188 protein-coding genes and 6 pseudogenes (2 of these 194 only partly in view) are annotated in these 227645 nt (G+C 64.0%); 117 read left to right on the forward strand and 77 right to left on the reverse strand.

The window, feature by feature from the left end:
- Positions 1 to 109 carry the beginning of an OPT family oligopeptide transporter gene (locus tag AC5O5R_RS10860; RefSeq protein ID WP_172219157.1) on the reverse strand. 1649 nt of this gene lie to the left of the window's left edge, so only the first 109 of its 1758 coding nucleotides appear in the window; its start codon is at positions 107 to 109; the stop codon falls past the left edge of the window.
- Positions 110 to 284: 175 nt separating this feature from the next.
- Between AC5O5R_RS10860 and AC5O5R_RS10865 the strand changes: the two genes are divergently transcribed.
- The 3 genes from AC5O5R_RS10865 (at position 285) to AC5O5R_RS10875 (ending at position 2397) form a co-directional block, all read left to right on the forward strand.
- On the forward strand, positions 285 to 536 hold the full coding sequence (locus AC5O5R_RS10865; protein WP_172219159.1) for a helix-turn-helix transcriptional regulator: 252 nt from the start codon (positions 285 to 287) through the stop codon (positions 534 to 536).
- Positions 536 to 1732 carry a type II toxin-antitoxin system HipA family toxin gene (locus tag AC5O5R_RS10870; protein WP_494515341.1) on the forward strand — a complete coding sequence of 399 codons (1197 nt, stop codon included), beginning with the start codon at positions 536 to 538 and terminating at the stop codon, positions 1730 to 1732. Before AC5O5R_RS10865 ends, AC5O5R_RS10870 begins: the two co-directional genes overlap by 1 nt.
- Positions 1733 to 2034: 302 nt before the next feature.
- Complete coding sequence (locus AC5O5R_RS10875) at positions 2035 to 2397, forward strand: hypothetical protein (RefSeq protein ID WP_172233649.1); 363 nt, start codon at positions 2035 to 2037, stop codon at positions 2395 to 2397.
- 82 nt (positions 2398 to 2479) lie between these two features.
- Here AC5O5R_RS10875 and AC5O5R_RS10880 read toward each other — a convergent pair whose 3' ends face one another.
- The 4 genes and pseudogenes from AC5O5R_RS10880 to AC5O5R_RS10895 all read right to left on the reverse strand — a co-directional run bounded on the left by AC5O5R_RS10880 (position 2480) and on the right by AC5O5R_RS10895 (position 5743).
- A complete protein-coding gene (locus tag AC5O5R_RS10880) occupies positions 2480 to 3244 on the reverse strand; it encodes a hypothetical protein (RefSeq protein ID WP_494515342.1) in 765 nt (254 codons plus the stop codon).
- A gap of 22 nt (positions 3245 to 3266) precedes the next feature.
- Positions 3267 to 3395: pseudogene (locus AC5O5R_RS10885) on the reverse strand (PLP-dependent transferase); the annotation flags it as partial.
- A 331-nt stretch (positions 3396 to 3726) separates the two neighbouring features.
- Positions 3727 to 4497, reverse strand: a complete 771-nt coding sequence (locus AC5O5R_RS10890; RefSeq protein ID WP_172231623.1) for an SDR family NAD(P)-dependent oxidoreductase — start codon at positions 4495 to 4497, stop codon at positions 3727 to 3729.
- A gap of 277 nt (positions 4498 to 4774) precedes the next feature.
- A complete protein-coding gene (locus AC5O5R_RS10895; RefSeq protein ID WP_172231620.1) occupies positions 4775 to 5743 on the reverse strand; it encodes a GlxA family transcriptional regulator in 969 nt (322 codons plus the stop codon).
- A gap of 129 nt (positions 5744 to 5872) precedes the next feature.
- On the opposite strand from AC5O5R_RS10895, the gene AC5O5R_RS10900 reads away from it, so the two are divergent.
- Positions 5873 to 6514: an HD domain-containing protein gene (locus AC5O5R_RS10900; RefSeq protein WP_172287485.1), complete on the forward strand. Its 642-nt coding sequence runs from the start codon at positions 5873 to 5875 to the stop codon at positions 6512 to 6514.
- A 230-nt stretch (positions 6515 to 6744) separates the two neighbouring features.
- Here AC5O5R_RS10900 and AC5O5R_RS10905 read toward each other — a convergent pair whose 3' ends face one another.
- Positions 6745 to 7215: a MarR family winged helix-turn-helix transcriptional regulator gene (locus AC5O5R_RS10905; protein WP_172231091.1), complete on the reverse strand. Its 471-nt coding sequence runs from the start codon at positions 7213 to 7215 to the stop codon at positions 6745 to 6747.
- Between the two features lie 199 nt (positions 7216 to 7414).
- Here AC5O5R_RS10905 and AC5O5R_RS10910 point away from each other — a divergent pair, with 199 nt between their 5' ends.
- The 5 genes from AC5O5R_RS10910 to AC5O5R_RS10930 all read left to right on the forward strand — a co-directional run bounded on the left by AC5O5R_RS10910 (position 7415) and on the right by AC5O5R_RS10930 (position 14689).
- Entirely contained in the window at positions 7415 to 8245 is an 831-nt protein-coding gene (locus AC5O5R_RS10910; protein WP_172231088.1) for a p-hydroxycinnamoyl CoA hydratase/lyase, read from the forward strand.
- Between the two features lie 72 nt (positions 8246 to 8317).
- A complete protein-coding gene (locus AC5O5R_RS10915) occupies positions 8318 to 9766 on the forward strand; it encodes an aldehyde dehydrogenase (protein WP_494515343.1) in 1449 nt (482 codons plus the stop codon).
- Between the two features lie 74 nt (positions 9767 to 9840).
- A complete protein-coding gene (locus tag AC5O5R_RS10920) occupies positions 9841 to 11724 on the forward strand; it encodes a feruloyl-CoA synthase (RefSeq protein WP_494515344.1) in 1884 nt (627 codons plus the stop codon).
- Positions 11721 to 12962 (forward strand): thiolase family protein, encoded by a 1242-nt coding sequence (locus AC5O5R_RS10925; RefSeq protein WP_494515345.1) that lies wholly within the window; start codon positions 11721 to 11723, stop codon positions 12960 to 12962. Before AC5O5R_RS10920 ends, AC5O5R_RS10925 begins: the two co-directional genes overlap by 4 nt.
- 14 nt (positions 12963 to 12976) lie before the next feature.
- The gene (locus tag AC5O5R_RS10930) at positions 12977 to 14689 is read left to right on the forward strand and encodes an acyl-CoA dehydrogenase (protein WP_494512538.1); all 1713 of its coding nucleotides are present in this window, start codon (positions 12977 to 12979) and stop codon (positions 14687 to 14689) included.
- Here AC5O5R_RS10930 and AC5O5R_RS10935 read toward each other — a convergent pair.
- On the reverse strand, positions 14673 to 15695 hold the full coding sequence (locus tag AC5O5R_RS10935) for a formylglycine-generating enzyme family protein (protein ID WP_172287285.1): 1023 nt from the start codon (positions 15693 to 15695) through the stop codon (positions 14673 to 14675). The genes AC5O5R_RS10930 and AC5O5R_RS10935 overlap by 17 nt on opposite strands.
- A complete protein-coding gene (locus AC5O5R_RS10940; RefSeq protein ID WP_494515346.1) occupies positions 15692 to 17374 on the reverse strand; it encodes an arylsulfatase in 1683 nt (560 codons plus the stop codon). Before AC5O5R_RS10940 ends, AC5O5R_RS10935 begins: the two co-directional genes overlap by 4 nt.
- A gap of 249 nt (positions 17375 to 17623) precedes the next feature.
- Between AC5O5R_RS10940 and AC5O5R_RS10945 the strand changes: the two genes are divergently transcribed.
- Positions 17624 to 19015 (forward strand): alginate export family protein, encoded by a 1392-nt coding sequence (locus AC5O5R_RS10945; RefSeq protein WP_172287283.1) that lies wholly within the window; start codon positions 17624 to 17626, stop codon positions 19013 to 19015.
- A 34-nt stretch (positions 19016 to 19049) separates the two neighbouring features.
- On the forward strand, positions 19050 to 20282 hold the full coding sequence (gene mhpT / locus AC5O5R_RS10950) for a 3-(3-hydroxy-phenyl)propionate transporter MhpT (protein WP_172222074.1): 1233 nt from the start codon (positions 19050 to 19052) through the stop codon (positions 20280 to 20282).
- A gap of 108 nt (positions 20283 to 20390) precedes the next feature.
- Here mhpT and AC5O5R_RS10955 read toward each other — a convergent pair whose 3' ends face one another.
- Positions 20391 to 21398 carry a 5'-nucleotidase gene (locus AC5O5R_RS10955; protein ID WP_172222071.1) on the reverse strand — a complete coding sequence of 336 codons (1008 nt, stop codon included), beginning with the start codon at positions 21396 to 21398 and terminating at the stop codon, positions 20391 to 20393.
- Positions 21399 to 21535: 137 nt separating this feature from the next.
- Entirely contained in the window at positions 21536 to 22456 is a 921-nt protein-coding gene (locus AC5O5R_RS10960) for a LysR family transcriptional regulator (protein ID WP_172287286.1), read from the reverse strand.
- 95 nt (positions 22457 to 22551) lie between these two features.
- Between AC5O5R_RS10960 and AC5O5R_RS10965 the strand changes: the two genes are divergently transcribed.
- Positions 22552 to 23733, forward strand: a complete 1182-nt coding sequence (locus AC5O5R_RS10965) for an MFS transporter (RefSeq protein WP_172222065.1) — start codon at positions 22552 to 22554, stop codon at positions 23731 to 23733.
- A 72-nt stretch (positions 23734 to 23805) separates the two neighbouring features.
- Here AC5O5R_RS10965 and AC5O5R_RS10970 read toward each other — a convergent pair whose 3' ends face one another.
- Positions 23806 to 24429 carry a glutathione S-transferase family protein gene (locus AC5O5R_RS10970; protein ID WP_172222062.1) on the reverse strand — a complete coding sequence of 208 codons (624 nt, stop codon included), beginning with the start codon at positions 24427 to 24429 and terminating at the stop codon, positions 23806 to 23808.
- A 251-nt stretch (positions 24430 to 24680) separates the two neighbouring features.
- On the opposite strand from AC5O5R_RS10970, the gene AC5O5R_RS10975 reads away from it, so the two are divergent.
- Positions 24681 to 25418, forward strand: coding sequence for a hypothetical protein (locus AC5O5R_RS10975; protein ID WP_494515347.1), 738 nt, complete (start codon positions 24681 to 24683; stop codon positions 25416 to 25418).
- A 109-nt stretch (positions 25419 to 25527) separates the two neighbouring features.
- On the opposite strand, the gene AC5O5R_RS10980 is transcribed toward AC5O5R_RS10975, so the two are convergent.
- From AC5O5R_RS10980 to AC5O5R_RS10995, 4 genes are all read right to left on the reverse strand, one after another.
- A complete protein-coding gene (locus tag AC5O5R_RS10980) occupies positions 25528 to 26070 on the reverse strand; it encodes a WYL domain-containing transcriptional regulator (RefSeq protein WP_172222057.1) in 543 nt (180 codons plus the stop codon).
- Positions 26071 to 26169: 99 nt separating this feature from the next.
- A complete protein-coding gene (locus tag AC5O5R_RS10985; protein WP_494515348.1) occupies positions 26170 to 26613 on the reverse strand; it encodes a PaaI family thioesterase in 444 nt (147 codons plus the stop codon).
- Positions 26614 to 26625: 12 nt separating this feature from the next.
- Complete coding sequence (locus AC5O5R_RS10990; protein ID WP_494512543.1) at positions 26626 to 27063, reverse strand: hypothetical protein; 438 nt, start codon at positions 27061 to 27063, stop codon at positions 26626 to 26628.
- A gap of 106 nt (positions 27064 to 27169) precedes the next feature.
- Positions 27170 to 28099, reverse strand: a complete 930-nt coding sequence (locus AC5O5R_RS10995) for a LysR family transcriptional regulator (RefSeq protein WP_172222048.1) — start codon at positions 28097 to 28099, stop codon at positions 27170 to 27172.
- Between the two features lie 155 nt (positions 28100 to 28254).
- On the opposite strand from AC5O5R_RS10995, the gene AC5O5R_RS11000 reads away from it, so the two are divergent.
- The 4 genes from AC5O5R_RS11000 to AC5O5R_RS11015 all read left to right on the forward strand — a co-directional run bounded on the left by AC5O5R_RS11000 (position 28255) and on the right by AC5O5R_RS11015 (position 33206).
- Positions 28255 to 29559, forward strand: coding sequence for an MFS transporter (locus AC5O5R_RS11000; protein WP_172222045.1), 1305 nt, complete (start codon positions 28255 to 28257; stop codon positions 29557 to 29559).
- A gap of 30 nt (positions 29560 to 29589) precedes the next feature.
- Positions 29590 to 30831 carry a Zn-dependent hydrolase gene (locus tag AC5O5R_RS11005; protein ID WP_494515349.1) on the forward strand — a complete coding sequence of 414 codons (1242 nt, stop codon included), beginning with the start codon at positions 29590 to 29592 and terminating at the stop codon, positions 30829 to 30831.
- Positions 30831 to 31853, forward strand: coding sequence for a histone deacetylase family protein (locus AC5O5R_RS11010; RefSeq protein ID WP_172286114.1), 1023 nt, complete (start codon positions 30831 to 30833; stop codon positions 31851 to 31853). Before AC5O5R_RS11005 ends, AC5O5R_RS11010 begins: the two co-directional genes overlap by 1 nt.
- A 102-nt stretch (positions 31854 to 31955) precedes the next feature.
- Positions 31956 to 33206 carry an IS256 family transposase gene (locus tag AC5O5R_RS11015; protein ID WP_494515350.1) on the forward strand — a complete coding sequence of 417 codons (1251 nt, stop codon included), beginning with the start codon at positions 31956 to 31958 and terminating at the stop codon, positions 33204 to 33206.
- A 181-nt stretch (positions 33207 to 33387) separates the two neighbouring features.
- Here AC5O5R_RS11015 and AC5O5R_RS11020 read toward each other — a convergent pair whose 3' ends face one another.
- Positions 33388 to 34812, reverse strand: coding sequence for an aminotransferase-like domain-containing protein (locus tag AC5O5R_RS11020; RefSeq protein WP_172222036.1), 1425 nt, complete (start codon positions 34810 to 34812; stop codon positions 33388 to 33390).
- 325 nt (positions 34813 to 35137) lie between these two features.
- On the opposite strand from AC5O5R_RS11020, the gene AC5O5R_RS11025 reads away from it, so the two are divergent.
- On the forward strand, positions 35138 to 36547 hold the full coding sequence (locus AC5O5R_RS11025) for an amino acid permease (protein WP_172222033.1): 1410 nt from the start codon (positions 35138 to 35140) through the stop codon (positions 36545 to 36547).
- A gap of 3 nt (positions 36548 to 36550) precedes the next feature.
- On the opposite strand, the gene AC5O5R_RS11030 is transcribed toward AC5O5R_RS11025, so the two are convergent.
- The 3 genes from AC5O5R_RS11030 to aroQ form a co-directional block, all read right to left on the reverse strand.
- Positions 36551 to 36730 carry a hypothetical protein gene (locus tag AC5O5R_RS11030; protein WP_172222103.1) on the reverse strand — a complete coding sequence of 60 codons (180 nt, stop codon included), beginning with the start codon at positions 36728 to 36730 and terminating at the stop codon, positions 36551 to 36553.
- 89 nt (positions 36731 to 36819) lie between these two features.
- Positions 36820 to 37668, reverse strand: a complete 849-nt coding sequence (locus tag AC5O5R_RS11035) for a shikimate dehydrogenase (RefSeq protein WP_494515351.1) — start codon at positions 37666 to 37668, stop codon at positions 36820 to 36822.
- Positions 37665 to 38114, reverse strand: a complete 450-nt coding sequence (aroQ, locus tag AC5O5R_RS11040) for a type II 3-dehydroquinate dehydratase (RefSeq protein ID WP_172286111.1) — start codon at positions 38112 to 38114, stop codon at positions 37665 to 37667. The genes AC5O5R_RS11035 and aroQ overlap by 4 nt, the downstream gene beginning before the upstream one ends.
- Positions 38115 to 38409: 295 nt before the next feature.
- Between aroQ and AC5O5R_RS11045 the strand changes: the two genes are divergently transcribed.
- The 3 genes from AC5O5R_RS11045 to AC5O5R_RS11055 are packed head-to-tail and all read left to right on the forward strand — an operon-like array spanning position 38410 to position 44021.
- Positions 38410 to 39663, forward strand: coding sequence for a TolC family protein (locus AC5O5R_RS11045; protein ID WP_494515352.1), 1254 nt, complete (start codon positions 38410 to 38412; stop codon positions 39661 to 39663).
- Positions 39656 to 40855: an efflux RND transporter periplasmic adaptor subunit gene (locus AC5O5R_RS11050; protein WP_494515353.1), complete on the forward strand. Its 1200-nt coding sequence runs from the start codon at positions 39656 to 39658 to the stop codon at positions 40853 to 40855. The genes AC5O5R_RS11045 and AC5O5R_RS11050 overlap by 8 nt, the downstream gene beginning before the upstream one ends.
- A 16-nt stretch (positions 40856 to 40871) precedes the next feature.
- Positions 40872 to 44021, forward strand: coding sequence for an efflux RND transporter permease subunit (locus AC5O5R_RS11055; protein ID WP_172286108.1), 3150 nt, complete (start codon positions 40872 to 40874; stop codon positions 44019 to 44021).
- A 119-nt stretch (positions 44022 to 44140) separates the two neighbouring features.
- Here the strand turns inward: AC5O5R_RS11055 and AC5O5R_RS11060 are convergent, their stop codons facing one another.
- The 5 genes from AC5O5R_RS11060 to AC5O5R_RS11080 all read right to left on the reverse strand — a co-directional run bounded on the left by AC5O5R_RS11060 (position 44141) and on the right by AC5O5R_RS11080 (position 49635).
- Complete coding sequence (locus AC5O5R_RS11060; RefSeq protein WP_172286107.1) at positions 44141 to 45478, reverse strand: MFS transporter; 1338 nt, start codon at positions 45476 to 45478, stop codon at positions 44141 to 44143.
- 180 nt (positions 45479 to 45658) lie between these two features.
- Positions 45659 to 45925 (reverse strand): hypothetical protein, encoded by a 267-nt coding sequence (locus AC5O5R_RS11065; protein WP_494515354.1) that lies wholly within the window; start codon positions 45923 to 45925, stop codon positions 45659 to 45661.
- Positions 45926 to 46018: 93 nt separating this feature from the next.
- Entirely contained in the window at positions 46019 to 48169 is a 2151-nt protein-coding gene (locus AC5O5R_RS11070) for a TonB-dependent receptor (protein WP_494515355.1), read from the reverse strand.
- Between the two features lie 68 nt (positions 48170 to 48237).
- Positions 48238 to 48648: a DUF2946 family protein gene (locus tag AC5O5R_RS11075; RefSeq protein WP_172286105.1), complete on the reverse strand. Its 411-nt coding sequence runs from the start codon at positions 48646 to 48648 to the stop codon at positions 48238 to 48240.
- An 81-nt stretch (positions 48649 to 48729) separates the two neighbouring features.
- Positions 48730 to 49635, reverse strand: coding sequence for an AraC family transcriptional regulator (locus tag AC5O5R_RS11080; protein WP_172286104.1), 906 nt, complete (start codon positions 49633 to 49635; stop codon positions 48730 to 48732).
- Between the two features lie 180 nt (positions 49636 to 49815).
- Here AC5O5R_RS11080 and calA point away from each other — a divergent pair, with 180 nt between their 5' ends.
- Entirely contained in the window at positions 49816 to 50868 is a 1053-nt protein-coding gene (calA, locus tag AC5O5R_RS11085; protein WP_494515356.1) for a vanillin reductase, read from the forward strand.
- 217 nt (positions 50869 to 51085) lie between these two features.
- Here calA and AC5O5R_RS11090 read toward each other — a convergent pair whose 3' ends face one another.
- From AC5O5R_RS11090 to tssB, 17 genes are all read right to left on the reverse strand, one after another.
- Positions 51086 to 52411, reverse strand: a complete 1326-nt coding sequence (locus AC5O5R_RS11090; RefSeq protein ID WP_172286103.1) for an MFS transporter — start codon at positions 52409 to 52411, stop codon at positions 51086 to 51088.
- 282 nt (positions 52412 to 52693) lie between these two features.
- Positions 52694 to 53083 (reverse strand): histone-like nucleoid-structuring protein, MvaT/MvaU family, encoded by a 390-nt coding sequence (locus tag AC5O5R_RS11095; RefSeq protein ID WP_172226236.1) that lies wholly within the window; start codon positions 53081 to 53083, stop codon positions 52694 to 52696.
- Between the two features lie 292 nt (positions 53084 to 53375).
- Complete coding sequence (locus AC5O5R_RS11100; RefSeq protein WP_172286102.1) at positions 53376 to 53633, reverse strand: PAAR domain-containing protein; 258 nt, start codon at positions 53631 to 53633, stop codon at positions 53376 to 53378.
- Entirely contained in the window at positions 53630 to 54526 is an 897-nt protein-coding gene (locus AC5O5R_RS11105) for a DUF6708 domain-containing protein (protein ID WP_172286101.1), read from the reverse strand. Before AC5O5R_RS11105 ends, AC5O5R_RS11100 begins: the two co-directional genes overlap by 4 nt.
- Positions 54527 to 54528: 2 nt before the next feature.
- Positions 54529 to 57519, reverse strand: coding sequence for a T6SS effector BTH_I2691 family protein (locus tag AC5O5R_RS11110; RefSeq protein WP_494515357.1), 2991 nt, complete (start codon positions 57517 to 57519; stop codon positions 54529 to 54531).
- Positions 57512 to 58435, reverse strand: a complete 924-nt coding sequence (locus tag AC5O5R_RS11115) for a DUF4123 domain-containing protein (RefSeq protein ID WP_494515358.1) — start codon at positions 58433 to 58435, stop codon at positions 57512 to 57514. Before AC5O5R_RS11115 ends, AC5O5R_RS11110 begins: the two co-directional genes overlap by 8 nt.
- Complete coding sequence (locus AC5O5R_RS11120; protein WP_494515359.1) at positions 58432 to 60600, reverse strand: type VI secretion system Vgr family protein; 2169 nt, start codon at positions 60598 to 60600, stop codon at positions 58432 to 58434. The genes AC5O5R_RS11115 and AC5O5R_RS11120 overlap by 4 nt, the downstream gene beginning before the upstream one ends.
- Before the next feature lie 75 nt (positions 60601 to 60675).
- Complete coding sequence (locus AC5O5R_RS11125) at positions 60676 to 61191, reverse strand: Hcp family type VI secretion system effector (RefSeq protein WP_172285754.1); 516 nt, start codon at positions 61189 to 61191, stop codon at positions 60676 to 60678.
- A gap of 132 nt (positions 61192 to 61323) precedes the next feature.
- Positions 61324 to 62193 carry a type IVB secretion system protein IcmH/DotU gene (gene icmH / locus AC5O5R_RS11130; protein WP_494512552.1) on the reverse strand — a complete coding sequence of 290 codons (870 nt, stop codon included), beginning with the start codon at positions 62191 to 62193 and terminating at the stop codon, positions 61324 to 61326.
- A 1-nt stretch (position 62194) separates the two neighbouring features.
- Entirely contained in the window at positions 62195 to 63532 is a 1338-nt protein-coding gene (tssK, locus tag AC5O5R_RS11135) for a type VI secretion system baseplate subunit TssK (protein WP_494515360.1), read from the reverse strand.
- A 52-nt stretch (positions 63533 to 63584) separates the two neighbouring features.
- Complete coding sequence (gene tssJ, locus AC5O5R_RS11140) at positions 63585 to 64382, reverse strand: type VI secretion system lipoprotein TssJ (RefSeq protein ID WP_494515361.1); 798 nt, start codon at positions 64380 to 64382, stop codon at positions 63585 to 63587.
- Positions 64379 to 64942 (reverse strand): FHA domain-containing protein, encoded by a 564-nt coding sequence (locus tag AC5O5R_RS11145; protein ID WP_494515362.1) that lies wholly within the window; start codon positions 64940 to 64942, stop codon positions 64379 to 64381. The genes tssJ and AC5O5R_RS11145 overlap by 4 nt, the downstream gene beginning before the upstream one ends.
- Entirely contained in the window at positions 64939 to 65955 is a 1017-nt protein-coding gene (tssG, locus tag AC5O5R_RS11150) for a type VI secretion system baseplate subunit TssG (protein WP_494515363.1), read from the reverse strand. The genes AC5O5R_RS11145 and tssG overlap by 4 nt, the downstream gene beginning before the upstream one ends.
- A complete protein-coding gene (gene tssF, locus AC5O5R_RS11155; RefSeq protein WP_494515364.1) occupies positions 65919 to 67685 on the reverse strand; it encodes a type VI secretion system baseplate subunit TssF in 1767 nt (588 codons plus the stop codon). The genes tssG and tssF overlap by 37 nt, the downstream gene beginning before the upstream one ends.
- A gap of 3 nt (positions 67686 to 67688) precedes the next feature.
- Positions 67689 to 68099, reverse strand: a complete 411-nt coding sequence (gene tssE, locus AC5O5R_RS11160; protein ID WP_494515365.1) for a type VI secretion system baseplate subunit TssE — start codon at positions 68097 to 68099, stop codon at positions 67689 to 67691.
- Positions 68096 to 69586 carry a type VI secretion system contractile sheath large subunit gene (gene tssC, locus AC5O5R_RS11165; protein ID WP_172285422.1) on the reverse strand — a complete coding sequence of 497 codons (1491 nt, stop codon included), beginning with the start codon at positions 69584 to 69586 and terminating at the stop codon, positions 68096 to 68098. Before tssC ends, tssE begins: the two co-directional genes overlap by 4 nt.
- A gap of 17 nt (positions 69587 to 69603) precedes the next feature.
- Complete coding sequence (tssB, locus tag AC5O5R_RS11170; protein WP_172285423.1) at positions 69604 to 70107, reverse strand: type VI secretion system contractile sheath small subunit; 504 nt, start codon at positions 70105 to 70107, stop codon at positions 69604 to 69606.
- Between the two features lie 320 nt (positions 70108 to 70427).
- Between tssB and vasI the strand changes: the two genes are divergently transcribed.
- Genes vasI through tssM form a run of 3 tightly spaced genes read left to right on the forward strand, consistent with a single transcriptional unit; the run spans position 70428 to position 76119 of the window.
- Positions 70428 to 71075, forward strand: a complete 648-nt coding sequence (gene vasI, locus AC5O5R_RS11175; protein ID WP_172285424.1) for a type VI secretion system-associated protein VasI — start codon at positions 70428 to 70430, stop codon at positions 71073 to 71075.
- Positions 71063 to 72529: a type VI secretion system protein TssA gene (tssA, locus tag AC5O5R_RS11180; RefSeq protein WP_172285425.1), complete on the forward strand. Its 1467-nt coding sequence runs from the start codon at positions 71063 to 71065 to the stop codon at positions 72527 to 72529. The genes vasI and tssA overlap by 13 nt, the downstream gene beginning before the upstream one ends.
- Positions 72526 to 76119 (forward strand): type VI secretion system membrane subunit TssM, encoded by a 3594-nt coding sequence (tssM, locus tag AC5O5R_RS11185; RefSeq protein ID WP_494515366.1) that lies wholly within the window; start codon positions 72526 to 72528, stop codon positions 76117 to 76119. The genes tssA and tssM overlap by 4 nt, the downstream gene beginning before the upstream one ends.
- A 34-nt stretch (positions 76120 to 76153) precedes the next feature.
- On the opposite strand, the gene AC5O5R_RS11190 is transcribed toward tssM, so the two are convergent.
- Genes AC5O5R_RS11190 through AC5O5R_RS11205 form a run of 4 tightly spaced genes read right to left on the reverse strand, consistent with a single transcriptional unit; the run spans position 76154 to position 80710 of the window.
- Positions 76154 to 77827: an FAD-dependent oxidoreductase gene (locus AC5O5R_RS11190; protein WP_494515367.1), complete on the reverse strand. Its 1674-nt coding sequence runs from the start codon at positions 77825 to 77827 to the stop codon at positions 76154 to 76156.
- Between the two features lie 39 nt (positions 77828 to 77866).
- A complete protein-coding gene (locus AC5O5R_RS11195; protein ID WP_172285428.1) occupies positions 77867 to 78187 on the reverse strand; it encodes an NIPSNAP family protein in 321 nt (106 codons plus the stop codon).
- The gene (locus AC5O5R_RS11200; protein ID WP_494515368.1) at positions 78172 to 79896 is read right to left on the reverse strand and encodes an FAD-dependent oxidoreductase; all 1725 of its coding nucleotides are present in this window, start codon (positions 79894 to 79896) and stop codon (positions 78172 to 78174) included. Before AC5O5R_RS11200 ends, AC5O5R_RS11195 begins: the two co-directional genes overlap by 16 nt.
- Before the next feature lie 4 nt (positions 79897 to 79900).
- On the reverse strand, positions 79901 to 80710 hold the full coding sequence (locus tag AC5O5R_RS11205; protein WP_172228190.1) for a shikimate dehydrogenase family protein: 810 nt from the start codon (positions 80708 to 80710) through the stop codon (positions 79901 to 79903).
- A gap of 154 nt (positions 80711 to 80864) precedes the next feature.
- Between AC5O5R_RS11205 and AC5O5R_RS11210 the strand changes: the two genes are divergently transcribed.
- Positions 80865 to 81635, forward strand: coding sequence for an IclR family transcriptional regulator domain-containing protein (locus tag AC5O5R_RS11210; protein ID WP_494512561.1), 771 nt, complete (start codon positions 80865 to 80867; stop codon positions 81633 to 81635).
- A 19-nt stretch (positions 81636 to 81654) separates the two neighbouring features.
- On the opposite strand, the gene AC5O5R_RS11215 is transcribed toward AC5O5R_RS11210, so the two are convergent.
- A complete protein-coding gene (locus tag AC5O5R_RS11215) occupies positions 81655 to 83508 on the reverse strand; it encodes an ABC transporter ATP-binding protein (RefSeq protein ID WP_172285431.1) in 1854 nt (617 codons plus the stop codon).
- 400 nt (positions 83509 to 83908) lie between these two features.
- Here AC5O5R_RS11215 and AC5O5R_RS11220 point away from each other — a divergent pair, with 400 nt between their 5' ends.
- The 11 genes from AC5O5R_RS11220 (at position 83909) to AC5O5R_RS11270 (ending at position 100142) form a co-directional block, all read left to right on the forward strand.
- The gene (locus AC5O5R_RS11220; RefSeq protein ID WP_494515369.1) at positions 83909 to 85396 is read left to right on the forward strand and encodes a BcsE family c-di-GMP-binding protein; all 1488 of its coding nucleotides are present in this window, start codon (positions 83909 to 83911) and stop codon (positions 85394 to 85396) included.
- Positions 85393 to 85578, forward strand: coding sequence for a cellulose biosynthesis protein BcsF (gene bcsF, locus AC5O5R_RS11225; protein ID WP_172228249.1), 186 nt, complete (start codon positions 85393 to 85395; stop codon positions 85576 to 85578). The genes AC5O5R_RS11220 and bcsF overlap by 4 nt, the downstream gene beginning before the upstream one ends.
- Complete coding sequence (bcsG, locus tag AC5O5R_RS11230; protein WP_494515370.1) at positions 85571 to 87190, forward strand: cellulose biosynthesis protein BcsG; 1620 nt, start codon at positions 85571 to 85573, stop codon at positions 87188 to 87190. The genes bcsF and bcsG overlap by 8 nt, the downstream gene beginning before the upstream one ends.
- Positions 87187 to 87405, forward strand: coding sequence for a cellulose biosynthesis protein BcsR (bcsR, locus tag AC5O5R_RS11235; protein WP_172228245.1), 219 nt, complete (start codon positions 87187 to 87189; stop codon positions 87403 to 87405). The genes bcsG and bcsR overlap by 4 nt, the downstream gene beginning before the upstream one ends.
- Positions 87402 to 88106: a cellulose biosynthesis protein BcsQ gene (gene bcsQ / locus AC5O5R_RS11240; protein ID WP_494515371.1), complete on the forward strand. Its 705-nt coding sequence runs from the start codon at positions 87402 to 87404 to the stop codon at positions 88104 to 88106. Before bcsR ends, bcsQ begins: the two co-directional genes overlap by 4 nt.
- Positions 88103 to 90712, forward strand: coding sequence for a UDP-forming cellulose synthase catalytic subunit (gene bcsA / locus AC5O5R_RS11245; RefSeq protein ID WP_494515372.1), 2610 nt, complete (start codon positions 88103 to 88105; stop codon positions 90710 to 90712). The genes bcsQ and bcsA overlap by 4 nt, the downstream gene beginning before the upstream one ends.
- The gene (gene bcsB / locus AC5O5R_RS11250; protein ID WP_494515373.1) at positions 90709 to 92991 is read left to right on the forward strand and encodes a cellulose biosynthesis cyclic di-GMP-binding regulatory protein BcsB; all 2283 of its coding nucleotides are present in this window, start codon (positions 90709 to 90711) and stop codon (positions 92989 to 92991) included. The genes bcsA and bcsB overlap by 4 nt, the downstream gene beginning before the upstream one ends.
- Entirely contained in the window at positions 92991 to 94106 is a 1116-nt protein-coding gene (gene bcsZ, locus AC5O5R_RS11255) for a cellulose synthase complex periplasmic endoglucanase BcsZ (protein WP_494515374.1), read from the forward strand. Before bcsB ends, bcsZ begins: the two co-directional genes overlap by 1 nt.
- Positions 94094 to 97612: a cellulose synthase complex outer membrane protein BcsC gene (bcsC, locus tag AC5O5R_RS11260; protein WP_494515375.1), complete on the forward strand. Its 3519-nt coding sequence runs from the start codon at positions 94094 to 94096 to the stop codon at positions 97610 to 97612. The genes bcsZ and bcsC overlap by 13 nt, the downstream gene beginning before the upstream one ends.
- A 296-nt stretch (positions 97613 to 97908) precedes the next feature.
- Positions 97909 to 98775 carry a 4-hydroxy-tetrahydrodipicolinate synthase gene (dapA, locus tag AC5O5R_RS11265; RefSeq protein ID WP_494515376.1) on the forward strand — a complete coding sequence of 289 codons (867 nt, stop codon included), beginning with the start codon at positions 97909 to 97911 and terminating at the stop codon, positions 98773 to 98775.
- Between the two features lie 233 nt (positions 98776 to 99008).
- Complete coding sequence (locus AC5O5R_RS11270) at positions 99009 to 100142, forward strand: pyridoxal-phosphate-dependent aminotransferase family protein (protein ID WP_172225651.1); 1134 nt, start codon at positions 99009 to 99011, stop codon at positions 100140 to 100142.
- Positions 100143 to 100254: 112 nt separating this feature from the next.
- On the opposite strand, the pseudogene AC5O5R_RS11275 reads toward AC5O5R_RS11270, so the two are convergent.
- Positions 100255 to 100380: pseudogene (locus AC5O5R_RS11275) on the reverse strand (IS630 family transposase); the annotation flags it as partial.
- Positions 100381 to 100841: 461 nt separating this feature from the next.
- Positions 100842 to 101678 (reverse strand): RHS repeat-associated core domain-containing protein, encoded by an 837-nt coding sequence (locus tag AC5O5R_RS11280; RefSeq protein ID WP_172225654.1) that lies wholly within the window; start codon positions 101676 to 101678, stop codon positions 100842 to 100844.
- Positions 101679 to 102018: 340 nt separating this feature from the next.
- On the opposite strand from AC5O5R_RS11280, the pseudogene AC5O5R_RS11285 reads away from it, so the two are divergent.
- Positions 102019 to 102514: pseudogene (locus AC5O5R_RS11285) on the forward strand (helix-turn-helix domain-containing protein); the annotation flags it as partial.
- On the opposite strand, the gene AC5O5R_RS11290 reads toward AC5O5R_RS11285, so the two are convergent.
- The 3 genes from AC5O5R_RS11290 to AC5O5R_RS11300 form a co-directional block, all read right to left on the reverse strand.
- Positions 102484 to 102660: a hypothetical protein gene (locus AC5O5R_RS11290; RefSeq protein ID WP_256676239.1), complete on the reverse strand. Its 177-nt coding sequence runs from the start codon at positions 102658 to 102660 to the stop codon at positions 102484 to 102486. The pseudogene AC5O5R_RS11285 and the gene AC5O5R_RS11290 overlap by 31 nt on opposite strands.
- 197 nt (positions 102661 to 102857) lie before the next feature.
- Positions 102858 to 103334 (reverse strand): nuclear transport factor 2 family protein, encoded by a 477-nt coding sequence (locus tag AC5O5R_RS11295; RefSeq protein ID WP_172225656.1) that lies wholly within the window; start codon positions 103332 to 103334, stop codon positions 102858 to 102860.
- A gap of 54 nt (positions 103335 to 103388) precedes the next feature.
- Positions 103389 to 103970 (reverse strand): TetR family transcriptional regulator, encoded by a 582-nt coding sequence (locus AC5O5R_RS11300; RefSeq protein ID WP_172225680.1) that lies wholly within the window; start codon positions 103968 to 103970, stop codon positions 103389 to 103391.
- A gap of 296 nt (positions 103971 to 104266) precedes the next feature.
- On the opposite strand from AC5O5R_RS11300, the gene AC5O5R_RS11305 reads away from it, so the two are divergent.
- From AC5O5R_RS11305 to AC5O5R_RS11325, 5 genes are all read left to right on the forward strand, one after another.
- Complete coding sequence (locus AC5O5R_RS11305) at positions 104267 to 104761, forward strand: DUF1543 domain-containing protein (protein WP_172225659.1); 495 nt, start codon at positions 104267 to 104269, stop codon at positions 104759 to 104761.
- 158 nt (positions 104762 to 104919) lie between these two features.
- Positions 104920 to 105279: an avidin-fold protein gene (locus AC5O5R_RS11310; RefSeq protein ID WP_172225662.1), complete on the forward strand. Its 360-nt coding sequence runs from the start codon at positions 104920 to 104922 to the stop codon at positions 105277 to 105279.
- Positions 105280 to 105559: 280 nt separating this feature from the next.
- The gene (locus AC5O5R_RS11315) at positions 105560 to 105901 is read left to right on the forward strand and encodes a hypothetical protein (RefSeq protein WP_172225665.1); all 342 of its coding nucleotides are present in this window, start codon (positions 105560 to 105562) and stop codon (positions 105899 to 105901) included.
- A gap of 42 nt (positions 105902 to 105943) precedes the next feature.
- Positions 105944 to 107059, forward strand: coding sequence for a hypothetical protein (locus AC5O5R_RS11320; RefSeq protein WP_172225668.1), 1116 nt, complete (start codon positions 105944 to 105946; stop codon positions 107057 to 107059).
- Positions 107060 to 107266: 207 nt separating this feature from the next.
- Entirely contained in the window at positions 107267 to 107575 is a 309-nt protein-coding gene (locus AC5O5R_RS11325; RefSeq protein ID WP_172225671.1) for a chorismate mutase, read from the forward strand.
- 487 nt (positions 107576 to 108062) lie between these two features.
- Here the strand turns inward: AC5O5R_RS11325 and AC5O5R_RS11330 are convergent, their stop codons facing one another.
- Positions 108063 to 109829, reverse strand: coding sequence for a M24 family metallopeptidase (locus AC5O5R_RS11330; RefSeq protein ID WP_494515377.1), 1767 nt, complete (start codon positions 109827 to 109829; stop codon positions 108063 to 108065).
- On the opposite strand from AC5O5R_RS11330, the gene pdxR reads away from it, so the two are divergent.
- The 3 genes from pdxR to AC5O5R_RS11345 all read left to right on the forward strand — a co-directional run bounded on the left by pdxR (position 109830) and on the right by AC5O5R_RS11345 (position 113271).
- The gene (gene pdxR, locus AC5O5R_RS11335) at positions 109830 to 111314 is read left to right on the forward strand and encodes a MocR-like pyridoxine biosynthesis transcription factor PdxR (RefSeq protein ID WP_494515378.1); all 1485 of its coding nucleotides are present in this window, start codon (positions 109830 to 109832) and stop codon (positions 111312 to 111314) included.
- Positions 111315 to 111571: 257 nt separating this feature from the next.
- Entirely contained in the window at positions 111572 to 112477 is a 906-nt protein-coding gene (locus AC5O5R_RS11340) for a LysR substrate-binding domain-containing protein (protein WP_172227720.1), read from the forward strand.
- Positions 112478 to 112566: 89 nt separating this feature from the next.
- On the forward strand, positions 112567 to 113271 hold the full coding sequence (locus AC5O5R_RS11345; protein ID WP_494515379.1) for an SDR family oxidoreductase: 705 nt from the start codon (positions 112567 to 112569) through the stop codon (positions 113269 to 113271).
- A gap of 72 nt (positions 113272 to 113343) precedes the next feature.
- Here the strand turns inward: AC5O5R_RS11345 and AC5O5R_RS11350 are convergent, their stop codons facing one another.
- Positions 113344 to 114570, reverse strand: a complete 1227-nt coding sequence (locus AC5O5R_RS11350; RefSeq protein ID WP_172227724.1) for an MFS transporter — start codon at positions 114568 to 114570, stop codon at positions 113344 to 113346.
- Between the two features lie 335 nt (positions 114571 to 114905).
- Entirely contained in the window at positions 114906 to 115781 is an 876-nt protein-coding gene (locus tag AC5O5R_RS11355) for a universal stress protein (protein ID WP_172227726.1), read from the reverse strand.
- A 284-nt stretch (positions 115782 to 116065) separates the two neighbouring features.
- Between AC5O5R_RS11355 and AC5O5R_RS11360 the strand changes: the two genes are divergently transcribed.
- Positions 116066 to 116299 (forward strand): hypothetical protein, encoded by a 234-nt coding sequence (locus AC5O5R_RS11360; protein WP_172227728.1) that lies wholly within the window; start codon positions 116066 to 116068, stop codon positions 116297 to 116299.
- On the opposite strand, the pseudogene AC5O5R_RS11365 reads toward AC5O5R_RS11360, so the two are convergent.
- Both AC5O5R_RS11365 and AC5O5R_RS11370 read right to left on the reverse strand, forming a co-directional pair.
- Positions 116300 to 116452, reverse strand: a pseudogene (locus tag AC5O5R_RS11365) (UV damage endonuclease UvsE); the annotation flags it as partial.
- A gap of 58 nt (positions 116453 to 116510) precedes the next feature.
- Complete coding sequence (locus tag AC5O5R_RS11370) at positions 116511 to 116891, reverse strand: termination factor Rho (RefSeq protein WP_172227744.1); 381 nt, start codon at positions 116889 to 116891, stop codon at positions 116511 to 116513.
- A gap of 183 nt (positions 116892 to 117074) precedes the next feature.
- On the opposite strand from AC5O5R_RS11370, the gene AC5O5R_RS11375 reads away from it, so the two are divergent.
- Positions 117075 to 117464 (forward strand): NUDIX domain-containing protein, encoded by a 390-nt coding sequence (locus AC5O5R_RS11375; RefSeq protein WP_172227730.1) that lies wholly within the window; start codon positions 117075 to 117077, stop codon positions 117462 to 117464.
- Between the two features lie 118 nt (positions 117465 to 117582).
- Here AC5O5R_RS11375 and AC5O5R_RS11380 read toward each other — a convergent pair.
- Positions 117583 to 117687 (reverse strand): annotated as a pseudogene (locus tag AC5O5R_RS11380) (polyphosphate kinase 2); the annotation flags it as partial.
- Between the two features lie 238 nt (positions 117688 to 117925).
- On the opposite strand from AC5O5R_RS11380, the gene pstS reads away from it, so the two are divergent.
- From pstS to AC5O5R_RS11410, 6 genes are all read left to right on the forward strand, one after another.
- Positions 117926 to 118957 carry a phosphate ABC transporter substrate-binding protein PstS gene (gene pstS, locus AC5O5R_RS11385; RefSeq protein WP_172227732.1) on the forward strand — a complete coding sequence of 344 codons (1032 nt, stop codon included), beginning with the start codon at positions 117926 to 117928 and terminating at the stop codon, positions 118955 to 118957.
- A gap of 72 nt (positions 118958 to 119029) precedes the next feature.
- On the forward strand, positions 119030 to 119998 hold the full coding sequence (gene pstC, locus AC5O5R_RS11390; RefSeq protein WP_172227734.1) for a phosphate ABC transporter permease subunit PstC: 969 nt from the start codon (positions 119030 to 119032) through the stop codon (positions 119996 to 119998).
- Positions 119995 to 120888 (forward strand): phosphate ABC transporter permease PstA, encoded by an 894-nt coding sequence (gene pstA / locus AC5O5R_RS11395; protein WP_172227736.1) that lies wholly within the window; start codon positions 119995 to 119997, stop codon positions 120886 to 120888. The genes pstC and pstA overlap by 4 nt, the downstream gene beginning before the upstream one ends.
- A 50-nt stretch (positions 120889 to 120938) precedes the next feature.
- A complete protein-coding gene (gene pstB, locus AC5O5R_RS11400; RefSeq protein ID WP_218583469.1) occupies positions 120939 to 121724 on the forward strand; it encodes a phosphate ABC transporter ATP-binding protein PstB in 786 nt (261 codons plus the stop codon).
- A 93-nt stretch (positions 121725 to 121817) separates the two neighbouring features.
- A complete protein-coding gene (locus AC5O5R_RS11405) occupies positions 121818 to 122516 on the forward strand; it encodes a Fic family protein (protein ID WP_172227740.1) in 699 nt (232 codons plus the stop codon).
- The gene (locus tag AC5O5R_RS11410) at positions 122516 to 123115 is read left to right on the forward strand and encodes a hypothetical protein (RefSeq protein ID WP_172285988.1); all 600 of its coding nucleotides are present in this window, start codon (positions 122516 to 122518) and stop codon (positions 123113 to 123115) included. The genes AC5O5R_RS11405 and AC5O5R_RS11410 overlap by 1 nt, the downstream gene beginning before the upstream one ends.
- A gap of 15 nt (positions 123116 to 123130) precedes the next feature.
- Here AC5O5R_RS11410 and AC5O5R_RS11415 read toward each other — a convergent pair whose 3' ends face one another.
- Together AC5O5R_RS11415 and AC5O5R_RS11420 are read right to left on the reverse strand one after the other, a co-directional pair.
- Positions 123131 to 124402, reverse strand: a complete 1272-nt coding sequence (locus AC5O5R_RS11415) for a spinster family MFS transporter (RefSeq protein WP_172228963.1) — start codon at positions 124400 to 124402, stop codon at positions 123131 to 123133.
- Positions 124403 to 124461: 59 nt separating this feature from the next.
- On the reverse strand, positions 124462 to 125445 hold the full coding sequence (locus AC5O5R_RS11420; RefSeq protein WP_172228953.1) for a flavin reductase: 984 nt from the start codon (positions 125443 to 125445) through the stop codon (positions 124462 to 124464).
- A 184-nt stretch (positions 125446 to 125629) separates the two neighbouring features.
- On the opposite strand from AC5O5R_RS11420, the gene AC5O5R_RS11425 reads away from it, so the two are divergent.
- The 5 genes from AC5O5R_RS11425 to AC5O5R_RS11445 all read left to right on the forward strand — a co-directional run bounded on the left by AC5O5R_RS11425 (position 125630) and on the right by AC5O5R_RS11445 (position 132971).
- Positions 125630 to 127060 carry a coniferyl aldehyde dehydrogenase gene (locus AC5O5R_RS11425; protein WP_172228955.1) on the forward strand — a complete coding sequence of 477 codons (1431 nt, stop codon included), beginning with the start codon at positions 125630 to 125632 and terminating at the stop codon, positions 127058 to 127060.
- 41 nt (positions 127061 to 127101) lie between these two features.
- A complete protein-coding gene (locus AC5O5R_RS11430; RefSeq protein ID WP_172228957.1) occupies positions 127102 to 128673 on the forward strand; it encodes an amidase in 1572 nt (523 codons plus the stop codon).
- 139 nt (positions 128674 to 128812) lie between these two features.
- The gene (locus AC5O5R_RS11435; protein ID WP_172228959.1) at positions 128813 to 130534 is read left to right on the forward strand and encodes an FAD-binding protein; all 1722 of its coding nucleotides are present in this window, start codon (positions 128813 to 128815) and stop codon (positions 130532 to 130534) included.
- Positions 130531 to 132207: an FAD-binding protein gene (locus AC5O5R_RS11440; protein ID WP_494515380.1), complete on the forward strand. Its 1677-nt coding sequence runs from the start codon at positions 130531 to 130533 to the stop codon at positions 132205 to 132207. The genes AC5O5R_RS11435 and AC5O5R_RS11440 overlap by 4 nt, the downstream gene beginning before the upstream one ends.
- Entirely contained in the window at positions 132204 to 132971 is a 768-nt protein-coding gene (locus tag AC5O5R_RS11445; RefSeq protein ID WP_172226699.1) for an SDR family oxidoreductase, read from the forward strand. The genes AC5O5R_RS11440 and AC5O5R_RS11445 overlap by 4 nt, the downstream gene beginning before the upstream one ends.
- Positions 132972 to 133013: 42 nt before the next feature.
- Here the strand turns inward: AC5O5R_RS11445 and AC5O5R_RS11450 are convergent, their stop codons facing one another.
- Complete coding sequence (locus tag AC5O5R_RS11450) at positions 133014 to 133799, reverse strand: enoyl-CoA hydratase (protein WP_494515381.1); 786 nt, start codon at positions 133797 to 133799, stop codon at positions 133014 to 133016.
- 138 nt (positions 133800 to 133937) lie between these two features.
- Between AC5O5R_RS11450 and AC5O5R_RS11455 the strand changes: the two genes are divergently transcribed.
- The 10 genes from AC5O5R_RS11455 (at position 133938) to AC5O5R_RS11500 (ending at position 145258) form a co-directional block, all read left to right on the forward strand.
- A complete protein-coding gene (locus AC5O5R_RS11455) occupies positions 133938 to 134711 on the forward strand; it encodes an SDR family oxidoreductase (RefSeq protein WP_172226705.1) in 774 nt (257 codons plus the stop codon).
- Between the two features lie 57 nt (positions 134712 to 134768).
- Positions 134769 to 135737: a bifunctional MaoC family dehydratase N-terminal/OB-fold nucleic acid binding domain-containing protein gene (locus AC5O5R_RS11460; protein WP_172226708.1), complete on the forward strand. Its 969-nt coding sequence runs from the start codon at positions 134769 to 134771 to the stop codon at positions 135735 to 135737.
- A 12-nt stretch (positions 135738 to 135749) separates the two neighbouring features.
- Positions 135750 to 136883 carry an acyl-CoA dehydrogenase family protein gene (locus tag AC5O5R_RS11465; RefSeq protein WP_494515382.1) on the forward strand — a complete coding sequence of 378 codons (1134 nt, stop codon included), beginning with the start codon at positions 135750 to 135752 and terminating at the stop codon, positions 136881 to 136883.
- Positions 136855 to 137274 (forward strand): MaoC/PaaZ C-terminal domain-containing protein, encoded by a 420-nt coding sequence (locus tag AC5O5R_RS11470; RefSeq protein ID WP_494515383.1) that lies wholly within the window; start codon positions 136855 to 136857, stop codon positions 137272 to 137274. The genes AC5O5R_RS11465 and AC5O5R_RS11470 overlap by 29 nt, the downstream gene beginning before the upstream one ends.
- A gap of 17 nt (positions 137275 to 137291) precedes the next feature.
- Positions 137292 to 138470 carry a lipid-transfer protein gene (locus AC5O5R_RS11475; protein ID WP_172226735.1) on the forward strand — a complete coding sequence of 393 codons (1179 nt, stop codon included), beginning with the start codon at positions 137292 to 137294 and terminating at the stop codon, positions 138468 to 138470.
- 10 nt (positions 138471 to 138480) lie between these two features.
- On the forward strand, positions 138481 to 139650 hold the full coding sequence (locus AC5O5R_RS11480; protein WP_494515384.1) for an acyl-CoA dehydrogenase family protein: 1170 nt from the start codon (positions 138481 to 138483) through the stop codon (positions 139648 to 139650).
- A gap of 74 nt (positions 139651 to 139724) precedes the next feature.
- Complete coding sequence (locus AC5O5R_RS11485; RefSeq protein WP_494515385.1) at positions 139725 to 140930, forward strand: acyl-CoA dehydrogenase family protein; 1206 nt, start codon at positions 139725 to 139727, stop codon at positions 140928 to 140930.
- Positions 140927 to 142081: an acyl-CoA dehydrogenase family protein gene (locus tag AC5O5R_RS11490; protein WP_172226723.1), complete on the forward strand. Its 1155-nt coding sequence runs from the start codon at positions 140927 to 140929 to the stop codon at positions 142079 to 142081. Before AC5O5R_RS11485 ends, AC5O5R_RS11490 begins: the two co-directional genes overlap by 4 nt.
- A 20-nt stretch (positions 142082 to 142101) precedes the next feature.
- The gene (locus tag AC5O5R_RS11495) at positions 142102 to 143790 is read left to right on the forward strand and encodes a class I adenylate-forming enzyme family protein (protein ID WP_172226726.1); all 1689 of its coding nucleotides are present in this window, start codon (positions 142102 to 142104) and stop codon (positions 143788 to 143790) included.
- 88 nt (positions 143791 to 143878) lie between these two features.
- Entirely contained in the window at positions 143879 to 145258 is a 1380-nt protein-coding gene (locus tag AC5O5R_RS11500) for a DUF1329 domain-containing protein (protein ID WP_172226729.1), read from the forward strand.
- A gap of 212 nt (positions 145259 to 145470) precedes the next feature.
- Here the strand turns inward: AC5O5R_RS11500 and AC5O5R_RS11505 are convergent, their stop codons facing one another.
- Complete coding sequence (locus tag AC5O5R_RS11505; RefSeq protein ID WP_172287472.1) at positions 145471 to 146796, reverse strand: spinster family MFS transporter; 1326 nt, start codon at positions 146794 to 146796, stop codon at positions 145471 to 145473.
- 265 nt (positions 146797 to 147061) lie between these two features.
- Between AC5O5R_RS11505 and AC5O5R_RS11510 the strand changes: the two genes are divergently transcribed.
- The 6 genes from AC5O5R_RS11510 to AC5O5R_RS11535 are packed head-to-tail and all read left to right on the forward strand — an operon-like array spanning position 147062 to position 154997.
- A complete protein-coding gene (locus tag AC5O5R_RS11510) occupies positions 147062 to 148144 on the forward strand; it encodes an alkene reductase (protein WP_494515386.1) in 1083 nt (360 codons plus the stop codon).
- Positions 148141 to 149988 carry a long-chain-acyl-CoA synthetase gene (locus tag AC5O5R_RS11515; protein WP_494515387.1) on the forward strand — a complete coding sequence of 616 codons (1848 nt, stop codon included), beginning with the start codon at positions 148141 to 148143 and terminating at the stop codon, positions 149986 to 149988. The genes AC5O5R_RS11510 and AC5O5R_RS11515 overlap by 4 nt, the downstream gene beginning before the upstream one ends.
- Complete coding sequence (locus AC5O5R_RS11520; protein ID WP_494515388.1) at positions 149981 to 151138, forward strand: MBL fold metallo-hydrolase; 1158 nt, start codon at positions 149981 to 149983, stop codon at positions 151136 to 151138. Before AC5O5R_RS11515 ends, AC5O5R_RS11520 begins: the two co-directional genes overlap by 8 nt.
- Positions 151116 to 152783 (forward strand): DUF1302 domain-containing protein, encoded by a 1668-nt coding sequence (locus AC5O5R_RS11525; RefSeq protein WP_172225257.1) that lies wholly within the window; start codon positions 151116 to 151118, stop codon positions 152781 to 152783. The genes AC5O5R_RS11520 and AC5O5R_RS11525 overlap by 23 nt, the downstream gene beginning before the upstream one ends.
- Before the next feature lie 49 nt (positions 152784 to 152832).
- Positions 152833 to 154044 carry a thiolase family protein gene (locus AC5O5R_RS11530; protein WP_172225254.1) on the forward strand — a complete coding sequence of 404 codons (1212 nt, stop codon included), beginning with the start codon at positions 152833 to 152835 and terminating at the stop codon, positions 154042 to 154044.
- A gap of 5 nt (positions 154045 to 154049) precedes the next feature.
- Complete coding sequence (locus AC5O5R_RS11535) at positions 154050 to 154997, forward strand: bifunctional OB-fold nucleic acid binding domain-containing protein/MaoC family dehydratase (protein WP_494515389.1); 948 nt, start codon at positions 154050 to 154052, stop codon at positions 154995 to 154997.
- Positions 154998 to 155211: 214 nt separating this feature from the next.
- Here AC5O5R_RS11535 and AC5O5R_RS11540 read toward each other — a convergent pair whose 3' ends face one another.
- On the reverse strand, positions 155212 to 159759 hold the full coding sequence (locus tag AC5O5R_RS11540; protein ID WP_494515390.1) for an RHS repeat-associated core domain-containing protein: 4548 nt from the start codon (positions 159757 to 159759) through the stop codon (positions 155212 to 155214).
- The gene (locus tag AC5O5R_RS11545) at positions 159756 to 164240 is read right to left on the reverse strand and encodes a hypothetical protein (RefSeq protein WP_172225229.1); all 4485 of its coding nucleotides are present in this window, start codon (positions 164238 to 164240) and stop codon (positions 159756 to 159758) included. Before AC5O5R_RS11545 ends, AC5O5R_RS11540 begins: the two co-directional genes overlap by 4 nt.
- Positions 164241 to 164793: 553 nt before the next feature.
- Between AC5O5R_RS11545 and AC5O5R_RS11550 the strand changes: the two genes are divergently transcribed.
- The 5 genes from AC5O5R_RS11550 (at position 164794) to AC5O5R_RS11570 (ending at position 171272) form a co-directional block, all read left to right on the forward strand.
- On the forward strand, positions 164794 to 165777 hold the full coding sequence (locus tag AC5O5R_RS11550; RefSeq protein WP_172225226.1) for a WD40/YVTN/BNR-like repeat-containing protein: 984 nt from the start codon (positions 164794 to 164796) through the stop codon (positions 165775 to 165777).
- Entirely contained in the window at positions 165774 to 168164 is a 2391-nt protein-coding gene (locus AC5O5R_RS11555; RefSeq protein ID WP_172225223.1) for an efflux RND transporter permease subunit, read from the forward strand. Before AC5O5R_RS11550 ends, AC5O5R_RS11555 begins: the two co-directional genes overlap by 4 nt.
- Positions 168165 to 168329: 165 nt before the next feature.
- Positions 168330 to 169565 (forward strand): helix-turn-helix transcriptional regulator, encoded by a 1236-nt coding sequence (locus AC5O5R_RS11560; RefSeq protein ID WP_172232051.1) that lies wholly within the window; start codon positions 168330 to 168332, stop codon positions 169563 to 169565.
- 93 nt (positions 169566 to 169658) lie between these two features.
- The gene (locus AC5O5R_RS11565) at positions 169659 to 170426 is read left to right on the forward strand and encodes an SDR family oxidoreductase (protein WP_172232048.1); all 768 of its coding nucleotides are present in this window, start codon (positions 169659 to 169661) and stop codon (positions 170424 to 170426) included.
- A gap of 12 nt (positions 170427 to 170438) precedes the next feature.
- Positions 170439 to 171272 (forward strand): SDR family NAD(P)-dependent oxidoreductase, encoded by an 834-nt coding sequence (locus AC5O5R_RS11570; RefSeq protein ID WP_172232045.1) that lies wholly within the window; start codon positions 170439 to 170441, stop codon positions 171270 to 171272.
- A 173-nt stretch (positions 171273 to 171445) separates the two neighbouring features.
- On the opposite strand, the gene dmpG is transcribed toward AC5O5R_RS11570, so the two are convergent.
- From dmpG to AC5O5R_RS11590, 4 genes are all read right to left on the reverse strand, one after another.
- On the reverse strand, positions 171446 to 172468 hold the full coding sequence (gene dmpG, locus AC5O5R_RS11575; protein ID WP_172285545.1) for a 4-hydroxy-2-oxovalerate aldolase: 1023 nt from the start codon (positions 172466 to 172468) through the stop codon (positions 171446 to 171448).
- A gap of 10 nt (positions 172469 to 172478) precedes the next feature.
- Complete coding sequence (locus tag AC5O5R_RS11580; protein WP_172222767.1) at positions 172479 to 173402, reverse strand: acetaldehyde dehydrogenase (acetylating); 924 nt, start codon at positions 173400 to 173402, stop codon at positions 172479 to 172481.
- Positions 173403 to 173426: 24 nt separating this feature from the next.
- Positions 173427 to 174218: a fumarylacetoacetate hydrolase family protein gene (locus AC5O5R_RS11585; protein WP_172222763.1), complete on the reverse strand. Its 792-nt coding sequence runs from the start codon at positions 174216 to 174218 to the stop codon at positions 173427 to 173429.
- Positions 174219 to 174306: 88 nt separating this feature from the next.
- Positions 174307 to 175080 (reverse strand): glucose 1-dehydrogenase, encoded by a 774-nt coding sequence (locus AC5O5R_RS11590; RefSeq protein ID WP_172222742.1) that lies wholly within the window; start codon positions 175078 to 175080, stop codon positions 174307 to 174309.
- Between the two features lie 210 nt (positions 175081 to 175290).
- On the opposite strand from AC5O5R_RS11590, the gene AC5O5R_RS11595 reads away from it, so the two are divergent.
- From AC5O5R_RS11595 to AC5O5R_RS11615, 5 genes are all read left to right on the forward strand, one after another.
- Positions 175291 to 176478, forward strand: a complete 1188-nt coding sequence (locus AC5O5R_RS11595; protein WP_172222739.1) for an acyl-CoA dehydrogenase family protein — start codon at positions 175291 to 175293, stop codon at positions 176476 to 176478.
- Positions 176475 to 177497, forward strand: a complete 1023-nt coding sequence (locus tag AC5O5R_RS11600) for a ferredoxin--NADP reductase (protein ID WP_172222736.1) — start codon at positions 176475 to 176477, stop codon at positions 177495 to 177497. The genes AC5O5R_RS11595 and AC5O5R_RS11600 overlap by 4 nt, the downstream gene beginning before the upstream one ends.
- Before the next feature lie 20 nt (positions 177498 to 177517).
- On the forward strand, positions 177518 to 179125 hold the full coding sequence (locus AC5O5R_RS11605; protein WP_172222733.1) for a FadD3 family acyl-CoA ligase: 1608 nt from the start codon (positions 177518 to 177520) through the stop codon (positions 179123 to 179125).
- Positions 179126 to 179225: 100 nt separating this feature from the next.
- Positions 179226 to 180887, forward strand: coding sequence for a DUF1302 domain-containing protein (locus AC5O5R_RS11610; RefSeq protein WP_172222729.1), 1662 nt, complete (start codon positions 179226 to 179228; stop codon positions 180885 to 180887).
- 24 nt (positions 180888 to 180911) lie between these two features.
- Positions 180912 to 182144 carry an NADH:flavin oxidoreductase gene (locus AC5O5R_RS11615; RefSeq protein WP_172222726.1) on the forward strand — a complete coding sequence of 411 codons (1233 nt, stop codon included), beginning with the start codon at positions 180912 to 180914 and terminating at the stop codon, positions 182142 to 182144.
- Positions 182145 to 182356: 212 nt separating this feature from the next.
- Here the strand turns inward: AC5O5R_RS11615 and AC5O5R_RS11620 are convergent, their stop codons facing one another.
- Entirely contained in the window at positions 182357 to 183190 is an 834-nt protein-coding gene (locus AC5O5R_RS11620; protein WP_172222723.1) for an alpha/beta fold hydrolase, read from the reverse strand.
- A gap of 239 nt (positions 183191 to 183429) precedes the next feature.
- Here AC5O5R_RS11620 and AC5O5R_RS11625 point away from each other — a divergent pair, with 239 nt between their 5' ends.
- The 3 genes from AC5O5R_RS11625 to AC5O5R_RS11635 are packed head-to-tail and all read left to right on the forward strand — an operon-like array spanning position 183430 to position 185584.
- On the forward strand, positions 183430 to 184164 hold the full coding sequence (locus tag AC5O5R_RS11625) for an SDR family NAD(P)-dependent oxidoreductase (RefSeq protein WP_172222720.1): 735 nt from the start codon (positions 183430 to 183432) through the stop codon (positions 184162 to 184164).
- Between the two features lie 14 nt (positions 184165 to 184178).
- Positions 184179 to 184949, forward strand: a complete 771-nt coding sequence (locus AC5O5R_RS11630; RefSeq protein WP_172222717.1) for an SDR family NAD(P)-dependent oxidoreductase — start codon at positions 184179 to 184181, stop codon at positions 184947 to 184949.
- 5 nt (positions 184950 to 184954) lie between these two features.
- Positions 184955 to 185584 carry a nuclear transport factor 2 family protein gene (locus AC5O5R_RS11635; protein WP_172222713.1) on the forward strand — a complete coding sequence of 210 codons (630 nt, stop codon included), beginning with the start codon at positions 184955 to 184957 and terminating at the stop codon, positions 185582 to 185584.
- Between the two features lie 57 nt (positions 185585 to 185641).
- Here the strand turns inward: AC5O5R_RS11635 and AC5O5R_RS11640 are convergent, their stop codons facing one another.
- Together AC5O5R_RS11640 and AC5O5R_RS11645 are read right to left on the reverse strand one after the other, a co-directional pair.
- Positions 185642 to 186832 (reverse strand): acyl-CoA dehydrogenase family protein, encoded by a 1191-nt coding sequence (locus AC5O5R_RS11640; RefSeq protein WP_172222710.1) that lies wholly within the window; start codon positions 186830 to 186832, stop codon positions 185642 to 185644.
- The gene (locus tag AC5O5R_RS11645) at positions 186829 to 187989 is read right to left on the reverse strand and encodes an acyl-CoA dehydrogenase family protein (protein WP_172222706.1); all 1161 of its coding nucleotides are present in this window, start codon (positions 187987 to 187989) and stop codon (positions 186829 to 186831) included. The genes AC5O5R_RS11640 and AC5O5R_RS11645 overlap by 4 nt, the downstream gene beginning before the upstream one ends.
- A 223-nt stretch (positions 187990 to 188212) precedes the next feature.
- Between AC5O5R_RS11645 and AC5O5R_RS11650 the strand changes: the two genes are divergently transcribed.
- The 19 genes from AC5O5R_RS11650 (at position 188213) to AC5O5R_RS11740 (ending at position 208266) form a co-directional block, all read left to right on the forward strand.
- A complete protein-coding gene (locus tag AC5O5R_RS11650; RefSeq protein ID WP_172222702.1) occupies positions 188213 to 189118 on the forward strand; it encodes a VOC family protein in 906 nt (301 codons plus the stop codon).
- Positions 189119 to 189120: 2 nt separating this feature from the next.
- Positions 189121 to 189996, forward strand: coding sequence for a CoA transferase subunit A (locus AC5O5R_RS11655; protein ID WP_172222770.1), 876 nt, complete (start codon positions 189121 to 189123; stop codon positions 189994 to 189996).
- Positions 189997 to 190008: 12 nt separating this feature from the next.
- A complete protein-coding gene (locus AC5O5R_RS11660) occupies positions 190009 to 190806 on the forward strand; it encodes a CoA-transferase subunit beta (protein WP_172222698.1) in 798 nt (265 codons plus the stop codon).
- A gap of 10 nt (positions 190807 to 190816) precedes the next feature.
- Positions 190817 to 191734 carry an enoyl-CoA hydratase gene (locus tag AC5O5R_RS11665; protein ID WP_172222694.1) on the forward strand — a complete coding sequence of 306 codons (918 nt, stop codon included), beginning with the start codon at positions 190817 to 190819 and terminating at the stop codon, positions 191732 to 191734.
- On the forward strand, positions 191731 to 192855 hold the full coding sequence (locus tag AC5O5R_RS11670; RefSeq protein ID WP_172222689.1) for an NAD(P)H-dependent flavin oxidoreductase: 1125 nt from the start codon (positions 191731 to 191733) through the stop codon (positions 192853 to 192855). The genes AC5O5R_RS11665 and AC5O5R_RS11670 overlap by 4 nt, the downstream gene beginning before the upstream one ends.
- The gene (locus tag AC5O5R_RS11675) at positions 192852 to 193604 is read left to right on the forward strand and encodes an enoyl-CoA hydratase family protein (RefSeq protein ID WP_172222686.1); all 753 of its coding nucleotides are present in this window, start codon (positions 192852 to 192854) and stop codon (positions 193602 to 193604) included. The genes AC5O5R_RS11670 and AC5O5R_RS11675 overlap by 4 nt, the downstream gene beginning before the upstream one ends.
- A gap of 9 nt (positions 193605 to 193613) precedes the next feature.
- Entirely contained in the window at positions 193614 to 194777 is a 1164-nt protein-coding gene (locus AC5O5R_RS11680; protein WP_172222681.1) for an acyl-CoA dehydrogenase family protein, read from the forward strand.
- 10 nt (positions 194778 to 194787) lie between these two features.
- Positions 194788 to 195846, forward strand: coding sequence for an acyl-CoA dehydrogenase family protein (locus AC5O5R_RS11685; protein ID WP_494515391.1), 1059 nt, complete (start codon positions 194788 to 194790; stop codon positions 195844 to 195846).
- Positions 195847 to 195849: 3 nt separating this feature from the next.
- A complete protein-coding gene (locus AC5O5R_RS11690; protein WP_172287400.1) occupies positions 195850 to 197001 on the forward strand; it encodes an acetyl-CoA C-acetyltransferase in 1152 nt (383 codons plus the stop codon).
- Between the two features lie 36 nt (positions 197002 to 197037).
- Positions 197038 to 197916 carry an SDR family oxidoreductase gene (locus AC5O5R_RS11695; protein ID WP_172231236.1) on the forward strand — a complete coding sequence of 293 codons (879 nt, stop codon included), beginning with the start codon at positions 197038 to 197040 and terminating at the stop codon, positions 197914 to 197916.
- A gap of 41 nt (positions 197917 to 197957) precedes the next feature.
- A complete protein-coding gene (locus AC5O5R_RS11700) occupies positions 197958 to 198743 on the forward strand; it encodes an SDR family oxidoreductase (RefSeq protein WP_172231233.1) in 786 nt (261 codons plus the stop codon).
- A 10-nt stretch (positions 198744 to 198753) separates the two neighbouring features.
- A complete protein-coding gene (locus AC5O5R_RS11705) occupies positions 198754 to 199224 on the forward strand; it encodes a MaoC family dehydratase (RefSeq protein WP_172231230.1) in 471 nt (156 codons plus the stop codon).
- A gap of 7 nt (positions 199225 to 199231) precedes the next feature.
- The gene (locus AC5O5R_RS11710; RefSeq protein ID WP_172231227.1) at positions 199232 to 200440 is read left to right on the forward strand and encodes an acetyl-CoA C-acyltransferase; all 1209 of its coding nucleotides are present in this window, start codon (positions 199232 to 199234) and stop codon (positions 200438 to 200440) included.
- Between the two features lie 283 nt (positions 200441 to 200723).
- The gene (locus tag AC5O5R_RS11715) at positions 200724 to 201710 is read left to right on the forward strand and encodes a WD40/YVTN/BNR-like repeat-containing protein (protein ID WP_172287402.1); all 987 of its coding nucleotides are present in this window, start codon (positions 200724 to 200726) and stop codon (positions 201708 to 201710) included.
- Entirely contained in the window at positions 201707 to 204073 is a 2367-nt protein-coding gene (locus AC5O5R_RS11720) for an efflux RND transporter permease subunit (RefSeq protein ID WP_172227537.1), read from the forward strand. The genes AC5O5R_RS11715 and AC5O5R_RS11720 overlap by 4 nt, the downstream gene beginning before the upstream one ends.
- Positions 204074 to 204133: 60 nt before the next feature.
- The gene (locus AC5O5R_RS11725; RefSeq protein ID WP_172227539.1) at positions 204134 to 205351 is read left to right on the forward strand and encodes a helix-turn-helix transcriptional regulator; all 1218 of its coding nucleotides are present in this window, start codon (positions 204134 to 204136) and stop codon (positions 205349 to 205351) included.
- Positions 205352 to 205521: 170 nt separating this feature from the next.
- Positions 205522 to 206856, forward strand: coding sequence for a DUF1329 domain-containing protein (locus AC5O5R_RS11730; RefSeq protein ID WP_172227553.1), 1335 nt, complete (start codon positions 205522 to 205524; stop codon positions 206854 to 206856).
- 139 nt (positions 206857 to 206995) lie between these two features.
- Positions 206996 to 208036, forward strand: coding sequence for a 3-ketosteroid-9-alpha-monooxygenase, oxygenase component (locus tag AC5O5R_RS11735; protein ID WP_172227541.1), 1041 nt, complete (start codon positions 206996 to 206998; stop codon positions 208034 to 208036).
- Positions 208037 to 208092: 56 nt separating this feature from the next.
- Positions 208093 to 208266 (forward strand): hypothetical protein, encoded by a 174-nt coding sequence (locus AC5O5R_RS11740; protein WP_172227543.1) that lies wholly within the window; start codon positions 208093 to 208095, stop codon positions 208264 to 208266.
- A 138-nt stretch (positions 208267 to 208404) separates the two neighbouring features.
- On the opposite strand, the gene AC5O5R_RS11745 is transcribed toward AC5O5R_RS11740, so the two are convergent.
- Positions 208405 to 209229: an aldo/keto reductase gene (locus tag AC5O5R_RS11745; protein ID WP_172227545.1), complete on the reverse strand. Its 825-nt coding sequence runs from the start codon at positions 209227 to 209229 to the stop codon at positions 208405 to 208407.
- 247 nt (positions 209230 to 209476) lie between these two features.
- Here AC5O5R_RS11745 and AC5O5R_RS11750 point away from each other — a divergent pair, with 247 nt between their 5' ends.
- Positions 209477 to 210355, forward strand: coding sequence for a DMT family transporter (locus AC5O5R_RS11750; protein WP_172227547.1), 879 nt, complete (start codon positions 209477 to 209479; stop codon positions 210353 to 210355).
- Positions 210356 to 210367: 12 nt separating this feature from the next.
- Here the strand turns inward: AC5O5R_RS11750 and AC5O5R_RS11755 are convergent, their stop codons facing one another.
- Positions 210368 to 211285, reverse strand: coding sequence for a LysR family transcriptional regulator (locus tag AC5O5R_RS11755; protein WP_172227549.1), 918 nt, complete (start codon positions 211283 to 211285; stop codon positions 210368 to 210370).
- 367 nt (positions 211286 to 211652) lie between these two features.
- On the opposite strand from AC5O5R_RS11755, the gene katG reads away from it, so the two are divergent.
- The 3 genes from katG to AC5O5R_RS11770 all read left to right on the forward strand — a co-directional run bounded on the left by katG (position 211653) and on the right by AC5O5R_RS11770 (position 216862).
- Positions 211653 to 213911 carry a catalase/peroxidase HPI gene (gene katG, locus AC5O5R_RS11760; RefSeq protein ID WP_172227551.1) on the forward strand — a complete coding sequence of 753 codons (2259 nt, stop codon included), beginning with the start codon at positions 211653 to 211655 and terminating at the stop codon, positions 213909 to 213911.
- Between the two features lie 243 nt (positions 213912 to 214154).
- Positions 214155 to 215366 carry a creatinase gene (gene creA / locus AC5O5R_RS11765; RefSeq protein WP_172229565.1) on the forward strand — a complete coding sequence of 404 codons (1212 nt, stop codon included), beginning with the start codon at positions 214155 to 214157 and terminating at the stop codon, positions 215364 to 215366.
- A 161-nt stretch (positions 215367 to 215527) separates the two neighbouring features.
- Entirely contained in the window at positions 215528 to 216862 is a 1335-nt protein-coding gene (locus AC5O5R_RS11770) for an MFS transporter (protein WP_172229568.1), read from the forward strand.
- A gap of 68 nt (positions 216863 to 216930) precedes the next feature.
- Here AC5O5R_RS11770 and cahR read toward each other — a convergent pair whose 3' ends face one another.
- Positions 216931 to 217923, reverse strand: a complete 993-nt coding sequence (gene cahR, locus AC5O5R_RS11775; RefSeq protein ID WP_172229571.1) for a transcriptional regulator CahA — start codon at positions 217921 to 217923, stop codon at positions 216931 to 216933.
- Positions 217924 to 218104: 181 nt separating this feature from the next.
- On the opposite strand from cahR, the gene pssA reads away from it, so the two are divergent.
- Complete coding sequence (gene pssA / locus AC5O5R_RS11780) at positions 218105 to 219433, forward strand: CDP-diacylglycerol--serine O-phosphatidyltransferase (protein WP_172229574.1); 1329 nt, start codon at positions 218105 to 218107, stop codon at positions 219431 to 219433.
- Between the two features lie 466 nt (positions 219434 to 219899).
- Entirely contained in the window at positions 219900 to 221045 is a 1146-nt protein-coding gene (locus tag AC5O5R_RS11785; RefSeq protein ID WP_172229596.1) for a GGDEF domain-containing protein, read from the forward strand.
- A gap of 593 nt (positions 221046 to 221638) precedes the next feature.
- On the opposite strand, the gene AC5O5R_RS11790 is transcribed toward AC5O5R_RS11785, so the two are convergent.
- On the reverse strand, positions 221639 to 221812 hold the full coding sequence (locus tag AC5O5R_RS11790) for a hypothetical protein (RefSeq protein WP_494515487.1): 174 nt from the start codon (positions 221810 to 221812) through the stop codon (positions 221639 to 221641).
- Positions 221813 to 222279: 467 nt separating this feature from the next.
- On the opposite strand from AC5O5R_RS11790, the gene AC5O5R_RS11795 reads away from it, so the two are divergent.
- The gene (locus AC5O5R_RS11795) at positions 222280 to 222420 is read left to right on the forward strand and encodes a hypothetical protein (RefSeq protein WP_494515392.1); all 141 of its coding nucleotides are present in this window, start codon (positions 222280 to 222282) and stop codon (positions 222418 to 222420) included.
- On the opposite strand, the gene ppnN is transcribed toward AC5O5R_RS11795, so the two are convergent.
- Positions 222405 to 223778: a nucleotide 5'-monophosphate nucleosidase PpnN gene (ppnN, locus tag AC5O5R_RS11800; protein ID WP_172285266.1), complete on the reverse strand. Its 1374-nt coding sequence runs from the start codon at positions 223776 to 223778 to the stop codon at positions 222405 to 222407. The genes AC5O5R_RS11795 and ppnN overlap by 16 nt on opposite strands.
- 148 nt (positions 223779 to 223926) lie before the next feature.
- Complete coding sequence (locus tag AC5O5R_RS11805; RefSeq protein ID WP_494515393.1) at positions 223927 to 224988, reverse strand: YeiH family protein; 1062 nt, start codon at positions 224986 to 224988, stop codon at positions 223927 to 223929.
- A gap of 112 nt (positions 224989 to 225100) precedes the next feature.
- On the opposite strand from AC5O5R_RS11805, the gene AC5O5R_RS11810 reads away from it, so the two are divergent.
- From AC5O5R_RS11810 to AC5O5R_RS11820, 3 genes are all read left to right on the forward strand, one after another.
- The gene (locus tag AC5O5R_RS11810; protein WP_172226320.1) at positions 225101 to 225991 is read left to right on the forward strand and encodes a LysR family transcriptional regulator; all 891 of its coding nucleotides are present in this window, start codon (positions 225101 to 225103) and stop codon (positions 225989 to 225991) included.
- A gap of 98 nt (positions 225992 to 226089) precedes the next feature.
- Positions 226090 to 226614 (forward strand): hypothetical protein, encoded by a 525-nt coding sequence (locus AC5O5R_RS11815; RefSeq protein ID WP_172226323.1) that lies wholly within the window; start codon positions 226090 to 226092, stop codon positions 226612 to 226614.
- Positions 226615 to 226981: 367 nt separating this feature from the next.
- On the forward strand, positions 226982 to 227380 hold the full coding sequence (locus AC5O5R_RS11820; protein WP_172285268.1) for an NUDIX domain-containing protein: 399 nt from the start codon (positions 226982 to 226984) through the stop codon (positions 227378 to 227380).
- A gap of 240 nt (positions 227381 to 227620) precedes the next feature.
- On the opposite strand, the pseudogene AC5O5R_RS11825 reads toward AC5O5R_RS11820, so the two are convergent.
- Positions 227621 to 227645 (reverse strand): annotated as a pseudogene (locus AC5O5R_RS11825) (SDR family oxidoreductase); its annotated part runs 255 nt beyond the window's last position; the annotation flags it as partial.

The raw sequence follows: 227645 nt of genomic DNA on the forward strand, positions 1-227645 counted from the left end.
TTGAGGGGGTGAGCAAGATGCCCAGCATCGCGCCAGTGAGCACCGCCCTCAGGCTCAGCTCACGTTCGACGCGGAGCTCGGGGAGGGCAGTGGGGCGAGCAGGGGTCATGGCAATCCTTTGTGGCTGTCGCAGGGGCGTGAACAACTGAACGCCTGCAGCTACGAAGGTTCATTGCCGCTTAGGCAGTGACTGGCCTTGGCCGAGGATGGTGCAAGAGAAACGTTGATTCCTTTTCGGGTTAGGTATATGTTACATCCAACTTAAATTGTCACGTAAATGGAACATGGATTACTCGCTGATTACCACCCGGCTGGGCGAACAGTTGCGCAACCGGCGGCTGAATCGCGGGCTGACGCAAGCCAGGCTCGCAGCGTTGGCTGGCATCACCCGGCAAAAGGTCATTGCCATCGAGAAAGGTGACCTGACGGTAGGCATGACAGCCTATGCGCGGGTAGTCGGAGCCCTGGATTGCGAGTTTGCCTTGGTGCCCGCTGCCATGCCTACGCTGGATGAAATAGAGGGAGTATTCAGCTGATGATGACCACCTTGCGTGTGGCAACCCCTGAAGGCGAGAGCGGCAGGATTATCAATGCTGGGGGCGACTACCTGTTCCGCTACCGTGAGGATGCGCGGGCGTCTGCAGCGATCAGTATGCTCATGCCTGCGCGCCTGGAAGAATACCGTCACCGAGAGCTGCACCCGATCTTCCAGATGAACCTTCCTGAGGGTTATGTGCTGGAGCAGCTGCGCAATCGGCTGGCCAAAGTGGCGAATGTCGATCCCATGCTTTTGCTGGCGCTGTCTGGCAGCAGCTCGCCAATCGGGCGGGTTGCAGTGAATTCCGATCAGGTCGATGCGCTGCTGCGCCGCCAGCAATTTCCGGGAGAAAAGCTGGATGAGATTCTGGCCTGGGACGGAGCAGAGGACATTTTCGCCACCTTGGTCGACCGTTACATCTTGCGCGCCGGGATATCTGGCGTTCAGCCCAAAGTACTGGTGCCGGAGCAGCACGACACTGCGCCGCAGCGTTTTACCTCTAAAACCTCGGACTTGATCATCAAGAGCGGCCGGGACGAGTTTCCCGGTTTGGCGATCAATGAATACTTGTGTATGTCGGTGGCTAAAAAGTCAGGAATCGCGGTACCGGAGTTCTATCTCTCGGAGAATGCCAAACTCTTCGTCATGCGCCGCTTTGACCGGGATGAGCACCTAGACCCTATCGGTTTTGAGGACATGGCTGCATTGATGGGGCTGGCTGCCGAGCAGAAATACAGCAAGAGCTATTCAGCTATCGCCAAGGCCATACGGCTTTTCTGCCCGCCCAACGCAGTGCAAAGCTCGTTGGCGCAGTTGTTCGCGATGGTTAGCCTGAGTTGCATTGTCGGAAACGGCGATGCACACCTGAAGAACTTTGGTCTGTTGTATTCCGACCCCACCCAGCGCAATGCACACTTGGCCCCGGCCTACGATATCGTCAACACCACGGCCTACATTCCTGATGACGTATTGGCGCTGGATCTGGTCGGCAACAAATCATTGCTCGCTTCACGCCAGGGGCTGCTGGAGTTTGCCAGAGCGTGTGATGTGGTCAGGCCAGAAGATGTCATACGTGAACAGTTGCAAGCATTGGAGCAGGTGCTTGACGGTTCGGCCGAGCTTTGCGAGCGCGCCCCTCGGGTAGCCGCTGCGATCCGGCAGTGTGCTGAACCTTTCATGCGGACGTTCGGTTAGGCCGCAAGCCTGAAGGGGGTGTGGCGATTAAGGCTAATGGGGCTGCTACGCAGCCCATCGCCGGCGAGCCAGCTCCCACCCCGACCGCTTAGAATTCAAGCCATGCGCGGTACTTGTGGGAGCCTGGCTTGCCGTGGCGACGAACCGCGGCGATGGGCCGCAAAGCGGCCCCAATTGCTTGACTGGCTGGCATTCACCGGAGCCCCAGCTATTGGCGCCACCGGTCGTACCCAAGGCACTCCCGCTCGCCATGTTCCCTCTTAACCAGGTGAACCCCACCGCGCCATAGCAGGAGAACGCCCATGGCAATCGATCAGAACGGCCCAGACGCCCCCTACCCAGGCCCAGCAGAAAATACGCCCGACACCGGCGCGGCCCACGGCTCTGGCCTTGAACAAAGCGAGTCCGAGCCCAAGCAGGGCGTCGGTGAATCCTGGTCCGAGAAACGCCCGGTAGACTGGGACCCGCCTCCCGGCAATCCTGGCTCGGACCAGGACAGCCAGCTCGAGCGGGATAACGGCAGCGCACGAACCAAAGACGAGCAAAGCGCAGGCGCTGAAGGAGAAGTGCCGTTACCTTCAGACGATGACGGCCCCATAGAAGAGGAAATGAAGGACGTCGAAGCCAATAATTCGGTGTCCGCCGAGCATCCTCAATCTCGCTGAGGGTATTGCCACGACAGGCCAGGCGCTGCCCGAGCGGCGGCGCCTGCTGAACTCCCTTTTGTGCAAGGTTTACGTCAGCCTGTCAGGCCCGTCGCAACGCAGTGGCAAGCCCGACCGTCAGCACCACGGCACATACCATCGCCAGGCTGATGGTGACGGCGATGCCCCATGTTTCCAGCAACCCTGCCAGCACCAGGTAAAACGCGATCACCCCTACCGCCCCGATCGCATTGCCACGCACCATTGCCGCCATCCCCGCTCGGCCGCTTTGTACATGGGCGAACACCACCAGCGGCCAGGCGATCACCGGGATCGGCGCCAGCATCCCGCTGGTTGCCGGGCCCAGCCAGCTGGCCAGGCCGGTAGTCGCCATCAGCAGCGCGGTGGCCGAAACCATGCGCAGGGGGATCTCCCAGTACCGATGCCGAGGGCGGGCCAATGTGTCCGGCCTGGGCTCGCGTCCGCTGGCGCGTATCAGCACGCCGATCAGCAACAGCGCCACGGCAATCGACAGGTACAGATTGCCCCAATGGGTAAACGCATAGGCGGCCAGCCCATAGAACAGCATCGCCAGCAGCACGGCCGTGGCGATGCCCAGCCGGCGCGTGGCCAGCAGGTAGAAGGCGTAGGTCGCCTGCACCGCCGCCAGGCCGCCCAGCGCGCCGGGTATGGCGCCCATGCCGAAGGCCGTGCCCTGTTCAAGGCACAGGAAGGTCATCACCAGCGCCGAGGTGATCGGCAGCCCGGACAGTAGCCCGCCCAGCAGGCCACCCCAGCGCCGCGAGGCGAGGGAGATGGCCCACATCAGCACGGGCGTGACGATGAGTTTCAGGTAGAACAAGGTCATTGCAGGGCTATCCAGCTTTGCAGAATGAAGCGGCGCCATGCTGGGTGCCGTCGAATGCGAAGGAGGTCGTCTGGTAGATCGGCACGGCCACCGCCCGGGTGGTCGGGTCGGGGCTGAAGCCCGCGTGGATGGCGAGAGTTTCCAGCTGCATGCGATCGTTCCTTGAGCGTGGGTGGAAGCGTTCAAGCATGCGGCGGCGGGTTGGAACAGGTCAAGGTGGGCCTGACTGTCTGTAGCAGCGGTGGCGCACGCCGACTGTAAAGATACGCAAAGTTTCCGCGGGCCATCACACCTCCACTCTGGAATCCGCCTGCCTGACCGGCCAACGGCTGGCAGCCGGGCGGTGGTCATGGTGGTGGCCACGACGGTGGCGGTGGCGTTGGCTTTGGCGGCCATCAGGGCGGCCGCCCTCGTTGAGTTGGCCCCGCGATGGAACGCACTGCCTCGGCCGGGCTGCAACAGTGCACCCGGCGCGAGCGCATTCACCAGGCGATACGCTCGCCATCCCAGCCCCGGAAGCTGCCACTGTCCGCCGGCCCAAACCGCCCCACCTGCTCGATCACACATTGTGCAGCAAACGCTGGCTCAAACAGCTTTCCTTCCGGCACGTTGGCTTGAAAGGGCTTGGACAGCTCGGTATCGGTAGTGCCCGGATGCAACGCCAGCACCGTGGCTGCAGGGTTCAAGCGCTTCAATTCGATACTCGCCGTGTGCAGCAGCTGGTTGAGCGCTGCCTTGCTTGCGCGGTAGCTGTACCAGCCACCCAGACGATTGTCGCTGATCGAACCCACTCTGGCCGAAAGCGCCACAAACGTGGCGGGCTGTTTGCGTAGCAACGGCAGCAGGTGTTTGAGCAGCAGGATCGGCGCGAATGCGTTGGTGGCAAAGCTGGCCTGCAGGCCGGATAGCTCCAGTTGCGCCAGCGACTTTTCAGCCTTGGCGCCGTCCTGATGCAGTATGCCGAGGGTGCTGACGACCAGGTGAAGGTGCGGGCAGGTGGTGCCTGTTTCGGTGGCAAGCCTCGCAAGTGCCGCTTCGTCCAGTGCGTTGCAATCTATCAGCGCCAGCCGCTCGCCATGTTCGCTGGCCAGTGCCACGAGTGCGGGGGCGGTGCGGGCATGCCGGGCCACTGCCCACAGCCTGCCCACGTCGTCTCGCGCCAGCAATGCTTCGCACAGCGCCAGGCCTATGCCACGGCTTGCGCCGCACACCAGCACACTGGCTTTGCCAGTCAGACCCGGGATCAGGCTCATGGGGTTCCCCGCACAGATAGATTGAGAGGTTTGTGGCTAAGTAGACTGTATCCCATGGCCGGATGCCAGTCAGTCAAGGCTAATGGGGCTGCTGCGCAGCCCATCGCCGCGGTTCGTCGCCACGACAAGCCAGCTCCCACCCAGACCGCATCCCTTTCAAGCCATGCGCCGCACTTGTGGGAGCCTGGCTTGCCGGCGATGGGCCGCAAAGCGGCCCTGGTTGCTCAATTGACGGCAGCCTCCCATGGCCCGTTATTCCTTCGCGGGCCATCCACTGCTATCCAGCGGCACCACCATTACGCTTGCGATATTCCGCCGGCGTCACCCCCATGTGTTTCACAAATGCCCGCCGCAACGTATCCGCATTGGCAAACCCGCACAACGCCGCCACCTGCTTGGGCGCCTCCCGCCCAGCCTCCAGCCGTATCCGCGCCGCATTCACCCGTGCCAGCTCCACCCAGGCCGCCGGCGTCATGCCCACGTCGCTCTGAAACACCCGCGCAAAATGCCTTGGGCTCAGTCCGACCCGCGCAGCCAGGCTGGCCACCCCATGGTCCAGCGCCGGGTTGGCAGCCACGTAACGCTGCAGGCCCTGCAACGCCGAACGCCCAACCGGTGAGGTCGCGCCTTGTCGGCTGAACTGCAACTGCCCGCCCGGCCGCTTGAAGTACATCACCAGGTGCCCAGCCACCTGCTTGGCAATGTCCCGCCCAAGGTCCTCTTCGACCAAGGCCAGTGCCAGGTCCAGCCCGGCGGTCACCCCGGCAGCAGTACGCAGTTTGCCGTCATGCACCTGGATGGCATCGGCATCCACCTGCACTCGCGGGTAGCGCTCGGCCAGCGGCTGGGCTACGGCCCAGTGGGTAGTGACGCGCCTGTCGTCCAGCAACCCCGCAGCCGCCAGGGCAAATGCCCCCGTGCACACCGAGCCGTAGCGGCGGCAAGCGCTTGCGCGGTGGCGCAGCCAGTCGAGAATACCGGGGCGCAAGTATTGGTCGGCAGCTTGCGGCGTGCCGGCAACCAGTAGTGTGTCGATGGCCTGCAGGTCTTCGCCGATCCAGCCGTCGGCGACCAGGCGCGTCCCGGACGAGCTCACCAGCGGCCCCGGTTCGCAAGCCAGCAACAGCAGGCGATAGACATCGCGGCCGGCCTGGCGGTTGGCCTCGGCGAAGACGTCGAGCGGGCCGCAGGCATCCAGCAGTTGCACGCCGGGCATGGCCAGGATGGCGATGGTGATAGGGGGCATGATCACTCCGGGCGTTTCGCTGCAAGTCCGTAATCCATCGACAATGGCAGGATCCGGCGCTTAAAGTCAATTGAGGACATTGGTGTTCAACCTCAGACTGAGCCTGTCATCAACCCACCAGGAGCGAACATGTCCTCATCCATCGCCGGTATCCAGCTGCCCGACAGTGCCATGGCCCGGGAAATTACCGAACTCGTCCGTGACACGGCTTCCCCATTGCTGTTCCACCACTCCAGCCGGGTGTTCTATTTCGCCGCCCTTGCCGGGCAGCGGCTGGGGCTGCGCTACGACAGCGAACTGCTGTACGCAGGCTGCATGTTCCATGACATGGGCCTGACCCATCAGCACAGCAGCGATTGTTGCCGCTTTGAAGTGGATGGTGCGAATGTGGCGCGCGACTTCCTTCAGCGCCATGGCGTGGACGAGCGCGATGTCGAGCGCGTGTGGACAGCGATCGCGTTGCATACCACGCCGGGCATTGCGGAGCATATGCATCCGTTGATTGCGCTGGTGACCGCCGGGGTGGAGACCGATGTGCTGGGGTTGCACCATGAAGGGCTGGGTGTCGTCGCGCGGGATGCGGTGGTGCAGGCGCATCCGCGTGGCGAGCAGTTCAAGGAGGCGATCATCCAGGCGTTCTACAACGGTATTCGTCATAAGCCGCAGACCACGTTCGGCAATGTGAAAGCGGATGTGATCGCCGACAAGGACCCGGCATTCCGGCCCGGCAATTTCTGCAGCGTCATTCGCCAGTCTTGCTGGGCCAGTTGAATTTCTGCCCAGGAGCGCGGTGACCGAGGCCGGTGGCGGCTTGGTGGATCCGTTGCGAGCCGTACACCGTGGTACATGGCACCGGCTGCGCCGGTGTTCGCGGGTGAACCCGCTCCCACAAGTACGGCGCATGGCTTGAATTCGATGCGGTCGGGGTGGGAGCTGGCTTGCCGGCGATGGGCTGCGCAGCAGCCCCATCATCCTTGACTGACTGGCATTCGGCTAACGCCTCACTCCTGGTAAATCTTCGTCAACAAGCGCAACAGCTGCCCCCGTTCCTCATCATCCAGCGCCGCAGTCGCCTCGCGGTCGCTGTCGCTGGCGATCTGCTTGAGCTCCTTGAGCAACGCTTCGCCTGCCTTGCTTAGAAAAATCCCGTACGAACGTTTGTCCGGCTTGCACCGCACGCGTACGGCCAAGGCGCGTTCTTCCAGCTTGTTCAACAGCGGCACCACCTGGGGCGGCTCGATCGCCAGCGCGCGGGCCAGGTCGGCCTGCATCAGCCCTGGGTTCTGCTCGATCACCGCCAGCGCCGAGAACTGCGCCGGGCGCAGGTCATGGGCCGAAAGCCGGCCGATAAGGTGCTGGAACAGCTTCAACTGCGCGCGGCGCAGGGCGTAACCGAGCAAGTCTTCAAGCACCGCCTCCGCCGGCGTAGCGGGCGTGGCGGCGGTGTCGGTAGTGCGGGCAGACCTTGCCATCGGGGTGCATGCTCCTCGTTCATGGGTAAGAAAGTTACCCAGTTTGCCTGCCTTGTCGCCTGCCGGCTAGGGGAGGGCACGGGAAAATGCCATTCAGCACGCGCCTCGGAGAAAGATAAATTTCATAATGGTTAATTGACATAACTAATCTGCTCGCTTAGCTTGATGTCACCACCTCGAACAACAAGAGTGCAGAACCATGAGCAAATACGAAGGCCGCTGGGCTACCGTCAAGGTCGAACTGGAATCGGGCATCGCCTGGGTAACCCTCAACCGCCCGGAAAAGCGCAACGCCATGAGCCCCACGCTGAACCGGGAAATGGTCGACGTGCTGGAAACCCTCGAGCAGGACGCCGACGCCGGCGTGCTGGTGCTGACCGGCGCTGGTGAGTCGTGGACCGCAGGCATGGACCTGAAGGAGTACTTCCGCGAGGTGGACGCCGGGCCGGAAATCCTCCAGGAAAAAATCCGCCGCGAGGCCTCGCAGTGGCAATGGAAGCTGCTGCGCATGTATGCCAAACCCACCATCGCCATGGTCAACGGCTGGTGCTTCGGCGGTGGCTTCAGCCCGCTGGTGGCCTGTGACCTGGCCATTTGCGCCGACGAAGCCACTTTCGGCCTGTCGGAAATCAACTGGGGCATCCCGCCGGGCAACCTGGTGAGCAAGGCGATGGCCGATACCGTTGGCCACCGCCAGTCGCTGTACTACATCATGACCGGCAAGACTTTCGGCGGCCCCAAGGCTGCCGAGATGGGCCTGGTGAACGACAGCGTGCCGCTGGCGCAGCTGCGTGACACCACCCGCGAACTGGCGCTGAACCTGCTGGAAAAGAACCCGGTGGTGCTGCGTGCAGCCAAGAATGGTTTCAAGCGTTGCCGCGAACTGACCTGGGAGCAGAACGAAGACTACCTGTACGCCAAGCTCGACCAGTCCCGCTTGCTGGACACCGAAGGCGGGCGCGAGCAGGGCATGAAGCAGTTCCTCGACGACAAAAGCATCAAGCCCGGCCTGCAGGCCTACAAGCGCTGAGTTCAGGCGGGCTGGGCCGTTACCCGGCACAGCCCGCGGATATTCCCGATAAGTACAACAAGAGGAATAAGCATGTTGCAGGTGCCTTTGCTGATCGGCGGGCGGTCGTGCCCCGCCAGCGATGGACGAACCTTCGAACGCCGTAACCCGGTCACCGGCGAGGTGGTCTCGCAGGTGGCCGCGGCCACCTTGGCCGATGCCGATGCAGCGGTTGCCGCTGCCAGCGCGGCCTTCCCGGCCTGGGCTGCCCTGGCGCCCGGCGAGCGGCGCAGGCGCTTGCTGGCGGGGGCCGACCTGTTGCAGGCGCGGGCCGACGAGTTTATTGCGGCGGCCGGCGAAACCGGGGCCATGGCCAACTGGTACGGCTTCAACGTGAAGCTGGCCGCCAACATGCTGCGCGAAGCCGCAGCGATGACCACACAGATCACCGGCGAGGTCATTCCTTCGGATGTACCCGGCAGCTTCGCCATGGCCCTGCGTGCGCCCTGCGGTGTGGTGCTCGGCATCGCCCCGTGGAATGCCCCGGTCATCCTCGCCACCCGTGCGATCGCCATGCCGCTGGCCTGCGGTAACACCGTGGTGCTGAAGGCCTCGGAGCTGAGCCCCGCGGTGCATCGGCTGATCGGCCAGGTGCTGCACGATGCCGGCCTGGGCGATGGCGTGGTCAACGTGATCAGCAATGCCCCGGATGATGCCCCGGCCATCGTCGAGCGCCTGATCGCCAACCCGGCCGTGCGCCGCGTCAACTTCACCGGCTCTACCCAGGTCGGGCGGATCGTCGGCGAGCTGGCTGCACGGCACCTCAAACCCGCCTTGCTGGAGCTCGGTGGCAAAGCACCGCTGCTGGTGCTCGACGACGCCGACCTGGATGCCACCGTTGAAGCCGCCGCCTTCGGCGCCTACTTCAATCAGGGGCAGATCTGCATGTCCACCGAGCGGCTGGTGGTGGACAGCCGTGTTGCCGATGCCTTCGTCGACAAGCTGGCGGCGAAGGTTGCCGGGCTGCGCGCCGGTGACCCGCAGGCCAGCACTTCAGTGCTCGGTTCGCTGGTCAGCAGTGCGGCTGGCGAGCGCATCAAGGCGCTGATCGACGATGCCGTGGCCAAAGGCGCGCGCCTGGTGTGCGGCGGCCAGTTGCAGGGCAGCATCCTGCAGCCGACCCTGCTCGATAACGTCGACGCCAGCATGCGCCTGTACCGCGAAGAGTCCTTCGGCCCGGTGGCCGTGGTGCTGCGCGCCAAAGGTGACGAGGCTTTGCTGCACTTGGCCAACGACTCCGAGTTCGGCCTGTCGTCGGCCATTTTCAGCCGTGACACCAGCCGCGCGCTGGCCCTGGCGCAACGGGTGGAGTCGGGCATCTGTCATATCAATGGCCCGACTGTGCACGACGAGGCGCAGATGCCGTTTGGCGGGGTCAAGGCGAGTGGCTACGGCAGCTTCGGCAGCCGTACGGCGATCGACCAGTTCACCCAGTTGCGCTGGGTCACCCTGCAGAACGGCCCGCGCCATTACCCCATCTGAGCAACACGCGATTGGCCGCCACCGGCAGCGCCGGGCGGCGGCAGGATGTACAACAAGAACAAGGAGCAACCTGCGTGAATACCGAAGCCCGCTCACGGTCGACCGACCCTGGCCAACCTCCGCGCTACCGGCAGGTGTCCATCGGCCATCCCCAGGTGCAGGTCAGCCAGGCTGACGGCATTGTGCGCATGCACCCCGTCGAACCTTTGGCGCCGCTGCCGGCGCGCCTGCTCGACAGGCTGCTGCACTGGGCGCACACGCGCTCCGATATCACCTTTATTGCGGCGCGCGAACCTGACGGCAGCTGGCGCGCGATCACCTACGCGCAAATGCTCGGCCAGGTGCGCACCATTGCCGCCAACCTGCTGGGTTTCGGCCTGAGCGCCGAGCGGCCGCTGGCGCTGTTTTCCGGGAATGACATCGAGCACCTGCAGATCGCCCTGGGCGCCATGTATGCCGGCATTCCTTATTGCCCGGTGTCGCCGGCCTATGCGCTGCTGTCGCAGGACTTTGCCAAACTGCGGCATGTCTGCGAGGTGTTGACCCCGGGGCTGGTATTCGCCACCGACGCGCAGCCGTTCCAGCGCGCGTTCGATGCCGTGCTTGATCCGTCGGTAGCGGTGGTCAGTGTGCGTGGCCAGGCCCAGGGCCGTCAGCACATCGATTTTGCCAGCCTGTTGCAACCCTGCGACCTGGCGCCCGCCGACGCCGCGTTTGCCGCTACCGGGCCCGACACCATCGCCAAGTTCCTCTTCACCTCTGGCTCCACCAAGCTGCCCAAGGCGGTGATCACCACCCAACGCATGCTCTGCGCCAACCAGCAGATGCTGCTGCAGACCTTTCCGGTATTTGCCGAAGAGCCGCCGGTGCTGGTCGACTGGCTGCCCTGGAACCACACCTTCGGCGGCAGCCACAACCTCGGCATCGTGTTGTACAACGGCGGCAGCTTCTACCTGGACGCCGGCAAACCCACCCCGCAAGGCTTCGGCGAAACGTTGCGCAACCTGCGCGAAATCTCGCCTACGGCCTACCTTACCGTGCCCAAGGGCTGGGAAGAGCTGGCCAAGGCGCTGGAGCAGGACGCCCAGTTGCGCGAGGTGTTCTTTGCCCGTATCAAGCTGTTCTTCTTCGCTGCCGCAGGCCTTTCGCAAAGCGTGTGGGACCGCCTGGACCGCATCGCCGAGCAACACTGCGGCGAACGTATCCGCATGATGGCTGGCCTGGGCATGACCGAAGCCGCGCCGTCCTGCACCTTCACCACCGGGCCGCTGTCGATGGCGGGCTATGTGGGGTTGCCGGCACCGGGTTGCGAAGTGAAGCTGGTGCCGCAGGCGGGCAAGCTGGAGGCGCGTTTTCGCGGGCCGCACATCATGCCGGGGTACTGGCGCTCCCCGCAGCAGAGCGCCGAGGCATTCGACGAGGAGGGCTTCTACTGCTCGGGCGATGCGCTGAGACTGGCCGACCTGCAGCAACCGGAACAGGGCCTGATGTTCGATGGCCGTATCGCCGAGGACTTCAAGTTGTCGTCCGGGGTGTTTGTCAGCGTCGGCCCCTTGCGTAACCGTGCGGTGCTTGAAGGTTCGCCCTATGTGCAGGACATCGTGGTAACGGCGCCGGACCGGGAGTGCCTGGGCGTGCTGGTATTTGCGCGCCTGCCCGAATGCCGCCAGCTGGCCGGGTTGGCGGCCGATGCCAGCGATGCCGAGGTACTGGGCAGCACTGCGGTGCGCAGCTGGTTCGCTGACTGGCTGGCGCGGCTGAACCGCGATGCCCAGGGCAACGCCAGCCGCATCGAATGGCTGGCGCTGCTGGACGAGCCGCCCTCGATCGACGCAGGCGAAATCACCGACAAGGGCTCGATCAACCAGCGCACGGTATTGCAGCGTCGTGCCGCGCAGGTAGAGGCGCTGTACTGCGGCGAACACCCCACCCAGCTGCACGCGCAGGCTCGGCCATGAGCAGCGGCGGGTTATGCACCGCGTTCGACGATGTGGCCATCGTCGAAATGGCACGCACGCCTTGGGTCGACCTGGGCGGAGCGCTGGCAGGTGTGTCGCCCATCGACCTGGGCATCAAGGCTGGCCGGGCCGTGCTGGTGCGCGCCGGCCTTGATCCGCAGGCCGTGGACAGCGTGCTGGCCGGCAGCATGGCCCACGCCAGTTTCGATGCCTACTTCCTGCCGCGCCATGTCGGGCTGTACTGCGGTGTGCCGCAGGCCACGCCCGCATTGGCGGTACAGCGCATCTGCGGTACCGGGCTGGAACTGCTGCGCCAGGCCGGCGAGCAGCTGCGCAGTGGTGCGCAACAGGTGCTGTGCGTGGGTACCGAGTCGATGTCGCGCAACCCGATCGCGGCCTACGAGCACCGCGGTGGCTTTCGCCTGGGGGCGCCAGTGGGCTTCAAGGACTTTCTCTGGGAGGCGCTGCACGACCCCGCTGCCGGTGTGGACATGATCGGCACTGCGGACACCCTGGCGCGTGAGCATGGCCTGGACCGCACTGCAGTGGATGCCTGGGCCCTGCGCAGCCATCAGCGTGCCCTGCAGGCGCAGCACGCGGGCTGGTTCGATGAGGAAGTTGTCCGCATCACGGCTGAGACCTTTGACGCCGAAGGCTGCCTGCCACGTGGTATCGAACTGCCGCGGGGGGTGAGCGAGGTCAGCCGCGACAGCCATCCGCGGCCTACCGACGCCGTGGCGCTGGCCCGGCTGCGTGCCGTTCACGCCCGGGGCGTGCAAACCGCCGGCAACAGCTGCGCAGTGGTCGATGGTGCTGCGGCGGCGCTGGTGGCGCGCTTGTCCACCTGCACGCGGCCACCGTTGGCCCGCTTGCGGATGGTCACGGCAGTTGGTGTGCCACCGCAGACCATGGGTATCGGGCCAGCGCCGGCGATCGCGCTGCTGCTGGCGCGCAGCGGTCTGCGCCTGGAGCAGATCGACCGTTTCGAAATCAACGAAGCCCAGGCCGCGCAAGTGCTGGCCGTGGTCCAGTCGCTACAGCTGGATGTCAACAAGCTCAATGTCCACGGTGGGGCCATTGCCCTCGGCCACCCGCTGGCCGCCACCGGCCTGCGGCTGGTGCACACCCTGGCCCGGCAACTGCGTCAGGACAACCTGCGCTACGGGGTTGCCGCAGCCTGCATCGGCGGCGGCCAAGGCATGGCACTGCTGCTCGAAAACCCCCATTTCATTGGCTGAACACGAGGTATCCCATGGCCTGGAAGGCACCTTTGGCGGACATGCAATTCGTACTGCAACACTGGCTGCGGGCCGACCGCGCCTGGCAGGCAATGCCGGCCTATGCCGAGGTCGACCTTGATCTGGCCATGCAGGTGCTGGAACAGGCTGCCCGTTTCAGCGAGCAGGTACTGGTGCCGCTGAACACAACGGGTGACCGCCAGGGTTGTACGCTGGAGCATGGCAACGTGCGCACGCCGCAGGGTTTCCCGGCGGCCTATCGGGCTTATGTCGAGGGTGGCTGGCCTGCGCTGGCCTGTGATCCGGCGCTGGGTGGCCAGGGTTTGCCTGTGCTGCTGGACGCTGCCATGCAGGAGATGCTGTTTGCCAGCAACCATGGCTGGGCCATGTATACCGGCATCGCTCATGGCGCGTACCTGTGCCTGAAGGCCCATGCCTCTGCCGAGCTGCAGGCGCGGTACCTGCCGGGGATCGTCAGTGGCGCAACCTTGCCCACCATGTGCCTCACCGAGCCCCAGGCCGGCAGCGACCTTGGCTTGCTGCGCTGCCGCGCCGAAGCTGTGGGCGAAGGCCGTTATGCCGTCACCGGCAACAAGCTGTTCATCTCCGGCGGCGACCACGACCTCACCCACGATATCCTGCACCTGGTGCTGGCCCGCTTGCCGGGTGCGCCGGCAGGCAGCCGCGGCTTGTCGCTGCTGCTGGTGCCGAAATGGCTGGAGGATGGCCAACGCAATGCCGTGCACTGCGATGGCCTGGAACACAAGCTGGGCATCCGCGCCAGCGCTACCTGCACGCTGCGCTTCGAGGGCGCCAGCGGCTGGCTGGTCGGGCAGGCGCACGGCGGCCTGGCGGCCATGTTCGTGATGATGAATGCGGCCCGGCTGCATGTCGGCCTGCAAGGGCTGGCGCATGCCGAGGCGGCCTGGCAATGCGCCCGGGACTATGCCCTGGAGCGTCGGCAGATGCGTGCGGTGGGGCATGCGCTAGGGGATGCCGACCCGATCGCCCTGCACCCTGCCATGCGCCAGGTGCTGCTGGAGCTGCGGGTGCGTAGCGAAGGCATGCGCGCGCTGGGCTACTGGACGGCGCACTGGCTGGATGTGGCCGCCGCAGCAGCCGACCCGGCACAGCGGACCAAGGCGTCTAAGCTGGCGGCCCTGCTGACGCCGATCGTCAAGGCGGCCTTCACCGACTACGGTTTCAGCCTGGCCAGCAAGGCCCTGCAGGTGTTTGGCGGGTATGGCTACACAGGCGAGTTCGGCATCGAACAGACCCTGCGCGACAGCCGCATCGCCATGATCTACGAAGGCACCAACGAAGTGCAGGCCAATGACCTGTTGCTGCGCAAGGTGCTGGGCGATGGTGGCGAAGGCTTCGCGCTGCTTCTGGAGGCACTGCGCGAGGAGGGCGATGCGCTGCGCAGGGTGTGCGACACGCTGGAGGACGTGCTTGCCAAGGTCATGCGTGCCGCGTCAGACGACCCCGAGTATGCATACCGTGCCGCGGGCGGCTTCCTGCAATTGTGCGCCACCGCCTTGCAAGCCTACGCCTGGGCGCGCACCGCGCGCTGCATCCAGGCACTGCCGCTGGATGCGCCGCAGCGGCTGGAAAAGCAGCAAAGCGTGGGGTTCTTCTTCAACTACCTGCTACCCGATTTCGACCGGCAGGTGGCGGCCGTCGAGGCGGCCGCAGCACCTTTGCCGTACATCAGCGAACCGTCCTGAAGCCCACGTGTGAAGTGGCGATGAACACCGGCTGTGGCTGCCGCGCCGAGGGCCGGTAGCGCATGCAGCGGTCCGCCGAGCACAGGTGCGAGCCACCCTTGATCACCGCCACCTTCACGCCCGGTTCGGCAGGGTCCAGGCTTTGCGCCAGGCTAGGGCCGGGCGGATCCGCTTTGGCGTTGTCTTGCGCGGCATGGCCGGGCCGGTAACCGGTGCGGGTCAGCTCCCAGACATTGCCGCCGGCATCGAACAAACCAAAGCGGTTGGCCGGGAAGCAGCCTACCGGCGAGGTGCCGGTAAAGCCATCGGCAGCCGCGTTGTGGTATGGGAACTGGCCCTGCCAGGTATTGGCCATGAGCTTGCCCTTGGGCAGTTCCGTCGTGCCCCAGCTGAAGTCGGCATCCTGCAGGCCGCCGCGCATGGCGTATTCCAGTTGGGCCTCGGTGGGCAGCTTGCGCCCGGCCCAGCGGGCATAGGCCTGCGCATCCTCCAGCGCCACCTGCACCACCGGGTGGTTGTCCTGCGCTATCACGCTGCTGTCCGGGCCCAGCGGGTGGCGCCAATTTGCCCCGGCCACGAACTGCCAGCCAGGGCTGGGTACATCCGGGCCTTGCTGGAACACCATTGCCCCGGGCACCCGCAGGTGCTCGGGGAGGGTGGGGTCGTCCTCGGTGCTGATGCCCCGTTCGGCATGGGTGAGGTAGCCGGTGGCGGCCACGAAGCGGGCGAACTGCGCGTTGGTGACCGGGTGCACATCGATCCAGAAAGCCGACACCTTCGCCGCATGGGCCGGGCCTTCCTCGTCGTAGTAGCGGTCCGAGCCAAAGCTGAACCCGCCGCCCGGCAGGCGCACCATGCCGTCACGCCAGGCACCTTGCCGTGCGGCTGGCAAGCCGCTGTAGCCGTCGCACAGCAACACCGGTGCCGGGGCCTCGGGCCAGGCACTGTAACCGGCGACGAGCAGGCCGGCGGCGACCAGGGCGCAGCCGGCTACCCGGGCGATCATTGCTTGCCGGCCACGGCCTGGCGGGCCTGTATGGCAGGGCTGGCAGGGCGGCCATCGGCGTCGATGACGATGTTGCTGCGCTGGGCATAGGCCTTCCAGTCCCGCAGCATCTGCGTTACCTGCTCAGGGTGTGCGGCGGCGATGTCGTGGTGTTCGCCGGGGTCGTTGTGCAGGTCATACAGGTGCCAGGCCGGCTGGCCGTCGGTGGCGTCCCACAATAGCTTCATCGGGCCCTTGCGCAGCGAGGCGCTGCCGTTGATTTCCCAGCCCAGGGCTTCGTCCTCGGCGTGGATGCGCGTGTCGTTGCCTTGCAGGTAGTTCAGCGCAGAGGTGCCCTGTGGCGGCACGATATCGCGGTCGCGGTACTTGATGCCTGGCATCGGCGCACCGGCCAGTTGTAGCAAGGTCGGCATGATATCCCGGACACTGGCCAGCTGTTCGCTGCGCCCGGGTTTGATGGTTGCCGGGTAATACACGAACGCAGGCACGCGGATGCCGCCCTGGTAGGTGGTCATCTTGTAGCGGCGGCTGGGCAGGGCGCTGACCTGGGCCCAGGCCGAGCCGATCATCAAGAACGAATCGCGGCGGCCGTAGTTGTCCAGGCTGTTGTCGAAGTGCTGTTTGATCCAGTTCGGGTCGACCCGGGTCGCGTTCTCCGGCCCATTGTCGGACATGAACAGGATCAGGGTGTTGTCCAGCTCACCGCTTTTGCGCAGGTGATCGACCAGGCGCCCGACTTCGGCATCCAGCGCCGTTACCATGGCCGCATAAACCTCCATGGTGCGGGCCGACTGCTGCTTCTGCTGTTCACTCAGCGAGGCCCAGGCCGGCACACCCTCCAGTTGCGGCTGCAGGGGGTAGTCTGCCGGTACCAGGCCGGCCTTGCGCTGTCGTTCCAGGCGTTCACGGGCAATGGCCTCGTAGCCTTGGTCGTAGCGGCCGCGGTATTGCGCAAGGTAGGCGTCTGGTGCCTGCAGGGGCCAGTGCGGCGCGGTGTAGGCGGCGAAGGCGAAGAACGGTTTGCCGCTGGCCTTGCCCTCGTCGATGGCGCTGATAAGGCGGTCGGTGAACCAGGTGGTGGAGTAGAAGTCGTCGGGTAGCTCGACAGGCTTGCCGTTGTGCTGGAACGTTGCGCTGTAGTTCGATTGCAGGTCCATGTTGGCCTGCTTGAAGTGCGCGGCGCCGCCTTCCAGCAGCACGTAGGCCTGGTCGAACCCGCGGTTCTGCGGTTGTTGCGCGGGCTGCATGCCCAAGTGCCATTTTCCGGAAATGTAGGTGCGGTAGCCGGCGTCGTGCAGCAGTTCGGCCAAGGTGGCGACATTGCCACCGAGCACGCCTTCATAGCCGGCGCGCACCTCCGAACCTGCGGGCAGGCGCTTGCGTGCTTCGGCCATCATGCCCAGCCCGGCGATGTGCGGGTCATTGCCCGACATCAGCATCGCCCGGGTGGGGGAGCAGCTGGGCGCCGCGTGGAAGTCCAGCATCAGGCGGCCGTCGGCCAGCAGCTTGTCCAGGTTCGGCGTGCGGATTTCGCTGCCCAGCGCCGACAGGTCGGAAAAGCCCAGGTCGTCGGCGACCACAAGCAAAATGTTCGGTTGTTTAACGGTTGGCGCAGCCATGGCCTGGCTGGCGCCGAGCATGAGCAAGCCGAGAGCGGCTAGGGGTTTGAGGCAGTTCATGAAGGTGCTCTTGTTGTTTTAATAGGTGAGTCGTGTCGCGCAGGTTCATAGCAGACGCTGCGCAGGACAGATACTAGCGGTGAATCAGGCTGATTCGCAGCCGTTTGGCTCATTAGCGTTCGATCAGCGAACGTTTAATGGCGCTTGCCCCTTGCGGGCATCAGTTGGCTATTGACGGCAATATGATTAACAAAAATAATCGTTAACAGAGTTATCCAATTTTATAAAAACAAGTAAAGGGAAATTCTGATGACGAGGCCGTTGAACCGGGCGTTGATGCCCGTTGTACTGCTATCGCTGTGCCAGTGTGCGTACGCGGCCAGCCCGCTTGAAGACAGCCGGCCTGGCCGGCCGGGGGCACCGCGCTGGATCGAGGACTATCGCTTTCTGGATGACCCCGCCAAGGTCGACGACCCGTTCGATGGGTTGCGCTACCACCGTTTGTCCGAGTCGGCCTGGCTGCAGCTGGGTGCCGAGGCGCGTTATCGCGCCGATGCAATGAACCGGCCGTTCTTCGGCCTGCGCGGGCTGAAGGACGACTCCTATCTGCTGCAACGGCTGCAGGCACACGCTGACCTGCACTTGTTCGATGATGCTTTGCGCACCTTCGTGCAGGTGGAAAACACCCGCGCCTTCGGCAAGGACCTGTACTCACCCAACGATGAAGGGCGCAATGAACTGCGCCAGGCGTTCGTCGACTTCAACCATGACTTCGCCGATGGCCGCTACACCACACGTGTGGGCCGCCAGGAGATGGCCTTCGGCGACCAGGTGTTCGTTACCTACCGCGACGTGCCGAACATCCGCCTCAGCTTCGATGGCGTGCGTGCCAGCCTCAACCTCAAGGACGGGCGCAAGCTCGATGCCTTTGCCGTGAGGCCGCTGAAAACCGGTGAGGACAGCTGGGATGACGGCAGCAATAACGCCGTGAAGTTCTATGGCCTGTACGGCACCTTGCCGTTGGCGGCCATCTGGAACTTGGACCTGTTCGCCTTCGGCCTGGAAACCGACCAGCGCAGCCTGGCCGGCGAGGCTGGCGACGAGCAGCGCTACACCTACGGCACGCGCCTGTTCGGCCGCTACCAGGCCCTGGACTGGAGCTGGAACCTGGCCGGGCAGGGGGGCCACCTGGGCGGTGCGTCGATCCGCGCCTGGGCGGTGTCGAGCGACAGCGGCTACACCTTCGCCCACCCTTGGCAGCCCCGCCTGGGCATGCGCATCGATGCTGCCAGCGGCGACAGCGACCCAGGCGACGGCAAGGTCGGTACCTTCGACCCGCTGTTTCCACGTAACGGGGTCTACGGCGAAGCCAGCCTGACTACCTTGAGCAACGTCATCGTGGTCGGGCCTACCTTCGGCTTCTCGCCCTGGCCTACGGTTCGCTTCGAGCAGGGCGTGCTCGAGGTCTGGAAGCAGCGCGAAGAAGACGGCGTGTACATGCCCGGCATGAGCATGCTGGCCAACACCCGCGGCACCGGCCGCCATGTGGGCACCATCTATCGTGCCAACAGCCGCTGGCTGGCCACGCCTAACCTGACGCTGGACCTCGACCTCAAGTACTACGACGTGGGCGCTGCCATCAAGGAGGCCGGCGGCGAGGATGCTTCATTCGTCTCCCTGCGCGCCACTTTCAGGCTTTGAATTTCCCGATCCATAACAACAAAAGGGGCCACACATGAGTCACTCCTCCTCATCTTCAAGCAAGCCGGTGCTCACCATCGGCCTGTGTTTTCTGGTGGCGCTGCTGGAGGGCCTGGACCTACAGGCCACCGGTGTTGCTGCACCGCACATGGCCAAGGAGTTCGCGCTCACGCCTGGCATGCTCGGCTGGGTGTTCAGTGCCGGGTTGCTCGGGCTGCTGCCGGGCGCGTTCATCGGTGGCTGGCTGGCCGATCGGCTGGGCCGCAAGGTCATCCTGATCGTGGCGGTGCTGTTGTTCGGTGGTTTTTCCCTGGGCACTGCCCATGCCGAAAGCTACAACACGTTGCTGATCGCGCGCCTGATGACCGGGCTGGGCCTGGGTGCGGCTTTGCCGATCCTGATCGCCCTGGCCAGTGAAGCCGCGCCGGACCGTCTTCGCAGCACCGCGGTGAGCCTGACCTATTGTGGTGTGCCTCTGGGCGGGGCCATTGCTTCGGTCATCGGCATGGCCGGGCTGGGCGAAGGTTGGCGGACGGTGTTCTACGTCGGGGGTATCGCGCCGATTGCGATCGCCTTCGTGCTGATGCTGTGGTTGAAGGAGTCCCAGGCATTCCGCGCCCGGCCCGCTGCCAGTGCTGGCGCTGATGGCATGCTGGCGCAGCTGTTCGGGCCAGGGCAGGTCAGCCGCACCCTGTTGCTGTGGGTGGCGTGTTTCTTCACGCTCACCGTGCTGTACATGCTGCTGAACTGGTTGCCGTCGTTGTTGATCGGGCAGGGCTACAGCAGGCCGCAGGCGGGAGCGGTGCAGATCCTCTTCAACCTCGGTGGCGCTGCCGGCTCGTTCCTGACCGGGCGCATGATGGACCGTGGCTACGCCGGCCGGGCGGTGTTCATCGCCTATGCCGGGATGCTGGCGTCGCTGGCGGGGCTGGGGTTGTCGACCGGTTTCGGCTTGATGCTGCTCGCCGGGTTTACTGCGGGCTATTGCGCCATCGGCGGGCAACTGGTGCTGTATGCGCTGGCGCCTACCTTGTACCCGACCCAGGTGCGTGCCACGGGTGTCGGCGCATCGGTGGCGGTAGGGCGGCTAGGTTCCATGGCCGGGCCGTTGGCGGCTGGGCAGATTCTGGCGGCGGGGGCCGGGGTGGGTGGTTTGCTGCTGGCGGCCTCACCTGGCCTGGTGGTGGCGGCCGTGGCAGCGCGGGCTTTGCTGGGGCAGCGCAAGCGCTCTGTCGGGCCAGCGCCGACCGAAAGTATTGCCCGCTAAGACTGGGCTTTGGCGGTGTTCGAGGTTGAACCCGCTCCCACAGGGTACGCGGAGCGCCCGGCATCAGTTCTCTGCGCGACAGCGCGGCCCACCAGGCTGGGCAACCTCCTACAGACAGGGTGCATTCTTTAGCAGGTGAGGTGCGACCGGCGGTTGATCGTGTTCGGGGCAAGGCGCTTGCGGTGAGTGCCGCCTGTTCGCCACCCCAAACGGTACATGCACCATCGGCAGGTCCCCTGCCGGTGACTGCAGGTGGCTGCGCTGATCGTCGAAAAACACATGGGGCTTGAGGATCGACAGCACCCTGGGCTTTTCCATCCCACCCAGGAAGAAGCACTCATCTGGCGACACGCCCCAATCCTTCAGCGTGGTCACCACGCGCTCATGCGAAGGGGCGTTGCGCGCCGTCACGATGGCAATCCGCAGAATCCGCTTGTACGCCGGGTCTTCGGCCAGCTTGCGGTCTTCGAGCATGCGTATCAGCGAAAGCTTGCGGTACAGGTCCGCCAACGGCCCTGGCGTATGCGGGATGCCCTTGTGGACGCGTTCGTGTTCCTGAAAATCATCCAGGTTGTCGTTGCGTTTGAACACGCTCTCGGCCTCGTCGTCGGCAATCACGCCATCGAAGTCGAAGGCCACCCGCAATTCGGTGTCGATCTCGTCATCGTAGATGTGGGTTGGCAACACCCTTCCTGCCGGGTAGTTGGCGTCGATGGCTTTCTGCACATCCTCTTCGTTGGCGCTGAGAAACAGCGAGGCATTGAACGCCGGAATGTATTCGTAGGGCGAGCGGCCCGACATGAACGCTGCGCGGGTGATATCCAGCTGGTAGTGATTGATGGAGCGGAACACCCGCAAACCGGTTTCCGGCGAGTTGCGCGACAGCAGCACCACTTCCACCGGCAACTGCTCGGGGAAGGCCTTGTTGATGCTCAGAAAGCGGCGAATGAACGGGAACGCCACGCCTTTGGGGAACGGCTCGTCAAGGTTCTGCTCCTGATGCTTCCGATAAGCCTCGACGCCTTCGGTCGTGTAGATATCGTCGGAAACGGTGAGGTCGAACAGCGCACTCGAAGCCACGCCGATGACCAGTTTCTGTTCGATGGGGTAGGGCATGCGGAAACTCCTGAAGCTGCGCTGAAGGCAAGTGTACGCGTCGTTCAAGCCGGGCGTGGTGCGCTATCTGTTGGCACGTGAGTATCAGTGTCGCTCATGTTGGGCTAGTTACTCTAATTGACCCGCTACCTGCTTTTTCATTTGTCATGCTCGGTGAATGTCGAGCCATGTTGATGATGCTGCAGCAGAAAATCCACGAACACCCGTACGCGCGCCGGCATCGCCGGGCCGCCGACGAACACCGCATGGATCGGCTCGCGGTCGTCAGGGTTGTACGCTTCCAGCAACGGTACCAGCCGCCCGCTGGCCAGGTCATCGGCCACGGTGAAGGTGCCGATGCGTGCTATGCCGGCGCCAAGCCTGGCCAGCTGCGCCAGGGCTTCGCCGCTGCTGCATTGGATATTGCCCGTCACCTTCAACGAGAACACGTGGCCATCGCGGCGGAACGGCCAGTCGGGTTCGGCGCGGCGGAAGTTGAAGCGCAGGCAGTTGTGCCGGGCCAGGTCTTCGGGCACTACGGGGGTACCACAGCGCTGCAGGTACTCGGGCGAGGCGACGATCGCCTGGCCGGTCTCGCCAAAGGCTCGCGCGGTCAACGAGCTGTCCGGCAGGTGGCCGAAACGCAGCGCCACGTCGGCCTGGCCGCCGAGAATGTCCGCCACTTCGTCGCTCAGGGTCAGGTCGACCAGCACTTGCGGGTAACGCGCGCTGAACGCCGCCAGCAATGGCACCACGGTCAGCCGTGCATGGCCCAGCGCCGCGCTGACCCGCAGGCGCCCGCGTGGCACGCCCTGGTCGGTGATGGCCTGTTCCACTTCGAGCAGGTCGGCCAGCACCCGCCGTGCCCCGCGCAGGTAGGCCTCGCCCTCGGGGGTGAGGGTGAGCGCGCGGGTTGTGCGCAGCAGCAGGCGGGTGCCCAGCCGCTGTTCGGTGCGGGCGATGATGCGGCTGACTGCCGACGGCGTCAGGCCAAGGGCCCGGGCGGCGGCAGACAGGCTGCCTTCTTGCGCCACCCTGGCAAAAATCTCCATTTCTCCGGATCTTCCGCTGAAGTCCATTTGTGCCTCACAAGCAAAGGTGATTCGCAGCAACACGGTCTAGTGCACTTTAGCCGTGGATCGTAGCATTCGCGGCATAGATAAGGAGCTTTGCCATGCGTATCAATCCCCCCTTGGTCGCGCTCGCCATCGGTGCCTTCGGCATTGGTGTCACCGAGTTCGCCCCCATGGGCATGTTGCCCAATATCGCCACCGACCTTGGCGTCTCCATCCCTGCCGCCGGCCTGCTGGTCAGTGCCTATGCGCTTGGTGTGCTGATCGGCGCACCGTTGATGACCTTGGCCACGGTGAAGATCCCGCGGCGTTACCTGCTGATCGGGCTGATGGCCATTTTCACCCTGGGCAACCTGATGTCGGCGCTGGCCAGCGACTACACCAGCTTGCTGGTCGCCCGGGTGGTCACCTCACTCAACCACGGTGCGTTCTTTGGCATCGGTTCGATTGTCGCGGCCAGTGTGGTTGCGCCGCAGAAGCGTGCCGGGGCCGTTGCGGCGATGTTCATGGGGCTGACCCTGGCCACCATTGGTGGCGTGCCGCTGGCGACCTGGTTTGGTGAAATGCTCGGCTGGCGCACAGCGTTCTGGGGTATCGCCGGGCTGGGCCTGGTGGCGATGACCACGCTGTGGTACGCGCTGCCCGATGTGGCGTTGCCCAAGGGTGACGGGGCCATGGCGGAAATCCGCGTGTTGCTGCGCGGGCCAGTGCTGGCAGCACTGTCGCTGACGGTGGTGGGCTCGAGTGCGATGTTCACGGTGTTCACCTACATCGCGCCGATCCTGCACAGCGAGGCAGCTGCCTCCACCACCTTCATCACGGTAATGCTGGTGTTGTTCGGTATTGGCCTGACCTTGGGCAACATGTGGGGTGGCAAAGCGGCCGACCGTTCTGTCGACCGCACGCTGATGCTGTCGCTGGCCGTGCTGATTGCCGTGTTGCTGGTGTTTCCGCTGGTGATGGACTGGGCGCTGCCCACGGCGCTGGCGGTACTGGTCTGGGGCGCTGCCAGCTTTGCCCTGGTGCCACCGCTGCAGATGCGTGTGATGGAGGCGGCCAAGGATGCGCCCAACCTGGCCTCGGCAGTGAACATTGGTGCGTTCAACCTGGGCAATGCAATTGGCGCGGCGCTGGGTGGGGCAGTAATCAATGCGGGGTTGGGCTACCCGGCGATCTCCCTGGCGGGGGCGGCGATGGCGGCGCTGGGTTTGCTGATGGTGCTGGTGTTTGCCTGGCGTGGGCGGGGGGTGGCTGGTAGCGGGTTGGCCGGTGTTCGCGGGTGAGTGCATAGGCAATCGCGGCAGGGCTGACAGGCGCTGCATATGTTGTGGCAAGCACCTGTCAACCCTCCCTGGTCAAGGTGTACCGTTGCGGCCATGCAGGTGGTAGGCCGGACGTTCGCTCAGGCGCTCGTAATAGTCGCGCACCGCCGGCAACTGGGGGTGCTCAAAGGGCGTTTCGAACCAGCGGTTGACCGCTAGGCCGATAGGGATATCGGCCAGGGTGAACTCGTTGCCCGCCACATAGGCGCCGGTACTGGCCAGCTGGCGGTCGAGAATGTGCATGTAGCGCGACCAGTCGGCGCAGCCGGCGGCGAGTGCCTGCGGGTCCTGGTGGGCGGGCGAATGCCTGACCAGCGACATGAACGCGTAGCTCCAGGAACGGTTCAGGTCCGAGGCCTGCCAGTCGATCCACTGGTCGACCTTGGCCCGCGCCTGCGCCTCGACGGGGTAGAACGCGGTGGCGCCGTAGCGATTGGCCAGGTAGCGGATGATGCTGTTGGATTCCCACAAGGTGAAGTCGCCGTCCTGGATCACCGGGATCATGGCGTTGGGGTTCAGGGCAAGGAACTCGACGCTGTCCGGGCTCTTGAAGCCTATGCCCCAATCTTCGCGCTCGAACGCAACCTCGAATTCGGCGCAGGCCCACAGGACTTTTCGCACATTGATGGAAGAGGCTCTGCCCAGTATGCGTAGCATGGTGTTCGTCCTTGGGTGGGGGAGGTTGATCGTCCGCCACTGTCGGGAGGCGGTCAAGCGGCAGATCGGTTGTCACCAGCCCCTTTACAGTCTTCTTGTGGTCCATTTCCGAAAGTAGGCCTTTTCACCCCATTGGTCATTGTAGTGGGGCAGGCAGCGTCCTACTCTCCGCGTAGGCTTGCCTGGGGGCCGCTAACTTGGCACCCTTGGGCCGGTTGAATTGTCTGTATCACCACAGAAGGATGTTTGCATTGAGCTGGGACAAGGTGGGGAAACTCCTCGTAGCCGCGCTGATTGGCCTGGTAGTGCTGTTGGCCGCCTACGCGATTTTCAGGGGCAACCCGCGCCTGGAGGCGTCACTGACCTATGCCTACCTCACCTACCCCAGCCAGTTCAGCGAGCGGATCAGCAAGGCCAGCGAGCAGCTCAAGTACGAGCAGTTGCAGGGCCGTATCAACAACATTGGCCAAGGCGAGCTGAGCCACGACCAGGTCGAGCGGCTGGTTGAAATGGCCCAGGCACCCTATGCCCAGCTGTTTGCCAAGCCTTTCGAGGCCGGCCTGGTCGACCACCGCACCGGGTTGCTGATCGAACTGCGCAACAGTGGCGACGCGCCGGTACGCGAGGTCAGGATCCGCCTGCCTGCCAAGGGCCTGGTGCAGGTGCGTGATGCCGCTGGCAACGACACCATTGTCGAGGCCGCCACTGCGCAGGTGGACATCCCCGGCATCGAACCCGGCGGGGCGTGCAAGGTTTGGGTGTACTTCGACGCAGACTACTCGCAGATCCGCCAGGGCGGGGTCAGCATCAGCCACGCCGATGGTGTTGCGGATGTGCAGGTGTACCGCGAGTTCACCGGGCTCCCCGCCATGGTCGCCCGTTACAGCCGTGAGCTGCTGATACTGCTGGGCATGTTGACGCTGGGCCTGCTCGGCTTGGCCTACGCCTGTGTGGCGCGCCGTACCCCGCACCAGGCGCGCGGCCTGTAGGCGCAGCCTGTTGCTGCGAAGAGGCCAGTAGCAGCGCTACAACTGTTCTGCCTGTACCGGCCTCTTCGCAGCGCAAGGTGCCACCCGAGGGCAATCACTTTGTGAGGGGTCAACCGCCCCCATCATGCAGTGCCAGGCTGTGGCGCAACTGCTCCAGCATGGCCGTGCGCAGCGCCTGCGGGGCCTGCACCCGGATCGAGCCGGCCTGGGACAGCAGCCAGCCCATCAGCGCCCGGTTGTCATTGACAGTGGCGACCAGCGTGGCACCACCGCCCGCTTGCGCGCTCAGTTGCATGTCCGCGGACAGTGGCTGCGCTTGCAGGCGCCGCGCCAGCCCGTCGTCGACCCAGGCGTGCAGCTGAACCTGCACTGGGGGCGCAAGTACATCGGGTTGCAGCTGCCGCGCTTCGCCCAGGCTCAGGCCTGGCTGCCAATGCCAGCCGTAGGGCATGCCCTTGCTGTTGCATTGCAGCGGGAACAGCGCCGCGAGCTCGACCAGGTCGCGCTCGACGGTGCGTTTGCTGGTGGTGTGGCCCACGGTTGTCAGTGCAGCCTGCAGCTGCGTGGAACTCATGCCCGGGTGGCGGCCGGGCAACAATTTGAGCAACTGCCACTGGCGGGCGATCGTGTGGCGGGTCGGGTGGCTGGGCAAGAGGGCTCGTCCTTGAGTGCAGGCGCCAAGCTTGCCACTGATGGCTTTTGGCTATTGTGCGAGCATAACCTTTCAGGGGAAGGGATCCAAGTTGTGGCATCAAGCTTCAACGGGGTTGCGTGGCGCCAGGTCAATGATCTTGTAACGAGCGGTCGCGGTTGCCAGGGTTCGGCCCATGCTGTCTTTGAGTTCGCCTCTCGTGTAGCAAGTGTCACCGCACCGTCTCTGCATCTTGCCAATACCGGTAATTCGGCCAGGCGAAGCGGGTCGAAGGAAGCACGTCGCCATTTTTGTCGTCAGGGCGATTTCGTGCTGTTCGAGCAAGGCGTAGATAGCGGGACCCATGCAATCGTCAAGCATGGCGGTCAGCATGCCGCCCTGGATTTTGCCGACCGGGTTCGTCAACGCGCTTGAGGCGTCAAACTCTACGAAAATCTCGCGAGTGCGCTGCTCGTGATTCACTAGCTTCCAACCAAGCAACTGGGCGACATTGGGCAGCGGGCGCAGCCCTTCCATGGTTTTCCAGAACAAGTTGTTTTTCATGAGGCGCTCCGCCTATGCACAAGCCCGGGCCAGCAGCCCGAACAAAAAGCCCAACCAGCACAGCATCATGGTGACCCAGCCGACCATGACTGGGGGTGATCCATTGGTACGACGTTTTACCTGGCTGGTCACCGCGATGATCGGGGTGATCGCCAGCAGGCAATAGGCTTGTAGCAGCACCAGCAGCGGTAAGGGGACACGCAGCACGAACAGCTGGTAGAGCATCACCAACCCGGCGCAGGCGATCGCCAGCCATCCCCAGCCGAGCAGGCGTATCAGGGCTAGCAGCAGAAATTGCAGCGGGGCGTCGAGGGTATGCCAAGGGCGTTCGATCACTGCAGCGTGGTAGGGCATGAACTGCGAGCGAGCCGCGTAGATAAGTGCAAAGGCGGCGATGATGACCAGCGCGGCGCCGTAGCTTGCCAGATGTAACAAGATCAGCCAGTCCATCCGCAGCAGCCTCTTGAGTACCTGAGGCGATGGTGAACCGCATCAGGTCGTGGGGCTACTGGCAGAAATGCTTGGTGGCGCTGTAGTGGCGCTTAAGTCAGCTTTGTCACCTGTTTTCCGGGCCTGAACCGTCATGCAACTGTCGCAGCGCCTCGATGAACACCTCCTCTGCGCGGCTGAACCGCTGGTCCCTGTTCCACAACAGATGAATGTCCACATCGGCAATCCCCTCCTGCGGCGGCAGCTTCCACAGCAAGCCTGCCTCGACATCCGGGGCCACCACATGTTCGGGCAGGCAGCCGATGCCAAATCCGGCAATCACCAGCCGACGCACTTCCTCAAGGCTCGGCGACGACGCCACGATCCGCCCGGCAAACCCCTGCTGGTCCCGGAATATGGTCAGCGGCGACAACATGCCGCCAATCTGGTCACTGGTGAAACTGACGAAGTTCTCCCGCTGCAGATCGCCTTCTGCCTGGCCGAACAAGGCATGGTGCTTGCCACAGAAAAACGCATAACGCTGGCGCAGGAACAGCCGTTGTTCCAGCCTTGGCTGCGTACGCCGGCTGAGGCTCAGGCCCGCCGTGGCGGTCTTCTCCTGCAGGGCGGCGACGATGTCTGAGCTGCGCATCACGTCAATCTCCAACTCCACCCGCGGGTGCTGGCGATGGAACCCGGCGAGAAAGTCGTCGAAGCGTTCGTCGACGATGCGGCTGATCATCAGCAGGCGTACCTTGCCTACCAGTTCGTCCGCTGGTTCTTCCAGCAACCCGCCGATCTGCGACATCTGCCCATACACCTCGCCCGCCAGCAGGAACAGTTGCTCGCCCATTTCCGTCAGGACGAAGCGTGGCCCACGGCGGGCGATCAGCTGGCGCCCGAGCTGTTCTTCCAGGCGCTTGAGCGCCTGGCTCACCGCTGGCTGGGTGAGGTGCAGGCGGGCGGCGGCGCGGCTGATGGACAGCTCCTGGCCGATCACCCGGAAGGTGCGCAGCAGGTTCCAGTCGAGGCGGTCGTTGAGCAGGCGGTCAGGCATGGCAGGGCTCTATGATAAGCATGGCTAATAGTGCAAATAATAAATAGAAAATTGACTAATCATAGCCCTGGGCCGATAAATCGCAGTGCAAGCGCCAGCAGAGCGACACCGTGATCCCGACAACTCCTGCCAGAACAACAAGCAAAGGAGCCCTCATGCAGCCCACCACGTCCCCCCAGCCGCGCCGTGCCGCCGCCGCCGCGTTCATCGGCACCATGATCGAATGGTATGACTTCTACATCTACGCCACCGCTGCCGCACTGGTGTTCGGCGCACTGTTCTTCCCTTCCGACGACAGCCTGTTCAGCACCATGGCCGCCTTCGGCACCTTTGCCGTGGGCTTTTTCGCCCGGCCATTGGGTGGGATTATCTTCGGCCATGTGGGCGACCGGATCGGGCGCAAGAAGTCGCTGGTCATCACGCTGCTGATGATGGGCATCGTCACCGTGTGCATCGGCCTGCTGCCGACCTACGCGCAGATCGGCGCCATGGCCCCGGTGCTGCTGATCATTCTGCGCATCGTCCAGGGCATCGCCGTGGGGGGCGAGTGGGGTGGGGCGGTGCTGATGGCCGGCGAGCATGCGCCCAAGGGGCGGCGCAATTTCTTCGCCTCGTTCGCCCAGCTGGGCAGCCCGGCTGGCTTGATCCTGTCGCTGCTGGCCTTTGGCGCGGTGACCCGCCTGCCGGAGGCAGACTTGATGAGCTGGGGCTGGCGAGTGCCGTTCCTGGCGAGCGCGCTGTTGCTGCTGGTGGGCCTGGCGATCCGCCTGGGGGTGAATGAGTCCCCCGAGTTCATCGCCAGCCGCCAGCAGGCGGAAAAGGCCCAACGCAAGGAGCAGGCGCCGGTCTTCGAAGTGCTGCGCACGGCCTGGCGCCCGCTGCTGCTGTGCATCGGTGCCAACACCCTGGGCATTGCCGGGGTCTACTTCACCAACACCTTCATGATCAGCTACACCACCCAGCAACTGCACCTGGAGCGCTCGCTGATCCTGGAATGCCTGTTCTTCGTGGCGGTCATTCAGTTCTGCGTACAGCCGCTGGCCGCCTGGTTGTCGGAAAAGATCGGGGCCACGCGCTTTTTGGCCCTGGTCGCGCTGCTGGCGATGGCCTCGCCATACCCGATGTTCGTGCTGGTCAGCTCTGGCCAAGGCCCGCTGATCGTGCTCGGCATCGCCCTTGCCGCAGCGTGCATGGCTTCGTTCTACGCGGTGATTGCCGGCTATGTCAGCGGCATGTTCGAAACCCGCGTGCGCTACACCGCTATTTCCCTGGCGTATCAGATCTGCGGTGCCATCGCCGGTGGCCTGACCCCGCTGATCGGCACCTGGCTGGCCCACACCTTCAGCGGCCAGTGGTGGCCCATGGCTGCCTTCTACACCTTGATCGCCACCATTTCGCTGGTATGCGTGCTTGCCCTGTCGCGCCAGTACGCCCGCAGCCAGCGCCTGGAACTCGCTTGATTGAAGCGCTTTATTCTGGAGTACCCGCACATGTTGAAAAGCAATGGCGAACGCCTGTGGGCGAGCCTGATGGCCATGGCCGAAATCGGCGCTACCGCCCGTGGTGGCAGTTGCCGACTGGCCCTCAGCGACGAGGACAAGGCCGGCCGTGAACTGTTCTGTCACTGGTGCCGCGAAGCCGGCCTCACGCTGAGCGTGGATGCGATCGGCAACCTGTTCGCTCGCCGCGCTGGCAGTGACCCACAGGCGGCGCCGGTAATGATCGGCAGCCACCTCGACACCCAACCCGAAGGCGGCCGTTTCGACGGCGTCTATGGTGTACTGGCAGGACTGGAGGTGGTACGCCGCCTCAATGACCTGGGCATCCATACCCGCAAGCCGCTGGAAATCGCCGTGTGGACCAATGAAGAGGGCGCCCGCTTCACCCCGGCCATGTTCGGCTCGGCGGTGTTCACCGGGAGCCTGGCGCTGGACGACGCGCTGGCCATCCGCGACGCCGATGGCATCAGCGTCGCCGACGAGCTGCAACGCACCGGTTACGCCGGCCAGCGTCCTTTGGGTGGCCGGGTGGATGCCTATTTTGAAGCGCACATCGAGCAAGGCCCGATCCTTGAGGATAATGCCAAGGCCATCGGCGTGGTCAGCGGCGGCCAGGCGATTCGCTGGCTGGACGTGACCGTCGAAGGCATGGCGGCGCACGCTGGTACCACGCCGATGCCACTGCGCAAGGATGCTTTGTATGGCGCAGCGCGCATGATCCAGACGGTTGAGCAACTGGCAGCCGACTTTGCCCCGGAAGGCCTCACCACCGTGGGGGAACTGTCTATCGCCAAGTCTTCGCGCAATACCATCCCCGGCTTGCTGCAGTTCACCGTCGACCTGCGCCACCACCGTGATGAAGCCATTGAGGCGATGGAGCGCGACCTGGCCCTGAAGCTGCAAGCCATCGCCAGCCAGCGCGGCCTGCAGGTGCGCATCGAGCGCCATTGGGTCAGCCCGGCCACCCCGTTCGACGGCGATTGCGTGGCCGCCGTGCAGCGGGCGGTGGACGGCCTTGGCTACGCCCAGCAGTCGATCGTCAGCGGCGCCGGCCACGACGCCATCCTGCTGGCCCGCTACTGCCCGACCGCGATGGTGTTCATCCCCTGCGTCGGCGGCTTGAGTCACAACGAAGCGGAGGATGTATTACCTGAAGACGCCCGCAAGGGTGCCGATGTACTGCTCAATGCCGTGCTGGCCCGCGCTGGCCGTGTCGATCAAGGAGAAGCCTGATGCGTTGCTATTTCCACCCCGAACAGCTGCTGCACCACCCGCGCAGCTACTATTCGCGCGGCGCCATGCGCACCCCGCAGGAAGTCCCCGAGCGCGCCCAGCGCCTGCTGCAGGCGGCCAAGGATCTGGGCTTCGATATTTGCCGGCCCGAGGATGCCGGCCTTGATCCGCTCAAGGCGGTGCATGGCGAGGCCTATCTCGCTTTCCTCGAAGAAGCTCATGCGCGCTGGAAGGAAATACCGGAGGACTGGGGCGACGAGGTCATGTCCAACATTTTCGTGCGCGAGCCCAACGCCCTGCGTGGCATTCTTGCCCAGGCCGGGCGCTACCTGGCCGATGGCAGTTGCCCCGTCGGTGAACATACCTGGCGCTCGGCCTACTGGTCGGCGCAGAGCGCAGTGGCTGGCGCCAAGGCCATTGTCGAGGGCGAACCTGCTGCCTATGCCCTGTGCCGACCGCCGGGGCACCATGCGCGGTTCGATGCAGCAGGTGGCTTCTGCTACATCAACAACGCAGCCGTGGCCGCCCAGGCCCTGCGCAGCCGTTTCAGCCGCGTGGCGGTGCTCGATACCGACATGCACCACGGGCAAGGGATTCAGGAGATTTTCTACGATCGCCGCGATGTGCTGTATGTGTCGGTGCATGGCGACCCGACTAATTTTTACCCAGGTGTGGCCGGGTTTGAGGATGAGCGCGGCAGCGGTGAGGGGGAGGGGTACAACCTCAACCTGCCCATGGCACATGGGGCTGACGAAGCGGACTTCATGGCGCAGTTGGAGGTTGCGCTGGCTGCGGTGAAGGATTTTGGTGCCGAGGTGCTGGTGTTGTCGTTGGGGTTCGATATCTACGAACTGGACCCGCAGAGCAAGGTGGCGGTGACGACTGAGGGGTTTGCTGCGTTGGGTGAGCGGATTCGGGCGTTGCGGTTGCCTTGCCTGATTGTACAGGAGGGGGGGTATCACCTTGAGAGCCTGGAGGCGAATGCGCGGGCGTTTTTTGCTGACAAGGTGGATTGGCAGTAAGTTCAGCGGGCCGGCAGCTCGATGCGGCTGCCGGCGTGATCATAGCTAATGAGGGTGTCAGAAATTTTGTGTTCGGGCATAACATGAGTAAGAGGTGCATGTATGCCAACCAAAAAAAAACCGCTCCGAGAGTTACCAAAGGTTCCGAAAGAGCTGCTGGAACAGTTTTCCGCTGTTCCGCTGATGACCGCAGAAGCCATCGAAGAAGCCTCTGCGGCATTCAAGAAGGCGCTGATAGAGCGAGCCTTGAATGCCGAACTGGGTCATCACCTGGGCTATCCACCGGGCGCGCAGCGCCCGGAGGATGAAACCAACCAGCGAAATGGGAAGAGCGGCAAAACGGTACTCACTGGTGATGGCCCGCTAAGGCTGGATATCCCTCGTGACCGGGATGGCAGCTTTTCGCCCATTTTGATCCCCAAACATGAGCGCCGTTACACCGGTTTTGACGACAAGATCATCGCCATGTATGCCCGCGGTATGACGGTCAGAGAGATCCGTGCCTTTCTCTCCGAGCAGTATGGAACAGAGGTCTCGCCCGACTTCATCAGTTCCGTGACCGACGAGGTCATGGAGGAGATTGGCGCGTGGCAACAGCGGCCTCTGGAGCCGATGTATCCGGTCATTTTCTTTGATGCTCTGCGGGTCAAAATTCGCGAAGAAGGCTTGGTTCGCAATAAAGCGATCTACTTGGCACTGGGCGTTTTGCCAGATGGAACGCGCGATATTCTTGGCATCTGGATTGAGAACACCGAAGGTGCGAAGTTCTGGATGAAGGTGTTCAATGACCTCAGGACGCGCGGCGTCGAGGATGTGCTGATTGCCGTAACCGACGGCCTCAAAGGCATGCCGGAAGCGCTCAGTGCAGTATTTCCGGAGACGACACTGCAGACCTGCATCGTCCACCTGATCCGCAACAGCCTCGCTTATGCGGCCTGGGACAAGCGTCGAGCCTTGGCCAAGGCTCTCAAACCGATCTATCAGGCCATCAACGCCCAGGCGGCTGAACAGGCACTGGATGAGTTTGAAAGCGGGCCTTGGGGCACGCAATATCCAACAGTGGTGGCTGCCTGGCGACGGGCGTGGGATCGAGTGATTCCGTTCTTTGCTTTCCCACCGGCCATCCGGAAGGTGATCTACACCACCAATGCCATCGAGAGTATCAACGCTCAGCTACGCAAGATCATCAAAACCCGCGGTCACTTCCCGAACGACGACGCGGCGACCAAACTGATCTGGCTGGGGCTACGCAACATCACAGCGAACTGGGGGGCAGCGGCGCATGACTGGAAAAGTGCGATGAATCAATTTGCGATTCTGTACGGAGATCGGTTCATCAGGCCAACCTGGTGAAATCAAGGCCTGCCGGGCGGCAGGCCATTACCGGCCCGCACACAAAAAACCTGACACTCCCTAGCTAATCCCTATAAAGCATCTTTGAACGTGTATTTCTGTTCGAGCATGAATGGATGTGCCGTCCATTGAGGGCCCGCGCGGCCCTCGATCTCACCGGCGCTGAAAAGGTAATGGCGAACTACATTCCACCCCGCCGCACATGCTTCACAAACACCTTTTCCAACAACTCCCACATCGCAGGATCGGTACTGAACGCCACATTGAACCGCATCCACCCGGTGGCCTTGGCATCGACCATGAACAACTGCCCAGGCCCAAGCATGATGCCTTTCTCCAGCGCATCATCCAGCAGCGCCGCGCTGTCCAGGATGGCCGGGTGGCGGGTCCAGATGTACATGCCTTCATCCGACTCGGTGAACAGTTCGAAGCCCAATCGATGCAGATGCCGGCCGACTTCCTGGTGCGCCTCGGCCAAGCGCTGGCGCAGGCGTTTGAGATGCTTGCGCCAGCGGCCGTCGATGATTGCGGCATACACCACGCGCTCCATCACCTGCGAGGTGGTCAGGCCCGAGCGCATCTTCAGGTGCAGCAGTTTCTGCATCAGCTCCGGGTTGGCGAGCATGTAGCCGACCCGCACGTTGGGCGAAATGCTTTTCGAGTAGCTGCCCACGTAGACCACCTGCTGCAGGTGGTCGAGGCTGGCCAGGCACGGCTGCGGTTCGGCAATCATGTCGGCGTACAGGTTGTTTTCCACCAGGCGGAAGCCATGCTGGCTGGCCAGCTGCAGCAGCCGGTGCAGTTGCGGCAGCGGGGTGCGCGAGCAGGTCGGGCTGTGCAGGTGCGGTTGGGTGAAGAACGCGGTCGGGCGGTGGTGGGTGAGCAACTGCTCCAGCTGGTTCAGGTCGTAGCCGGCCGGCGTGCGTGGCACACCGACCAGGGTCGCGCCCTGGGTGCGCAGGATGCTCATCAGGTTGGGGTAGCCGGGGTCGTCCACCAGCACCACATCACCCGGGCGTACCAGCGTGCGCGCAGCCAGGTCCAGGGCCTGGCTGGCGCCGTGGGTGAGCATAAGTTGCGCCGGGTTGGCGACGATCGACAGATCCTGCTGCAGGTTTTGCGCGGTCAGTGCGCGCAGCTCCTGCAAGCCCATGGGGTCGCCGTAGCCCGACAGCTCCAGCGGGCTGCCGGCCACCTGGCGCAGGCCGCGGCGCAAGCCGTCTTCGTACATCCAGTCGTTGGGCAACCAGCCGCACCCTGGTTTGAACGGCAACTGGCGGATTTCAAAGATCTGTTGCAGGTACCACTCGGAGTTGAACGTGGGTCGGCTGGTGTCGGCTTCAGCGTTGTGCTGCTCCAGCATTTCGCTCGCTGCGCGGTTGACGAAGAACCCCGCATTGCCACGGCTTACCAGCAGACCCTGGGCAACCAGGCGGTCGTAGGCCTCGACCACGGTAAAGGTGCTCACCGAATAGGTCGCGGCAAAGGCGCGGATGGACGGCACCTTGGCGCCTGGCTTGAGGGTCTGGTTGTCGATCAGCTCGCGCAGCCCGTCGATGATCTGGTTGACCAAAGGGGTCGAGGAGTCTGGATGTAATTCGAGCATTCGTGGCCTTCAGGGTGCGTATCGCCAGGCGTTTGCAGGGTGTACTGCATGGGCGACCTGTACAGTGCAGTGCGAGATTCATGCCACTGTGCATGGCTCTCTGCGTCAGACATTTTTACATTAGGTGTCGGATATCGCCACATAAAGCATGTTCAGTTCGCTCCGGGCGCAACAACCGGGGCGCGTCAGCAGGCCGCCACGGATGGCCTGCGTGTGTTTGTTCACACCATCCTGCCCGCATTAGCACTGATGTACAGGTGAAACCGCCAGCCATCGGGGTTTTACAGTTTTCCTTGGATAAAAAGAAGCACGGGGTACACAACTGATGGACGCAACATCCACAACCACCACCGCGAAAAGCGGGCACGAGAGCAAGCTCAGTGCCTCGCTGAAGTCGCGCCACCTGACGATGATGTCGATCGCCGGGGTTATTGGCGGCGCCTTGTTCGTAGGTTCCGGCAGCGTGATCCACAGCGCCGGCCCAGCCGCTGTCCTGGCCTACCTGGCAGGCGGCATCCTGGTGGTGCTGATCATGCGCATGCTCGGCGAAATGGCGACTTCCTCGCCGGACACAGGCTCGTTCTCCACCTACGCCGACCGCGCCATCGGCCGCTGGGCCGGTTTCACCATCGGCTGGCTGTACTGGTGGTACTGGGTCATCCTCATGGCCTGGGAAGCCTATGTGGCGGGCAAGATCCTGCATGGCTTCTTCCCGGACGTCAGCGTCAACGTGTTCGTGCTGGCCACGACCCTGTTGCTGATCACCGTCAACTTCTTCAACGTCAAGCACTACGGTGAGTTCGAGTTCTGGTTCGCCTTGATCAAGGTGATCGCGATCGTCTGCTTCCTGATCGTGTGTACCGCTGCGGTCACGAACGTCTGGCAGTTCGGCGAAGTACGTGGCATCACCCACCTCACTGCCGAAGGCTTCATGCCCAACGGCATCAGCACCGTGATTGGTGCCTTGCTCGGGGTGATGTTTGCCTTCCTCGGTGCGGAAATCGTCACCATCGCCGCTTCCGAAGCCAAGGACCCGGCGGCCCAGATCGTCAAGGCCACCAATTCGGTGGTATGGCGTGTGTGCCTGTTCTACGTCGGCTCGATCTTCCTGATCGTCTGCCTGGTACCGTGGAATGACCCGCACCTGGGCGTTTCCGGCTATGGTGCGTACCGCCGTACCCTGGAACTGCTGGGCGTGCCGTATGCCGAGCTGCTGATGAACTTCGTGGTGCTGACCTCGGTGAGCAGCTGCCTGATCTCGGGCCACTACACCGCTTCGCGCATGCTGTTCTCCCTGGCCCAGCGTGGCGATGCGCCGTCGTTCTTCAAGATCACCCGCGCCGGCACTGGTGTACCGGTGTACGCGATCATCGGCTCGTGCGCCGTGGCCGTGGTCTGTGCGCTGATCAACTTCAGCGAAACCCTGCGCCCGAAAGACGTGCTGGATACCCTGATGAACACCACTGGCATGATCGCTTTGCTGGTGTACCTGGTGATTGCCTTCTCGCAGCTGCGCATGCGCCGCAAGCTGATTGCCGAAGGCAAGGAAGTGCGCCTGAAGATGTGGCTGTTCCCGTGGCTGACCTACCTGGTGATCGCGTTCATCGTGGCGGCCCTGGTGACCATGGCCTTCATGCCTGACTACCAGATCCTGGTGATCTCTACCGGTATCGCTGCGGCGATCGTGGTGGCGATGGGTGTGGTGCACCAGATTCGTTCTGGCAAGCAGCACTAAGCGTCACTCGCTTCTCGAAACGGCCGGCTCCCTTGTGGACCCGGCCGTTTCGCGTTGCTGGGCCTGGTTTTTTTCGGCGGGCATGTGGAAGCGCTGGTTCATCCACGGCGAGCCGAGCAGGCCTGCAGCGGCGATCAGGGCCAGGATGGCGAGGGCTACGTAGATCTTCATGGATGTGCGCATGTAAGGGATGACCTGCAGCATGGCCCGCCAGTTCCGCCGCGGGTGTTGTTGCAGGACATGCCCCGTACATCGCTTTGAAGCTGGCCTTTTCAGCTGAAGCTGGCGAAATGCGCTTGCATCCGCGCCGCATCCGCCTGGCGCCCGCTGAACAGCTCGAACGCCTTCACCGCCTGGAACACCGCCATGTTGCTGCCATCCAGCGTGCGGCAACCCAGTGCCCGGGCAGCGCGCAGCAGCTCGGTCTCCAGCGGGAAGTAGATGATTTCCGCCACCCACAAGCGCGCGTGCAGCAGCTGCACCGGTAGCGGCGTACCCGGCAGCTTGGCCATGCCCACCGGCGTGGTGTTGACCAGCCCGTCCGCCTCGGCCAAGGCGCTGGCCAGGTCGCTGCCGACCACGGCGCGGCCAGCGCCGAAATGGGCATTGAGGTTGTCCACCAGGGCCTGCGCCCGGGCCGTGTCAACCTCGAACAGTACCAACTGCTCGACCCCTTCACCCAGCAGCGCATGGGCCACCGCCGAGCCGGCGCCACCGGCGCCCATCTGCACCACCCGGCGCCGCGCCACATCGGGCAGGCCGCGGCGCAAGCCTTCGGCAAAACCCAGGCAGTCGGTGTTGTGGCCAACCCGCTTGCCGTCCTTGAGCACCACGGTATTCACCGCGCCGATGCCACGCGCTTCGTCCGACAGTTCGTCGAGCAGTGGCAGGATGGTCTGTTTGAACGGGTAGGTGATGTTCAGCCCGGTAAAGCCGGTGTGCTGCGCGGCATCCAGCAGGCCGGGCAGGGCGCTGTCATCCAGTTGCAGCTGGTCGGCGTCGATCAGCCGGTACAGGTAGCGCAGGGCCTGGGCATCGCCTTCATGTTCATGCAGGGCCGGGGTGCGCGACAGCTGGATGCCGCGGCCGATCAGGCCCGCGAGGATGGCTTGCTGGCTCATGCCGTGCGCTCCTGGAACAGCTCGGCGAAGTGGCTGATAGCCATGCGGTAGCCATGGCTGCCCAGCCCGCAGATCACGCCTACGGCAATGGACGATACGAACGACAAGTGGCGGAACGGTTCGCGCTTGTGCACGTTGGACAGGTGCACTTCGATAACCGGTACTTCGCTGGCCACCAGGGCGTCGCGGATGGCCACCGAGGTGTGGGTCCAGGCGCCTGGGTTGATCACGATACCGGCGCAGCGGCCCCGGGCTGCGTGGATCCAGTCGATCAGTTCGCCTTCGTGGTTGGTCTGGCGGAATTCGAGTTCCAGGTCGTGGGCTTGGGCAGTATCGGCGCAGCCCTGGGCCAGGTCGGCCAGGGTTTCGCGGCCGTATTGGGCAGGCTCGCGGGTGCCCAGCATGTTCAGGTTAGGGCCGTTGAGCACGAGGATAAGTGGCTTCATGAGGGGCATCACTTTGTTGTTGTTGGTTGCGCCTAGTTTTGTACTGACTGGTTAGTTCCGTCAATTAGGCTGGTGCTTCGGGTGGGGAAAGTGGGCGATTATCGGACTGGTTTGCCTTGACACATTCAGCGCCTATGAGACCGAGCGCCGCCCGCGCGGCGCTCGATCTCACAGGCGCTGAATGCATCAAGGCGAACACCCCGGGGCATTACAAAATTGTAATTCTGCCGCCACCACCCCGATAACCACCCTTCCCTAAAGTCCCTCGCCACCGCTCGCCGTCGAGGACCTGTCCGTGCCCATCCCCCGCAAGATCGCCTTGCTCTGCCTGCTGCTGTTCGGTGCCCACAGCGCCCAGGCCAGCCAGAGCCTGAGCCTGCCCCAGGCGCTGGCTGCCGCCTTTGCCCAAAACCCGGAGCTGGCCGCTGCCAGCCGGGAAATCGGCATTGCCGACGGTGAGCGGCGCCAGGCCGGTTTGCTGCCCAACCCCGAGCTGGCGTGGGAGGCCGAGGACACCCGCCGCGACACCAGCACCACCACCGTCACACTCAGCCAGCCGCTGGAACTGGGCGGCAAGCGCGGCGCGCGTATCGCCGTGGCCGGTGCCGGCCAGGCCATTGCCCAGCTCGACCTGGAGCGCCAGCGCAATGGCCTGCGTGCCGACGTGGTGCAGGCCTTCCATGCGGCGTTGCGGGCACAGACTGCGCTGGAGCTGGCGCAGCAGTCGCTGGCGGTGACCGAGCGCGGGCTGCGGGTAGTGCAGGGGAGGGTGACCGCCGGCCAGTCAGCGCCCGTGGAAACCACCCGTGCCCAGGTGCAGCTGGCCCAGGCCCAGGCCGAAGTGCGCCGTGCGCAAAGCCAGCGCCGCGTTGCCTACCAGGTTCTGGCACGGTTGACCGGCAGCCCGCTGGCAGGCTTCGACCAGTTGCAGGCCAGCAGCCTCTCGCCTGGCGTGGCGCCGAACGCCGATGCTTTGCTGGACCGCATCGAGCAAACAGTCGAATGGCGCCTGGCCGCTGCCCAGGTTGAGCGCGGTGACGCGTCCCTGGGGTCGGAAAAGGCCCAGCGCATTCCCAACCTCACCGTCAGCCTTGGCAGCCAGTACAGCCGTGAGGACCGCGAGCGGGTCAACGTGCTCGGCCTGTCCCTGCCGCTGCCGCTGTTCGACCGCAACCAGGGCAACGTGCTGGCCGCTGCGCGCCGCGCCGACCAGGCACGTGACCTGCGCAATGCCGTGGAATTGCGCCTGCGCAGTGAAACCCGTAGCGCGCTCAGTCAGTGGGACACGGCGATGCAGGAGGTGGACGCCTATGACGGCACCATCCTGCCTGCTGCGCAGCAGGCGGTGGACACCGCTACCCGTGGTTTCGAGATGGGCAAATTCGCCTTCCTCGACGTGCTCGATGCCCAACGCACCCTGATCCAGGCCCGCGGGCTGTACCTCGAGGCCCTGGCCTCGGCGACTGACGCGCGGGCGCAGGTCGAGCGCATCTACGGCGCCCTTGATGGCTTGAGCAAACACCCGAACAGCAGGAGCAACAATGACTAACCCATCCAAGATAGCGCTACTGGTCGCCGCGATGGCCGTGCTGGGCGTCGGTGGCCTGGCCTGGACCGGCAACCTCGGCCAGGCGTCGAATGCTGAAGCCCGCCATGACGAGCATGGCGAAGACGGCCACGGCCATGGCCAGGACCAGGCCGAAGCAGGTCATGCCGAAGAAGAGGGCAAGCTGCACCTGTCCATCGCGCAGATAAACGCCGCCGGTGTGCAGCTGGCGACCGCCGGACCCCGTGAGTTGGCGACCGCCCTCAGCTTCCCCGGTGAAATACGCTTCGATGAGGACCGCACCGCCCATGTTGTACCGCGCGTGCCGGGGGTGGTCGAGACGGTACAGGCGGAGCTGGGCCAGGCGGTCAAGCGCGGCCAGGTACTGGCGGTGATCGCCAGCCAGCAGATCTCCGACCTGCGCAGCGAGCAACAGGCCGCCCAGCGCCGCCTGGAACTGGCGCGGCTGACCTTGCGCCGCGAGCAGCAGCTGTGGCAGGAGCGCATCAGCGCCGAACAGGATTACCTGCAGGCTCGCCAGGTAGTGCAAGAGGCCGAGATCGCCTTGGCCAACGCCCGGCAGAAGGTCGCCGCCGTGGGTCCGGCCGGCGCTGGCAACCGCTATGAACTGCGGGCGCCCTTCGATGCGGTGGTGGTGGAAAAGCACCTGACCGTGGGCGAGGTGGTCGATGAGACCAGCAACGCCTTCACCCTGTCCGACCTGAGCCGGGTATGGGCCACGTTCGCCGTGGCCCCGCGTGACCTGGACAAGGTTGTGACTGGCCGGCATGTCACGGTCAGCGCCCCGGACTTGGGCGCCCAGGTCGAAGGCAAGGTCAACTACGTCGGCAGCCTGCTCGGCGAGCAGAACCGCGCTGCCACCGTGCGCGCTACCCTGGCCAACCCCAACGGCGCCTGGCGCCCCGGGCTGTTCGTCAATGTCGCGGTCAGCGTCGAGCGCTTCAAGGCCGCCGTCGCGGTGCCGGAAAGCGCCCTGCAGACCTGGGAGGAGCAGACCGTGGTGTTTGCCCGCACCGAGGAAGGTTTCGAAGCGCGCCCGGTAACCACTGGCCGCCGCGACGGTGGGCAGGTGGAAATCACCAGCGGCCTGGCCGCCGGCAACCGGGTAGCCGCTGCCGGCAGCTTTGTCCTCAAGTCCGAGCTGGGCAAGGGCTCGGCCCAGCACAGTCATTGATCACGGGGACACCTGCATGTTCGAACGCCTGATCCAATTCGCCATCGAGCAGCGCCTGGTGGTGATGCTGGCCGTGGTCCTGATGGCCGCGGTGGGTATCCACAGTTACCAGAAGCTGCCGATCGACGCCGTACCCGACATCACCAACGTCCAGGTACAGATCAACACCGCCGCCCCCGGCTATTCGCCGCTGGAGACCGAGCAGCGCATCACCTTCGCCATCGAGACCGCCATGGCCGGCCTGCCCGGGCTGCAGCAGACCCGCTCGTTGTCGCGCTCCGGTTTGTCGCAGGTTACGGTCATCTTCGATGACGATACCGACCTGTTCTTCGCCCGCCAGCTGGTCAACGAGCGCCTGCAAGTGGCCCGCGAGCAGTTGCCCGATGGCATCCAGGCTGGCCTGGGGCCGATCTCTACCGGGCTGGGCGAGATTTTCCTGTGGACTGTGGAGGCCGAGGAGGGGGCGCTGAAGGATGACGGTAGCCCTTACACCCTGACCGACCTGCGGGTGATCCAGGACTGGATCATCAAGCCGCAGCTGCGCAATGTGCCGGGGGTGGCCGAAGTCAACAGCATCGGCGGCCATGCCAAGCAGTACCTGATTGCGCCGGAGCCCAAGCGCCTGGCCGCCTACAAACTCACCCTGAACGATCTGATCACGGCGCTGGAGCGCAACAACGGGAACGTCGGCGCCGGCTACGTCGAGCGCAACGGCGAACAGTTGCTGATCCGTGCGCCCGGGCAGGTGGCCTCCGCCGAGGACATCGCCAACATCGTCATCTCCAGCGTCGACGGCACGCCGATCCGCGTCAGCCATGTCGCCCAGGTTGGCCTGGGCGAGGAACTGCGTTCGGGCGCGGCAACCGAAAACGGCCGCGAGGTGGTGTTGGGCACGGTGTTCATGCTGATCGGCGAGAACAGCCGCACGGTGTCCCAGGCGGTGGCTGCCAAGCTGGTCGAGATCAACCGCAATCTGCCCAAGGGCGTGGTCGCGGTGACGGTGTACGACCGCACCAACCTGGTGGAAAAAGCCATTGCCACGGTGAAGAAAAACCTGGTCGAAGGCGCCATCCTGGTCATCGCCGTGCTGTTCCTGTTCCTGGGCAACATCCGCGCTGCACTGATTACCGCCATGGTCATTCCGCTGTCGATGCTGTTCACCTTTACCGGCATGTTCAGCAACAAGGTCAGCGCCAACCTGATGAGCCTGGGTGCGCTGGACTTCGGCATCATCGTCGACGGCGCGGTGGTGATCGTGGAAAACGCTATCCGCCGCCTGGCCCATGCCCAGCAACGGCATGGCCGCATGCTGACCCGCAGCGAGCGCTTCCATGAAGTGTTTGCCGCCGCCCGCGAGGCGCGTCGGCCGCTGATCTACGGGCAGCTCATCATCATGGTGGTGTACCTGCCGATCTTCGCCCTGACCGGGGTCGAGGGCAAGATGTTCCACCCCATGGCCTTTACCGTGGTCATGGCCCTGCTCGGCGCCATGATCCTCTCGGTGACCTTCGTGCCCGCGGCCCTCGCCCTGTTCGTCACCGGCAAGGTCAAGGAAGAGGAAGGCCTGGTGATGCGTACCGCGCGCCAGCGCTATGCCCCGGTGCTGGCCTGGGTGCTGGGCCGGCGCAAGCTGGCGTTCACCGCCGCCGCCACCCTGGTTGTGTTGTCCGGGGTGATGGCCAGCCGCATGGGCAGCGAGTTCATCCCCAGCCTCAGCGAGGGGGACTTTGCCCTGCAGGCCCTGCGCGTGCCGGGTACCAGCCTGTCGCAGTCGGTGGACATGCAGCAGCGTCTGGAACGGGCGATCATAGCCCAGGTGCCGGAAGTGGAGCGGGTGTTCGCCCGTACCGGCACGGCCGAAATTGCCTCCGACCCGATGCCGCCAAACATTTCCGACGCCTATGTGATGCTGCGTCCAACTGCGCAATGGGCCGACCCGGGCAAGCCACGGGACGAATTGATCGCCGAGGTGCAGCGGGCTGCGGCCAGCGTGCCGGGCAGCAATCACGAACTGTCGCAGCCGATTCAGCTTCGCTTCAACGAGCTGATTTCCGGGGTGCGCAGTGATGTGGCGGTGAAACTGTTCGGTGATGACATGGACGTGCTCAACCGCACCGCTGCGCAGATCGCCAGCAGCCTGCAGGGCGTGCCTGGCGCCTCGGAGGTGAAGGTCGAGCAGACCACCGGCCTGCCGGTGCTGACCATCGACATCGACCGCGACAAGGCCGCCCGCCATGGCCTGAATGTGGGCGACGTACAGGATGCCATCGCCATCGCCGTGGGTGGCCGTACGGCCGGCACCCTGTATGAAGGCGACCGTCGCTTCGATATGGTGGTGCGCCTTTCGGAAACCCTGCGCACCGATGTCGACGGGCTGGCCAGCCTGTTGATCCCGGTGCCGGCCAGTGCCACTGCGGGCACCGGGCAAATCGGCTTTATCCCGCTGTCGCAGGTGGCCACGCTGAACCTGCAGCTTGGGCCCAACCAGGTCAGCCGTGAGGACGGCAAGCGGGTGGTGGTGGTCAGTGCCAATGTGCGCGGGCGTGACCTGGGCTCGTTTGTCGAGGAGGCCGAACAGGCGTTGATTGGCCAAGTGCCGATACCGCCGGGTTACTGGACGCGTTGGGGTGGCCAGTTCGAGCAGTTGCAGTCGGCGACCGAGCGGCTGCAGGTGGTGGTGCCGGTAGCCTTGCTGCTGGTCATGGCGCTGTTGCTGATGATGTTCAACAACCTCAGGGATGGGCTGCTGGTATTTACCGGCATTCCGTTCGCCCTTACCGGTGGGGTGCTGGCGCTGTGGCTGCGGGATATTCCGCTGTCCATTTCTGCCGGGGTGGGGTTCATTGCCCTGTCCGGGGTAGCGGTGCTCAACGGGCTGGTGATGATCGCCTTCATCCGTGGCTTGCGTGAGGAAGGGCGCACGTTGCGGGTGGCGGTCGAGGAGGGCGCGCTGACGCGGTTGCGGCCGGTGCTGATGACGGCACTGGTGGCGTCGCTGGGGTTCATCCCGATGGCCTTGGCTACCGGAACCGGGGCAGAGGTGCAGCGGCCGCTGGCGACCGTGGTGATTGGCGGGATCTTGTCGTCTACCGCACTGACATTGCTGGTGTTGCCGGCGCTGTATCAGTGGGCGTATCGGCGGGAGGAGGAGGTGCAGGAGGGCTGATAATCCGGGGCGCCAGCTCCCACAGGGATCGCGGCTGTCAGCCTTGACGCAATCCCTGTGGGAGCTGGCTTGTCGTGGCGACGAACCGCGGCGATGGGCCGCGCAGCGGCCCCAGGATTTCAAACGGTACGACGAGCCTCACCGCTAGCGCCGTCCGCCGCCACGTCATCATGCAACGAAATCCGCGAAGTCTCCGGCAACGCCAACCCACCGACCAACGCCACCAGGGCAATCACCACCAGGTAGAACGCCGGGGCCAGGCTGCTGCCGGTCTGCCCGATCAGCCAGGTCGCCACCAGCGGCGCGGTACCGCCAAACAATGTGTAGGCGACGTTGTAGGTAATCGCCGAGGCGGTATAGCGGGTGCGGGTAGGGAAACTTTCCGACAGCAACGCCGCGGTCACCACGCCGCTGCACAATGCCCCCACCGCCAGCAGTATCACCCCCAGCAGTGCGCCCGACAGCGAACCGGAGCTGGCCAGCCAATACGCCGGGAACACGCACAGCATCACCCACAGGCAGGTAAAGCCGATGGTCTTGCGCCGCCCGACCCGGTCCGAGAACGCCCCGGCCAGCGGGCAGCCGACGGCGGCGAACAGCAGGGCCACGGTGGTTACCAGCAGCGACTGCGCACGGGTCAGGTTGCCGACCAGTTGCAGGTACGTGGCGAAGTAGGTGGTGAACATGTAGAACGACAGCGCCGTCAGCGAGATGAAAGCGCCCAGGTTACGAATCGCCCGGCCATGGTGACGCAGGGTTTCCTTGAGAGGCGAGTGTTCGTGCTGCTTGCCTTGAGCGACCGCTTCACGGAAGGCCGGGGTTTCTTCCATGCGCCAGCGCAGGTACAGCCCGACCAGCCCCAACGGGGCCGCGATCAGGAACGGAACACGCCAGCCCCAGGCACTCATGGCCTCGGCAGACAGGCTGGCCTCCAGGCCATAGGCGATCACCGCTGCACAGGCAAAGGCGGAAAAGGTCGAGACCGGTACGAAACTGCCATAAAAGGCTCGCTTGTTGCTGGGCGCGTGCTCCATCAGGTAGGCGCAGGCACCGGCATACTCGCCACCGGCAGAAAAGCCCTGCAGGCAGCGCGCCAGGGTCAGCAGCACGGGGGCGGCCAGGCCGATGCTGGCGTAGGTTGGCAACAGGCCGATCAGGGTTGTGGAGCCGGCCATAAGCAGGATGGTCAGCGACAGGATGCGCTTGCGCCCCAGCCGGTCGCCCAGCGCACCGAACACGATGCCGCCCAGTGGGCGCAGGGCAAAGGCCACGGCGAACACCGCAAAGGTCTTGAGCAAGGCTACGCTGGCGTCCTCGCTGGCAAAGAACTGGCTGGCGATCAGCGTGGCGAGAAAGCCGTAGACGGCAAAGTCGAACCATTCGACGAAGTTGCCGATGGCCGAGGCAGCGATCACCCGGCGCAGGGTGGCGGGGGATACCTCATGAGGTGCGGGCATGCGGGGGCTCTCCGGTTCCATTGGTAGTATTCGCCAGTAGATAACCGGGAGCGCAAGGGTGCTGTGTCGAGGGCGACCTCGGGATATTCGATTCAACCAGGGTTGCAGTGTTCTTACAGTCTCCCGACCTTCCACGGCGCCTATTCGAGTTCGCTGTAGCCCTGGGCCTTGCCCTGTTCGTCAGTACTGAACCCGGGCAGGCGGCTCAGGTCCAGCGTCAGGCTCGCCGGTATCGGCGGTGGCGATACCGAGTTGCAACGCTTGCTGCATGTCACGGGTGAAGGTTTGCAGGCTGAGCGTGTCGGGCTCGGAGGCAGGACGGCTCTGGCAGCCTGTCAGCGCGATGAGGGTGACAACCACAAGCGCTGGGGACACCGGTCTGAACACAGGGACTTCCTTGATGATGCAGGGGCCAGCTTTCATGCCGGCATGGGTGATGACGACCATTATCACTCAGGGCGGTCGACGGTTTTGTGGAGTTTGTGCGTAGGAACTGCCCTTAAGGACGATGCCAGCACCAGGCCGGCATCGCCCTGTGCATCAGAAGCGCATGTCCAGCGCCAGTTCGACGGTGCGCGGTGGCCCCATGTAGTACTGGCTGCTGTAGGCCTGCTTGGCGTACACCTCGTCGGTCAGGTTGCGCACGCGCCCGGTAAGCGTGGTGTGCTCATCCAGCCGGTAGCGGGCGAAGGCGCCGAACAGCGTGTACGCCGGGGCCTTGAGGCTGTTGGCGTTGTCGGCATACACCGAACCCACGTAGCGCCCGTCCGCGCCCACCGACCACGCCGCGGACAGGCTGTAGGTCAGCCACAGGTTGGCGACACTGGCCGGCACGTTCACCGGGGCGTTGCCCTTGCGCGACACCGACACGCCGTTGACCGCCTCGTTGAACTCATCGTACTGCGCATCGACATAGGCATAGTTGGCCTCGGCCAGCAGTCTCGGCGTTACCTGCAGGCGCCCGGACAACTCCACGCCCCGCGAGGTCTGCTGTCCGGCCTGGACCGTGAGGTTGGCGTCGTTCGAGTCGCGTACGGCAAAGTCCTTGCGCACGATCTGGTACAGCGCCAGCGTGGCCGCGCCGCGCCCATCGAGGAAATCGAACTTGCTGCCCACCTCCCACTGCTCGCCTTTGGACAGGTCGAACAACCCCACGTTGGAATAGGTCGCTGCCGCCAGCGAACCGGCAGGCAAGTCGGCCGAACTGCTGTACTGCGCATAAAGGCTGGCGTTGGCGGTCAACGCATAGGTCAGGCCGATGCGCCCGGACAGCGGTTCCCAGCGGCGCTCGAAATACGCCGGCGAGGTTGGCGTGACCGCACCGTAGTTGGTTACCTGCATGTCCAGGTAGTCGTAGCGCAGGGCGGTCAGCAGGGCCAGGCGCTCGGTGAGCTGCAGGCGGTTTTCGGCAAACACCGCGCGGTTGGTTACCTCGTGGCGGCGTTGCTTGGTCAGGCCGGCATTGACCCCGGGTATGTCATCGAAGCTGCCGGGGTCGAAGTGCTCGGCATCCACCACATCGCTCCAGCTGCTGGAAGTGGGGTAGAGGGTCTGGCGCATGCGCGAGTATTCCAGCCCCAGCGACCACTGGCTGGCCAGGCCAAGCAGCTGGTTGTCGTGGCGCACTTCGATGCGGTCGCCCAGCAGGTTCTGCTGGTGGCTTTGCAGGTAGGGGCTGCTGCGCTGCACTTTGCCGTCGGGTGTATAGGCGTAGCGTTCGAGGTTGCGGTAATCGCGCTGGGCGTTGTAGTGGTACAGGGTGTTCTGCACGCTGGTGCTGTCGCTGACCTGGTAATCGAGGATCGAGCGCAGCCAGCGCACCCGCTGCTCGTAGCGGCCGTCGGCGACGTTGTAGTTTTCGAAGCGGCGGCTGTTGTCGATTTTCATCGTGCTGCGCCCGGGGAGGATCGGCGAGCCCCAGTAGGGGCTGTCTTCGCGGTCTTCCTGATACTCCAGCGCCAGGGTGTGGGTGAGGTTGGGCACCAGATCGCTGAGCAGCGAGAACGCCAGGCTGTCGCTGTGCCGCTCGTTGCGGTCGACGTAGCCGTTGCCATGCCCGCGGCTAAAGTCCAGGCGGGCGAAGTGCCGGGCGTCGGCCGGGTTGCTGGCCAGTGCCTGGTTGATGCCGAACGCCACTTCGCTGTCGTCGAAACTGCCGTAGCGGATACGGCCGTCGACGATTTGCTGGTCGCGGCTGGCCAGCTTGCTGATGTAGTTGATCGAGCCGCCCACCGCACCGGCGCCATGCAGGAACGAGGAGGGGCCGCCGATCAGCTCGACCCGGTCGAGCACCCAGGCATCTATCGGTCGGGTGGCACTGCTGTAGCCCAGGTTGATGCCGTTGTACAACTGGGTGACCTGATTCTGGGTGAAGCCGCGGTAGGCGACGAAACCGCCAAAGCCGGGGTTTGCCGAGGCGTTGACGCCGGTCATGGCGTTGATCACGTCCTGGCTGTCCTTGGCGCCGCGTTCTTCGATCAGGCGGCGGTCCGAGACACTGACCGAGGCGGGCGTTTCCCGCGCGGTCAGGCCCAGGCGTGAGCCCGTGCGGATCGGCTCGTCCAGTTGTACGCCGCTGGCGGGGTCGCGCTCACCGTCGATGGTGGTGGCGCCCAGTTCCACGGCGGCGCCGTCGGCCCAGGAAAAGCTGCAGGTGCCCATCAGGAGCACCAGGGAGGAATGGCGAAGCATGTTGATGTGTCTTCCACGCAAAGGTCATGGCTGACCGCGAGCGCGCAGGCAGGCGCGCCCGGCTGAGGTCAGGCGAGATGAAGTACGGCTGCGGGGATGGCTGTGGGGGAGGCGCGAGGATTGAGCGCGGGGCGTAGGTAGCGCGGGGGCGGCTGCGCCCAGCTGCGCACGACGATGGGCGAGTTGGCAACGGCTTGCGCCGGGGTGAGCGACCAGCCGCTGCTGCCGAGCGGCACGGCCAGGCCAAATGAGGAGCACACCGGGCAGTCGAGCTGGGCCATGTGCTGGTCACCGCCGGCGCCATCGAGGTCGATGGCCACGCCGTGTTCGCTGTTGACCGAGCAGAAACCGCCTTCCAGGCCAGCCAGGCGCAGGCCGCCCATCTGGCCATGATGCAGGCCGCACAGCAACAGGCTGAACAGGACGCTGGCATAGAGCGTCCAGGCAGTCAGCGTGCGAGTGTGCCGGGTGGTTTTCATGGCGGCGAATCTACCACCCGGATGAACGGTCGGGTAGCTCTTTGACGCTACAATTTCACGCTGCCTTGCAGCCCTGTCGCCTCAAACCGGCAAACTCTGGTAGGGCAACTCGTCCCCCGGGCTGCGCTCGAACTGGCGCTTGTACTCGCGGCTGAACTGCGACGTGCTCTGGTAGCCCACCCGGTGTGCCGCCTGCGCCACCCCAAGGCCTTCGCCGATCAGCATCTGCTGCGCCTTCAGCAACCGCAGGCGCTTGAGGTACTGCATCGGCGCCATGTCGGTGCAACGTTTGAAATGCTCGTGGAACGTGGAAACACTCATGTTGGCGCGTGCCGCCAGCGCCTCCACGCTCAGCGGTTCGGTGTAGTGCTCGCGCAGGTGAGCGAGGGCGGCGCCGATGCGGGCGAAGTGCCCCTGTTGCTCCACCAGTGCCCGCAACACGCCGGCTTGCGGGCCGCGCAGGGCGGTGTATAGCACCTCGCGGACCCGCGACGCGCCTAGCACTTTGGCGTCCAGCGGGTCCTGCAGGCAGCGCAGCAAGCGCTCCACGCTTTCGCGCATGGGTGCGTCCAGCGCCGCCGAGGTCATCGATTGCGGTGTTTGCGCCTGCACCGCAACGTCCGGCGCCAGGTCCATGCGCTGCACCAGTTCACCGAGCACGGCACGGTCGATGTCCACCGCCACTCCCAGCAAAGGCGCTTCGCGGGTGGCGAAGGTTTCACACATGAACGGCACCGACAATGCCTGCACCAGGTAGTGCCCCGCGCCATATTCCAGGGTGCGTGGGCCGAGGCGGGCCAGCTTGCTGCCCTGCGCCAGGATCATCAGGCTGGGCTCGTAGATCTGCGGGCTGCTGGCCACATAGTGGTCCCAGCTGAGTACCTGCACCTGGGGTAAATGCGTGGGCACGAAACCCGGGCGGGTGGCGAGGCTGCGAATCAGTTCGCAGAGCGGCGCATTGGCATCGACGTGGCGGGTCAGTTGCATAGTGAACCAAGGCAGAGAATCAGACAGCCTGATCATCGCAGATTGGAGGCAGAGCGCCAGGTGTCCTATGGCATCTTCGGAGAATCAGGCATGCATGCCGGAGGATCAGCCGTGGGCGCGGCGGTAAACCACGCGCAGAATGCGCCGCCTGAATCGTTTCACTTCACTGCGAGGCCCTGCATGTACACTGCCATTGGTTACGCCGCCCAAACCCCCACCAGCCCCCTGGCCCCCATGACCTTCGAGCGCCGCAGCCCGCGCCCGGACGACGTCGCGATCGAGATCCTGTACTGCGGCGTGTGCCACTCCGACATCCACCAGGCGCGCAACGAATGGGGCATCGCCGTGTACCCGCTGATGCCTGGCCACGAGATCATCGGCCGCGTCACTGCGGTGGGTGGCCAGGTGACGGCGCACAAGGTCGGCGACCTGGTTGGCGTCGGCTGCATGGTCGACTCCTGCCGCCACTGCGAGGCCTGCGCCAAGGATCTGGAGCAGTACTGCCTGGAAGGCCCGACCATGACCTATGCCACCCCCGACCGCGTCGACGGCAGCAACACCATGGGCGGTTACTCCAGCAGCATCGTGGTCAGTGAGCACTTTGTGCTGCGTATCCCGGCCGGCATGGACCTGCCCAGCGCCGCGCCGATCCTGTGCGCCGGCATCACCACCTATTCGCCGCTCAAGCATCATGGCGTCGGCCCGGGCCACAAGATCGGCATCCTCGGCATGGGTGGTCTGGGCCACATGGGCATCAAGCTGGCCAAGGCCCTGGGCGCCGAAGTGACCTTGTTCACCCGCTCCCAGGCCAAGGCCGAGGAAGCCCGCCGACAAGGCGCCGACCACGTGATCGTGTCCACCGATGCTGAACAGATGCGCGCCGCTGCCGGCCGTTTCGATTTCCTGCTCGATACCATTCCGGTGCAGCACGACCTCAACCCGTACCTTGAAACGCTGAAGTTCGATGGCGTGCACATGCTGGTCGGCCTGATCGAACCGATCGACCCGGCGGTGCATGCTGCCAACCTGGTGATGAAGCGCCGGGTGCTGGCAGGGTCGTTGATCGGTGGGGTCGCTGAAACCCAGGAGGTGCTGGATTTCTGTGCCGAGCATGACATTCGCTGTGATATTGAGATGCTGGATATCCGCAATATCAACCAGGCGTATGAGCGGATGATTGCCGGGGATGTGAAGTATCGATTCGTGATCGACATGGCCACGTTGCAGCGCTGATTGATCGGTTGCCTGAGGTGGCCTCTGCGCGGGGGAAGCTACGGGGATCGCATCAAGGCTAACGGGTGCTGCAGGCCTTGTGGCAGGCCCTTGTCAGCCCTGACGCGATCCCCATGGGCTGGCCTGCCGGCGATCACCCCGGCGCATTCAGCAGGTCCGGTCACCCAGGCAAAAAAAGGGCCCGCAAGGGCCCCGTAGAGGTAAATGGCTAACGTCCTCAGGCGCTTTCGACCTTGCGCGGCGCCATGAAGTACATCCACACCAACGCCAGGAAGTACATGGCCGGAATCATGGTGAACAACACGGCATAGTTGTTGTGGGTAGCAGTCAGCACGCTACCGACAATCTGCGTCATGAACATGCCGCCAATCGCCGCGCACATGCTGCCGAAGCCGAACACTGTGCTCACCAGGTGCTTGGGTGTGTAGTCCATCACCAGGCTCCAGATGTTCGCCGTCCACGCCTGGTGCGCACCCACCGCCAGCGAGATGGCCGCCACTGCGACCCACAGGCCGCTGGCGTTTGCCGCGAAGGTGACGCTGAGCATGGTGCAGGCAAAGATCAGCATCGACACCAACCGCGCAGTGGTTGCGCGCACGCCGCGTCCGATCAGCCAGGACGACAGGATGCCGCCACCGATGCTGCCAAAGTCGGCAGTCAGCCAGATGATGATCAGCGGAATGCCCATCTGGGTCACGTCGATGCCCAGGCTGTATTGCTGATTGAGGAACGGCGGCAGCCAGTACAGGTAGAACCAGAACACCGGCGCAGTAATCGCATAGGCCACTGCGAACGCCCAGGTGCCACGCAAGCGCAAGATGCGGCTGAATGGCACGCGAGTGGGCTCGGGCTCGTCATCCTGCTGGATGTACTCGACCTCGCTTTGGCGCACGCTGGGGTGGTCTTCAGGGTTGTAGTACTTCAGCAGCCACAGCACCACCCACACCAGGCCCAGGCTGCCCATGGCGATAAACGCGGCCTGCCAGCCCCACACCGCCAGGATCACCGGCAGCAGCGCCGGGGTGACCATGGCGCCGACGTTGGTACCCGCATTGAACAGGCCGGTGGCAATCGCCCGCTCACCCGCCGGGAACCACAGGCGTACGGTCTTCACGCAGGCCGGGTAGTTGGCGGCCTCGGTCAGACCAAGAATGAAACGGCAAACCATGAAACCGGCCGCCGAGGTGGCCAGGCCGTGGGCCCCGGTGGCCAGGCTCCATAGCAGCACGGCAAAGAAGAACGCGCGCTTGACCCCGACCTTGTCGATCAAACGGCCCTGCAGCAGGAAGCCGATCGCATAGCCGACCTGGAACCAGAAATTGATGTTGGCGTAGTCCATCGCCGTCCAGCTCATTTCCTTGGCCAGCACCGGCTGCATGATGCCGAGTGCGGCGCGGTCGATGTAGTTCAGGGTGGTGGCGAAGAACACCAGGGCAAGCATGCCCCAGCGGGTCTTGCCGACGCCGAAGGCGCCGCGAAGCTTGTCGCCGATCGAACCCTGAGGCATCCGGGTGGCGGCGGGGGTGATCTTGGAATGGTTCATAGACTGCTCGTTTCTTGAAATTGTAGTCAGCTGCGGTGCTACGGGTACGTGACCAGTTACCGGGCAGAGGGCACGCAAGGCCGGTGCATGGTGAGCAGTGAAGCCGGCAGCGTCAATTCGAGAGACGGGCTACTGTTCGGTTATCGAACGGTTGCGTTGCCTGCGTGTGGGGCAGGGGCCAGTCAATTGATGAAGGTAGTCGGGACTGGCGCTGGATACAGGATGGCGCAAGTCGAGCGGGAGGGGGGAAGTGCGGGTTATGGACGTCATGCCAGCGTGCATTCAGGCCCAGGCAGTAGCCCAGCGCTCGACCTCGGCGCGGCCGTATTGCTCGATCCACGATCGCACTGTCTTGTGCAAAGTGCTTTTCGCTTCCACCACCTCGCCCGTGTACGGGTTCTTGTAGTACTTGCTTTGCCGCGCGCGGTAACGCGGGGATGGTGCTAGACGAGACCAATGCTGATAACTATCGTCGTATTCCTGCCGGCTCTGGCTCTCGAGGATGGCCACGACATTCGACAGGTTGAACTGGTATTCGGCAAGCAAGTCGTGGAGTTTGCATTCGAATTCGAATTCGCGTTTGAAATGGGGGTTGACCTTGATGAAGGAAAGTTCGGATTTTTTAGCAGCGAGCAGGCGCTCCAGGGCGCGGAATTCGGCAAGGCGGGACATGGTTTATCTCCAGCGGTTGATGGAGATAGTGTTAGTGGCTGCAAAGCCGTAATGCAAGCAGTGAAATAATTTGAGAAGTTATTTTTGAAGATGTTAGTGGGTGTGTCGGCGAATGGTTTGTTTAATGCCGAGAGATATCTGTAAGTTTGTTCCTACACGAGAGTACTTGATAGAACATGGCGTGGTTCCATGGGGCGTTCCTGAAAGAAGCGGCTGGCGATAAGAGGCCGCAGGACGGCCCCGGTCGTTGACAGGCAGGCATGAGAATGCACGGCTTAGTTGGTGGTTGCGGTTAGTTAATCAGCCAACCCGGGTCTCCCTCGACCAGCACGCCTCCATGGCTGGTAGTATCTCCCTCCCTGGCGGCCGGTTGGCCTTCGATGATCGTGCAGGCAGCGCCGGTTTCGATGACGGCGCCGCAACTGGTGCGGTCGCCGACCCGTGCGATGGCCTTGCCATCCACGAACGCGGCGCTTGCCCCGGTTTCCACGATGCCCACCCCATGGATCGGGCACTCATGACGATGGCCTACAAGTACGATGGGTTTCATTTGCGCTTCCTTTTACCTGGTTGAATGACCGGTGCTTCTTCGAAGGCCGCCTGGGGTGGTGCGGCGGCCCGGATGTTGAAGAGCCGGCAGAGGCCGTACCAGCAGATGGCAAGCGTGAGGTTGTAGGGGAACAGCACCGCCCAGAATGGCAATTGCCAGTTCTTTTTGCCCTGCATTTCCCCCGGCTCGCCGGTTCGCCAAGGGGCGTAGTGCCGCCAGGCTTCTGCCGGGGTCAGACAGATGGCGTGAAGCGGCTTGTGCCACCAGTTGGGTTCACTTGGCGGGGGAAGTTTGTCCGGGCCGTGGTCCATGAAATGGCGTAGGTATTCCCAGACTTCGGCGACGTGCCTGACCCCGGGTTCTGTGGGTTCGTTGCTGTCGATCCAGAGGCAGTCTTTCTGATGGAGAGTGCCGTCCTCTCGGCGAGGGGCGAAGGCAAGGGCGTAACTGGTGCTGAACGACGAGCCACCATATTCGGTGCGTTTGAAAACGCCTCCGCCGGTATTGTTCCAGTCGAAGATAATTAACTTGCTTAAGCGTTGATAGTATATTTTTTGGGTTGAGCGGTTGAGGCAGAAGCTGGATAAACTTTTTATGAAGTATATTCGATAAATGAGAAAGGGGGAGAAAGTGAAGGGCATGAGTACGAATCCGATAGTTAGTGCGGGGTCAGATATAAAATATTCAAAAAATTCACTATCAAAGAGGTAGGGATAAAAGCCAAGCATTAAAAATATGTTCATTGCGCAGTACAGTTTTGCCATGAATACTGAGTCTGATACCCAGGGGTTTCGCAGCTGTAATGTGTTTTTGGTTAGATCTATTAGTTGTCCGCCAATGGCAGGTTTGTGCCCTGAGCATGATGCTGTGTTGAATAGCCAGATGGTTGCCATAATCATCGCTCGAGATGAAAAGTTGAAAGGATCTCACTGTCGTCATCTAGCCCCTGATTAGGGCAGTAGGCTAGCCGCAGAGAGATAGATTTATGGTGGGGCAGCGGCCTTTCGAAATGCAAAATCAACCCAGCGCCTGCAATGTGCCCGGTAGGCGTAATAGGGAACACGTCCATGCCTTGGTCGTTACGAAAGGCGGCTAAACTTCCTGCCCATTCGCTTACCCCTAGCACGAAGCTTGGCAGAAGCACTACGAATTCAGCGGTTGGTTGAGTCGTGGCTACTTCGTTGCGTGTGATGGCAGCCCAGTCTGGTGGCGCCCAGTGGTTGTTCTGGCGCCATCTGCTATCGACGTTGTTTACACCGAGTGATTGAGCTTGCTCGGCCGATAGCAGTTTTGGCCCATAATGCTCCCTGTGCCAGGCTTTGATTTCTGCGTGCAGCGAAGTAAAGGCGGGAAGTTTCTTCTCATGGTCCAGCGTAATTTCAGCGCGGATTTCTCCATCATTGATGCGATTCCCGAAGATGCTGCGGGCTGCCCAAAGCTCAATTGAACTGTGAAGGTGCTCATGCGCTTTGGCATGAAGGTAGAGACCTCCTGCAATGATGCCCACCCCTACGAGTACAAGCGCAGCTGCGGCCCATCCGGCAAAGGGCACAATCGATGTAGCGCCCGCGACTGCAAGTCCAGCCTCAAGGACGACAGCAGAACCAATCGCCATGGTGAGTCCGCCTCCTAGCGTATATACCGCTGCGGCTCGATTGCCGTTTTTGAATTGACGTACTCCTTTAGCACCGTCCGAAAACAGGCTAAATGCTATTGCGGGATAACCCGCCAAACGCGCAAACAGATTACTGCTCAAAAACTGGATAACGCCGTTGCCAAAAGCCATCCCCGGGGCTCTTGAACTCAGCCTCAGCATGACGGCCTTTTGCGTGGCCCGTGTGCTGACCAACGTCGCCGCTGCCGCACCGATCACGCCAAAAATGGATGAAGCAAACCCCATCGCGTATTCCGGGGCATCGCTCTTCTGCAGGCTGTTATAGGCCGTCTTCAGCGACAGCACGTTGAACCACAGCATCCCCGCGTTCAAACCGCCTCCGCCGCCAGAAACAAGCAACCCGACAAAGTTAGGCTTCACCCGCGCGGTAGTGGTCAGTTCAATTGACACCGTTCGGCTTCCCGAGATACGCAGTTGCTTCATTTCTTCAACTTGCGCCATCCCGTTCTTGAGGTATTTCTCCACTTCCTGACTGAACGGATTTTCCCGAACGGCCTGCTCGGTGATCCGATACCGGGCTGCCAATAGCCCCAGCGCTTTCTCGGCATTGCCTTCACGTGCTGCCAGCAGCACTTGCTGACGCAGGCCATGACTGGCATCCCACCTTGTCTTTCCACGCAAGCGCTTGAGCAACACGGCATTGACCGACTGGGCGGTGAGGTCGGTGATGTCGGCCATGGCCGGGAAACGACCGGCCAGGCCCTCGACCACATTGTCGCTGGCGCCGAACAGACTGCCGATCGAGTCGGCCTTGTCCTTGAACGGGTTGAACGGTGCCAGGGCTGTGTACAGCGGGCTGTCGTGCTGATCCAGCCACTGTTCCAGGCGTTTGAAGCGTCGATCCTGGTCTTCGGTACCGGGTGTTGGCTGACCCATTGGATTGATTATCAGCGCCAGAGATATTTCCAGGCCGCGGGCGGAGAGGCGTTCGTCACGGTCGTAGCAGGCCAGCGCCGCAGCAAGGCTGTAGGGATTATCGACAGCAGCGGCCTCCGCCGTGGCCAGCCAGACGTCGTGATCGTTGCTGGCTTGCAAGGCCAGCTTGCGCAGGCTTGCAAGCCGCTCTTCCAGCGCATCGCGTTCAGCGAGAAAGCGCAGGTATTTGGCGGTATCGATGCGCTGTGCCAGGCGTGCGCCGCCGGGGGAATAGTCCTGGTGGGTGAGGGCCTCGAAGCGTGCCGCTGCCGGAGCAGCGGCGGGGCCGCGGCGTTCCGTGTTGATCCTGAAGGCGGCCAGCTCCGGTGACGGTGCATCGGCCGGGTACAGGCTTTCCAGCGTCTTGTTCAGCAGCATGCCCACCAGGTTGCGATGGTGGAAATCGCGGCTTTGTCGGCTCAGCTGTTCGGCATCCAGCCGGTAGCACGCTGGCACTCGTTCATGCTCGGGGCCTTGCGCAGGTCGGGTGTGTTCCAGCTGCTCGGCGGGCATCAGGTCACGCAGTTGATGCTGGTAGGCCGACACCGACAGGCCCAGGTCCAGGGCCATGCCTTCGGCATCGGCGAGGGCCACCACCACCGGGACTTTCGGCTGGGTACTCGGGTAGTGCCGCGCCATGGCGGTGAGGTTGCCGATGGGCAGCGTGTCGGTGAACGGATGGCTACTCCAGGTCAGTGGCATGCGCCGGCTGGCCGGCTTGAAGTCTTCGACCCAGGTTTGCAGGGCGCTGACCGGCAACACATGGGGCTGGCTGGACGGGGACTGGTTGCTGGCCAACAGCTCGGCCATGTCCAGCTGGCGCATATGCCGTTTGCGCAAGGCGGCTGAACCGGTGATGCGCGCGGTCGTGGCGTTGGTCCACAAATGCGGGCTGTAGCCGATCCACACTTCCTTGGCGGTGTCCGGGCAGGTATCGGCCCACACCCAGCCCACGGTCCGGCTGGCCTGGTAGCGATGACGCAGGTGATAGTCCTCCAGGCCCCGGTAGTGCAGTTCCTTGTAGTGGCCTTCGCCGTCGTATTCATGAATGACCAGCTTTTCGCCCTGGGGGCCTTGCATGAACATGTAGATGTAGCCAGGGCGCAGGGCACGCAGGGTGTAGGCGGAGTGCTGCAGGGGGGTAAAGCCTTGTTCCAGGTTGAAGCCTGCGTCGGCGTAGCGGCAGGCAGGGGTAGCGCCGGTACGCGGCACGATGGCATAGCGCACCGGCAGGATCGGCACGCGTGCACTGCAGGCAGGGCCGGAGGTGGCACTGCTGACACTGGCGTCATTCATGGACGGGCTCCTTGCTTTCTATCAAGGCTTGCAGTTCGCGAAGGCGGCTCTGTGGGGACTCATCGAGGTTGGTGTAGATCTTCCCGGCTTGATCATTGCCCATGAGCCACATGTGCCTAGCCATCAGCCTGATGAACTGCCCAGCGACTTCCTCATCGCGGAAGTTGAGGGCCTTCAGTTGTGGCAGCAGGGTTTCAATCCAGCGCCGAATGTCGGCCAATATATGGGTGGAAGGGTGTTGCAGCGCTAACACCTCATGCGCCAAAGACAGAACGAAGTGCTCGTGCATGCCTGCTTGCAATCGCTCGATTTCCAACTGGCGAAGGCGCATGGGGGTGTCCGCGAAGCAGCGGCCGGTGGTCGGGCTGCGCTCAAGGGTTTTCCACGCGTGAGCCGGCCCCCAGTTGGCTCGCCAGGCCAGTGAAGTCACTGGCCCAAGCCAAGTGGCCAGATGGTCGTCATCCAGTGCATTCAGCCAGGCTTCGAGATGGTCCGGTTTGAAGTGAAAGGTCGCAGATCCCTGATCGGGAAGGGTGATTTGAACAAGGCTGGTGAAGTGAGCTGCCAATGCGGTGAGGCCAATCTGCGCATCCAGGGCAATGGCGCCGCCAATCGGCATCCAGGTCGATATAGCATGGACAAGCAGATCAGGCGCTTCCGTCACGTCTACCAGCAACGGCCCAAAATCATGCTGCTCGTCCAGAATGCTGCGCCTCCACAGCCATTCATGCTGGGTATTTCGGTTTACGTCATTGATGAGCTCAAGCACCGAGGGGGCATAGGCCGGGACCAGTTCACCTTCCTGAGGGATGGGTCGGTAGGCCCAGTATTCGAGCACGCTGGTCATGAGCACCAGAAAGCGAGCGCCTTGTCCGAACTGCTCGCCAGGCGGTGCGTTCGAAGTGGTGGTGTTCATTGGCCCGGCCCTCTGATGCAGCGGCAGTCGGGCAGCCCGCAGGTGCCATCGGGGCGGCGCCCGCATCCACGTTCAAGGGGTTTTCCCGTGACCGGTGCGCTGCTGATGGAAAAGGGGTTGGTTGCCCCGTCTGCCGATTTGAGCAACTGGCCGTTTATGCGGATTGTCGGGCCCTCCAGGGTGATGCCTGTCTCATCGATCTGGATGGAACCCCCAGGGCCCTGAATGATCACGGCTTGCGCTGTGCGTAGCTCGTAGCGGCGGGTGCGCCTGCGGATTTCTCCTCGGGCTTCGAGCTCGGCATGCCCTTCGACCTGCTGTTCGAGGTTGCCGCCGATGCTGCTGTGATGATTGGCGGCAATCTTGTCGTGGCGGTGATTGCCGATGGTTTCCACACGGTCCTTGGCAATCTTGATGGTCTGGTTACGGCCGACATCCAGAGCAGCGTCCTGTCCGATGCTGACGCGCTCATCATTGCCGACCGTTTCAGTGCGGTCATGGCCGATCTGAATCGATTCGTCGTTATCGACCTGTTCGGTGCGGTCATTACCGACCTGCGTGGACTCATCGTGCCTGACCACGATGTTCTGGTCTTTCTGTGCGTGGATGAACACCTCTTCCTGCCCCAGTTCATCTTCAAAACGCAGTTCGTTGAAGCCATTTCCCTTGTGGGTCTGGCTTTTGATGGTCATACGCGTCTTGTGTCGGGGCAGGTCATAGGGCGGTAGCTGATCACCGCAATAGGTACGCCCGGTGATCATCGGCTGGTCTGGGTCGCCATTGACGTATTGGATGATCACGTCCTGGCCGATACGCGGGATGGCCATCGCGCCCCAACTGCCTCCGGCCCAGCCTTGCGATACCCGCACCCAGCAAGAGCTGAACTCGTTGCTCCTGCTCTCGCGGTCCCAGGGGAAGCTGACCTTGACCCGGCCCCACTCGTCGCAATAGATCTCCTCACCGGGCGGGCCGACCACGGTGGCCATGTGCGGGCCGTCCACGCGAGGTTTCTGCAAAGGGGCAGGGCGCCATTCGGTGCGACCTGGCACCAGCACTGCGGTTTGCTCATAGCGCGTGCTTTGGTCGACGCTGGCAGCCTCTTCCTGCAGGCTGGTGAACTGGCGGCCCTTGTGAACGACACTGTTCACTCGCCAGTGGGCATTGAGGTCATCGCGAGGGTGACCGGTCAGCGTGAAGCTCAGCCCGGGTTGTAGCCGTGCGTCATCCCCCTGAACTTCGGCAATGCGTGCATCATGACGCAAGGCGGTGATGCGGTTTTCAGTGAACGGTTTGCCCACCGCATCGCGCTTGTAGCGGCCGGGATAATCGAAGCGCTCATATTCGCTGGACTGATGCTCCAGGAAAGGGCCGGACGCGCGGTGTTCCTGGCGATAGGCAGGATGGGTGAAGGTGTAATCGCGCTGGACCTGCCGCGCTGTCCGCACCTGCTCGCTATAGCGCAAGCGCCGCAGGCAGGGCCTGGCCTGATCGCCGCCACTGTTGGACTGATACAGCACGGTATTGGGGTCAATCACTTCCCCGTCTTCAAAAAAACCTTCGTCTTCATCCTCGCGCTTGAGCGCGCCGTGGCTGATCAGGCCAAGCGATTGCACGCGATCCGTGATGATCAGTTTGTGCAGCTTTTCACTGTGCTCGAAGCGGTAGACAAAGCCTTCTTCTGCGGCGAGGCGGGCAATAAAGGCAAGGTCGGTTTCACCGGCCTGTACGCAGAACTCGCGCACCTGATGCTTATCCACCGCGTGCAGCTCGTACTGATCGATGCCCTGACGTTTGAGCATCAACTCAAGAATCTGCGGCACGGTTTTTTGCTGGAAGATGCGCCAGTTCGAACGCAGGCCGGCGCGGGCCAGAATGGGTTCGACCAGCGCGTGATAGTAGGTGCGGTAAAAGCCGCTTTCGCCCTGGCTGAAGCTGCTCACCAGGCCGTTCACGTAACGCACCGGCCCTTCTTCATCCAGGATGGTGAGTACCACCGGTTTGTCCAGCACTTGGCCGAAGTCGATATCGGGCTCGAAGCTGACCAGCTCCAGTTCCAAAGTAAAGGGTGCGCTGATCGCTTCCCTGAGTTCAAACGACACCACTTCGAACTCAACGTCGCCCACCAGTGGCTCGAATCTGTAGCGCAAATCAGATTGGCTAGGCATAAAAGATCCTTGTCCGCCGTCCGAAGAGTTGAAAGCCCAGGCAGCGCGAGGCTTGCCTGGGGCAATTCAGTGGGGTCAGGCGATCGGTTTGCGCCAGTCGTCCGAGCCTTCGGTGCCTGCAACCACATGAGCCCAGGAGATCTTGCGGTAGGACATGGACACTTCGATCAATTGTGTGAAATCAGCGTTTTCCTTGTCCTGCGCATGCGGCAGGGTGGTGTGGATATCGACGATGGTGGCGTCCTCCAGCTTGGTGGTGAAGAAGTGTTCCTGCTTGCCCTCCACTGAGGTGCGATACCAGCTGACCTCTACCGTCGGCAACATTTCGCCGCTGGCCAAGGCCTGGTACATGAGCGGTGTGGCTTTGTTCAGGGCACTGGTGAAAATGAACGGTTTGTGCACCCGCTGGCCCGCCGGTTGGCCACTCTGCGGGTCGGTTGGGGTGGTCACCTGGTGCTTGATTTCCTGCACCAGAATCTCGTCTTCATGGCCCTCGACGAACACGTTGCCGACCGAGTCAGAGGTGAAGGCGCCTGCGGTGATATTGCCTTGGGTCTGGCCTTCGATCTTGATGTAAGCGGGTGTTGGCATGGCAGTTTCTCCTGCGTCCAGGTGGATACAACACGCCAGCACGAGCGGCGTGGCCATCGGAAACGATGGGCTTGTCAACGAGGCAGGTACCTCGTCAATTCGTTGGATTCGGTTGCGTCGCTGTTCGACGCGCTATTGCTGCAAGATGCCGTTGAGTGACTCCAGCACCTCGGTTGTTATCAGGTGCAGGCGGTAGCTGTAGATGCTGTAGGCCACGGCCATGGCGACTGCAGAAATCACCAACGGGCTCCACCAGGGCCATTGCCGGTTCATGCGAAAATTGCGCGGGGCCACGTTGGTGTAGGGATCGCCGACCGATTCCGGCACGGGGCCGCGCAGTTCGCGGATGATCCCGTGAAGCTGGTGAATGAGGCCGTTCAGCGACTCTTCGCCTTTCGGCGCGATGGCGTACTTGCCCTTCAAGCCCAGGCACAGCGCGAAATACATGAACTCCAGCACGTCCTGGTAGCGCTCGGGTTCCTGCATCAGGCGCGAGAGCACGGTGAAGATCTTTTCGCCACCCCAGGTTTCGTCGTGGAAGATGCTCAGCAGTGGCTCCTGGCTCCAGCAGCTGGTCTGGCCCCAGGGTGTTTCCATGACCGCTTCATCGATGTAAAGGCACAGACCGTAGGAGTAGGCCAGCAGCTGAGTGTGCTCGTAGCCGTGCTGGCGCATTTCTTCCCTGATGTTGTCGATCTGGTTGCGTACCTGCCGGTGCACGTCCTTGATGTTGGGTAATTCATCCAGGGTGCGCAGGCGCATGACCAAGCCGAACAGGGGGGATGCGGCGTCCAGCATCAGGTTGTCGTAGCCGCCACGCAGCTGGAACTCGGGATCAGCGGCATAACCTTCATGGCCGGGCTCCGGCTTGGGCTCCTGCGTCGGGGCCTCGCAAGCGCCAGCAGCGGCTGTGGGGCCAGGCTCCGATTTATGCAGCGTATCGGGCAGCCGCGCACCCTCAGCTTTGCTGGTGCCGTTGTGCGTGTTGTCAGTTTTATCCATTTCATTCACTCCTGATTGCCCAGAACTGCATCTCAAGCCCCGGGAACTCCCCGGCGATGTGTATCCCGAAGCCATTTGCCGTCTTCATGCAGCCCCAGGCCGGGTCGCGGCGGTCCAGTTCGAAGTAGCTGAACCCTGCATGGAAGGGCAGTTCGCGAGGCGCTACTGGCAACTGCCGCAACGGAATTCCGGGTAACTGCTTGTGAACGCGATCATTCAAGCCTTCCAGTGAAGTTACCTTGGCTTTCTGCACGAACAGCTTGCGCAACGTCGTCGGCGGCAGGTCGGCGCGCACGGCGACGATGAAGTCGGCTTCGTCGATCAGGCGGCGGTCTTCCAGCGTTGTTGTCATCACCCCGTAGTCCTGGGTTGCCAGGGGCAGGGATACGGCGCGCGGTTGCAACACCGTGCCCAGCGCACGACGCAGGGTGTCTTGCAGCGGCTTGAACGATGTGCGCAGCGCCGTGTGCTGATAGGCGGGGTATTCCTGCGGCAACCTGCCTTCGTCGGTGAAGGTCACCAGTTCGCCACAGGCCTGGCTCATGCAGAGGTACAGTTGTTCGGGGTGCGTCTGGCCTTGCCTGGCCAGGTGCTGGAAGCACGGCCACCAGCGGTTCATGGCTTGCAGCAGGTTGAAGTCGCGGATGTCGGCAATGCCCGATTGGCCGGATGCGCCAATGCGGGCGGCCAGGTTGCGCGCGCGTTCGCGCAGGGTGTTGGTGATTTCTTCGAGGGAGCGTTGCAGGGCTGGTACTGCGCGTACCGAAACGCTTGTGGGATAGAACGCTTCGTCCAGCTGCAGGCTGCCATCGGGACGGCGCTCAAGAATACGTGCCACTGCCAGGCGGGTGTAGGAACTGCTGTCATCGGCCTTGCGCTTGAGTTGCAGGTTGGGCACGGCCAAGTCGACCTGCACCAGGTCGCCGTCGGCACTGTGGGTGTCCTTGATCTCATGGGCCTGGGCGTTGTAGCGAACGTTGGCCGCGCTGTCGGGCCAGCTCACCTCGCGGCCACCTTCGGTGCGCAGTGGCAGGCACAGGAATACCTCGCTGTCAGTCGCACCGTCATCAATGATTTCCAGCGGTGGCGGCGGTGGCAGATCTGCGGGAATGTCGAACACCGTGCCATCGGGCATGATGCCTCGGGCGCGGGTAATGGCGATCTTGCCCAGGCTCAGGTACTCGTCGTTCAGCTGCAGTTCGCTGAAGCCGTAGAACGCTGCATTCAGGCTGGCGAAGCGTTGCTGCAAGGCAGCTTCGCTGGCCCGGGCGGCTTGCTGGAAATGTTGCGGCTTGACGAACAGGCCCTCAGGCCACAGGACGGGGTTGCGGGAGCTCATGGGCGATCCTTGTCATCGAGAGTCAGCGAAAAGGGCAGGGCTAGAGGCAGCATTAGTCCTCTTCCTTGAGCAGAATCTGGGTGTCGTTGACCCGTACCGACAGGACGATCTGGCGGCCACGCGGGGGGATGCGCAGCACTTGCTGCCAAGTGGCGTTTTCCTGGTTCGTATAATCGCCAATCACCGCGATGAACCGGGTCTCGGGCTCGATGGGCACGAAGGGGATGAACTTGAACTGGCCGGGGCGCAGCAGGTAGTCGTCATCACGGACGTAGCTGCTGCGCAGCGCTTTGGCCGGGTCTTTGTGCAACAACTGATACACGCTGTTGCGCAGCAGCGAGTCGTCGCTCAGCTGCAGGATCTTGATGGCGATCGGCGTGGCGATTGGCCCAGGGGGCGCGGTGGCAGTGGGCGGGAGTGCAAGGACTACCGTCGGGTCGCCGTAGCTGCCTGGCGTGCTTTCCTCAAGCGGCGAGTGTTGCGGATTAAGGTCGTGGTCTTCGTCCATCACGACGGGCGACATCGCAGGGAACTGCTCCTGGAGATACTCGAACAAGGCCCCGATTTTCTCGGTCAACGCATAGGGGTCGCCGGCGCTGAGGCTGACCGCATAGGGGTTGGGCTCCAAGGCGTTTTCGGATGCATGTGCTACCTCGAGGCTGTTCGGGTTGCCATTGATCGTGGGGCTAGCGTTGATGCTGAATGCGACTTCGGTGGGGTGGTCCCTAGGCGGGCCGATGGGCAACGAGTGGTCCCTGATTACCTGGCTGGCTCTGTTCCATGACGTGCAGCCAGGCAGTGCGACCAGCGCGATCAGCAGCGGCGTGAGCAACGACGCCTGGCGGTTCATGGGCGGTCTCCCGCAAGCAGGCGCTGCAGCGGGTCGTCCGCCGTAGGCGCTGCAGCCGCCCCTGCATCCAGTGCCGCCAAGGGATCATTCCCCAGCGCAGGTTCGAACGCCGAGCAGATCTCGGGGAGCGGCTGTAGGGGACGCGTTTCGGGTTGCCACGCATCGGCGTGCGCATCGCTTAGCCACTGGTCCAGTAGCGTGCTATCCGGATCGAGCAGATCTTGCAGCGAACGCGTATCGGCATCGGTGCACTGGACCAGCAGCCGATACGCGCCGATACGCAGCTGATCGCCGTGACCCAGGCGCCGGGGTGGATGCGCACCCACGCACGCGATGCTGTCGTTCAGATACGTGCGCTGGCAGTGGTCAATGACGCAGTAACTGCCTTCGATCCAGCGGATTTCGCAGTGGATCGGGGCAATGGCCAGCTGACGGTCATCCACTTGCCAGGTGCTCCCTTTGCTACCGATGGTGCCGCCGTTGCGATCGAACTCATGCCGAGCACTGTTGGTGTGCTGCAGCTGTTCGATGTTGATGATGCTCAAGGTCAATGTGCTCATGAACGTCCTCGAAATCGAACCACCGGGCTGATCTCGCCGTGGCGGTCATCGATAAAGCTGGTCCAGCCCAGGTACGCGCCCTGGCTGCGGTGCAGGCAGAAAAGCGACAACGCGTTCTGCTTCAACCGCAGTTCCAGGTCGTAGGCCAGGCCGTCACGCAGCAAAAAATCGATCAGTGCCCGCAAGCGGCCGAAGTTGATGCCGCTGGGCAGCAGGTCACGCAGTTGCGCCTGGTCCAGTTCCCTGATCACGATGGTGAACCTGCTGCTACGTGTGCACGTGCGGCTGCCGACCATGAAGCTGCTGCCCAATTGACCGTTGCTACGCCCCAGGCTGACCAGTTGCTTCGCGGCGGTGGGTACCGAGCGCGAATCGAACTCACGGATCCGCACATGCGTCAGGTCGAAGCAGTGAGCGATGATGCCGGCGACGGTACCGGGTGAACGGCTGCGGCTGGCGATCACGCCGGCGAAGCTGAGCAGCCTGCTCCAGGGCAGCGGGGTGTCGCCGCGCAGCTGCTTGTCGTTCAGGCCGAGCAGGGCGAAGATGTACTGTGAAAACCCATCTGTGGCACCCGGCTGGAAGCGGATGTAGTAGCGGTACTTGCGCCAGATGCGGTGCAGCAGGCTCAGCACGTAGTGATTGAAGAAGTCGAAGAACGCCGGCCGCACGCCGATGCCGTGTGCATGCTCATAGGCCACCTGCTCCAGGTAATAGTTGGGCAGGGGCGAGTCAGTGCCATGCAGGCCCATGAACGTGGTGCACACGCGGTAGCGCTCTTGTTCCCCAGGCATGCGTTCGGCCTTGTACACGTCCGACACGGGAAAGGTCAGCCGTGGGTCACTGCCAAGGCGTACACGCAGGCGGGCGGCCTCGCTGGGCCAACGCGGTTCGAGGTCATCGCCGTGCAGCCCGTGAAGACGCTCCAGCAACTGGAAAAAGTTGTACTGGTGCGCGTCGGCGAGCAGCCGGTCAGCTAGATCAGCGGTTGCTTGCCGGTCTGGATGGGCCATGTGTAGTGCTCGTTGTTGGTGGTGTTGATCACTTCCAGCTGGTGGAAGGAATTGAGGCTGGCGTACAGGGCGAAGAAGTGCGCGAGCACGCAGCTGAACAGGTACAGGTCGCCTTCGCAGAGGAAGGCGCCCTGGTCCAGCTTCAGCCGGGTATGCAGGCCCCGAATGGGCTGGCCCTTGATCAGCCAGTCCATGGGTTGCGTGTGGATGTCATGAATGCCTTCTAGGCGCTTGCGGGTCGTGCGTGCCTGTTGAATGTCATATAAGGCGGCGAAGTCATAGGCGCGGATCACCGCCTTCAGCGGCTCGACTGAAAGCAGCGACAGGTAGTTGAGCGACATGTTGGAGAGCAGCGCCCACTGCAACTGGCCGTCCAGCACCGGGCGACAGGGTCGGGTGGGCGTGCGCAGGTTGGTATAGGTCGCCAGGGGCGGCGTGGCTTCGGTGAACACGTTGATATCACCGATGGCCAGTGCCAGCGGCAGGTCGCGGTTGGTGCAGGTCAGCTCGATAGAGGCGGTTTCCAGCTCGCCGATGTAGACGTTGGCATCGGCGCGCACAAAGGCCATGCGATGCGTGACGCCATCGCCACGCAGGGATTCCTCGAGTGAGTAACGGTAATAGAGCGCCGTGCGCCCCTGGAGATGTTCGATTTCATGGGCGAACGATTCGAACGGGCGAAAGGTACGCAAGTGCTCGCCAATACTGCCATCGGTGGTAGTGCGGGTGCTGATGACCTCGTCGACGCTGAACACTTCGTAGGCGTGCTGCTCTTTGCCTTTGGGCCTGAGCTCTGCCTGGGCAGCTTCGCTGGACAGATCGATGGGTTCGGCGCTGTGCTTGAACAGGTTGACTGCCGGGGTGCAAGACAGACTGAAATCGGCTTTGCCCACCCGCAGCGAAGCAGGTAACTGGCGGCTGAAGTGGAACTCGATGCTCACCTGCTGACTGGCATGTGCCGGCCACAGCCTTGCCAGCCCGGTCACGCTGAAGAAGTGAAAGCGCTGTGGGAAAAGAAAGTATTCCTGCAGAATCCTGTAGCCATCGAAGACGTTCTGCGGATAAGGCAGCAGGGCGTCGTCCGGGCTGAAGCCGGAAAAGACGACGTTATCGGCCGGCACCCGGCGAACTTCGCCATTGATGATGACGCTGATGTGCTTGAGGTATTGAGAGATCCACAGATACAACGTGCGAGCGGTAAGGTCATCGCCGCCAAGGTGGAAATCGAGACTGGCGCATTCCAAGGTATCCAGGGGCCGCTCGACCAGAGGCTGCAGGTCGATGCGCACCACCGTGCTGTCGAGGGTCTGGGTTGTGGCTACCGTGTCGATGTCGAACGGATGAATAGTTACCGGCGTGCAGGTACGAAACTCGCAGGCCACGTTGTCAACAGGTTTCGAGAACAACCGCGACCCCTTGGGAATTTGCTGTGACTGGCTGAGCGACTGCTTGCGCGCTGTGAACTGGACGATCGTGGCACTGGGCAATGGCCGCAGGTAGTTGGGCCACAGCAGCTGCAGCATGGGGTGGGTCAACTCCGGCAGGTCGTCTTCCAGTTTCAGCCGCAGCTTGGCCGTGAGGAACGCAAAGCCTTCCATCAGGCGTTCGACATCGGGGTCGCTCCCGCCTTTGCCCAGCCACCGCGCCAGTTGCGGGTTGTCCCTGGCGAAGTCGTTGCCCAGTTCGTGCAGGTGACGCAGTTCTTCGCTGAATCGATCTTTCAGAGACATGGGTCACCTCACGCGGGTGTAGCGGTTGTGCCCATTGACCAGCAGCTCCAGTTGCAGCTGCTCTGTGTGGTCATTGACCTGCACCTGGCAGTCCAGCCTGAAGTGCAACTCCAGCGGGGCATGGCAATCGGGTACTGCCTTGAGGGTTCGCACCTTGATGCGCGGTTCGAAACGCTGAAGGGTGTGGCGGATATCGGCGCTCACTTGCCGCAGCAGGTCGCCGCTGCTCGCGTCATGCCCGTTGAAGTCACTCAGGCCCAGCTCAGGGCTGCTCTGCGAGCAACCCTGGCGGGCGTTGAGCAACGTTTCCAGATGACGCTTGATGGCGGCGAATTTGTGCAAAGCGTTCTCCTGGCGGGTCGGGTTTCGGGCGACGGACGGGTCCGCCATCAGGCGATCAAACAAGCTGCTCATGGCGTATCGAGCCGCCCGACCAGGGAGATCTCGAAGTTGGCGCCCATGTACTTGAAGTGCGGGCGCACGGCGAGCGATACCTGGTACCAGCCCGGGTCACCGGCCACGTCCGAGACTTCTACCTTGGCCGCCCGCAGCGGGCGACGACTGCGAACATCGGCCGAAGGGTTCTCCTGGTCGGCGACGTACTGCTTGATCCACTTGTTGAGCTCGGATTCGAGGTCTTTGCGCTCTTTCCAGCTGCCGATCTGCTCGCGCTGCAGCACCTTGATGTAGTGGGCCAGGCGGTTGACGATGAACAGGTACGGCAGCTGGGTGCCGAGCTTGTAGTTGGTCTGCGCCTGCAGGCCTTCCGGTGTCTTGGGAAAGTGCTTCGGTTTCTGCACCGAGTTGGCCGAGAAGAACGCGGCGTTGTCGCTGTCCTTGCGCATGGTCAGGGCGATGAAGCCTTCTTCGGCCAGCTCGAATTCCTTGCGGTCGGAGATCAGCACCTCGGTAGGAATCTTTGCCTGCAACTGGCCGAGGGATTGGTACAGGTGCACGGGCAGGTCTTCGACGGCACCGCCCGACTGTGGGCCAATGATGTTCGGGCACCAGCGATAGCGGGCAAAGCTGTCGTTGATGCAACTGGCCAGCAGGAAGGCGGAATTGCCCCATAAATAGTTGTCGTGTCGCCCGTCGATGTTCTCTTCATAGCCGAAGCTTTCGATCGAGTGTTCTTGAGGGTGATAGGCAGAGCGGAGCATGAAGCGCGGACCGGTCAACGCTGCGTGGCGGGCATCCTCGCTGTCACGGAATGCACGCCATTTGGCATGCCGCGGGCCGGCGACAATGTCCTTGATCTCCTTGAGGTTGGGCAGCTCTTCGAAGCTTGCGAGGTTGAAAAACTCGGGGGAGGGGGCTGCGAGGAATGGCGCATGCGACATGGCGCCGACCGAAGCCATGTAACTGAGCAACTTGATATCGGGTGAAGAGGGGCCGAAATTGTAGTTGCCAACCATGGCCGCCACAGGTTCGCCACCAAACTGGCCATAACCTGCGGTGTAAACGTGTTTGTAGATGCCACTGCAAGTGATGTCAGCCGCGTTTTCGAAGTCATCGAGCAGCTCTTCTTTGCTGACATGTAACAGCTCAAGCTTGATGTTTTCACGGAAGTCAGTACGGTCGACCAGAAGTTTCAGGCTGCGCCATGATGACTCAAGCTGCTGGAATGCCGGCTGATGCAGAATTGCATCCATCTGTTTGCTGAGCACTCGATCCAGCTCTGCAATCATCTGGTCGGCGCGATGCTTATTGATTAATTGATCTGGATCATTGCTTTTGAGGATTTCGGTGATAAAGGCAGAAACGCCCTGGCGGGCAACTTGATAGCCCTCTTGCGTGGGCGCCAACTTTGTTTCGGCCATGATCTGGTCGAGCAAAGTGGCATTGCTCGACACATCGGCAGCTGTTTCAGAGATGACAGTTGCATTGCTTGGCTTTGACATGGGGACGCTCCGTTGTCTCAGTCTGCTTTGGGCGCCTCGAGCACCAGGTCCAGTTCGTGGGCGAGCCGCTTGCGCGCTTGTTCGTCATTGAGCAAGTGCTGCAGTTGCTTGCGGAAAGCAGGGACGTTGCCCAATGGCCCTTTCAGCGCCACCAGCGCTTCGCGTAGCTCCAGCAACTGATTTAACGCCGGTACCTGGCGGGCGATCTGATCGGGGCCGAAGTCGTCGATCGACTTGAACTGCAGGTTGACCGCCAGCTCGGCATCGGCGGTCGCGCTGAGCAGGCAGGGCACTGACATGTCCATGCGAACGTCGGCATCATTCAACACGTTGTTGAACGTGTGTTTATCGATGCGCATGACCGGACGGTCTTCCAGTGCACGGTCGTCATCCAGGCCGAAGTCGCCCAGCACCAGCATTTTGTGCGGCAGCTCTACTTCGGCCTGTTCGTTGCCAGTGGTGGGAACATACTTGATGTTTATGCGCTCTTTTGGCGCCACGGATCCGGTAGATTTGCTCATGGTTATATGTCCGTTTATATAGGCTTTCCATATGTAGGAAGTTTCCTACGTATTTGTGGGTGGATGCCGGCGAGTGACTTGTTGGAAGTTTTTCTCGCATAAAAACCATGCGCTTGAAGTGCGAAAATAGTCGAGCGAGAAAGTGTAAGATAATATTTTTATGTATTCGAATTTTGTGATGGGCTAGGCTGCAGGCGATTGCGCATGACTTGATGAGTCGTGCTTGCTTTGTTCAAGTTGACTAAGTCATATGGGTTGTAGGAAAGAGAGAATTTTATAAGTAGTGAATATGTGCTGTTGCGAAGGAAGGTGGACTCACTATGATCGCCCATGCTACCCGTGGTTTTACTCTGCTATCGCTGGTTTTTGTTTCGTCGGCGTTGGCGAACCCTACCCGGGACTGTCCTGGGATAGTGTCAAACGTGGAGCGTCTGGCTTGTTTTGATCAAGCTGCAAAAACGCCTGCATATGCCCCGAAGCGGCAGTGGTCCGCCCCGGAGCAGGAGGCCCCCAGCGTTCTGCGCGTGTTGGCCAATGAAAACGCGCGTGGGCCAGATGATCTGACCTTCATCACGAGTACTCGCGCGGAGGATTGGCGAGTGCAGGGTCTGGTGATATCAGCACCGGCAATCGCGTCTGTCGAGCCCCGCCCTTACCTAGCTATCAGTTGTATCGAGAGCATCTCCAGGCTCCAGTTGATCACGGGTCAGCCGTTGGAAGCGAAGCGGGCCAAGGTACAACTGCAAGGGATGCGCGGATCCACGGTTGCAACGCCGTGGCAGGTGATGGAAAACGGCCAGGTCCTCGACGCGGGGCGGGGGCTGCCAGCCATCGAACAGATCAGGAAACTGATCGGTGCAGGACGGATACAGGTGCTCAGCGACAACCCTGTGATTGATGGCCTGTTGTTCGACGCGCAGGGGCTGGACGCACTGATCACCAAGGCGCGCAGCACATGTCGCTGGTAACGGGTGGATCCGAAGCGGAAATCAGCCGGCTGCTCGCGCCGATCGATCCGGCAACGCCGGCTGGCCTGTTTGACGTGGAGGATGAAACATACCAGGCCATCGACCAGGAGATGGTCAAGCTGGGTGGGTTGCAGGAGTCTTCAATCGACTGGGCCTACATCGACGAGGCCGCCCGCCATTACCTCGGCCAGCAGTGCAAGCACTTGCGCATCGTCGCCCACCTGGGTGTGGCCTGGCTGCGCAACGGTTGCTGGGAGCGCTGGGCACTCACCCTGGCGTTGCTGGCCGGTATGCTTGAATGCTACTGGGAGGCCGCTCATCCAAAGCCAGGTCCCAAAGGCTATCTGGCCAAGCGCAAGCTCGCAGGCCTGATGCTCAATCGACTGATCGAAGCGCTACCGCGTCTCGATCGCTTTACCTACAGCCGGGACCATGCAGCGGCAGCGCAGGCTGCGTTGCTGCGCATGCAACCGCTGCAGGCTGCCACGCAGCTGGATCCAGCTGTGCTGAGCGATTTGCAGCGCCTGCTACTCATGCACATGGATCTTGCCGAGGGCGCAGGCCAGCCTGCAGAGCCCATCACTCCTTCACCCATCAGCAGACCCGCTTCGTTGGCCGAGGTCATGGCCACGCCAAAGTCCGCCGTGTCGATGGGCAACGAACGTGAAACACGGCGCGCCGTGCTGGTCATGGCCGAGCACATCAATCAACAGGACCCCTACGACCCCGTCGGCTACCAGCTACGTCGTTTTGGCTTGTGGGCCCACATTCAGGCTGCCCCCCAGGCACGGCAGGGCAACCGTACCGAGTTGATGGCGGTGCCAGTGGATATTGCCGGGTTCTATGAAGACGCCATATCCAGCTCGGCGGTTGACCCTGCGCTGCTCCAGCGGATTGAAAAAAGTGTCACGGCCAGCCCCTACTGGATTCGCGGCAGTTACCTGGCAGCAACCGTCGCTGCCCGATTGGCGATGGGCGAAGTCGCGGAGGCCATCAGGTCTGCAAGCGCACGGTTCGTCCAGCGCCTGCCAGCGTTGCAGCAATTGTGCTTCAGCGACGGCGTGGGGTTTGCCGACGACCAGTGCCTGGCCTGGCTCAAAGGGGCTCAAGGGCGATCCGAACCCGGTGCGGCCTCTCAGGCGTTCGCCAACCTGCGCGAGGAGCTGATCAGCCAGCTGGAAAACGGTGGCATCGAACCGTTACTTCTCAAACTGCAGGGCATGCAGGCGAATCTCGACACCCCCCGTGAGCGTTGCCACACCACGGTGATTGCGGCGGACCTGCTGGCTACTCGAGGCGTGTCCTGGTTGGCCCAGGACTTGTGCAGCGGCGTCGCCAGGACCATGCAGAACACCACCGCCGATGCGTGGGAGCCCGAAGTGTTTCAGCGGCTGCAGCAGTACGCAGCCCCCACAGCGTTGGCCGATCGGAACAAGGAGCAGGAGCCTCGATGAATCTGAAATTTAAGCAACTCATACGTTGGGGCTTGCCGCTGATGACATGTATCGGCTTGGCGATGCCCATGCTGCTTGGGCTTGGCGCAGTGCTGATGCTGGTTGCCATCTGGTGGCTCGGCCCGGAATGGACCTGGCGCGAGCATCAGCCGCTGGCAAGTGTGGCCAATCGAAGTGTGGCTAGCCTGATGCTGGTCCTGATACCACTCCTGTGCTGGCTCATTGTGCTGCGCACGCGCTTTCGCCGGCTGCAAGCGGAACGCCAGCAAGCAGTGGCCGCCGAGCTGGATTGTTCATTGCCGTTTATCCTGGCTCAAGACAAGGCCTTGAGCCAAGACCTCGCCCGTTACCTGGACAATGTCGGCGGCCAGCGTGCCTTGTACCAGTTGCCCTGGTATCTGGTGCTGGGTGCTGAACACGCCGGTAAAAGCAGTTTCATCGACCACACCGATCAGTGCTTTTCCCTGACCCGCATCGACAGGGCCCAGGCACGAGCCCAACTGGCTGAGGTGCTTGCTTACCCGGTGGGCTGGTGGGTCAGTGATGATGCCGTGATCATCGATCCGCCGGGTGCTTTGATCAGTCAAGCCGCCGCGCCGGGTGGTTCGACAACGGCCGAAACCCAGGCCAGATTGTGGCAGCATTTGCTGGGCTGGTTGCTGCGAAATCGTAGCCAGCGAGCGCTCAACGGCTTGATTCTGGTAGTCGACTTGCCTGCGCTGCTGCATGGTACGCCCGAACAACGTGTTGCATTGACTTACGTCCTGCGCACGCGTCTGTACGAGGTAAGCAGCCAGCTTGGCTCGCGTCTCCCCTTGTATGTGGTGCTGACAAAGTTCGACCTGTTGGACGGCTTTGACCAAGCGTTCAGCAAGCACTCGGCCGCCAAGCGCGAACACATGCTGGGGTTCACGTTCAAGCTGGATACAGTCGATTCGTATGACGCCTGGCTGGACGAATATCGCGAGTACTACGATCACCTGCTCAAGCAATTGTTCGAGCAGCTCGTTGACCAGCTCGATAGGCTGGGCAGCGCCCCCTTGCGGGGGCGCTTGTACTCCTTGCATGCACAGATGATCGGGCTGCGCCCGATACTGCTGGGCTTTCTGCAGGAAACGCTGGCGAGTGACCGTTTCACCACGCCTGCGTTGGTCCGCGGCGTGTATTGGTCGTCGGTCGTGCAACAAGGCGACATGCTCAACGCTTTCGTCCGCGAGGCGGCACAGCCCTACCAGACAAAACTTCCCTTGCGTGAAGGCAAGGCGCAAGGCAAGGCGCTGGTCTACTTCATTCAACAGGCCTTCAGGCGTGTCATTTACCCGGAAGCCGGGCTTGGTGGGGACAATACCAAGGTTGCGCGCAGCAAGCGCCAGTTGTTCTGGGTAGGGTCTGGTGTAGGTGCTCTGGCATTCTGTGTCGTCATCGCCAGCTGGCAACGCTATTTTGATATCAACAGTACCAAGGCAGTCGGCGTACTTGCCAAGAGCCAGGCGTACAGTCGTCAGGAAGTGGACCCGCACCTGGACTCGACCGGGCGGAACCTGCTGGAGCCGTTGGACCAGATTCGCGATGCTGTCGCGGTGTTTGGCGACTATCGCGCTGCCTGGCCGGGTGTTGCCGATGTTGGCCTGTATCAGGGCCGCGCTATCGGGCCTCGGGTCGATGAGGCTTACCTGAGTTTACTCTCCAGGCGCTTCTTGCCGGCCTTGGCCAGCGGAGTGGTCGATGCCATGAACGCTGCTCCCCCGGGCAGCGAGCAGCAAATGGCCGCGCTCAGGGTTTACCGCATGCTTGAGGACCGGCAGAACCGTCGGCCTGAATGGGTAGAGGACTGGATGGCCCGCATTTGGCAGCAGGCTTTCCCGGGCCAGGGGCAACTGCAACGCGACCTGATGCACCACCTGAAATACGCATTGGCCTATGTCGATACCGATCTGCCGCAGTATCGCCAGGAAATCGCAGCGGTGCAGCAAGCATTACGCAAGGTGCCACTGCCCGAGCGGGTCTATGCAGGTCTCAAACGCCAGGCCGGGGAGCAACTGCACAGCGGCCTCGACCTGCGGCATCAGGTGGGCCCAGCTTTCGATGTGGTGTACCGGCCGTCTGCCGGGGTCAGCGATGGCGACAATAGCGTGCTGCTTTCGCCGTTGCTCACCGCCAAAGGGTTCAGGGAGTACTTTGAGCCACGCAGTCAGCAGTTCGCCGACATGGCAATGATCGACCAATGGGCGCTGGGTGAGCGCGACCACCTCGATTATTCGGAGAGCGACCGGCATGCGCTCACCGAACGCCTGAGCAACCTTTACAGCGCCGATTATATTGACAGCTGGCGGCGTGCCTTGAATGCCTTTACGGTGGCTGACTTTGCTGATCTGGATCATGCAGTGGCAGTTCTGGAGCAGTTGACCGGCCCCGCTGCGCCGTTGCACCGGCTGCTGGATGCGGTGCGGGAAAACACCGCGTTTTCATCGCCAGTGGATGTTCAGACGCCGAGCGAGGCAACGATACAGCGGCCAGCAAGCAGCAGATCCGAGCAACAGCAGGCGATGGCTATTCAACGTGCATTCGCTGGGCTGGCTGCCATGTTGCAGGTAACCGCCGAAAAACCGAGCTACCACGATGAAACCGTCGCCGCCATCGTGGCCGTTCACGACTATGCCAAGGCGGTGCAGGACAGCCCGGACCGCGGCAAGGCGGCATTGCAGGCGGTGCATCAGCGCTTTTCGATGACCGGGCACGACCCGATCAGCAGCTTGCAGCGGGTGGCCACCGGCTTGCCGGAGCCGCTCAATCACCAGGTCAGAAAAGTGGCTTATCAGACTGCCCAGGTATTGAATGTCGAAGCACTGCGCGAGTTGGAGCGTCGCTGGGATACGCAGGTGTACAGTTTCTTCCAGCAACGGCTCGCAGGGCGCTACCCCTTTTTAGTGAGCGGGAGCGATGCTTCTCTGGATGATTTCGAAGCGTTCTTTGGGCCGAAGGGGCGCCTGCAGCAGTTCAATGATCAGTACCTGAAGGTGTTCCTGAAGGAAAACCTGGAAGCCCTGCAATCCGGTCAGCAGGGGCAGTCGTTGATCCGCAGCGATGTGATCGAGCAGTTGGCGTTGGCAGAGCGCGTCCGCGAAACCTTTTTCGATCAGCGCGGCAACCTGAGTGTGCAATTCAGCATCGAGCCGCTGGGGCTGAGTGCTAATCAACGCACCAGCCTGCTGGACCTGGATGGCCAGTTGATCTCCTACACCCATGGCCCGAGCCAGATTACCGGTGTTGTCTGGCCCAACACCCTGGGCCAGCACGTGCGCAGCAACCTGACCTTGCTCCGCAACAATGGCAATAGCAGTAGCCTGGAGTACCGCGGCCCATGGTCGATGTTCCGCTTGTTGAGCCGCGGCTCGCTCAACGGGCGGACCGCGACCAGCGTGGACCTGAGCTTCAGGACCGGCGATGGGGTGATGCGCTATCGGCTCAACGCCGAGAAGGCTTTCAATCCCATTACCCAGCAACCGTTCAAGGGCTTCCGGTTGCCACGCGGCCTGCTGCAACAGCCACCCATCGTGACCCAGGTTGGGGAATGGTATGACCGGCCTTGATAAGCCCGATTAGCTGCACAAGGCAGATGGAGGACTACAACCCGCTCAGCCCCCTGCCGGCCAGGTAACCGAACGTCATCCCCGGCCCAAGGGTAATGCCGCCGCTGGGATAATGCCCGCCCATCACGCTGTGCATGTCGTTGCCCACCGCATACAGCCCGGGAATCGGCTGCGCCGCGTGGTCCAGCACGCGGGCCGAACTGTCGGTCGCCAGGCCGGCAAAGGTACCCAGGCTGCCCGGCAGCAGTTTCACCGCATGGAACGGCCCGTGCAGCAGCGGCCGCAGCGACGGGTTGGGGGCCTGCAACGGTTCGCCCTGCGCCTGGTTGTAGGCTGAAGCCCCGCGCTGGAAGGCTGGGTCTTCACCCTGGCCCGCATGGTGGTTGAAACCCTCTACCGTGCGCTGCAACTGCCCAGCGTCGATCCCGCAGCGCTGCGCCAGTTGCGCCAGCGTGCGGCCGCTGTGCAAATAGCCGCAGCGCTGATAATAGCGAGTAGGGAAGGGGAAGGGTTTTGCCCAGCCGATGCCATAGCGACGTTGTGCGGCGTGGTCGCAGATCAACCATGCCTCGTAAGGCTCTCCCTGTGGCGTAGCGGCGAACAGTGCATTCATGAAGTCATGGTAGCAATCCGCTTCGTTGACGAAGCGTCGGCCGTCGCGACGCACGGCGATAAAGCCAGGTTTTGCGCGGTCGATCAGGTGCGGAAAGTGGCCGAAACGGCCATCGCCATACGGCACCCTGGATACCGGTGCCCAGGCGCCAGCCTGGGACAATGGGGTGCCGATCCGGCCGCCAGCTTGCTCGCCCAGGCGCAGGCCGTCACCGCTGTTTTCCCTGGGCGCTGCGCAGTAATGCTGCACACCGTCCGGCGCGTGCGGCATCAGTTGCGCGATGCGCTGACGATCATGCGCGAAGCCACCGCAGGCGAGCACCACACCCCGGCGGGCGTGGATCACCTGGCCGTCGGCGAACGCCGCGCCATTGACCCGCCCGTCACCCAGCAGGCGGCTGGCCGGCTTGTCAGTCAGCAGCGTGACGCCAAGGTCAAGGGCGCTGCGCAGCAGGCGTGCCACCAGTGCGTTGCCATTGACCAATTGCCGGCCGCGACGGTACAGCATCAGGTCACGGCCGTGGCGCAGCAGGCGCTTGCCGACATGCCATGCGGCCTTGGGCGAGCGCGTGGCGTTGAAGAAAGCAGCCATGTCTGCCCCACCGGCGATGCCCATGCCGGCCAGGCTGACGATATCCAGCGGCGGGCGCAACCTGTGCAGCCAAGGCCCAAGCAGGCGCCCATCGAAAGGCAGCGCACACAGCGACCGGCCGCCGCGTGCGCTGCCGTCGCCTTCGTGCATGTCGGGCATGCGGTTGCCGGATTGGAACTGCACGGCAGTGTGTTGCTGGAAAAACGCCACCATTTCCGGCCCATGCTGCAGGAACGCACGCTGGCGCGCGTCCAGCTCACAGCTGTGGGTTTGCGCACGCAGGTAGCGCTCCGGGGCATCGTCGGCTTCGACGATGCCGTCGGCGATGGCGAGCGGGTTGCGTGGTATCCACAACCAGCCCCCCGACCAGGCGCTGGTGCCGCCCAGCTGGCTGGCTTTGTCTGCGACGATCACCTGCAGGCCGTGGTGCGCGGCAGTAACGGCGGCAGCCAGGCCAGAGGCGCCAGAGCCGATGACGAGTACGTCACATTCGAGGGGATGCATGTGGGGTTTCGCTCAGGCATTGAAAGAAAGGGCGTGCGCTTACTGCAGCGGCGAAAAGCCGGTGGGCCGCAGCAGCCGTGACTGCAGGTGCAGTACTGCACCCAGCTCGCGGTTGCGCCGCGAAAACTCCGCCCAGCGCGGGTCTGCAGCCATGGCGGCGCGCCGTGCCATACGCTCGTCGAGGCTGGCATAGCCCCACATGTGCACCACCTGGTTGGCGTCGCCGAACTCACTGGTAAAGAAGCCGACCAGGTTGCCCAGGTGCTCGCTTTGTACTTCCAGCGCGTGGCTCTGGTACAGGGCCAGCCAGTCAGCCATTTTCAGCGGATCGAGGGTGTAGGTTCTCAGTTCGTAGTACATGCGTGAGTCTCCGTTTGAGTGGTCGGCGCCTGCAGGCGCGCGGTGATGTGGTTGGCAGCGAGCCAGCCGAAGGTGAGGGCGGGACCCAGGGTGATACCGGGGCCTGGGTACGTGCCTTTCATCATCGAGTTCATGTCGTTGCCGACTGCGTACAGCCCGCTGATGGGCTGAGCGTTGCGGTCCAGTACGTTGGCATTGACGTCGGTTACCAGGCCGCAGGCCGAACCGAGGTCGCCGGTGTGGACGCGGATGGCGTAGTAGGGGCCGCTGGCGAGCGGCGCCAGGCACGGGTTGGGCGTGTGCTGCGGGTCGCCCATGTAGCGGTTGTAACTGTTGCCGCCTTTGTCGAACGCGCGGTCGATGCCGTTGCGGGCATCGCTGTTGAACTGCTCCAGGGTCGTTGCGAATACCTGCGGGTCGATGCCGATCGCCTGGGCCAGGGCTTGGGGCGTTGCGGCGCGGTACAGATAGCTGGCGTCGATCAACGCCTGGTTGTTCACCGGTTTTGGTCGCGCCAGACCGAGCCCGTAACGGTTCATCGCCTCGGCATCGCAGACCAGCCAGCAGTTGGCAATGCCTTTGGCGAACATGGTCTGCACAAAGTGGTGGTACGAGTCGGACTCGTTGACGAAGCGGCGCCCGCTTGGGTCCACCGCGATCACCCCTGGTTTGGCGCGGTCGGTGACCAGATGCGGAAAGCGCTCACGCTCGCCACCGGCATGGCGCAGTTCAGAAACCGGTGCCCAGAAGAAATTGGCCGCCAGGCCCTCGCCCACGGCTGCCGACACAGCTTGACCAAGGCGCAAGGCGGCCCCGTCATTGCTGCATGGCGACATGCTCAGGTGCGACACACCCAGGGCTGGGCGGTAGCTGGCAGCCAGCGCGCCGGCAGCGAACCCACCCATGGCGCACACCACACCGCCGCGGGCCAGTACCCGCTCACGGCGGCCCTCGCGCTGCACCACCACGCCTGTCACCGCGCCGCGTTCGACGATCAGCTCCAGTGCCTCGCTGCGCAACCACAGCTGCGCGCCGTGGGCGAATGCGCTGGTGGCCAGGCGCGCGATCAACGCGTTGCCGGTGGTCAGCCGGGTGCCACGCGGGTGGTGCAGGCGGTCCCGTGCATAGCGCGCCATCAGCTTCAGGCAATGCCACAGTGACCCGGGCGAGCGGCGCAGGTTTAGGAAGTGCTGGATATCCACGCGGTTGACCATCATGCCGCCGAACAGCAGCATGCCAGGCGGTGGCATTTTCAAGTCCTTGAAACGCGGGCCAAGGTGCTTGCCGTCGTACTCGACCATTTCCAGCGCCCGACCGAACTGGGTGGCGCCGGGCGCATCCGGGTAATAATCCGGCGAGTGTGGGCGCAGGCTGTAGCGCAGTTCGGTGTGCTGCTCCAGCCAGCGCAGCGCCTGATGACCGTGCTCGATGAAGGCATCGACCAGGGCGGGGTCGTAGCCATCGCCAATGACATGTTCAAGATAGGTGCGCATGGCTGCGGGTGAGTCCTCGGCGCCAGCGGCACGGGCCTGGTCGGTGCCGTACAGCCACACCGCCCCGCCGGAAATCGCCGAGGTACCGCCAAACTGCCCGGCCTTTTCCACCACCAGTACCTTGAGCCCGCGGCGGGCGGCCGTGGCGGCGGCAGCCAAGCCGCCGGCGCCGCTGCCGAGGACGATCAGGTCAACGCTGTGTTCGAGAGTTGCCATGGCTTCAGATCTCCAGCGGCGTGACGCCCATGAATGCGCCGAGGTGGCCGAGTTGGGCGAAGGCCATTTGCGGCCCGGTCTGGATCGCGCAGCCTACCTGGCGTGCCCGGTTCAGCAGTGGGGTGATCTCGGGCGAGGTGACTACATCGGCCACCAGGGTGTCGGGCTGCAAGGTGGCCAGCAGGGCGGCTGACAGCGGCAGCTCCGCGCTTGCGCCCATGCCGACGGGGGAGGCGTTGGCGACCAGGTCGAAGTCCTCCAGGCCATAGAACTGCGTGTTGATAGCGATTTCGGGGAAGGCATTGCCGAGCAGCTCGCATACCGCGCCCATTCGCATGGCGCTGGGGTCATGCAGGGTAATGCTGGCGATGCCGGCCTCGCCCAGTGCATAGGCAATGGCACTGCCGACTCCGCCGCAGCCAATCACCAGCGCCCGTTTGCCTGTCGGCTCAAAGCCATGCTTGCGCGCGGCCCCCAGAAAACCGGCGCCATCCACGTTGTCGCCCAGCAGGCGGCCGTCACGCTCGCGGCGGATCACATTGACCGAGCCCAGTGCGGCCGCACGCTCGCTCAGGCCGTCCAGGCGGCTGGCCAGGGCCTGCTTGTAAGGCACGGTAACTACGCAACCGCGCAGGTTCTGCCAGCCGCGCAGGCTGCCGGCAAAGCTGTCCAGCGCCGTTTCCTGCAGGTCGATGGGCAGCATGGCAAGGTTGCAATTGTTGTGGGCAAACCAGGTGTTGAAGTTTTCCGGGGACTTCACCTGGGCGATGGGCGAACCGACGATAGCGACCAGTTCCGTTGAACCACGAATCATGCTGACCTCCTTCTTGGCGTTGTTGTGGAGGCAAGCCTGATGCAGCAGCGCGTGTGCAACAATGCGCGGGAGTGGCAGTTAATGCGATAATCGCATCCATGTTGCGATTATCGAATTAATCGCCGTTTTCGCATCCTGCTTGTGAGCCGATTCCGTGACCATTCCAGAAATCCACCCTCGTGATCTCATCGCCGGGTTGCAAAAAGGCCTGGCGCTGATGCAGCTGTTCAGCGTCGAGCAGCCGCGCCTCAGCGTGCCGCTGGCCGCCAGGTTGTCAGGCCTTACCCCAAGTGCCGCACGGCGCTTTCTGTTGACGCTGGTGCACGAAGGTTTTGCCGAAACCGACAGCCGCGAATACTGGCTGACGCCCAAGGCCCTGCGCATTGGCCAGGCCTATGTGGACTCGGCGCAACTGCCGCGCATGCTGCGGCCGATTGTCGAGCAGGTGGCACGGCAGACCCAGGAACACGTGTCGGTGGGCACCCGCGATGGTGACGAAATCATCCACCTGGTGCGCAGCCGCTACAGCCATGTGGCTTCGTTGTCGATCAGGCCTGGTTCGCGGGTGCCGATGCATTGCACCGCCAGTGGGCGCATCTGGCTGGCCTGGCTGGATGAAGGTGAGCGGGATGGCTACTTTGCGCGTAACCCGCTGCGCGCCTTGACGCCTTACACCCAGACTGACCGGCAGCAGCTGGAGGCAGATTTGCAGCGGATCAAGGGGCAGGGCTTCTGTATCGTTGACCAGGAGTACGAAATCGGCATGCGCGTGCTGGGTGTGCCGCTACTGGACCGGGCCGGGCGGCTGAAAGCCACGCTGACCATCACCACCCACGCATCGCGGTTGAGTGTTGATGAAATACGCTTGCGCTATCTGCCGCCCTTGTATGAGGCTCAGGCGTTGCTGCGGCCGGTTCTGGACTGAGCGCCAGCAGCGCCAAGGCCTATTCCACTGCCTCGGCCACACCCTGGTCCTCACCCAGGAACCCGCCACTCTGGTGCTGCCACAGCCGCGCGTAGGTGCCGTTTTTTGCCAGCAACTCGGCGTGGGTGCCTTGCTCGATGATGCGCCCTTCATCCATCACGATCAGCCGGTCCATGGCCGCGATGGTAGACAACCGGTGAGCGATGGCGATGACAGTCTTGCCCTGCATCATTTCATCCAGGCTTTCCTGAATCGCCACTTCCACCTCCGAGTCCAGCGCACTGGTGGCTTCGTCCAGCAGCAGGATCGGCGCGTTCTTCAACATCACCCGGGCAATGGCGATGCGCTGGCGCTGGCCGCCGGAGAGCTTGATGCCGCGCTCACCCACCAAGGTGTCGTAACCGCTGTGGCCTTGGCGGTCGCTGAGCTGGCTGATGAATCCATCGGCCTGGGCATTGGCAGCAGCGGCACGGATCTGCGCCTCGGTCGCATCGGGACGGCCATAGGCAATGTTGTCGCGAATCGAGCGGTGCAGCAGCGAGGTGTCCTGGGTGACCATGCCGATGGCGCTGCGCAGGCTGTCCTGGGTGACCTTGGCCACGTTCTGCCCGTCGATGAGGATTTCACCACTGTCAACGTCGTAGAAGCGCAGCAGCAGGTTGATCAAGGTGGACTTGCCCGCCCCGGAGCGGCCGACCAGCCCGACTTTTTCACCCGGGCGGATGTGCAGGCTCAGATCGTTGAGCACCTGCCGCTCGCCGTTGTAGTTGAAGCCGACCTTGTCGAAAGTCACCGCGCCACCGCGTGTCACCAGCTCACCGGCACCTGGCGCATCCTGCACCTTGGGCCCGCGGGTGAGGGTGGCCATGCCGTCCTGCACGGTACCGATGTTTTCGAACAGCGAGGTCATCTGCCACATGATCCAGTGCGACATGCCGTTGATGCGCAAGGCCATGGCCGTAATCGCCGCCACGGCTCCGGTGCCGACCTGGCCCTGGTGCCACAGCCACAGGGCATAACCGCCCGCGCCAAAGATCAAACCCACCACCAGCGCCTGGTTGACGATCTCGAACTGGCTGACCAGGCGCATCTGGCGAAAACCGGTCTGCTTGAAGTCTTCCATGGCAGCGCGGGCAAAGTGCGCTTCGCGCTTGGAATGGGAGAACAGCTTTACCGTGGTGATGTTGGTATAGGCGTCGGACACCCGCCCGGTCATCGACGATCTGGCATTGGCTTGTTCCTGGCCGACCTTGCCCAGGCGTGGCACGAAATACAGCATGGCCAGCCCGAACAGCAGGAGCCAGGCAATGAACGGCAACATCAGCTTCAGGGCGAAGCCACCGGCCAGGGCAATGATGGCAATGAAATACACGCCAATACCGGGCAGGATTTCGATGACGGTGAACAGCACTTCGCGCACCGCCAGCGCCGTCTGCATCACCTTGGTGGTGACCCGGCCAGAAAATTCGTCGGAGAAGAACGACAGGCTCTGGCGCAACATCAGCCGGTGAAAGTCCCAACGCAGGCGCAGCGGCAGGTTGATCGCGAGGACCTGGTGCTGAACCATGGTGCGCAACGCCACCAGGCCGATGCTGACCAGCAGCACGATGCCAATGCCCCACAGTGCGCTGCTTTCCTGGGCGCTTGCTGCGCCACCCGCCTGCCAGGCCGACAGCAGGTCGACCACCTGGCCGAGAAAGGCAAACAGCCAGGCTTCGTAGATCGACACGCCGGCACTGAGCAAGGCAAGCGCCAGGATGTAGCCACGGGCGCCCCGGGTGCAGGCCCACAGGAAACGCATCAGGCCAACCGGTGGCGGTGGCGCCTCGTCAGGGGGGAAGGGGTCGAGCCGTTGTTCAAAGATACGAAGCATGCTTGTCTCCGGGAAATCTGCATTCGCTTAGCAGGTAACCATACAGCACATCGCAGTATTCGCCTGCAGACGGGGCTGGCCAGCTGGTTTCAGGGTGCCGTGATCAGGCGTGGAATGATGCGTTGCAGGCAGGCATTCTGGCTGGCTTGACCCTCCTCTGGTTTGCGGGTGCGGCGCTGTCGTAGGGCGAAGAGAGGCCCGCCCTTACATACCTTTGCAATTGCTTACATTTACTTTGTCATAAACAGTCGCTGGTGCTGTAGAATTGACGGCTTCCCTGGTAACAACCTCCTTTTGCCGTTTTATTGACGTGAGTCATTAAGGCGACAACGGTGTTTGTGTCACATTCCCCAGAAATCCGATTTATTTTTTTTGCAGAGCCAGTGTTTTGACGAATGGAATGCCGTTGTTGGCTATCCCCGGCTTAGGCGCCGAAAGCAGCCAGCTTCATCAACAAGGACTGTATTGGTTAGCTTGCGATGCCGCCGAAGACGCCATTTTGCTCTGCCGCCAGGTAATCGAAGGCATGCCCGATAGTGCACGCGGCGCCTTGATTGCCGATGCGCAAACCTTGGGCGACGTGCTGGCGGTGCTCGACTCAGCCAGTGGCCCGGCCGAGCTGGCGCTGTATGAATCTACCCCGCAGGCCATCTGCAACCTGGCACAGGACCTGCCCCGCCTGGATGCGGGCGAGCGCGTGCTGGTGCTGATGGCGCCGGCTGGCACCTGGGCAGGCGACGACGTCGAGCGCTGGTGCAATGCCCTGCGCCCGGCGTTGCTGGCCGAAGGTGCGCTGTTGCTGGTCATCAGCAGTGGGCAGGGCGCCAGTCTGGTGGCGCACCTGCGCGCATTCAACCAAGGTGTCGACGGCCTGGCGCAGCTGTATCGCGGCAAAGGCGGCGTGCGCTACTTGCAGCATTTCTGGAGCAACCTGCTGGGCAAAGCCGGTACCCGCGACGTGGAACTGGCGCGCCTTCAGGCAGGCTTTGCCGCTGCCCAGGCGCCGCAGGCAGCCGCGGATACCGGTGGCGACGAATTGCAGTACCTCGCCCAGCGCGCGGTACTGGAAGGTGCACCGGCCTTCTCCGAACACTGGGTGGTGTGTGAAGGCCCTGACGACCTTGGTGCCAAGGCCAGCCGGGCGGTTTCCGCCACGGTGATCTTCGCCACGGACGCCGGTCAACGGCTGGACAGCCTGGCGCGGCAGTTGCACCGGTTACGCCAGCTGCGCGGCAATGCCCTGAAGCTGGTGGTGCGCGAAATGGCGCCCACCCTGCGCTATCAGGACGAACAGCTGCTGCTGGGCTGCGGCGCCAGCCAGATCGTGCCGTTTGGTGCCAGCCTTTCGCGCTTCCTGACCATGGTCGAGAGCATCCAGGGCTACGTCTGGCGCCGGCGCTTGCCCGGCGACTTTGACGCCTTGCTGGCACGCTTGCGGCCGTTGGCCATTTGCGGGCTGGTCGCGCCACGCGCATTTGCCGAAGCCGTGCAGAGCATGTGGCACGGCGTGCGAAACGGCGAGATCGTCCACCAGCTGCTGGTGCTGCGTCCGGCCCCGGGCCTGAGCCCGCTGCAGGCCTGCTCGCGCGCCGTATTCCGCCGTGATGGCGATATCGCCTGCGTGGTCGGTGAAGTGCTGTTCCTGTTCCTGTTTGCCTGCCGCTCCGAAGGCGTCGAACAGGCGCTTGACCACATCTTCCAGTTGTCGTGCAAAGAGCTGTTCATCAGCCAGGAGGTGCTGGCCGGCATCGACAGCCTCGCCACCCCGGCGTTTCTCGATGAGCGCTTGCCACGGCCACCGCGCGACGATGCGGCGCAGCTGCCTGCACAGGCACGGCCAGCCCTGCTGCCACGTCGGGTCGGCCTGGGCAAGTGGGGTGCAGCGTGAACTTTGCACAACTGTTGCAGGTGTCGGGCATCAGCGCATTGGTCACGTTGGCCCTGGCCCTGCTGGTGCTGCGCCTGCAGCGGGCAGTGCGCCGCTGGCTGCGCCGTCGCCTGTCCCCCCGTTACCTGAAACCGCTGGGCGTGCGCCACCGCGCCGCACGCCAGGAACCCCGCAATGACTAATACTTCAGCCTCCCTCCCGGTGCTGGCCCGATGGCCTGGACTGGGAGGGTGGAACTTCTATTTCCTGGCCAAGTTCCTGCTGGTCAGCCTCGGCATGCTCGACTTCCAGGCATTGCCCAACCTGCTGTTTGCCGCGTTTCTGCTGATCCCCCTGGCGGGCAAGTGGCTGCGTGTTGCCCGGCAATTGGCGGCCGTGCCCATCGGTATTGCGTTGTTCTATCAGGACACTTGGTTGCCGCCGTTCAGCCGCCTGCTGGCGCAGCCGGGGGTGCTCGATTTCTCCTGGGAGTACTTGCTGGAGCTGATCGGCCGCTTCGTCAACTGGAACCTGATGGGCGCACTGGCGTTGTTGCTGGTGGGTTACCTGTACCTGCGTCACTGGCTGCGCCTGAGTACCTTGAGCCTGCTAGGGCTGGCGTGGCTGGCTGTCGGCGGCTTGCCGTCGCTGGGGTTCAGCGCGGGCCCGGCGCCAGGCGCCGAGGTTGCCAGCGCCGCCGACCAGGTACAGGGCGGGGCAGTGGCCGACAATGCCAGCCTCGACAACTGGCTTGAGCGCTTCTTCGCCAGTGAGCGGGAGCGGGTGACGGCGTTCCCGGCGATCAAGGCCGATGAACAGCCCTTCGACTTGCTGGTGATCAATATCTGCTCGCTGGCCTGGGATGACCTGTCAGCGGTCGGGCTGCGGGACAACCCGTTGTTCTCGCGCCTGGACGTGGTATTCGACCAGTTCAATTCGGCCACGTCCTACAGCGGGCCCGCCGCGATCCGCGTGCTGCGTGCCAGCTGTGGCCAGTCGTCCCATGCCGGCCTGTACCAGCCCGCAGCCGAGCAGTGCCTGCTGTTCGAGAACCTGGCCAAGCTTGGTTTCCAGAGCAATACCTTGCTCAACCACAGCGGCCGTTTCGACAACTTCATCGGCGACATCAGCCAGCAGAACATGCCACAACCGGGCCTGCGCAACACCGACTTCCCGCGGGCACTGGTCGGCTTCGACGGCTCGCCCATCGCCAGCGACCTGGACGTGCTGCGCCGTTGGTGGGGGCAGCGCAAGGGGGCTTCGGCCGAGCATGTGTCGCTGTTCTACAACAGCATCAGCCTGCACGACGGCAACCGCATCGTTACCGCCGACGGCGGCACCCGCGTGGCCGATTACGCCACCCGGGCCAATCGGCTGTTCGGCGAGCTGGGCAGCTTCCTCGATGAACTGGAGCGCAGTGGCCGGCGGGTGGTGGTGGCGATTGTGCCGGAGCACGGCGCTGCGCTGCACGGGGACCGCATGCAGCTGTCGGGCATGCGCGAGATCCCCACACCATCGATTACCCATGTACCGGTGGGTCTGAAGTTCATCGGCATGGGGCAGCCTGCCCGCAGCGAGCCGCTGCGGGTGACGGCGCCCACCAGCTACCTGGCGTTGTCCGAACTGATCTCGCGGGTGTATGCGGGCCTGGGGCAGCAGCAGGCGCTGGATGTGCCCAGCCTGCTGAGCGACCTGCCGGCCACCGAGCAGGTCGCCGAAACCTCCGGCGCACAGGTTGTGAACTACCAGGGGCGCGCCTACATGCGCCTGCAAGGCCAGGCCGACTGGCAGCCCATTCCCAAGGAGCGCCCATGATCACTGGCACAGCAGACCCCTCCGAGCGTAGCGACGACATCGCCCAGCTGCGCCAGCACCTGGGCATGCCCGACCTGAACTACCAGGATATCTCCCTGTTGGTGGGTGTTCAGCAGGCCCTGCAGCGCTGGCCGTTACTCGGTGAAAGCTGCCGCGCCGGCGCCCAGGGCACACTGTACGCAGCGGCGCCGCCGCGTGAGGCGGTGTCGTCATGACCAGCCTGGCATTGCACGGTGTACGCGGCGGCCTGGGCCGCAGCGCGTTGCTGGCCGCATTGGGCTATGCGCTGCATGGCGTGGGGGAGCGGGTGCTGCTGGTCGACCTGTGCCCCAGCAACCTGCTGGGTCTGCACTTCAACCTGCCCCTCGACACGTGTGAAGGCTGGGCGCTGGCCGAGCGGCAAGGGCGGCCGTTCGGCGACGCCGTGTACCAGGTGCTCGACGGCCTGTGCATGTTGCCGTTCGGCAATCTGTCTGCTGGCGCGCCGCCGCCTGTGCTGGACGCGGATGCATGGCGCGTGCGCCAGGCAGAGCTGGCCGGGCATTTCGACTGGGTGCTGTTCGACCTGCCGCAGTTGCCGGGCGATGGCGCTGGCGGGGTCGAAACCGATGTGCGTGTGCTGGTCGCCGAAGCTGAAATGGCCAGCCACCTGCTGCTTGGGCGGCGACCGGTCGAGCACTATGACCTGTTGCTGGTCAACCGCTACGACCCCGCCAGCCGCTTGCAAAGCGACTTGCTGATGGTTTGGCGCGACCTGTTCCGTGATCGCCTTCCGCTGCAGGTGGTGCACCGCGACGAGGCGTTTCTCGAAGCCTTGGCGTGCAAGGCCCCGCTGGGCCATTACGCGCCGCAGAGCCTGGCCTGCCGGGATGTGCAGAGCCTGGCGGTGCGTTGCCTGACGAGGCGCCAGTCGTGACATTGACGCCATTGTCGGCCTACGCCTGGTTCAATGCCCGCGGCGCGCGCCGAGCGGTCGCCTGGCTGTTCACCCTTGGGGTGTGGCTGGCGTATCTGTTCCTGCGTCTGGAATCGCCCGCCTGGCAGGCGCTGCTGGCTGAGCGCAAGCGACTGTACCCGCAGCTGGCGGGCAAGCGCCCGAGCCTCGGCGACCCGCTGCGGCTGCTGATTCAAAGCCTGTGGCTGCTGCTGCGGCGTCAGCCGCAGCCACGCCAGCCTGGCGCCGCACGCCGCGCTCTGGGCGCCTTGCGGGCGCAACTGCGGCGCATGCGGCAAGCGGCAAACCACTGCCGGAGCCTGCTGATTGCCAGCCTGCAGCAAGTCCCCGCACGTTACCGTGCCAGTGCCTTCAGGCACGGCGCCTCGGTACGCCTGCGCAACCTCAGCGTGCTCGCCCGCCGGGCGTTCTACGGCGTGCTGACATTGTGCGCCGTCAGCCTGGCCTTGCTGTGCGTGACCGAGCCCTTCGGCTACCTGGCGCAACTGGTGTTCATCTGCCTGTTGCTGGGCATCGCCATGCTGGTGCGGCACATGCCGGGCCGCTTCCCGACATTGATGCTGATCGTGCTGTCGACCATCATCTCCTGCCGCTATCTGTGGTGGCGCTACACCGCGACCCTGAACTGGAACGACAGCACCGACCTGGTGTGCGGGGTGATCCTGCTGGCGGCCGAGACCTACTCATGGTTCGTGCTGATCCTGGGCTACATCCAGACCAGCTGGCCGTTGCAGCGCAAGCCGGCGAGCCTGCCGGCCAACCCGCAGCATTGGCCGACGGTGGACCTGATGATCCCCACCTACAACGAAGACTTGTCGGTGGTACGCACCACGGTGCTGGCGGCCCTGGGCCTGGACTGGCCACGTGAATGCCTGCGCATCTACATTCTTGACGATGGCCGCCGCGAAGCCTTTCGCGCGTTCGCCGACGAGGTCGGGGTGGGCTATATCGTGCGGCCAGACAGCAGGCACGCCAAGGCCGGCAACCTCAACCACGCGCTGGGCGTGACGGACAGCGAGCTGATTGCCATCTTCGACTGTGACCATGTGCCGGTGCGTTCCTTCCTGCAGATGACGGTGGGCTGGTTCCTCAAGGACCCGAAGCTGGCGCTGGTGCAGACGCCACACCACTTCTTCTCGCCCGACCCGTTCGAGCGCAACCTGGGCTCGTTCCGCCGTCGCCCCAACGAAGGGGAGCTGTTCTACGGGCTGATCCAGGACGGCAACGACATGTGGAACGCGGCGTTTTTCTGCGGTTCGTGTGCGGTGCTCCGGCGTACCGCGCTGGAGAGCATCGGCGGCTTCGCCGTCGAGACTGTCACCGAAGATGCCCATACCGCTTTGCGCATGCACCGTCAGGGGTGGTCGTCGGCCTACCTGAGCCTGCCGCAGGCGGCCGGCCTGGCTACCGAGAGCCTGTCGGCGCACATTGGCCAGCGTATTCGCTGGGCCCGCGGCATGGTGCAGATATTCCGCACCGACAACCCGCTGTTCGGGCGTGGGCTGAGCCTGTTCCAGCGGGTGTGCTATGCCAACGCGATGCTGCACTTCCTGGCCGGCCTGCCGCGGCTGGTGTTCCTCACGGCGCCGCTGGCGTTCCTGTTGCTGCATGCCTACATCATCTACGCACCGGCGCTGATGATCCTGCTGTACGTGCTGCCGCACATGATCCACGCCAGCCTGACCAACTCGCGCATGCAGGGTAAATACCGGCAGACTTTCTGGGGCGAGGTGTACGAGACCGTGCTGGCCTGGTACATCGCACGCCCCACCACGGTGGCGCTGTTCGCGCCGAAGAAGGGCACGTTCAACGTTACTGCCAAGGGCGGCCTGATGGAGCAGGAACAGTTCGACTGGCGTATCGCCCAGCCTTACCTGTGGCTCGCGGTGCTCAACGTGGCCGGCCTGGGTTTTGCCGTGTGGCGCCTGTTCACTGGCCCGTCGGCAGAAATCGGCACGGTGATCGTCAGCTCGCTGTGGGTGGTCTACAACCTGCTGATCATCGGCGCCGCAGTCGCCGTGGCCGCCGAAGTGCGCCAGGTGCGCCGCGCTCACCGGGTACAGATGCAGCTGCCGGCGGCGCTGGTATTGGGCACTGGGCATGCCTTCCCCTGCACCCTGGTCGACTATTCCGATGGCGGCGTGGGCCTGCAGTTGCACCCGGGCCTGGTGCTGAAACCCGGGGAGCGGGTGCGGCTGCTGCTTAACCGCGGCCAGCGCGAGTTTGCCTTCCAGGCCTGTGTCACCCGTACCGTCGGGCAGCACGCGGGCCTGGTGTTCCACGACCTCAGCCCGCAACAGCGCATCGACCTGGTGCACTGCACCTTTGCCCGGGCCGATGCCTGGCTTGGCTGGGGCGCGCAGCATGAGGTCGACCGACCGCTGCGCAGCCTGATCGATGTGCTCAAGCTGGGCGGGGTCGGCTACCTGCGCCTGATCGAACACATGCCGCCCTGGGCGCGTGCATGGCTACGCCCGCTGCGCAGCCTGGGGCACTGGCTGGCCAGCTACAGGCCACGTACACCCGCGCCTGTCCTTTCCATGAACCTTGTTGACCGAGACGCATGATGACTCGTTATCCCTCGCGTACCTGGGGCCTGGCGCTGGCGCTGTGCGCCGCCTTGTCCCAGCCCGCTGTTGCTGCCAGCGCAGCGCCGCTTGCCGAGCCAGGTGTACCCACGGTACCGAACTGGCCGGTTGCGAAAACCTTCGAGCAGCTCGGGCATGCGTCCGACAGCCTGCTGTTGGGGGTGCGCAACAGCGAGCAGATCGAGTTTGGCGTGCGTCGCGACCGCCTGGCCACCGATGCCACCTTGCAGCTGGACTACACACCCTCACCAGCCCTGTTGCCGAACCTGTCGCACCTGCGCGTCTACCTGAATGACGAGCTGATGGGGGTGGTGCCGGTGGAAAAAGACCAGCTCGGCCAGCGCGTACGCCGCCAGCTGCCGCTGGACCCCAAGCTGCTCAGCGACTTCAACCGGGTGCGCCTGGAGTTCGTCGGGCATTACACCGACATTTGCGAAGACCCGGCGCACAGCGGCCTGTGGCTGAACCTGAACCGCAAGAGCCAGGTGCAGCTGCATGAACAGGCACTGGCGCTGGACAACGACCTGGCGTATTTCCCGCTGCCGTTCTTCGACCCGCGCGACACCGGCAAGGTTGTGCTTCCAGTGGTGTTCAGTGGCTCGCCGAGCCTGGAGCAGCAGCGCGCCGCAGCGATCCTGGTGTCCTATTTCGGCAGCCAGGCCGGTTGGCGCAAGGCAACTTTCCCGGTGCTGTACAACCGCCTGCCGGCCCGTGGCGAGCAACCCACGCCCAGTATCGTGTTTGCCAGCAATGACCGGCGCCCGGGCTTCCTTGCCGACCTGCAGCAGTTCCCTCCAGTCGACGGCCCGGTGTTGCAGCTGATCGACCACCCCGACGACCGCTTCAGCAAAGTGCTGCTGGTGCTGGGCCGCAACGACGAAGACCTGGTCGAGGCAGCCTCGGCGCTGGCGGTGGGCAACAACCTGTTCCGCGGTGCCCGAGTGCAAGTGGAGCAGATGGCCGCGCTGCAACCGCGCCAGCCCTACGACGCACCGAACTGGACGCGCACCGACCGGCCGGTACGTTTCGCCGAGCTGCTCGACTACCCTGGGCAGTTGCAGGTCAGCGGCCTGCAGCCGCACCCGGTGACGCTGCAACTGAACTTGCCGCCAGACCTTTTCGTCTGGCGTAACCAGGGCATTCCACTGCGTACCTTGTATCGCTACACGGCACCGGCAGTGACCGACGAATCGCGCCTGAGCATCAGCGTCAACGACCAGTACATCACCAGCATGCCGCTGGTGGGCAATGACCGGCGCGGTGGCACGCTGGAGGAAATGCGCCTGGCAGTGCTGTCGGGTGACAACACGGCACTGACCGAAAAGTCGCTGGTCCCGGCGTTGAAGATCGGCGACCGCAACCGCCTGCGCTTCGACTTCAGCTTCGCCAGCACCCTGGGCAGCGCCCAGCGCGATCGTTGCCAGACCTCGCTGCCGGTGGACGTGCGTGCGGCGATCGATGAAAACTCGACCATCGACCTGTCCGGTTACCACCACTACATCGCCATGCCCGACCTGCGCGCATTCGCCCGCAGCGGCTTCCCGTTCAGCCGCATGGCCGACCTTTCCGAAACCCTGGTCATGGTGCCGGCCAAGCCCACGCCAATGCAGGTGGGCACCTTGCTCGACACAGTGGCCGGCCTGGCCGGGCAGATCGGTTACCCGGCACTGGGCCTGAAGCTTGCAGATGACTGGCAACAGGCGGCAGCGGCCGATGCCGACTTGCTGCTGATCGGCAACCTGCCGCAGGCCCTGAGTGACGCGCCCAACCTCGGCCTGCTGCTCAGCGCCCAGCGTGACTGGCTGCTGCAAGGCCGCAGCACCGGGTTGCCTGGCAGCCAGCGCTTCGATACCGCAGGTGCTCCTGCCAGCAGCCGCGTGGCGGTGAGTGCGCAGGCGCCGATCGCCGCCATCACCGGCTTGCAGTCGCCATTCCACCCACAGCGCAGCGTGGTTGCACTGCTGGCCAGCAGCGACAGCGACTATGCGTTGTTGCGTGATGTGCTTGGCGACGTCGGCAAGCTCGACGCCGTGGCCGGTTCGGTGAGCCTGGTGCGCAGCAGCGGCGTGACCAGCCAGTTCGTTGGCGAGCACTATTTTGTCGGCGCCTTGCCCTGGTGGCTGTTGTTGTGGTTCCACTTGTCCGAGCACCCGGTGCTGCTGGCGGCGATCGCTGCCGTGAGTGTGGTGCTGTTCGCCTTCCTGCTGTGGCGGGCACTGCGTTGGGCTGGCCGACGTCGGTTGGGTGAGGCGGCCTGATGATGCGACCATTGCTGACAGGGCTGGTCGCCCTGGGCCTGCCTGTTTTCGCCAATGCCGGGGCGGCCTGCTCGTGGCCTGCCTGGGAGCACTTCAAGGCCGAACTGGTGAGCGTGGATGGCCGGGTCATCGACCCGAGTGACGCGCGCCTGATCAGCACTTCGGAAGGGCAGAGCTACGCGCTGTTCTTTGCCCTGGTCGGCAATGACCGTCCGGGCTTCGCCAAGCTGCTGCGCTGGACCAGCAACAACCTGGCCGAGGGCGACCTGGCCCGGCATCTGCCGGCCTGGTTGTGGGGGCGCAATGGCCAGCGCCAGTGGCAGGTGCTGGACACCAACAATGCCAGTGACGCCGACCTGTGGATTGCCTACAGCCTGCTCGAAGCCGGGCGGTTATGGAACGAACCGGCCTATGCGCAACTGGGGCAGCGGCTGTTGTGGCGCATCGCCGCGCAGACCGTACGAAAACTACCGGGCCTGGGCGTGATGCTGTTGCCGGGTGACTACGGCTTCGAGGATGCCAGTGGCAGCCGCCTGAACCCGAGCTATCTGCCGCTGCAACTGCTCGACCGCTTCAGCCTGGTGGACCCGTTGTGGGGCGAGCTGGCGGCCAACAGTCGACGTGTGTGGCTGGCTTCTTCACCCAAAGGCTTTGCCCCGGACTGGCTGTTGTGGACCCCGGCCGGTGAACCGGCATCCGACCCGCAACACGGCAACGCCGGTGACTATGACGCTATCCGCGTGTACCTGTGGGTCGGCATGCTGGCCGAGGACGCGGCGCAGCGGACCGAGCTGCTGGCCCACTATGCGCCGATGGCGGCATTGACCCACAGTCAGGGGCGCCCACCCGAGCGCGTGGATGCGCGCAGCGGCGCCGCCACCGGGCATGGCCCGGCGGGCTTTTCGGCAGCGTTGCTGCCACTGCTGGCAGCGTTGCCCGAGCACGCGGCGGCGTTGGCGCAGCAGCGCCAGCGCCTGGCCGAACAACCGGTCGAGCCCAAGGCCTACTACAGCCAGGTGCTGGCGCTGTTCGGCCAGGGCTATGACCAAGGCCGTTATCGCTTTGCCGCCGACGGCCGCCTGTTGCCCGCCTGGAGCCCGTCATGCAGCGAGTAATCGGCGTGCTGATGCTGGTGGCGATCAGCTGCCAGGCCCTCGGCCAACCGAAGGATGCCAGCGAGCAGCGCCAGTGGCTGCTGGAGCAGGTTCGCCGCGGCGAAGCGCTGCACCGTGACGACCTGGTGCGCGATGCGCTCGGCCGCCTGCAGTTGCTGGAACCGCGCAACCCCGATGTGCTGCTGGCGGCCTTGGGCCTGGCGCTACGCGAAAAGAACAGCGCCCAGGCTGAACAGTTACAGGCCAGGCTCAGCGCCTTGGCGCCCGGCAGCCTGCAGGCTCGCCAGGCCACACGCCTGCTCCAGCTGCAGCAGCCCGAAGCGGCGCGGCGCTTGCAGCAAGCGCGGCTGCTGGCCGTTACCGGGCGCAACGCAGAGGCGCTGGCAGCGTACGAGCAGTTGTTCGCAGGCGAGCCACCCAGCCTGGAGCTGGCCCTGGACTACTGGCGGGTGCGCGGCAACCTGCCAGGCCAGCGCCCGGCGGCGATCAGGCAGTTGCAGCAACTGGACCGCCAGTATCCCGGCAACGCCGGGTTGCGCCAGACCCTGGCCGGCTGGCTGTTTGCCGAAAAGCGTGACCGCGAAGCGCTGGCCCTGCTCGATGAGCTGGCCCGCGACCCCAACGCGCGGGATGCTGCTGCCCAGCGCGAGTTCGACTACCTGGCTGGGCAGTCGGTCAGCACTGCCAGCGCAGCGGCCTGGCAAGCGTTCCTCCAGCGCTACCCGGCCTCGCCACTGCTGGCGCAGGCCGGCCAGACCCTGCAACAGCAGCGCACGTTGCTGGCCGACCCGGCTTGGCAGGCGGGCCAGCGCGGCAAGGCGTTGGTCGACAAGGGGCGCAACGCCGAAGCCGAAGCGCAGCTGCGCCGGGCGCTGCGCCAGTACCCGGATGACGCCAGCCTGCACGGTGCACTAGGTTACGCGCTGATGCGTCAGGGCCGCTATGAAGACGCCCATGCAGCGTTCCGCGCGGCCAGCGCGAAGGAGCAGGACACCTACTCGATCAGCCAGTGGAAGGACCTGGAGTCGTCCAGCCAGTACTGGGCACTGATGAACAAGGGCGAGCGGGCATTGCAGGCGCAGGATTTGCGCGGCGCACGCGCGTTTTACCTGCAGGCGCGTCAGCAGCGGCCAAAGGATGAATACGCATTCCTGGGCCTGGCGGATGTTGCGCTGGCCGAGGGCAACGGCGCTGCCGCCGAGCGGCAGTTCCTGCAGGTACGGCGCATGGCGCCGGACAACGAAAGCGCCGTGCGCGGCTTGATGCGCGTGTACCAGGCACAGTCACCCGACAAGGCGCAGGCGTACCTGGACAGCCTGCCACCACGCCAGCAAGTGCAGTTCGCCAGCCTGCGTCGCAACCTGCAGCTCGCGCGGTTGAGGCAGCAAGGGGAAGCAGCCTTGCAGCGCGAAGACTGGGCCACCGCCAGCCAGGCCCTGGCCCAGGCTGCGAGCTTGGCCCCCGATGAGCCCTGGCTGGTCTACCAGTTGGCCAACAGCCTGCGTCAGCAGGGGCGCAGCGCCGAGGCCGATGCGGCTTTCGCCAGGCTGGTCCGGCAGCAGCCTGGCGACCCGGCCACGCGCTACGCCCATGGCCTGTTCCTGGAGTCCAGCGACCGCGATGCCCTGGCCCTCGATAGCCTCGCGGCGGTGCCGCCGGCAGCCTGGAACGCTGACATGCACGCGCTGCAGCAGCGTATCCAGCGGCGCCTGACCCTGGCCTCGGCGCAGCAGTTGCAGGCACAGGGCCGCGGTGCCGAGGCCACAACCCTGCTCGAAGCCGGCCTGGCGCGGGGTGAGGGCGGCCCCGACGACCTGATGCTGTTGGCCGACTGGGCAGCCGCGCGCGGGGAACCAGGGAAGGCGCGCGACTATTACTGGCGAGTGCTTGCCGTGCAACCCGGGCGACCCGAAGCGCGTCTTGGGGTGATCGAAAGCGCGGTGGCCGAAGGCAACCTGGCACAGGCCCGGCACATGCTGGGGGTGCAGGTGCCCCGGTTGGCCGCCGATGACAACAACGGCCAGCGGCGCCTGGCAGCGGTCTGGGTTGCCCTGGGCGAACACGACCAGGCGGCCAGGCAGCTTGATCAGCTTGCCGCGCAGTCGCCTCGCCCCGACCCACTGCTGCGACGCGATGCAGCGCGCCTGGTAGCGCAGACCGACCCGCAGCGGGCGCTGGACCTGTATGCCGCAGCGATGGCCGATGCACAGCTGCTGGATCGTGCTGGCGCAGCGCCGCGGGATGACCAGGCACTGACGCTTGCCAGCCGCGAGCAAGCCAGCGACGACTGGCTGGCGCGCAGCCTGCGCAGTGATGTGGATGCGTTGTACCGCCAGCGCAACACCCACGTGACCCTGATGCACGACTACGGCTGGCGCGAGGATGACGGTACTCCGGGCACGTCGCAACTGAGCACCCACTCGACCTTGCTGCATGTGGATACCCCCTGGCAGGACGGCACCGCCTTTGCGCGGGTCGAGCGCATCAGCATGGATGCGGGCGCGTTCGAGCAGAACGCGCAGGGGCGCTACACCCCGGATTTCGGCAGTTGCCAGTTTGTCGGCAGCAGCGCTGACGGCAAGGCGCTGCCCGCCTGCGAGGGCGGTTCGCAAAGCGCTGACGGCAGTGTCCTGGCGCTGGGTTGGCAGGGCAGCCGTTGGGCGCTCGACCTGGGCACCACCCAGGGCTACGCGATCAACAACTGGCTGGGGGGCGCGACGCTCAACGGCGGCCTCGGCCAGGTCGGCTGGTCGCTGACCGCTTCGCGGCGGCCCATGAGCAACTCGCTGCTGTCGTTCGCCGGCGCCCGTGACCGCCCGACAGGTGTGCGCTGGGGCGGGGTCACGGCCAACGGCGCCACGCTCGGCCTGAGCTGGGACCAGGGCGGCGACAACGGGGTCTGGGCCAGCCTTGGGCACCATTGGCTGTACGGCCAAAACGTTGCTGACAACCAACGCACGCGGGCCATGGCCGGTTATTACCACCGCGTGGTGGAAAAGGCCGACGAGCGCGTGCGTGTCGGCCTGACGCTGATGCACTGGCGCCACGACAAGGACCTGGGCGGCTACAGCCTGGGGCAGGGCGGCTACTACAGCCCGCAGCGCTATACCTCGGTGGGTGTGCCGGTCAGCTATGCCTGGCGCAACTACGACTGGTCACTGTTGCTGGAAGGGTCCGTCAGCTGGTCCCAGGCCCACAGTGCCAGCAGCCGGCTGTACCCGGACGTACACCTCAACCGCAAGGTGCTGGCGCAGTATGCTGTCGACTCCAACCTCGACGCCATGACTGAAGCCAGCGACAGCAGCGGCTTGGGCTATCGCCTGCGCGGCCTGTTCGAACGGCGCCTGAGTGACCATTGGGTGCTGGGCGGCGGTTTCGACTGGCAGCACAGCGATGACTATGCGCCCAGCCATGGCATGCTTTACCTGCGCTACCTGTTCGAGCCGTGGCGCGGCAACCTGGCGCTGCCGGTGACACCGCTGGAGCCCTATAGCGAGTGGCGGTGATTGACTGGAAGGTTGACACCGGGCACACCGCCCCACCATTATCCAGCCATACCCACGCAACGGGCTTTCCAGCATGTCCATGACCAACCACGCCATTTCCGCTTCGGGCTTTATCGCCCAGGCAGACGCGTGTGTTGCCGTTGCCAAGAAATCCAAGAAACAGCCGCTCATCTGACCGAGGCGCGCTGTCTCGTCAGGTGGGCTGACGAGACAGAAGGCGCCAGGTATCCCTGCCAGACCACTTCCTCTCTTCGCCCTGCTGACGCTGACTATCGGTCAACATCAGGAGTTTTTGCATGTCGAATTTCCGTGGTATCTGGATCGCCTTGGTCACGCCATTGCGCGGCAATGAAGTCGACTTTGTCGCGCTGGAAAAGCTGGTGAACAAGCTGCTCGAAGACGGCGTCTCCGGTTTTGTGGTGTGCGGTACCACGGGGGAAGCGGCCGCGCTGTCCAAGGCCGAGCAGCTGGCCGTGCTGGATGCCGTGCTGGCCTGGGTGGAGCCGGGCAGGGTGGTGATGGGCCTGTCGGGGTATAACCTGGGTGAACAGCTGGCCTTCCAGGCGCAAATCCAGCAGCGCCAGATCGGCGGGCTGCTGGTGCCCGCACCGTGCTACATCCGCCCGTCGCAGGCCGGCATCGAGGGCTTTTTCAACACGGTGGCGGATGCCGCCAGCGTACCGCTGATCGTCTACGACATCCCTTACCGCACCGGCGTGCGCATCGAGCGGGAAACCCTGCGCCGTATCGTGCGCCACCCCCGCATTGCCGCCGTCAAGGATTGCAGCGGCGACAGCGAAACCACCCTGGCCCTGATCGAGGACGGCCACGCCCAGGTGCTGGCTGGCGAAGACCTGCAGATCTTCAACAACCTGTGCCTGGGCGGTGCAGGGGCCATTTCGGCTTCGGCGCAGGTGCGCGCAGACCTGTATGTACGCATGCTGCAGCAGGTCGAAGGTGGCAACTGGCTGGCCGCGCGCGGCACGTTCTATCAGATTCTGCCGTGGATCAGGTTGGCCTTCGCCGAGCCCAATCCGGCGGTGATCAAGGCGGCCTTGCACCTGCAAGACTTGATCAGTGACGAGCTGCGCGAGCCCATGCAGGCCTGCACGCCATTCACCCGGGGCAAGCTGCAGGCCGTGCTGGATTCGCTCGGTGCTTGAAGCGACCAGGGCAGGCAACGCCGCTTCTACAGGCATGGCCACGTTGCAACAAATGAGCAGCCTTGTGCTGCGAAGCGCCGCGCGGGCGGCGCCCGGTCTCATAGGCGCTGCATTTCTTGCGCCCAGCACTCGTCAGCCCTGATGCGCCCCAAAGCCAGCCCCGATCAATCTTGTCATTTGCCCAAGCTTAGGGCAGGGTCCTTAACACGGACATCTCTGCCAAGGAGTCACCCATGTCAAAGCTCTATCCCAGTATTGACCCTGAGGGGCTGGTCGAGTACTCGGTGGTCTACACCGACCGCTCGCTCAACCACATGTCGCAGGCATTTCAAGGCGTGATGAAGAACATCTCCACGACCCTGAAACAGGTCTACAACGCCCAGGCTGTTGCGGTAGTGCCGGGCAGCGGTACATTTGGCATGGAAGCGGTGGCGCGGCAGTTTGCCACCGGCCAGCAATGCCTGGTGATCCGCAACGGCTGGTTCAGCTATCGCTGGAGCCAGATCCTCGAAACGGGCAACATCCCGGCGGCCACCACCGTACTTAAAGCCCGGCCGGTCGAAAGCGGTCGCCAGGCTGCCTACGCGCCACCCCCGCTGGACGAAGTGCTGGCGGCCATTCAGGCGCACCGGCCGCAAATTGTCTTCGCCCCCCACGTTGAAACCTCATCCGGGATCATCCTGCCCGACGCTTACCTGCGCGCTGTCGGCGATGCCGTGCACGCGGTGGGGGGCTTGTTCGTGCTCGACTGCATCGCCTCGGGAACCGTCTGGGTCGATATGCACAAGTGCGCAGTCGACCTGCTGATCAGCGCACCCCAGAAAGGCTGGAGCGCATCCCCTTGCTGCGCCCTGGTGATGCTCAGTACCTTGGCTGTCGAGCGCATCGGGCATACGCAAAGCAGCAGCTTTGCCTGCGACCTGAAAAAGTGGCTGCAGATCATGCAGGCCTATGAACAGGGCGGGCATGCCTACCACGCCACAATGCCCAGCGATTCTCTGGCACGGTTCAACGAAGTGATGAACGAGATGCAGGCCTACGGGTTCGACAAGCTGCGCAGCGAACAACAGCTGCTGGGCGACCGGGTGCGCGCCATGTTGACCGGCAAAGGCATCAACAGTGTCGCCGCCGCCGGCTTCCAGGCCCCGGGCGTGGTGGTCAGCTACACCGATGATGCCGACATCAAGAGCGGTAGGAAATTTGTCGAGCATGGCCTGCAGATAGCGGCGGGTGTGCCGTTGCAGTGTGATGAGCCGGCCGATTTCCAGACCTTCCGCATCGGGCTGTTCGGCCTCGAAAAGCTGCACAACATCGAGCGTACGGTCAGCACCCTTGAGCAGGCTCTGGACGAAGTGATGGCGCCTTAGGCTGTTCACCATCTTTGGGATCAAGCGCCGCGCGGGCGGCGCTTGATCCCATGGGCGCTGAGTCTTGTCCCGGCGGCAAATAGTGTGGTGTTTCAGAAGTACCACTGAAAAATCACTTGCCCAGCGCTCGTGCTGTACGAGCGACTGAGGCGAGAATATCTTCTACCTTGTTATGCCACCGAAACGGTTTCGGACTCTGGTTGTAAGTTTCCAGATAATTCTCAATCGAAGCTTCAATGCTGGCGAGTGTGTCGGAGAACTGTTAGTCGGGTGCTTTGAAGACCTGGGGCCCTATTGCCTGCCCCAGATTGTGCGTCGGATGCAGGAAGCCTGCCAAGATCACTTGTCGACATGCGCGATGGCAGTTTCGATTACGTTGGCGGTGAGGGCGCGATAGAGCTGGCCATCACCTACGACTTGGGTTTTTCGTCGAACACGCAGTGCGGTGGCATGGTTTAACGAGCGACCGTCGTTTGCATCCGAATGACCAATGGGTAGGGTGCCCGCGCAGCCTGGATAGGTAGAATGAGTCTGCATCCGTGAAGAGGCAGGGAAGAACTAATCCTGGCTGTTTCCGAGGCCCTGCTATCCAGAGCCCCGGACTCTCTAAGTTGGTCGAAAATTACCACTCTTGACCGGCGGGCAGCGCCCGCGCCTGTGCGCGTATTTAAACTTTTCGCGCCATCATTCAATGCCTTTTCAAAATCTTTCCAAAAGATAATATTGCTTAGAGCTTGGTAGTTCCAAATACCGGCGCATATATCCAGCGTGTTTTGTCAAGTCCTTGACTTGAGATCGTGCTTGATGCCGGGGTTCATCAATGAAGCTGGTGAAACCTTTTAAGGGGAGTTCGGTTTTTAGCAATTGGTCTTGCAGATATTGAAGGTTGAATACGTCCGTGTTGTTTAGTCTTCCGTCGTTTCTATAATCTACTTTTTGCCCTTTGGAGATTGCGTCGAAATAATCCAGATACCTACTCATGGAATGTTTGTCTGCCCAAACGTCCATTTGATTTATAGAGGCGGCATTTTGCAAGTCCCCTGGCGATAGGTGGTTCACTATGTTGTCAAATATTTCTGGATACATGGGCTCTATTTCCGTTAAAAATCTGAAGGCGCCCCTTTGTTGTTCTTGCCTACTAGGCACAGGACTAACGGTAGTTATAGGCTCGGCGTTAACCCTGGAATGCGCTATGTCTGACCGGTTACGTCGCCCCCCAAAAAAGCCCTTGATTCTACTCCATAGGCTAACCGTTCCTGTCGGGTCGACACGGTTGACTGGATCTCCGGAGCAATAGGCGTACGTGTTTACCCCGCCGGCTCCAAAAGGGCTGAAACGATCTGGGCTGGTAAATCTCATCAATAGAGGGCTGTACTCACGATGACCGTTTCCCAAATGATATAAATTTGCCAGGGGATTGAGCAATGCTCCGTTAAAGCCAATCTTGAAAGTGCGTTGAGAAGGCAGTTTGCTATGGCCGTAGACGGTATAGTTGGTAAATGTGGTGAGAGAAGTATGTCGGCAGTCTGGTTTCATGGCTGTTCTTCTTGGGGTCTAAAGGGTGGGGTGTATTGGTTTTTCATTTGGCGGTTCAAATGCTTTTGTTTTTAGGGTGCAGCCTTAAGTGGTGATTCATAAGGTTTGATTAGTGTTTGATATGGGGGTTGCGGACCCCGCTTGGAAACATGCCTTTTAAGTCCCACCTCCGAATCTGCATCGCGGTTGAGGTGTTGGTCAACTGGCAGAATTACCAGTTTCTGCACCAAAGAAATGCCGCAAACACAGCATGGAACAAGCTAGTGTGGTGTTTCAGAAATACCACTGAAAATTTGGCATAGCTCGGTAGAGCCCTACTCTTCAAGCGTTGTGTATCGACATGGGCCGACCAGCGACTGTCACTACCCTATCTGAAACTGAAAGTGCGGAGCCGCTACGCCGTGTCCAGCTCCGCAAAGGCGCCCAAGATGCACGTCTGCGGGCCGAAATAATCCGCGCTTGTGCAGCCGGCGATTCTGGCAATGACATTGCTCAGCGCTTGGGTACCACCAAGGATCGTATCGCGGTGGCGGCAACGTTTCGCTGAATTGGGATTGTTGGGTTTGAACGATGAACCCCGCTCTGGCCCGCCACGCACGATCTCGGTTGAGCAGGTTCAGCAAGTAGTCAATCAGGTATTCCAAGGTAAGCCCGACGATTCCAGCCACTCGAGTACTCGCCGCATGAGCCGCGAGACAGGCCTTTCTCCTGCCAGCGTCATGCGTATCTGGCACGCGTTCGGGATCAAGCCGCATCTGGAAAAAACCTTCAAGCGTTCCACCGATCCGTTGTTTTTCGAAAAGGTTCACGACATCGTCGGGCTGTACTTGAATCCCGGGTCATCGATTGCGTACCAGTCCTCGTCGCTTGGCTTGAAGAACGTCGAGCTTTGCCAGTAGGCATTGCCGCCCACGGTGAACTTGCGGCGCCGGCGAATCCAGCCCTGCAGCCATTGGCTGTGGTCGCGATACAGGGCATGCATGTCATCCTGCCGGGAGATGCGGGCGGCAGCGGGTAGGGCACCTGGATCTTCCTGATTATAAGTGCGGATAAGAATTGATCGCAATTATAGTGATATCAAGGTGCTTTGCAATGTTGTCAGGTTCAACGGATAGGTGCCGAGTACGTGCCCCGGTAAGACCTGATGCTTTGTGTAAACAGCATCAGGTCCAGCATGCCTTACAGCCCCAGTTCAGTCAGGCCTGGGTGATCGTCTGGTCGGCGACCCAGTGGCCAGTGGAACTTGCGCTCGCTTTCCTTGATAGGCATATCGTTGATGCAGGCGAACCGGCGGTGCATCAAGCCATCCGCTTCGAATTCCCAGTTTTCATTGCCATAGGAGCGGAACCAGTTACCCGAATCGTCGTGCCACTCGTAGGCGTAACGGACGGCGATGCGGTTGTCGGTGAAGGCCCAGAGCTCTTTGATCAGCCGGTAGTCCAGCTCTTTTTTCCACTTGCGAGTGAGGAATGCCTGGGCCTCTTCGCGATTGGTGGCAAACTCGGCACGGTTACGCCATTGGGTATCCAGCGTGTAGGCGAGCGCAACTTTTTCGGGAGCGCGGGAATTCCAACCATCCTCAGCAAGTCGGACTTTTTCAATCGCTGATTCGCGAGTGAAGGGAGGAAGTGGCGGGCGAGCTTGTTCGTTGGGCATGAGGGTGCCTCCAATCATGTGGATCGTTCAGTGGAGTTAGCATTTCGTGCAACTTCAAGCGCGTGTGCGCTGTACTTCTTTTTTGAGCAAAATTTCGGCGACTTCTTTCGCGCTATCGATCGCGGTATAGTCGCCCATTATGCGGGCCACGGTTATCGTGCCCTCTATAAGCACGAACAATTGCCTGGCCAGAACAATCGGATCTGTGACGCCTAAATCGCTGGTCAGTTCGAGGGTATAGTCAAGCAGCTTTTGTTTATGCAGCTTTGCGATCTGTCGAATGGGATCGTTTGCGTCGCCAATCTCCCCGGCGGTGTTGATGAAAGCACATCCGCGAAAACCGTCAGACTCAAACCAACGCTTGAGCACATCAAAAATGCCCAGGATACGTTGTTGTGGAGTTTGCGCTTTTTCGCATTCACCACGAAACCACTGCATCCAGCGTACATCGCGTGCATTCAGCGCAGCTGCCGCTACATCGTCCTTGGTCGCAAAATAGCGATAAATACTTTTACGTGCTACACCCGAGGTCTTTACGAGGAGGTCCATGCCAGTGGCGTGAATCCCGTTTTCGTAAATCAGCTTCTCGGCAGTAGCCAGAATTTTTTCGCGTGTATCGGTCATTGGCTTATCCATGTGGCCAAGGTAGAACGATCGTTCTCCCTGGTCAAGCATTTGTTGAAATCTTGGCGGCTCAGGCACCCGGAAGATTGCCAGTACCCCCTGAAAGCCAGGCCTATCAAGCCATCCTCTTTCTACCAACCCTGCAGTAAACGCCTATACCACCGTCATCTTTGACAAAGTGACCTGGGCCCCCGGTTCGCAAATAGTCGGCCAGCACGCTCCCGCAGATGCGGCGCTGGCCTGGAGGTTGGTGATAAAGTTGCCGGAGCCGGCTTGTCTGGTAATGAACACGGTGACGGGGGTATCGAATGCTTTTCGTTGTGCTGCTCGGCGGTAAACATCCTCGGGCAAAAATAGAAGTGCACGACGTCGCTTTCGTCGTGGCCGACACGCTGGAGCAAGCCTACCCGGAGCTTCGTGACAGCTGGTTTGGCAGCCCCAAGGGCATGCACATCGACGCGTGGATGGCCATCGATGGTGTCGAGGGCTGGCGCGTGGAATTCAGCACCTTGGCGCCATTGCCGGATGCGCCTTGCCTTTACTTCATCAACCTGGGTGGCTACGAGTCACAGGCTTTCGGCGAAGCGCATCATTATCTGTTGGTCGTGGCCAGGGACAAGCGGGAGGCCAAGGCAAAAGGCAAGCGGCAGATCCTGCCGCATTGGGCTCAAGCCCACACCGATGCAGTGCTGGATGTTGATGACTGTTTGCCAATTGATCAGGTCGGCGGCCGATATGTGCATCTGGTCGAGGGGCCACATGCCGGGATCGTGCAGCGCAACGCTTACATCGTGCTTACCTAGGCTGGGCACCTGGGCACCTGGGCACCTGGGCACCTGGGCGAGTGGGGCAGGTGGGTGTCTGTTATCGACCCCATAGCAGACATTCAGATGGAAGCCCCAACCATCTATATATAGGCTGTGCGTTCTGAAATGGATTTCCAGGTAAGGGCAAGCGGCTTATGGCAAGTTCCGAAATTCACGAACGGTTGAACAACCGTCGATTCACCGTCGCCAACAACACCCACGGGCTATCGGGCAACGGAACGGTATTTCATTATCTCGTCGACGGTGGGGCCATCACCGGCACTTACCAAGGCGGCCGGATCCGCATGGGCTCTCAAGTGGGGCGGGTGACAGGCCGCAACACCATCGAGCTTCTTTATCACTGCATTACCACTGAGGATGAGATCCTCGCTGGCTGGTCGCGCGGTGAGATTGGCCTAGACCAACATGGCCGCACGACGCTTCACTTTGTTTGGGGATGGTTATCAGGTGCGACGGGTGGGGGCGAGTCTAGTTACGTCGAGCTTGCCGAATAGCTAGCCTATTGCAGAAGCAGCGATTCTCGAACGTTTGCAATGGGTCGATGCCGGTCAAAATTCTCTTCAAGGGAGTGTGAATTGTGCGGGCGGTCTGGAGCTATCTTCAGCATGCAGATATTTTCAACAATTGCTGCGCTGCACTTTATTTTGCCGTCAAGCAAAAAGGGTGGCAGCTGGACGTAGGTCGACGGACCGAGACTCCATGGCCGGCTCTGCTAGGATGACTCGCTCACCAGAACTTGAGCTACAGACGATCAACCACTAAAAGGAATTTCCATTGATCAAGCAATGTGTACTCGGTCTTGCAATCGCATCGATACTAACAGGCTGCGGCGAGGACAGAGAGAAGACCGCCCGCACCAAGATCGGCGCAATCAGCGTAGCGTTCGATGCCCGCCCGCAAGGCACCCCAAACGCCAGCGGTACCAGAACGCTGACCCGGCAAACCATCAACCAGTGCGTCGAACACCTGACCAAAACCAAGGCTGACTTCGACGTCATCCGCAAGGACTATGCCGACACCCAGGCAGTGCAGTCGATGGAGACCAAAGCGCTGTATGGAAAGGTGCGCGGCCAGCTGGCGACTTGTCAGCAGACGAAGGCTAAGTTGGACTATTGAGAGCTGACGCAACTCACTCAAAGGAATTGAGGACCGGATGCCATGAACGACATCAACAATGTGCAACGTTTGTATTCCATGGAAGGCGCAGCCCACCTGTACTCCAGCGACCCTGCAATACTCACCCCCGCAGATCTCTACAATGTGAAGCACGAGCCCGCACACCTTGCGGCGCTGCAGAACTGCAACATCTACCTCATCGTCCGCCGCCCCCGGGTGTACCTGCAGCCGGAGAGTTTCAGCCTCAGCGGCCGGACCGTAACCGGCAACTTCCTGGTTCGCCGTGCGCAGGGCATGGTGGCGGTGCCGTTTGTCTACGAAATTCCAAAAAGCTCCATCCCCGCAGATGTGCCGATCGTGGATGTCGCGATCGCGGTAAATGGCGCTGCGATGGTTGCTATCACACCCTGTGGCAAGCAGATGATGTCGGCTAGCGTGATCATCGCCGCATCGGAACATGAGCTTGCCGATGAAGACACCGCGATGGAGGTGCTTTACGTGGGGCAGGGGATTGGCCGAACCCGTGCGCGCACGGCGCTGGACAGGCTGCAATGCCACAGCACCCTGCAGAGGATCCTTGCCGACACGCTCACCAACTTCTACGAGCATGAGGTTTTGCTGTTGCTGTATCGCTTCGAGCACGGGCGCACTGTGGTCAGCAATGGCGGCGATTTCAACGTCGATGCCCAGACGGACGACCACGCCGACCTGGCACACTTCAAGCGCTTGCAGGGCGTGCGTCTGAAGCGTCATGAAGTTGTGTCGCTGGTCGAAGCGGGCCTTATCAATTACTTCAAGCCCTACTACAACAGTTTGCTCAAGGCGACGAGCTTCTCGGCGAAAAACAAGCTGAAGGTTCTCAGGCAATTGATGGCCAAGGGGCCGACCGGGTTGATTGTGGAGCTGTCGACCGTGAACCTGCGTTCGCGCATCGGCACGCTCCATGCCATACCGGTTGACCTTGCAGCTGCCTATCCGCCCGAGGTGCTTGATGGGCGCAACATTGATGATGAGCAAACGCGTGAGCGGTGGCGGGAAGAACTGAGAAGGGTCGCGCATACCCACATCGCAAAGTTTGCCCTGACCACAGCCGATGAGCGAGAGACTTTCATGCATGGGACGGTTTTTCTGGGGGATAGCGAGCGGGTTATGCTGTGAGCCGATGCTTCCGCCGATTGCTGCCTGATGCGGTTAGGCGCACGCATGGAACAGCCAAAGTGACGTTGTGATAGTCATTGACACGTGCGTTCAACGATGCCTTGGTTCCACTTAACTCACGGCCACCAGAGGCTACGATAGAGCCCCGAATCACCATCAACTGCCTGCTTCAATCAATCGCAGGCTTATGATAAGGAAGTCAAGAAAATGGATGTACTTTGCACCTCTCTGGACGAAGTCCGCCAAGGCATCGATGACATAGACCGCAGCCTCGTTTCGCTTCTCGCCAAACGGGGAAGGCTCGTCACGCAAGCGGCGGCCTTCAAGAAAACCTCCGATGATGTACGTGCGCCTGCACGGGTTGAGCAAGTAATAAGGAAGGTTCGTGAAATGGCTGACGAAAGCGGTGCCTCTGCTGAGGTCGTGGAGCAGGTGTACCGGGCGATGATTTCGGCATTCATCACTGAAGAACTGAGCACTCATGCGAAGCTGACCAACGAACCTTCAGCACCTTGATCACAACGCGGGGCTCATCGAAAGCCCCGCCGCTTTTGCTCGCCCACTAGCCCATTTATCAGTCGTGGCCGCTGGTACAGCATGACTTTGCCCAGTAAGCCTGCATGCTGGAATATTTTTTTATTTCCGGTCACGTACGTACAGTTCGGAAGAAGCGACTCAAAGTGCTCAGTGTATTTATGTGCGATGTAAAACAGCACGATAATAGACAAAATGATGGGCGCAAGGATCAACAGCGCAATCAATCCAGGGTCAACTGTATTCACTTTGATACCTCGCGAAATAAAAAATCACCCACCATCTCGCCTCCCAAGGGGCTGATTACATAATGACGTTCAACCCACCCTTGATCACTAGCAGGAACTGGAACTGCTTGAGGCCTTACCCTAATGGCCCAGATATATTTCAGTCGGAGTGGAGCTTTTTGCCCGACCCATTTGCCTTTGTTCCCAGCCGCCAGTTTTCACGGCGCCGCTTGAGGCGTTGATCAGGCCGCCAGTTTCGCAACCCGCTTGCCATCGCCGATCAGGATGTCTTCAAAAAACGCCCCCACCGGCTCGGTTGGGTGGCACAGCTGTATCTCCAGCACCCACACCACTTCGCTCGGGACGATTTCCACCTCGGCCAGTTTGTCCTGCCCATACAGCACATGCGGGAAATCGGCGATGCGGTGGCCGGCCAGGTTGCGTTCAAGCTGCCACCCTTTGGCCTGGGCGCTGCGTTCGGCGAAGTCATACAGCTCCCGTCCGGTCAGCCCGCGGCCCCAGGCCTGGCGGGTTTCGTCGAACACTTCATGCAGCGCCTTGACGCAGGCGTGGTGCAGGTCGTGCTCACCAAACACGAAGGTATCGCCATAGTCGCCTTCGTAGCCGTCCCATACCGGGCCAACGTCAACCACGACGATATCTGTGGTACGTAATACACGTTTCAAATCAACGCCTTGCCGAGGTGTACGGACCGTGTCGTCGCCAAAACGGATGTAGGTCGGGTGCCAGGTATGTGAAGCGCCCATGGCCTGCAAGGTGTGCGCGGCCATTTCCAGCGCCTGGGCGGTGGTCATGCCGACCTGCAGCTGGCTGGCGATGGCGGCGACTGCCCGTACCGACTGCTCGCGCGCCGCCAGCATGCCGTCCAGCGAGTAACGCGGGCCGACCTTTTCCAGCTCGGGGTGCAGTGCGCTGGATAAAGCAGCGGCCGCCGGCGAAGTGCCGCTGGAAACAAAAGCCTCGGCGACAAAACGATGGGGCTGCACGCCTGCTGCAAGGCACAGCTCGCGGGCCTGGCTGATCATCGTCGCGTTGCCGCAAGCATAAACCTGGATGTCGGACCAGCGGTGTGCCTGGGCCAGCGCCACCTGTTGCACGCGTGCCTCGGGCGAAAGTACCCGGTGCCAGCGGAAGTTGGGGTGCGTACGGCTGGCCTCGTCGAGAAAAGCGCAGTCATGGAAATCCGCCTGCGATGAACCGCCCCAGTACAGGGTGACCTGCGCATCACCCGCCAACGCCCTCAGCAGCAAGGGCTTGATGCCTGCGTAACCGGTGCCGGTGGCGAACAGCACCACCGGGAGCTGGTCATCATGCTGCCAGGTGCAGGCACCCACGGGGCCTTCGAGTTGCAGTGTGTCGCCTGCCTGCAGTGTGGGCAGCAGGTGATGCGTGAACAGGCCGCCACTGACCTTGCGGATGTAGAACACCAGCTGCCCCTGGTCCTGGGCTGGCAGGTTGGCGATGGAGAAACAGCGGCTGTCGCCGTTGTCGAGCAGGAACCTGACGTACTGGCCCGCCCGCACCTCCAGCGGCTGGGCAGGCTGCAGCACCAGTTCGACGATATCGGTGCTCAGTTCGCGCTGGGCAACCACCTGCGCCTGGGTTTGCAGTACGGGCGTTTCCAGGGACCACCCCGGGATCTCCAGGCGCATGTCACTGCAAGCGTGGCTCTGGCACAGCAGCATCTCGTCGTCGGCCAGTGGATAGCACGGCGCGGGCGCGTCTGCATCGCGTTGCCTGGGCTGGTACTGCCCAGCCACCACCTTGACCTTGCACGAGCCGCAGGCGCCGCGGCGGCAGGAGAAGGGCACCGGCAGGCCGCTGGCGAGCATGGCGTCGAGCAGCAGTTCCTGGCTGGCTTCAAAGGTTTTGCCCGAAGGCGACAATTCAATGACGTGGCGGCTTTGCATGAGCACCTCGGGGCAAATGGAGGTTTGATTGTTGCTATAGTCCAGGACCAGAAGAACCTCCAGTTTTGGATAATTCACATGGTCCAGCTTCGCAAATGGCCGCCGCTGCTCAAGCTCGATGGCGCGCAACCGCAGGCTTCGTACAGGCAGATCGTCGAGGGGCTGGTGGCCGCGATCAGCGAGGGCCGCCTGCGCCCTGGCACGCCATTGCCGGGCACGCGCGAGATGGCGCGGCTGCTCAACGTCAATCGCAAGACGGTGATCCTTGCCTATGAGGAAGCGCAGACCAAGGGCTGGCTGGAAACCGTGCAGCGCCGAGGTACCTTCGTCAGCCAGCAGCTGGCGGCTGGCACGCAGGTCGAACACAGTGTCGCGCAGCCCTTTGCCTTGGCGCTGCCAGAGGCGCCTGCCGTCGCCTACTTCGCCGCCAATGAACTGGCTGCCGCCCAGCAGGGGCGGCCAGGTGCGTTGTTCATCGACAACGGCGCCTGTGACCACCGCCTGCTACCCCAGGCCGTGCTGCATCGCTACTACCGCAATGCGTTGCGCAGCAGCTTTGCCAGCAACAGCGTGCGCCATGGCAGCGACTGCAGCAGCCGCTACCTGCGCACTGCGCTGGCCGACATGCTGCGGCACAATCGCGGCCTCAACGTTGGCGTCGAACATATCTGCCTGACCCAGGGCATGCAGATGTCGCTGCACCTGGTGGCCAGTGTGTTGCTCAAGCCGGGTGATGTGGTGCTGGTCGAGCGCCTGAGCTACCCGCCGGCGTGGGAGATTTTTCGTCAGCTGGGCGCTCGGCTGGTGACGGTGGAGCTGGACGATGAGGGCTGCCGGGTCGATCAGCTGGAGGCGATATGCCGGCTGCACCCGGTGCGAATGCTGTACATCACGCCCCATCACCAGTTCCCGACCACCGTCAGTCTGCCAGCCGGGCGCCGGCAGCGGTTGCTGGAGCTGGCGCGCCAGCATGACTTCTGTGTGGTCGAAGAAGACTACGACTATGAGTATCACGTCGTCGGGCGGCCCTATCTGCCGCTGGCCAGCGACCGCCAGCAGCGGCATGTGATCTACATCGGCTCGCTGTCCAAGGCCTTGGGCAGCACGTTCCGTTGCAGCTTTATCGTGGCGCCGGCAGAGGTGACGCAAGTGCTGGAGCGCAGGGCGACGCTGAACCTGGGGCAGGGCGATGCGGTGATGCAGCGGATGCTGGCCGAGCTGATCAATGATGGCGAGCTGAAAAAACACTTGCGCCGGGTCAACCGCGAGTACCGCCGGCGTCGGGAGACCCTGCTGGCTTGCCTGCGGGATGCGTTTGGCGAACAGATTACGGTACGCGAACCGGAGGGCGGGCTGGCCTTGTGGGTGCGGTTTGCCGACGCCATCGATGTGGACCGGCTGGTTCGCAAAGCGCAGGAGCTGGACCTGGTAGTGCGCAGTGGCCGGCAGTTTTCGCCGTTCGGGCATGCCGAGAACGCCTTGCGCCTGGGGTTTGCTTCGCTGGATGCGGATGAAATTCGCCGGGCCGTCCAGCGCTTGGCGCAGGCGGCCAGGGCGATGTAGTGCCGGGCTAGGCTTTGGTTTTGGGGTCTGCTGACATCCGCCACCAGCCTGACACTGACCTCGGTGTCCGCCTCGCCGAGCCTGGATGCACCAGAAAACCCCCAGCGCATTTCGCTGCAGGTCGAGGGCAGCGGGCCGGACGTTTTCGTCATGCTGGATCAGCCACATCCATTTGCGCTGCCGTGATCGACTTCCTCGGCCGATGAGGTTAGCCTCGGCGCAATGCTGCCAGCCCAGCCAATAGAAAATCCATCGCCATGACCTCAGGTTTTCCCGGGTTGCCCTCACTCAACGCGCTGCGCGTGTTCGAGGTGGTGGCGCGCCACTTGAACTTTCGCCTGGCGGCCGAGGAGCTCGGTGTCACCCAGGCCGCCGTTGCCCAGCAGGTTCGCGGGCTGGAAGCCGGCCTGGAGGTGCGCCTGTTCGAGCGCTTGCCGCGCGGGCTTGGCCTGACCGATGCCGGGCATGCCTACAGCACCAGTGTGCGCAGTGCCCTGGCGATGATCGACGAGGCCACACGGCTGCTGCGCCCGACACCTTCCCACCTCACCGTCAGCGTGACGCCGACCTTTGCCTCGAAATGGCTGATCCCCAGGCTAGGGCACTTTGCCGAGAGCCACCCTGATATCGACCTGCGGGTGCTGGCCACCGACCGGCTTTCGCACTTTCATACCGATGGGGTGGACCTGGCGGTGCGTTATGGTCAGCCACCATTTGCTGCCGGGTTGAACGCAGAGTTGTTGATGGAACCGCGTGTGGTGGCAGTGGCGAGCCCGGCACTGTTGGCCGGTATGGGCCGGCCGCAAGGCTTCGCCGCCCTGCAGCGCTATGTGGCGCTGCACGATGCGCACAATTTCTGGCCGTCATTCTGTGCAACGGTGTTCCCTGGTCACCCACCGCCCACCGCCAGGACCGTGCGCTTCAACCAGACCTCGCTGGCCATAGAAGCGGCCATTGGCGGCCAGGGCATCACCTTGGCCAGCCATGCCTTTGTCCGTGACGACATCGCGGTCGGCCGGCTGGTGCAGGTATTCCCCCAGCACCTGCAGCTGGACAAGGCGTTCTACCTGGTATGGCCACGTAAAGGCCAGCCCATTGCGGTGCTGGAAACGGTGAGGGCCTGGCTGAAGGCGCAAGTTGACGAAAGAAAATCTACTGGCTAGGCGAAGCCTGGCTGCCTCCCTCGGTCGCGGCGTGGCTGCTACTGTGAATGCACTTGTAAGCACAGCGTTGCATCTTCAACGGAGGCAGTATGTCGGTAGAAAAGGTAGCAATCATCACCGCCGGTGGCAGTGGCATGGGCGCTGCGGCAGCACGCCGCCTGGCCGCAGACGGCTTCAAGGTCGGGATTCTCTCGTCCTCGGGCAAGGGCGAGGCGCTGGCCAGGGAGCTGGGCGGGATTGGCGTGACGGGCAGCAACCAGTCGGTCGAGGATTTGCAGCGGCTGGTCGATGCCGTGGTCGAGCAGTGGGGGCGTGTCGATGTACTGGTGAACAGTGCCGGCCATGGTCCACGTGCGCCGATCCTCGAGATCAGCGATGTCGACTGGCACAAGGGCATGGACACCTACCTGCTCAACGTCATCCGCCCGACACGCCTGGTGACGCCGATCATGCAACGGCAGAAGGGCGGGGCGATCATCAACATCTCCACCGCCTGGGCGTTCGAACCCAACGAAATGTTCCCGACCTCGGCGGTGTTCCGTGCGGGCCTGGCAGCGTTCAGCAAGATATTTGCCGACACCTATGCGGCGGATAACGTGCGCATCAACAATGTGCTGCCGGGGTGGATCGACAGCCTGCCGGCCACCGAGCAACGTCGCGACAGCGTGCCGCTCAAGCGTTATGGCACCAGCGAGGAAATTGCCGCGACCATTGCCTTTCTGGCCAGCGAGGGTGGCGCGTACATCACTGGGCAGAACATCAAGGTCGATGGTGGCCTGACGCGTAGCGTCTGAGCTGCTGCCGTATTCGCGGGCAAGTCCGCCCCTACAGAGGAGCGGACTTTGCCTGGGGCACTCGCGCTTTCATCAAGCGCTTTGGGCTGCCAGGCTGTTGCTGACATTGCGCCCCAGCACCAGCACCGTGACAAACCCACAGCCCACCAGCGCCGTGGCCAGGCTCAGCAGCACCGCCGTGCCCATATGGTCGACCACCTGCCCACCGAAGAACGAGCCCAGCGCAATGATCACCTGGAACATCGCCACGAACAGCGGCATGCCACGCTCGACATCCTTGGGCGCGACCACAAACATCCAGATATTGGCGCAGGCCGGGAACGCGCCAAAGGCAAAGCCCCACAGCGCGATCAGCATCGCGGCGCCGGTCATGCCGGTGGCGAAGTGCGGGAACAGGGCGGTGCTGACAGCGATCAGCAGCGCGACCAGCATCAGGGTATGCCGTACGCTGCGGTTGGCCGCGAAACCGGCGAAGATGTTGCCCATGAAACCGGCCACGCCATACAGCAGCAACAATGAGCCGATGGTAGGGCCATCAAAGCCGGCATTCTGTTTGAAGAACGGTGCAACGTAAGTGTACGCGGCAAAGTGCGCCAGACCGATCAGCAGGACGGCGATCAAACCGACCCGCGCTTGCGGGTTGATGAACAGGGCCGGCAGGTCGCTCACGCGAATGGCCTTCTCCGGGTTCAGCCGCGGCAGCAACAGTACCTGCGCCAGCAGCACCGGGATCCCCACCAGCGCGGTAACCAGAAAGGTCATGCGCCAGCCCATCAGGCCACTCAGCCAGGTACCTACGGGCACACCCACTACAGTCGCCAGGGTAACCCCGGCCATGATGATCGAGTTGGCCTTGGCTACGCCCATGCCATCAGGCGCCAGGCGGCCGCTGAGGGCAATGGCGGTGGCCCAGAAGCCGCCGATACTGACGCCCAGCAGCACCCGGCCGACCAGCAGCAGGTTGAAGTCGACGGCGTAGGCGACGATCGCGTTGGCGATGATCATGATCAGCGTCAGGCCGATCAGCAGGTAGCGCCGGTCCAGTGCACCGACGCCCACGGAAATCAAAGGCGCGGCCAGCGCGGCCATGATGCCGGGCAGGGTCACCATCAGGCCGGCAAGGCCGGCACTGATGCCAAGGTCGCTGGCCACATCGTTGAGCACGCCCACCGGCAGAAACTCGCTGGTGACCAAGGCGAAGGCACCAACGGCGACCGAAAGAATCGCCAGCCACTGCTGGGTGAGACTCTGCTGGCTGTGTTCGGGAAGGCCCTGACGGGCCTGGGGGGTATTTGGCATGGGGTGCGGTTCCATGAGGGGATGTCGCCTGTGGCAGGCGCAGGAGCGGGGAGATTTGCAGGCGATTATAGGGACGGCCCTGCCAGGCCGACAGGCGCGCCGCTCGATAGTGATCATCAGTGCAATCGATGAAAGCTCACCGCTGCAGCTTGCTGTCCCGGCGCAACGCCCCCCCAGCACCATGTGGAGGACCGTTTGGGTAGCGCGTTCAAAATCCGCTTTGTTTGGGTAGGGCGGCGCGCACGGCGATATCGTGCGAGTGCGTAGCGGTAAATGTCGACTCCTGCCGAGGCGGCTGTGGAAAGACGCCCGGCAAGATCGTCGACACCGTCAGTTCATGGCGATACCAGCACGTCACACTGCGATTCGTTCAGCACATGTTTGGTGACGCTGCCGACCAACAGCGCTTCCAGGGCGCTTTCACCCTGTTTGCCGACCACGATCAGGTCGCACTCCAGCGCCAGCTCCTGCTCGGCAATCCGCCAGCCAGGGTCACCATGCAGCACGATCTGCCGGGCGTCGGCCACGCCAGCAATCTCGCTCAGGGCGGCGAGTTGTTTCACGGCATCCTTGCGAATGACGTTGCGGTAGTGGGTGAGGGTGTCATGGTCGATGTGGGCGAAGCGGATACTGCTTTCGAACGGGGCTTCGTACACATGCAACAGGATGATTTCGGCCTGAGGCGCAATGGCCTTGGCCAGTTCGATGGCCCGCTGCGACGCTGGCGAAAAGTCGACGGGCACCAGCACGGTGCGGTAGGCGTCGCGGGGCGCCTGCTTCACCACCAGCAAAGGGCAGGGCATCCGATCAAGCATTTTGTGCACGGTAGAGCCCAGCAGCAAGCGCCGGCCCACGCCCTGGCCTTTCGCCCCACACACCAGCAGGTCGCTGCCCTTGTCTTGCACCACACGGGAGATTTCCGTGGTCACCGAGCCGTTGGCCACCTGCACGCCAGCGGCAATGTCATAGCGCTGGAACAGCATTGCCGCCTGTGCGCGCAGCTTTTCGCCGGCGCTGTCCCGCACCCGCTGCAACAGGTCGTCATCAGGTACCACCAGCTGCTTCAGGCGCTCGAAGGGTGCCGGGTTGGCAATATACAGCAGGTCCAGCGGGGCTTGCTGCGCCTGGCTGAGGACGGCCGCGCGCTCCGCTGCGTTGCGGGCAAAGGGTGACAGGTCGGTGGCTACCAGTATGTGTTTCAGCGGGCTCATGTGGGGCTCCTTGTCCAAGATCGCGCGGTTATCGATGCGCTGCTTGCTGCCATCGTCTCGCGAACCCGATACGGCGGCTTGATTTGCGTCAACTGCATGCCGATCCCGTCTGCATCAAATCCCAGGCCCTGGCATCTGCCGGGTCGGCGGGGATCAAGGCCGGGATGCAGCAGTCACGAGCAATGCGCATGGGGGCAGAAACACGCGCTGCACTGAAATTTTGCATGAGCCATCTTGATGCTTTCACATAGTGGTACTAATACTTAAGCACTGCTGGAAGAGGGATGATCATGCAGACGCGCTTCGTAGTAGTTCCCGCTGTGCCGCTCCAGAAAGAATTGCTCCCTCGCCGTTTTGGCTTCCCGGCCGCCTTGGGGGAGGGCTACGACCTGTATGACACGCTGGAAAAGGTGCGCCTGAGCATCAACTTCCCGACCCGCGCTGCCGCGGAATACGAGTGCGCTTCGCGCAACGGTTGCTGTGATACAGGCGGGGCGGATATCGCCGGCAATGGCTGATCAGGCCAGGTAGCGCCGGTAATAGTCCAGCGTCGCCAGGTTTTTGTCCTTGGCTTCGAACATGATGTCGAACCGGTCCAGGAACTGCTGGGCGTAGCGGTTGGTCCAGTCGTTCCACATCTGAGCGCTGTGTGCGTACAAGTCGCGTTTAGCCCAGGCGCGGCATGTGAATTCTCCAGAACTGGTGGGAGGTGTCGCGGCACCCCTGCCGCTAACCGTGTGTGCGCAACGCTTCGACCAACTCGGCTTTGGTCATGGTGGAACGCCCCTTGATGTCTTTGCTTCGCGCTTCTTTCATCAGGCTGGCCTTGGTCTGGGTTTCCAGCGAACTGCCAGAGGTGCGTGAGTGGCCCTGACGTGATTTGGCGGCACGTTTTGCCGAGTCCGAGCGCGCGGACTGCTTTTCGCTGGAGGCGGTCGTTTTCCCCGAACCGCCTTTTTTATCGCCACCCCCCGACTGCTTGTTGACCGTGGCCCAGGCGCGCGCCTTGGCCTCGTCTTTCGGTACGCCCTTGTGCTCATAGCCCGCCTCGATGTGCTCGGCTTTGCGCTTCTGCTTGTCTGTGTATTTGTCTTTGTCACCGCGTGGCATGGTCCTCACTCCCGCTTCATTGGCCTGACCGGTTGAAACCCTGCGCAGCGCCAGAGTGCCGGGCAATGGACGAATGGCACCATTGCTTCGGCCGATGGTCATTCAATGGACATATACAGGCTTTAGGGTGGAGACAGGAGCCGTTACAAGGCTCCGGTCCAGCTAGGCGAACCGGGATGACTCATGAAGGCAATGGACATCGCTACAGCCAGGCGCAAGGGTATCAAGCTGCGCGCCACGGTAATTTATCGCAAGGATGGCCAGGTGCTTTTTGTGCGCAAGCGCAATGCGAAATGGAACCTGCCGGGGGGCAGGGTCGAACCGGATGAGACGCCACTGCAGGCTGCGCGGCGGGAAATGGCGGAAGAGACCGGCCTGGCCTTCGATGAATTGCGCTTTGTCAGCGAGTACCGTGAGGAGCGGGTTATCCATTATTTGTTCGAGGCGCGCAACGCGGCGGACAAGCCTCGTCCTCGCAACGAGATAGACGCCTGCCGCTGGATCAAGCCGCGGCAGGTGGCCAAGCGGCGGGTCAGGCGGCCGATCAAGACGCTGTTGCGGCATTGCGCTTGAGGCTGGGGCACGCAAAGATCGCGTGCGGGCTGACAGGTGCCTGCCACAATACATGCAGCGCCTGTCAGCCCTGACGCGATCTTTGCGTGCCCCAGACAATGCCCCCGCCCCACCCCTGTCAATAAACCTGCGGCACAATCATGTCCACCGGCGTCGGGTTACGGCTGTAGTCCTCCTGCCTGACCCGCTGTGGCAAGTCGATCCTCGGCACCTCCGCCTCTTCATCCAAGCAGCTCGCGATGGATGCCCCTCATCAAGGTGTGTTCTGTCGGGGACATGGCGAGCGCTCGTGCTGGGGATAGATGGCAAATTGATAATCGCCTTCGGTTACCAAGGCATGACATCACCCTGCCGCCATGGCAGAGGGAAAAAGCTCTACCGTGCGGCCTGCCATTCAATCGTCACAAAGCTGTAACACAGCTGATGCAAAGTGTGCCGGCCATCACAAGGAGCGCTTTTCGATGATTCGCCTGATGAAGTCTGCTGCACTCGCCGTTGCCGTTTCGCTTTGTGCCACTTCCGGGGCTTTCGCCGCCGAGAACGTTCGCCTGACCGGTTCCGGCGCGAGCTTCCCGGCTCCTATCTACCTGACCTGGTTCAAGGACTTCAGCAAGAATACTGCTGGCGTCACCGTTGACTATCAGTCCAAGGGTAGCGGCGCGGGTGTCCAGGACTTCCTGAACAAGACCGTCGACTTCGCCGCCAGCGACTCGGCCATGAGCGAAGCGGACATCGCCAAGGTCGGCGAAGGCGTGCAACTGCTGCCAATGACCGCCGGTGAGATCGTCCTGGCCTACAACCTGCCGGGCGCCCCTAAAGGGCTGAAGCTGCCTCGCGATGTGTACTCCAACATCTTCCTGGGCAAGATCACCAAGTGGAACGACCCGCAGATCGTCGCTGCCAACCCCGAGCTGAAGCTGCCAGACATGCCGATCACCGTGGTGGTCCGTGCCGACTCCAGCGGCACCAACGCGGTGTTCACCAAGCACCTGTCGGCTATCAACGCTGACTTCAAGAAAGACCTGGGTGAAGGCAACACCGTCAACTGGCCAGCCACCGACAAGTTCATCAAGTCGCCGAAGAACGACGGCGTAACCGCCACCGTACGCCAGACCCCAGGCGCCATCGGCTACATCGAATACGGCTTCGCCAAACTGGCCAAGGTCGACTTCGCCGTACTGCAAAACAAAGCCGGCCAGTACGTCGTGCCGAACGCCGAGAGCGGTGCCGAAGCGCTGGCTGCGGTGAAGATGCCGGAAAACCTGATTGCCCACCTGCCAGACCCGGAAGGTGCCAAGTCCTACCCGATCACTTCCTACACCTGGATGATCTTCCGCAAGGACAATGGCAGCCCGGAAAAGGCCAAGGCCATGCGTGAAATGGTCGAGTACGGCCTGACCAAAGGCCAGGAGATCGCCGACTCGATGGGTTACATCCCGCTGCCAGCGTCGGTTGTCGCCGAAGTGCGCAAAGCGTCGGAAAACATCAAGTAATACCCTCAGGCGCTCCTGGCGTGGACGGACTGTCACGCCGGGGGTGTTTGCCCTTTGTCCCGGAACTCGCCCATGAACACACCTTTTGCCATACCGGATAACCCGGATTCCGCGTGCCAGCCACCGTCCGCCAAGGACTTCCTGGTTGACCGCACCTTCCGTGCGCTTGCACGTATCGGTGTGGTGCTGATCCTCGCGCTGGTCTTCGCGCTGGTGTACGAAGTAGGACGCAAGGCACTTCCTGGCATGGAAAAGCACGGGTTTGATGTGCTGTTCGGCACTGTATGGGACGTCAACCAGGGCAAATACGGCATTCTGCCCGCCATTTGGGGCACGCTTTACAGCGCCCTGATCGCCTTGTTGATCGCCGGCTTCTTCGGCGTCAGCATGGCCATTTTCCTCACCCAGGATTTCCTTCCGGCCAAGCTTGCCGCGGTGTTCCGCACCATCGTCGAGCTGCTCGCCGCCATCCCCAGCGTGGTCTACGGCCTGTGGGGCATCTATGTGGTCATCCCGGCGATTCGCCCGCTGACCGCGTGGCTGAACAGCGAGCTGGGCTGGATCCCGTTTTTCGGCACCTCACTGAGCGGGCCAGGCCTGCTGCCTGCGGCGTTGGTACTGGCGATCATGATCCTGCCGACCATTGCTGCCGTTTCCCAGGATGCGCTGACCAGCGTGCCAATGAAAACCAAGCAGGCGGCCTACGGCATGGGCACCACCCACTGGGAAGCCATCCTCAAGGTGATGGTGCCATCCGCCGCCACCGGCATCTTCGGCTCCTTGGTGCTGGGCCTCGGCCGCGCACTGGGTGAAACCATGGCCCTGGCCATGCTGGTCGGCAACGCCAATACCATCACCTTGTCCCTGTTCGCCCCGGCCAACACCCTGGCAGCGCTGCTGGCGCTGAACTTCCCGGAAGCCGGCCCGAACGAGATCGAGGTGCTGATGTATGCGGCACTGGTACTGATGTTCATCACCCTGCTGGTGAACGTGTTCGGCTCGATGATCATGCTCTACGCCCAGCGGGGTAACAAACAATGACCGACCTTTCGACCCCTGTAGCCGCGTTGCCCAGCCTGCAGCGCAAGCTCGAAGGCCGCGCCCTGCGCAGCCTGGTCCTGACCTCGCTGGCCTGGTTCGCGGCGCTGGTTGCCAGCGTGCCGCTGATTTCCGTGCTGTACATGCTGATCACCCGCGGCGGTGCGCGCCTCAGCCTGGAAGTGTTCACCGAGTTGCCGCCTACCGGCTTCGAGATGGGCGGCGGTTTTGGTAACGCCATGGCCGGTACCTTCGTCATGGTCGGCATCGCTGCCGCCATCGCGGTACCGGTCGGTATCCTGGCAGCCGTGTTCCTCGCCGAGCTCGGCCCGGAGAGCAAGCTGGCCAACGCCGCGCGCTTTGCCGCGAAGATGCTCACTGGCCTGCCTTCGATTCTGGCCGGCGTATTCGCCTACGCCCTGGTGGTGATGACCACCGGCACCTATTCGGCACCGGCAGGTGGCGTGGCGCTGGCGGTGCTGATGCTGCCGATCGTGGTGCTGACCGCCGAAGAGTCGATGAAGATGGTGCCCAAGATCATGAAGGACGCCGCCTACGGCATGGGCTGTACCCGTGCCCAGGTGATCTGCAAGATCGTCCTGCCCACCGGCCTGCCTGCCATCCTCACCGGCGTGATGCTGGCCGTGGCCCGCGCCGCTGGCGAAACCGCGCCACTGCTGTTCACCGCGTTGTTCAGCAACTACTGGATCTACCATGACGGCAGCCTGGCGGTCATGAACCCCACGGCATCGCTTGCCGTACTGATTTACAACTTCTCCGGCATGCCGTTCGACAACCAGCTCGAGCTCGCCTGGGCGGCCTCGCTGGTACTGGTGATGATCGTGCTGGTAATCAACATTCTGAGCCGAGTCTTCGGCAAGCCCAAGTATTGAGAAAGGGAGCATCCAACTTGAACGTATCCACTGCGCAAAGAGCCGCTCCCATGGTCAACGAAGCCCCGATCGTCATGGACTGCAAGCTGGACAAGATTTTCTACGGCAACTTCATGGCCGTGCGTGACAGCCATGTGCCGATCCGCAAAAACGAGATCACCGGCTTCATCGGGCCGTCCGGCTGTGGCAAGAGTACCGTGCTGCGCAGCCTCAACCGCATGAACGACCTGGTCAAGGGTTTCCGCTTCGAAGGCCATGTGCACTTCCTTGGCCAGGATGTCTACGGCAAGGGCGTCGACCCTGTGGTGGTGCGCCGCTACATCGGCATGGTGTTCCAGCAGCCCAACCCGTTCTCGATGAGCATCTTCGACAACGTCGCCTTTGGCCTGCGCCTGAACCGCTACAAGGGCGACCTGGGCGACCGCGTGAAGCACGCCCTGCAAGGCGCGGCACTGTGGGATGAAGTGAAGGACAAGCTCAAGGTCAGCGGCCTGTCGCTGTCCGGCGGCCAGCAGCAACGTCTGTGCATCGCCCGCGCCATCGCTACCGAGCCGGAAGTGCTGCTGCTGGACGAACCCTGCTCGGCGCTCGACCCGATCGCCACCCGTCGGGTGGAAGAGCTGATGGTCGAGCTGAAGAAGGACTACACCATCGCGCTGGTAACCCACAACATGCAGCAGGCGATTCGTGTGGCCGACACCACGGCGTTCTTCTCGGTCGATATCTCCCAGGGTACCCGCACCGGCTATCTGGTCGAGATGGGCCCGACCGCGCAGATCTTCCAGAACCCGCGCGAGCAGCTGACCAGTGACTACATCAGCGGCAAGTTCAGCTGAATCACACCCATCAAGGTGGCCGGGTGTTGCAACCAGGGAGGTTGCAACACCCGGCCGCGTTACCTTCCGTTAAAGTGTTACCCGGGATTTCAAATGCGAGCGATACGTCGTCTTGATCTGTCAGCGGTAGAGCGCGCACTGCGCGAGGTGCAGGGCCGCTTTGCCGAACTCAGCCAGCACTTCACCGAACCGCGCGACCCGTTTACCGACGAGGTGCTGCTCAATGTGCTTGAAGGCTATGCGCTGATTGACGACTATGTCGCTCGCGGTATCGACCTGTTCGACCTGCAACAGCTGAACCTGATGCTGGAAATCAATGCCACCGTGCTGTGCGGCACCGACCCGGCCCGGCGTGTGGAATTCGCCCCGCACCTGGCGGCCACCGAGGCGCACTTTTTCAACAACGTCGAAGGTGGCATCAAGGACTTGTACAACTGGTACTGCTCGTACCGCAGTGATTCGATCTGGAAGCGGGCTGCCGGTGTCTATGTACGTATCCTCAGCAAGCCGCAGCTGTTCATCGAAGGCAACAACCGCACGGGCTCGCTCATCGTCAGCTACCTGCTGATGCGCGCCGGGCTGCCACCATTCGTGCTGTCGCTGGACAACGCCGAGGGTTACTTCAACCCGTCCTCGGTCATTCGCAACTCCGCTAAACACGGTGTCAAGGCATTGTACGAATTACCCAAGATCAAGAAAAAGTACGCCGCGTTCCTCGAAGCGCACGCGCCTGAGCCCGGCAAGTTCTTCCTCGGTGGCACAGCCGTGCCGGTTTGCGAGGGGAGCCGCTGATGCAACGCACTTCACTGTTCGCCCGCGGCCGCCAAGCCCTCGAGCGCAAGCTGAAGCGGGGCCAGGTACGCATTTCGTTCGATATCGACGACACGCTCGCCTGCCTGCCCGAACACGCGGCCGCCGAGGACAGCAAGCTGCCGGGCTTTGTCCATCGCTGGCTCGGTGAACCGCTGCGCAGCGGCACCCGCGAGCTGGTCCGCGACCTGCGCCGCCAGGGCTGCAGCATCTGGATCTACACCTCGTCGGGGCGCACCCCGTCCTATATCCGCCGCTGGCTGCTGTTGTACGGCATCCATGTCGACGGCGTGGTCAACAGTGACCGGCACCAGCATATCCTGGCCCAGAACGGGCTGGAGAACTCGCCCTCGAAGCTGCCGTCTGCCTTCGATATCGACTTGCATGTCGATGATTCCGAGGGCGTTCGGCTGGAAGGCGTCGACCACGGTTTCCGCGTGGTCGTCGTCTGCCCCAAGGATGAAAACTGGGCGCAGAAAGTGCTGGATGCGGCTGTGGCCGTGCAGGAGCAACTGGCCTGGCAGCAACCGCAGCGGCATCAGATGCCTGTGCGGCAAGCCCGCCAGGCGCTTGCCTCCTGAGCCGGCCGCACTGGCTTACTCGGCGGGCATGGCACGCTGCCGGCCGTACCCGAACAGCTGGCCCAGCGTTCGGGCCAGCAGCAGCACCGCCCCCAGCACCGGCAGGCTGACCAGCAGCAAGGCATAACGCAGGGACTCCTGGCCATACCAGGGCTGCAGCAAGTCGCTGACCAGGCCCGTGAGCAGCGGGCCGACGCCGATGCCAAGCAAGGTACTGACGATGGTTTGCAGAGCCATCGCGGTACCCCGGCGTTGCGGCGCCACCAGTTGCGTCACCAGGTTGTACGATGGCGCCACCCACCACACCGCAAAAAAACTGTACAGCGCGCACCACAGCATCGCCATCGGCACTGGCAGGGTGCCCAGGCGCATCAGCACGTCGCTGGGCGACAGCAGGTAGCTGGCGAGCGCCGACGTGGCCGCCAGGTGGCCGATGATCGGCAGTGTCACTTGCCAATGGCCAGCCCTGCGAGCCAGGCGATCGCTCAACCAGCCACTGAACAGCCCACCCACACCAGCCGCCGTGCCGCACACCACCCCGGCCAGCATCCCCGCGTCCTGCAGTGACAAGCCATGGGAGCGCACCAGGAAACTGGTGTTCCACATGGCCACGGCGTACGAGCCAAGCGTGGTCAGCCCGCCCGCCAGTACCAGGCGCCGGTAAGGTGCCAAGGCCCACAACAGCCGCGCTTCGGCGCCTAGGCCTAGGCGGGCGGCGGGCAGTGCGTGGGGGGCAAGGTCCCAGCGCCCGCGCTGCGGGTCGCGTACCAGCAAACCGAGAACGGCGGCAAAGGCCAGGGCCGGCACCCCCAGGGCGATGAATGCGCTGCGCCAGCCGTACTGCTCGACTACCCAGGCACCGACGCTCAGGCCAATGATCGAGGAGAACGTTGGCGCAGCGGTAAAACAACTGATCGCGAACGAGCGCCGTTGTGGCGGGTAAAGGTCGGCAATCAGCGACAGCGATGCTGACGTGGTCGGCGACTCGCTCACTGCCACCAGCATGCGCGCCAGCGCCAGCACCAGGAAGCTGCCGGCCAGCCCGCAGGCCATGGTCGCCAGCGCCCACAGCAAGCAGGCGGCGGCCAGCAGGCGGGTGCGCGGCAGGCGGTCCACCAGCCGCCCGGCAGGCAGGCCGAGCACGGCGTATACCCCGGCGAACGCCAGGCCGGAGATCAGCCCGAGCGCGGTGTCGCCAACGCCGAATTCGGCCTTGATCGGCTCGAACATCACCGCCAGGATCTGCCGACCGACAAAATTGTCGGCGAACACCGCCGCCAGCAGCATCAGCAGCCCATGGCTGCGCCAGCCGACTGCCGCCGCCGGCAAGGTGGGCGCGGCGCTGCTCACCGTGGCGCCCAGAGGTCCGGCAGGCCGGGGTCGCTGACCACGATCAGGCGCTTGAGCAGCACCTTCAGCGCCTGGGCATCGGCCTCGCCGAGCTTGGCGGTGAGGTCCTCTTCCACCACCTTGGCCAACGCTACCTGTTGCAACGACAGCTCGCGCCCCTGGGCGGTCAATACAAAGCGCAACTGGCCAGCATCACCCTCGATGGCCACCAGGTCCTGCCGTTCCAGAAAGCGCATGCCCGCCAGGGTCACCACATGACCGGTGTAGCTGACAAAGGTGTTGAGCTCTTCAAGGCTGAGGTTGTCGCGGATCGACAGCACTGACAGCACGAAGAACGCCTGTTCATCCAGGTGCTGGTTGCTCAGCAGCTGGCGCAGCAGGTTAAGCGCCTGGTAATGGCCACGGCCGAGCAGGTAGCCAAGCAGGTCTTCGGTATAGCTGCACTCCGGGGGCGGCGGGGTGGTGGCCAGGCGCAATTCGCTGCGCGGCTTGCGCGTGGCCAGGGCATACTGGCCGCTCTGGAACGCCAGCGGCGCGCGGTCACTGTGGTCGAAGGCCAGCACTTCGCCAACGAAGATCACGTGGTCGCCGCCTTCGTACTGGAACGCCGTGCGGCACTGGAACCGCGCCGTGCAGTCCTGCAGCAGCGGGGCATTGCTGATGCCGTTGTCCAGTTCGATCTCGGCGAACTTGTCCTCGCCCTGGGTGGCGAAGCGCCCGGACAACTTCTCTTGCTCGATCGACAGCACGTGCACGTTCCAGTGCTTGCCGCTACTGAACACCGGCAAGCTGCGCGCCTGCTTGGACAAGCTCCACAGCACCAATGGCGGGTTGAGCGAGACCGAGTTGAAGCTGTTGGCGGTGATGCCCACCGGCAAGCCGTCCTGGTCTTGCGAGGTGATGATGGTGACGCCGGTGGTGAACGTGCCCAGCGCAGCACGGAAGGCCTGGGGGTCGAAACCGATCTGTTGTGTTGCCATGGCGGGCCTCAAGGGTTGGCTTTTTGTACTGCCAGTATTGGTTGCCCCGCCCGCGCAGGCATCGTCTCAACGGACTAACGCTTTTGCTCGATTCTGGTCCGATCGGACGAGGCGCGCGCCGGCGTCCCATGGCTAGTGTGGCGACATGCGCAGCCAGCGCAGCTCGCAGCCAGAGGAGACACGCATGCAACCCGCACCGTCATCGGTCCAGGCGCTCAGCAGCCTGTTGTCACAGCAGCAACGCGCATTCGGCACGGCCGGTGCGGTCAGCGCCGAACAGCGCCGCCAGCGCATCCAGCAGGTGATCGATCTGCTGATACGCCACCATGAACGCCTGACCCAGGCCATCGACCAGGACTTCGGCGGCCGGCCAGCCGGTTTTACCCTGATGAACGATGTGCTGGGGGCGCTGGCCAGCCTCAAGCATGCCAGGGATCACCTGCACGGCTGGATGCAGGATGACCCGCGCGCGGTGTTTGCCCCTTATGACCAGCTCGGCGCCAAGGCGTGGGTGCGTTACCAGCCCAAAGGCTCGGTGGGCATCATCGGCACCTGGAACGCGCCGTTGTACACGCTGTTCAGCCCGTTGGCATCGGCCCTGGCGGCGGGCAACCGGGCGATCCTCAAACCCTCCGAAGTGCTGCCGCGCACGGCGGCATGCATCGCCGCGCTGTGCGCCGAGCACCTCGACCCGCTGGAGGTGGCGGTGGTGACCGGTGGCGCCGACCTGGCCGAGGCCTTTACCGCGCAACCGTTCGACCACCTGGTGTTTACCGGCAGCACCGGCATCGGCCGCGCGGTCATGCGCAATGCTGCACAGAACCTGGTGCCGGTTACCCTGGAGCTGGGCGGCAAGTCGCCGGTGGTGCTGTCGCGCAGCGCCGACCTGGCCAAGGCGGCCTTCAGCATTGCCGTGGCCAAGGCCACCAACGGCGGGCAGATCTGCATCAACCCGGACCTGGTCTACGTGCCTCGGGCCGCGCTTGAGGCGTTCCTCGATGCCCTGCGCTCAGCCTACTGCACGCTCAACCCGACGGTCACCGGCAACCCGGACGTGGTGGCGGTGGTCAACGCCCAACACTGGGCACGGGTCGACGCGCTGGTGCAAGGGGCTCGCCAGCAGGGGGCACGTATCGAATCACTGCCTGACGTGCAGCCGGGTGACGACCGTCGCTGCCCGTTGCGGGTGGTGGTAGACCCGCCGCAGGATGCGCGCATCCTGCACGAAGAAATCTTCGGCCCCGCCGTGGTGGTGCTGACCTATGAGGCACTGGCCGAGGTCATCAGCCACATCAATGCCCGGCCACGGCCGCTGGCGCTGTACTACTTCGGCAACGACCCGCACGAGCAGCAGCAGGTGCTTGACCACACCGTGTCCGGTGGCGTCACGCTCAATGAGGTGATGATGCACGCGGCGCTGCACGATGCGCCCTTCGGTGGTGTCGGCGCGTCCGGCATGGGGCATTATCACGGGCGCGAAGGGTTTCTCGAATTCAGCCATGCGCGCACGGTGTTCCAGGCTGCCGGCCACGACCCACGCGCCGAGTGGGGCCTGTTGCCGCCCTATGGCGAGCACTTTCTGGCGGCCATGCTGGCGCAGGTCACCGCCGACTGATCAACCCCGAAAACAACAACGAACAGGACGCCAAGACCACCATGCCAAACGATCCGCAAGCCACCATTCCCGCTGCCCAGGCCACCTGGCCACGCCGCAGTGTGCTCAAGGCCGGTGCTGTCGCCGTGAGCGCCGGCCTGCTCGGGCGCTTCGCCGATGCTGCCAGCAGTGGCCTGTCAGCGGCTGACTATCAGGGCCTGGACGCCTGGGCCATGGCCGAAGCGGTGCGCGCCGGCAGCCTCAGTGGCGAGGAGCTGCTGGCCGCGGCGCTGGCCCGCTGTGCCTTGGTCAACCCCAAGGTTGCGGCCGTGAACATGCTGCACGAGGACTACGCCAAGGCTGCGCTCGCCCGCCAGCGCAGCGCGGGCACCAGCACACAGGGCGCGTTGGCCGGGGTGCCGATCCTGATCAAGGACCTCAACACCTACCTGCAGGGCACACCCACCAGCAACGGCAGCCGGCTGTTCCGCGATGCACCGCCGGCCACCTTCACCAGCACCCTGGTCAGCCGCTACGAACAAGCCGGCGCGGTGCCGTTTGGCAAGACCACCTGCCCGGAATTCGGCCTGACCACCACCACCGAATCGCTGCTCTGGGGGCAAACCCGCAACCCCTGGAACCTGGGCGTGAGCGCCGGCGGCTCCTCCGGCGGCGCAGCATCGGCGGTGGCGGCCGGTATCGTGCCGGTGGCGCATGCCACCGATGGCGGTGGGTCGATTCGCATCCCGGCGTCCTATTGCGGCCTGGTCGGCCTCAAGCCCAGCCGTTACCGCACCCCCAGTGGGCCGGCACATTACGAGGGCTGGTTCGGCGCCAGCGTGGCCCACGTGGTGTCGCGCAGTGTGCGCGACACGGCGCTGTTTCTCGATGCCGGGCAGGGCCACGAAGCCGGCAGCGCCTACTGGAGCGCGCCGCTGGCACGCCCGTATGTCGAAGAGCTGCGCCGCGACCCGGGCACGCTGCGTGTGGCCGTGGTGCGCCAGTCGCTGACCGGCGCACCACTGGATGCTGCGGTGGCCGCCACCCTGGAGCAGACCATCAAGCAGCTGCTGGCGCTGGGGCATGAAATCGAAGACCTGCAACTGCCGGTCGACCCGCGCGAACTGTTCGGCGCCCACGGTGCGGTGATCGGCACCGCATTGCTCAACCTGGTGCAGGAGCGCGAACAGGCGCTGGGCCGCGCGGCCACTGCGCAGGACCTGGAGCAGGTCACCCAGGTGGTGCTGGAGCGGGCCAAGGCCATCAACGGTGTCGGCATGTACCAGGCCCGGCAGCGTTTCGAGCGGATCGGCGCGGCCATGGAACAGCCCTTCCAGCGCTTCGATGTGATCCTGTCCCCGGTCACCGCCAACCTCACCCCGGCCCTGGGCCAGCTCAGCCTCGATCAGCCCTGGGACAGCTACGCCCAGCGGGCGATGGGCAGCGCGGCGTTCACCGTGCTGGCCAATGTCAGCGGCCAGCCGTCTGTATCCCTGCCATTGGGCCAGAGTGACAGCGGCCTGCCGGTGGGCATGTTGTTCACTGCCCGCCTGGGTGGCGAGGATGTGTTGCTGCGCCTGGCCAGCCAGCTGGAGCAGGCTCACCCCTGGGCCGGGCGGCGCGCGGTCGTCTAGCGCCAGGCCGGGGCAGGGCGCCTAGTCCGCTTTGACGATGAGGGTGGGCCAGCCAGCGCCGATCATGGGATGCACGCCGCCAACGGCTGCGCAACGGTGTTGGCGGTATCCCCTGACCTTAGCGAGTGGCACAACAACAATGACGGCTCAAGATCAGTCTCATACCCAGTACGACGTGATAGTGGTCGGTTCGGGCGCCGGTGCGATGACCTCGGCGGTGTTCCTGGCCGACCAGGGGTTCAGCGTGCTGGTGCTGGAAAAAAGCGACAAGTTCGGTGGTACCTCGGCGATTTCCGGCGGCGGCATCTGGATCCCCAACAACCACTACTTCGCCCGCCAGGGCGGCAATGACAGCCGCGACCAGGCCGAGCGCTACCTGGCGGCGGCGGCCGGTGAGCAGGTCGACCCGGCCCGCCTGCAAGCCTACCTGGACAACGCTCCGCAGATGATCGAGGCGCTCACCCGCTGTAGCCATGTACGTTACGCGGTAGCCGCCAAGTACCCCGACTACTACCCGCACCTGCCTGGCGCCCTGGCAGGGGGGCGCACACTTGATCCCGAGCTGTTCGACAGCAGCCTGCTTGGCGACGAGCTGCACAACCTGCGCAGGCCGTCGCCGTCCACCTTGCTGATGGGGCGCATCGCCTGGACTGCGCGTGACGCGCACAAGGCCATGGCCCGAGGCTTCGGCTGGCGCCTGTTGATCCTGCGCCTGATGCTGCGCTACAAGCTCGACTTCAAGTGGCGCCGCAAAAGCCGCATGGACCGCCGCGCGGCGCTGGGCAGCTCGCTGGTGTGTTCGCTGCGCCGCTCGCTGATGGACCGCAATGTGCCGCTGTGGTTGAACAGCGACTTCCGTGAACTGCTCAGCGAACAGGGGCGGGTCAGCGGCGTGCGCATCTGCCGCGATGGGCAACTGCTGGACCTGCGCGCGCGCCATGGGGTGATCCTGGCCTCCGGTGGTTTCGAGCAGAACCAGGCGTTACGTGAGCAATACCTGCCCAAGCCGACGCGCATGGCCTGGAGTGCCACACCACCGGGCAACAACACCGGTGCCGCGCTGCAGGCAGGCCTGGCCCACGGCGCGGCCACTGCGCTGCTGGACTGGGCCTGGTGGGCACCGACCATCGCCGTGCCGGGTGAGGACAAACCGCGTGGCATCTTTGCCGAGCGCGCCTTCCCCGGCGCCATCGTGGTCAATGGCCAGGGCCTGCGGTTCGTCAACGAAGCCGCGCCGTACCTGGAGTTCGTCGATGCCATGCACCGCGACAACGTGCGCAGCGGCGGGCGTTCGGTGCCGGCCTGGGTGGTGTTCGACGGGCATTTTCGCTTCAACTACGCCATGGGCCCGTTGATGCCGGCCCAGGTCATGCCCGACAGCCGTCTGCGCAAAGAGTGGCGCGATACCCTGTACTGGAAGGCCGACACCCTAGAGGCACTGGCGGGTCAGATCGGCGTCGACCCGCAAGGCCTGGCCGCGACCGTGGCCAAGGTCAACGGCTACGCCAGCACCGGGGTGGACGAGGACTTCGGCCGTGGTGGTAATGTCTTCGACCGCTACTACGGCGACTGCAACATCAAGCCCAACCCGTGCCTGGCGCCGCTGCGCAAAGGCCCGTACTACGCCATGCGCCTGGATGCCGGCGACATCGGCACCAAGGGTGGCCTGCTGACCAATGCCCAGGCCCAGGTGGTGCGCGACGACGGCTCTGCCATCGCCGGCCTGTACGCCATCGGCAACTGCTCGGCATCGGTGATGGGCACCAGTTATCCCGGTGCCGGCGGCACCCTGGGCCCGGCGATGACCTTTGCCTACGTGGCCGCCAACCACCTTGCCCGGCAGCGCCAGGAGGCCCGATGAACACCAGTGTCACGCCCATTCTGGCACCGCTGCAGGTCGATGATGCCGCGGCCGTGCATTGGCAGGCGCACTGCGACGTACTGGTCATCGGCTGGGGCGCAGCAGGTGCCTGCGCCGCGCTGCAAGCCCGCGCTGATGGCGCCGATGTATTGATCGCCGACCGTTTCACCGGCGGCGGCGCCAGCGCCAGGAGCGGCGGCGTGGTGTACGCCGGCGGCGGCACAACGCAGCAGCGCGCGGCCGGCTTCGACGACACGCCCCAAGCCATGTTCGACTATCTCCGGCACGAAACCCACGGGGTGGTCAGCGACGACACCTTGCGGCGCTTCTGCAACGACAGCGTGGCCAACCTGCAATGGCTGGAAAGCCACGGCGCGCCCTATGCGCACCAGATGCCCGCTGGCGGCAAGACGTCGTACCCGCCCGATGGTGCCTTTCTCTATTACTCGGGCAACGAACTGGTCCCCGCCTATGGCGGCGCGCAGCCCCCGGCCCCGCGCGGCCATCGCACGGTTGGCAAAGGCCAGTGCGGCGCCGTGCTGTATGGCCATCTGCAAGCGGCCTGTTTGCGCGCCGGGGTACGGCCGCTGCTGCAGTCCGCCGCCAGGCGCCTGGTCATCGACCGCAGCGGGCGAGTGATCGGCGCCGAGTTGTGGCGCCTGCCAGCCGGCAGCAAAGTCGCCTTGCAGCATGCGCGGCTGGCCGCGCGCGCCGAGCGCCTGCAGAACTTTGCCCCAGGCTACTGCGACCGGCTGCGCCAGCGCGTCAGCGCGCTGGAACAGGCCCATGCCAGGCCTTGCCTGGTGCGCGCTGGCAAGGGGGTGATCCTCAGTACCGGTGGCTTCATCTTCAACCGCGAGTTGATCAAGGCCCACGCGCCCAGGTTTCGCCGCAACTTCAAGGTGGGCGCCACCGGCTGCGATGGCAGCGGCCTGCGCCTGGGCCTGAGCGTTGGGGCAGCCAGCGACAGGCTGGAACGGGTATCTGCCTGGCGATTCATCAATCCACCGTACAGCTGGCACCGCGGCATCGTGGTCAACCGTGACGGTGAACGCTTCTGCAACGAAGAAGTGTATGGCGCCACCCTGGGCCAACCGCTGATGGAAGAGCAGGGCGGCCGGGCCTGGCTGGTGCTGGATGCGCCGCTGCGGCGCAAGGCCCTGCAAGAAGCGTTATTTGGTGGCTACTGGTGGTTCCAGGCACTGCCGGCGCTGGTGCTGATGCTGTTCGCTGCACGCAAGGGCAAACACCCCGCGCAGCTGGCCGCAGCCACCGGGATGCAAGCCGAAACCCTGCGCCAGTCGCTGCTGGCCAACAACGCCGCAGCCCGAGGGCAGGCCCCGGAGCCGTTCGGCAAGTCGGTCGCGGGTCGCCAGGTGCTGCAGCAAGGGCCTTACTACGCCTGTGACATTTCCGTGGGCAACCCGATCTTCCCCTTGGGCGCGCTGACGCTGGGTGGCTTGCGCGTAGACGAACGCACCGGCGCGGTGCTGGGTGCAGGCGGTGAGCGAATCGCCGGGCTGTTCGCCGCAGGCCGAACGGCGCTGGGCATTCCTTCACATCTGTACATCAGTGGGCTGTCCCTGGCCGACTGCGTGTTCTCTGGCCGCCGTGCCGGGGCAGCCGTGGCGCAGGGCGCGGATTTGGCAGTGGACTGCGAGGTGGCATCATGAGCGAGCGTAACGGGCGCGTGCAGGGCAAGGTCGCCCTGGTCACCGGCGGGGCCAAAGGTATAGGCCGGGCAAGTGCTCGCCTGCTGGTGGCCGAAGGTGCGCAGGTGCTGATCAGCGACATCGACACCCAGGCCGGGCAGGCCCTGGCCGACGAGCTCGGCGCGGCCGCCCGCTTCATCCACCACGATGCCAGCAGCGAAGCGGCATGGCAGCGGGTGATGGACAGCCTGGTCGAGCACCATGGCCGCCTGGACATCCTGCTCAACAATGCCGGCATGCTGCAGACCGGCACGGTGGAAGACACCGCACTGCAGGATTGGGAGCGCATCATGCGGGTCAACGCCGGCAGTGTGTTTCTGGGCTGCCGCGCCGGTATCGCCCTGATGAAAGCCCAGGGCGGGTCGATCATCAATGTATCGTCGGTGGCGGCGCTGGCCGGGCGTGACGACTACCTGGCCTACAGCGCCTCCAAAGGCGCGGTGGCCGCGTTGACCCGCTCGGTGGCGGCACTCTGCAGGCGCCGCAAGTACCGCATCCGCTGCAATTCGCTGCACCCGGACGGCGTACTGACCGACATGACCCGCGGCGGCTTCCCCCAGGGCATCGACCCGGCGCGGTTGACCATCGACAGCGACCCGATGAACCGCATGTGCCTGCCGGAGGATGTGGCGGGCAGTGTGCTGTACCTGGCCAGTGACGAGTCGCGGGCCGTGAATGGGGTGGAGCTGCGTATCGACAGTGGTCAGCTGGTGATGTCGATCTAGGCCGTATGGCCCATCACCGACTGCGGTGATGGGCCGCTGGGCTCAACAGCCCTCAAAGCGCGGCGCCCGCTTCTCGATGAACGCCTGCATCCCTTCTTTCTGGTCACGCGAGGCAAACAGCAACGCGTTGGCCTTGCGCTCCAGCGCCAGCCCGGCCTCCAGCGGTGCATCCATCCCCGCCAGTATCACCTCTTTGATCTGCTCCGCAGCCAACGCCGGCATCGCTGCGATCACCCGCGCCAGCTCCAGCGCGTGGGCCTGCACCTGGTCGTCCTCCACCAGGTCGCTGACCAGCCCCGCCACCCAGGCTTCCTCGGCGCTGATCGGCTGGCCAGTCAGCGCCATGCGCATGGCCTTGGCCTTGCCCACCGCACGCACCAGGCGCTGGGTGCCACCAATGCCGGGCATGATGCCGATGCGGATTTCCGGCTGGCAGAAGCGCGCACTGCGGCCGGCGACGATCAGGTCGGCCAGCATCGCCAGCTCGCAGCCGCCGCCGTACGCATAGCCGCACACGGCGGCGACCACCGGCTTCGGGCACTGCTGGATCGGCGCCCACAGGCGCTCGGTATGGCGCTGGTAGATATCGATGGGACCGACGTCGGCCATGCTGCCGATGTCGCCACCGGCGGCGAACACCTGGTCGCCCCCGGTCAGCAGGATGCAGCGCACCGCCGGGTCGCCAGCAAGGGTGCTGAAGTGCTGCGACAGCAACGCCTGCAACTCCAGGCTCAAGGCATTGGTGGCCTGTGGGCGGTTGAGCCGCAGCAGTGCCACCCCGGGCAAGGGGTGTTCGAGCAGAACGGGTGGGGCGGGCGTGGCAGGCATGGGGTTCCTCGCGGGCAACGTGTTGGATGGCGGCCAGTGTTGCCCCCGGCCCTTGCCCATTCATCGTCCGTTCAGACGAAGTACGGCCCACGCATAGCCTCTAGAGTCGTCCCTGACAGCAAAAACCAGGAGCATGCAATGGGGCTTGATTTCAGTGGCAAGGTGGTGCTGGTCACCGGAGGCAGCAAGGGCATCGGCGCGGGTATCGCCCAGGGCTTTCTGGCCGCCGGTGCGCAGGTAATCGTCTGTGCCCGCAGTGCACCCGAGCACCTGCCGAGCGCTGGCGGGCGCAGCGCCGCCTTCATCGCCGCCGACGTGCGCGACGGCGACTCGCTGCAGGCGCTTTTCGACACGATCGAGCGCGACTTCGGCCGCCTTGATGTGCTGGTCAACAATGCCGGTGGCAGCCCCTCGGCGGTCGCTGCCACGGCCTCGCCGCGGTTTCACGAGAGCATCCTGCGGCTGAACCTTATCGCCCCGCTGAATGCGGCGCAGCACGCCAACCGGCTGATGCAGGCGCAGCCGCAGGGCGGTTGCATCGTCTTTATCGGCAGTATCAGTGCCTTGCGCGCATCGCCGGGCACGGCGGCCTATGGCGCTGCCAAGGCCGGGGTGCTGGCGCTGGTGCAGTCGCTGGCGGTGGAGTGGGCGCCCAAGGTGCGAGTGGTGGCGGTAAGCCCTGGCCTGGTGCTGACCGACCAGGCGCACCTGCACTACGGCAGCGAACACGGCATCGCGGCCGTCAGCGCCGGCATCCCGGCCGGGCGCATGGCCGACGCCAGCGACATTGCCAATGCCTGTTTGTACATCGCTTCGCCGCTGGCCAGTTACGCCAGCGGCTGCAACCTGCTGCTGCACGGCGGCGGTGAACGCCCGGCGTTTCTGCACGCCGCGCAAGCCCAACCCACTTGATCGACCACCTGGCGGTGGCCGATCCGGGTCGCTGCCCTAACGCTGCAGGAGACGACTTTGGCTGATCCACAATTGCTTTGCGCTGTGCGCGCCCTGGTTGGGCGCCAGTACGGCCGGGTGTATGCCTGGGACGCGGTGAACGCGCCGATGATCCGCCAGTGGTGCGAGATCATGGGCATCGACAACCCGCTCTACACCGACCCGGCGTTCGCCAGCACCGGCCCTCACCAAGGGCTGGTGGCGCCACCGGCCATGCTCCAGGTGTGGACCATGGAGGGGCTGCACGCCAACAACTACCCGCCGGGCTCCACCGACCAGAACCCCTACGAAGTGCTGAAGCTTATCGAGGAATACGGCTACGCCTCGGTGGTAGCGGTGAACTCCGAATTGAGCTTTACCCGGCCGCTGTACCTGGGTGAGCGGCTGTACTACACCACCCGCCTGGAGGCCGTGGGTGACGAGAAGACCACGGCCTTGGGCACCGGTTTCTTCGTCACCCTGGTAATGAGCCATTTCGTCGAAAAGCCCGAAGGCGACGAGCCGGTGGGCGAGCTGTTGTTCCGGGTGTTCAAGTTCCGCCCGGCCAACCCGCAACCGGCGCCGCAGCCGCAGGCCGAGCCGGCCAAGGCCAGGCGGCCGATGCCCGGGGTCAGTGACGATACCCGCTTCTTCTGGGAAGGCTGCGCCGAAGGCAAGCTGCTGATCCAGCGCTGCAGTGCCTGCGCCACCTTGCGCCACCCACCGGCACCAGTGTGCATGCACTGCCACAGCTTCGAGTGGGACAGCGTGCAGGCCAGCGGGCGCGGCAGCCTGTATTCGTTCGTGGTCATGCACTACCCGGAGGTCGCGCCCTTCGAGCACCCCAACCCGATTGGCCTGATCGAGCTGGAAGAAGGCGTGCGCCTGATCGCCGGGCTGACCGGCGTGCAGCGCGAGCAGTTGCAGGTCGGCCAGCGCTTGCAGGTGGCCTTCGAGACCTTCGATGAGCAACTGACCCTGCCGTTGTTCCGGCCTGTGGTCGAATAGGAGGGCGTGACCATGGATTTCGAGTTGAGCGAAGACCAGCGGGCGATCGAGCAGATGGCCGACAGCCTGTTCAGCGACCATTGCCACGATGACTACCTGCGCCAATGGGACAGCACCGGCGATGCGCTGATGGCGCCGCTGTGGGCGTTGTGCCAGGAAACCGGCCTGCATGCCCTGGCCATTCCCGATAGCGCAGGCGGCAGCGGCCTGGGCATGACCGAGCTGATGCTGGTGCTGCAGGCCCAGGGGCGCAGCCTGGCGCTGGTGCCGCTGTGGCGCCACCAGCTGGCGGCGGCAACCCTGGCCAACTTTGCCCTGGGTGACGCTGCCGGGCTGGCCGCTGAGGCCGCCCGCGGCGAACGGCTGCTGAGCCTGGCGCTGGACAGCCTCGGCACTGCCCATGGCATCGCGTTGCTTGCCACCCCCTGCGTCGAAGGCTGGCAGGTAGACGGCCAGGTTGCCGCTTTGCCCCTGGGTGGCCAGGCCGACGCAGCGCTGGTGCCGGTGCGGGTGGACGACCAGATACGGCTGTTGCTGCTGGAACTCGACGCCCCGGCGGTACGCCGTAGCTGCGGCGTGCTGACCCACGGCGAGGCCATTGCCGACCTGCAGGTGGAAGGGCTGCGGGTGAGCGCCGACCGGGTCTTGCCTGCCGCTGCCCTGTCCTGGCTGGAGCCACGCGCCATCGCGGCGCTGGCGGCGCTGCAACTGGGGGTCAGTGCCGAGCACATCCGGCGCACCGTGGCGTATGTCGGTGAGCGCGAGCAGTTCGGCCGGCCGATTGGCAGTTTCCAGGCCGTGCAGATGAGCATGGCCGACAGCCATATTGCCCTGGAAACCCTGCGCAGCACGTTGTGGCAACTGTGCTACCGCCTGGATACCGGCCTGCCGGCGCCCTCCGAGGCCCTGGCCACGGCCTACCTGGCCTGCGAGGCAGGGCACCGCATCGGTCATGTCGCGCAGCACGTGCATGGCGGCATTGGCGTCGACCTGACCTACCCGATTCACCGCTATCTCTACTGGAGCCGCGCCCTGGGCATTGCCCTGGGCGGTGCGGCGGCCTGCCTGGAACGGCTCGGCGACTGGCTGAGCGACAACGACAAGCTGGGATGGAAATATGACCTCGAAGAACACCAAGCGCTTTGACGACGTGCGCCCCGGCGAAACCCTGCCGACCCTTGAAGTGCCGATCACGGTAGCGCTGATTGCCGGCGGGGCGATTGCCACGCGCGACTACTTCCCCGGTCACCACGATCTGGACGCCGCGCGTGAACTGGGTTCACCGCATGTGTTCATGAACATCCTCACCACCAATGGCCTGGTGCAGCGCTTCGTCGAAGCCTGGGCCGGCCCGCTGGCGCGCTTCACCGCGCTGAAGATCAAGCTGGGGGTGCCCAACTACCCGGGCGACCGCCTTACCTTCAACGCCAGCGTCACCCGCCACGACCCCGAAACCCGCGAAGTGGAACTGACCCTTAGCGGCCGAAACTCCATGGGCAACCACGTGACCGGCACGGTCGCGCTGGTGCTGCCATGACCACCGGAGGCAGCAGCATGAGCAACCTGTCCATTTCCGGGCGCGCCGCCATCGTTGGCCTGGGCGCGACCGAATTTTCCAAGAACTCCGGGCGCACCGAACTGCGCCTGGCGCTGGAAGCCACTCTTGAAGCGCTGCGCGACGCCGGTATCGACCCGTCCGAAGTCGAGGGTTTCAGCTCGTATTCGGTAGACAAGGTGCCGGAGTACGAAATCGCCCGCCTGCTGGGCTGCAAGGATGTGAAGTTCTTTTCCCAGGTGCCGCACGGCGGCGGTGCGGCCTGCGCGCCGGTGATGCACGCGGCCATGGCGGTGGCCACCGGGGTAGCCAAGGTGGTGGTGGTGTATCGGGCCATGAACGAGCGCTCCTGGTACCGCTTTGGCAGCGGCAGCTACGGTTTTGCCGCCACGCCGATCTTCGACAACGTCAATTACGGCTGGTACATGCCGCACGGCTTCCACACCCCGGCGGCCTGGGTGGGCATGTTCGCCCAGCGTTACATGCATACCTATGGCGCCACCTCCGAGGACTTCGGCCGGGTTGCCGTGGCCGCGCGCGACTTTGCCGCCAGCAACCCCAAGGCGTTCTTCCACGGCAAGCCGATCACCCTGGAGGAGCACCAGGCGTCGCGCTGGATCTGCGAGCCGCTGCACCTGCTCGATTGCTGCCAGGAATCCGACGGCGCCGTGGCCATGGTCATCACCTCGGCCGAGCGGGCCCGTGACCTGCGGCAGAAACCGGTGACCATCAAGGCCGGCTCCCAGGGCATCACCTGCGGCCAGCAGAGCATGACCTCGTTCTACCGCGACGACATCACCGGGCTGCCCGAAATGGACGTGGTGGCCAAGGAGCTGTATCGCCAGTCCGGTCTCGGCCCGGAGGCCCTGCAAACGGCGGTGATCTACGACCACTTCACCCCCTTTGTATTGCCGCAGCTGGAAGCGTTCGGTTTTGCCCGGCGTGGCGAGGCCAAGGACTTCATCCGTGCGGGGCACCATGCCCGGGGCGGCAAGTTGCCGATCAACACCCATGGCGGGCAGCTGGGCGAGGCCTACATCCACGGCATGAACGGGGTTGCCGAGGCGGTGCGCCAGGTGCGCGGCACCGCGGTCAACCAGGTGGCGGATGTCGAGAACGTGCTGGTAACCGCCGGTACCGGCGTGCCGACCAGTGGCCTGATACTGGGCGCGGCCTGAGGAGCACAGCATGTTTGTCGATCTTACCCCCGAGCAACATGCCCTGCGCCGCAAGGTGCGGGACTACTTCCAGGCCTTGATGACCCCCGAGCTGCGTGAACGCCTGCGCGGCCAGGAGGGTGGCGAGCTGTACCGCCAGACGGTGCGGCAGATGGGCCGCGATGGCTGGCTGGCGGTGGGCTGGCCCAAGGCCCATGGTGGCCAGGGCTACGCCGCCACCGAGCAGTTGATCTTCTTCGAAGAAGCCAACATTGCCGGTGCGCCGCTGCCATTCGTGACCATCAGCACCGTCGGCCCGGCGTTGATGGCGCACGGTAGTGACGCGCAGAAGGCGCGTTTCCTGCCGGGTATCGCCGCTGGCGAAATCATGTTCGCGATTGGCTATTCCGAGCCCGACGCCGGCAGCGACCTGGCCGTGCTGCGCACCAGCGCCCGGCTGGACGGTGATGCCTTCGTGGTCAACGGCAACAAGCTGTGGACCTCGGGCGCCGAGTCGGCCGACTACATCTGGCTGGCGGCGCGCACCGACCCAAGCCAGGCCCGGCACAAGGGCGTGTCGATCCTGATCCTCGACACCCGTCTGCCAGGCTTTGCCAGCACGGTCATCCCCACCACCAGCAACCCGACCGCCGCCACCTATTACGACCATGTGCGGGTACCCGCCGACATGCTGGTGGGCGAGCTGCATGGCGGCTGGAAGCTGATTACCGACCAGCTCAACCATGAGCGCCTGGGCCTGGGCTCATGGTCGGACAAGGTCGTGGGCCTGTTCCGCAGGGTCTACCTGTGGGCGCGCGCCCGCGACGAGCAGGGCCGCCGGGCGATGGACAAGGCCTGGGTGCGCAGCACCCTGGGTGAATGCTACGCGCGCCTGGAGGCCATGCGCCTGATCAACCTGCGCATCGCCGCCAACCTCGAACGCGAGCACATGGATGTGGCGCTGAGTTCGACCACCAAGGTCTATGGCTCGGAGTCTGCCATCGAGATCTTGCGCCGGCTGTCGGCCATCGTCGGCGCCAATGGCCTGGTACGCGGTGGTTCGGCGGCTTCGGCCCTGCAAGGCGAGCTGGAGTACGAGCTGCGCGCGTCGGTCACCGTGACCTTTGGCGGCGGTACCAATGAAATCCAGCGTGAGCTGATCGCCCAGTTCGGCCTGGGCATGCCGCGTTACCAGCGCTGAGCGCCCCGCGCCGCCGCGTCATTCCAACAAAAGGCCCCCCGGCAGTGGCCGGGGCTGGGCCGAGGGTTGCATCAATGAACACGATCGAGCAATTCAGGCACGAAACCCGTGCCTGGCTGGAAGCCAACTGCCCGCCGTCGATGCGCGTGGCCATGGGCGAGGGTGATGTGGTGTGGGGGGCCAGCCAGCCGCAGTTCCCCAATGACGACGCGCGCCTGTGGTTCGAGCGCATGCGCGACCAGCGCTGGTTCTGCCCCGGGTGGCCGCAGGCCTATGGCGGCGCAGGCTTGAACGCCGAGCAGGTGGCGGTTCTGGAAAGTGAAATGCGTCGGCTGCGCTGCCGGCCGCCGCAGATCAACCTGGGTATCTGGATGCTCGGGCCGGTGCTGCTGGCCTACGGCAGCGAGGAGCAGAAGCGCACCTTGCTGCCGCCCATGGCGCGGGGCGAAGTGCGCTGGTGCCAGGGCTTCTCCGAGCCCAATGCCGGCTCTGACCTGGCCAGCCTGAAGATGGCGGCGCGCGACGCCGGTGACCATTTCGTGGTCGACGGCAGCAAGATCTGGACCTCGTACGGCGACAAGTCCGACTGGATGTACGCCCTGGTGCGCACCGACCACCAGGCGCCCAAGCATGAAGGCATCAGCCTGATCGTGCTGGACATGCGCAGCCCGGGGGTGAAGGCCGTGCCGATCGACCTGATCAGCGGCAAGTCGGCGTTCTGCCAAGTGTTCTTCGACTCGGTCAAGGTGCCGAAAAGCAATCTGGTGGGGCCGCTGAACGGTGGCTGGAACCTGGGCAAGTACCTGCTGCAGCACGAGCGCAAGGCGATGTCGAAGTTCGGCGAATTCAGCCTGCCTTCGCACTTTGACCTGCTGGCCCTGTTGCGCGACTACCTGCCGCAGCCGCGCAGCCAGGGCGAATGCGCCTTGCAGGCGCGCGCCGTGGCCTGCGCCATGGACGAGCACGCCTATAACCTGACCGTGCAGCGCATGGCCGAGGAGGGCCGCTGTGGCGACGATATCAGCGGGCTGATGGCAATCATGAAACTGGTGCACACCGAGCAGGAGCGCGACAAGTTCGAAGTGCTGCTCGACGCCATGGGCGGCCACGCTCTGGGCTGGCAGCACGAGAGCTTCAGCGAGCGCGAACTGGCGGTGACCCGCGCCTGGTTGAACAGTTACGCGCTGACCATCTCGGGCGGTGCTTCGGAAGTGCAGCTCAATGTCATTGCCAAGCGTGTGCTTGGCCTGCCTGATGGCAAGAAAGGAGTGCAAGCATGAACCTTCGTTACAGCGAGGAGCAGCGCCTGCTGGCCGACAGCGCCAGGGATTTTCTTGCCGCCCGCAGCCCGGTGGCGGCCCAGCGTCGGCTGCGCGATCAGGGCGCGGCCAGCGGTTTTGACCCGCAAGTGTGGCGCGATGCGGTGGCGTTGGGCTGGAGCGCGATACCGTTTCCCGAGGCGCAGGGCGGGCTGGACTTCGGCTGCATGGGCCTGGGCCCGGTGTTCGAGGCCATCGGCCACAACCTGGCAGCGACGCCGTTGCTGTCCAGCGTGGTGCTGGGCGGCTCGCTGCTGCACCTGGCGGGCTCGCCGACCCAGCAAGGCGACTGGTTGCCGGCGTTGATCAGCGGTGAGCGACGCGTGGCGCTGGCGGTGGATGAACGTGCCCGCCATCAGCCCCGTGATATCGCCTTGGCAGCGGTGGCCGATGGCGACGGCTTCTGCCTGCAGGGTGAAAAGTTCTGGGTGGTCGATGGTGTCGGTGCCGATGCTTATGTGGTAGCGGCGCGCACGGCTGGCCAGCCGGGCGAGGCGCAGGGCATCAGCCTGTTCCTGGTGCCCGCCGATACACCAGGGGTGGCCTGCAGCCCGCTGCCGTTGATCGACTCACGCAACAGCGGGCGCTTGCGCCTGGACCAGGTCCGGCTTGGCCGCGACGCCTTGCTGGGTTGCCCTGGTGAGGGCTGGGTGGCGCTGGACGCCGCGCTGGACCGTGGCCGGGCATGCCTGGCGGCAGAACTGTTGGGCGCGGCGCAGCAGTTGTTCCAGACCACCCTCGAGTACCTCAAGACACGGGTGCAGTTCGATGTCCCGATCGGCTCGTTCCAGGCCCTGCAGCACCGCGCCGCGCAGTTGTATGTGGACCTGGCGTTGGCCCGCAGTGCGGTAATGGCCGGCCTGGCGGCGCTGGATGATGGCGAGCTCGACGCTGCCCGGCGTGGTCGCCTGGTCAGCCTGGCCAAGTGGAAAGCCGGCGATACCGCGCTGAAGGTGGCCAACGAAGCGGTGCAGATGCACGGCGGCATTGGCGTCACCGACGAGCTGGACGTCGGCCTGTACCTGAAGCGCGTGCGGGTGGCGCAAGCTTGCCTTGGCGACCGGGACTTCCACTGCGAGCGCTATGCCGACCTTGACCAGGCCTGCGCCTGAAACCTCGTGGGAGAACCCTGATGAGCATACAACTGTGGCGACAGGCCTGGCAGCAGCTGATAGCGCCGGGTGCGCCGTTTGAAGTGGTGAGCCCGGCCGATGGCAGCCCGCGGTATTTCCGTCACGCTGCGCGCAACCTGATGCAGGTAATCGACGCCGGCCGCGTGCATGGCGACAAGCAATTCATCATCTGGCAGCAGCAACGGCTGACCTTCAATGATTTTTTCGACGCGGTCGACCGCCTTGCCGGGCAACTGGCCGGGCCATTGGGGGTACGCCCCGGCGAGCGGGTGGTGATTGCCATGCGCAACCAGCCTGCCTGGCTGGTGGCCTTCGCCGCTATCCAGCGTTGTGGGGCGGTGTGCGTGCCACTGAATAGCTGGGGGCTGCGCGACGAGCTGCTGCATGGTGTCGAGGACAGCGGCGCACAACTGCTGTTTTGCGATGAAGTGCGCCTGGCGATGTTGCGTGAAGACCTGACGCGGGGTGGGCATACCTGCATCGTGGTCGGGCACAGCTCCGAGCCTGCATTGCCTGAAGGCTGCCTGCGCTACGAAGCCCTGCTGGCGGCCGAGCCGCGGGTGCTTGCGGTGCCAGAAATTCCACCCGAGGCCCCGGCGCTGATCCTCTACACCTCGGGTACCACCAGCCGCGCCAAAGGCGTGCTGTCCAGTCACCGGGCGGTATGCCAGGCCCTGGCGGCACTGGAGTTCCAGGGCGCCTTCTGTGCCATGAGCTCGCCCCAGCGGGTCGGCGGCATGCTTGCCAGTGGCTACGCGCCCACCTCGTTGATGGCGGTCCCGCTGTTCCACGTCAGTGGGCTGCACGCCCAGTTCCTGTCGGCGTTCCGCCCTGGCCGGCGGTTGCTGCTGATGTACAAGTGGGACCCGGAGCAGGCGCTGGACCTGATCCGCGATGAACGCTGCACCCAGTTCAACGGCGCGCCGGTGATGATGCAGCAGTTGCTCGCTTCTGAACGCTACGGCAGTGACGATACGGCCAGCCTGTTCGGCCTGGGCCTTGGCGGCGGTGCGTCGTCTGCCGGGCTGCTGGCCGAAATGCTCGCCCGCAAGCCCGAGGTGATCGGCGGCAGCGGTTACGGCCTGACCGAGAGCAACGGTATTGGCGCAGCCATCGGCGGTGACCCTTTCGAGTACCGCCCGGCCACGGCCGGTTGGCCGTTACCGATTGTCGAGGTCCGCATCGGTGATGACCCGCTGCAACCTTTGCCGCCAGGCACTTCAGGCGTGATCTGGCTGCGCTCGCCGACGCTGATGGAGGGCTACTGGAACCTGCCGGCCGCCACGGCCGACAGCGTGCGCGCAGGGTGGCTGGACACCGGTGACCTCGGCTACCTGGACGACCAGGGCTTCCTGTACATCAGCGGTCGGGTCAAGGACCTGATCAACCGGGGTGGCGAGAAGATCTCGGCAGTTGAAGTCGAGAGCTGCATCAGCGACATGGCGGGCGTGGATGAGGCGGCCGCATTTGCCCTCGACGATCCGGCAATGGGCGAGGTGCTGGCGCTGGCAATCCAGGGCAGCCCGGCCACGCTGCCGTCGGATGAACAGGTGCGCGGCTACATCGCTGCACGCCTGGCACCCTACAAGGTACCCGCCCAGGTGTTTCGCCTGCATCAGCCGCTGCCGCGCAATGCCACCGGCAAGGTGCTGAAGGCCGAACTCAAGGCACGCCTGTGCGTCGAGTGACTTTTTAGTCTCTCCGGACGATGCCGATCGCCCTGGAACACGAACAATGAAGTCATACCAGAAGCCTTATCAGCGAAGGAGGCAATACATGAAAACAACAAAAGGTGTGATGCTCGCCGCCGTCATTACAGTCAACAGCGGGCTGCTGGCCAGCGCCTACGCCGCCGTGCCGGCAGACGAAGCCGCCAGGCTCGGCAAGGACCTTACCTGCGTCGGCGCCGAGCAGGCGGGGAACGCCGCCGGCACCATCCCGCCCTACACCGGCAAGTACCTGGGCGAGGTGCCGGGCTGGAACCACGTGAAGTTCTCGGGCGACCAGCCCGTGGACCCGTATGCCGACGAAAAACCGATACTGGTGATTACCGCGCAGAACATGGACCAGTATGCCGATCACCTCAGCGAAGGGCAGAAGGCGCTGCTGAAGAAGTACCCCGCCACCTACAAGATGAACATCTACCCCGGCCATCGCGACTTCCGTTACCCCGACTACGTGTGTCGCCGGGTGATGAGCAACGCCGTGAATGCCAAGCTGGTGAACGACGGCCTGGGTGTCGAGGGGCTGGGCCAGGTACCGTTCCCGATCCCGAAAAACGGCATGGAGGTGTTGTGGAACCACCAGTTGCCGGCACGTGCCTACACCGAGGAGAAGATCTCCGACCTGGCATCGGTGTTGCCCAACGGCAGCATCGGCTGGGGTCGCGCGCATGCGCGCAACCTGTCCCAGGCCAACTCGCCAACGGTGGAGCCGAAAACCTCGGACATGGTCCAGGCGATGAGCTACAACACCACCCTGAAGCCCGCGCGTGACAACGGCGTGATCAGCATTGCCCACGAGCCGTACAACTTCGTCACTTCGTCGCGCCAGGCCTGGTCCTACAGCCCGTCGACCCGCCGCGTGCGGCAGATGCCGGGGTACGGTTACGACCAACCGATGATCGGCACCAACGGCACCATGACGGTGGACGAGGACCGTCTGTTCAACGGCGCACCGGAACGTTACACCTGGAAGCTGTTGGGCAAGCGCGAAATCTACACCCCGGCCAATGCCTTCAAGGCCAACGCCGGCAACGTCAAGTATGCCGAGCTGCTGACGCCCAACCACCCCAACCCGGCGTTCATGCGCTATGAGTTGCGCCGGGTCTGGGTGGTGGAGGCGGACCTGAAGGAGGGCTACCGGCATGTCTACGGCAAGCGCGTGCTGTTCATCGACGAGGACACCTGGAACGCGGTGATGGCCGATAACTACGATGCCCGTGGGCAGTTGTGGAAGCATGCGATGGTCAACTATTACTACCACCCGGACATGAGCGGTTGGCAGGCCGGCTCGCAGTTCTTCATGGACCTGAACTCGGGGCAGTACACCGGTTACGGCATGACCAACGAAGCGAAGAAGGGGCCGATTCTGAACGAGAGCAAGTTCACCCCGGACATGTATACGGCGGATGCAGCGCGGGCTATCGGGCGTTGATGGACTGATAGTTCCCCCTTGAAGTGAACGAGGCCTGGCAGGGATCAACCCTGGCAGGCCTTTTTGTTTGTGAGGTGAAAGGTTTGTCGGGGCGTTGGGGGAGGGCTACCAGGTGCCTGGCATGGCATTTTCGCCGGGGCACAAATCGAGCGCCGCGCGGGCGGCGCTCGATTTCACAGGCGCTCAAAATGCAGTGCCAAGCACCAGCGCCCCTACACCGCCACCGCGCCAACAACCTTGCCCGCCGCCACCCCCTTGATCTGCGCCCGATACCGCGGCAACGCCATCGCCAGAAACCCCGCCGCCAGCACCAGCAACACCACCGAAGCCGCCAGCGCATAGCGCAGCGACTCACCCTGCAGGCTGGGCAGGAACACATCGCTGAGCATGCCGATCAGCAACGGCCCAAGGCCTACCCCGAGCAAGGTCATGGCCATGACGAAGATCGCCGTGGCCTGGGCCAGGCGGTGGGCCGGGAACAAATGCGTGATGGCGCCCAGGCACGGCGTTGCCCACCACACGCCAAAGAAACCGAACGCGCTGTAGAACAGAAACGCCTGCGGTACCGGCGTGTCGCCAATATGAAACGCCACGCCTTGTGGCCACAGGAAGTAGGCCAGCGCAAACGGGATGCTCAACAGCGTGCCCAGCAACGGCACGCCAATCTGCCAACCCACGTCACGCCGGGCCAGGCGGTCGGTGAGCATGCCGCAGACCAGGGTGCCAATGGTCGAGCCCGTGCCGCCCACCACACCTACCAGAAAGCCCGCCTGCTGCATGTTCAGGCCATGAGAGCGAATCAGGAAGCTGGGGCTCCAGGTACCAATGGCATAGCCGGCTATGGCCGCTGCACCGCCAGTCAGTATCAACCACAAGAACGAAGGCATGCGCAGCAGCTCGGTCAGGGTACGCAACCATCCTTCGCCCGGCTCATTCGCTGCTTGCCGCGTACGCACCGGGGCCGGTGCGCGAACCGTCAGCAACAGCAGCAAGCCCAGCAAAATGCCGGGTGCGCCAATCAACAGGAACGCGTAGCGCCAGCCATGCTGCTGGGCAATCCAGCCGCCCAGGCCCAGGCCGACAATCGCGCCCAGGCTGGAACCGAGCATCAGCACCGCCAAGGCAGTGGAGCGGCGGTGCGCCGGGTACAGGTCGGACACCATCGCCACCGAAGGCGCAGTGCCGCCGGCCTCGCCGATGGCAACCCCGATCCGCGCCAGGACCAGGGTGAAAAAGCTGCCGGCCATGCCGCAGAGCATGGTCATCAGGCTCCAGGCCATGCAGCTGAAGGCAATCACCGGTTTGCGCCCGATGCGGTCTGACAGGCGCCCCAGCGGCAGGCCGAACACCGTGTAGAACACCGCAAAGGTCACACCCGATAGCAAGCCGATGCCGGTATCGGAAATGCCGAACTCCTGCTTCACCGGCTCGATCAGGATCGCCATCAGCTGGCGGTCGATGTAGTTGAAGACGTAGATGCCGGCCAGCACCAGCAGGGCGTAGTGGGTACGCCAGGTCACAGGGGGGGATGGGTTCACTGTTCAGGCTCCGCTTCTTGTTTTGGGTGCGCACGATCCTCGGCGCATTGCGCATGGTTTTCATCGTCTGTTCAGACCAGTTCAGGCACCTGTCACCAGGCTTGCCGACGGCCGCAGGCGCGGCGCAGAAAACGGCCTCGGGCGCCGCACCGAAAATAGTCTCGACGGACGATGTTTCGCACCCGCCCACGGTGAATCATTCAGCCCATATCCGGTGAATTGCGTTGCCGGCAAGCCGGAAACAAGAATACGTAAAGGAGCTGAAATGGACATCTTGTTCGAGCCTGTGCGCCTGGGCGAACTGCAACTGGCCAACCGCATCGTGATGGCCCCGATGACCCGCAGTCGCGCCGATGCTCGCGCAGTGCCGGGCAGCGATATGGTCGAGTACTACCGCCAGCGCGCCAGTGCCGGACTGATCGTTGCCGAAGGCACCGCGCCTTCTGCCAGCGGCCTTGGTTATTGCCGCACCCCGGCGATCTACAACCGCGAGCAGATCAGCGCCTGGCAACAGGTTACCCGCGCCGTGCACGAACAAGGCGGGCGCATCGTGCTGCAATTGATGCACGTGGGGCGCGCTGCCAGCCATTACAACAAACCCCAGGGTGCGCCAACCGTAGCCCCATCATCGCTGCCGGCGCGTGTCCAGCTGTTCAGCGATAGCGCAGGGATGGTCGATGCCGATGTGCCCCAGGCGTTGTCGCTGGCGGCTATCGCCGAGGTCATCGGCGACTTCCGCCAGGCGGCGCTGAATGCCCGCGAAGCGGGGTTCGACGGGGTCGAGCTGCACTGCACCAGTGGCTACCTGCCGATGCAGTTCATGGCTTCGGGCAGCAACCTGCGTACCGATGCGTATGGCGGGCCGGTGCAGCAACGGGTGCGCTTTGCCAAGGAAGTGCTCGAAGCCATGGCCGCGGCCATCGGCGCCGGCCGGGTCGGGCTGCGGCTGTGCCCCGGCAACCCTTACAACGACATCGACGACCGCGAACCTGAACACACCGCTACGGCCCTGTGCCAGGCGGTGGCACCACTGGGGCTGGCCTACCTGCACATCATGCGCTCGCCCGTGCCCGGGCTGGATGCCTTTGCCCTGGCGCGCGCGCATGGCCCCCAGGGGCTGATCCTCAACGACGGCTTCGACGCAGCTTCCGCCCGCACGGCGCTGGCAGCGGGCGAGGGCACGGCGGTGTCGTTCGGCCGCCTCTTCATCGGCAACCCTGACCTGGTCGAACGCCTGCGCCACGACAGGCCGCTGGCCGGCTTCGACCGCAAGACCCTGTATACCCCCGGTGCCCGCGGCTACAGCGATTACCCAACCTGGCAGCAGCACCTGGAGGTGACGCAATGAACCTGCCGCACAGCCTGAGCAGCCTGGCGCCTGTCAGCCGCGAGCACACCCAGGCGCTGCTCGACCTGCGCGCCGAGGCCAGTGCGCAAATCAAGCCGCGTGACCTGTACACCCTCGCCGACCGCCTGGAGGCCCAGGCCATCCGCCACGGCGAGCGGCCATTCCTGATCGCGGGCGACCAGGTGCTGAGCTATGCCGAAGTCGACAGCCAGGCCAACCAGATGGCCCACCGCGCACGTGCCGCCGGCCTGCAGGCTGGTGACGTGTGCGCAATCATGATGGAAAACCGCCCGGCGTTCTTCACCTGCTGGTTCGGCCTGGTCAAGCTTGGCGTGGTGGTGGCGTTCATCAACACCCAAGTGGCCGGCAAACCCTTGCTGCATGCCCTGCAGACGACCGCGGCCAAGGCGCTGGTGGTGGGCGAAGAATGCCTGGGCAACCTGCAGGCCACCGACGGGTTGCCCGCGCTGCCATTGTGGATGGTGGCCGATGCCGAAACCCCATGGCCCGGTGAACTGCCCGAAGGGGTCGACCGCACCTTCGCCACCGGGCTTGCCAGTGCGCCGCGTACCCCGTTGCCCGCAGCACTGCGCGCCGGTATCGAAGCCCAGGCGCCGACGCTGCTGATCTTCACCTCGGGCACCACTGGCCTGCCCAAGGCCGCGCGCTACAGCCATATGCGCTGGCTGTCGTCGGGCGATGTGATGCAGGTGACCCTGGAGGCCGGCGTCGACGATGTGTTCTATTGCTGCCTGCCGCTGTACCACGGCGCCGCCGCCACGTCGGTGACGTCCACCGCACTGCGCGCCGGGGCCAGCATTGTCGTGCGGCGCAAGTTCAGCGTGCGCGAATTCTGGAGCGACGTTGCTCGCCATCGCATCAGCGTGTTCCAGTACATCGGCGAAATCTGCCGCTATCTGCTCAACCGGCCGCCGCAGGCCGGGGAGCGTGAGCACAGCCTGCGTTGCATGCTCGGTGCCGGCTTGTCGGGCGAAACCTGGCAGCGCTGGGTGGAGCGGTTCGGGCCGATCCAGGTGTTCGAAGGGTGGGGGGCGACTGAAGCCAACACCAACCTGATCAATGTAGACAACTACCTCGGCTCGTGCGGCCGGGTCCCGGACTGGAGCCGTACCAACCTGCGCCTGGTGCGCTTCGACGTCGAGAACGACTGCCACCCGCGCGATGAACACGGCTTCTACCAGCTGTGCGAAGTGGGCGAGGTGGGCGAGGCCATGGGGTTCATCGTCGACCACCCGGACATCGGTGGTGGCCGCTTCGAGGGCTACACCTGTGCCGCCGCCACCGAGAGCAAGATCCGCCGCAATGTGCTGCGTGAGGGCGATGCCTGGTGGAGCTCCGGTGACCTGCTGCGCCAGGACGCCGACGGCTATTGCTATTTTGTCGACCGGATCGGCGACACCTTCCGCTGGAAGAGCGAAAACGTCTCCACCCAGGAGGTGGCCGAAGCCCTGGGCGACCTGCCGGGCCTGGAGCTGATCAACGTCTATGGCGTGCAGGTGCCGCAGCACGAGGGCCGCGCCGGCATGGCCGCGGTGCTGATGCAGGCCGGCCAGGCATTCGACCCGCAGGCCTTCTACCGCCTGACCGACACCAGGCTGCCACGTTACGCCGCGCCGGTGTTTGTGCGGGTTACTGCCGCGGCAGACCTGACCAGCACCTTCAAGCTGCGCAAGGTCGACCTGCAGCGCCAGGGTTACTGCCCGGATGCCTGTACCGACCCGCTGTTCATTCGCGACGAGCGCAGTCAGACCTACCAGCCGTATTCGCCCGCGTTGCTTGCGCAGCTGGGCTTGCCAGCCTTCGTCGGTGGCCAGCATGGCTGAGCTCGACGACAACGGCCATGAGTTGCGTGGCGGCCTGCGCTACCCCTGGCCGCAGCCGCCAGCGAGCGGTCAAGCGTGCGAGGTAGCGTCGGGGGTGTGGTGGCTGCGCATGCCGCTGCCGTTTCGCCTTGACCACATCAACCTCTACCTGTTGCGCCATGACCACGGCTGGGTGGTGGTGGACACCGGCATGAACACAGCGCAAACCCAAGAGGTCTGGGCCCGGGTGTTCGAGCAGGTGTTCGCCGGCCAACCGCTGCTGGCGGTGATCTGCACCCACTACCACACCGACCATGCCGGCGTCGCCGGCTGGCTGGCCGAGCGGTTTCGCTGCCCGGTGTACATGACTGCTGCGGAATACCGCTCGCTGTATGTCGCCGTGCCAGGCGAGCAGGCGCCGGGCTGGGACTTCGTGGATTTCTATGCCAAGGCCGGTTTTGGCGACGAGCAGATCGGCGAGCTTTATCGGCTGGTGCAGAACGGCCATTTCCGGCCGCTGCATTTCAACAGCTACCGGCGCCTGCGTGAGGGTGATCGGCTGCGCATCGGCAGCCGCCAGTGGCGCGTGGTGGTCGGCCGTGGTCATTCCCCGGAGCACGCCTGCCTGTATGCCGAGGATGGCAGCCTGCTGCTTGCCGGCGACCAGGTCCTGCCGCGCATCACCCCGACGGTGGGCGTGCATGCCACCGAGCCCGAGGCCGACCCGCTGCGTGAATGGCTGGCCTCGCTGGAACACCTGCGCAGCCTGCCGGACAGCGTGCTGGTGTTGCCAGCCCACGAGCGGCCGTTCTGCAACCTGCATGCCCGGCTCGACCAGTTGCAGGCTCATCACCAGGCCCAGCTCGCGCGCCTGCTGGCCAGCTGCGAGGCGCCCTCTACCGCGCTTGAGCTGATGGCTGCGCTGTTCCCCAGGCTGTCCGGTCGTTTCGACGAACTGATGGCCCTTGGCGAAACGTTGGCCCACGCCAACTACCTCATGGCCGAAGGGCTGCTCGTGCGCGAGTACCAGCCACCGCTTTACCGCTATCGCCGTGCCCGGCAGGCACCCGCGCAGCAGGCGGCGGGTGGCCCGACGGCGACGTTGAACATTCCAGGCGGCCAGTCGGTTGCCCTTCAGGAGAGTCCGTGTGATCAACAAGAACAACAATGACGGCACTGCCCTTGCTTGCCGCAGTGTCCAGCTTGCCAGCCTGGCCACGGCGATCGCGCTGGCGTCGACGCCGGCCTGGTCCGGGGAAACCCTGGAGTTCGACAATGGCGCCACCATCGACTGGTCGGTGACCACCAGCTACGGCATCGGCGTGCGCCTGGGCAAGCCCAGTGACCGCCTGCTCGGGGTCAATGCCGATGACGCCAACCGCAACTTCAACCAGGGCAGCCTGACCACCAACCGGGTGGGCGCCCTGGGCGAGATGATCCTGCGCATGGACAACTACGGCGCCGTGGTGCGCGCCAGCACCTTCTACGACGACGTCTACCACCGCAAGAACGACAACGACTCACCGGCCACGGTCAACAAGGCCGGTGACAACGACGAATTCACCAGCGATGCGCGTTACTACAGCGGCGGCCGTACCCGGCTGCTGGACGCCTACGTGTTCGGTGGTTGGCGTTTCGACAACGATTCGATGCTCGACGTCAAGGCCGGGCGCCACATCGAGTCCTGGGGCGAAAGCTTGTACTACCCCGGCGTCAACGGCGTGCAGAACCCCTCTGATGCGGTCAAGGCCGCGCAACCGGGGGTCGAGGTCAAGGAAGTGCTGCTGCCGGTGGGGCAGGTGTCGGCGTCGTACCGCTTGAACCCGCAGTTCACCTTTGGCGGCTACGTGCAGTACGAGTGGAAGGGCACCGAACTGGCACCGGTGGGCAGCTACCTGTCGGGCACCGATGTGATCGGGCCAGGGCGCGAATTCCTGATCACCCCGACGGGCAATGTGCCGTATCGCGGTACCGATGAGCCCCGCGACAGCGGCCAGTGGGGCATACAACTGCGCTACCGGCCGGTGCCGGCGCTGGAGTTGTCGCTGTTTCACGTCAACTACCACGACAAGAACCCGGCCACAGCGCTGGTGGGCTACAGCCCGGTGCCCGTCGGTGGCGGCCTGTTCGCCTTTGCCGCCAACGGCTACCGGGTGAAGTATTTCGAAGACATCAAACTGACCGGTATCAGCGCCTCGACCAAGCTCGGCGATACCCAGATAGGGGCCGAGTGGTCGTACCGCGACGGCGCGCCGGTGCTGGTCAACACGGGCATGGGACCGACTGCAGCCAAGGGCAAGGGCCAGCAGTTCCAGCTTTCGGCCATGCGCGTGCTGGGTGACCGGCCGTGGGCCAGCCAGACCACCCTGACCGGCGAGATCATTCATGTGCGGGTGGACAGTGTCGAGGCCACTTCCGCAGCCAGCAACCTGCAAGGCGTGGCCCTGTTGCCCAGCCTGACACCCTTGGTTGGAGCGTCCGATGACTACACCTACAAGACCGCATCCGGCTGGAAGAGCCGCGACGCCAGTGCCTACACCGTGGGCGCATCGTTCAGTTATCCGGGGGTTTTCCAAGGCTGGGATCTGGAAGTGCCAGTGCGCTTCTCCAATGTGTTCAGCGGCTCGACGCCCATGTCCGGCAGCATCGCCGGCGTGCAGGGCGACCGCCGCATCAGCGTAGGCACCACCTTCAAGTACCTGGGCAACCTGGAAGTCGGCCTGACCTACGTGGGCTACCTGGGCTCGCCCGACCCGATCAAGCGGCCCTATGCCGACCGTGACTACGCCACGTTCTCGATGAAATACACCTTCTGACCGACCACCTGGACAACGCCGGGGCCTGCGGCTCCGGCATGGAGGCACTATGGGGCTCAAAGGCCACGCAGCAATAGTGGGTACCGCGCAGTACAAGCCGGAAAAGTACGCGACGGCGCCCAGGATGTTCCACCTCGAACAGGTCGCCGACCTGGCCGCCCAGGCCCTGCGCGATGCCGGCCTGCAAGCCTCGGACCTCGACGGCCTGGTGATCAACGGCCCGCAGTTTCACGAAGCCTCGGTGTTTGTGCCGGCCATGGCCGCCGAATACCTGGGCCTTCGCCTGAACTTTGCCGAGGTGGTCGACCTTGGCGGCTGTACTTCGGTGGGCATGGTCTGGCGCGCCGCCGCTGCCATCGAACTGGGCTTGTGCCAGGCCGTGCTGTGCGTGCTGCCAGCGCGCATGGCCCCGCTGGGGCCGGATGAAGATCCCGGCTGGATGGCCCGGGCCATGCGTTTTGGCGGCCACAGCACGGCGTTCGGTGCCCCCGAAGCGGAGTTCGACCTGCCGTACGGGCACATGGGCCAGAACACCGGCTATGCCATGATCGCCCAGCGCTACGCCGCCCAGTACGGCTACGACCCCAGGGCCCTGGCCAAGATTGCGGTGGACCAGCGCAGCAACGCCCAGGCCAACCCGCAGGCGATGTTCTTCGGCCAGCCTTTGAGTGTCGAGCAGGTGCTGGCCAGCCGGATGGTCGCCGACCCGCTGCACGTGCTGGAAATCGTCATGCCGGTGGCCGGCGGTGCCGCCATGATCATCGCCTCGAAGGAACTGGCGGCCAAGGCCCGCAAGCGGCCAGCGTTCATTACCGGCTTTGGCGAACACCTGGCGTTCAAGTCGCCGTCCTATGCCCAGGACATGCTGCACACGCCCATCGGCCCGGCATCACAGCGTGCCTTCGCCATGGCCGGGCTGAAACCGGCAGACGTCGATGCCGCGCAGATCTATGACTGCTACACCATCACCGCGCTGCTCACCCTGGAAGACGCGGGCTTCTGCGGCAAAGGCGAGGGCATGGCGTTCGTGCGCGAGCACGATCTGACCTGGCGCGGCGACTTCCCCATGAACACCCATGGCGGCCAGCTCAGCTTTGGCCAGGCCGGCTCTGCTGGCGGCATGTCGCAGGTCATCGAGGCGGTCACGCAAATTGCCGGCGCGGCCGGCGAGCGCCAGCTGCAGCGTTGCGACAGCGTGTACGTCTCCGGCACCGGTGGCGTGATGAGCGAACAGGGCGCATTGATCCTTCAGGGAGCATAACCAGTATGTCCAATAACAAACCCATGCCTGTGGCGACGGAAATCTCCGCACCGTTCTGGGAGGGCCTGAAGGCCCGGCGGCTGTTGATCCAGCAGTGCAACGCGTGTGCGCAGTGGCTGTTCTACCCGCGCCGGCACTGCCCGGCCTGCCTGGCGCCAGACCCGGCCTGGCGCGAGGTGGCGGGGCAGGCGAGCCTGTACAGCTATACCCTGACGCGCATTGCAACCTTGCCGGACTTTGCCGATGAAATGCCCCAGGCCCTGGCGGTGGTGGAACTGGCCGAAGGGGTGCGCATCAACACCACCCTGGTCGGGCTGGACGAGGCGCAGATTCGTATCGGCATGGCCTTGCAGCCGGTGTTCGCCGAGGCTGACGGCAAAGGCACGCGGTTGCTGCGCTTTACCGGCCTGGAGCAGGACGTGCACAGCCTCGAAGCCCTGGCGGGCGGCGCTGACACACCAGCGGTCGAGCCCAAGCCTGGCAGCAGCGTGCAGGTAGATTGCAATGATGCACAGGCCTTGCAGGCATTGGTCAGCGAACAGTTCAGCGGCTGGAGCAACAGCCTGCTGGTGGACCAGGCGTTGATCGATGCCTTTGCCGAGCTCTCGGGTGACAACTACTGGATCCACACCGACCCTGAGCGGGCCCGGCGCAGCAGCCCGTTTGGCGGCACCATCGCCCACGGCGCGCTGGTGCAGGTGCTGCAATCGCGGCTGAAGCTGGCGCTGGGCTTCGAGATCACCGGCTTCACCACGCAGATCAACTACGGCTCCGACCGCCTGCGCTTCCCGGCGCCGGTGCCGGCCGGCTCGCGCATTCATGCCCGGGGCCGGGTCAAGGCGGTCGAGCTGAACCAGCGCGGCACCCAGCTGACCCTGGAAATCAACACCCACGTGGTCGGCCAGGAGCGGCCGTCGGTGATCAATGACCTGGTGATTCTCTACCAACGCTGAGCAGCTCGCAGCATTTCAAATCAGAAATGGGCGTATCGCGATCGCTCGGTGGTTGCTGAAGTTCGCGCTGATCCGGGTGATTAATCAGGTCACTTCGGGCCACAACGTGATGATGTTTTGAAAGAGGTACTCGAAGAGCACCTCTTTCAAATCTCGGGACTTTCTACCTGCAAGGCCTATTGTGCCGGAAGTAGTCATGAGGCGTAGGTATGCGTTAACCTAGATAACTAATGACAGGGGCGAGATTATAAGTATGAAGCAAGCGCTCGTCATTCCTGGAGAAGCAGTAAGCATGAAGGTGATGGCCTGGAAGAGACTCCCATTGGTCGAGCTGGGCACGGGTGACCCCTTTGAGATCGCTACCTCTCAGATCATGAATGTAGATCTTCCGGTTGCGTAAATTTCTGCGTACATCTCGATAATCATAGTTGGTTCCATTTAGTATATTGAAGCTGTTGACGTCGTCTTCTGTGACTAGTCTGCGCAAGCGGTCGCTGGGTTTGGTGTGGGAAAAGGCAGATTTGTCTTCAAGAAGGAATTCTACGTCGTTGAGATAAGGGTCGCGTCTGACTGTAACTTTGCCTAGGGTGCTTCGGTAGCTAGTGAAGTTGTCTCCAGTTGTTTCGCCGTGAGCACCTGTATAAGCATGGATGTCACTTTTTGAGTTGCGCCTGGATATTTTAATGAGCGCATCTTTTACGTCGCTGTGAGTTACAGTCATATCAGCGGTCCAGAGTATTCTCTGCTGGGGCCCGGGCAGGGTGTCCTGATACCATACGGGAGCCCTACCGGGGGCTGCTTGAGAAATCACTTGTTGAGACTTGTTTCCGAATACTCTGAGCCCTGCAGTTTTACCTCCCATGGGATTGCCCGGATACGAGGTAGGTCGCGGAGCATGGGGTGATCTGACGGCATATTTGAATCGTCTTGGTCCCAGCGATGCGCGCAAAGCGCGCAGCCTATGAAACCCTTCGCCAAGCGCTTTACTCAGCTTACTCGCTCCGGCATGCGCCAGGTCAACCAGGCCAGCAGCCATCGCCGCCCATCCCAGTTTCTCGGCCAGTTCAGGGTTACTCTGTTGCACCGATACCTGAGCGATGGTCAAACCTGCATACGCCAGCGTCGATCCATATATCACCGCCTTCGCCACCCCGGCCATCTGCGAGCCGAATGCCGGCGCACTGGCCAACGCCATCATCACGTGCCCCACAGGTTCCAATATCCGCGACAGCTCCGGGTTCGACTGCCTCAATGCCATCCCCGTCGCCGTAACTGCGGCACCCGCTGTGTAGGCGATCATCAGCCCGGCGATCACCGGCGCACTCAGGGTGCCTGCCGAAGCTACGATCAGCAGCCCGCCCAGAATCGTCAGGCCAGCGAACAACAGCCAATCCCCCGTGCTGGCAGCCTGGGGTGGCGCTGTCTCCGTGCTGGGAGTAAGCGCGGCAATAATGGTGTCGAGCCGGGTCAGGCTCGCGGCCTGGGCCTGGCGGTTGAGCATGATGTGGCCACTGGGATCCTCGAAGTTGACCGGGTCGGCTTTCGGGCAGTAGGCACGGTCATTCGGGCCGGCTGCACCCAGCGGGCTCCAGTCGTCGGGCTGGCAGAACACTTTGTGCTGGGCGTCGTAGACGCGGTAGCCGTCGCCGAGATGGAAACCCCCCGTCACCCGATCCACCCGCTGGCCGTTGTAACCGACGCCCACCGATTGAGCGTTGAGGGTGGCCAGATGGGTAACGCCCCAAGGCGTGAACGTGACCGAATGGCGAACCCAGGCGCCGTCCTTGAACTGGTATTCGTCACCCCCACCGGTCTGCGGGTCGCCGAGCACGAACAGCCATTGATCGCCCAAGGCAACCGCCAGGCCCGCCTGGTCATCCAGCGTCAGGCGCTTGAGCACCTTGCCTGCACCATCCAGCCAGGTTTCCCCACTCAGGCCATTGGCACCATAGTTGAGGATGCGCCGCTGGTTGTTGACGACATCACACTGGGCAATCAACCGGTCATGTTCGTCGTACTCGTAATAGGTCAGCGGCGTCGTGCCACCCTTGGCAGTCACTGACCTGAGGCGGCCGCTGTCAGTGTAGGCCAGGGTCTGTTCCCGCTCGTTGGTCGCCAGGTTGCCGTTGGCGTCGTACGTCAGGGTGACCGTGCGGGTACTGGTCTTGCCGGCAAGTGTCGCGGCGCAGGTGATCGCCGTACGCCGGGTTGGATGCATCGCATCGTCGTAGGCATAACTGCGTACCAGCGTGTCGTTGTTGCTACGCGTGGTCGAGCATTGGGTCATGCTGCCCAGTTCGTCGTATTGGTAAGCCTCTTCCTTGATGGCATGCCCTTCGTCATCCTTGACCTGCTCGCCCGCCACTGCGTCCACCGTCCATTGCTGCAATTCATCGCTGGTACCGGTCACACTGGTGTAATAGACGAATGTCTCAGTTCTTGCCCGTGTGCCGTCACGGTACAGCGTTTTGCTTAGCAGCTGGCTGGCCGGTGACCAGGTTTGCTCGTAGCGCACCTTTTCCTGGCCGTTCAGCGAATAACTGCGCTTGGTTTCGCGGCCGAAGGCATCGTAGTCGTGCAGCACCTGCAAGTGCCGGCCGCTGCGCATGTCTTGCACCGTGAGGCAGGCCAACTGGCCCAGTGCAGTGTATGTGTATTGGTATTCGAGTGATCCCCGGCGCAACCGGCTGCGGTAACCTTGGGCATTTTCCCAGGCCTGCAGGGGCAGGTTGTTGCTGTTCCATGTGCCGGTCAAGACGCCGCGCAGGGAGGCCGAACCCTCATCGCGCTGCTGTTGCCCGTGCACCGTCCGGTTGAAGCGCCAGGTGCCCAATAGCAGCGGCTGCAAGGTTTCGCTGGTGACCAGGCTTTGATGATCACCCTGCACCGGGCGTTCGGCCTGCAAGGCCTGTGTGACGGGGCTCAACTTGAAGGTTACCAAGGGTGTCTTGCTATCGGTGCTGCCTTTTTGTGCATACCAGGACAGGCTGCCATCGTCGTTGCGTGCATGGTAAAGGCTGGTACCGTCTGGCTTCACGTAACCGTCTGGCCGGGTTCGCAGCGTTTGACTGGTATCACTGCCCCTGACCAGCGTCGCCACGGCGCCCTCGTTGAACGTGCGGCTGGCCAGTACCCGTTCTGGCGCGTTCGCCGACTTCTTCACGCTCATGCGGGTTGGGGCATCGTTCAAGCCTTCGTAGGCCCAGGTAATGATCGATTTGTCCGGTTGGGTCAGTGTCTCTGCGCGCCCCAGGCCGTCGTAGCTGATATTCCAGGTTCTGGCTTGCTTGGCATAGCCGGGGATGTCCTCGGTCACCTGAGTGCGCTGGCCTTTCTGGTTCAGCGTCTGGGTGGTTGTGATGGCTGCACCGGCGGCAGGTTTCTCCAGGCCTTTCCATGCTTCGTGCGTCAGGGTGACCGACCCGTCCCGCAGGTTGCGCTGGGTGGTTTGTTGAGTGCTCAGTGCGCCCTGCGAGATCAGCCCAAGGGTGGAGCGGGTGGTCAGCGACACATTCTGGTTTGTGTCGGTAACCACCGGGTCATGCCCGTGGGCCTGCCAGAACCAGTCCTTGCTCCGCTCGGGCAGTGCTTTGACGTTGTCGATGCGCAGGCCCCCGGGCAAGTAGTCGAACATCACTTGGCCGGCCATTTGCCCATCGCTGTCCCAGGATGTTTGTTCCACCGTGCAGTAGTTGCCGGCACCGTGGTCGGGCCCTGGCACGCGTTGCAGTTCCCGGCGCACCATGCGTTGCTGGCCATCGTAATAGCACCGCTGGTGACGCCCGTGGACGTCGCAACTCCTGACACAGGTTCCCTCGCCGTCTTCCGAGTAGTGGATGGATTGCGAGTGGGTGGTTACTAGCGAGGTCACCAAGCCAGTGGTAAAGGCCTGTTCATTGAACGCATAGGTGTCACTGCGCACGCCCCGGCCCAGGCTATCGTACCGATGGCAGGTAAACGCTATGGCCTTGCCCTCGCTGTCTTGCCGGGTTTCACGCAGTAGGCGGCCGGTACGCGCCGACACGATGTGGCGTTGGAGGATGGCCGTTGCCGTCGAGTAGGGCGTGGTGCGCAACAGTTCGAGGGTGGCGGCTTGTTGGCCGATGGTCACTACCTCGGTCACGGTCTGGGTGCTGCGTGCGTTGTCGTTCTGGTACCACTGGGTGGCGATGCGTTCGCTGCTGCGGACCGCGCCGGCCTGGTGCTGGTAGTTGGCCTGCACCAGGGAGACGGACAACGCTGTCGGTTTGGCCAGCTTCACGTCCATCAAGGCCAGGGTGTCGCTGTCGGCAAAGGCTTCGAAGCCTTCGAAGGTAAGCACGGTGTTGGGCAGCAGGGTACCGTGCTCGTCGCGCTGGTTCAGGGCGTAGCCGAACAGGGTCAGTACCGGGGCCTGGCGGGTACCGTCGGGCAACAGCAGGTACTGGTACTGCGCGCACAGTGGCAGCAGGCCTTTACCCGCCGCCGGGCGCTCGGTGCAGGTGAGCTGGGTGGCATCGGCCAGCGCCCTGCCGGTGGTGCCTTGCGTGGCGTTGGTACCGGTGGTGACCTTGGCCAGTGTCAGCCCTGCAACCAGCTTGCTGATATCCAGTGGATGGGCGTCGGCCTCGTAGTACCAGAGCCGTGTGTGCAAACCATCGTCAGTGATGAACTGTATAGGTTCCAGGCCGCCGGGGCGGTAACGGGTGAGCGCGGTTTCCGTGAGCGAAGCGGCTGGAAGGGTGGGGGCTGGGCTGGAGGTGGTCTGATCCGTGCTGGTCATGGCTGCTGTTCCTCGGCAGTGGCGGCGACGCGGAGATCTTCGACGGTGATGTGCTGCTCTGTTTGCCGCGGCTGGCGCAGCGGAGCGGGCACGGCGTGGTCGGTCTGATAGACATGGCGCGTGATGCGCTGCTGCTCGCCGGGGACTTTTTCGATCAGGCGCGCAAGTTGCGTGGCACCGTCAGCGCTGTGGGACCACTCCCAGCGGGTGGATGGCACCTGTTCCAGGTCGCTGCCGACAGGGGCGTGCGCGTAGCGGGTGGCTGCGGTGATCTGCTTTCTACCTTCCCAGGCCCAGGCATGGTGGGTATTGGGTTGTTGGCCACCGGGTACCAAGGTGTGCAGCGCGACACGAGGTGCTGAATTGTAAAATGACTCGTCGTAGGCGACCACTTCCCGTGAACCATCGTCCTCGGCAATGCAGCACAATACATTGTCCAGCGTTGCCGACACGGTGTACTGGAAGTACAGGCGCTGGTCGGGCTTGTCCGTCTGGGAGCCGCTGGATCGAGTCAAACGCCTAAGCAGGCAGTCTTTGATGTCCAGGGTGATGCAGCAGCGCTCATCGGTCTCTGGCCAGAGGGTGAAAACGCTCTGTTGGCTACCCTTTAGCACCGGCTCGGCGGAGTGTTCGGCCTCGAGCAGCACGTTGACACCGTCCTTTATGCTGTTCAGGCGGACATGGCCCTTTACGCCTTGCCAGTCCAGTTGCAGCGCTCTGTTGTCGGCCTTGAGTTGCAGTGGCACCAGGATCAAGGCATTGCGCTCGATATCGGCGAGTGCCAGCGCCATTTCGGTTTTCAGATTGTTCAGATCTTTTTTATTCGCGATGACCTGTTTGAGTCTTTCCCGATCCTTGCCTAATAAGTCGGCGCCCCATGTGGTGTTGATAAAGCCCGCGACAATGGAAGAGAGTTGCATGCTGCGGGTTTTTTCGTAGTCATCAACTTTTGAACCTGGCAAAAAGCCAATGCCTCCGGTCAACAGCCCACCGATAATGCTCCATATTGGCGGCGAATCTGTTGATGGTGTTTTCAGGTCCTCCAGTGCTTTATCGATTTTCGCGATAATTCCATTGATCTGGCCTTTAAGGTTATCTTTATAGGTCCCGCCACTTTCCAGGTTGTCATGGGCCTGGGGGAGCCCAAGCACTTCTTCGTGGCCGTTAAGATATTCGATCGTGAAAGCCGTCAGGTGATAGACCTTTCGTTTACCACCTTCAGCGCTCAACTCGTCGGTAGTCCCTTGGCCCGCTTTGAGGCTATAGTCAAGGCATACTATCGGCTCGCCTTCGATCAGTTGCTTGATGTTATCAATGCTGAGCTCATGCACGGTCCCGTTACCCAGTACCAGGCGCCGCTTTCGATTGTCGTAAGAAGAAAAACCGGAGAACGCGAAGCCATCGCCGAGGGCGCTTTCGTTGGCACGTAACGGTGAGTAGTTAAGCGCCAGTGTGATCGCAGGCGTACTGCCGGAAAGGCAGGAGAGCGTTGCAACTGTGTGATGGAAGTGGAACAGGCCTGTCTGAGGCGAGACGCCATGGGGCTGCGAGCTGCTAGAGGCGAAGAGCTCGGACCCGTCGGTATTTGCCATGTCGGCGCACAGTGTGTCGTGCGCAGGCTCTTCGATACTTATTTCTTTTGTTGTTGTGCAGCTCTGAATTTTTCTCCAAAGAAATTCAGGAGACACGATGCCGATCAAAATCCCTGCTGAAGCGCTAACTTCATCGGGTTCGAAAGGGACGTTTAAGTCGAGTGCAAGTCCGTAGTCATTGCGGCTGCAGGAAACTAGAGAAAAACGTCTATCGATGGCTTGAGCATCAAGCCAAATGCAGAGTTGCTGCCGCAAAGAGGAGAAATGGATGTCGATAGTTGCGAGGTGGCATTGGGTGGTCGCTAGGTTTGATAAGGTCTTTTCAATGAATTTTCTGTCACTGAAGATCTGCGCAAGCGTGCTAAGGTCTCTATGTTTAGTGGTTTTAGTAAGTCGGAGCAAACCCGTAAGTGTGTCATGAAATCCAGCTGCAATAACCCAGGTGGAATCAAATATTGAAGATCCCTGCTGGATGGTCACGAGGCGTGGGTCGGGCATGCTGAAGCTGAATGGCGAGTCTTCAATGTCTGCCTGTCTAAATTGTACTACTTTTGAAACTTTATCAAGCGCCGTGTGTGTCAGCTCGGTTGGTGGCGTGTGTATATTGAGTTGTGCAAGATTTTTTATGATTTTCTTTGCAGTGACTGGAAAGACTCCAGGAGAACTAACTTTTTTTTGAAGTAGCTCTGCATATAGATAATATATGTCGTCTGTGACGGGTTGTGGTGTGCGCTGGCTGGCGTTGGTAGCGTGGGCGTTATGTGCCTGGACTGGTCCGTTCAGGATGAATTTATTAATATGAATGGGGAAAGGGTTGGTGCTTTTACTGCCAGTCGCTATGGGTGTTGATGTCAGTTTCTCAAGTGCTGTTTGTAGCTGGAGAACAGTTGCTTCATGCACTTTCCAATTGTTCAGGGTGGTGCCGGAAACGTTGGAGTCGATGTTGAGCTCCAGCCAAACAACCCCGGTTTGTTTCAAATGCTCGTTAAGCGTTTTCGCCAGCTTGGCCCGCTTTGCTGGCTGATCTATCGAAGACTCCATCGCCGACAAGGTAATGGATGAGGTGTGGCAGAGGTGCCCCGTGCGCGTGTCACGGCTCTCAATGACCAACTGACAACTTTCGTCGCCAAGACAGGCGTCAAGCACGTCATCGAAATCCTCGTCGGAGCGGCTTGACCAAGCAGGTGAAGCCAAGGGCTCACTCATCCAGATGCGAAGGGGAATCCCTGCGCGCAGGCAACGCCATGTCGCTGCAGGGGCCGTGCCGCCGCTTGCCTGTTCCAGTTTGATGTAGGGTGCCAGGGGGGTGCCAGCCAACTGACTGGCCAACGCGGCCGGCCATTGGTTCTGCCCCTGCGTTTCAATACTTGGAGAGAACGTGAACGGCGATCCCGGCAGCGGCGCGCCCGTTACATCATCGTGTACCGCAATCATCACCTTGCTATCCAGGGCCAGGTCCGAGTTCACGGTGAATGCTGCGTGCTCAAGCCAATTGACGGCTTCAAGTTGAACAGAAAGGTCGGACAGTTGCGGTATCCAGAGCCGATTACCCTGCAGCGCGGGCGTGATGCTGATGCCATCGTCCTGGCGCTTGCCGGCCCTCAGCATCGCACTGTGCTGGTTGACAAATTCGCTCATCTGTTTGCTCCAGCTATCGCTGGCGCTGTTCGCTTCGGGCTGGAAAAAATGGGATTCGTACAGGTGCTGGCTGGTCCTGTGGCGTACTTGGATGCATGCACGATCTCCCAGGGACGGCGCTGCATCTGGAAGCGTAAGTGCACAGACCTGATTGGCCTTGAACGGAAGGTTGCTGAGCAGCCTGCAATGCGTATCAAATGCCCACAAACGGTCGACCTGGCTTTTCTCGATGTTGTTGTACCCCGTGAAGGTTTGCGAGGTGGGGGCATCGGTGTTTTCGGTCAGTTCGGCGTCGTTCGAGAGATGCCCGGCCTGTAGCAGCACGGAACCTTCGACCAGCGTCTCGTCGGCCTGGATCGCCTTGACCAACGCAACAGGCCAGGCCACGCGGGCCTTGTTGGCTTCGGTCGCTGTTAGCGAGACGGTTTTCAGCACGCGCCCATCGATGGGGTCGACGGCCCAGACATGAACGGTTTCGTCCAGCTGCAGGTCCCGGTCCGCCAGCACATGGCAGGGGCTTGCCCAAACGCAATCACCGGTGCCCAACGCGCTGTGCTCGAAGCCTGTCATGCTGGGCAGCTCGGCCAGCAGGTCGGGCGCTATGGCAGGTTCAACGGCAGGCTCGACCGTAAGCGGAGGGGTGATACCGGGTAGTTCAAGAACAAAATCAGGTGCTATTTCATGCACGAATGCCTGGTATCGGGTGGCTTCCATGTCCACGAAGTCAGGTGGTGGGGTGTTTTCGCCTAGGAAAAAGAACACGTAGTTTAATTTTTGGTCTGGGTAAAAACCTGTGGTAAGTCTATTTGAAAACCAGGGGTTGGCAATTTTGGCTTTCAATGCTTCGACGTCATCATCGTTGATGAATACAGCTCTTGAGGCGTCACGCATTGAAACCTTGCCGATCTGAAAGAAGGACGAAATTTTATCGAAACTATGCTCGGTCAGGAGTGGGTGAGGGAGGGTATGGAGTTTGTCGTGGTAGCTGGTCTTCACCAGCCGCCAGCCTCTCTTGAAAAACTCGGAAAAATCGTTCGCTACTCTTTGCTTTGTTTCTTCAAGGCACTCGATGCTGTCGACCTTGCTCCATTCAATCTCAATGAAGTTTCTATACTCGAGCGTTGGCGTGAAGAAAGCGACCCGTTTGTTGGCTCCCCCCCAGTAGTACGCATTCCCGTTGACGGTAACGGGGTCGCCTGTATTGAAGCACCTGAACACATCCTTTCCGCTGTAGGCTTTCTTGGCGCTCATCTCAACTTCTCCGGTTAGAGACCACAACTGGGTGCTGGATTTCGCTGCCCAGCCGATGTAAGCAGCAGGGCGGATTGAGTGTTCATCTGGATGAAAAGAGGGGCAACTGGCAAAAATGTCAGTTGCGAACGTACGAGTTTGGCTCTTGTGGTGTTGCTATCAGCATGATTGCGCGGATGGCACCGGTTGCTCCGGTGTTCGCGGCTGAAGCCGTGCCCACAGGATTATCTTGGTTTCCAGTCGTGCGCTGTACTTGTGGGAGCCGCGCTTTCCGGCGATGGGCCGCGACGCGGGCCCACGATTTCAAAGTTGTTGCATAAATTGCCGGGGCCGCTTCGCGGCCCATCGCCGGCAAGCGCGGCTCCCACAGGGGGCGCACACGGGTTCACCCGCGCAGAAGGCCTAAAGGTCGATACAGCCAAACCTTAAGCCATTTGGACGATGTTTGCGCCGCGCTCCCGACTGACTATCCCCTCATGCCCCCGCCTGACAAGAACAAGAGGAACGGCTCCATGGCTGCGTTGTATCTGCCCCTCGATCAGGAGCGATGCCCATGCGCTCGGTGATCGGCTATCTGGTCTGCCTGTTCGTGGGGCTGACCATCGTCTTTACCTTCCTGCCCCGCCCCGAAGCCGCGCCCGCCGACGACCCCCTGCGTGCCGACCGGGTGCAGGTCAACGCTTTGCTCGCCCTCGAACCGCGCGTGCTGGCCGTGGGTGAGCGCGGCAGCATCCTGTTCAGCGACAACCAGGGCGCCAGCTGGCAGCCTGCGGTGGTCGAGCCGCAGCGCGAAGTTGCCCTGACTGCCGTGGTGGCCCTCGACCGCCAGCGCCTGCTTGCGGTCGGCCATGACGGCTGGATCCTGCGCTCTGACGATGCCGGCCAGCACTGGCGCGAGGTGCGCCACGACGACCAGCTCGGCGAGCCCCTGCTGGGGGTGTGGGCGGCCAGTGCCGACAGGGTGCTGGCCTATGGCAGCTTCGGCAAGTTCTACCAGTCCGATGACGCCGGGGCGACCTGGCGGCCGTTGGCGCTGGACATCGACAGCGCCCATCTCAACGGCATGGACGGCGGTGAGGACGGCCGGCGCATGCTGGTCGGCGAACAAGGCCTGGTGCTGCGCAGCCGCGACGCCGGTGCGCACTGGCAGGCCTTGCCGGCGTTCTACAACGGCTCGCTGTTCGGCATCGTGCGCCTCAGCGCCAGCGACTGGGTTACCTACGGCATGCGCGGGCATGTGTTTGTCAGCCACGACTTCGGCGAGCACTGGCGCCAGGTCCAGGTGGGCAATGCGCTACCGCTGTACGGCCACGCCCGTTTGCCTGGCGGTGGCCTGGTGATCGTCGGCGCTGGCAGTTCGGTAGTTCGCCTGGATGCCAGGGGCGAGCTGGCAAGCGCCACCCGGATCGCCGGGCACGGCACCCTCACCTCGGCAACCATGGTCGGTTCACGGCTGTTGCTGGGGGGCGAGCAGGGGGTTTTCGTGGAGCCGGCGGGCAACCTGGCCACGCTGGATAAACAAGAGGCGTTCCGATGAGTAAGGCACAGACTGGCGTGGCGCGTTGCGTCGAGGCCACCGCCAACGGCTTGATGAAAGGCCGCAAGGGCTTGCTGCTGTTGTTCGTAGTGCTGACCCTGGGCCTGGGCTACAGCGCCACCCATACCCAGCTTGACCCGGGGTTCAACAAGCAGATCCCGGTACGCCATGCCTACATGGTCAATTTCCTGCGCTTCAGCCAGTATTTCACGGGTGCCAACCGGTTTCTGGTGAGTGTGCGCTGGAAGGGCGAGGGCGACCTGTACAACCCGGAATTTCTCGATACCCTGCGCAATGTCACCGACGATGTGTTTTTCATCTCCGGGGTGAACCGCGCCAGTGTCACCTCGCTGTTCACCGCCAACGTGCGCTACATCGAGATCACCGAGGATGGCTTCTACGGTGACGTGGTGGTGCCGCCGCGTTTCAACGGTAGCGCCGAGGACCTGGCCCAGGTGCGCAGCAATGCCGCTGCGGCCGGGCAGGTCGGCCGGCTGGTGGCCAACGACCTGAAATCGGCGATGGTGCGCGCCGACCTGCAGGACATCGATCCGCAAACCGGCAAGGCGGTCGATTACGCTGCAGTGGCCGAGCACCTCGAGGCGATCCGCCACAAGTACGCCAACGCCGACATCGAGATCAACATCGTCGGTTTTGCCAAACTGGTGGGCGACGTGGTGGAAGGCCTGAACACCGTGGTCGGCTTCTTCGTGATCGCCTTCGCCATCACCGCGCTGTTACTGTGGCTGTATGCCCGGTCGTGGCGCCTGACCCTGGTGGCGCTGCTGGTGGCGCTGCTGCCGGTGGTGTGGTTGCTGGGTTTGCTGCCGCTGCTGGGGCTGGGCATCGATCCGATGTCGATCCTGGTGCCATTCCTGATCTTTTCCATCGGCGTGTCGCATGCCGTGCAGATGACCAACGCCTGGAAACAGGACGTGGTGGCCGGCGCCAGTTCGCTGCAGGCGGCCCACTCGGCATTCTGCAAGATCTTCATCCCAGGTTCGCTGGCGCTGCTGATGAACGCCCTGGGTTTCGGGGTGATCATGCTGATCGATATCCCTATCGTGCATGAACTGGGCGTCACCGCCTGCATTGGCGTGATGCTGATGATCGTCACCAACAAGCTGATGCTGCCGATCATCCTCTCCTGGCTGCACCTCGAGCCCGCCTCGCTGCGCCAGGCCCAGGCCGCCCGGGCCGGCCGTCACCGCCTGTGGTGGCGGCTTTCAGCGCTGGCCGAACCGGGCCCGGCGCTGGTGGTGTTCGGCTTGAGCCTGGCGCTGCTGGTAGCAGGCGCCTGGAAGGCGCGGGACCTGGCCGTGGGCGATATCGGCGCCGGCGCGCCGGAGCTGCGCGCCGACTCGCGCTACAACCAGGACAACGCCCGCATCATCAGCAGCTATTCGATCGGCCTGGATGTGCTGTCGGTGTTTGCCGAGGTCAAAGGCACCGAAGAGGGTTGCCTGTCGCCAGAGGTGATGCGCGCGGTGGAAGCCTTTGATTTTCGCATGCGCGCGGTCAGCGGCGTGCAGTCGGTGCAAAGCGTGGCGGGCATGGGCAAGCGGGTGATCGCCGGTAACAATGAGGGCAACCCGCGCTGGGCAGCCATCCCCGGTTCCGCGCGTGGCCTTAGCCAGGGCGCGCGGGCCTACATGCCCGACGACGGCCTGGTCACCGAAGGCTGCCAGCAGATGCAGATCCTGGTGTTCCTCAGCGATCATGAGGGCGCCACCATCAGCCACGCGATCAATGAAGCACGGCGGATCATCGACGCTGTGCGCACGCCGAAGGTCGACTTCCTGCTGGCCGGGGGCAACGTCGGCGTCATGGCCGCCTCCAACGAAGCGGTCAAGCGTGCCGAGGTCATCATGCTGGGCGCGTTGTTCGGCTCGGTGGCGCTGTTCTGCTGGCTGACGTTCCTGTCGCTGCGGGCTGTGCTGTGCATCCTGGTGCCGCTGGCGATCGTCGCCATCCTCTGCAATGCGCTGATGGCGCTGCTGGGCATTGGCCTGAAGGTCGCCACGCTGCCGGTGATGGCGCTGGGGGTCGGGGTGGGGGTCGATTACGGCATCTACCTGTACGAGCGTATCCAGCACGAGATGCAGGCCGGTGCGGACCTGCGCGAGGCGTTCTATCAGGCCATGTGTCAACGTGGCACGGCGGCGGTGTTCACCGCGCTGACCATGTCCATCGGCGTCTGCACCTGGGCCTTCGCGCCGCTGAAGTTCCAGGCCGACATGGGCGTGCTGCTGTCGTTCATGTTCCTGGTCAACGTGCTGGGGGCAATCTTCCTGTTGCCGGCGCTGGCCGCCTGGTTCAACCGTGGCCGGCCGCTGGTGGCCAGGCAGGCGGCAGCGCGTGCGGTGCTGGCAGGTGTTCAGCGCTGAAGCATCCGGTAACCGAAATAAACCCGGTGCCCCTATTGTCGGCACCGGGCCCTGCCAGCGAGACTTGGCCACGGGCAACTGTTGCAGCAAAGGGCCGCCGGCCCAAGCCGAAATTATAAAAATAACAAGGGAAGGCCCACGCCTTACCCGAGCGAGGAGAAGACTGTGGACACAGCTGTCTTGACCCATGATGCACTGGCCGCCCTCGGCCTCGACCTGGCCGCCTACGACCGCCTGGTCGGCGAGGTTTATGAAGGCGCCCTCGACCCCAAGCTGATGGCCCGGGCCCTGGGCAGCTTCCGTACCCTCTACGAAGCCAACTACGTCACCCTGATCCTGCGTGTGCCCGACCAGCCCGACATGGGCGTGATGATCATTTCCGGCGATATCGAAGGGGCGGGCGATGTCAGCTACATGACCTACCCGCAGACCAATTCGCCGTTCGCCAACCAGCCCCTCGACCATGTGTTCACCGTCGATGACATCATGAGCTCGACCGAGTGGGAGCTCAGCGGTTACTTCAAGATGTTCTGTGGCCCGCAGGACGTCTACCACGTGATGGGGGCAGACATCTCCACCCCTGACGGCGGCAAACTGCGGTTTCGCATCACCCGGCCCAAGCGCTCGGCCAACTTCTCGGCCCATGAACGCGCGCTGTGCGGCATGTTCCTGCCCCACCTGCGCCGGGCCTTGCAGGTGCACAACCTACTGGACCGCAGCGAATCGCTGAGCGACCTGTATTCCCAGGCCATCAGCCGGCTTTCGGTGGCGACCCTGGTGCTGGACGAAAGCGGCAGCGTGCTGCGGGTCAACCCCGTGGCCCAGGACATCCTTGCCAGTGCCGACGGCCTGAAGCTGGTCGGCGGGCGCCTGGAGGCCACCTACCCGAGCGACAACCGTGAACTGCAGCGCCTGATTCGCGCGGCCTTTTCCCCCGACGCACCGAAGAGCGCCGAGGCGATGTCGGTGACCCGGCCGTCGGGGCTGGTCAACCTGGGGCTGGTAGTGGAGTCGATCCCGTCGCTGGACTGGGCCGAGGAAAAAGGCAAGCCGGCGGCGCTGGTGTATATCCGCGATGCCGCCAGCAAGTCGTTGGCCAGTGAGGTGGTGACCAAGCAGCTGTTCAACCTGACCCGCGCCGAAACCGCGCTGGCCATGGAATTGGCCAATGGCCTGTCCCTGGAAGAGGCCGCCGAGGTGCTGAACATCCGCCGCAACACCGCCCGTGCGCACTTGCGCTCGATCTTTTCCAAGACCGGTGTGCGGCGCCAGACCGAGCTGGTGCGCATCCTGCTCAACAGCGTGGTCGCGTTGGGGAAGCCCAAGGTGGCGCTGAAAACCATAGACCGCCTCAAGGTGCCGCCCCCCCAACTGGCAGTCGCCTTGCCACGCCGGGCCTGAAGCCACCCCATCGCGCCGGATGTAGTCCGCCAGGACGATGCCGGCGCGTGCACCACCTGCCGATACTGGCCGCACCCATCATGGAGATTCACTATGTCTGTTACAGCTATCAGTGGCAGTGCCTCGGGCATTGGCGCAGCGGTGAGTGCTGCGTTGCGTGCGGCGGGGCATGAGGTAATCGGTATCGACCGCAGCAATGCCGAGGTTATCGCCGACCTGTCCACCGCCCAGGGGCGGCAAGCCGCCATCGACCAGGTGCTGGAACGCAGCGGCGGGGTACTGGACGGCCTGGTGTGTTGTGCCGGGGTTGGCGTTACCGCGCCGTCCTGCGGGCTGGTGCTGGCGGTCAACTACTTTGGTGTCAGCCAGTTGCTCGATGGCCTGCAGGATGCCCTGGCCCGTGGCCAGGCACCGGCGGCGCTGGTGATCGGCTCGGTAGCGTCGACCCAGCCGGGTGCCGAGCAGCAGCCGATGACGGCGGCGATGCTGGAGGGGGACGAGGCCAGCGCAGTGCAGTTGGCCAATACGCTGGGCCAGCCGCATATCGCCTATGCCTGCTCCAAGTATGCTGTGACCCACCAGGCCCGGCGACTGGCGCCGGCCTGGGCCGACCGCGGCATACGCCTGAACGTGGTAGCACCCGGTGCGGTGCAGACGCCGCTGCACCAGGCGTCGCTGGACGATGCCCGGTTTGGCCAGGCGGTGCGTGACTTTGTTGCGCCGCTGGGGCGTGCTGGCACCCCGGATGAAATCGCCGCACTGGTGGCGTTCCTGCAGTCCGGGCAGGCGGCGTTCATCCATGGCAGCGTGGTGTTCATCGATGGCGGTATGGACGCAATGGTGCGTGCGCCGCGCTTCTGAAAAGGATCTTGCATGAACAAAGTGGCTTTCATTACCGGCGCCAGCCGTGGCATCGGTCGGGCGGCGGCATTGGCCTTCGCCCGCGCCGGCTATGATGTGGCGATCAGCGCACGCACCCTGGAAGAGGGCGAGCAGCACCCGCATGCCCTGCGTGATGCCAGCGGCGCGCCGCTGGCGGGCAGCCTCAACGCGACCGCCGACGCTATCTGCAGCCTGGGTGGCAGGGCGTTGGTGGTGCCGATGGACCTGCTGGACAGCAGCACGGCCGAACAGGCCTGCGCAACGGTACTGGCCGAGTTCGGCCGTATCGATGTGCTGGTGAACAATGCGATCTACCAGGGCAGTGACCTTAACGCGACCTTTCTGGCGCTGCAGCCGGAGACCCTCGAGCGCATGTTCACCGGTTATATCCTCAGCCCGTTCCTGCTGACCCGGGCGGTGGTGCAGCGGATGCTGGGGCAGGGCGGCGGGGTGGTCATCAACGTCACCTCTGGCGCCGGTGAAAGCGACCCGCCGGTGGCGGCGGACAAAGGCGGCTGGGGTTATGCCTACGGTGCCGGCAAGGCAGCGGTGTCGCGGCTTTCCGGCATGCTTTCGGTGGAACTGGGCGAGCGCGGTATCCGTGCCTATACCCTCAACCCCGGCGTGGTCACCACCGAAGCGCTGAAGGCGACCATCGGTGAGCAGGGCGTGATTGCCCTGCGCGCCGGCAGCGCCCCGCCCGAGGTACCGGCGGCGGTGATGCTGTGGCTGGCCGAGGATCAACGCGCGCCGCAGTACCAGCGGCGCACCGTGGCGGCACAGGCGTTGGCGCTGCAATATGGGATTGTGGCTGACTGGCGCTAGGCGACTGCGGTGAATGGCACCGGCTTTGCCGGTGTTCGCGGGTGAACCCGCTCCTACAGGATTGCATCGGGGCTGACAGGTGCTCGCCACAGCATTTTTAGCGCCTGTGAGATCGAGCGCCGCCCGCGCGGCGCTCGATCTCACAGGCGCTAAAAATGCTGTGGCCAGCTCACTCAGCCGCGCTGGCGCGCCAGGGTCATGGCGGTATCCTCGATCATGTCTTCCTGCCCCCCCACCATCCCGCGGCGCCCCATCTCCACCAGAATCTCCCGCGCCGACACGCCGTACTTCTGCTCGGCGCGCTTGGCGAACAGCAGGAACGAGCCGTACACCCCGGCATACCCCATGGTCAGCGCATCGCGGTCGCTGCGAATAGGGAAGTCCATGATCGGCACCACCAGGTCTTCAGCGACATCCTGAATGGCAAATACATCCACCCCGGTCTCGATACCCATGCGCTTGCACACCGCCACCAGCACTTCCATCGGCGTGTTGCCAGCGCCCGCGCCCAGGCCCGCGCAGGCCGCGTCGATCCGGTTGGCACCGGCGGCAATCGCAGCGATCGAGTTGGCCACACCCATCGACAGGTTGTGGTGCCCGTGAAAGCCGATCTCGGTTTCCGGCCGCAGCGCAGCGCGCATCGCCGCCACCCGCTCGCTGACCTGGTGGGGCAACAGGTAGCCGGCGGAATCGGTCAGGTAGATGCAGTTGGCGCCGTAGCTTTCCATCAGCCTGCCTTGGGTCACCAGGCCTTCGGCGCTGTTCATGTGCGCCATCATCAGGAAACCCACGGTGTCCATGCCCAGGTGGCGGGCATGGGCGATATGCTGCTCGCTGACGTCCGCTTCGGTGCAGTGGGTAGCCACGCGCAAGGTACTGACCCCCAGTTCATGGGCCATTTTCAGGTGTTCGACGGTACCGATGCCGGGCAGCAACAGCGCCGACACCTTGGCCTGCTTCATCAGCGGGATCACCGCCGCCAGGTACTGCTCGTCGCTGTGCGCCGGAAAGCCGTAGTTCACCGAGCTGCCGCCCAGGCCATCGCCGTGGGTCACCTCGATCAACGGCACGCCTGCCGCATCCAGGCCACTGGCGATGCGCTGCATCTCATCCAGGCTGATCTGGTGGCGCTTGGGGTGCATGCCGTCACGCAGGCACATGTCATGTACGGTAATGCGTTTGCCAGAGAGGTCCATGGTCGCTTCCTTAGGCCAGAGCAGTGGGGGCGGGGCGCAGCACCAGCTCGCCCTTGAGGATTTCTTCGGCGTACAGCTCGGCGGTACGCGCGGCGGCCGCAGTCATGATGTCGAGGTTGCCGGCGTAACGCGGCAGGTAGTCGCCCAGGCCTTCGACTTCCATGAAGATCGACACCCGGTTGCCATCGAAGACCGGGCCGTTGACCAGCCGGTAGCCCGGCACATAGCGCTGCACCTGGGCGATCATGGCGTCCAGCGCCGCGCGGATCGCGTTCTGGTCCGGCGTGTCGGCAGTCAGGCAGTGCACGGTGTCGCGCATGATCAGCGGCGGTTCGGCAGGGTTGATGATGATGATCGCCTTGCCGCGCCGGGCGCCGCCCACCTGTTCCACCGCGCTGGCGGTGGTGCGGGTGAACTCGTCGATGTTCTTGCGCGTGCCAGGCCCCACCGATTTCGACGCGGCGGTGGCGATGATCTCGGCATATTCCACCGGCTGCACGCTGGACACGGCGGCCACCAGCGGGATGGTCGCCTGGCCACCGCAGGTGACCATGTTGACGTTCATCGCACCCAGGCCGAGGTTGGCCTTGAGGTTGACCGGCGGCACGCAGAACGGGCCGATGGCTGCGGGTGTCAGGTCGATCATCAGCACGCCGAGGGCGTTGAGCTTTTCCGAGTTCTGCGCGTGGACGTAGGCCGAGGTGGCATCGAAGGCGATCTGGATGCGGTCGTCGAGCACGTGCGGGAGCAGGCCGTCAACGCCGTCAGCGGTAGTCTTCAGGCCCATCTCGCGGGCGCGTGCCAGGCCTTCGGAGCTGGCATCGATGCCTACCATCCAGACCGGCTCCAGCACCTCGCTGCGCTTGAGTTTGTACAACAGGTCGGTGCCGATGTTGCCTGGCCCGATCAGCGCACAGCGGATCTTCTTGTTCATGTTCATGGCTCCAGGGAGAGGGGATCAGGGCACGAAGCGCAGGCTGGAATGGCCCAGCCCGCTCATGCTCAGGCTGATGCGGTCGCCGGCAACCACCGGCACCAGGGGCGCAAGCGCGCCGGAAAGAATGATTTCGCCGCGCCGGAAGGGGATGCCGAGTTCGCCCAGGGTATTGGCCAGCCAGGCCACGGCCGCACAAGGGTGGCCCTGAACGGCGGAACCCAGGCCGCTGCCGGCGGCTTGGCCGTTTTTCAGCAGCTGCATTTCGACCCGGGCCAGGTCCAGGCTGCGCGGGTCGACGCGCTGGGTACCCAGGGCGAACACACCGCACGAGGCGTTGTCGGCCACGGTGTCCTGGATGCGGATCTGCCAGGCATCGATGCGCGAGTCGACGATCTCGAAGCAGGGCATCACCCACTGCGTGGCGGCCAGCACGTCGTCGGCGCTGATGCCGGGGCCGTGCAGGTCTTCAGCCAGCACGAAGGCAATCTCGCCCTCGGCCCGGGGCTGGATCAGCCGGTGCTGGGCCAGGCTCACGGCACTGGCATCCTCGACCTGCATGGCGTTGGTCAGGAAACCGAAGTCCGGCTGGTGGACATCGAGCATTTCCTGCACGGCACGGCTGGTCACGCCGATCTTCTTGCCCACCACCTGCTCACCCAGCGCTTCGCGGCGCTGCAGGAAGGCCAGCGAAATGCGGTAGGCCTGGTCGAGGGTGATGGCCGGGTAGCGGCGGGTCAGCGGCGGCAGGGTCTGGCGGCCACGAAGGGCATTGAACAGCTCGTCACCGAGCGCGGTGATCAGGTGGGCGTCCATGGCGGGGTCTCTGCAGTGGAAAATGAACAGACAGGGAATAAAAAGGGCCGGTTCGAGTGTGCTGAGGCCGGCCTGAGAAAAGCGTTGTTCAGCCCACCCACACGCTGCTGTCGGCGCCACCGTCGACGTCGATGATTTTGCCGCTGACCCAGGCCGATGCGGGGCTGGCCAGGTACAGCGCGGCGGCGGCGATGTCTTCAGGTGTGCCCAGGCATTTGAGCGGGGTGTTGGCTTCCATGCTCTGGCGCATCGCGGCGGGCATCACCCCACTGAGCGCGGCGGTCAGGGTGGGGCCGGGGGCGACCGCGTTGACCCGCACCTGGGGCGCGAAGTCCTGGGCCAGCAGCCGGGTCAGGTGGCTGAGGGCGGCCTTGGCGGTGCCGTAGGCGCTGAAGTGGCGCTGGGCGTAACGCGCCGCCACCGAGCTGATGTTGACGATGTTGCCGCCGCCGGCCTCGCGCATCAGCGGCACGCACAGCTGGCAGAACGCGTAGGCGCTGGACACGTTGAAGCGCAGCACCTCGTCGAACTGCTCGGGGCTGAGGCTCAGTGGGTCGTTGGGGCCGCCGCCGCCGACGTTGTTGACCAGGTGGGTGATGCGCCCCAGATGCTCGTGGCTCTGGCTGACCAGTGCCCGGCGCTGTTCGCTGTCGTTGACATCACAGGCGAAGGCCAGGGCGTTGCGGCCCATGGCGCGAATTTCCTCGGCCACCCCTTGCACATCGTCCAGTGAGCGGGCGGCGCAGACCACATCGGCGCCGGCCTCGGCATAGGCCAGGGCAATGGCGCGGCCGATGCCACGGCCACTGCCGGTGACGATGGCGACGCTGCCGTCGATTCGAAATCGCTGCAGGATACTCATGGCGGTGCTTCCTCAGGGCTGTGGATGGCAACGACTATCGCCTCGCCAACACCCGCCGGCATCGTCTCAACGGACTAGCGCGGCAGGCCCTGCACGCCCCGCAGCGTGGCGGCAAACCCTAGTCCGCATTGACGATGAAGCCTGTCGCGTACCGCCCGATCATCGGCTTCAACTCGCGCAGTGGCGCAGCGAGATCGGGAGAAACCAGTGATGCACAGCTTGCGAGAAAAAACCCAGGAAGAACTCGAACTGATCGAACGTGCGCGGCGCCTGGTGCCGCTGCTCAAGGAGCGTACCGCGCAGGCCGACCGCGACTTGCGCATCCCCGACCAGACCATCGCCGAGCTGCAGTCGGCCGGCCTGCTGCGCGCCCTGCAGCCACGCGCCTTCGGTGGCTATGAAGTCGACCCGCGCACCTTCTTCGAAATCCAGATGATCCTCGCCGAAGGCTGCATGTCGACCGCCTGGGTGTACGGCGTGATGGGCGTGCACCCGTGGCAGGTGGCACGCTACCCGGTGGAGGCACAGCGCGAGGTGTGGGAACACGACCACAACGCGTTGATCTCCTCGACCTACATGCCCTCGGCCAAGGTCACGGTGGTGCCGGGTGGTTACCGCATCAGCGGGCGCTGGGGGTTTTCCAGTGGCAGCGAGCACTGCCAATGGGTGCTGCTGGGCGGCATACTGCCCGCCGACGGCGACTTTGCCAGCGAGCACGGCACTTTCCTGCTGCCGCGCGCCGACTACGGCATCGAGCCAAACTGGGATGTGCTCGGCCTGCGCGGCACCGGCAGCCACGACATCGTGGTCGAGGACGCGTTCGTGCCGGCACACCGCGTACAGCGCACCAACAACTGGCAGATCGAGGCCACGCCGGGGCGGCTGGTGAACACCAATCCGATCTACGCCATCCCCTTTGCCCAGGTGTTCTCCCGGGCGGTATCGACCTCGGCTATCGGGGCCTTGCAGGGCGCGATCAACACCTTCCGCGACAACGCCGCGCAGCACATCGGCAAGCACGGTGCGCGCACCGCCGACGACCCAGTGGCGCAGACCGCCGTGGCCGAGGCGGTGATCACTGTCGACTGCCTGAAGCTGGTGCTCGAACGCAACTACGAACACCTGATGCGCCTGGCCCGCGCCGGCGAGTATCCAGACACCGAGACGCGCCTGCTGTACCGCTACCAGTCCTCCTACGTCACCAACATCTGTGCCGAGCGCGTCAGCGACCTGCTGCGCAGCATGGCTGCGTCCGGCCTGTACAACAGCAACCCGGTGGCGCGCCTGTTCCGCGACCTGCACCAGGCCCGCGGGCACATCGCCAACAATTTCATGGCCTACGGCCGCAGCTTCGGCGCGGTACAGCTGGGCCTGCCCAACCCGGACCCGTTCGTATGAGTGACTACCTGGCCTTGCGCGTGGCGCGGGTGGTCGAGGAAAGCGCCGACGCCCGCTCCCTGGTGTTCGAGGTGCCGGAGGCCCTCAGCGAGCGCTTTCGCTACCAGCCAGGGCAGTTCCTGACCCTGCGCGTGCCGTTTGACGGCGGCTGGCTGCCACGCTGCTATTCGTTGTCCAGCACGCCGCTGCTGGACGAACCGCTGCGGGTGACCGTAAAGCGGGTGCGCGACGGGCGTGCCTCCAACTGGCTGTGCGATGCCCTGCAAGAAGGCCAGACCCTGCAAGTGCTGCCCCCGGCCGGGGTGTTTGTGCCGCGTGACCTGTCGGCAGACCTGCTGCTGTTTGGCGGCGGCAGCGGGATCACCCCGGTGATGTCGATCTTGCGCTCGGCGCTGCTGGCCGGGCAGGGGCGCATCCTGCTGGTGTACGCCAACCGCGACCAGCAGTCGGTGATTTTCCGCGACGAGCTGCGCCTGCTGGCGGCCGTGCACCCGCAGCGCCTGCAGGTGGTGCACTGGCTTGATGCATTGCAGGGCATTCCGCTGGCGGGGCAGCTGGCGGAGCTGGCGCGGCCGTTCATCGATGCCCAGGCGTTCATCTGCGGGCCAGGCCCGTTCATGGACACCGCCGTCGAAGCCCTGAAGCAGCTAGGCATGCCGCCGGCAAGGGTGCATGTGGAGCGCTTCGTCTCGCTGCCTGGCGAAGGCGACGCGCCCACCAAGGTCGCAAGTGACGCGGCCGTGGCCGCGCAGCTGGCGGTGCGCCTGGATGGCCAGGAACACCAGCTGGCCTGCGACAGCGGCGAAACCTTGCTGGACGCCATGCACCGCGCCGGCCTCAACCCGCCCAGTGCCTGCCGGGTAGGGGGCTGTGCCTCGTGCATGTGCACCCTCGAAAGCGGCGATGTCGAACTGCTGCACAACGATGCCCTGGATGCCGGCGAGCTGGCCGAAGGCTGGATCCTGGCCTGCCAGGCCGTGCCCACCAGCGGGCAGCTGCGTATCCGTTTTCCCGAGTGACGCCGATGAGCGAGCCCCGCATGAATCCAAGTCTCAATCCCACCCCTTCCCGGCAGCCAGCACCTGCCACCATCGCCCGCTTGCTGTTCGACAGCGCCCAACGCTTTGCCGGCCATGCCGCCATCGAGGAAAACGGCATGCGCCTGGACTACGCCGATTTGCCGGACCAGGCGCTGCAGGTGACCCGTGGCCTGATGGCGCTGGGCATACAGGCCGGTGATCGGGTGGGCCTGTGGGCGCCCAACAGCCGCGAGTGGATCCTGGCGGCGTTGGGCATACACTGCGCCGGCGCAGTGCTGGTACCCGTCAATACCCGCATGAAAGGGGTTGAAGCTGCGGACGTGCTGGCGCGCAGTGGCTGCCGCGTGCTGTTCGTGCAGCAGCGTTTTCTGGAAGTCGATTACCCGGCGCTGCTCGCTCCCCACCGGCCAGCGACCTTGGAGCACCTGGTGGTGTTCGACGGCGCCGGGGCATTGCCCGCGCACGATCTGAGCTACAGCCAGTTCCTGCGTGGCGCCGCCACCATCGAGAAACTCACCGCCGAGCGGCGCGCCCTGTGCATCGGGCCCGAAGCGGTCTGCGACCTGCTGTTCACCTCGGGCACCACCGGCAAGCCCAAGGGCGTGATGAGTGCCCATGGGCAGAACCTGCGCGCCTTTGGCGAATATGTGCGGGTGCTGGGCCTGGGGCCGGGCGACCGTTACCTGATCGTCAATCCGTTCTTCCACGCCTTCGGCTACAAGGCAGGCTGGCTGACCTGCCTGATTGCCGGGGCGACCATCCTGCCGCATGCGGTGTTCGACGCCGAAGCGGTGTTCGAACGCATCGCCCGCGAGCGGGTCACGGTCCTGCCGGGCGCCCCCACCTTGTACCTGTCGTTGCTGGCCCACCCACGGCTGGCCAGCACCGACCTGTCGAGCCTGCGGGTTGCCGTGACCGGCTCGGCGAGCATCCCGCCCAGCCTGATCGAGCGCATGCGCAACCAGCTGGGCTTCAGCGTGGTGACCACGGCCTACGGCCTGACCGAGTGCGGCGGCCTGGCCACCTTGTGCGACCCGCAGGACGCTGCCGAGGTTATCGCCGGTACCAGCGGGCGGCCGCTGCCCGGCACCGAGGTCAGTATCCGCGATCCCGAAAACCGCACCCTGGCGCAGGGCGAGACCGGGGAAATCTGCCTGCGCGGCTTTCACATCATGCAGGGCTACTTCCAGGACCCGGCCGCCACTGCCGAAGCCATCGATGCTGACGGCTGGCTGCACACCGGCGATGTCGGCCGGCTGGACCCGGCCGGCAACCTGGTCATCACCGACCGCCTCAAGGACATGTACATCGTCGGTGGTTTCAATTGCTACCCGGCGGAGATCGAGGCGGCCTTGCTGGGCCACCCGGCCATCGCCCAGGTGGCAGTGATCGGCGTGGCCGATGCGCGCATGGGCGAGGTGGGGTGCGCCTGCGTGGTGCTGCGCCAGGGGCAGCAACTGGACGAGCAGGCGTTGATCGGCTGGAGCCGCGAACGCATGGCCAACTACAAGGTGCCGCGCCAGGTGCGCTTTTTCAGTGCGTTGCCGCTGAACCCTTCGAACAAGGTGGCCAAGAACGACCTGCGTGGGGTGGTTGCCGGGGCCTGAACGCGGTGCTGGCGGTTTCACCAAATGGACGATGTGCGCCCGCGTGCGCTGTTCCAGGCTGCGTCGGCATACCGCAACAATAACAATAAAGGAGAGCAGCATGTCTATGTCGAACCGGCTGGCGCAGGGCGCCGCCAGGGGTTTTGCCGGGCGCGGTTGGTTGGCCATGGCCGTTGGCCTGGCCAGTGGTGGCGTCTGCGCCGGGCCGACCCTGGAGCTGGGCGAGGACACCACCCTGGACTCATCGCTCACGGTCAACTACACCGCCTCGATGCGTACCGCCAAGCAGGCCAGCCAATACCTTGGCGACCTCAACAACGATGACGGCACGCGCAACTTCAAGCGCGGCGGGCTGATCACCAACCGGGTCAGCCTGTTCGGCGAATTGCGCCTGCGCCACGACAATATCGGCGCGGTGCTGCGCGGCAGCCACTTCTACGATGATGTCTACCACCAGCGCAACGACAACGACTCGCCGCAGACGGTGAACAAGGTCGGCCGCGCCGATGGCTTCGTCGAAGATACCCGGCGCCTCAGCGGCAGCAAGGCGCGGTTGCTGGATGCCTACGTGTATGGCAACTACCAGATGGGCGACACCCAGTACCTCTCGCTCAAGGCCGGTCGCCACTTGGTGGCCTGGGGCGAAAGCCTGTTCTGGGCCAACATCAGCCAGGGCCAGGCGCCGGTGGATGCCACCAAGTTCAACGTCCCGGGCACCGAAGCCAAGGATGCCTACCTGCCGGTGGGCCAGGTATCGTTGTCGTGGTCGCTGAACGAAGACCTGGCGCTGGTCGGGTTCTATCAGTACGAGTGGGAGAAGACCCAGCTGAACCCGGTGGGCGACTACTTCGGCAGCGACACCTTCGGCCCGGGTGCCGAATTCTTCCGGCTTGGCGCCGGGGTGATCGACAGCTTGTCGGACAAAAGCTTCACGGCGGTCAACTATGCCGGTGAGGTCAAGCCGCGCGACAGTGGCCAGTGGGGCATGGGTGTGCGCTACCGGGTCACCGAGAATACCGAGGTGGGGCTGTTTCACTACCGTTACCACGAGCGCGTCGGTTCGCTGTTTTTCGACTTCACCGGGCAGACCCGCTATTCGTCGAACGCGCGCATCAGCCAGCGCGCCAATACCGATGCGGCGCCCGCCTACCGCATGGGCTATTTCGAGGATGTCGAGCTGACCGGGGCCAGCTTCAGCTCCAAGGTCGGCGATGCCGTGCAGTACGCCGGTGATCTCAGCTACCGCGATGGTGCGTCGGTCTACCTCGACAACGGCGCCCCGACCACCGGGCAGATCTGGCAGGGCAACCTCAACGCCTCGTACATCCTCGGGCCGAGCCTGCTGGCCCAGCAGACCACCTTCATGGGTGAAGTGGTGCACCAGCACATTGCCGGTGTCGACACCTTGGTGGTGACCGGGGGCGGGCCGGGCGTGGATGGCCGGTTCGACAATTTCGAATCCGCCACCCAGACCCGTGGCTCGACGCTGCTCGGGGTGGGCGCGTACATGGATTACCCGTCCATTGCCGACGGCCTCGACCTCACCACCCGGGTGGTCTGGCAGCAGAACGTCAATGGCAGCGCCTACCAAGGCCTGGGCCGTGACGAGAAGCGCCTGACCGTGGGCGGTGATTTCAAGTACCTGGGCAACTTCCAGGTGGGCCTGACCTATGTCGCCTACCTCAGCTCCCCGGATGTCGCCCAAGGCCGCCTGTTGGCCGACCGCGACTATGTGTCGTTCAACGCCAAGTACACCTTCTAGCCCAAGCCGAGGATACCGTTCGCCATGAACCCGACCACGCCTGCATCGCCGTTCCGCCCCGTCAGCATCGGGCCGCTGACTCTCAAGAACCGCTTCATCAAGGCCGCCACCAACGAAGGCATGAGCACCCAGGGCGTGCCGTCGCGGCAGCTGGCCCAGTTGCACGGCAACCTGGCCGCAGGTGGAGTTGCCTTGACCACGGTGGCCTACTGCGCGGTCAGCCGCGATGGCCGCACCTTGCCCAACCAGTTGATCCTGGAGCGTGCGAGCCTGCCGCACTTCAAGGCCCTGACCGATGCCGTGCACCGTGAGGGCGGGCTGGCCAGTGCGCAGATCACCCATGGTGGCTGCTTCACCTTCATCCGCGAGCGCTCCACTGCCAGGCCGTTGTCGGCCAGTGGCGGCTTCAACAAGATCGGCATGATGAGCGGCATGTTCCTCAAGCAGGCGATGAACGAGGCCGACATGCAGCAGGTGGTGCGTGATTTTGCCCAGGGCGCGCGGCTGGCCCGCGAAGCCGGCTTCGATGCCGTGGAAATCCACATGGGCCATGGCTACCTGCTCAGCCAGTTCATATCGCCGTTGTACAACAAGCGCCGCGACCAGTACGGCGGCAGCCTGGAAAACCGCCTGCGCTTCCCGCGTCGGGTGTTGCGCGCGGTGCTCGATGCCGTCGGGCAGGAGCTGGCGGTGATCTGCAAGTACAGCATCACCGAAGGCGTGCGCGCGGGTAACAGCGCAGAAGACGGTGCCAGGATCGCGCAGATGCTGGAACAGGAGGGCGCACATTTGCTGGTGCTCAGTGCCGGCATGAACGCCGAGTCGATCACCACCATGTTCGGCTCGTCGTTCCCCAAGGAGAACCGGGTGCAGCAGAAGAACCCGGTGATTGCCCTGGCGATGGCGATCCAGCGGCGCATGGACCCGGTTGTCGAGTTTCGTGAGCTGTACTTGCTGGAGCATGCGCGCAAGGTGCGGGCGGCGGTGAAGATGCCGCTGGCGTACCTGGGCGGTGCCAAGAGCCTGGCCAGCATCGAGCAGGTGATGGCTGAGGGGTTCGAGCTGGTGGCGATGGGGCGGGTGCTGATTGCCGAGCCTGATTATGTGAACAAACTGGCCAGTGGGGCGAGTTGCCAGTCAATTTGTACTGCGTGTAACCGGTGTGTGGCGATGATGTACACCCCGGGGGGGACCTCGTGTGTGTTGGGTCGGCCGGGGGATGCGCGCTTGAATAGCGAGCCGGCGGGGGTGGTTTGAGATTTGGTTAGGCGGTGGGTTTGGCATTCAATTATCAGCGCCTGTGGAGGTGTCCGCCACCACATCTTCAGCGTCTATGAGATCGAGCGCCGCGCGGGCGGCGCTCGATTTCACAGGCGCTGAAGATGTGGCAGCGAACACCTTCACAGGCGCTGAACATGTTGTGGCGGACACCTACACAGGCGCCAAAAACTCAAACGCGGGCACCCCCATCAACCATGCTGCAAAAAATCCACACAGCTACGGTTGAATAGCTCGCGGTGCTCCACCTGCACCCAATGCCCACACCGGTTCAGCACAATGAACCGCGCCTGCCGGGCACCATCGATGATGTACTGGGCGCCACTGACCGGGTTGAAATGATCGTTGCTGCCCCAGAACCCGAGTATCGGGCATTCGATTTCCCCCAGCCGCGCCCGCATGTTCGGCACCAGCATGGTGCTGAACAGGTTCTTCGGCTGCGTCTGCGCCACCGCCACCCGCTCCAGCAGCAGTGGCTCAGGCAGGATCGAGTCATCGAACAGCTGCAGGCGCATCATGCTGCGCATTTCCTCCAGCCCGATCGGGCCGGCGTTGAATACATTGACCATGTGCACGATGCCAGGCATCTGGAAATAGGTTTCGCGCTCCTCCACACCGCCCGGTGCCAGCAACACCAGGCGTTCCACCAACTGCGGATGGCCCAGCGCCAGGCCCAGGGCAATGGCACCACCCAGCGAGTTGCCCAGCACGGTGCAACGGTTGACGCCGATCTGCTGAAGAAACGCCGCGACACACTCGACGAAAAACGCCAGCTCGTAACGCACATCCTCAGGTTTGTCCGAACGGCCGAAACCGGGCAGGTCGAGCAGGATGTTGCGGTAGCCGGCCGCCGCCAGCACCGGGTAATTGCCCTTGAAATTGCTGAAGCCGCTGGCCCCCGGGCCGCTGCCGTGCAGCCACAGCACCACAGGGCCGCTGCCTTCATCCAGGTAGTGCAGGCGCAGGCCGTTGGCCAGGGTTGTGTAGTGCCCGGTGGGCAAGGGCACGTCGACAGGCTGATTCATGCTGTTCTCCAGGTTGCGCAGGTTTCAGGGTTGCATGCCAGGCGGGCCGCCACGCCGCCTGAAGGGGAAAGCCCGGGCCAGCCCGGCATGCGTCATCCGATCCTGGGCTGCGCCGGCAATGCTCACATCGTCCGTTCAGACCAGCCCGGCAGTGGGCGTTAGTCCTATCGGACGATGTGAGCCCGTGCCCGGCAGCCAATGATGGGGCGCACTCACGCGCTTCAACCAAGGAGAACGCTATGAAACTGCAAGACAAGGTGGCATTCGTGACCGGCGCCGGGCAGGGCATGGGCCAGGCCATCGTGCGCCGGTTCGTTGCCGAAGGGGCCAAGGTGGTGGCCGTCGACCTCGACCAGCCGGCCCTGGCCGCTGGCCTGGCCGACCTGGGCGAGCAGGTACTGGCGCTGGGCTGCAACGTCGCGGACGCAGCGTCGGTGGCAGACGCCATGGGCCAGGTCGAGGCACGTTTCGGCGGCCTCGACATCGTCGTCAACAATGCCGGTGTCGGTGCCCTGGACAGCTTTTTGGACACCCCCGACGACAGCTGGGCGCGGGTGATCGGTGTCAACCTCGGCGGTACTTTTCTGTGCTGCCGCGAAGGCGCACGGCTGATGCTCAAGGGCCAGCGCCAGGGGGTGCTGATCAACCTGTCGAGCACCGCCGCACTGACCGGCGAAGGGCCAAGCCACTACTGCGCCTCCAAGGCTGCAGTCATGGGCCTGACCCGCTCGATTGCCCGTGAACTTGCCGCGCAGGGTATCCGCGTCAACACCCTGGTGCCCGGCCCGACCAACACGCCGATGATGGCCGGCATCCCTGAAGAGCACATGCAGGCGCTGCTGAAGAACGTACCGTTGGGGCGCATGTGCGAAACCGACGAGATCGCCCGCGTAGCGGTGTTCCTCGCCAGTGACGATGCCAGTTTCATCACCGGCCAGAACATCGCCGTCAACGGCGGCATGGCCTTTATCTGACAGGAGAACAGCTGATGAGCAGACGTCTGCAAGACAAGGTTGCATTCGTTACCGGCGCCGGCTCCGGGATTGGCGCAGCGACGGCGCTGCGCTTTGCCGAAGAAGGCGCGCTGGTGGTGCTGTGCGGGCGCCGCGCGCAACCGCTGGAGGCGGTACTTGAACAGGTTGTGGCCGCGGGCGGGCGGGCCGAGGTGGCGGTGGCCGATGTCAGCGACGAGCAGGCCTATGTTGCCGCGCTGCAGGCCACCGCCCAGCGTCACGGGCGCCTGGACATCCTGGTCAACAACGCCATGGCCTACACGTGGGGCGGCATCGACAGCATGACCACCGCCGACTGGCACGCCAACTTCACCACCACGGTGGACGGCACGTTCTGGGGCACCCGCACCGCCATGCAGCTGATGCAGGGCAAGGGCGGTTCGATCGTCAATATCGCCTCCATCTGCGGGCTGTTCGGCACCGCCTGGATGGCCGGCTACTCGGCGGCCAAGGCGGCAGTGATCAACTTCAGCCGGGCTGCCGCCAGCGAAGGCGCAGCGCACAACATACGCTGCAATGTGATCATCCCGGGCGTGGTCGATACCCCGGCCACCGCCGGCATGCTGGGCGACGCCCGCGCCCGCGCCAACACCGAAAAGGTCATCCCCATGCGCCGGGTCGGCCAGCCCCACGAACTGGCCAATGCCATTCTGTTCCTGGCCAGCGACGAGGCGTCCTACGTGACCGGGGCCAGCCTGGCAGTGGACGGCGGCCGGGGTTCGGACCTGTACACGGTGCTGGAATGACCAGCATGGACAGCAGCGCCTTGCTGCAGCGCATCGACCGCCTGGAGTCGCTGGACGCGATCCGCCAGCTGGCCGGCAAGTATGCCCTGGCCCTGGACATGCGCGACATGGACGCGATGGCCAACTGCTTTGCCGAGGACGTGCGGGTTGGCCGCGACAAGCAGGGCCGCGCGCACCTGAAGGCCTGGCTGGACGAGACCATGCGCAAGCAGTTTCACGGCACCTCGCACCACCTGGGCCAGCACATCATCGAGTTCAGCGACCCCGACCACGCCACGGGTGTGGTGTATTCGAAGAACGAGCATGAAACCGGGCCGGAGTGGGTGATCATGCAGATGCTCTACTGGGACGACTACGAGCGTATCGATGGGCGCTGGTGTTTCCGCCGGCGCTTGCCGTGCTACTGGTACGCCAGCGACCTCAACAAACCGCCGATCGGCGGGCTGAAGATGCGCTGGCCGGGCCGGGAGCCGTACGCCGGCAGTTTCCACGAGCTGTTCCCGTCGTGGGATGCGTTCTGGGCCCAGCGCCCGGACAAGGACGCGTTGCCGCAGATTGCCGAGCCGGCGCCGCTGGAAGGGTTTCTGGCAGGGTTGCGGCGCGGGGCAGGGGACCCGAAGATCAGGGTCCGGTAAGGCGCTGCAAACCGGCGCCTTCGCAGCCTGCCGCGAAGGCGCCGGCTTGTGGATCGTTCAGCGGCTGCGCGGTTCGCGCGGCATGCCCAATGCCCGCTCGGCAATCACATTGCGCTGGATCTCGTTGCTACCGCCGTAAATAGTGTCCGAGCGGGTAAACAGGAACAGCGACTGCAACCGGCTCAACCTGTATGGCGCCGCTTCCAGCACCTCGCCGGCGTCGCCCAGCACGTCCATGGCCAGCTTGCCCAGCTCGGCATGCCAATTCGACCAGGCCAGCTTGTAGATCATCGCCTCGCGGCCGAGGTTGCCATCCTGCGGCCCCGACAGCATGCGCAGCGAGTTGTAGCGCAGCACCTTGAGCCCTGACCAGGCCTGGGCAATGCGCTGGCGCAGCAGCGGGTCGCCAGCGGCGCCATTGGCCTGGGCAATGCGCATCACTTCGGCCAGCTCGTTGTGGAACTGCATTTGCTGGCCAAGGGTGGATACGCCACGTTCAAAGCCGAGCAGGGCCATGGCGATCTTCCAGCCTTCCCCAGGCTGGCCGACCAGGTTGTCGGTTGAGGTCTGCGCCTGGTCGAAGAACACTTCGTTGAATTCACTGGTACCGGTCAGTTGCACGATGGGCTGCACGCGGATCTGCGCTTGCGCCATCGGCACCAGCAGGAACGACAGGCCATGGTGGCCAACGCTGCCGGGCTCGGTCCGGGCCAGCACGAAGCACCAGTCGGCTTCGTGGGCGAGCGAGGTCCAGACCTTCTGCCCGCTGATCAGCCAGCGCTCGCCTGCCGCATCGAGGCGGGCGCGGGTCTGCACGTTGGCCAGGTCCGAGCCGGCGCCTGGCTCGGAATAGCCCTGACACCAGAACTCGCGGCCCTCGCGTATACCCGGCAGCAGGCGCTGGCGTTGCGCGGGCGTGCCGAATGCCGCCAGGGTCGGCCCGACCAGGCCTTCGCCGATATGGCCCATGCGCCCGGGGCCGCCGGCCCTGGCGTACTCTTCATGGAAGATCACCTGCTGGCTGATGCTCAGCCCCCGGCCGCCATCTTCGGGCTGCCAGCCGACGCCTACCCAGCCCCCTGCGGCCAGCTCCCGCTCCCACGCTTTGCGTTCGTTCGGGAAGCTGTGCTCGTCGCCGGGGCCGCCGCGAAAGCGCAACGGCGCGAACTCACCCTGCAAATGCGCGGCCAGCCAGCCGGCGATCTCCTGGCGAAAGCTTTCATCTGCACTGCTGAAGCCGATTTTCATGCGTGTTCTCCGAACAATTGCGCGGCCAGGCGCTCACGGTGCCAGGCCGGGGTGCCGAGCATTTGCTCGCTGGCCCTGGCGCGCTTGAAGTAAAGGTGGGGGTCGTATTCCCAGGTGAAGCCGACACCGCCGTGCAGCTGGATCGACTCGGCTGCGCAGTGGAAGAACGCTTCGCTGGCGTGGGCCTTGGCCGTGGCTGCGGCGGCCAGCAGCTCGCTGCGCACGGCCGGGTCGCCATCGGCCGCCAGGCATTCACGGGCGACGCAGGCGGCATACCACACCGCAGAGCGGGCGCACTCCACCTGCAGCATCATGTCGGCGCAGCGGTGCTTGATGGCCTGGAAGCTGGCAATCGGGCGGCCGAACTGGCGGCGTTCGCTGATGTAGGCCAGGGTCAGGTCCAGTGCTTGCTGGGCGCCACCAAGCTGTTCGGCGGCCAGGCCGATGGCGCCGATGCGCTGGGCATCGCGCAGCAACGGCCAGGCCTGGCCTGCTGCGCACAGCAGGTGCGCGTCGCCGAGGTGAACCTGGCGCAACTCGATGCACGCCAGCCGGCGCGTCTGGTCGAGGGTGGGCAGGGCAGTGCGCATCAGGCCGGGGGTGTCGGCCGGCACGGCAAACAGGCTGATGCCCTGTTCGCCGGTGCTGCCAGGGCTGCGCGCCGGTATCAGCAACAGGTCGGCCTGCGCGCCATCGATGACCTGGGCATGGCTGCCGTGCAGCCGGTAGCCGTCGCCATCGGCCACGGCCTGCACCTGCACCCGCGCGGGCTGCAGCGCGCACGCCAGGGTGGCGCAGGCCTGGCCAGCGGCAATGGCGCCCAGCCAGCGCGCCTGCAGCGCCGGGTTGTCGGCCAGCATCAGCGCCGGGGTGGCCAGGCAGCTGGTGGCAAACAGCGGCGAGCCGAGCAGAAAGCGCCCGCATTGCTCCTGCAGCACAGCCAGCTCGACAAAACCCAGGCCCATGCCACCGCAGGCTTCGGGGACCAGCAGGGCGGGCCAGTACAGCTCCTGGCCGATGCGCCGGCACAGTTCGGGGTCGTAGTCGTCGGCACGGCGCAGGGCCGCGCGCACCGCCTGCGAGTCGCTGGCCTGGGCCAGAAACCGCTCGGCGCTGTCGCGAATCATCAGCTGTTCGTCGGTGAAAGCGAATTCCATGGGTGGGTCTCTGTGGGCGGATGGATGCACCCCGTGCAGCCCGGGCAGCACAGCGGCCTCATGAGTCTATGCAGGCGCCGGATGGCGCCGAATCACTGAAACGGACTAGTCCGCCAGCCCGGCGCAGCGCGGCGGCTGCGTAGTCTCAACGGACGATGAGCGCTGGCGCGGGGCTTAGCACAATGTTCCCCAGGCAACGACTTGAGCCAGGAGGAACCCGGGCATGATCGACATTCGCGGTTTGAGCTACTTCGTCTCGCAGATCGAGAACCTCAGCCAGTGGCAACGCTACGCCGAAGATGTGCTGGGCATGCAAGTGCACGCGGCACCTGGCGGCGGCCTGTACGTGAAGATGGATGAGCGCCCGTTCCGCATGCTGGTGGTCGAAGGTGACGCCCCGCGCTACCTGGCCAGCGGCTGGGAACTGGCCTCGGAGCAGTCGTTCGTCCAGGCCCTGCAACACCTGGAGCGCCGCGGCGTGCAATGGCAGGCGGGCACCGACCAGGCCATCGAGCAGCGCGGTGTGCAGGCGCTGGTCACTCTCACCGACCCGTCCGGCAACCAGCATGAGCTCAGCTGGGGCCATCGCTCCGACTGCCAGCCGTTCGTGTCCCCACAGGGCGTACCGCGCTTCATCACCGGGGACATGGGGCTGGGCCACACGGTGCTGCCTGCGCCGCAGTTCGACGCCACCCTGGCATTCGCCAAGGACGTGCTCGGCTTCGGCCTGTCGGACATCTTCAACTTCCGCCCCGACCCGTCGGCCCCGCCCGTACGCATCCACTTCCTGCATTGCCGCAATGCCCGCCACCACAGCCTGGCCCTGGCCGAGTACCCGGTGCCGTCGGGCTGCGTGCACGTGATGGTCGAAGTGGACTCGATGACCGAGGTCGGCCGTGCCCACGACCGCCTGCAGGCCCACGGCGGGCAGCTGTCGGCCACCCTCGGCCAGCACTTGAATGACCGCATGACCAGTTTCTACATGAAGACGCCGTCCGGTTTCGACCTGGAATACGGCTATGGCGGGTTGCAGGTCGACTGGGCCGAGCACTCGGCCTTCGAATTCACCCGCGTGAGCATCTGGGGCCACGACTTCTCGGTCGGGCAGCAGCAAGGAGCAACATCATGACCCTGAACAAACAACTGACAGCCGCCGATGCCGTCGCCCAGTTGCGCGATGGCATGACCATCGGTTTTGGTGGCTGGGGGCCACGGCGCAAGCCGATGGCGATTGTCCGCGAAATCCTGCGCTCGTCCGTGAAGGACCTGACTGTGGTCGCTTATGGCGGGCCCGAGGTAGGCATGCTGTGCGCTGCCGGCAAGGTGCGCAAGCTGGTGTTCGGCTTTGTCACCCTCGACGCTATCCCGCTCGAGCCGTACTACCGCAAGGCCCGCGAGGCCGGTGAACTGGAGTTGATGGAGCTGGACGAAGGCATGTTCCAGTGGGGCCTGCGGGCGGCCGGCATGCGCTTGCCGTTTTTGCCCACCCGCTGTGGCCTGGCCACCGACGTGACCCGGCTCAACCCGGCCCTGAAAACCGTGTGCTCGCCCTATGACGACGGCGAGCTGCTGCTGGCGATGCCGGCATTGAACCTGGACGTGGCGTTCTTGCATGTGAATGTCGCCGACCGCCTGGGCAACTGCCTGGTCACCGGCCCAGACCCGTATTTCGACCACCTGTTCGCCCGCGCCGCCCAGCAGTGTTTCGTCTCGTGCGAGCGGCTGGAAGAGCGCCTGTCGCTGGATGCCGAGCAGGCCCGCGGCAACACCTTCGAGCGCTACCTGGTCACCGGCGTGGTGCATGCCCCGCTGGGGGCTCACCCGACCTCGTGCCCATCGGACTATGGCTGGGACCTGGAGCACCTGAAGCGCTACGTGGCCAGCAGCCAGGAAGAAAACGGCTGGCAGCAGTATGTCGAGGCCTGCGTGGCGGGTGGCGAGCTGGCCTATCAAGCGCACAACGGCGGTGCCGCGCGCATGGGCGCCTTGCCCCTACCTGTGTTCTGAGGAGTGCCAAGCATGTCTGCTACCTGTGATTTCACCCTGGCCGAGCTGATGATCGTGGCCGCTGCCGAAGCCTGGCGTGGTAATGGCGAAGTGATCGCCTCGGGCCTTGGCGTGATTCCGCGCCTGGGCGCCAGCCTGGCCAAGCTCAGCCATAGCCCGGAGCTGTTGATGACCGACAGCGAGGCGTTTCTGGTGGAACAACCCATCCCGCTGGGCCCGCGTGGCGAGTATGTCGCCCGCTACAGCGGCTACCTGTCGTTCGAGCGGGTGTTCGAGTGCGTCTGGGGCGGCCGCCGCCATGCGATGATCGGGCCGACCCAGATCGACCGCTGGGGCCAGACCAACCTGTCCTGCGTCGGCGACTACCACAAGCCCAGAACCGCCATGCTCGGTGTGCGCGGGCTGCCCGGCAACAGCATCAACCACCTCAATTCGTTCTTTGTGCCCAACCACAACACGCGGGTGTTCGTCAGTGGCGAAGTGGACATGGTCTCGGGCGTGGGCTTCAAGGCCGACCGCTGGCCGCAAGGCGCCCGCCGTGACCTGATGGACATTCGCCGGGTGGTCACCAACCTGTGCACCCTGGATTTCGAAGGCCCGCAGCGCGCCGTGCAGGTGCGCACCCTGCACCCAGGCGTGAGCTTCGATGAAGTCCAGGACAACACCGGCTTCCCGCTGCTCAAGGCTGCCCAGCTGTGCGAAACCGCGCACCCCAGTGCCGAGCAGCTGGAACTGATCCGCCACCTCGACCCCCATGGCCTGCGCGCGGCAGCGGTGAAGGGCAACCCACCTGGCATTCGCCCGGCCTGAGGATGTGAGCATGCACAGCAGCGACAGCCAGTTCGTCAGCCGCGAAGACAACGCGGTCTATGAAACCCAACACCCGGTGCTGTATGCGGTGGCCGACGGCATTGCCACGGTCACCCTCAACCGCCCTGGTTTCAACAACGCACAGAACTCGCAGATGACCTACGCCCTGGACGCCGCGCTGCGCCAGGCGGTGGACGACGACAGCGTCAAGGTGATCGTTCTGCGCGGCAACGGCCGGCACTTTTCCGCCGGCCATGACATCGGCACGCCCGGGCGTGACATCAATCGCCCGTTCGAACGCGCGCAGCTGTGGTGGGACCACACCAACAAGCCGGGCGGCGAGCAGCTGTATGCCCGTGAGCAGGAGGTGTACCTGGGCATGTGCCGGCGCTGGCGCGAGCTGCCCAAGCCGACCATTGCCATGGTGCACGGCGCCTGCGTTGCAGGCGGGTTGATGCTGGCCTGGGTCTGCGATCTGATTGTCGCCAGTGACGATGCGTTCTTCCAGGACCCGGTGGTGCGCATGGGCATTCCGGGGGTCGAGTACTTTGCCCACCCCTACGAGCTCAACCCCCGTATCGCCAAGGAGTTCCTGTTCTGCGGCGACCGTATGAGCGCCGAGCGCGCCTACCAGATGGGCATGGTCAACCGCGTGCTGCCGCGCGACCAGCTGGAGTCGGCAACCTACGCGCTGGCGGCCGGCATCGCCCGCCAGCCGCGCATGGGCCTGGCCCTGACCAAACAGGCCATCAACCACGTCGAAGACCTGCAGGGCAAGCGCGCGGCCATGGATGCCGCATTTGCCTGGCACCAGTTTGCCCATGCCCACAACGAGCTGCTGTCGGGTGACAAGCTCGGCGGCTTCGACGCCAAGGGCATGGCCCAGGCCAACAAGCAGGCCGCGCAGCCGGAAGGAGGATGCCTGTGAGCCGCTGGATGCACACGGCGCTGACCGAGGCGCTGGGCTGCCGCTACCCCATCGTGCAGACCGCCATGGGCTGGGTGTCGGACGCCAACCTGGTCATCGCCACCACCCAGGCCGGCGGTTTCGGCTTCCTGGCCGGGGCGACCCTGGCCGCCGATGCGCTGGAGGGCCAGATCCGCAAGGTGATCGAGGCCACCGGCGGCAGCAACTTCGGCCTGAACTTCCACATGTTCCAGGACAACGCCGCGCAGTGCGTCGACCTGGCCATTGCCTACCGCCTGCGCGCCGTCAGCTATGGGCGCGGGCCGGATGCGCAGACCATCGCCCGCTTCAAGGCCGCCGGGGTGCTGTGCATCCCCACCGTGGGTGCGCTCAAGCATGCCCTGAAGGCCGAGCAGCTGGGCGCCGACCTGATCACCCTGCAAGCGGGCGAGGGCGGTGGCCATACCGGCGGCGTACCGGGCACGATCCTGCTGCCGCAGGTGCTGGCGGCGGTGCGCGTGCCGGTGATCGCCGCTGGCGGGCACTCCACCGGGCGCGGCCTGGCGGCGGTGCTGGCTGCCGGGGGCAGTGGCATCGCCATGGGCACGCGGTTCTTGATGACCCGGGAATCGCCCACCCCCGCCGCCACCCTGGCGCGCTACCTGAAGGTGGCTGACCCGCAGCAGGTGCGGGTCACCACCGCAGTGGACGGCATGCGCCACCGCATGATCGAAAACCGCTTCATCAACCGCCTGGAACAAGCCGGGCCGTTCGCCCGCCTGCGCATTGCCCTGGGCAGCGCCTGGCAGTGGAAGCAACAGACCGGCATGAGCCTGGCGCACATGGCTACGGTGTTCCTGCGCGCCCTGCGTGAAGACCCGGCGGCGCTGGCGCAGGTGGTGATGGCCGCCAACCAGCCGGTGCTGCTGCAACGCTCGATGGTCGACGGCCTGCCGGACGACGGCATCCTGCCCAGCGGCCAGGTGGCAGCAGCCATCAGCGACCTGTTGACCTGCCGCGAGGTCATCGAAGGCATCGCCGCCGAAGCCGCGCAGTGCCTCGATGCCTTGCTTGCACGCTGCCCGGAGCACACACCGGCAGCCGTTGCCGACCGACTAGCCCTCACTGGAGAACGTTCATGACTTGCGCCTTTACCACCCAGATCGACCAGGGGATCGCGGAGCTTGTGATCGACAAACCGCCGGTCAACGCCCTGGACAGCCAGCAATGGCACGCCCTGGCCGCGCACATCAATGCCCTTGGCAGCAACCCCGAGGTGCGGGTGATCGTGATCCGTGCCGAAGGGCGGGGGTTCTGCGCCGGTGTCGACATCAAGGAGCTGGATGCACACCCGGAACGCATCGTTACGGTCAATGCCGGCAACTACGAAACTTTCAAGGCCGTGCACCGTAGCCCGGTGCCGGTGATCGTCGCCGTGCACGGCTTTGTGCTGGGCGGTGGCATCGGTATCACTGGCGCTGCCGATATCGTCGTTGCCGCCGATTGCGCGACCTTTGCCTTGCCCGAGGTTGACCGCGGTGCCATGGGCGGCGGTGCGCACCTGCAGCGGCTGTTCCCGGTACAGAAGGTGCGCTACCTGTTCTTCACCGGTGCCAGCATCGGCGCGCCAGAGGCCCAGGCCTACGGCTTTATCGAGCGGGTGGTGCCCAGGGCGCAGCTGCGCGAAACGGCGTTGGAGATTGCCGCCCGCATCGCCGCCAAGAGCCCGGCCATGATCCGCCTGGCCAAGGAAGCCCTGAACGGCATCGAGGACGGCAACCTGGAAGACAAATACCGCTGGGAGCAGGGCTTCACCCTGCAGGCCTACACCAGCCCCGACTCGGCTGAAACCCGTCGGGCGTTCGTCGAAAAACGCGACGCGAAGTTCTGAGGGCACGCCATGCAACTGACCTATACCCCCCAACAGCAAGCCTTCCGCGCCGAAGTGCGCGCCTGGCTGGCGCACAATATGCCGCGTGAACCGCTGGCCAGCTATGACACCCGCGAAGGCTTCGAGCAGCACCGTGCCTGGGAGGCCAGGCTGTTCGAAAGCCGCTGGTCGATGGTGATGTGGCCCGCCGAGCTGGGCGGGCGCGGCTGCGACCTGATCGAATGGCTGATCTTCGAGGAGGAGTACTACGGCGCTGGCGCACCCATGCGGGTCAACCAGAACGGCCAGCTGCTGCTCGGCCCCACGCTGATGGAATTTGGCACGCCCGAACAGAAGCGCAGGTTTCTGCCGCGCATGGCGGCAAGCCTGGACATGTGGGCGCAGGGTTGGTCCGAGCCCAATGCCGGCTCCGACATGGCGGCAATCACCAGCAAGGCGCTGCTGGACGGCGACCATTACGTGATCAATGGCCAGAAGACCTGGTCGACGCGTGCCACCTTTGCCGACTGGCTGTTCGGCCTGTTCCGCAGCGAGCCGGGCTCGGCCCGCCACCATGGCTTGTCGTTCCTGATGGTGCCGCTGAACGCACCGGGCGTGACCATTCGCCCGATCAAGGCGCTGAACGGCAAGGATGCCTTCGCCGAGGTGTTCTTCGACGATGTACGGGTGCCGGTGGCCAACCGCATTGGTGCCGAAGGGCAGGGCTGGCATGTGGCGATGGCCACCGCCGGGTTCGAGCGCGGGCTGCTGTTGCGCTCGCCGGCGCGCTTCCAGCACACCGCCCGCAAGCTGGTGCAGCTGTTCAAGGCCAGCCCGCACAGCGCAGCACGTGACCCGGGGCTGGGTGATGCAGTGATCGACTGCTGGATGGGCGCCGAGGCCTACGCCCTGTCGGCCTACCACACCGTCGGGCGCCTGGGGCGCGGCGAGCAGATTGGCGCCGAGTCGAGCATCAACAAGATCATCTGGTCGGAGCTCGACCTGAAAATGCACGAGACCGCCATGCGCCTGCTGGGCGCTCGCGGTGAACTGCTGGCCGGCGCCAGGCAGGCCGAGGACGCCGCCGGCTGGCTGGAAGGCTTCCTGTTTGCCCAGTCCGGGCCTATCTACGCCGGCACCAACGAGATCCAGCGCAACATCATCGCCGAGCGCATGCTCGGCCTGCCCAAGTAAGGACCAGGCCATGGACTTCACCTTTACCGATGACCAGCTGTCGTTTCGCGAAGCCATCAGCCGTTTCCTGATGACCGAGGCCGCCCCGGAGATGCTCCGCGAGATCTGGGAAACCGACGCCGGCCGCTCGCCGGACCTGCGCAACCGCATCGCCGCCCAGGGCCTGACCGCCTTGTCGGTGCCCGAAGCCGAGGGCGGGCTGGGCATGGACGATGTCGCCTGGGCCTTGATGACCCAGGAACTGGGCTACTACGCCATCCCCGATTCGCTGGCGGACACCGCCTATGTCGCCAGCGGCCTGTTGAGCCGGCTCGACCCACAGCACCCGGCGCGTGCGGCGCTGTTACCCCGCATCGCCGAAGGCAGCCTGCGCCTGGCGATCAGCCACCCGGTCAACCCGTTGGTCAGCGACGCCCAGCTGGCCGAGGTGTTGATCTTGCCGGCCGGCGATGACTTGCACCTGGTGCCGCGAGCGGCGGTGGATGTGCAGGCGCAGCCGAGTATCGATGCCTCCAGGCGCCTGGGTCAGGTCAGCTGGAACCCCACCGCGCAGACCCTGCTGGCCAGCGGTGAGCAAGGCCGCCGCCTGCAAGCGCAAATGCTCGACCGCGGCGCGCTGTCGGTGGCCGGGCAATTGCTCGGCCTGGCCCAGCGCATGCTCGACCTGTCGGTGGACTACGTGGCCCAGCGCAAGCAGTTCGGCAAGCCGATCGGCAGTTTCCAGGCGGTCAAGCATCACCTGGCAGATGTGGCGCGGCAGGTGGAGCAGGCCAAACCCGTGCTGTACCGCGCCGCTCATGGCCTGGCCAATGCCGAGCCGGGTGCTTCGGTGTGGGTTTCGCAAGCCCGGCTGGCCTGCTGCGAGGCCAGCTGGCTGGCCGCGCGCAAGGGCATCCAGGTGCATGGCGCGATGGGGTACACCTGGGAAGTCGACCTGCAGATGTTCATGAAGCGGGCCTGGGCGCTGGATGCGTCGTGGGGCGACCGCGGTTTCCACAAATCCCGTGTCGGTGCCTACCTGTTCGCCGACCACGCCCGGCTTGGGCCCGGGCATACCTTCGAGGAGTGAACCATGCCAGAGGCCTATATCGTCGATGCGCTGCGCAGCCCCACCGGCAAGCGCAAGGGTGCGCTGGCCGAGGTCCATGCCATCGACCTCGGCGCGCATGTGCTCAAAGCACTGGTGGCGCGCAATGCCGTCCCCGCAGAAGACTACGATGACGTGATTTTCGGTTGCGTCGACACCATCGGTGCCCAGGCGGGGGACATCGCCCGCACCAGCTGGCTGGCGGCCGGGCTGCCGCTTGGCGTGCCGGGCACCACCGTGGACCGCCAGTGCGGCTCGTCGCAGCAGGCGCTGCACTTTGCCGCCCAGGCGGTTATGAGCGGCACCCAGGACGTGATCGCAGTGGGGGGGGTGCAGACCATGACGCGCATCCCGATCGCCGCGGCGATGCTGGCGGGGCAGCCATTGGGCTTTGCCGACCCGTTTTCCGGCAGCGAGGGCTGGCGCAGGCGCTTCGGCGCGCAGCCGGTCAACCAGTTCTATGCTGCCCAGCGCATTGCCGAGCACTGGCAGATCAGCCGCGAGCAGATGGAGGCGTTTGCCCTGGAGAGCCATCGCCGGGCGCTGGCGGCCATGGCCAGCGGCCGCCTGGACCGCGAGATCGTGGCCTGTAACGGCTTGCGCGAGGATGAAACCCCGCGCCAGACCACCCTGGCAAAGATGGCCGAACTGCAGCCAGTCGACCCGCAATATCCGTCTATCACGGCGGCAGTGTCGAGCCAGACCTGCGATGCCTCGGCGGCGTTGCTGGTGGTGTCGGAAGCTGCGCTGAAACGCTACGACCTGACCCCCAGGGCGCGCATTCACCACCTGACCGTGCTGGCTGACGACCCGATCTGGCACCTGACCGCACCCATTGCCGCCACGCGCCGCGCCTTGCAGCGCAGCGGGCTGCGCATGGCCGACATCGACCGGGTGGAGATCAACGAAGCCTTCGCCTCGGTGGTGATGGCCTGGAGCAAGGAACTGGACTACGACCCGGCGCGCACCAACGTCAACGGCGGCGCCATCGCCCTGGGTCACCCGCTGGGTGCCAGCGGCGCACGGCTGACCACCACGCTGCTCAACGAACTGGAATGCAGCGGTGGCCGCTACGGCCTGCAAACCATGTGCGAAGGCGGTGGCCAGGCCAACGTGACCATTATCGAGCGCCTGTGACGCGCAGCTTGTCAACCGTATGCAAAGGAGTGGGACATGGCGATATGTGAAGGCCGCACGGTGATCATCACCGGTGCCGGCGGCGGGCTGGGCCGTGCCTATGCGCTGGCGTTTGCTGGCGAGGGCGCGCGGGTGGTGGTCAACGATATCCGTGCCGAGGCGGCGCAGGACGTGGCCGGCGAGATCCTTGCCAGCGGTGGCCAGGCGATCGCCAACAGTGACGACATCACCACGCTGGACAGTGCCCAGCGCATAGTCGATGCCGCGCTGGCGGCGTTTGGCGAGGTGCATGTACTGGTCAACAACGCCGGGGTGCTGCGCGACCGCATGTTCATCAGCCTGTCCGAAGAGGACTGGGACCTGGTCATGCGTGTGCACCTCAAGGGCCATTACTGCCTGGCCAACATCCTTGGTCGACGCTGGCGCGACCTGGCCAAGGCCGGCACCCCGGTGGCGGCGCGCATCATCAATACCAGCTCCGGCGCCGGCTTGCAGGGCTCGATCGGCCAGTCGAACTACGCCGCAGCCAAAGGCGGCATTGCCGCGCTGACCCTGGTGCAGGCGGCGGAGCTGGCTCGCTACGGGGTGACGGCCAATGCCCTGGCACCGGCCGCACGCACGGCAATGACCGAGAGCGCCATGCCGGAGGTGGTCAAGGCACCGGATGACGGCAGCTTCGATGCCTGGGCGCCAGACAACGTCGCGCCGCTGGTGGTGTGGCTGGGTAGCGAAGCCTCGGCGCAGGTGACCGGGCAGGTATTCGAAAGCCAGGGCGGGCGGATTTCCCTGGCCGATGGCTGGCGCACCGGCACTACACAGGACAAGGGCGGCCGCTGGCAGGTACAGGAAATCGGCCCGGTCATCGCGCAGATCCTGGGCCAGGCGCCAGCGCCGCAGAAGGTTTGGGGCAGCTGAATGCCGCCCCTGAGCCACCCCCCACTTTTGGAGTGCCCCACGTGAAGCAAGCCCCTGCCTATGTACCCGGTCACCAGCTGCTGGCCGGCAAGTCGGTACTGATTACCGCCGCTGCCGGTGCCGGCATCGGTTATTCGGCGGCCCGGCGCAGCGCCGAGGAAGGCTGCCGGGCCTTGATGATTTCCGATGTGCACCCGCGTCGGCTGGAGGAGGCGGTCGAGCGCCTCAAGGCTGAAACCGGCCTGCAGGCCATTCACGGCCAGCTGTGCGATGTCACGGTCGAGGCCGACGTGCAGGCCTTGGTCGACCGCGCCGAAAGCCTGCTGGGCGGCGTCGATGTGCTGATCAACAACGCCGGCCTGGGCGGCCAGAAGACCGTGGTCGAGATGACCGACCAGGAGTGGCAGCGGGTGCTGGATGTGACCCTCACCGGTACCTTCCGCATGACCCGCGCCATGCTGCCGCACATGCAGCGCCGTGGCGCCGGCGCCATTGTCAACAACGCCTCGGTGCTGGGCTGGCGGGCGCAAAAGGAGCAGGCGCATTACGCGGCGGCCAAGGCCGGGGTGATGGCGCTGACCCGCTGCAGCGCCCTGGAGGCGGCCGAGCATGGTGTGCGCATCAATGCCGTGGCGCCGTCGATCGCCCTGCACGACTTTCTCAAGAAGGCCTCCAGCGAGGCGCTGCTGGCCAGCCTGGCCAGCCGCGAAGCCTTCGGCCGCGCGGCCGAAGTCTGGGAAGTCGCCAACGTGATGATGTTTCTGGCCAGTGACTACGCCTCCTACATGGTCGGCGAAGTGCTGTCGGTCAGTTCACAGCAAGCCTGAGGAAACTGCCATGAGCCATACCTTCAACAGTGCCCAGGCCTTGCTGGCCGCCGAGGGCACGGAGCTGGGCTGCAGCGGCTGGCTGACCATCAGCCAGCCGCGTATCGACCTGTTCGCAGAGGCCACCGGTGACCATCAGTGGATTCATGTCGACCCGCAGCGTGCGGCGTCCGGGCCGTTCGGGGCGTGCATCGCGCATGGCTACCTGACCCAGTCGCTGGTCAACCTGTTCCTGCCGCAACTGCTGGTAATCGACAACCTGGCGATGGGGGTGAACTACGGCTGTGACCGGGTGCGCTTCCCGGCGCCGGTGCGGGTCGGTGCGCGGGTGCGTGGCCGTGGCCAGATCCTGCGCGCCGAAGCGCTGGGTGACAGCGTGCAGCTGGTGGTACGGGTCACTGTCGAGATCGAGGGCGAAAGCCGCCCAGGCTGCGTGGTCGACACCATCAGCCGTTACACCTTCAACCCTGTTGCCGAGTGAGCCTGTGATGGACATGAATGAAGCCGTTATCGTCGCCACCGCCCGTACTGCGCTGGCCAAGTCGTTCCGTGGGTCGTTCAACGACACCGAGGCGCCTGTGCTGGGTGGCCACGTGGTGCGCGCCGTGGTCGAGCGTGCGGGGGTCGAGGCCGAGGCCATCGACGATGTGATCATGGGCGCCGCCGTGCAGCAGGGGACCCAGGCCTACAACATCGGCCGGCTGTGTGCCTACACCGGGGGCTTGCCCGCCAGCGTGGCCGGCATGGCCGTGGACCGCATGTGTGCCTCGGGCCTGATCAGTATCGGCCTGGCAGCCAAGGGTATCGTCACCGGCGAGCTGGGAATCGCCATTGCCGGTGGCGTGGAGTCGCTGTCGCTGACCCAGACCCGGCACAAGAACACCTATCGGGCGCAGTCCCAGGCGGTGCTGGAGGTGATGCCGGATGCCTATATCCCCATGCTGGAAACTGCAGAAATCGTTTCACGCCGCTACGGCATCAGCCGCGCGGCCCAGGACGAGTACGCGCTGCAAAGCCAGTTGCGCACGGCGGCGGCCCAGCGCAGCGGGTTGTTTGACGAGGAACTGGTAGCCCTTGAAGTCGACAAGCTGCTGTTCGACAAGGAAGGCCAGCCTGCCGGGCATGAGCGGGTGCGGGTCGAGCGCGACGAATGCAACCGTCCAGGCACGCGGCTCGAAGACCTCGCAGCGCTCAAGCCGGTGTGGAAGGATGGCAAGTGGGTCGGCGCTGGCGAGTTTGTCACGGCGGGCAATGCCTCGCAGTTTTCTGACGGTGCTTCGGCCAGCCTGCTGATGAGCCGCGCCGAGGCGCATCGGCGTGGCCTTGCGCCGCTGGGCATCTACCGGGGCATTGCCGTGGCCGGCTGCGCGCCGCAGGAGATGGGCATCGGGCCGGTGCTGGCGGTGCCCAGGCTGCTCAAGCGCTTCGGGCTGACAGTGGCGGATATCGGCCTATGGGAGATCAACGAGGCGTTTGCCTGCCAGGTGCTGCATTGCCGTGACGCTCTGGGTATTGCGCCGGACCGGCTCAACGTGAATGGCGGGGCCATTGCCATTGGCCATCCGTTTGGCATGTCGGGGGCGCGGATGGTCGGGCATGCCCTGCTCGAAGGACGTCGGCGCGGGGTTCGGTATGTGGTGGTGGCGATGTGTATTGGTGGCGGGATGGGGGCGGCGGGGTTGTTTGAGCTGCCCTAGGCTGCCGGGCTTTCACAGGTGCAGCGCGGGTGTTGAGCCGGGCGCGGGCGTTGTGGGGCAAATTGCACGAGGGCTGACAGGTGCTTGCCGCAGCATTTGCAGCGCCTGTGAGATCGAGCGCCGCCCGCGCGGCGCTTCGCGGGTGAACCCGCTCCCACATTTGTCTAGGCCATTTGGACGATGTACCCCAGGCCAAGGCCACCGGATCATCCCCGGCACAATTCTAAAAGGATGCCCCCATGAATCCCGCCACGTGCCTGCCGCTGTCGCCCCGGAGCCCGTCATGCGCCAGCTGACCGCATACGCCATGAGCGCCCTGGTGATCGCCGCCGTCGCCTTCGCCTTCGCGCCACGCCAACCCGCCCCTTTGGCCGTGACCCAGATCCTCGCCGACCGGGTCCAGGTCAATGCACTGGTCAGCACCCCGCAACGGCTGATTGCCGTGGGCGAGCGTGGCACCTTGCTCAGCAGCGACGACAACGGCCGCAGCTGGCAAGCCAGCCAGGTCGGCGCAGGCCGCGATGCGACCCTGACCGGTGTAATCGCCCTGAGCCCGGAGGTGCTGATTGCGGTAGGCCACGATGGCTGGATCCTGCGCTCGGACGATGGCGGCCAAAGCTGGCAAGAGCGCCACCATGATGCCGACCTGGGTGAGCCCCTGCTTGGCGTGTGGAGCGCTGATGGCCAACAGGTGGTGGCCTACGGCAGTTACGGCAAGTTCCTGGTCTCCAGCGATGCCGGCGAACACTGGACAGCGCGGGAGATGCCCGGCGATGGCGCGCATTTCAACGGCCTGGACGGCGGCACCGACGGCCGTCAGCTGCTGGTGGGCGAGCAAGGGCTGGTGCTGCGCTCCAGCGATGGCGGTCAGCACTGGCAGCAACTGCCAGCGTTCTACAACGGTTCGCTGTTCGGCGTGGTGCGGCTGTCAGCCTCGCGCTGGCTGGCCTATGGCATGCGCGGGCATGTCTACGTCAGTGGCGATTTCGGCGACAGCTGGCAACGCATCGATGTCGGCAGCAGCCAGCCAATCTACGGCCATGCGCAGCTGCCAGAGGGGGCGGGGCTGGTGCTGGTTGGGGCCGGCAGCAGGCTGATCCGTCTGGATGGGCAAGGCAAGCTGGTGGCAGTCGACCAGCGCAGTGGCCTCGGCACACTGACCTCGGCGGTGGGGCTCAACCCGCGCCACTTGCTGGTCGCCGGTGAAAAAGGCGTATCGCAGGGCGCGCAGCAGCGGGTGGCCAGCACCGGCATGGAGCAGCAACCATGAGCAACAGCTTGAGCGAGCGTTGCGTGCACGCCTGTGCAGCCCGACTGTTCCGAGGCCGGCGCGTCTGGCTGGGAGTGTTCCTGCTGGTGACCCTGGCCCTGGGCTACAGCGCCACCCAGGTGCGCCTGGACCCGGGTTTCAACAAGCAGATCCCGGTCCGCCACGACTACATGGTCAACTTTCTCGACTTCAGCCGGGTGTTCACCGGTGCTAACCGTTTGCTGGTGAACGTGCGCTGGAAGGGCGAGGGCGACCTCTACAACCCCGAGTTCCTCAAGGTGCTGCAACAGGTCACCGATGATGTGTTTTTCATCGAGGGTATCAGCCGGCCAAGTGTTACTTCGTTGTTCACCCCCAATGTGCGCTATGTAGAGGTCACCGAGGACGGCTTCGTCGGTGACCTGGTGGTGCCGCCCCAGTACGCCGGCACCCCGCAGGACCTGCAGAAGGTGCGCAGCAATGCGGCGCGGGCCGGCCAGGTGGGGCGCCTGCTGGCCAACGACCAGCGATCGGCACTGGTGCGCGCCGACCTGCAGGACAGCGACCCGCGCAGTGGTCAGCCGGTGTCGTACGTGGAGGTCGCCAAGCGCCTGGAGCAGATCCGCGAGCGCTACAACAGCCCGAACATCGAGATCAACGTGGTGGGCTTTGCCAAGCTGGTCGGCGATGTGGTGGAGGGCCTGGATACGGTGTTGCTGTTCTTCGTCGTGGCCTTTGTCATCACCGCCTTGCTGCTCTGGGCCTACACGCGCTCGCTGGTGATGAGCTGTGTCGCCCTCCTGGTGGCGTTGCTGCCGGTGGTCTGGTTGCTGGGGTTGCTGCCGTTGCTGGGGCTGGGTATCGACCCGATGTCGGTGCTGGTGCCGTTCCTGATTTTCTCGATTGGCGTATCGCATGCGGTACAGATGACCAACGCCTGGAAGCAGGAGCTGGCAGCCGGCGAATCGGCGCAACAGGCGGCGTATGCCGCGTTCTGCAAGATCTTCATCCCCGGTTCGCTGGCCCTGCTGATGAACGCCCTGGGTTTTGCGGTGATCATGCTGATCGATATTCCCATCGTCCACGAACTGGGGGTAACCGCCTGCCTTGGGGTGATGCTGATGATCGTCACCAACAAGATGCTGCTGCCACTGGTGCTGGCATGCCTGCCCGTGGGCGGCCAAGGCACCGCGCAGCCAGCACCCGCCAGTGCGCGCCATGGCCTGTGGTGGAAGCTGTCGGCGGTTGCCGAACCCGGCCCGGCGCTGCTGGTGTTCGCCGTCAGCCTGGTGCTGCTGGGCCTGGGCGTGGTCAAGGCGCGCGAGTTGGCGGTGGGCGATATCGGGTCGGGTGCCCCGGAGCTGCGCGCCGATTCGCGCTACAACCTGGATAACCAGCGCATCATCAGCAGTTACTCGATCGGCCTGGACGTGCTGGCGGTGTTCGTCCAGAGCCACGGCATCGACGAGGCCTGCCTGAACCCGGCCGTGATGCGTGCCGTGGAGGCGTTCGACTTCCAGATGCGCCATGTCGCCGGTGTGCAGTCGGTGCAGAGCGTGGCCGGCATGGGCAAGGAAATGATCGCCGGCAACAATGAAGGCAACCCGCGCTGGGCTGCCATACCCGGCTCTGCGCGCGGGTTGCAGCAGGGGTCGATGGCCTACACGGCGGATGCCGGGCTGGTCACCGAGGGTTGCCGCCGCATGCAGATACTGGTGTTTCTCAATGACCACGAGGGCGCCACTGTGGCCCATGTGGTCAACGAGGCCCGGCGCGTCATCGGTCCCCTGCAATCGTCGGCGGTATCGTTCCACCTGGCGGGCGGCAACGTCGGGGTGATGGCCGCTGCCAACGAGGCGGTCAAGCATGCCGAGGTGTGGATGCTGGCCGCGCTGTTCTGCTCGGTCGTGCTGTTCTGCCTGGTGACCTTCCGCTCGTTGTCGGCGGTGTTGTGCATCGTCGTGCCGCTGGGCATCGTGGCAGTGCTGTGCAATGCCCTGATGGCGCTGCTGGGCATCGGCCTGAAGGTCGCCACTTTGCCGGTCATGGCGCTGGGGGTTGGCGTGGGAGTGGATTACGGCATCTACCTGTACGAGCGTATCCAGCACGAAATGGCCCATGGGCAAGACCTGCGCAACGCCTTCTACCGCGCCATGTGCCAGCGCGGTACGGCAGCGGTGTTCACGGCCGTGACCATGTCGATCGGGGTGGGTACCTGGGCGTTCGCGCCGCTCAAGCTGCAGGCCGACATGGGCATACTGCTGGCGTTCATGTTCCTGGTGAACGTGTTCGGGGCGATCTTCCTGCTACCGGCGCTGGCGGCCTGGTTCGACCGCGCCAAACCGTTGCCGGGCGGTGTGCCGGCCCACGCCAACCCGGCTTGACCCACCACTACGACAATAATGCTGCGGGCCGGCGGCATCGGCCCGCCCTGGGGGCTGTCCATGCAGACTACGCTGTCCAACGCCCAGGTGCTGGCGCACCTGGGGGTCGAGTTGGCCGACTATGAACGCCTGCTCGGCAACATGTACGACGCCGCGCTGGATACCCGGCGCCTGAACGAGGCCCTGCAACAGCTGCGCGGGTTGTTCGGCGCCTGCTATGTGACCTTGATCCTTCGCGTGCTGGACGAGCCCTTTCTGTCACCGATGATGGTGGCGGGTGACGTTGAACCGGGCGAGGGCGGGGTCAACCACTACGCGTATTGCGAGAAATCCACCTTGTTCGACAGGTTGCCGGTCGACCAGGTGTTCACCATCGAAGACCTGATGAGCGACCGCGAGTGGGCCAGCTCGTCGTTCTACCTGCTGTACTGCCAGCCCTACAGCTGCTACCACATGCTCGGGGTGGACATCAGCATGCCGGATGGCGGTACCTTGCGCCTGCGCATCAACCGGCCCCGTGAGCAACCGCGTTTCGGCGCCGTCGAGCGGGCGCTGTGCGCGATGCTTGTCGCCCACTTGCGCCGCGCCTTGCACATGCACACCTTGCTCGACCGCAGCGTCTCGCTGGGTAGTCTGTATTCGCAAACCATCAACCGCTTGGCGGTGGCGACCATCGTGCTCGATGAAAACGGCCATGTGCTGCAGCTGAACCCGGTGGCACGGGCGATCCTGGACAGCAACGACGGCCTGAAACTGGTGGGTGGTCGCCTTGAAGCGACCTACCCCAGCGATAACCGCGAGCTTGCCCGGCTGGTACGCAATGCGTTCTTGCGCAGCCGGCCGGGGGACAAGGTGGAGCAGGGCGCCGAGGCCATGTCGGTGTCACGGCCTTCGGGTCAGGTCAACCTGGGGGTGGTGGTCGAGCTGATCCCGTCCCAGGAGCTGGTGGAGGGCAAGGGCAAGCCGACCGTGGTTGTGTATGTGCGCGATGCGGTGGGCAAATCGCTGGTGAGCAACGGGGTGACCGCGCAGCTTTACAACCTGACCCCTGCCGAGACCGCACTGGCCCTGGAACTGGCCAATGGCTTGTCGCTGGAGGAGGCGTCCGAACGGCTCAATATCCGGCGCAATACGGCACGCGCGCACTTGCGTTCGATCTTCTCCAAGACCGGGGTGCGGCGCCAGACCGAACTGGTGCGCATCATGCTCAACAGCGTGGTTGCACTGGGGGCGCCAGGGCAGCTGGCCCAGCCGTCGGCGCCGGCATGCATGGGGTAGACGTGCGTTAGTGCGTTAGTCCGAGCGGACGATGCTCCCCTCGCAAAGGCCTGCCGATACTGGGCCACCGCTATCGGTAACCAAGGAGAACAAGAATGACCGACAGTAAACCGGCCAGCCGTTGTCTGCTCACTGCCCGTGCGCTTGCCCCGCAGAACCTGGCGCTGGTGATGCTGCTCAGCGCCCTTGCAACTGGCGTGCAGGCCGCCCCTGAGGACGTCGAGCGCCTGGGCAAGGACCTGACCTGCCTGGGGGCCGACCCGCAGGGCAACGCCGACGGCAGTATCCCACCGTTCTCCGGCCAATGGCTGGGGGCGCCGCCCCAGGTGGACTTCAAGGGCACCGGCCATCATCCCGTCGACCCGTACGCCAGCGAAAAGCCGCTGTTCGTTATCAGCGCCGACAACATGGCTCAGTACGCCGACGCGCTGTCCGATGGGCAAAAGGCCCTGTTCAAGCTGTACCCGGCCACCTTCAAGATGCCGATCTACCCCAGCCACCGGGACTTCCGTTTCGACGATGCGGTGTGCCAGGCCACCCGTGAAAATGCCAAGGTGGCCAAGCTGGTAGATGATGGCGAGGGGGTGGTCGGCAAGACCGGCGGCACGCCGTTCCCGGTGCCGCGCAGCGGCCTGGAGCTGCTGAAGAATGCGTCCACGTTCACCCTGCGCGCCTGGACAGAGGAATACACCTCCGACAACGCGTATGTACTCAAGGATGGCAACATCAACTGGGGCCGGGTGCACTCGCGCAACCTGGCGCCATCGCTGGAACCGGGCAAGGCGGGCGACACGGTCGGCAACTCGTCGTTCTACCTCAACGAGACGCTGTTGCCGCAGCGCGACAAGGGCGAGATCAATACCGGCACCGAATTCTGGAACGACAAGACCGAACCGCGCCAGGCCTGGCGGTACGACCCCGGCACTCGGCGGGTGCGGCAGTCGCCGGGGTATGGCTTCGACATGTCGTTCCCTGGCAGCGGCGGCTCGATCACCGTGGACGAGGTGCGCCTGTTCAACGGCTCGGGGCAGCGGTATGACTGGAAAATTGTAGGCAAGCGCGAAATGTTCATCCCGTACAACGCCTACAAGGTCCATGCCCCGCAGCTCAAGTACGCCAGCCTGCTGACTCCGGGCCATCTCAACCCGCAGGCGATGCGTTACGAGCGCCACCGGGTGTGGGAGCTGGAGGGCACCCTCAAGCCCGGCTACCGCCACCTGTATGGCAAACGCAAGTTGTACATCGACGAAGATACCTGGTTCCCGATGCTGGCCGACAACTACGACAACCGCGGCGAGCTGTGGCGCACCTCGATGGTGAACTACTTCTATGCCTATGAAACCCAGCGCCCGCAGGCCGGTGTCGGGCTTTACCACGACCTCAATGCCGGCAGCTACCTGGCGTTCAACCTGATCAACGAGCAGCGCAACGGCTACCTGCTCAACCGGCCGGGTTTCAGCCCGCGCGACTTTGGCCCCGAGGCGGCGCGGCGTTTCGGCCAGTAGAGCCTGGGCGGGCCCCGTCTAGTCCGATTGAAGGATGAGGGCCCGGCAGGTCTGTTCAAAGATGTCAGCCAGGCAATGCCCCTGCTCGCGCAGGGGCATTGCCGATGAATGGCGTATCCAACACAGGAATAACAACAACATGACCAAGCTCGCCGAACTCTCCCTCGACAGCGCCCAGCGCGCCCATCGCTACGCCAGGGGCTGGCACTGCCTTGGGGTGGCCGATGACTACCGTGATGGCAAGTTGCATACCCTGAATATCTTCGGCACGCGCCTGGTGGCGTTCGCCGCCAGCACTGGCGGCATCACCATCCTCGACGCCTTCTGCCCGCACATGGGCGCCGACCTGTCCCAGGGCACCCTCGAGAACGACACCGTGGTGTGCCCGTTTCACCACTGGAAATACGACAGCAGCGGCAAATGCGTGGAAGTCCCGTACTGCAAGCGCATTCCGCCCAAGGCCAAGACCCGCAGCTGGCTGACCTGCGAGGAAAACAACCTGCTGTTCATCTGGAACAACCCCGAAGGCCGTGCGCCGAAAGCCGGCGTGGTGATTCCGCATCTGCCGCAGATGGACGACCCGGAGTGGATCCACGAATGGAACATCGACACCATGCTGATCGAGACCAACCCGCGCGAGCTGGTCGACAACCTGGTGGACGCTCAGCATTTCGGGCCGGTGCACGGCACGCCCACCAAGTACTTCGCCAACGTGTTCGAGGGACATATCGGCCGGCAGATCTTCCACGGCGACTCCGAGCGCCTGGGTGGCGACCTGATCGCGCCCTCGGCGTATTACGGGCCGGCCACCCATTTTACCGAGCTGAGCTCGATGTTCGGTGATGTGCGGGTGCATGCCATTCTGCTCAACAGCCACGTGCCGGTGGGCCCCGACAGTTTCGTGCTGCGCTTCGGTTGCATGGTCAAGCGCGTGCCGGGCTGGACCGAGGAGCAGAACAGCGAAATCGCCAAGGCCTATGTCATGGGCAACCGCGCCTCGTTCTACCAGGACGTTGACATCTGGAAGCACAAGGCCCGCATCGACAAGCCGGTGCTGGCCGAGAACGACGGCCCGGTGTACCAGTTGCGCGAGTGGTACCAGCAGTTCTTCACCGACGAGGACCAAGTGCCGGCGAGCATGGCCGAGCGGCGCGAGATTGTCACCGTGGACGAGCGCTGAGTGGCGCAAGGCCCCGCCAGTGCAGCTGGCGGGGATGCAGACCGAGGGTGCTTGCCATGAAATTGCAGAGCTTGCTGGTTTACTGCGTACCGTTGTCCGTGGTGCTGATCATCGGCTTCACCTTGCTGGCCTCCGCGGCGCCGGAGTCGGCCGGGGCCAAGGCATGCAGGCATATTCCGGGGTGCCTGAGCATCCTGCCGAGTTTTCAGGGGCTGCCGGGGGTGAGGTAATTGGGCGCAGCCGGTGCCATGCGCCGCGTTGAATTCTTCGCGGCGCTACGCGGAGCGCCCAGCATCAGTTCTCTGCGCGGCAGCGCAGCCCAATGGGCTGGGCAATCTCTTAAGGTTTCAGATGGTGGGCGAGGCAGCTTAGCTGTTCCAGTCTGGCGCAAATACCGGGCTCACCACCCGCTGATCCTTCGGCAAGCCGGCAATCGCCGCGCGGTCCTCGTCATCCAGCTGCACCTGCAGGGCCGCCAGGTTGGCCAGCTGGTTTTCGCGGCTGCTGGCCTTGGGGATTGCCGCCACGCCGTCCTGCTCCAGCAACCATCTCAGCGCTACCTGGCTGGGCAGCACGCCATGCTTGCGGGCAATCGCCTGGATCACCGGCTGTGCTGCCGCCTGGCCACGGGCCAGCGGGGTGTAGGCGGTGAGCAACAGGTCGTGGCGGCGGGCGTAGTCGAGCAGCGGTTGCTGGTCGAGCAGCACGTGGTATTCCACCTGGATCGCCGACAGCGGGGCCCCCAGGCTTTCCACCACCTGGCGCAGCAGCCCCAGCGGGAAGTTGGCCACGCCAATATGGCGTGCCTTGCCCTCGTCGCGCAGCGCTACCAGTGTGTCGATACTGCGGGCCAGATCCCAGTCCTGGCCAGGCCAGTGGATGTGGAACAGGTCCACCTGCTCGGTCCCCAGGGCGCGCAGGCTGTCCTCCAGCGACTGACGCATGGTCTTGGGCTCCAGCTTGTCCCACCACACCTTGGTGGTCAGGTGGATCTGCTCGCGCGGTACGTCGCTGTCGCGCAGGGCCTGGCCGACGGCGGCTTCGTTTTCATAGGCGGTGGCGGTGTCGAGGTGCCGGTAACCCAGGTCCAGCGCCTGGCGCACGGCCTGGGTGCATTCGGCGCCGGTCATTGGCCAGGTGCCAAGGCCGATCGCAGGCAGGTCCAGGCCGTTACGGGTGGTGAGCCTTTGCATGTAAATTCCTTGTAGGGTTGAGCAGGGTGGCGCTCGATGGTCGGCGATCAGCGCGGCGCGGGCCATGCGTTCGCAGCGCAAAGTGGTCGATCAGCGAACAGAAAATGCAATTGGCCTGGACAAGCGGCATTTGAACTTCCTTATGCTGGGCTATCTCTTCTAGAATCCGAGCAGTTGCATCCGCCAGGCCAGGCCTGTGCGGCCTTCCCTGGGCGTTGCAACCTGCCGCGCCGTCATCGAGAGAGCCATGAGTTCCAGTACACCGCTGTCCGGCGTCAACCAACCCCTGCGTGGCATTGGCCTGGTGGTGGTGGCGACGTTCCTGTTCGCCAGCCACGATGCCTTGTCCAAATTCCTCGGCGGCCTGTACCCGATCATCATGGTGGTGTGGGCGCGGTATGTGGTGCATACGCTGCTGATGGCTGGCATCTTCCTGCCCAAGTCGGGCCTCAATGTGCTGCGCACCCGTCGTCCGCTGTTGCAGACGCTGCGTGCACTGAGCCTGCTGAGCACAAGCCTGCTGTTCACCACTGGCCTGCAGTACCTGCCGCTGGCCGAGGCCACGGCGGTCAACTTCCTGGCCCCGGTACTGGTGACGGCGTTGTCGGCGCCGCTGCTGAAGGAGCGGGTGACGGTAGGGCAGTGGGTGGCAGTGGTGATGGGCTTTATCGGCGTGCTGGTGGTGGTGCACCCGGGTGGGGCGATGTTCACGCCGGCGATCCTGTACCCGTTCGGCTCGGCACTGGGCTTCTGCTTTTATCAGCTGCTCACGCGCATCCTGGCCGCCCATGACAGCCCGACCACCAGCAACTTCTATGCAGGGCTGTGCAATACCCTGGTGATGAGTGCGCTGGTGCCGTTCTTCTGGGAAGTGCCGCGCTGGGACCATGCGCTGCTGATGCTGGCACTGGGCGGCTTCGGCATGACTGCGCACCTGTTGCTGACCCAGGCCTTCCGGCATGCGGCACCGGCATTGCTGGCGCCGTTCAGCTATTGCCAGATCGTGTTTGCCGGGTTGCTGGGGTTGGTGGTGTACAGCCAGGTGCCGGATACGCTGAGTCTGGTGGGGATTTCCATCATCTGCCTCAGTGGACTGGGGGCGGCCTGGATGCAGCGGCGCAAATAAAAGCCTGTATCGCTATGACGGCTGGGGGCCTGCAGCCATGAACTGCAAAATTCGCTCGCGCAGCCAGCGCTCGGCGGGGTCGTTGTCCTGGGCACCGCTCCAGACCATCGACAGCTCGGCCTCGGTGATCTCGAACGGCGCCGGATCGGCGCGCAGGCTGCCGTCGTCGGCCAGGGCGCAGGCAGCGTAGTCCGGTACGGTGGCGATCATCTCGGTGTTGCGCAGCAGGGCCCGCAGGCTGCCGAACTGCGGCACCGCCAGCACCACTTTACGGCAACGGCCGATGCGCGCCAGGTCAAGGTCGATGTTGCCGCTCATGTCGCCCGAGAACGACACCATCACATGCGGGCGGGCGCAGTATTCATCAAGGGTCAGCGGCCCCGGGCGGTCGTCGGCGCGTAGCACTCGCACGCCGATGTCGCGCAGCTTGCGGCGCTTGGCGGTGGCCGGCAGGTCGGTGGTGTAGCTCACGCCCACCGATATCTCGCCGCTGGCCAGCAGGCCCGGCATCAGCAGGAAGTTGGCCCGCCGCACCACCACGCTGATGTCCGGGGCTTCTTCGCGCAGGGCCTGCAGCAGGGCCGGAAACAGGCCGAACTCGGCATCGTCGGACAGGCCAAGGCGGAACACGTTGCAGCTGTTTGCCGGCTCGAATTCGCGAGCACGGCTGATGGCGGCGGAAATCACGTCCATGGCCGGGCCAAGTTCGGCGAAGATCTGCATGGCCCTTGGCGTGGGCTCCATGGCCCGGCCATTGCGAATCAGCAGCGGGTCGTCGAACAGTTCACGCAGGCGGGCGAGGGCGGCGCTGACCGTGGACTGGGTGATGAACAGCTTTTCGCCGACCCGGGTCAGGTTGCGTTCGATCATCAAGGCTTCGAACAGCACCAGCAGGTTCATGTCGACGCGGCGCAGGTCGTTGCGGTTCATGAGGGCTCGGGTTCCGGAGTGAAAGGCAGGGCGGTGTATTGAAGCACGGCGCAGGCCCGTGTGCCTTGTATGGATGTGCGGGGGTGTTGGCGGCGGTACGCACCGCAGTGAAAGAGCCAGCCTATCAGCACGCAACAGCCACTCTATTAGAACTCTGCCCAAGCTCGGCTAGTCTTTCCCCTGGCCCCGCGAATTCCGCGAGCGGGCGGCCTGTCAGCACCTGCGTGCAAGACCGCGCCAACCCGCCGTGACAGCTTCGCAAGCCCCGTGTAGACCTGATGAGGGGTAGCACGAGCCCACACGCTCGGCTGAAAGAACACCTGGCATAGACCGGAAATCTGGATAACCGACCCAAAGGTACCCGCAGATGTCGAACGAATCGAAATGCCCGTTCCATCAAACCGCAGGTGGCGGCACCACCAACCGTGACTGGTGGCCTGACCAGCTCAACCTGAGAATTCTTCACCAGCATTCCTCCAAATCTGATCCGATGGACCCGGACTTCGACTATGCCAAGGCGTTCAAGAGCCTTGACTTCCAGGCCCTCAAGCAAGACCTCAGCGCCCTGATGACCGACTCGCAGGACTGGTGGCCCGCAGACTTCGGCCATTATGGGCCGTTGTTCATCCGCATGGCCTGGCACAGCGCCGGTACTTATCGTATTGGCGATGGCCGCGGTGGCGCGGGCGCTGGGCAGCAGCGCTTCGCCCCGCTCAACAGCTGGCCGGACAACGTCAGCCTGGACAAGGCCCGGCGCCTGCTGTGGCCGATCAAGCAGAAATACGGCAACAAGATTTCGTGGGCCGACCTGATCGTGCTCACCGGCAACGTCGCCCTCGAATCCATGGGGTTCAAGACCTTCGGCTTTTCGGGTGGGCGCGCCGATGTGTGGGAGCCGGACGAAGACGTGTACTGGGGCTCGGAAAAGGTCTGGCTGGGCGGTGATACCCGCTATGGCAAGGAACAGGTCAAGGCCCAGCCGCCAGGGCAGGGCGACCTGGTCGCCGAACCTGCCAAGCGCCCGGAGGAAGAAAGCCGCGACCTGGGTGGCGAGCGCAACCTGGAAAACCCGCTGGCCGCCGTGCAGATGGGCTTGATCTACGTGAACCCGGAAGGGCCTGAAGGCAACCCTGACCCGGTCGCCTCGGGGAAGGACATCCGTGACACCTTCGGCCGCATGGCCATGAACGATGAAGAAACCGTGGCGTTGATCGCCGGCGGCCACGCCTTCGGCAAAACCCACGGCGCCGGCCCTGCCGACAACGTCGGCCCCGAGCCGGAAGCCGCAGGCCTTGAATTGCAAGGTCTGGGCTGGCCCAACAAATTCGGTACCGGCAAGGGCGGCGATACCATCACCAGCGGCCTGGAAGTGACCTGGACCTCGACCCCGACCCGCTGGAGCAACGAGTACCTCAACAACCTGTTCAACTTCGAGTGGGAACTGACCAAGAGCCCGGCGGGCGCGCACCAATGGCGGCCGAAAGAGGGCAAAGGGGCAGGCACCGTGCCTGATGCCCACGACCCGGCCAAGCGCCATGCCCCGTCGATGCTCACGTCCGACCTGGCGCTGCGCTTCGACCCGATCTACGAGCCCATCGCCCGGCGTTTCAAGGACAACCCGGAGCAATTGGCGGATGCCTTCTCTCGCGCCTGGTACAAACTGATCCACCGCGACATGGGCCCGCTGGCGCGCTACCTGGGCCCGGAAATGCCCAACGAAGAGCTGCTGTGGCAAGACCCGATTCCCAAGGTCGACCACCCGCTAGTGGACGAGCAGGACATTGCCGCGCTCAAGGCCAAGGTGCTGGCGTCGGGCCTGACGGTTGGCGAACTGGTGGCTACCGCGTGGGCTGCGGCGTCGACCTTCCGTGGCTCGGACAAACGCGGCGGGGCCAATGGCGGCCGCTTGCGCCTGGCCCCGCAAAAAGACTGGCGGGCCAACGAAGGCACCGCCAAGGTGCTGGCGGCGCTGGAGCAGATCCAGGCCGGGTTCAATACTGGTGGGAAGAAGATTTCACTCGCCGACCTGATCGTCCTGGCTGGGGCCGCTGCGGTGGAAAAGGCGGCCAAGGACGCGGGGCACAACCTCAACGTCGCGTTCCGCCCGGGGCGTGCCGATGCCTCGCAGGCGCAGACCGATGTCGAGTCGTTCGCCGTGCTGGAGCCCCTGGCTGATGGTTTCCGCAACTTCAGCAAGGACCGATACAGCGTCAAGGCCGAAAAACTGCTGCTGGACAAAGCCCAGTTGCTGACCCTGACCGCCCCGGAACTGGCCGTGCTGATCGGTGGCCTGCGGGTGCTGGGCGCCAACCATGGCGGTAACACGCAAGGCGTGTTCACCGACAAGGTCGGCACCTTGAGCAACGACTTCTTCCGCAACTTGCTGGACATGAGCGTGGAGTGGAAGCCGACCTCGGCAGACAACGAAGCGTTCGAAGGCCGTGACCGCAAGACCGGGCAGGTGAAGTGGACCGGTAGCCGCGTCGACCTGGTGTTTGGCTCGCATGCCCAGCTGCGGGCGGTGAGCGAGGTGTACGGCAGCGGTGATGGCGGTGACAAGTTTGTCCGTGACTTTGTGGCGGCCTGGGAGAAGGTCATGGAGCTGGATCGTTTTGACCTGAAGTAAAGGCGTTATCGGTGGGACGCGCTGCGTCCCATTCGCGGGCTTGCCCGCTCCCACAGGAGGGCTGCGCTGTACCTGTGGGAGCGGGCAAGCCCGCGAATGGGCTGCAACGCAGCCCCTTGAGACACTGGCAATCCCGCCAATTCCAGGTCGGATAGGTACAAAAGCGTCCTCGTCGGTTCTGTTGCAATGCTTCTCAGGCGGCCGGCCTGAACAGCGTGCTCACAACGACAAGGAACCCCGACCATGCAAATGCCCAAGACCCTGAAAATCCACAACGGCGACAAGGTCCAGCCGACTTTCTCGGCCCAGGAATATGCTGCCCGCCACGCCCGGCTGCGGGCCTACATGGCCGAGCAGGACATCGAGGCGGCAATCTTCACCTCGTACCACAACGTCAACTACTATAGCGACTTCCTGTACTGCTCGTTCGGCCGCCCCTATGCGCTGGTGATAACCCAGGACAAGGTGGTCTCGATCAGTGCCAACATCGATGGCGGGCAACCCTGGCGGCGCACGGTCGGCGGCGACAACATCGTCTACACCGACTGGCAACGTGACAACTATTTCGTCGCCATCCAGCAGGCGCTGCCGCTGGCCTCGCGCATCGGTGTGGAATACGACCACCTCAACCTGCAGAACCACAGCAAACTCGCCGCCTGCTACCCCAAGGCCGAGCTGCTGGACATCGGTGCGCCGTGCATGCGCATGCGCATGATCAAGTCGGCCGAGGAGCAGGCACTGATCCGCCACGGTGCGCAGGTGGCCGACATCGGCGGTGCCGCGGTGGTCGAGGCACTGCGCGATCAGGTGCCTGAATACGAAGTGGCGCTGCATGCCACCCAGGCGATGGTGCGCGAAATCGCCAGGCGTTTCCCCGATGCCGAACTGATGGACACCTGGACCTGGTTCCAGTCCGGGCTCAATACTGATGGGGCACACAACCCGGTCACCAGCCGCCGGGTCGGCAAGGGCGAGATCCTCAGCCTCAACTGCTTCCCGATGATCGCCGGCTACTACACGGCGCTGGAGCGCACGCTGTTCCTCGACCACTGCCCGGACGAGTACCTGCGCCTGTGGCAGGCCAACGTCGAAGTGCACGAGGCCGGCTTGAAACTGGTACGCCCGGGCATGCGCTGCAGTGACATCGCCCATGAACTGAACGAGATCTTCCTGCGTCATGACCTGCTGCAGTACCGCACCTTCGGTTATGGTCATTCGTTCGGCACGCTTAGCCACTACTATGGCCGCGAGGCGGGGCTGGAGCTGCGTGAAGACATCGACACCGTGCTGGAGCCGGGCATGGTGGTGTCGATCGAGCCGATGATCATGTTGCCCGAAGGGCGACCGGGTGCCGGTGGGTACCGCGAGCATGACATCCTGATCGTCAATGACAGCGGTGCCGAGAACATCACCAAGTTCCCGTATGGGCCGGAGCACAACATCATTCGCAAATAAGCATCGCGCGGCCTGCTTCGCGGCTGACCCGCTCCCATAAGGCCTGTAGAGGGCCCAGTGGGAGCGGCTTCAGCCGCGAAGAGGCCGGCCCAGACAACAAAAAAATAACTGTATGACCACCAGACCCTGCCTCCAATTAAAAGAATCAGAGGGTACCCGTCATGTCCAGCACCATCCTGAACGCTCCCACCCTCGACGGCGCCGCGCCCAGCGCTGAACGCCAGGCCTTGCGCAAGGCCGCCCGGGCCAGTTTCATGGGCAATTTCGTCGAGTGGTTCGACTACGCCGCCTACGGCTACCTGGCCACCATCATCGCCGCCACCTTCTTCCCGCAAACCGACAAAGCCACCGGCCTGCTGGCGACCTTCGCGGTGTTCGCCCTGTCGTTCCTGGTGCGCCCGCTGGGCGGCGTGATCTGGGGCCATTTCGGTGATCGCCACGGGCGGCGCAACGCCTTGTCGTTGTCGATCCTGATCATGTCGCTGTCTACCTTCTGCATTGGCCTGTTGCCAGGCTATGCACAGATCGGCCTGTGGGCGCCGTGCCTGTTGTTGCTGATCCGCCTGGTGCAGGGCTTTTCGGCGTCGGGCGAGTACGCCGGTGCCGCCGCCTTCCTCGCCGAGTACGCGCCGCCCGGCCGGCGTGGCATGTACACCAGTATCGTACCGGCCAGCACCGCAGCCGGTTTGCTGTTCGGCGCGGCGTTTGTCGCCGTGCTGCATGAGCTGCTCAGCAGTGAAGCCCTGCACGAATGGGGCTGGCGTCTGCCGTTTCTGCTGGCAGCGCCATTCGGCCTGGTGGGGCGCTACATCCGCATGAGCCTGCAGGACACGCCCAAGTTTCTGGAAATGGAGCAGCGCCTGGAGAACAAGGCCTGCATGACCCCCGCGCCGATCCGTGAACTGTTGAGCAAGCACCGGCGCAGCCTGGCCATCGGCCTGGGCGTCACATGCCTGAACGCGGTGGCGTTCTACCTGCTGCTGAGCTACATGCCCACTTACCTGTCTACTGAAATGGGCATGAGCGAGCGGGATTCGTTCATCGCCTCGACGGTGTCGCTGGCCACCTATATCGGGCTGATTTTCCTGATGGGACGGCTGTCCGACCACTTTGGACGCAAGACCATGCTGGTGGTGGCCTCACTGTTGTTCCTGGGCTTGACCGTGCCACTGTTCCGCCTGCTTGACGGCCAGCCTTTGCTGGTGATCCTGGCGATCCAGATCATCTTCGGGGCGATGCTGGCGATGAACGATGGCACCTTGCCGTGCCTGCTGGCGGAAATCTTCCCGACCCGGGTGCGTTTCAGCGGCTTTGCCCTGAGTTTCAACCTGGCCAACGCGTTGTTCGGCGGGACCGCGCCGTTCATTGCCACCTGGCTGATCCAGGTGACCGGCAGCAAGCTGGCACCGGCGGGGTATTTGCTGGCGGCGGCACTGGTGGCGCTGGTAGCCATGCTGATGTGCCGGGAGACAGCCCACGTGGCCCTGGAAGACTGATTGGCCAGTGCCGGCCCTTTAGCGGGTGAATCCGCGAAAGGGCCGGCAAAACGTAAACACAACCTGAATCAATGCAACGAAGCCTGACGCCGCTCCCCCAGCGGCGACAACCCGAAGAACCGGCTATAGCTCTTGGAAAAATGCGCCGGCGAACTGAACCCGCAGGCCAGCGCCACCTCACGCACCTGTACGTCGCTGCGCAGCAGCAATTCGCGCGCCCGCGACAACCGTAGCTGCAGGTAATACTGGCTGGGCGTGCGCTGCAGGTATTTGTGGAACAGCCGCTCCAACTGGCGCACGGTCACCTGGTTGAGGTCGGCCAGCTCTTCCAGCCCCAGCGGCTCTTCGAGGTTGGCCTCCATGATCGCCACCACCTGGCTCAGCTTGGGCTGGGCACTGCCCAGCAGGGTGCGCAGCGGCACCCGCTGGCGCTCACGTTCGCCGCGCACCCGGTCGCACAGCAGCAGCTCGGCGGCCTTGGCCGCGATGTCCTGGCCGCCGGGCTCGCGGGCCACCAGTTGCAGCATCATGTCCATCGCGGCCACGCCGCCCGAGCAGGTATAACGGTCGCGGTCCAGCTCGAACAACTGGCTGGATATGACAATGCCGGGGAATTGTGCCTGCAATGTCGGCAGGTCTTCCCAGTGGATAGTGCAGCGATAGCCCTTGAGCAGCTCCGCCCTGGCCAGCAGGTAGCTGCCGGTGCAGATACCGCCCAGCGGCAGGCGTTGGCGGGCCAGCTGGCGCAGCCAGTCGATCAGCGGGCGATTGCCACGGCCACGGTCGATCGGGTTGGCGCCGACCACCAGCAGCGCATCCAGCGCGGGGGCGTTGGCGATGCTGAAGTCGGGCAGCACGCGCATGCCGTTGCTGGCCATCACCGGTGCGTCGTCCGCGGCGATGAGCACGGTGCGAAACAGCGGCCGGCGCGCTGCCAGGTTGGCCATGCGCAGGGTCTCGACGGCAGAGGCCAGGCCGATGGTGGTGAAATTGGGCAGGATCAGAAAGCCGAAGGTCTTTACTGTAGACGTCGACAGGTTTGCAGATGCGGGGTGGACCATTGCGCGGTTCCTGTGCAAGCTGAGGCATAGTTCGTCAGGGGCAGTGAGAAAATACAGCCTCGCGTGGTTCTTGTTGTTATAGGTCGTTGCCGGGTCGATCTTACACCCCCGGCACTGCGGCCAGGAATGGCCCCGCCGGTTGGCGGGGCCGACAGTGATTGCACACATAAGGTGATCGTGAGTGAACCCCGAAACCATGCTGGCGGAATTGCCAGGCTACGCCGTGGCGCCCGAGTCGATCCAGGTATTGCCGGACGCCAAAGCCTACTGCGCCTGCCTGCTGGAGCGCATCCGCACCGCGAGCCGGCGTATCGTCATCGTCGCGCTGTACCTGCAGGAAGACGAGGCCGGCCAGGAAGTGCTGGATGCCCTGTACCAGGCCAAGGCGGCGCGGCCAGGCCTGGAAATCACCATCGTGGTCGACTGGTTCCGTGCCAGGCGCGGCCTGCTGGGCGGCGGGCGCCAGCCGGGCAATGCCGCGTGGTACCAGGCCCAGCGCCAGCACCACGGGCTGGACATCGTCATCCATGGGGTGCCGGTGCAGACCCGCGAGCTGTTCGGGGTCTTGCACCTGAAGGGCAGCATCATCGACGACTGCGTGATCTACACCGGTGCCAGCTTGAACAACGTATACCTGCACCGCTTCGATCGCTATCGGCTGGACCGCTACCACCTGTTCCAGTCGCCAGCGCTGGCCGATGCCATGGTCGATCTGGTGCGGCGTCTGCTGCACCACACCGCCACACCGCGCCTCGATCTGCCGCAGCCGCCATCCACCCGCAGCCTGCGGGGGGACATTCGGCGTTTGCGCGCGCGGCTGCGGCGCATGGTCTACCAGGCACCTGCCAGCGGAGCGGGGCAGGGCCTGCGGGTGATCCCGCTGCTCGGTGTGGGCCGTGGCAACCCGCTGAACCGCACTGTGTGCGCGTTGCTGGCGGCCGCGCGCGAGCAGGTCATCATCAGCACGCCGTATTTCAACCCGCCGCGGGTGCTGATGCGCGAGCTCGATCAAGCCTTGGCGCGGGGGGTACAGGTGGAGCTGATCGTCGGTGACCGCACGGCCAACGATTTCTATATCGCCCCTGGCGAGCCGTTCAGTGCCAGCGGTGCGTTGCCTTATTTGTACGAGGACAACCTGCGCGCCTTCGCCCGGCGCCGCCACGGCGCGATCGCCAGCGGCCAGTTGCAGGTGCGTATCTGGAACGATCCGGGGCATACCTTCCATGCCAAGGGCGTGTGGATAGACCAGCGTTATTCGCTGCTGACCGGCAACAACCTGAACCCGCGCGGGTTCAACCTGGACCTGGAGAACGGCCTGCTGATCGATGACCCGCAGGGGCAGTGGCTGGCGCCGCGGGAAGCGGAGCTGACCGAATTGCGCCGGCATGCGCCGAAGATCGGCTCGGCCGAAGCGCTCGGGGCCAAGACCGAGCACCCGAAGGACGTGCGCAAGTTGCTGCGAAGGTTGCGGTATAGCCGGTTGGAGCCGTTGATCAAGCGGGTGCTTTGAGGCTTTTTGGCTTTGCTGGCTTTGACGGGATCTCACCGGCGCTGCATATCTTGCGGCAAACACCTGTCAGCCCTTATGCAATCCCTGTGTGAATCGCTTTTTTTCGAACATGAGTAAGCGCAGGCGATTGCTGGCGGCCGACACCGCCATCGGGAATGTGCTTTCGCGACTGGGAGCGACTGAGTTCGCACGGGCGGCTTCTGGTGAGCTTTTTGTCCGGGCAACAGCTTGCAGCGCCGGGCGCGGGCGAACAGCGCGAAGGGCAGGCCTCTCGTCAGGTTGCGGTGCCCAGGGAGCAGTGATATCAATATGATATCTATGCTGCATGAATGGCCTGGAGGCTGGGCTATCATTTGTCGGCAAGTGTGCAAGCCCCCTCTGAAAAGTCATTACGTGCGCATACAATCGCGCCCTTTCCTCGTTAACCAGATAGGCCAAAGCGTATATGGCGCTAGATCCACCTACGATGCTGACCATCTCGATCGCCTTGGCTGCAGCAGCTGCCCTGTACCTGGCGATCGAATGGCGCAGTGTCCGCGAACCCTCGCTGCTTTACTGGAGTGCGGGCTTCGCCACTATTACCGTCGGTTGCATCCTGGCGTTGTTGCGCGGGATCGGCTTGCTGTTCATCGGCATCTGGTTCGCCAATGGCTTGCTGGTGATCGCCCACGGGTTCTTCCTGCTGGGCGTGTTGCGCTTTACCCATGACCGCTTGTCGCGTGCCTGGTTGATCATCGTGGTGGTCTGGTTCGCCTTGCTGCTGTTGCCCGTGGGGCCGCAGTGGTCAAAGGTGATGCTGATGGTCAACTCGTTGCTGGTCGCGGCATTGACCCTCAAGGCCAGCTTCCTGCTGCGCCCGCACGGCAAGTCGCTGAGCGTCGGCGCGGTGCAGTTGCGCTACGTACTGCTGATCCACGGATTGTTCTATGTGGTGAAGGCGATCATCGCGATCACGCCGGGTACATTGATTGACCTGGCAACCTTTGGCGGGCTGATCATTCAGGTTTCCCTGGTAGAAGGGGCGATGGCGATCATGCTGATTGCCTTGTCGATGACCGGCACCGTGCGCTACCGGCGCGAGGAGCGCATCGCCCGGCTGGCAGCCCGCGACCCGCTGACGGCGCTGTACAACCGGCGCGCGCTGGAGGTGCGGGCAGCGCATTTCTTCAAGGATGTGAGCCCGGCGCAGCCTGGGGCATTGCTGCTGATCGACATCGACAATTTCAAGCTGGTGAATGACCTGCATGGGCACATTGCCGGGGACCGCTTGCTGGTTGCCCTGAGCGAGATGATTCGCGCGGTGCTGCCCGAGCGCTCACTGGCGGCGCGGTTGGGGGGCGATGAGTTTGTCATTCTGCTGAGTGGGGCCAGCAGCGAGCGGGTAGCGGAGTTGGGCGGGGTGTTGCGCGAGCAGTTCCAGCAGTATGCCGGCAAGACGGTGCCTACTCCGCAGGCGGTTACCTTGAGTATCGGCGCCAATGTGTTCGACCAGGCGCCGGCTAGCTTGGCGGCGTTGATCGAGCAGGGGGATGTGGCGTTGTATCAGTCCAAGCGCGGGGGGCGGGACAGTTTGCGTTTTGTCGAGCGGCCGATGGCTGATATCGGCCAGTAATCGACATCTCCTGAGGTCGCGACGATCAAGGTCAAGGCAACAGCTCTTGCTGTTGCTTTGCTCTGGCTTTTGCTTCTAAGCGCGATAGTCCAGGTGCCACGGATTGCGACTTCAGGAGGCTGAGCGCAGGGTTTGCGGAGGGAGGTGACGGGACAGGCCCATGGTTACTTTTGCCAAGACAAAAGTGACCCGCCGTAAGAGCGGAAAGGTGACTCAGCGCCACCCTCGCTAATGAATGTCTACTTGATGTGAATGCCCATGGCTTGAAGTTTGAAGTTTGAAGCTTATGCGCCGGTTTCGATACGGCGAACAGTCCATTTGCGATGGCGACGCTGACTCACCTTTTCGCCCTTACGGCGAGTCACTTTTTTTCTTGGAAAAAAGTAACCAAAAACCGCTCGCTCCCATCATCCGGCCCCTACGCTGCGCTCCGGGGTGCCCTCACTCCGGCCTTGCTCCCGGGAGGACCGCGCTGCAGGCCCCATCCTGGGGCCCAGCGCTTGACGGGCATCCATGCCCGTCACCTCCCTCCGCAAGGCCTGCGTTCGGCCTCCTGAAGTCGCGAAGATCAAGATCAAGATCAAGATCAAGATCTACAGCAACAGCAACAGCAACAGCAACAGCAACAGCAACAGCAACAGCAACAGCAACAGCAACAGTTCCTGCTTCTGCTCTTGCTTTGCTTCTAAGCGCGCGATAGTCCAGGCGACACAGATTGCGACTTCAGGAGGCCGAGCGCAGGGCTTGCGGAGGGAGGTGACGGGCATGGATGCCCGTCAAGCGCTGGGCCCCAGGATGGGGCCTGCAGCGCGGTCCTCCCGGGAGCAAGCCCGGAGCGAGGGAACCCCGAAGCGCAGCGTAGGGGCCGGATGATGGGAACGGGCGGTTTTGGTTACTTTTGCCAAGACAAAAGTGACCCGCCGTAAGGGCGGAAAGGTGACTCAGCGCCACCCTCGCTAATGAATGTCTACTTGATATGAATGCCCATGGCGTGAAGCTTGAATCTTATGCGCCGGTTTAGATATGGCGAACTGTCCATGTGCGATGGCGACGCTGACTCACCTTTTCGCCCTTACGGCGAGTCACTTTTTTTCTTGGAAAAAAGTAACCAAAAACCGCTCGCTCCCATCATCCGGCCCCTACGCTGCGCTCCGGGGTGCCCTCACTCCGGCCTTGCTCCCGGGAGGACCGCGCTGCAGGCCCCATCCTGGGGCCCAGCGCTTGACGGGCATCCATGCCCGTCACCTCCCTCCGCAAGGCCTGCGTTCGGCCTCCTGAAGTCGCGAAGATCAAGATCAAGATCAAGATCAAGATCAAGATCAAGATCAAGATCAAGATCAACGGCAGGGGGAGTTGGTTTCAGGTGACTACCTGATAGCACGGCACATACGCTGCGCCGCCAGGCAGCTTCATCCGGTGCTGGTCGACGAAGGCCTGCAACAGCCGGCCCAGAGGATCCAGTACGGCGCTGTCGCCACGGATCTGATATGGCCCGTGCTCTTCGATCAGGCGGATGCCCTTGTCCTTGACGTTGCCTGCCACAATCCCGGAGAACGCCCGGCGCAGGTTGGCGGCCAGTTCATGGGGCGGCAGCTCGCGACGTAGCTGCAGGTCGGCCATGGCCTGGTGGGTGGGGTCGAACGGGCGTTGGAAGCTCTCCTCGATCTTCATCAGCCAGTTGAAGTGGAAGGCATCGTTGCGCTCGCGGCGGAACTGCTTCACCGCTTTCAGGCCTTCGACCATCTGCCGGGCAACTTCCGCCGGGTCGTCGATGATGATTTCGTACAGGCGGTGCGCCGCTTCGCCCAAGGTGGCGCCGACAAACGCGTGCAACTGCTGCAGATACGGCTCGGCGCTGCGCGGGCCGGTGAGCACCACCGGGAACGGCAGGTCGCGGTTGTCCGGGTGCATGAGGATGCCCAGCAGGTACAGGAACTCCTCGGCCGTACCGGCGCCACCGGGGAAGATGATGATGCCATGGCCGACACGCACGAAGGCCTCCAGGCGCTTCTCGATGTCCGGCAGGATCACCAGTTCATTGACGATCGGGTTGGGCGCCTCGGCCGCGATGATGCCCGGCTCGGTCAGCCCCAGGTAGCGGCTGCCGTGCATCCGCTGCTTGGCGTGGGCGATGGTAGCGCCCTTCATCGGCCCCTTCATCACGCCAGGGCCGCAGCCGGTACACACGTCCAGTTTGCGCAGGCCCAGCTCGTGGCCGACCTTCTTGGTGTACTGGTATTCCTCGGTGCTGATCGAGTGGCCGCCCCAGCACACCACCATCTTCGGCTCCACGCCCGGGCGCAGAGTACGGGCATTGCGCAGCAGGTGGAAGACGTAATCGGTGATGCCCTGGGAGCTTTCCAGGTCGATGCGCTGGCTGGCCAGCTCGCTTTCGGTATAGACGATGTCGCGCAGGGCGCTGAACAGCATTTCACGGGTGCTGGCGATCATTTCGCCATCGACGAAGGCGTCGGCCGGGGCATTCAGCAGCTCCAGGCGTACGCCGCGGTCCTGTTGGTGGATGCGCACCTCGAAGTCCTTATAGGCCTCGAGGATGGTCTTGGCATTGTCGACATGGGCGCCGGTGTTGAGGATGGCCAGGGCGCACTGGCGGAACAGGGTGTAAAGGCTACCGGTACCGACTTCACTCAGTTGCTGCACTTCACGTTGTGACAGCGTCTCCAGGCTGCCTTTGGGGCTGACGGATGCATTGATGACATGGCGTTGAGGCATCTAAGTCTTTCCTGTGCGGGTAAAACATCCTTCTTTGACACCACCATACCTAGAAATGTGGACGGCAACGAGGGGGGCTGTGAAAAACCTTGAAGCCGAGTCGCCTGCTTCGCGGGTCTACTTGCGAAGCAGGCGACCCGGTCTCCAGTCAGCCCAGCAGTTTCTGCACCCCCAGGGTAATCGCCAATCCCCCACCCATCAGCCACAGGTTCAGGATCGCCCCGGTAGCCAGCGCCCGTGGCCCAGCCTGGCGGATCTGGCTGAAGCGCGTCTCCATACCCAGCGCGGTCATGGCCATGGTCAGGGCAAAGGTGTCCAGGCTGTTCACCGCCTGGGTCACGCTGCCCGGCAGCACCTGCAGCGAATTCACCAGCACCAGCGCCAGGAAGCCGAAGGCGAACCAGGGCATGGCGATGCGCCCGTTGCCTTGCGCCTGGCCCGCCTGCCGCGAGCGGCTGATCCACAGGCCCACCACCAGCAACACCGGTACCAGCAGCATTACCCGGGTCATCTTGACGATGGTGGCGATATGCGTGGCCTCGGGGCTGACGTTGCTGGCCGCGCCCACCACCTGTGCCACCTCGTGAATGGTCCCGCCCAGCAGCAGCCCGGCACCCATGGTGTCCAGGTGCAGCCAGCCAGCGTTGATCGCCAGTGGGTAAAGGAACATCGACAAGGTACCGAACAGCACCACGCTACCCACCGCCATGGCGCTTTTATGCGGGGCGCTGCGCAGCGCCGACTCAAAGGCCAGCACGGCTGCGGCACCACAGATGGCACTGCCGGCAGCGGTCAGCAAGGCGGTATCGCGGTCCAGCTTGAACAGCTTCATGCCGCACCAAAGGCCGATCAGCAGGGTGCTGCCCACCACCAGCAGCGACACCAACAGCCCCGACCAGCCGACTTCGGCAATTTCCTGCAAGCTAACCCGCAGCCCAAAAAACGCCACGGCAATGCGCAGCAGGCCGCGGGCGGAAAAGTTGATGCCCGCCGCCCAGCTTGCCGGCACGCCATCGCGCAGGGCATTGCCGTACAGCGCCCCTGCCACGATGCCGACGATGAGCGGGCTGATGCCCAGGTTGGCGATGGCCGGGATGGCGGCCAGCTCGGTGACTGCAAACGCGAACAGCGCGACGAAAAGGATGCCATTGAGCCGCCCTCGGGTAGAGAGGGCAGGTGCAAAAGCAGGGGTGGACGGAACCGTGGCCATGTGAGTCCTCCGGGAAGGGTGTTTCGACAAGCCCTACGTTAATCTGGTTATAAGCTTATAAAAAATCGTAATTTAGAATGGCAAATATCCGGATAGCTGATATTTTCAATTCATGACCCCAGAACAGCTGATAACATTTGCCACTGTTGCCGAGCACGGCAACATCAGCCATGCCGCGCAGGCCCTGCACCTGTCGCAGCCGGCGGTGTCCGGCCAGCTCAAGCTGCTGCAGGAGGCCTTTGGCGAGCCCCTTTACCAGCGTGCCGGCCGCGGCGTGCGGTTGACGGCGGCTGGCGAGCAGTTGCTGGCGCATGCCCAGCGCCTGCGTGAAACCTTTCGCCAGGCCCAGGCGCTGCGCGAGGCCATGCGCGGGTTGGAGCGCGGGACGCTGCGCATCGGTGCCAGCACCACACCGGCCAGCTACCTGCTGCCGTACCTGATCGCCGATTTTCACGCCCGCTACCCGGATGTGCTGGTGACTACATCACACGGCAACACTGCAGAGATCGTGGCTGCGCTGGACACTGTCGATATCGCCCTGATCGAAGGGCCCCCCGGGCAAGAGCTGCCGTTGGGAACGGAGGTGACGGCATGGCGCCAGGACGAGATCGTGGCAATCGTGCCGCGTGGGCATCCACTGGCAGAAAGTGACCAGCAAACGCTGGTGTCGCTGGGTGCTTATCCGTTAGTGCTGCGCGAGAGCGGATCAGGTGTGCGGCAGATCGTCGAGCGGGCGTTTGCCCGCGACGGCGTGGCGATGCGTGTAGCGCTGGAGATTGCCGGTGTGGAGGGCGTGAAGGAGGCGGTGCGGGCCGGGATGGGGATCGGCTTTGTATCAGCGATGTCGATACGGCATGAGGATGGGGCGTTGCGCCGGTTGCAGGTTGCGCCGCAGGCGCTGGTCAGGCGGTTTTCCATATTGATGCCGCATGCGGCCACGCCTTCGCGGGCTGCTGCGCGGTTTCTGGAGTTGTGTGTGGGCATGCAGCGAGAGGTGGGTTGACTGCAAGGTCCCCCTGCAGGCACAGGTTTAACCGCAATGAATTTTCAAACCGGGGGTTGCTCTACTGCATACACGTAGATGCATTCAGGAGTAGCGCAGTGCCCCGAATCATTACACCGCAAACCCCTGAGCATGAGGTGACGGAACACAATGCCAGGATGTTCGGTTCGCCCAAGGAGCGACTGGATTTCTACCGCAGAGAGATTCAGTACGAGACCAGCATCCTGGCCAACCGCACTGATGCGTATCTGGCCGCCCAGTCCTTCCTGGTCATTGCGTTCGTATCTTCCATGGGCAATCTGAATCAGTCATGGGGAGAGATGTTCACCCTGATCGTGCCCGCGTTTCTCGCGTTATTGGGCGTTCTCAGCTCTCTCAATGCCTGGCCGGGAATACGTGCGGCCTATCGCATCATCGACCACTGGCAGTTGAAACAGAGCCACCTGCTGCGCAGCGAGCCGCTCATGGGGCTGGCTTATGATGAGTCGCCGCTGTTCTGCGAAGCCGAAACGTCACAGGCAGGGCATCGGAAATCGCTGCTGTTCTCACTTCGAACGCCTTGGATCTTTCTCGTATTCTGGATGCTGCTGGGGTGTTACTCGGTGTACATCCAGCTGGCGTGAGCTTGGAACAGGCGGGCGGGTAGTGGCCTCGTTCGGGAAAGCCTGACCTCGCTATAAAGCCGGGCGCCATCTGCAGTATACGATTTGCGGGCAAAAGAAAGCCCGCTGCTAGTCGGGCAAGGTCTATCACGTAGGGATGGACCAAGTCTGCCCTCGAAGTAGTGAAAATTGAGTGAAAGCAACATCTGCAAAACGTCAGCGACGTCCAGCCCAGCCAACCGCGGCTCAAGTAAAGGGTAATGGCTTGTTGGTTAGCAGCTGTGTCTATCAGGTTGAACGAGTCGTCATAAAGGTGAGTCTTCAGGGAATAAGTCTCTCTTCGCTACAACGAGACGGATATGAACCCAATGACGAGCTGAGTGTGTGCATGCGGGACAATAAAGCGCGAAAAGCCAAGATCAAGGCCAGGGCGACGATAATTTGCCTTCGAAGCGGCAAAGTCCTGCTGGTTCGGAAAAAAAGTGGAAAGTGGAATTTCCCGGGCGGCGCAATCGAGCAGGGCGAGTCGCCTGTCGCGGCCGCAGCACGGGAGCTTAGGGAGGAGACGTCCATTGAAGGCCACGGTTTGTTTGCGCTGTGCACGGTGAAGGTGGGGTGTACAGTCCACCACGTTTTCACCACACATTTCGATGATGATCAAAAACCCATGGCTTGCAATGAAATCGTGGCCTTGAAATGGGTAGTCAGAGACAAGCTAAGCCCCGCGATGTTGAATGCAACAGCCGCTGGGCTCTTGTCCAGCCAGTTGCCGGCACTGACCGTGTAGCGCTTCAGCGGCGCCGGCGCTGCGTATGGGTGATGATCAACCCGGTAACTAAACCGATGACTGCGGCACTCACCAATAACGGTATTTTGTCCTTACGGGTCAGACCGCCGTCTGCGAGCCATCGCTGCGTAACAGTTGGCGCGAGACTTTTTTCGCCAGGTTTCACGTCGCTCGGCTCGTGGTCCTGCGCAGCGTCGGCCTGCACCCGATCAGCTGCCTCGACGTCTTCAGGCATGGCGCTGACTTCCACCCTGGAAAGCTTCAA

The organism is Pseudomonas sp. 8_5_2, assembly GCF_059295255.1.

Excerpts from the sequence above, each read along its gene's own strand:
- AC5O5R_RS11630 (WP_172222717.1), top strand. The coding sequence starts at position 184,179 with ATGAGCAGACGTCTGCAAGACAAGGTTGCATTCGTTACCGGCGCCGGC.
- AC5O5R_RS11485 (WP_494515385.1), top strand. The coding sequence starts at position 139,725 with ATGAACACGATCGAGCAATTCAGGCACGAAACCCGTGCCTGGCTGGAA.
- AC5O5R_RS11320 (WP_172225668.1), top strand. The coding sequence starts at position 105,944 with ATGAACGACATCAACAATGTGCAACGTTTGTATTCCATGGAAGGCGCA.
- AC5O5R_RS11290 (WP_256676239.1), bottom strand. The coding sequence starts at position 102,660 with ATGCATGCCCTGTATCGCGACCACAGCCAATGGCTGCAGGGCTGGATT.
- icmH (WP_494512552.1), bottom strand. The coding sequence starts at position 62,193 with ATGGATAAAACTGACAACACGCACAACGGCACCAGCAAAGCTGAGGGT.
- pstS (WP_172227732.1), top strand. The coding sequence starts at position 117,926 with ATGATTCGCCTGATGAAGTCTGCTGCACTCGCCGTTGCCGTTTCGCTT.
- AC5O5R_RS11080 (WP_172286104.1), bottom strand. The coding sequence starts at position 49,635 with ATGCAACTGACCCGCCACGTCGATGCCAATGCGCCGCTCTGCGAACTG.
- pstB (WP_218583469.1), top strand. The coding sequence starts at position 120,939 with ATGGTCAACGAAGCCCCGATCGTCATGGACTGCAAGCTGGACAAGATT.
- AC5O5R_RS11070 (WP_494515355.1), bottom strand. The coding sequence starts at position 48,169 with ATGCTTCGCCATTCCTCCCTGGTGCTCCTGATGGGCACCTGCAGCTTT.
- dapA (WP_494515376.1), top strand. The coding sequence starts at position 97,909 with ATGTCGAATTTCCGTGGTATCTGGATCGCCTTGGTCACGCCATTGCGC.
- AC5O5R_RS11345 (WP_494515379.1), top strand. The coding sequence starts at position 112,567 with ATGTCGGTAGAAAAGGTAGCAATCATCACCGCCGGTGGCAGTGGCATG.
- AC5O5R_RS11620 (WP_172222723.1), bottom strand. The coding sequence starts at position 183,190 with ATGAATCAGCCTGTCGACGTGCCCTTGCCCACCGGGCACTACACAACC.
- calA (WP_494515356.1), top strand. The coding sequence starts at position 49,816 with ATGTACACTGCCATTGGTTACGCCGCCCAAACCCCCACCAGCCCCCTG.
- AC5O5R_RS10935 (WP_172287285.1), bottom strand. The coding sequence starts at position 15,695 with ATGATCGCCCGGGTAGCCGGCTGCGCCCTGGTCGCCGCCGGCCTGCTC.
- tssM (WP_494515366.1), top strand. The coding sequence starts at position 72,526 with ATGAATCTGAAATTTAAGCAACTCATACGTTGGGGCTTGCCGCTGATG.
- AC5O5R_RS11565 (WP_172232048.1), top strand. The coding sequence starts at position 169,659 with ATGTCTGTTACAGCTATCAGTGGCAGTGCCTCGGGCATTGGCGCAGCG.
- AC5O5R_RS11640 (WP_172222710.1), bottom strand. The coding sequence starts at position 186,832 with ATGAAAATCGGCTTCAGCAGTGCAGATGAAAGCTTTCGCCAGGAGATC.
- AC5O5R_RS11635 (WP_172222713.1), top strand. The coding sequence starts at position 184,955 with ATGGACAGCAGCGCCTTGCTGCAGCGCATCGACCGCCTGGAGTCGCTG.
- AC5O5R_RS11280 (WP_172225654.1), bottom strand. The coding sequence starts at position 101,678 with ATGAAACCAGACTGCCGACATACTTCTCTCACCACATTTACCAACTAT.
- AC5O5R_RS11725 (WP_172227539.1), top strand. The coding sequence starts at position 204,134 with ATGCAGACTACGCTGTCCAACGCCCAGGTGCTGGCGCACCTGGGGGTC.
- AC5O5R_RS11530 (WP_172225254.1), top strand. The coding sequence starts at position 152,833 with ATGGGGCTCAAAGGCCACGCAGCAATAGTGGGTACCGCGCAGTACAAG.
- AC5O5R_RS11605 (WP_172222733.1), top strand. The coding sequence starts at position 177,518 with ATGAATCCAAGTCTCAATCCCACCCCTTCCCGGCAGCCAGCACCTGCC.
- bcsB (WP_494515373.1), top strand. The coding sequence starts at position 90,709 with ATGATGACTCGTTATCCCTCGCGTACCTGGGGCCTGGCGCTGGCGCTG.
- AC5O5R_RS11190 (WP_494515367.1), bottom strand. The coding sequence starts at position 77,827 with ATGCATCCCCTCGAATGTGACGTACTCGTCATCGGCTCTGGCGCCTCT.
- AC5O5R_RS10880 (WP_494515342.1), bottom strand. The coding sequence starts at position 3,244 with ATGACCTTGTTCTACCTGAAACTCATCGTCACGCCCGTGCTGATGTGG.
- AC5O5R_RS11715 (WP_172287402.1), top strand. The coding sequence starts at position 200,724 with ATGCGCCAGCTGACCGCATACGCCATGAGCGCCCTGGTGATCGCCGCC.
- AC5O5R_RS11545 (WP_172225229.1), bottom strand. The coding sequence starts at position 164,240 with ATGAGCGCCAAGAAAGCCTACAGCGGAAAGGATGTGTTCAGGTGCTTC.
- AC5O5R_RS11065 (WP_494515354.1), bottom strand. The coding sequence starts at position 45,925 with ATGGTCGTCATCACCCATGCCGGCATGAAAGCTGGCCCCTGCATCATC.
- AC5O5R_RS11795 (WP_494515392.1), top strand. The coding sequence starts at position 222,280 with ATGCCCGTCACCTCCCTCCGCAAGGCCTGCGTTCGGCCTCCTGAAGTC.
- AC5O5R_RS10870 (WP_494515341.1), top strand. The coding sequence starts at position 536 with ATGATGACCACCTTGCGTGTGGCAACCCCTGAAGGCGAGAGCGGCAGG.
- bcsC (WP_494515375.1), top strand. The coding sequence starts at position 94,094 with ATGCAGCGAGTAATCGGCGTGCTGATGCTGGTGGCGATCAGCTGCCAG.
- AC5O5R_RS11035 (WP_494515351.1), bottom strand. The coding sequence starts at position 37,668 with ATGAGCCAGCAAGCCATCCTCGCGGGCCTGATCGGCCGCGGCATCCAG.
- AC5O5R_RS11785 (WP_172229596.1), top strand. The coding sequence starts at position 219,900 with ATGCTGACCATCTCGATCGCCTTGGCTGCAGCAGCTGCCCTGTACCTG.
- AC5O5R_RS11305 (WP_172225659.1), top strand. The coding sequence starts at position 104,267 with ATGCTTTTCGTTGTGCTGCTCGGCGGTAAACATCCTCGGGCAAAAATA.
- AC5O5R_RS11650 (WP_172222702.1), top strand. The coding sequence starts at position 188,213 with ATGATCGACATTCGCGGTTTGAGCTACTTCGTCTCGCAGATCGAGAAC.
- AC5O5R_RS11205 (WP_172228190.1), bottom strand. The coding sequence starts at position 80,710 with ATGATTCGTGGTTCAACGGAACTGGTCGCTATCGTCGGTTCGCCCATC.
- AC5O5R_RS11300 (WP_172225680.1), bottom strand. The coding sequence starts at position 103,970 with ATGGATAAGCCAATGACCGATACACGCGAAAAAATTCTGGCTACTGCC.
- AC5O5R_RS11415 (WP_172228963.1), bottom strand. The coding sequence starts at position 124,402 with ATGCTGCTGGCGGCGGTGTTCGCCGACAATTTTGTCGGTCGGCAGATC.
- AC5O5R_RS11010 (WP_172286114.1), top strand. The coding sequence starts at position 30,831 with ATGCGTTGCTATTTCCACCCCGAACAGCTGCTGCACCACCCGCGCAGC.
- tssJ (WP_494515361.1), bottom strand. The coding sequence starts at position 64,382 with ATGAACCGCCAGGCGTCGTTGCTCACGCCGCTGCTGATCGCGCTGGTC.
- AC5O5R_RS11455 (WP_172226705.1), top strand. The coding sequence starts at position 133,938 with ATGGGGCTTGATTTCAGTGGCAAGGTGGTGCTGGTCACCGGAGGCAGC.
- aroQ (WP_172286111.1), bottom strand. The coding sequence starts at position 38,114 with ATGAAGCCACTTATCCTCGTGCTCAACGGCCCTAACCTGAACATGCTG.
- tssG (WP_494515363.1), bottom strand. The coding sequence starts at position 65,955 with ATGGCCCATCCAGACCGGCAAGCAACCGCTGATCTAGCTGACCGGCTG.
- AC5O5R_RS11520 (WP_494515388.1), top strand. The coding sequence starts at position 149,981 with ATGGCTGAGCTCGACGACAACGGCCATGAGTTGCGTGGCGGCCTGCGC.
- AC5O5R_RS11435 (WP_172228959.1), top strand. The coding sequence starts at position 128,813 with ATGACGGCTCAAGATCAGTCTCATACCCAGTACGACGTGATAGTGGTC.
- AC5O5R_RS11535 (WP_494515389.1), top strand. The coding sequence starts at position 154,050 with ATGTCCAATAACAAACCCATGCCTGTGGCGACGGAAATCTCCGCACCG.
- AC5O5R_RS11115 (WP_494515358.1), bottom strand. The coding sequence starts at position 58,435 with ATGAACACCACCACTTCGAACGCACCGCCTGGCGAGCAGTTCGGACAA.
- AC5O5R_RS11050 (WP_494515353.1), top strand. The coding sequence starts at position 39,656 with ATGACTAACCCATCCAAGATAGCGCTACTGGTCGCCGCGATGGCCGTG.
- AC5O5R_RS11480 (WP_494515384.1), top strand. The coding sequence starts at position 138,481 with ATGTTTGTCGATCTTACCCCCGAGCAACATGCCCTGCGCCGCAAGGTG.
- AC5O5R_RS11095 (WP_172226236.1), bottom strand. The coding sequence starts at position 53,083 with ATGTCCCGCCTTGCCGAATTCCGCGCCCTGGAGCGCCTGCTCGCTGCT.
- dmpG (WP_172285545.1), bottom strand. The coding sequence starts at position 172,468 with ATGGACCTCTCTGGCAAACGCATTACCGTACATGACATGTGCCTGCGT.
- AC5O5R_RS10985 (WP_494515348.1), bottom strand. The coding sequence starts at position 26,613 with ATGAAAAACAACTTGTTCTGGAAAACCATGGAAGGGCTGCGCCCGCTG.
- AC5O5R_RS11145 (WP_494515362.1), bottom strand. The coding sequence starts at position 64,942 with ATGAGCACATTGACCTTGAGCATCATCAACATCGAACAGCTGCAGCAC.
- AC5O5R_RS11820 (WP_172285268.1), top strand. The coding sequence starts at position 226,982 with ATGCGGGACAATAAAGCGCGAAAAGCCAAGATCAAGGCCAGGGCGACG.
- AC5O5R_RS11695 (WP_172231236.1), top strand. The coding sequence starts at position 197,038 with ATGGCGATATGTGAAGGCCGCACGGTGATCATCACCGGTGCCGGCGGC.
- AC5O5R_RS11450 (WP_494515381.1), bottom strand. The coding sequence starts at position 133,799 with ATGCCTGCCACGCCCGCCCCACCCGTTCTGCTCGAACACCCCTTGCCC.
- AC5O5R_RS11055 (WP_172286108.1), top strand. The coding sequence starts at position 40,872 with ATGTTCGAACGCCTGATCCAATTCGCCATCGAGCAGCGCCTGGTGGTG.
- bcsG (WP_494515370.1), top strand. The coding sequence starts at position 85,571 with ATGACTAATACTTCAGCCTCCCTCCCGGTGCTGGCCCGATGGCCTGGA.
- AC5O5R_RS11595 (WP_172222739.1), top strand. The coding sequence starts at position 175,291 with ATGCACAGCTTGCGAGAAAAAACCCAGGAAGAACTCGAACTGATCGAA.
- AC5O5R_RS10925 (WP_494515345.1), top strand. The coding sequence starts at position 11,721 with ATGAGCAGCGGCGGGTTATGCACCGCGTTCGACGATGTGGCCATCGTC.
- AC5O5R_RS11445 (WP_172226699.1), top strand. The coding sequence starts at position 132,204 with ATGAGCGAGCGTAACGGGCGCGTGCAGGGCAAGGTCGCCCTGGTCACC.
- AC5O5R_RS11340 (WP_172227720.1), top strand. The coding sequence starts at position 111,572 with ATGACCTCAGGTTTTCCCGGGTTGCCCTCACTCAACGCGCTGCGCGTG.
- AC5O5R_RS11810 (WP_172226320.1), top strand. The coding sequence starts at position 225,101 with ATGACCCCAGAACAGCTGATAACATTTGCCACTGTTGCCGAGCACGGC.
- tssC (WP_172285422.1), bottom strand. The coding sequence starts at position 69,586 with ATGTCAAAGCCAAGCAATGCAACTGTCATCTCTGAAACAGCTGCCGAT.
- AC5O5R_RS11585 (WP_172222763.1), bottom strand. The coding sequence starts at position 174,218 with ATGGACGCCCACCTGATCACCGCGCTCGGTGACGAGCTGTTCAATGCC.
- creA (WP_172229565.1), top strand. The coding sequence starts at position 214,155 with ATGCAAATGCCCAAGACCCTGAAAATCCACAACGGCGACAAGGTCCAG.
- AC5O5R_RS11110 (WP_494515357.1), bottom strand. The coding sequence starts at position 57,519 with ATGAATGACGCCAGTGTCAGCAGTGCCACCTCCGGCCCTGCCTGCAGT.
- AC5O5R_RS11005 (WP_494515349.1), top strand. The coding sequence starts at position 29,590 with ATGTTGAAAAGCAATGGCGAACGCCTGTGGGCGAGCCTGATGGCCATG.
- AC5O5R_RS11015 (WP_494515350.1), top strand. The coding sequence starts at position 31,956 with ATGCCAACCAAAAAAAAACCGCTCCGAGAGTTACCAAAGGTTCCGAAA.
- AC5O5R_RS10875 (WP_172233649.1), top strand. The coding sequence starts at position 2,035 with ATGGCAATCGATCAGAACGGCCCAGACGCCCCCTACCCAGGCCCAGCA.
- AC5O5R_RS11350 (WP_172227724.1), bottom strand. The coding sequence starts at position 114,570 with ATGCCAAATACCCCCCAGGCCCGTCAGGGCCTTCCCGAACACAGCCAG.
- AC5O5R_RS11705 (WP_172231230.1), top strand. The coding sequence starts at position 198,754 with ATGAGCCATACCTTCAACAGTGCCCAGGCCTTGCTGGCCGCCGAGGGC.
- cahR (WP_172229571.1), bottom strand. The coding sequence starts at position 217,923 with ATGGTCCACCCCGCATCTGCAAACCTGTCGACGTCTACAGTAAAGACC.
- AC5O5R_RS10990 (WP_494512543.1), bottom strand. The coding sequence starts at position 27,063 with ATGGACTGGCTGATCTTGTTACATCTGGCAAGCTACGGCGCCGCGCTG.
- bcsQ (WP_494515371.1), top strand. The coding sequence starts at position 87,402 with ATGACCAGCCTGGCATTGCACGGTGTACGCGGCGGCCTGGGCCGCAGC.
- AC5O5R_RS11220 (WP_494515369.1), top strand. The coding sequence starts at position 83,909 with ATGCCGTTGTTGGCTATCCCCGGCTTAGGCGCCGAAAGCAGCCAGCTT.
- AC5O5R_RS11120 (WP_494515359.1), bottom strand. The coding sequence starts at position 60,600 with ATGCCTAGCCAATCTGATTTGCGCTACAGATTCGAGCCACTGGTGGGC.
- AC5O5R_RS11215 (WP_172285431.1), bottom strand. The coding sequence starts at position 83,508 with ATGCTTCGTATCTTTGAACAACGGCTCGACCCCTTCCCCCCTGACGAG.
- pstA (WP_172227736.1), top strand. The coding sequence starts at position 119,995 with ATGACCGACCTTTCGACCCCTGTAGCCGCGTTGCCCAGCCTGCAGCGC.
- pdxR (WP_494515378.1), top strand. The coding sequence starts at position 109,830 with ATGGTCCAGCTTCGCAAATGGCCGCCGCTGCTCAAGCTCGATGGCGCG.
- AC5O5R_RS11355 (WP_172227726.1), bottom strand. The coding sequence starts at position 115,781 with ATGAGCCCGCTGAAACACATACTGGTAGCCACCGACCTGTCACCCTTT.
- AC5O5R_RS11735 (WP_172227541.1), top strand. The coding sequence starts at position 206,996 with ATGACCAAGCTCGCCGAACTCTCCCTCGACAGCGCCCAGCGCGCCCAT.
- AC5O5R_RS11570 (WP_172232045.1), top strand. The coding sequence starts at position 170,439 with ATGAACAAAGTGGCTTTCATTACCGGCGCCAGCCGTGGCATCGGTCGG.
- AC5O5R_RS11100 (WP_172286102.1), bottom strand. The coding sequence starts at position 53,633 with ATGAAACCCATCGTACTTGTAGGCCATCGTCATGAGTGCCCGATCCAT.
- AC5O5R_RS11075 (WP_172286105.1), bottom strand. The coding sequence starts at position 48,648 with ATGAAAACCACCCGGCACACTCGCACGCTGACTGCCTGGACGCTCTAT.
- AC5O5R_RS11195 (WP_172285428.1), bottom strand. The coding sequence starts at position 78,187 with ATGTACTACGAACTGAGAACCTACACCCTCGATCCGCTGAAAATGGCT.
- AC5O5R_RS11590 (WP_172222742.1), bottom strand. The coding sequence starts at position 175,080 with ATGAGTATCCTGCAGCGATTTCGAATCGACGGCAGCGTCGCCATCGTC.
- AC5O5R_RS11475 (WP_172226735.1), top strand. The coding sequence starts at position 137,292 with ATGAGCAACCTGTCCATTTCCGGGCGCGCCGCCATCGTTGGCCTGGGC.
- bcsR (WP_172228245.1), top strand. The coding sequence starts at position 87,187 with ATGATCACTGGCACAGCAGACCCCTCCGAGCGTAGCGACGACATCGCC.
- AC5O5R_RS11200 (WP_494515368.1), bottom strand. The coding sequence starts at position 79,896 with ATGGCAACTCTCGAACACAGCGTTGACCTGATCGTCCTCGGCAGCGGC.
- AC5O5R_RS11510 (WP_494515386.1), top strand. The coding sequence starts at position 147,062 with ATGGACATCTTGTTCGAGCCTGTGCGCCTGGGCGAACTGCAACTGGCC.
- AC5O5R_RS11405 (WP_172227740.1), top strand. The coding sequence starts at position 121,818 with ATGCGAGCGATACGTCGTCTTGATCTGTCAGCGGTAGAGCGCGCACTG.
- AC5O5R_RS11360 (WP_172227728.1), top strand. The coding sequence starts at position 116,066 with ATGATCATGCAGACGCGCTTCGTAGTAGTTCCCGCTGTGCCGCTCCAG.
- AC5O5R_RS11540 (WP_494515390.1), bottom strand. The coding sequence starts at position 159,759 with ATGACCAGCACGGATCAGACCACCTCCAGCCCAGCCCCCACCCTTCCA.
- AC5O5R_RS10960 (WP_172287286.1), bottom strand. The coding sequence starts at position 22,456 with ATGGACTTCAGCGGAAGATCCGGAGAAATGGAGATTTTTGCCAGGGTG.
- AC5O5R_RS11805 (WP_494515393.1), bottom strand. The coding sequence starts at position 224,988 with ATGGCCACGGTTCCGTCCACCCCTGCTTTTGCACCTGCCCTCTCTACC.
- tssA (WP_172285425.1), top strand. The coding sequence starts at position 71,063 with ATGTCGCTGGTAACGGGTGGATCCGAAGCGGAAATCAGCCGGCTGCTC.
- AC5O5R_RS11790 (WP_494515487.1), bottom strand. The coding sequence starts at position 221,812 with ATGCCCGTCACCTCCCTCCGCAAGCCCTGCGCTCGGCCTCCTGAAGTC.
- AC5O5R_RS11645 (WP_172222706.1), bottom strand. The coding sequence starts at position 187,989 with ATGGAATTCGCTTTCACCGACGAACAGCTGATGATTCGCGACAGCGCC.
- AC5O5R_RS10915 (WP_494515343.1), top strand. The coding sequence starts at position 8,318 with ATGTTGCAGGTGCCTTTGCTGATCGGCGGGCGGTCGTGCCCCGCCAGC.
- AC5O5R_RS11310 (WP_172225662.1), top strand. The coding sequence starts at position 104,920 with ATGGCAAGTTCCGAAATTCACGAACGGTTGAACAACCGTCGATTCACC.
- tssK (WP_494515360.1), bottom strand. The coding sequence starts at position 63,532 with ATGAGCTCCCGCAACCCCGTCCTGTGGCCTGAGGGCCTGTTCGTCAAG.
- AC5O5R_RS10905 (WP_172231091.1), bottom strand. The coding sequence starts at position 7,215 with ATGGCAAGGTCTGCCCGCACTACCGACACCGCCGCCACGCCCGCTACG.
- AC5O5R_RS10930 (WP_494512538.1), top strand. The coding sequence starts at position 12,977 with ATGGCCTGGAAGGCACCTTTGGCGGACATGCAATTCGTACTGCAACAC.
- AC5O5R_RS11440 (WP_494515380.1), top strand. The coding sequence starts at position 130,531 with ATGAACACCAGTGTCACGCCCATTCTGGCACCGCTGCAGGTCGATGAT.
- AC5O5R_RS11710 (WP_172231227.1), top strand. The coding sequence starts at position 199,232 with ATGGACATGAATGAAGCCGTTATCGTCGCCACCGCCCGTACTGCGCTG.
- AC5O5R_RS10865 (WP_172219159.1), top strand. The coding sequence starts at position 285 with ATGGATTACTCGCTGATTACCACCCGGCTGGGCGAACAGTTGCGCAAC.
- AC5O5R_RS11600 (WP_172222736.1), top strand. The coding sequence starts at position 176,475 with ATGAGTGACTACCTGGCCTTGCGCGTGGCGCGGGTGGTCGAGGAAAGC.
- AC5O5R_RS11495 (WP_172226726.1), top strand. The coding sequence starts at position 142,102 with ATGAGCATACAACTGTGGCGACAGGCCTGGCAGCAGCTGATAGCGCCG.
- AC5O5R_RS10895 (WP_172231620.1), bottom strand. The coding sequence starts at position 5,743 with ATGCCCCCTATCACCATCGCCATCCTGGCCATGCCCGGCGTGCAACTG.
- AC5O5R_RS11020 (WP_172222036.1), bottom strand. The coding sequence starts at position 34,812 with ATGCTCGAATTACATCCAGACTCCTCGACCCCTTTGGTCAACCAGATC.
- AC5O5R_RS11730 (WP_172227553.1), top strand. The coding sequence starts at position 205,522 with ATGCTGCTCAGCGCCCTTGCAACTGGCGTGCAGGCCGCCCCTGAGGAC.
- AC5O5R_RS10890 (WP_172231623.1), bottom strand. The coding sequence starts at position 4,497 with ATGAGCCTGATCCCGGGTCTGACTGGCAAAGCCAGTGTGCTGGTGTGC.
- AC5O5R_RS11105 (WP_172286101.1), bottom strand. The coding sequence starts at position 54,526 with ATGGCAACCATCTGGCTATTCAACACAGCATCATGCTCAGGGCACAAA.
- AC5O5R_RS11680 (WP_172222681.1), top strand. The coding sequence starts at position 193,614 with ATGCAACTGACCTATACCCCCCAACAGCAAGCCTTCCGCGCCGAAGTG.
- AC5O5R_RS10970 (WP_172222062.1), bottom strand. The coding sequence starts at position 24,429 with ATGCTACGCATACTGGGCAGAGCCTCTTCCATCAATGTGCGAAAAGTC.
- AC5O5R_RS11125 (WP_172285754.1), bottom strand. The coding sequence starts at position 61,191 with ATGCCAACACCCGCTTACATCAAGATCGAAGGCCAGACCCAAGGCAAT.
- AC5O5R_RS11770 (WP_172229568.1), top strand. The coding sequence starts at position 215,528 with ATGTCCAGCACCATCCTGAACGCTCCCACCCTCGACGGCGCCGCGCCC.
- tssB (WP_172285423.1), bottom strand. The coding sequence starts at position 70,107 with ATGAGCAAATCTACCGGATCCGTGGCGCCAAAAGAGCGCATAAACATC.
- AC5O5R_RS11410 (WP_172285988.1), top strand. The coding sequence starts at position 122,516 with ATGCAACGCACTTCACTGTTCGCCCGCGGCCGCCAAGCCCTCGAGCGC.
- AC5O5R_RS11470 (WP_494515383.1), top strand. The coding sequence starts at position 136,855 with ATGACCTCGAAGAACACCAAGCGCTTTGACGACGTGCGCCCCGGCGAA.
- AC5O5R_RS10995 (WP_172222048.1), bottom strand. The coding sequence starts at position 28,099 with ATGCCTGACCGCCTGCTCAACGACCGCCTCGACTGGAACCTGCTGCGC.
- AC5O5R_RS11420 (WP_172228953.1), bottom strand. The coding sequence starts at position 125,445 with ATGGCAACACAACAGATCGGTTTCGACCCCCAGGCCTTCCGTGCTGCG.
- AC5O5R_RS11615 (WP_172222726.1), top strand. The coding sequence starts at position 180,912 with ATGAACCCGACCACGCCTGCATCGCCGTTCCGCCCCGTCAGCATCGGG.
- AC5O5R_RS10965 (WP_172222065.1), top strand. The coding sequence starts at position 22,552 with ATGCGTATCAATCCCCCCTTGGTCGCGCTCGCCATCGGTGCCTTCGGC.
- AC5O5R_RS11490 (WP_172226723.1), top strand. The coding sequence starts at position 140,927 with ATGAACCTTCGTTACAGCGAGGAGCAGCGCCTGCTGGCCGACAGCGCC.
- AC5O5R_RS11555 (WP_172225223.1), top strand. The coding sequence starts at position 165,774 with ATGAGTAAGGCACAGACTGGCGTGGCGCGTTGCGTCGAGGCCACCGCC.
- pstC (WP_172227734.1), top strand. The coding sequence starts at position 119,030 with ATGAACACACCTTTTGCCATACCGGATAACCCGGATTCCGCGTGCCAG.
- AC5O5R_RS11270 (WP_172225651.1), top strand. The coding sequence starts at position 99,009 with ATGTCAAAGCTCTATCCCAGTATTGACCCTGAGGGGCTGGTCGAGTAC.
- AC5O5R_RS11030 (WP_172222103.1), bottom strand. The coding sequence starts at position 36,730 with ATGCGCACATCCATGAAGATCTACGTAGCCCTCGCCATCCTGGCCCTG.
- AC5O5R_RS11610 (WP_172222729.1), top strand. The coding sequence starts at position 179,226 with ATGTCTATGTCGAACCGGCTGGCGCAGGGCGCCGCCAGGGGTTTTGCC.
- AC5O5R_RS11665 (WP_172222694.1), top strand. The coding sequence starts at position 190,817 with ATGCACAGCAGCGACAGCCAGTTCGTCAGCCGCGAAGACAACGCGGTC.
- AC5O5R_RS11660 (WP_172222698.1), top strand. The coding sequence starts at position 190,009 with ATGTCTGCTACCTGTGATTTCACCCTGGCCGAGCTGATGATCGTGGCC.
- bcsZ (WP_494515374.1), top strand. The coding sequence starts at position 92,991 with ATGATGCGACCATTGCTGACAGGGCTGGTCGCCCTGGGCCTGCCTGTT.
- AC5O5R_RS11465 (WP_494515382.1), top strand. The coding sequence starts at position 135,750 with ATGGATTTCGAGTTGAGCGAAGACCAGCGGGCGATCGAGCAGATGGCC.
- tssE (WP_494515365.1), bottom strand. The coding sequence starts at position 68,099 with ATGAGCAGCTTGTTTGATCGCCTGATGGCGGACCCGTCCGTCGCCCGA.
- AC5O5R_RS11090 (WP_172286103.1), bottom strand. The coding sequence starts at position 52,411 with ATGAACCATTCCAAGATCACCCCCGCCGCCACCCGGATGCCTCAGGGT.
- AC5O5R_RS11675 (WP_172222686.1), top strand. The coding sequence starts at position 192,852 with ATGACTTGCGCCTTTACCACCCAGATCGACCAGGGGATCGCGGAGCTT.
- AC5O5R_RS11720 (WP_172227537.1), top strand. The coding sequence starts at position 201,707 with ATGAGCAACAGCTTGAGCGAGCGTTGCGTGCACGCCTGTGCAGCCCGA.
- AC5O5R_RS10955 (WP_172222071.1), bottom strand. The coding sequence starts at position 21,398 with ATGCCCTACCCCATCGAACAGAAACTGGTCATCGGCGTGGCTTCGAGT.
- AC5O5R_RS11375 (WP_172227730.1), top strand. The coding sequence starts at position 117,075 with ATGAAGGCAATGGACATCGCTACAGCCAGGCGCAAGGGTATCAAGCTG.
- AC5O5R_RS11580 (WP_172222767.1), bottom strand. The coding sequence starts at position 173,402 with ATGAACAAGAAGATCCGCTGTGCGCTGATCGGGCCAGGCAACATCGGC.
- katG (WP_172227551.1), top strand. The coding sequence starts at position 211,653 with ATGTCGAACGAATCGAAATGCCCGTTCCATCAAACCGCAGGTGGCGGC.
- vasI (WP_172285424.1), top strand. The coding sequence starts at position 70,428 with ATGATCGCCCATGCTACCCGTGGTTTTACTCTGCTATCGCTGGTTTTT.
- AC5O5R_RS11550 (WP_172225226.1), top strand. The coding sequence starts at position 164,794 with ATGCGCTCGGTGATCGGCTATCTGGTCTGCCTGTTCGTGGGGCTGACC.
- AC5O5R_RS11295 (WP_172225656.1), bottom strand. The coding sequence starts at position 103,334 with ATGCCCAACGAACAAGCTCGCCCGCCACTTCCTCCCTTCACTCGCGAA.
- AC5O5R_RS11000 (WP_172222045.1), top strand. The coding sequence starts at position 28,255 with ATGCAGCCCACCACGTCCCCCCAGCCGCGCCGTGCCGCCGCCGCCGCG.
- AC5O5R_RS11690 (WP_172287400.1), top strand. The coding sequence starts at position 195,850 with ATGCCAGAGGCCTATATCGTCGATGCGCTGCGCAGCCCCACCGGCAAG.
- AC5O5R_RS11370 (WP_172227744.1), bottom strand. The coding sequence starts at position 116,891 with ATGCCACGCGGTGACAAAGACAAATACACAGACAAGCAGAAGCGCAAA.
- ppnN (WP_172285266.1), bottom strand. The coding sequence starts at position 223,778 with ATGCCTCAACGCCATGTCATCAATGCATCCGTCAGCCCCAAAGGCAGC.
- AC5O5R_RS11500 (WP_172226729.1), top strand. The coding sequence starts at position 143,879 with ATGAAAACAACAAAAGGTGTGATGCTCGCCGCCGTCATTACAGTCAAC.
- AC5O5R_RS11625 (WP_172222720.1), top strand. The coding sequence starts at position 183,430 with ATGAAACTGCAAGACAAGGTGGCATTCGTGACCGGCGCCGGGCAGGGC.
- AC5O5R_RS11425 (WP_172228955.1), top strand. The coding sequence starts at position 125,630 with ATGCAACCCGCACCGTCATCGGTCCAGGCGCTCAGCAGCCTGTTGTCA.
- AC5O5R_RS11755 (WP_172227549.1), bottom strand. The coding sequence starts at position 211,285 with ATGAACCGCAACGACCTGCGCCGCGTCGACATGAACCTGCTGGTGCTG.
- AC5O5R_RS11685 (WP_494515391.1), top strand. The coding sequence starts at position 194,788 with ATGGACTTCACCTTTACCGATGACCAGCTGTCGTTTCGCGAAGCCATC.
- AC5O5R_RS11025 (WP_172222033.1), top strand. The coding sequence starts at position 35,138 with ATGGACGCAACATCCACAACCACCACCGCGAAAAGCGGGCACGAGAGC.
- AC5O5R_RS11745 (WP_172227545.1), bottom strand. The coding sequence starts at position 209,229 with ATGCAAAGGCTCACCACCCGTAACGGCCTGGACCTGCCTGCGATCGGC.
- AC5O5R_RS10910 (WP_172231088.1), top strand. The coding sequence starts at position 7,415 with ATGAGCAAATACGAAGGCCGCTGGGCTACCGTCAAGGTCGAACTGGAA.
- AC5O5R_RS10900 (WP_172287485.1), top strand. The coding sequence starts at position 5,873 with ATGTCCTCATCCATCGCCGGTATCCAGCTGCCCGACAGTGCCATGGCC.
- AC5O5R_RS10940 (WP_494515346.1), bottom strand. The coding sequence starts at position 17,374 with ATGAACTGCCTCAAACCCCTAGCCGCTCTCGGCTTGCTCATGCTCGGC.
- AC5O5R_RS11060 (WP_172286107.1), bottom strand. The coding sequence starts at position 45,478 with ATGCCCGCACCTCATGAGGTATCCCCCGCCACCCTGCGCCGGGTGATC.
- AC5O5R_RS11750 (WP_172227547.1), top strand. The coding sequence starts at position 209,477 with ATGAGTTCCAGTACACCGCTGTCCGGCGTCAACCAACCCCTGCGTGGC.
- AC5O5R_RS10945 (WP_172287283.1), top strand. The coding sequence starts at position 17,624 with ATGACGAGGCCGTTGAACCGGGCGTTGATGCCCGTTGTACTGCTATCG.
- AC5O5R_RS11740 (WP_172227543.1), top strand. The coding sequence starts at position 208,093 with ATGAAATTGCAGAGCTTGCTGGTTTACTGCGTACCGTTGTCCGTGGTG.
- AC5O5R_RS11515 (WP_494515387.1), top strand. The coding sequence starts at position 148,141 with ATGAACCTGCCGCACAGCCTGAGCAGCCTGGCGCCTGTCAGCCGCGAG.
- tssF (WP_494515364.1), bottom strand. The coding sequence starts at position 67,685 with ATGTCTCTGAAAGATCGATTCAGCGAAGAACTGCGTCACCTGCACGAA.
- AC5O5R_RS11430 (WP_172228957.1), top strand. The coding sequence starts at position 127,102 with ATGCCAAACGATCCGCAAGCCACCATTCCCGCTGCCCAGGCCACCTGG.
- AC5O5R_RS11325 (WP_172225671.1), top strand. The coding sequence starts at position 107,267 with ATGGATGTACTTTGCACCTCTCTGGACGAAGTCCGCCAAGGCATCGAT.
- mhpT (WP_172222074.1), top strand. The coding sequence starts at position 19,050 with ATGAGTCACTCCTCCTCATCTTCAAGCAAGCCGGTGCTCACCATCGGC.